Genomic DNA, 230,686 nt, shown 5'->3' on the forward strand with positions numbered 1-230,686 from the left:
TCCTGTGGCGCGTTTCTTATCATTATCCTGTTCGCCGGAGCCATTTGAACTAAACCCCATAATGGTCTCGGTCACTTCCCGCGCTGTGCCAAAATCAATTAACACCAGTTGACCATCAGGCTTTCGCATGATGTTTTGAGGTTTAATATCTCGGTGAAAATACTGTAAACTGTGGACGCGATCGAGAATTTCCACCAGTTGTTTTAGCCAATCCATGGCTAATTCTGGGCTAATGGGTTCTTTTTTGCGCTCCTTCATCCACTCCTGAAGGTCTAACCCTTCGATTTTCTCCATGACTAAACAATGCAGCGGCGACTCATCTTTCGGCATAAAGGTAAAGTAGCCATCTTTATCTACTTTAGGGATGCCGGGATGACTAAGTTCACTCAAAACTTTCGCCTCTTGTTTAAACAGAGCGATCGCCTTGGGATGTTCTTTGAGGAGAACTTTTAAAACTTTGCGAGTCTTATCTTTTTGGTCGAGAATCTCAAAAGTTTGACCAAATCCTCCCCCACCCATCTTTTTGATAACACGATAACGACTCTGTATAAACAGATCAGAGCCACACTGAGCGCAAATGCGTCGTTTGGCATTCGACTCATCATCGGGTTTAGGGCATTTGGGATTGAGGCAATAACTCACGGAAACACCTTAACACTTGCAAGCCCTGCCTGTTCAAAGCAGGGAGGAAAAGCCAAGATCGGCTTTAGCCACCTACCGTCAAAATCCATAGACATATCTATCCTTTTTGGCAATCGCTTGGGAATAGGTGCTTAGACATTGAAAGGAAACAGTAGCAAACTGGAAAGCATAAGCCTCGATCGCGACTTTCAGGAAGGCGGCCATATAAAGACTGCTACTATATATGATAATTCTAGCCGATACCGTTGCAACCCAGTATAACATTTTGGCTCCTCGATACTAATTAGCGACCAAAACGTGGCTTGTTGGTTGGGGGTGGGTTACAACATGACGGGATGAAAGAAAAAGGCTATTCCTAAAACCATATATGCAGCCAGCAGCAACACCCCTTCCAACCAGTCCGACCGGCCGTCAGAACTTACCGAATTAGCGATCGCCACCGATACAGCCACAGCTATTAACTCAAAGGGATTAAAGTCTAAATCCATTGGCTGATTTAGCACCAACCCCGCCAGAACTAACACTGGTGCTACAAAGAGGGCAATCTGTAAACTCGAACCTACAGCCACCGACACCGACAGATCCATTTTATTTTTCATAGCAACCGTCACAGCCGTGGCGTGTTCGGCTGCATTCCCAATAATCGGAACTAGGATCACCCCGGTAAATAGTGCTGTCAAACCCAGACTCTCGGTAGCCTCTTCCAGAGTACCTACCAACAGCTCCGACTCAACCGCCACCATAATTGTAGCCACTAAAAGCACCACAATCCATAATTTTAGATTGATTTGATGATGAGGTTCCCCTGATATTTCTTCTCCCGTTCCGGGTTCTACTTCGTTTTCTGCTAATCCCACATCATATAAATAGGAGTGGGTTTTCATGGAAAATAGTAGGGTGAGGATATAAACTATAATCAACACTAGCGCCACCGCACCGGACAGAGTTTGCATGGTGCTTTCCTCTATGCCGCTGGACGTGACATCTACGGCGGTGGGAACTAATATAGCAATTACTGCTAAGGTCATGGCTGAGGCATTCAGACGAGCCACTACTGGGGGAAATTCTTGTTCTTTGAACCTTAATCCTCCCAGAAACATGGCTAAACCCATTACCAGTAATAAGTTGCCAATAATTGACCCGGTAATGCTGGCTTTGACTACCTCTACCAATCCGGCTTTGAGAGCGACAAAACCGATAATTAATTCGGTAGCATTGCCAAATGTGGCATTCATTAACCCTCCTAAATTAGGGCCGAGAACTACTGCTATTTCTTCGGTAGCTGTACCCATCCAAGCCGCCAGGGGAATAATGGCTAGGGCGGCGGTTATAAAGATTATAGTGGCTCCCCAGTGTCCATATTCGGCGACAATGGAAATGGGAATAAAAATGAGCAGCAGGGAGATGATTTGATTGGTTTTGAGCATATATTTCTATGGCGCTTTTAGAGGTATATTTAATCGGATTGACTGGCTAAAAGTAGCAGAAATATAGTTGAGCAAGCCCTGAATATGTCACCCGGATTGAGATTGGTAAATTAATACATCAGTTCAATGATGATGATTTGTGGCTTTAATTTACACCCTAAATCATGGCTTATTTTGCCATCTCTAAAAGCTCTAATTCGGATAACTCTGCGATACCCAGATTTTGAGCTTTTGCTAATTTCGATCCCGGCTTGTCTCCTAATAGTAAATAATCGACTTTTTGGGTAACAGAATTAGTTACTTTTCCCCCAGCTTTCTCAATGATAGATTTAGCTTCCTCTCGGGTGAGAGTAGGTAATGTTCCGGTAAGCACAAAGGTTTTCCCGGCGAAAGGTTGCGCTTGGGGAGTAGATTTTAGTGCAGTTGACGGCACACTGGCAAGCTGTAAACCAGATTGTTCAAGTCGATCGCATAAACTGATATTAGCAGGATTTTGGAACCACTGATAAACAGAAGTAGCAATTTCCGCGCCGATACCATAAACGCCTTCTATTTGTGCGGAAGAAGCCGCCGCCAAACTCTGACAACTCGGGAAATTTTGAGCGAGTAACTCAGCATTAACCTCTCCGACATAGCGAATACCTAGACCATATAATACTCGATGCCAGGGTTGTTTTTTAGAAGCGGCGATCGCCTCCAGAATTTTCTGGGCTGATTTTTGGCCCAGGCGTTCTAAGGCAACCAACTGATCCATATTAAGATGATAAAGGTCAGCGACCGATCGCACCAATTGAGTCTCAACCAATTGCTGAACCAGCTTTTCCCCAATACCATTAATATCTAAAGCCTTTCTTCCGCACCAGTGAAGAATAGAACCGCGCACAATAGCCGGACAAGAGGAATTAATACAGCGGGTGACCGCCTCCGGTGGAGTTTTTACCACAGTTTCCCCACACTCAGGACAATGAGTCGGCATAGTCACCAGTTTAGCGCCAGTTGGTCGCAAATCCGGCAATACTCGCACCACTTCCGGGATAATTTCCCCAGCCTTACGGACAATTACCGTATCGCCAATATGTAGGTCTAATTCAGTCAGGCGGTCTTGATTATGAAGTGTAGCGCGTTTAACAGTTGTTCCAGCTAACTGTATGGGTTCAAGTTCAGCCACCGGAGTCAAGGCTCCAGTACGTCCGACCTGGAAAGTAACTGATATAATCTTAGTGGGCAATTCTTCCGCCGGATATTTAAGGGCGATCGCCCAGCGGGGAAATTTTCTCGTTTCTCCCAACTGTTTTTGGAGACTGAGGGAATTTAGCTTAACCACCACCCCATCAGTCATATAGGGTAATTCTCGGCGCTGAGTTTCCCAAGTATTAAAATACTGCTGAACTTCCAGCAAAGATTGACACAGTTGGCGATTAGGATTGACTTTAAAGCCCATTTTTTGGAGCAACTCCAGACAATCCCAGTGATCATGTAAATTGGGGGAGTCTAGGTGTAAAGTATAGGCGAAAAAATCCAAGTGTCGAGCAGCCACAATGCGGGAGTCAAGTTGTCGCAGGGTTCCGGCGGCTGCATTACGCGGGTTAGCAAATAGTGGCTCTCCGTTTTTTTGTCTTTCCTGGTTAATTTCCGCAAAAATACGGTTGTAGAGGAAAGCCTCCCCCCGAACTTCCACCACAGGCGGCGGGTTATCCAGATGTAATTTTAGGGGAATAGAGCGGATAGTTTTAATATTTTGGGTAATGTCTTCCCCAGTGACTCCATCCCCACGAGTCGCACCCCTAACTAATATGCCATCGTGATAGGTGAGAGCGATCGCCGAACCATCTATTTTGAGTTCACAGATATAGTTATTATCTTCCGCTGCCCAGTTACCAAGAAAACGTCGCCATTTTTCATCCCAAGCCTGGAGTTCTGCCATATTAAAGGCATTTTCCAGGCTATAAAGACTGATATTATGGCGTACAGACTCAAACTGAGTAGCGGGTTTTTCTCCGACTCTCTGGGTAGGACTATCAGGAGAGATTAGTTCTGGGTATTGGGTTTCGAGTTCTTGCAGTTCCCGATATAGGCGATCGTAAACCCCATCCTCCATAGTCGGAGCATCCAGAACATAATAGGCATAACTAGCCCGTTGGACAGTTAGCCTCAACTGTTCAAGTTTTTGGGAAATTTCCGGGGTTGGGGTTTTTGGTGTTTGGTCGTTCACAAATTCAAATTAGACATTTCGCTAAATTTGGGTAGGTCTGAACTACCGTTTTTGTCGCCATTGTAGCCATTTTCTTCACCAATGGATGAATTATCTGGCAGATATTTCTCGCTTTCGCTGAGGATACGCCGTTCATTTTCCACCTGGAAAACGTTAGCGTATAGGTTAGCCACAACTTGTTTCCCTTCCTGGGTCAGTTGTAAATATCGCAAGGCGGCGGGAATGTAGGGAAATACACCATTCCAGTAGAATTTGGCGTAATTATTACGGAGGTCGCCGGGGGTTTTGTAACCTAGGACTTTATTAGTCCCGACTTCTTCAAATTCGTAGAATAGGGAACTAATCTTTTTGAGGTAGCGAGGGTCACTGAGTTGACCGATTAAATCAGCCGCGCGCGCGAGTCCTGAGTAATTCTGGCGGTCTTGGTGAGTTTCATCAGCCGGGACGGGAAACCGGGTTAGTTCAATGTTGCGTTTAATTTGTTCCGCATCAATTAGTTTATGACCACCAAAGCGTTCATCTATGACTAATTTACCGCGATCGACATGGTAGGGAGTCAGACTAGCCGAGGTTGCGCCTGAACTTATGGAAACCATACCATCATCAATTCCTGTCGCATATAAACCATTAGCGTCTTGGTCTCGCCGACATACTCCTTTCACATAGCCGATATCATGACATAGGAGTGAAATGGTAAAGTGTAACCAGTCTTCTGGCGTGACTCCCCCCTCTCGAATATGCTTCCCGCGCAGAATTTCTTGTCCTACTAGGGTGACAAGCATAGTATGTTCGACATTGTGGTATAAAGCGTCACAGTTGGCGATATTTTCCAGAGCCATTGTGCCAGCCCAAGCAATTATTTCGGGGTAGTCTGGTTTAAATCCCCCATAGGTACGGCGGTAACCAGCCTGTAGGCGTTGGACGAAGGCATCAATGAGAATGGCAGTAGCATTAAACATACTCATAAATTTCCACTCAAAACACTATTGGTTAATCCTGAGCATTAGGAAGCACAATATTAGTCTAGGGTTGGGACTAACTGTTTTCCGGTATTATAGGCAAATTTTTACCAGGCGGACAGATGACCAATTGACGGAATTTCTGAGACCCTGGAAAACCTCTAGCAACCATGGGTAAAACCTGCCTGGGGATGGCTTTTCCCCAGAATGGGAAATAACAGGTTCCATGGAAAAAACCTATTGGTTATCTATACTTTAACCGATCGCATCACGAATGGCATTTTGAGTCATAGCTGCGATCGCCTGATCCGTGGCTTTGGGTAAATGATAATACTTACCTCCTGCGGTTTTCGCCAATTCTTTGGCAAAACCTGTCGAGACAAATTTATTTTCGGTATCAATTACTAACAATTGAATACCCAAACCACGAATTTTGGCAGCAATTTCCAGCAATTCCCCTTTAATATCCGGTTTTTCACCTTCTAAGATAGGTTCACCGAGCGATCGGGCTAAGGGAATGTTACCTCGGCCGTCCGTAATTGCTACAATTACCACCTGTCCGATATCTCCAGACTGTTTAGCATTCATCCCCACCCGCACCGCTTGAGTTAGTCCGTGAGCCAGGGGAGACCCACCCCCACAGGGCATCCTTTCCAAGCGTCGTTTGGCGGCCGCAATTGACCGAGTAGGCGGTAACAAAACTTCCGCCTGTTCCCCTCGGAAGGGAATTAACGACACCATGTCGCGGCTCTGGTAAGCCTCAGTTAATAGCTGCATTACCGCGCCTTTGGCTGACTGCATCCGGTTTAGGGCCATAGACCCGGAAGCATCCACGACAAACACCACCAAAGCCCCGGACTTTCTGGCTAGGCGCTTAGATCTAATATCCCCCTGTTCTACCACTACCCGACGTTCAGGATATCGTAACCGTCGCGATCGCTGATAGGGTGCTGCCGCCCGTAGGGTAGCATCTACCGCAATGCGTTGTACTTTACCCTTGGGTAGCATGGGTTTAACATACCGACCGCGATCCTCTGAAAAAATCATACTGCGGCTGCCAGTTTTACCCTGTCGGTTTGCCATTTGCGAGAAATACAACACCGTTGGATCTAGCACCACCCCTTCCGGGTCAAACACAAACTCTTCTGGGATGCTATTTTCTTCTTCTTCTGGGGGTTCGGTTTCCGGTTCTTCGTCTTCGTCTTCGTCTTCGTCCTCTGGTTCCGGTTCGTCCTCACCTTGGGGGGGTGGTGGGGGTGGGGGTGGTGGCTGTTGTTGTTCTTCGGGGGGGGTCTGAATTACTGTGGCTCTGGGTACAATAACTAATTCTACCGCCCGCCGCAAGTCATCAGCATTAACGCTATTTCTACCATCTAAAGCCGCCGAAGCCTTAGCTACTCGCACCGCAAACAGTTCCGCCCGGTGTCCGGGAACTACCCCTCTGATGGCTTCTTCTACCAGGTACAGAATTTGCTCTGAGGTGATGGTGACATCTTTTAGCCATTCTCTGGCTAGGAGAATTTGAGTTTTCAGGTTATCTAAGTCTTCTGTATATTGCTGGAGAAATGCCTCGGGAGACTGGGAATAATCGAGGGCTTGGTCTACTGCTTGCACCCGTTGATCTAAACTCAGGACTCCATCAGCAGATAGGGCTATGGCAATGCGATCGAGTAAATGGGTTCGCAGGGGACCTTCTTCCGGGTTATAGGTCGCGATAAATAGGGGTTGGCAGGGATGTTCAAAGCTGATCCCTTCCCTTTCAATGACGTTGCGCCCTTCCGTTAAAACTGTTAGCAGCAGGTTGGCTATATTGTCATCGAGGAGGTTGATTTCGTCAATGTAAAGGACTCCTCGGTTGGCTGTGGCTAATAAGCCGGGTTGAAATACGGTGTCGCCCTGTTTAACGGATTTTTCTACGTCTACTGAACCTATCAGCCTATCTTCTGTTACCCCTAGGGGAACTTGTACAAAGGGCGCGGGGATGATTTCGGTTTCTGGGGTGGGTTCTCCCGCTTCCCAGTTGGGGGGAATGTTGGCGATCGCATCTTTTACTACTTCTAGGGGCGGTAATAAGGCATGAAGGGCTCTGGCCATCACTGATTTAGCGGTTCCCCGCCGTCCAGCAATTACCACACCTCCTAAGCCGGGATCAACTGCGGCCAGCAGCAGGGCAAATTTGATCGCTTCTTGTCCCACCACGGCGGCGAGGGGAAATGTTGTTACAGTTGGGGCGCTAGGGGGCGCAGACATGGTTCTTGTCAGTAGTGGTCAATTGCTAACTCTAGCACTAAAGGGGAAATTTTCCAATTGACATCCTTCCCCACAACCCCCCTGTTGAGTTTTTCTCAATCTAGGGCGATCGGCGATCGCTTGCGAGATTTAGCTACTCTTCCCCCTAAGAATATCATCCGTTGTTTCCCTGTCAAAAACAATTTGCACAATTTATTGACAATTTGATATTTGGTAATTTAGAATAGAATTAGATTAAAAACAAACAGTCAGCCTAATCCGGCGAAAGTAAAACATTGCCGTTATGTACTTTTCGAGCAGGTGCAGACGCGGTGATGTGGTCGGAGCGGAGGAACCAAATTTTTGGGGCTAATCTCGCAAAGTGTTTCTGTCAACAACCGACAGAGATAAAGAGAAGGGCAACTCTCAGCCCTAGCCCGTCAGCTAACTCCGTAGGCATTGAGAGGAGGCTGAGGCGCACACTTTCTAAGACAATTAGATAGCTTGGCAATTCAGTTTCCTTAGGTTGGTATAGACCTGGTTTGTTATACCCACCCTAGATTCTGAGCGGTTAGTGATGACACCTAAAATACCCCTGTCTTTAATGACGCTGCCTGGACAGGCGACGTACATAGGTTTCCTGCGACTAAAAAGCAGTGACCTAGTGATAATTGGAGCGATCGGCTGCATTACCCTGGTAATTTTGTGGTGCATTGTGAATACATTTATCACCACATTAATGCCAACTCCCGCCCTACCAATGTTTGTAAATGGTAGCCTATCAACCTACCGTTTATTCAAAAACTATCAGGAGGTGATTACCGTAGTTAGTAAATATGTTAACATGACTGTAGCCTATTGAAATCAATAAAAGGGGCTAATAGATTTAACATGAGTTAGCCCCCTATATAATATAGTATGATGTCAAAGTCGGGCTAGTATTGGTCAGGTTTTCGATGAAATTAATAGTTATTGTTCCCGGTCTTCTGGCTGTAATAGGGTTAGGAATTGAGGCGATCGCCGCCCGACCCCGAGACATCCAACAATTGCTAAATACCAAACAGTGTCAGCAGTGCGATCTCAGTGGAGCCAACCTACAGGAAGCCGAACTAGACGGCGCGGCTCTCATAGGTGCTAATTTGCAAAATAGTGACCTGCGGGGGGCAAAATTAAGAGGTGCGGATCTAAGTTCAGCCAACCTAATTGGCGCAAATTTAGCAGGTGCAGACCTGCGGGATGCCAGGTTACACAGCACCACCCTTAGACAAGCTAACCTTTCTAATAGTGACTTATCCTGGTCAGATATGTATCGCGCCTTTCTGGAAGGTGCTAATTTAGATCAGGCTAATTTGAATAATGCCAACTTAAATAATGCTAGATTAGAGGGGGCGACCTTTTGTGGCGCGATTATGCCAGACGGTTCAGAGGGTCCCTGTTAATAGTGATTAAAGCTCTTGTTAAAGGGGGGGCTAATTTTCGCCCCCTTCTACTCAAATCACGTCCCCAGTTTCTTGGAGTGCGTGTAATCTCCGATAAATTCCCCGGTGATTAAGTAACTCATCATGACTACCGATCTCGACAATTTTACCATGATCTAATACCACAATTTTATCAGCTTCCCGAATGGTACTGAGACGGTGAGCCACAATAATTGTAGTCCGAGTTCCCAGAATATTTTGCATGGCTATTTGAATGGAACGTTCTGATTCATAATCCAAGCTAGAAGTAGCTTCATCAAAAATCAAGATATCAGGATTGACTAACAATGCCCTAGCAATACCTAACCGCTGTTTTTGCCCCCCAGACAGGCGCATTCCTCGTTCTCCCACAGTAGTATAATAACCCTTATCAAGTTGATTAATAAACTCATCGGCTCGGGCAATTTTACAGGCTTCGTTAACTTCATCTAGGGTAGCGTTAGGGTTGCCATAGGTGAGGTTATTTAACAAGGTTCCATTGAAGATATCAACATCTTGATGAACGATAGCTAAACGTCGCCTATAGGCGGTCACATCCAAATCTTGGATATTTTCACCATCGATTAAAATGCGACCCTGTAATGGTTCAAAGTAGCGAAATAATAGCTTGACCAAGGTAGACTTACCGGAACCGGAATGACCCACCAGCGCGACAGTTTGACAGGGTTCTATAAACAGGTTAATATCCTGCAAAACTGGTTTTTCTGGGATATAGCCAAAGGTTAAGTTTTGCAATTCAACTTTACCCTTAAAGTGATAGGATACCTGATGATTTTCCGAGTTTAATTTGATGGCATCTTGTCCCTCTTTCAACTGCATAAACTCATAAAAACGCACCATAGAAGAATAGCGTCGCGCAAAAACTTCCGCCAATAAACTAATGGGAGTTAGTTCAGAATAAGCCATGCTAGAGAGGGTATAAGTAACCACAAAATACCCCAGAGACATTTGCCCTCCAAAGGTAGCAAACAAAGTAAAACCCAATACCATAAATAAACAAAATTGCACCGTTGTATTTTGGTAGGTAGCGAGTTTTACATAGTCTCGGTGAATGCGATGGATAACTACGGTTAACTCTCGGTTTAGGCGAGTGCTTTGTCGTTCAAGTTCCTGATTTTCGGTAGCAAAGGCTTTGACAGTTTTGATGTTAGTGATGATTTCCGAGTTGCGACTTTCGGTGTTTTCTTGATGGCTGTCTAGTCGGGTTTCTAATCTAATGAGATGTCGAAGTTTGACGAGGGTAAAGGACAGAATAAAGACAAAAGACACTAAGAAAAATATGGCTATTTGCCACTTAATGAAAAAAATCACTATGAAAATACCGATGACTCGCACGAGTTTCGGGATTAATTGACCTGCTATTTCTGGGTAAGTCCAGGTATGGTTAGTTATGCCTTTGGTGATGCGGTTAGCAATGCGACCGGGGTTATTTTCTTCGTAAAATTCTAGGGGTAAAGTCAAGATTTTTTGGAGAGCATTCTGATGCTGGTCTCGCCGCGCAGCTAGGGGGATTAACCAGTGAAACCATGAGCCTAACCAAGGCTGAATAGGTGCTTTGATAACGGTGACTAAAAAAATGATACCTAGTAATATGATTAAAGCTGTGGTCTGTTGGTCTGGTAGCCCAGTGGCGGAGGCGATCGCTGTGACTGTTAACTGTATGAAGCCATCTGCACCTTGACCAGACAGGACATTTAAAATCTGTCCGATCGTATATGGTACTAGCAAATCAATTAGTTCAAAAAAACTCGATGCACTGATACTAAGAATTGCTAATAAACGATAATCTCGATAGTATTGACAAATTTCTCGAAAAGTAGCCATGACTGCGAAAATGGTGTTTTTAATGTCAGTGAAAATATCAAAGTCACCATTATAATAGATTTCTGACAATTTGGCAGAGGTCTTGGCAGAGGTCAAAGGGGGGAGGACTAGCTAACTTAACCAGTCTCCCCTAGGTAGGCGATCGGCTGGGGGCATTGTCAAGGGAAAACTATACCTAGCAAGCATTAGATATTGTATAATTATTGTTTGGGTAAAATCTAGGTAGGTGAAGAGCGACGATCTCCAACCTGCTTAGTTGGACTCAAACAAAACTTAAAGTAGGAGGAAGTGTATATGCCATCAGACCTAGATAGAGGAATTATGAAGTTTAAGGGAGCAGATAGCCCTACGGTTGTGATTGTTTCTTCACTACTGATTTTGGGTAGTATCGGCCTTCTAATTTGGTGGGCATTACAGACAGCCTACTCTTTTTAAGACTGACAGACTCAAGGGGGGTCAGCTATATGCTTGTCCCCTCTAGGGCGGGCATAATGGCGGATTACTCAGCAATTGACAGGTTTTTTCTGGTGAGATTATCTGTAGTTTTTGATTAAGTTTCGGCGGGAGTGCTAATTTGTTCAACTTCTGGAGTTGCCTTGCTAATTGCCTGAAGTAATAGATAATTTAGGACAGTTCGCACGGCAATAATAGCAGCTAACCGGGCGATATCATCCCAACGGCTAGAAATCATGGTTTTTAAAATAGTGGCTCCAATTAAAAAACTGAGGGCTAGGGAAAATGAATAACCCATGACTAAACGGCCTCGTTGAAAGGCTTCGGTAGCCTGACCTTTAAATAAGGCATCTTTAATAAAAATCACTAAAGCACGGGTCACGCCAATGGCAATTACAAACAGTGCCAACAGTTGACAAAATCCTGTTAAAATTCCATTCAAGGAAACTACAATGCCTGAAAGTTCAGTGGCTAGACCGTTTAACATCATGTTGATGATTGCTCAAATGAGAATGAACAGTCAATAATTCTAGCAAAGAAGATGCTGTGACTGTCAGAATTATGATCAGTATGGGATAGGGGGGGTTTAGTAATATGATTTTTCAGAAATCGAATTAACTACAGAACCCGCCCCTACCAGATGATTAATTATCCATTGTGCAATGAGAGGTTAGCGGGAAGCAGCACCTACTCGCCGCCAAGCTGTGGGAGACTCGGGATAATTCCGAGAAAGGGGAGATGCCATTTTTAAGACTTTGTTCATTACCCAGGGGGCAATGCGACGACACCAAACGGCTAGGTGGCTTTGCCACCCTACCAGAATTTCTGGGGAGTCTTTCCGCAGTCCGATAATTAACACTTGGGCAACCTGTTGGGGGGTCATGGGAGTGACCCAGCGAAATAGTTGCAGGCGGCGGGTCATGTCTGTATCGGTGAGGGTGGGAAGTAAAGCCATAACTTTGATATTGTGTTGGGCTAATTCAGACCTTAGTGCCTCGGTAAAGCCTAGGATGGCGAATTTAGTGGCTGAGTATGTGGACATGGTGGGGGCGGCGATTTTGCCCATGAGACTGGATACATTGACGATGGTTCCTTGGTTTCGGGTGGCCATACGTCGGGCGATCGCACGGGTGACTGTGTAAAGTCCCATCAGGTTTAGGGATAGTTCTTCTTGGACTTGGGGTAATTTAGATTTCAAGAAGGGGGTTTGATGGGCGACCCCGGCGCAGTTCACTAATAAATCAATGGGGCCGTGAGTTCGCCATGCTTGGGCTAAGGCGATATTGACTTCTGTGGGTTGTGTGAGATCTAGGGCGAGGGTGATCACTTCTACTTCCATGTCGCTGAGTTCTGCTGCCAATTCTGCTAATTTTTGGCGATCGCGGGCGACTAATAACAGACGACCCACGCCATTGCGGGCTAACTCTAGGGCGATCGCTCGTCCGATACCACGGGAAGCCCCTGTAATTAGGGCTGTAATACCTTGGATATTCATAAAAATCTCCTGTCTGTGGTGAAATACCGCCAGGACACTAGGACTCCACTACAGTGGCGGCTAAATCAATTGATTGGACTAAATTCTGTTCAACCCAGGCGGACGCTAAAATTGTGAAGAACAACAAAATCCCTCTGGGTTAGCTCTCGTTTCTGGAGCGGAAAGTTTGCTGATTGATAGCTCATACTCAGTTTGCTGATGATGATATGAACGAATCGAGGCTTCAACTCAGTTGCTGACTGAGGATACATCACAGGTCACGGTAGCGTACAACATAGCTCACAGTTCTCCTTTTTACTTTCTCTTTTTTACTTACTATTGTTCGCTATGCACACTTTAGCAACCAAATCAAGTTTGTGCAACATTTTTTAATAAAAAACGCTTTAACATTTCTTTACAATCTGGCAAAACCTTTACTGTAGGGAGTTTTAGAGTAATTGTCAGCAGGCGATCGCCGATGGTAACAGAGGATCTGAGTAATGGGAGTAAAAAGTAGCGATCGCCTCCAAACACTGATGTAGTAATACCATTCGGGGCAATACTCGAGAGAGTAAGGCGCGAGGTATTATGAGAAAAAAGTGGCGCGCCACAACAAAAAAAACCACAACCGTTACAGGTTGCAGGTTTCAGGATAACCTGGCTAATGCCTGTTCACAATTTAAGAAATCGCTGGCCTTATTTCGCCAATTTTCCCTTCCCCTTGGCGATGAAAGCTAAAGAGTATGCTGTTAGTGCGAAAAATACAGCCGGGAAATCGCACTAAACATTACCCTCACCCTAAATCTGCATCCCAGGGGGGACCGGGACGAGCGAGAGCGTATTGCATGATTACTGAAAGGGCTGTAATCGTTACTGAGTGACCAAATGAACGCGCCCTAATTTCCTGTGCTATCCCATTCACCTCCTCCAATGGTAAGTACCCCCGGTATATGCGATCGCCACGGAAAATCCTTAATCTACCCATGATTTCACTATTGTAGATGTTGCTTTCAGAGCTGCATCACTCCACGTCAATTGTTAAAAAATGGAAACATAGGAAACATCAAGGAAACATTGCAACATTTTATTGGCATTCTCAACTCGTTAATATCAGAATGGGTCAAAATGTAAAAAACTAAAACCCCAAGACCAGGACTCATGAAAGTCACCAAACATCGAGCCACCATCTCTCAGTATCGCCTTTTTCCCCCATTTGAGTAGGTTGGGTGGAGGTCACGAAACCCAACGCCACCATCTCTCAGTTATGTTGGGTTTCACTACGTTTCACCCAACCTACATGGCTAAAATTATTAATTATTAATTATTAATTGTTAATTATTATAGGTTGGGTGGAGGTCACGAAACCCAACGCCACCATCTCTCAGTTATGTTGGGTTTCACTACGTTTCACCCAACCTACATGGCTAAAATTATTAATTATTAATTATTAATTGTTAATTATTATAGGTTGGGTGGAGGTCACGAAACCCAACGCCACCATCTCTCAGTTATGTTGGGTTTCACTACGTTTCACCCAACCTACATGGCTAAAATTATTAATTATTAATTATTAATTGTTAATTATTATAGGTTGGGTGGAGGTCACGAAACCCAACGCCACCATCTCTCAGTTATGTTGGGTTTCACTACGTTTCACCCAACCATGTAGGTTGGGGTTTTGGGGATCGGAAAAATATTTCCGGATATTTCAGGAAATTACTTGTTAATCCCTCTCTAATCAGAAACAGTTAATAGTGGGCAGAGTCGGACTCGAACCGGAATTACAGCCTACAACCCCTATTCTACCGTTACTTAGGTGTTACTCAAAACCGTAGTAGAGTAACAAGTGAGTAAAAAATGAGTAATGCTACTAAACTCCCTACAGTGGGGGGAAAGGGTAACTATGACGAGAGCTATAGCAGATTCCTGAAAGCCTATCAAGACTTTAAAGGGGAATGTCCCAAAGGAGTGACACTCAAGTTACAAAAGTCCGGGGCTAGGTACAATCTGCTATTGCAGTTTAAGCAACCACCTACCGGGAAACGGCTACCCAAGACAGCTAATCTTGAGTGTACACCCCAAGGGGTGATAGACGGGGTTAAGAAAGCTAAACTGGTATCAGAAGCCTTAGGGACTATCACTAGCACTAGTGAGTTCTGGGATTGGTATGATACGACTATTCTAGGAAAGAATCAGATTGAGGATAATCTGATAACCTACCGGGAAATATTCCAACAACTGGAAGATGAGTATTTTGCCGGGTACAACCGCAACACAGGACGACCACGCTCCCGCGATATTGTCAGCGACCTATCTTCCTATCATCAAAGCCAAAAAATATACTTTGAGCAATTCCCCAATTGGGATGATTATCCTACTTGGGAGAGTTTCAAGGTTATGCTGTACACTCCCTTACAGAATGGAGAGGAGCTGATAGGGTCCAAAACATTCAAAGAACGTTACTACATCCTGAAAGCCATTGCCAAAAAATCACCCAATAAAGACCACCTACTAAAACAGTTAGAACTTATTAATCCCAGACAAACACGATTCACCGTTAAGCAGCGTATAGGCATCGATGCCTTTAAAAATTGGTGGTACAGCGCTAAACAAGCAGTCTACACTATCAAAAACCATACATTCAGTAAAGCTCGTCACGCCTGGCTGTGGGTTACTGGTATGACAGTAATGTATGGGTTAAGGCTTACCGAAATAGCCGCTGCTGTTAACTTATAGCACCAGACAGGAAAGTTAGGACGTATAATGGAGAGGACGAGATGACTAAGAAGACCAAAAATGCCAGCCCCCTATAGTTACGACCTCAGACAAAAAGTTATTGATGCCATTGAACTAGACGGTATGCCCAAAACAGAAGCCAGTCCAGTTTTCCATGTCAGCCGGAACACCATTAATCTCTGGCTGCAAAGAAAAGCACAGACCGGAGACTTCCTCCCTAAACCTAATCACCCACCTGGCAATAACCACAAAATTACCGACTGGCATAAATTCAAGGCTTTTGCCCAAGAGCATGGCCACAAAACCTCCGCTCAAATGGCTGAACTTTGGGATGACGACATCTCTCCTCGCACCATATCCAGAGCCTTGAAGAAAATTGGCTTCACCAGAAAAAAAACTTACGGCTACCAAGAACGTTGGAAGCAACAGCGAGAGGAGTTTATGGCTCAGATTGAACAGATGGAGCCACAAGAAGTGGTCTACCTCGATGAAGCCGGCATGAATAGTCAGGACTCGGATTACCCTTATGGTTACTGCGAGGAAGGAAAACGCTTCCATGCCCTCAAATCAGGGAAGAGGCAGGGCAGGGTAAGTATGATAGCCGCATGGTGTCATCAACAACTCTTAGCTCCCTTTAGCTTTGAGGGTTGTTGTAATCGGACAGTGTTTGAGTTGTGGTTGGAGTTCATCTTAATTCCAACACTGAAGCCAGGTCAGACTCTAGTGCTAGACAATGCAACGTTTCATAAAGGGGGACGGATTCCTGAGCTAGTGGAGGCGGCTCAATGCCGTTTGCTCTATCTACCACCTTATTCGCCAGACCTCAACAAGATAGAGAAATGTTGGTCGTGGCTGAAAGCCCGCATTCGCCATTGTATTGAGCAGTTTGATTCTCTCCATGATGCCATGGATTCCGTTCTCAAAACTGCGTCCTAACCACCTTGACTAATGCTATATCTGGGAGAGAGACCTAGGGTGAGGGCAATGTCTTAAGGGACTGGTGAACAAGCTGTATGTAAAGAAATGTTAAGTTGGGGCCGGGAAAATTTTTTTTCTGGGGGGGGTTGCTTTTCCCGGCGACTTGCGCTATACTTTTTAAATAATGCGAATAGTGACAATTTTATTTTTAGTGAACAGATTCCAATTGTTTTACTATCATATCCAAATACTACCATGAGTTCCCGGTGGTTGTCAAGGGTTGGCGCGGGTTCCGAGCCAAAAATTTTTTTTAATGTTAAAAAAGGCATCTTTTTCCAGCAAGAAAAGCCGGGAAATCATGGTTAATTAACCTTTAGGAATAGACACTTTCTAGGGATTGAAAATCTCGTTCAACTTCCGCCCACAGCGTGCGATTGTGAGGGTCAGTACGGAGGGCTTTTTTGAGGTAATTGCGGGCTTTATCGGTTTGGCGTTCTTTGATAAGTTGACGAGCCCAACGTTGATAAGTAATAGCCTGCCACTGTCGGATTTCCTGGTCTTGGGGGATTCTGTGGGCTAGTCCTTCCACTAAAGCGATCGCCCTAGGGAATCGCTGATATCTGAGTAATTGCTGCAATTGTTTATAGCAATTGTCCTTCAATTTTTGCTCAGTTTCCGAGAGTTCCGGGTTAAATTGAATCCGGTTTTCCGGGTGATAGACCTTATTTTTCCCCGTGGGATAATGGGAGGTTGTACCCTTGGGGAAGTGGGTATAAGAGGCCGTAGCCCAAGCCATTTGGGAATCAGGTTTAGCGACATCTAACAGAAACTTATAAGCCTCCGTTAAGGCGATAAATCTTTCCTTTGCTTGGGGATTATTTTGATTAACATCAGGATGATATTGTCGGGCGAGTTTCCGATAGGAAGCCTTGACCGCTTCCAAACTCGCCCCTGATCTTAAACCCAATGTGCGATAGTAATCCGTTGTGTCCATCTAGGTTTAATCTACCCCAGTTTAAGCAAGAACCGAACCCGCACCACAAGAAACGCGGGCGTGATTAGTTTAGCAGAAATCTGGCTATGGCTAAACTGGGCGTTCTTCAATGACCTGATCAATTAAACCATATTCGTGGGCTTCGGCGGCGGACATAAAGTAATCGCGATCGGTGTCTTTCTCAATTTTTTCGAGAGTTTGACCGGATCTTTCTGCTAACATCTCATTGAGGACCTTACGAATTCGGAGAATTTCTTTAGCCTCAATTTCAATATCAGTGGCTTGTCCGCGAGTCCCCCCCAAAGGTTGGTGAATCATAATCCTAGCATGGGGGAGGGCTAGGCGTTTACCTTTAGTTCCCGCAGCCAGGAGAAATGCACCCATAGAAGCAGCCATACCCACGCAGATAGTCACCACATCAGACCTGATATATTGCATGGTATCGTAAATCGCCATCCCGGCAGTTACCGAACCGCCAGGGGAATTGATATAGAGGTAAATGGGTTTGGAGGGGTCTTCGGAGTCCAAATACAGCATATAAGCGACGATCGCATTAGCAATACCGTCGTCAACCTCTTCCGACAAAAAGATAATTCGTTCGCGGAAAAGTCTTTCATAGATACTGATCCACTGTTCATAGGTACTACCAGGAAGGCGATAAGGAACACTAGGAACACCAATAGGCATAATTACTAATCCTTTTGTTGTGTCTGTATAAGATTGGTTGAATTTAACGGGAGATTTTCCCCGGTGGCGATCGCCAGTCTACCGTCGGGGGGTTGGTGAGGAGAGCAGATCAACAATTAATCATCAACAATTAATTATCAATTGTCTCCTCTTTTCTGGTAGTTTACCGATACCCGACGGAGGAAATCAAGTCAACTTTAGAGTTGTTAAAACACGGTCGATGATACCATACTCTTTCGCCTCTTCTGGAGTCATGTAAAAAGTGCGGTTCATGTCCTTAGTCAATTTCTCAATGGTTTGACCAGTATTTTGGTGAAAGATATCCATCATTAAAGCCCGTTTCGAGAGGATCTCGTCAGCGGTTACTTGAATATCGGTAGCTTGTCCTTGGGTTCCGGTTTGGGGGTTATAAAGAGTAATCATGGAATTAGGAAGACTAGCCCGTTTACCTTTGGAACCGCAGGACAATAACAAAGCTGCCATCCCCACTGCTTGACCCAAACAGATAGTCACAATCTCCGATTTGATGTGTTGCATAGTGTCATATACAGCCAAAGCCGCCATGACTGACATCATTCCCATGGACTCATTAGCCATACCTGCTAGGACTGGATCACCAATGGAGTTGATGTACATATAGATGGGTTTATTCTGATCGTCGGAGTCAAGATACAACATAGCCGACACCAGGGAATTAGCGACACCGGTTGTCAGAGGCTGATTCAGAAAAATAATTCGTTCTTGACTCAAACGAGTATAGATGTTAACCCACTGCCAGTATTGACTACCAGGAATCTGATAAGGAACGCGAAGAACTTCATCGACAGCCATAATTTGTAAGCACAAGCAAGTTTACTACACACCAACGGGTAATTGTTTGGGCAATTCCTTAGTGCTTTCGAGAACCCGATCAATCAACCCATATTCTTTAGCCGCCTCTGGTGTTAAATAGAACATCCGATCGGTATCTTTGGCAATTTTTTCCACAGGTTGTCCGGTATTTTGGGACAAAATATCCAAGATCGATGCTTTGTTGGCGAGGACTTCTTTAGCCCTAATTTGGATATCAGTAGCCTGAGAGCGTCCCATCCCCATACGAGGTTGGTTTAAAACAATGGTGGCATGGGGGAGACTGGTACGACAGCCTTTTGTCCCGGCGGAAAGAATCATCGCGGCTGTACCCATAGCCTGACCAATGCAGATAGTATGCACAGGGGGTTTGACATAGCTCATGGTATCGCAAATCGCGAAGGCTTCGGTATCTTGTCCGATCGCATCTCCCGTATACCAAGAGGTTCCGGTAGAGTTGATATAGAAGTAAATAGGCTTTTCTGGATCGGAAAATTGCAGATAAAGCAACTGGGCGATAATTAGTTTGGTGACATCAACCCCTAGTTGTCGCTTATAGTCGTCCGAGGAAACTAGAGGCGACCCTAGATAGATAATCCTTTCCTTGAGTAGCAAGGAGGGTAGGTCTGGGGGTGGTGTCCTAATGGCACTGTCGCTGTAGTAGTATGGTGATTGCACAGTATAAACCGATGAACTCATCAAAGAGGTTAAACTATATACTAACGCAACTCGTGGCTCAGTCCTGTGAATAACCGGATGGGAAATTACCGACCATCTGAATTTTGAGTTGCGTCCTATACTCAAATAGGATTTTCACATCCCGGAGGTCTTCTATGAAAGTCAGTTTGCAGCCTTCCCTCAACGATCCGAACCTAGACCCAAATCAAGAATCGAATCAGCGTCAACTGTCAATTTCGGTTTCAGCGGTTCCTGATCCGTTTGAGGGTCAAGTTCCCATGAATCTATGTTTGATTTTAGACCACAGTGGTTCTATGAATGGTCAACCATTGGAAACGGTGAAACAGGCGGCGAAAGAACTTATCGATCGCTTAAATGTAGGCGATCGGATTTCGGTAGTTGCTTTTGATCACCGAGCTAAGGTATTGGTTCCTAATCAAGACCTCACCGATCCTGATGGTATCAAAAAAAAGATTGATGGTTTGCGCTGTTCCGGGGGAACGGCTATTGATGAAGGTATCAAGCTGGGAATTGAGGAGTTAGGAAAGGGTAAACAGGATCGGATTTCTCAAGGGTTTCTTCTCACTGACGGGGAAAATGAACACGGGGATAATAAACGTTGTCTCAAACTCGCCAAACTGGCCACGGAATATAAGTTAACTATTAATTCTTTGGGATTTGGAGACGACTGGAATCAGGATATTTTAGAGAAAATTGCCGATGCGGGTGGCGGTGCTTTGGGATATATTGAATACCCCGAACAGGCGATCGCTGAGTTTGGCCGTCTGTTTACCCGTATGCAATCGGTGGGACTCACTAACGCTTACCTATTATTCTCCCTATTTCCTTATGTCCGCTTGGCTCAACTCAAGCCAGTCGCACAGGTTTATCCTGATACTATTGAACTTCCTATACTGCCAAAAGGAGAACAACTCGCGGTTCGCTTGGGGGATTTAATGAAAGATACCGAACGGATTATCTTGGCTAACCTTTATGTTGATGTTGGCAATTTGCCGATCAGTAAACAGGCGATCGCTCAAGTTCAAGTCCGCTATGATGACCCGGCTTTGGGTATTGAAAAGCTCTATTCTCAGCCGGTTTTGGTGGAAGCTAATGTCCTCGGAGATTATCGCCCTACTTCCGATCCCAAGGTTCAAAAACATATTTTGGCTTTGGCTAAGTACCGACAAACTCAAATCGCTGAAACTAAACTACAACAAGGCGATCGCGCCGGTGCTGCTACTATGTTACAAACAGCGGCTAAAACCGCTTTACAAATGGGCGACAACAGTGCTGCTACTGTCCTCCAAGGTAGTGCAACTCGCCTCCAGTCCGGCGAAGAACTATCGGACTCCGAACGCAAGAAAACTCGCATAGCATCGAAAACTACTCTCAAGTAGAATGGGTAATTGGGCGGCAAATCCATGTTATGCCGCTTCCCTCTTCTATTTCATCCCCCAACTTTGTTGATATCAATTCTCAATAAACTCGTCGCTGGCGCTAAGGGTTGACAAGCACGGGGAACTAATGGTAGGATATTGACATACAGTTAAATAATGGGAATCTTACCCAAAATAATAAAATTGCGACTATTCCCATTGTCTAAAAGTGTAGCAGAAGTCACCCCAAAAAGCAAGCACCCCCCGCCAAAAAAAATTTTTCGCAACATTTCTTAATTTTTTGTTACAAAAGTTAATATATGGGGGATGAATTAAAAGAGGGTTTCGAGTTCTGCGAGGGCGCGATCGAGGTTGTCGTTGATTAAGGTGTGGTGAAATTCCCCGGCGGCGGCGATTTCAGTTTTAGCGCGTTGAATACGACGAGCGATCGCCTCTTGGGAGTCAGTGGCGCGATTTCGTAGACGGTTCTCGAGTTCTTGTAGAGAAGGTGGAAGGATAAAAATTCGCAGAGCCTGTGGAAAGGTCTGTGAGATCTGTCTAGCGCCTTCTAGTTCAATTTCGAGTAGAACATTCTCTCCCTGCTGAATTTTATCTTGGACAGCCAAGCGGGGTGTCCCGTAGAAATTTCCGGCAAACTCAGCCCATTCTAGTAGCTCTTGTTGTTGAACCATTTGTTGAAAGCGATCGCGAGTGACGAAAAAATAGTCTTTTCCATGGACTTCTCCGGGACGGGGAGAACGGGTAGTAACGGAGACGGAAAGATGGAGTTGTGGATATTTTTGGAGAAGCGATCGAATAATCGTTCCTTTTCCCACGCCACTAGGTCCGGTAATGACAATGAGCTGGCCAGTTTTGCTGTCAATCATCTTAATATAGTTTTAGGTGAACCCAGATAGGTTTATGAAAGGCGATTAGCACCGTTTTTCTCAACCACAAATCGGTTAGCGACGGTTTCTGGCTGAATAGCTGAGAGAACCACATGATTGGAGTCGGTAATAATCACGGCTCTGGTGCGCCGTCCATAGGTAGCATCAATAAGCTGTCCTCGGTCTCGTGCGTCTGTAATGATACGCTTAATGGGGGCTGATTCGGGGCCGACAATAGCGATGACACGATTACCACAGATAATATTGCCAAAGCCGATATTAATGAGTTGAATATCCATAAAATTTCTACAGGTAGAATAAAGGTAGGTGCGATCGCTTTGATGGCATGAGCCCATAAATTGTATATTCTTACCAACTCGAAAGTATCGCCCACAAAAATTGTAGTCGGATCGGCTCCCATAATCAATATTTAATCTGAAAAACTCTATCTAGGGGCTGATGGGGTCTCTTTTCCCTGGAGACAAAGGAAACCGGGGAGATGATGAAAACTGAGTCCTGTTGCTGCTTAAAAAACTAGATAGGAGGGTTGATGAACTAGATCACTTAATTTTGTGATCTGTGTCAGTGCTGGTGTCAAAAATATGTGAACCCACTAATTAAGATTTTTGTATGAGTATTTGCTTGTGAGTATTTAAAGTTTAGTTTAATCAGGGTCTTGCTTCCCCAGTCGAGGCTGGCTACGATGGCGATTACTAGCCTGCTGAGTATACCATTTATACCATTCTGTAGAGCTACGAATAGCGAGCCAGAGCAAGAATAAAGCAATTAACCCCCCCTGTTCAGGAGCATCAAAAGCAAACATAACCAGAGCAATACACAAACCATCCTGGACAAAAATTGCCCATAGAGGTAAGCCTCGCAGACGGTAAAACCATCCCGCTTGTACCAATTGTAAGACTAAAGCCAAAAGTCCCCCAACAATTCCCAGCAACCACAACAACCAGGAGGGGAAAGAACTGGCTTCAGCGATCGCCAAACCCATAATCGCTCCGACTACGGGACTAAACACCAGTTGAAATACCTGGAGAATGCGCTGTCCTAATAATTGTTTCGAGGCGAAAAGTTCAAAGAGGGACCAGCTCACCAAAACACCAATTACCACCTTGGGAGACAGAGCCGAAAGAAGTGGTACATCAGACCATAAATTATTTCGCAGTAATCCAATTAGTAGGAGTGGAAGCGCAATTCTCATACCTCCTGCTGCTGATGCGGAAAGAACTGCTAAAATTTCAATCATAGAAAGCCATTATGCTCCAGTAACTCGAGAAGGATGGTTTTATCCTAGCACCCCATCAAAATCAGTCCAGTCATGTTCAGGGGGGAAGGGTAGAGAATGGGGTCGCCCCCATCCCCTCCCATTCAAAACCGTACTTGAGACTTTCGCATCATAGGGCTCCCGATGTGGATGCCCAATTGGTCAGTGGTACAGTGTTGACTTCACCGCTTAGTCCTTCTTCTTTCAGAACTATATGCACACGTAGTCTTTAAACTCGTCTTCGCCATAACACCCCCACCGGTCGCCGGACCTACATCCACACCGTGGCGCGTCTACTTAATCTGTTCAATCTGAGCAATAAACTCCTCTCGCTGTTGCTGATCAAGTTCTTGGTGGCCGTAAGTTTTTTTTCTGGTGAAGCCAATTTTCTTCAAGGCTCTGGATATGGTGCGAGGAGAGATGTCGTCATCCCAAAGTTCAGCCATCTGAGCTGCGGTTTTGTCGCCATGCTCTTGGGCAAAAGCCTTGAATTTTTGCCAGTCGGTAATTTTGTGGTTATTGCCAGGTGGGTGATTAGGTTTAGGGAGGAAGTCTCCGGTCTGTGCTTTTCTTTGCAGCCAGAGATTAATGGTGTTCCGGCTGACATGGAAAACTTGACTGGCTTCTGTTTTGGGCATACCGTCTAGTTCAATGGCATCAATAACTTTTTGTCTGAGGTCGTAACTATAGGGGGCTGGCATTTTGGGTCTTCTTAATCATCTCGTCCTCTCCATTATACGTCCTAACTTTCCTGTCTGGTGCTATACATTGCCCTCACCCTAAATCTGGATCCCAGATACATTGCCCTCACCCTAAATCTGGATCCCAGAGGGGAGAGGGACTTTGAGAGGTAATTAGTCCCTTAATAAATTGCCCTCACCCTAGGTCTCTCTCCTAGATACATTGCCCTCACCCTAAATCTGGATCCCAGAGGGGAGAGGGACTTTGAGAGGTTATCAGTCCCTTAATAAATTGCCCTCACCCTAGGTCCTTCTCCTAGATACATTGCCCTCACCCTAGGGCTTTCTCCTAGATACATTGCCCTCACCCTAAATCTGGATCCCAGAGGGGAGAGGGACTTTGAGAGGTAATTAGTCCCTTAATAAATTGCCCTCACCCTAGGGCTTTCTCCTAGATACATTGCCCTCACCGATACATTGCCCTCACCCTAAATCTGGATCCCAGAGGGGAGAGGGACTTTGACCGGAATTATTCATAGTAGCGTCCTCGCCACTGGGTAGGTCTTTGGGTAGCGGAGAGAAAGAGGCGGAAAACAGCGAGGGGGTCAGCGAGGGGAGATAGCCAGAAGACCCATTTAGCTTGTGCTTGGCTGAAATTATATGAAGAAGCGATCGCACCCGACAAAGCGACACGGATAATAAAGAGGAAAGCATTTAAGCGCCATAGACAGGTAAATATAGGGTTATGGTGGGGAGAGAGTAACCCCAAAGCGAAGCCGATAGTTAACACAAACAGGGGTAGACCCTGACAGCATAATAGGAAACCGAGATCCGCCCATAGTCCCGCCCTAGAAGAAGCATCCTTTAAATCAAGCGATCGCCCCCAGCCAGACCAAGTATCCATAAACCCATCATACATCCGCACCTTCAGCAGCGCCGCCCCATCCCAAAACCCGACGCGAAAGCCTTTTTTAGCAGCATTTCTCGCCAAAGTCACATCATCACAAAAGGAATTTGAGGCGGTGGTGTAACCATTTAAGGCTTCCAAAACCGCACGGCGACACAAAAAGCATTGGCCATTAGCCATAACCCGTTCCGGGGTCTTAGGAGCCGTATCGGGGGGGCCAAATCGATAGACGAGGGTAATTAAGAGGGCAGGTTGTAACCACAATTCCCCTGGGTATTTAAGGATAAACTGAGAGGATAGAGAAATCAGGTCATATTGAGAATTTTCTGCCGCCCTAACCAACGCCGCGACCAGTCCGGGTTGAGGTTGTGTGTCTGCATCAATACCCAAAACCCATTCCGAGGCGGGGGAAGTGTGTAAAAAGCCAGTATGTAAAGCCCAAGGACGACCTACCCAGCCGGGAGGTAAGGGGTCATCCGTAGTTAAGCGGAAACGAGGGTCGCGCTGGCTTTGGGCGATGACCATATCTTGGGTGGCATCGACTGAGTTACTATCAACAATGATGATTTCGCGTACTTCATAGCCTTGGAGGGTCAAACCTGATAAACAAGGACCGAGGCGGGTGGCTTCGTTGAGGGTGGGGACAATAACGCTAACTTTACCCAATAGGTCTGGGGTGGGGGGGGCTATGTGTAATTGTGGGCGACGCTGTAACCCTCGAAATAGGCGGGAGAGTAAAATCGCGGTGGCGGGGAGTTGTAGGGAAAGTATTAACAGGGCTAAGGCACTGATACTCTCGTAAGTGGATAAGTTAAACAGGGCTAGTAGACCAGGGCTGGGGATGAACATAAAGGGGAAACGCACAGGAATATATGTGGGCGGTTTGTGATTAACTGACCGAAGTTAATCGGAAATGCGATCGCTATTAGACCAGTTTTGCCTATCAATGGTCAAGTGAGAGCAACTATGGGGTTTTGACGAGATTAAATCAACCAGCCTCGCCAGTCCATAGGAAGGTTAGGCAGTAGCCACAACCGCCACTACATCCAGGGTTAATCAAATGCGGACGAAAGGACTTGAACCTTCACGTCGCGAGGACACTAGAACCTAAATCTAGCGCGTCTACCAATTCCGCCACGTCCGCTTATTTGCCAGAATTCATAGTAACACAGATGAGCGATAAAAAAAAGGGGTTAGGGGAAATTAATTTGTGACAGGTGGCTGGGGTAGGTGGAGGAGGTGAAACCCGCGACTGTGGGAAAGGATTACAATATTTATCACCCCCCAGTAGCGGACAGGGGTTTTTTATGGTTTCATACTCCCGATAACTACTTATGTTTAACCAACTGATGCACCTGGTGCGCCGATTTGGTCAATGGTTGACCCAGGTGGGGAATAAGTTACTCAACTTGCTGAACCCTCCCCCACCACCGCAGAGGTCAAACCCTCCCCGACTCCCCGACCATGAATATGAATGGTTATTTCGACAATTGCTGACTAAGGTAGGTCAAGGTTGGAACCGCGACCAGGTGATGGGTTGGCTGCGTCGGAATGAATACCGGGTGACGGAAAGCCAATGGCGGGAATGGTGTCCCCGGTTTCAGCATAGCGCTAAAGACCCAGAAATCTCCCGGCAGCTATCATTATTAAAGAAGTTAAATTGTGGCGCAATTTCCCAGATAGCCGCTTATTTATTAGGGGAGACACCGCCAAAAACTCCCCCCGAAACACCACCCCCCAACCACCCCCCAACCTCGACTGATTCTGTCCCGACTGATGCTGATAAATGGTTTGACGATGGATTACAACGAGCTAATAATGGTGATTTTCGTGGGGCTATATCCTCCTGGGAAAAAGCGATCGAATTGAAACCGGATTACCATGAAGCTTGGTATAACCGAGGGTTGGCGCTGTCTCTTTTAGGAGAGTATGAACAAGCGATATCCTCCTTTGACCAAGCCCTAAAATATAAACCGGATGACCATGAAGCTTGGTATAACCGAGGGGTGGCGCTGTCTCTTTTAGGAGAGTTAGAACAAGCCATATCCTCCTTTGACCAAGCCCTAAAATATAAACTGGATTTCCATGCAGCTTGGAATAACCGAGGGAATGCGCTGAAGGATTTAGGAGAGTATGAACAAGCCATATCCTCCTACGACCAAGCCCTAAAATATAAACCGGATTACCATGTAGCTTGGAATAACCGAGGGTTGGCGCTGTCTGATTTAGGAGAGTTAGAAAAAGCCATATCCTCCTACGACCAAGCCCTAACATATAAACAGGATAAACATGAAGCTTGGTATAGCCGAGGGAATGCGCTGTCTGATTTAGGAGAGTATGAACAAGCCATATCCTCCTACGACCAAGCCCTAAAATATAAACCGGATTACCATGTAGCTTGGAATAACCGAGGGTTGGCGCTGTCTGATTTAGGAGAGTTAGAAAAAGCCATATCCTCCTACGACCAAGCCCTAACATATAAACCGGATTTCCATGAAGCTTGGTATAGCCGAGGGAATGCGCTGTCTGATTTAGGAGAGTATGAACAAGCCATATCCTCCTACGACCAAGCCCTAAAATATAAACCGGATTTCCATGAAGCTTGGTTTAACCGAGGGTTGGCGCTGTATTTTTTAGGAGAGTTAGAACAAGCCATATCCTCCTACGACCAAGCCCTAAAATATAAACCGGATAAACATGAAGCTTGGGCTAACCGAGGGAATGTGGCTGGACAATCACTCCGCACCACCCCTTTTATTGTACCTGATATCAACTCACCGAGACTCTCAGAAATCCTGCACAATCCTAGTTTAGACTTACGCGATTATCCAGGAGAAATTGCTAGTTATCAAGAGGGTTTAAAACATTGCCCCAAATCCACCCACCCCACCGCCTGGGGAATTTTATATCATGTTATCGGTCAAGCGCGTTATTTTCGAGGTAAATTAGCCACAGCTTCTCACCGAATAACTGACGAATTTGGTCAGCCACAAACAGCCAGATACTATTATCAACAGGCGGTGGAAAATTATCAGGAAGCCTTGACCGTTATCACCCCTGATGCTGACCGGGACTTATATTTAACTATTGTCCTTGATTTAATTGCGGCTTTGTGCCAATTAGGAGAAAAGCAGTCAGCCAGACAATGGCATCAACAGGGTTTCGCCACCCTACAAACTTGGATTAATAAATTTTATCATCAACACCATTCCCTAACCAAGACGGTTAGCCTATCTACCCCTGTCAACCCAGAAGATGAAACCCCCCAACTTGTGCCGGGAAATTTCGGGGAATATCAGTCTATTCCCGCAGTCAAACGGCTGAGGGCAAAATTTAGTTTATTCTATCGTTTTGCCTTTGACTTTGCCAGCCAAGACGAAAACTGGCATCAAGCCTTAGAAGCCGCAGAATTAGAAAAGAATATCCATTTAACTTGGCTGTTATCCACCGCTTCTCAACCCATTGAGATTAGCCCCACGGTAGCACAAATTAACGCCTTGCTTGACCCGGAAACCGCCATGATTTATTGGTATTATGGCAATGATTCTTTGATCACCTTTATCCTGACCGGAGACGACCTGACGGCTATACCCTTATCGGCTTGGGGACAGCAAGAAATGGCAACTTTCATCAAGACTTGGCATCATGATTATGAGAATTATAGTCTCAAAAAGACCTCAGATAATCAGACTTGGAAACAACGGTTAACCGACCATATAGAAACCCTGCACAACCTGTTAAACATCCCGGCAATTACGGGGCAATTACCCGAACAAATTAGGCAGTTAATTTTAGTTCCCCATCGAGACTTGCACCGTCTGCCTTTGGAAGCCTTATTCCCCCAGGAGTTCATCATCACTCGTTTACCCAGCGCGGCTTTTGGTTATGGTCATTCTGCCTCGCCAACCCTGAATCCTAACTCAGGAGTTTCTGTGCTGACTGTGGGTTACCCGGACAGTATCGGCGCGAAAAATCTGCCTTTTACGGAAACGGAAGTGAGTGCTATTGGTCAAATTTTCGCAGGGTATAATAGCCGCCACCAAACGATTACGGACACCGAAGCGACTGAGGAAAATGTGATATCAGCTTTCGGGCAAAATCACCAAATTTTTCACTTTAGCGGTCATGGGGATTATAACCATGAAAACCCGAATTTGTCAAGTATTTTGCTATCGGGTTCCCAGCGTTTAACGGGAGAAAAAATAGCCATTTTATCGCTGACTTCCTATAGTCTGGTGTATCTAAATGCTTGCGAAACGGGTTTAACGAATATGGAAACCATTGAGAAGGAATATGTAGGGTTAGCCAGTGCATTTCTGCGGGGGGGAGTGTCTCAGGTGATTTCCAGTTTATGGCTGGTGAATGATGAATCGGCGGCGGTATTGGCGATTAAGTTTTATCAGGAATATCTAGGGGGTGAAACGGCGGCGATGGCTTTACATAAGGCGAAAAAATGGTTACGCTGTGAGGCGACCTGGGCAGAAATTGCGAAGATTTATGAATCCTGTTTATCACATCCTGCTTTGAGTAAGAGTAATCAGGGAATTTTAGCCAAGGCTTTAGGACGGATAGAAAGACAGGAAAACCCGGAAGTTATGCCGTTTTCTGATGTTTATCATTGGGGGAGTTTGGTGATTTCGGGTTATTAAGCTAAGGGGGACTAACTGAGTCCCCTCGGTAGGAAGTGACGGGAGTGGTCACGGACGGGATAAATTAATTATCAAATGGGTGTATACAGATGACCGAGACTGTGGTAGAATTTAGGAGTAGGCGAATCAACGAAATCGTCGAAGTCGCCTGAATCTCTGACGGCATCTTCCACCCTCATAAATTAATTAGCTATGACTCCCAACGATGAAGTAACCATAACGGCATTGATTCACGCTTTAGCGCGTTTGAACAAAAAGTTGCCAACCAATGTGTGTAATCAATTGGCAGCGATTTCCGATGTTGCTAATAATACCAAACAATTAGAGGCGATCGCCATGAATTATACAGACTTAGCCCTATTATATGAGGAGGAGTGCGATCGACTAATGGCTGAGGGAAGCGATCGAAAAAAAGGCTATCTACCGAAATTCGAGCGTGATGATTATAGCAAAGAATTAAGCAATCTGGCGGAGGTAGCGGAGGTAATTTTTCATTCTCCCGACCCGGTAAATGCCTCCAAAGAAACGCTAAATCCTTCGCGAGGTGGCAAACTAAAACAGTTTTTCAGGCAACTATTGAAGTGATATCCATCTATTAACTGAATGTACCCCCCAAAAGAAATGACGCTGCAACTGTTTCTACGGGAAGGGTTAGGACAGACCTGAGAAACCATGGATATGGTGACTTAACGCCAGAAAATCCGCACCGCGAAAACCCAGAAGGGGAAATTAATTTGTGACAGGTGGCTGGGGTAGGTGGAGGAGGTGAAACCCGCGACTGTGGGAAAGGATTACAATATTTATCACCCCCCAGTAGCGGACAGGGGTTTTTTATGGTTTCATACTCCCGATAACTACTTATGTTTAACCAACTGATGCGCCTGGTGCGCCGATTTCGTCAATGGTTTAAGCAACTGATGCACCTGGTGCGCCGATTTCTTCAATGGTTGACCCAGGTGGGGAATAAGTTACTCAACTTGCTGAACCCTCCCCCACCGCCGCAGAGGTCAAACCCTCCCCGACTCCCAGACCATGAATATGAATGGTTATTTCGACAATTGCTGACTAAGGTAGGTCAAGGTTGGAACCGCGACCAGGTGATGGGTTGGCTGCGTCGGAATGAATACCGGGTGACGGAAAGCCAATGGCGGGAATGGTGTCCCCGGTTTCAGCATAGCGCTAAAGACCCAGAAATCTCCCGGCAGCTATCATTATTAAAGAAGTTAAATTGTGGCGCAATTTCCCAGATAGCGGCTTATTTATTAGGGGAGACACCGCCAGAAACTCCCCCCAAAACAACTGATTCCGCACCCCCCAACCACATCCCAACCTCAACTTATTCTGTCCTGACTGATGCTAAGAAATGGTTTAACGATGGATTACAACGATATGATAATGGTGATGTGCGTGGGGCTATATCCTCCTTTGAAAAAGCGATCGAATTTCAACCGGATGACCATAAAGCTTGGTATAACCGAGGGGTGGCGCTGTCTTATTCAGGAGAGTATAAACAAGCGATATCCTCCTATGACCAAGCCCTAAAATATAAACCGGATTTACATAAAGCTTGGTTTAGCCGAGGAAATGCGCTGTATCATTTAGGAAAGTATGAACAAGCCCTATCCTCCTACGACCAAGCCCTAAAATATAAACCGGATTTACATAAAGCTTGGTTTAACCGAGGGAAGGCGCTGTCTGATTTAGGAGAGTATAAACAAGCCCTATCCTCCTATGACGAAGCCCTAAAATATAAACCGGATTTCCATGAACCTTGGTTTAGCCGAGGAAATGCGCTGTATCATTTAGGAGAGTATAAACAAGCGATATCCTCCTATGACCAAGCCCTAAAATATAAACCGGATGACCATGTAGCTTGGTATAACCGAGGGAATGCGCTGTCTTATTTAGGAGAATATAAACAAGCGATATCCTCCTACGACCAAGCCCTAAAATATAAACCGGATGACCATGTAGCTTGGTATAACCGAGGGAATGCGCTGTCTTATTTAGGAGAATATAAACAAGCGATATCCTCCTACGACCAAGCCCTAAAATATAAACCGGATGACCATGTAGCTTGGTATAACCGAGGGGTGGCGCTGTCTTATTTAGGAGAGTATAAACAAGCGATATCCTCCTACGACCAAGCCCTAAAATATAAACCGGATTTCCATGTAGCTTGGTATAACCGAGGGAATGCGCTGTCTTATTTAGGAGAGTATAAACAAGCGATATCCTCCTACGACGAAGCCCTAAAATATAAACCGGATTACCATGTAGCTTGGTATAACCGAGGGAATGCGCTGTCTTATTTAGGAGAGTATAAACAAGCGATATCCTCCTACGACCAAGCCCTAAAATATAAACCGGATTTACATGAAGCTTGGTATAACCGAGGGGTGGCGCTGTCTGATTTAGGAGAGTATAAACAAGCGATATCCTCCTTTGACCAAGCCCTAAAATATAAACCGGATTACCATAAAGCTAGGGTTAACAGAAGCACAAATTCACGCCTTGCTTAACCCGGAAACCGCCATGATTTATTGGTATTATGGCAACTATTATTTGATAACCTTTATCCTGACGGTAGACGACATGACGGCTATACCCTTATCGGCTTGGCAACAGAAACAACTGGAAACTTTCATCACGGATTGGCATCATGATTATCAGATTTATGGCTGGTGAATGATGAATCGTCGGCGGTATTGGCGATTAAGTTTTATCAGGAATATCTAGGGGGTGAAACGGCGGCGGTGGCTTTACATAAAGCGAAAAATTGGTTACGCTGTGAGGCGATCTGGGCAGAAATTGCGAAGGTTTATGAATCCTGTTTATCACATCCTTTGAGTGAGAGTAATCAGGGAATTTTAGCCAAGGCTTTAGGACGGATTGAAAGACAGGAAAACCCGGAAGTTATGCCGTTTTCTGATGTTTATCATTGGGGGAGTTTGGTGATTTCGGGTTATTAAGCTAAGGGGGAGTCACTGAGTCTCCTGGGTAGGAAGTGACGGGAGTGGTCACGGACGGGATAAATTAATTATCAAATGGGTGTATACAGATGACGGAGACTGTGGTAGAATTTAGGAGTAGGCGAATCAACGAAATCGTCGAAGTCGCCTGAATCTTTGACGGCATCTTCCACCCTCATAAATTAATTAGCTATGACTCCCAACCAGAAAATAACCATAACGGCATTTATTCACGCTTTAGCCCGTTTTAACAAAAAGTTGCCAATTAGTGTGTATAATCAATTGGCGGCGATTTCCGATGTGGCTAATCATACCAAACAATTAGAGGCGATCGCCATGAATGATACAGACTTAGCCCTATTATATAAGGAGGAGTGCGATCGACTAATGCAGGGAAGCGATCGCCAAAAAGGCTATCTACCGATATTCGAGAGTGATGATTATAGCACAGAATTAAGCAATACGGTGGAGGTAATTTGTCATTCTCCCGACCCAGTCAAAGCCTCAAAAGATGCGCTAAATCCTTCGGGAGGTGGCAAACTAAAAGAGTTTTTTAGCCAACTATTTAAGTCATCTCCATCTATCTAAGTTAACTGAATGTATCCCCTAAAAGAAATCACACTGCAACTGTTTCTGTATGACTTACGGGAAGGGTTAGGACAAACCTCAAAAAGCATAAAGTTTAATCGCTATTATTTTTGGCGGCGGTTTCATCATGACCTGCAAAAACCATATAGCGACTTAACGCCAGAAAATAAGCAAAAACTGAAAAAATATGCTAAACTCGAAAACCCCGAAAGCGATATTGTGCGGTTAGACTATCAGGAGGGGGAACAACCTCTAATGGGGATAGAATATGTGTTAGTGGCATCGCAATTGGGGGATAGCTATAGTTTAATCATTGATGCCTATGATAGCGAATATCAGAAAACCAGTTTAAGTCAACTGAAAAAATACATTGAGGAAAGGATTAATAACACTCCCTCAAGCCTAGGTCAAACTTGGTTATTGTGGGGTCAACTTGACGGGAAATATTCCCCAGAGAAAGTTAATGAAATTGCCGAAAAGAGTTATACAGAAATCGCCAATAAACCCCTACCCTGGAAAAAAGATGATAAAAAAGATAATCAATTGAGTTTCCCAGGGAATAAACTGTTAGGGGGCGATTTATTTGAAATAACCCAGTTAGTTTCGGTGAAAGATTGGGAAAATTTACTGATACTGATTGATAATGAAAAACCGGAAGACCTGCGAAATTATCCCCGGTTAAATGATGAACATAAGTCACTGCTGATAAAGGACATTCAAAACAGTTTAGGAGAATGCCATTATTTAATTTGGCTATTACCAGCAGAGTGCGACTTAACGGCAATGAAAGATAAAATTCAGGAAATACAGACCCATTTTCATCGCCTGTTATCCTATCGCCATAAGATTATTTGGGCTTATAGCCAAAGTCGGATTTTGAAACGCCGATTAAAAGACAATTATCAAACGATTCAAAAATCGGTCTTAACAATTCGCCAACAGCGGAAAAACCCGGAAGATTTACAAGAGGCTTTAGAAAAGACGCTACAAATATTAGGGAATTATGCGATCGATTTAAGTCAACTGCATTCCCAGTTAAGGACAATTACGATTAATTTAACCAACTATCGACAAAGGTTAAAAGAATTTGCGAAGGTAGACCCAAATTGTGAGTTAACTACGTTTGCTGAGTTTAGTAAATTGGCAGCACAAAAGTATGAAAGACAGGTAAAAACGGACTATGAGAGTTTAAGTCCGGGGATGATTTTATTAGAAAATCTGATTAAGACGATTGAGGGAATTGTGGAAATTAATCAAGCGAAAAGAGAAGATCGGCTAGAAAGGGCGATCGCTGCTGCTAGTATAGGAGTGGGTACAGGATCGGCGGCGGCTTCATCAATCGCGAATTATTCGGAGGGTATATTAACGGAAATAAACCCGTTTTTACCCTCACAGAATAAGGAAGAAGCGCCAACGATTCATCCGGCATCAACGGCAAGTTTGACGTTTATTATTAGTTGTGTAATTGGGTTAATTTTGGGGTGGTTAACCTGGTGGCGGTTAAATTCAAGACCTGGGTAGGTTGGGTGAAACCCAACATCACTGAGAGATGTTGTTGTTGGGTTCCCATACTCCACCCAACCTACTAAATAGGCTCGGCGCCGGAAATGCGATCGCCCTACTCACTTTCGAGGAATTCGAGCTGGGTAGGTTGGGTGAAACCCAACATCACTGAGAGATGTTGTTGTTGGGTTCCCATACTCCACCCAACCTACTAAATAGGCTCGGCGCCGGAAATGCGATCGCCCTACTCACTTTCGAGGAATTCGAGCTGGGTAGGTTGGGTGAAACCCAACATCACTGAGAGATGTTGTTGTTGGGTTCCCATACTCCACCCAACCTACTAAATAGGCTCGGCGCCGGAAATGCGATCGCCCTACTCACTTTCGAGGAATTCGAGCTGGGTAGGTTGGGTGAAACCCAACATCACTGAGAGATGTTGTTGTTGGGTTCCCATACTCCACCCAACCTACTAAATAGGCTCGGCGCCGGAAATGCGATCGCCCTACTCACTTTCGAGGAATTCGAGCTGGGTAGGTTGGGTGAAACCCAACATCACTGAGAGATGTTGTTGTTGGGTTCCCATACTCCACCCAACCTACTAAATAGGCTCGGCGCCGGAAATGCGATCGCCCTACTCACTTTCGAGGAATTCGAGCTGGGTAGGTTGGGTGAAACCCAACATCACTGAGAGATGTTGTTGTTGGGTTCCCATACTCCACCCAACCTACTAAATAGGCTCGGCGCCGGAAATGCGATCGCCCTACTCACTTTCGAGGAATTCGAGCTGGGTAGGTTGGGTGAAACCCAACATCACTGAGAGATGTTGTTGTTGGGTTCCCATACTCCACCCAACCTACTAAATAGCAACAGCGAGAGGAGTTTATTGCTCATCACGTTCTTGGTAGCCGTAAGTTTTTTTCTGGTGAAGCCAATTTTCTTCAAGGCTCTGGATATGGTGCGAGGAGAGATGTCGTCATCCCAAAGTTCAGCCATTTGAGCGGAGGTTTGATCGCCATGCTCTTGGGCAAAAGCCTTGAATTTATGCCAGTCGGTAATTTTGTGGTTATTGCCAGGTGGGTGATTAGGTTTAGGGAGGAAGTCTCCGGTCTGTGCTTTTCTTTGCAGCCAGAGATTAATGGTGTTCCGGCTGACATGGAAAACTTGACTGGCTTCTGTTTTGGGCATACCGTCTAGTTCAATTGCATCAATAACTTTTTGTCTGAGGTCGTAACTATAGGGGGCTGGCATTTTTGGTCTTCTTAGTCATCTCGTCCTCTCCATTATACGTCCTAACTTTCCTGTCTTGTGCTATATAAACAGTTATAGGGATGGTCAGAGCTTAACCTCTTATATCCAGCGAATCGGGGCTGGAATCCTCACCCGGTGGTTATTTCAGCCATTCCAGCCTTATTTCATACCCGAACGTCTTGCACTATCCCAATCATTATAGCACTACGAGAGTAGGTTATGAAGTATACAGCTTGTTCGATATTTAATTAGTACAGTAACTGCATTTAGTAAACCAGTTCTTAAACGTATTTGTTCCCATCAGCATTAGAGCCAGTTTAATTAACTGTTCTAGTGCTTCCATTGCTCGTGTTGGAAACATTCTGACCACTGACTTAACCGTTGACCACAACATTTCAATAGGATTGAAATCTGGTGAGTAGGGTGGTAAATATTCTACTCTGGCTCCCGTAGCAGTGATCATTTCTTCAATGCCCTCCATTTTATGGATATTAAGGTTATCCATAACTACGACATCCCCTGGATTCAGTCTCGGAACCAAGTCCTGTTCAATAAAATCCTGAAAATCTTTACCTTTCATAGAGCCTTCTATGACTTTTTTAGCTACCACTCTTTCGATACTTATGGCTCCAATTCAGGTAATTTTTCTACCTTAATAAAAGGGTCTTAAACATCATGCTTTTTTGCCTTTTTTACTCCTAGCCATAGAGGGACTCATCCCTACACAGAAAGCTGTCTCATCAATGAATATCATTTTTGAGGTACATCTCTCACCCGCTCTCGGTAATCAAATCGCTGTTGTTGACCTTCTTCCGTTGCTACCTTTTCTGACCGGTAAGTTTTTTTTAAGAGTTAGTTCTTCTTTTTTGAGGAATTCACACATTCCTCCGACGCTGACATAAACATCCAGCTCATTTAGGAGATGTTCTCGATACTGTCGAACTGTCCCATCTGGGTAATCTTGTACCATCTGAATAATAAAGTCTCGATAAGATTATAGCTGGCTAGGACGATTTAGCCCGGGCTTTTGAGGAGTTATATCTTGAGTTTCTCGAGATTTTTTGATATAACTATGAACAGTAGCAGGACTCATCATAAATTGCTCTGCAAGTTGCCTAATTGAGCCTTAGCCTAATTGATAGGCGGTGACCACTTTTTTCCTAAGAGCAACAGAATAACGGCTCATGGGTGAATCCAGTTGGAATTGAGTTTAGCCCTAGTTTATCACCAAGTTGTTATAGGTATTCATTGTTACACATATTTAATGAACAAGCTGTAATTGATAGAAATGAAGCAGGGAAAGGGAGTATGACAGCACCATTAAGTAATGATTGGCGGAAACGGGCGATCGCGGCGGTCAAAAGCGGACAGAAGAAAAGTCGAGTCGCCCGTCAGTTTTAAATCAGTCGAAATACTTTGGACTTGTGGCTCAAAAGAGAAGAGGAAACGGGAAGCTATCAAGCAATTCAGCCTCATCAAAAAGGGCCGAAACCCAAAATCCCAGATGAAAATCGATTCAGAGAGTTGATTTGGAAACATAAAGACAAGACACAAAAGCAAATCGCCGAACTTTGGGGAGAAGGTGTGACCCAACAGAATGTCGGCAATGCTTGTCAAAAGTGGGGGATAACTCGCAAAAAAAACTTACTGATATGAAGAAAGGGGATGAAGAGAAAAGGAGAAAATTTGAGGAAAAGTTATCAAAAACGGATAAAAAAAGGTTGATTTATGTGGATGAATCGGGATTTGACAATCGAGATGATTATCCATTAGGCTATAGTCCAAAAGGAGAAAGGTGTCATGCACTCAAGTCGGGAAAAAGGACAGAAAGAGTCAGTTGGATCGGTGCTTTAGGATGGCCCAAGTTGTTCACCCCTTTGACTTTTGAAGGGTCATGTAACCGAAACTTATTTGAAGCGTGGCTTGACCGATGTTTGCTCCCTCAGCTAGAAGAGGGAGATATTATTATTCTTGACAATGGGAGTTTTCATCACGGTGAAAGCATAAAAGAAATGGTAGAAGAAGTGGGATGCGAAATCTGGTACTTGCCAGCTTATTCACCAGATTTGAATAAAATTGAAAATTGGTGGTCTCCCTTAAAGACATGGATGAGACCAAAACTTAAAGACTTTGAAGCGGTGAGAGAATGTGTAGATGCAGCGTTCAAAAGCTGTACTAATGTATTTGCGTATTGCTATATTTGATGAAAAAGGCTGACCAAGCCCTATATCGTGCTAAAGCTGCCGGACGAAATAAAGTTCAATACTCAACTACACTCACAAACCGGATTCAGCTACCTTAATCACTGAACCCGGAATTGAGAAGTTTTAGGAAATCTTCGCCACGTCAGCAAATCGAATTTTCAAATAATCTTCCTCCATTTTCGCCCCGGAAGGCTGCAAAGCCGCTAACGCTTGGGGTAAAACTAAATTGCGGCGGTGGTTCCCAATACGGATATTTAACTCATCACCCGTCTTGTTTAACTGTATCTGTTCCTTGGGAATTCCCGGTAAATATAACTCCAAACTATAGTATTCTTTATCTTGGATAACCCGCATAGTATTTTCCTGATAATAAACCAGAGTCGGGTCTTCATCTTTATACAAAATATCCTTGAGTTGCTCTAAGGCTTCAAAACCGCACATTTCCTTAGTAAATAGTTCTACTTCTTTGACAGGAAGAGGGCGGAAATTATCATGTATTTCCTGGCGATATTGCTGTTGGTTCTCCTTCCAGCGTTGGAAAAATGGATCGGTTACTGAGTCGGGGATAATCCGATTCGCAATCACTAAATCCGTGGCTACATTGTACAAACTCAGATAAGCATGGGCGCGCAAGGATTCTTTAATTACCATTTTTTCTGGGTTAGTTACCAGACGCACTGAGGTTTTCTGATTATCAGTTAATACCTTTTCTAAGGCTTCGATTTGCTCGTAAAATTCATAGGGTGCATCCATTACTTCTTTGTCCGGGAGGGAAAAACCAGCAATAGGTTTAAAGATGGGTTCCACTAAAGGACGCAGAGCGGCCGACATCCCTTGTAACGGTTTATAAAATTTTCTCATATACCACCCACCTACCTCCGGCAAACTTAATAGGCGCAGAGCAGTCCCTGTGGGCGCTGAGTCAATGATGAGAACCTCAAATTCCCCCTCGTCATAGTGCCGCTTCATTCGCACCAAGCCGAAAATTTCGTCCATTCCGGGAAGGATAGCCAATTCCTCGGCTTGAACGCCATCAAGTCCCCGCGCTTGCAGAACTTGAGTGATATAGCGTTTGACAGCCCCCCAGTTTCCCTCTAATTCCATCAGTGCGTCTAGTTCTGCGCCCCATAGGTTGGGTTTCACCTGGCGAGGTTCATGGCCGAGGGGTTCATCAAAACTATCTGCTAGGGAGTGGGCTGGGTCTGTACTTAATACCAGGGTTTTATAGCCTAGTTCGGCACACCGTAAGCCTGTAGCCGCGGCAACGGAGGTTTTACCAACGCCTCCTTTTCCGGTCATTAAAATCACGCGCATATAGTTTTGAGTCCCGCTTAAAATATGTTTACATTATTCTAACGTTTAGGGCTGTTTTGTTGAAAAAGCTGTTTGACTACGGCGAGGCGGGAACAGTTCCAGTAGTCTATGTGGCGGTCAATTAAGCCTTCTGGGTTGATGTGTAGGTGGCTGTAACCGGGGATGGATAGTCGCGGAGCCCAGGGCAGTACAGATACGGTCCAACTGAGAGTCCATTGGGTCTCGATGGTGTCCCCAGATTCCGAAATATCATGTAAGTCTAATTGGATATCCTGAAACCAGGTGGCCATGAAGTTGATCATTTTTTGATAGCGATCGCATCCCGAAAATTCATTAACAGGGTCTTTAAAATAAACGTTGTCTGCATAAATACTATAGGTTTGATTATCGGGAAAGTTTTGATAATCTTGTTTGATGGTTTCAATGAGATGGTGAGCAACCATAGGATTAATTTGAGTTTTTTTTGATGGGATTGTAGCCGATATTTCTCGGATTACTAAAGATATGAAATATCCCTAAATATCGCCGTCAATTTATGGCAAAGGTTGACGGGATTATAACATTTATGGTAAAATATGTCAATGGCTATGTATATATCAGTTTTCCCGTTACAACTAATAATGATAATGGTGGCGCAACTGGGTTTAATGATATGTATAAATACTCTAGGCAACCATTTTGGTTATGGATAGTTCAATAATGATTAAATCCTGGTTATTATGGGACTAGCATATATCAAAATCCCGGTTGATGATTAGTGTTGATCAATCAGCCGAAAATTCGGAAAGTTCAATTCACAGGAGTAAAAATACCTTATGACCAATTCGGAAATTCCCACATCGAAACCTATCATAGATTCTCTCCATCATACCATTGTGGTCGTGGGTGGGGGAGCGGCTGGTATAACTGTGGCAGCCCAAATTTTACAACAAGATAGTAGCCTAGATATAGCTATTATTGAACCCTCAGATAAACACTACTATCAACCAGCTTGGACTTTAGTAGGTGGTGGTGCTTATCGTCTTGAAGATACTATCCGGGAGGAAAAAGACTGTATTCCGGCGGGTGCTACCTGGTTGAAAGCAGCAGCAAAAACCTTTGAACCAGAGCAAAATCTAGTGATTCTCGAAGATGGACGAGCCGTCCACTATGATTATCTGATAGTTTGTCCAGGGATTCAAATAGACTGGGATAAAGTAGAAGGGTTAACAGATGCGATCGGGAAAAATGGCGTAACTAGCAACTATTCTAAAGAGTATGCACCGTATACCTGGGAAGTGATCAAGAATTTTCCAGGTGGGAATGCTATTTTCACTTTTCCGGCGACTCCTATTAAGTGTGCGGGAGCGCCTCAAAAAATCATGTATTTGGCGGATGATACTTTCATCAAAAATGGAGTTAAGAATAAGTCGAATGTGATTTATGCCACTCCGGGAGCCAAAATTTTTGGGATAACAGGCTACTGTGAATCTTTAGAAAAGATTGCCGCGCGCCGAAATATTGATGTCAAATATAAGCATAATCTGAAAGCGATTATTCCCTCAAGCCAGGAAGCAGTTTTTGAAAAAACCACGGAGGCGGGAGTAGAGGAAATCAGGATTAAATATGATATGATTCATGTCACGCCGCCAATGAGTGCCCCTGATTTTATTAAAAACAGTCCTTTAGCGGTGAAAGAGGGACCCACGAAAGGTTGGGTAGATGTAGACAAATACACGCTGCAACATAATGTTTATCCGAATGTTTTTAGCTTAGGGGATGCTTCGTCTCTTCCCAATTCTAAAACGGCGGCTGCTATTCGGCGACAAGCACCCGCATTAGTGGAGAATTTGTTAGCGGTGATGGCTGCTAAACAACTAGGGGGAAAATATGGCGGGTATGCTTGCTGTCCGTTGGTAACAGGTTATGGGCGGACAATTATGGCAGAGTTTGATTATGATGGTGTTCCGAAATCTAGTTTTCCATTCGACCCGACGGAAGAACGTTATAGTATGTGGTTAGTGAAGCGCTATGTTTTGCCTTGGCTGTATTGGAATCGGATGTTAAAAGGGAAACCGTTTGAGGCGGATATGTTAGCGGGAATCAAATCTTAGGCTAACTTGTCAATACTGAGTAAATCCCGACACTGACCTAGGCAATTAGGGACAGTGGCGGGTGATTAATTAGGAAGCTAGAATGCTTCTTGAAGAACTCGGAGCTTTTCAAACTGTTTGTTTTGCTGATTTATCTGAACCGATAGGGAATCACAGACTAACTCACACAACTCAAATAGGAAAGGATTAGCAATTTCATAATAAACATTAACCCCCTGTTGCCGGCGAGTGACAATCCCAGCTTGAGCAAGCATTTTTAAGTGTTTGGAAACGTTAGCTTGTCCTAAACCAGTGGCTTCAATAATTTGAGTAACATTTTTGGCACCAGTTTTTAAGCAGCAAACAATCTGGAGGCGACTGACTTCGGAAAGAACCTTAAAAAAGTCAGCCATAAGAGTCAATGCCTCGGGTGGAAGTTTGGAGACTCCGCACTCCCCAGAATTGGATTCAAGCTGGAATTGTGATGCTTTGACGGAAGATTTTGTCATGATTAAGTTAGGTGAGTTGAATAAGTTATAGGAAAGGTGTGCTTACTATATTACCACACAGTAGAGGTTGTTGTCTCATTTATTTGAGGCTGATTTATGATGGGTAGAGTAGCGATCGCCTCAAGGAACCCGAAAGGAAACCCCGGCTTTAAGCTACAATTGAGGAAGTGTATGACATTGTATTAGGTATCGCCATCAGGTAATTAAGCAATCTGGCCAACTACCCTCACCCCCCCATCCCATGACTGATTCGACCGATGACACAATTTTAATTGTCGAGGATAACCGCTCAAATCTGAGTTTGATTGCGGATACGATCGCCAATGTGGGTTGTAAAATAGCGATCGCCACCAATGGCATTGAAGCGATCGCCCAAGCGGAAGCGATCCAACCGGATCTGATTCTGCTGGATATCGTCATGCCTAAGATGGACGGCTTTGAAACCTGTCGCCGTCTGAAACAGAACCCTTCAACCTGTAATATCCCAGTAATTCTGATGACAGCCCTAGACGATACGGCCGATAAGGTGAAAGGCTTATCCCTAGGAGCAGTAGACTATATTACGAAACCGTTTCAGCCAGAAGAAGTGCTGGCCCGTGTTAATGTACATTTAAAGATCCGTTACCTAACCCAACAACTAGCCGATCGCAACTTCCAACTAGAACAGAGAGTAGCGGAACGCACCCACGAACTAACCCAGGCCCTAGATAACCTGCGAAAATTTCAACTACAACTGGTTCAGAGTGAAAAAATGTCTACCTTGGGTCAACTGGTGGCTGGGGTAGCCCATGAAATCAATAATCCGATTGGTTTTATCGAAGCGAATTTGAGTCATGCGAGTATTTATGTGTTCGACTTGCTGAAACACCTGCAAATGTACCAGCAGATGTTCCCGGACCCACCGCCGGATCTTGAACATCACGCGGAGGATATCGATCTTGAATATCTGATGGAGGATCTACCTCAACTGATTGCTTCCATGCGAGTGGGGACAGAACGCATCCGCAATATTAGCCAAAGTCTGAGGACTTTCTCACGCTCCGATGAGAATAATGTGGTATTGTTCGACTTGCATCAAGGTATTGAAAGCACTTTGCTAATTTTACAGCATCGATTAAAAGCGAATCCCGATCGACCTGCGATCATGGTGATTAAAGAATATGGGTACCTTCCGCCGATTAGATGCTACCCCAGCCAGATGAATCAGGTATTCATGAATTTGATCACTAATGGTATTGATGCGATCGAGTATGCTAGTGAGGGTTCCAGCTATGAGGACTTAGAGAAAGACCCCCACTGGATCAAAATTACCACTGAGCTGGGAGAAGATGGCACATCAGCAGTGATTAGGATTGAAGATAATGGAATTGGTATGACTGCACAAGTGCAAGAGAAAATTTTTGATTATCTATTTACGACTAAATCTATTGGTAAGGGTACAGGTATTGGGTTAGCTATCTCTCGCCATATTATCGAAGAAAAACACCGAGGTAAGTTAACCTGTACCTCCCAAATCGACTCAGGGGCTAGGTTCACGATTACTATTCCACTGGTAACGGAGGACTCGGATTAGACCATCCATTCGGAAGCCCTACCCCCCAAGTCAATGGGAATACTGACGGCTTTTCCTAGCCGGGGGCGATCGCGAGTGTTCAGGATATAATTGGTAACCTGTTCTGCTCCTCCCAAACTGGTGAGATAATCAGCGATCGCATTGAGGTGATCGAGATACTCAGCCTCACCCAAATGAAAAGAAGCCTGTTCTAGGTACTTCCACATAACTTGGACAAAAATTTTGCCCCGCGTCCGCCGCAGTTGGATATCATAGGAGACTCCCCACTTGTTTAACAGAAGTTGTCGTAAGTCCTGGCCCGTCATAAGCACCTCTTGCATGGACTGAGAAAGAACTGAGAATCCTCGCGCCGTTTGTCGTGGGAATGTGAAAAGTTGCATGATCTGGAAATACTCGATAGCCGCTTTGGCCGACTCTATTTAAAGGGCGGATGTAGCGGCAAAGGCGAATAAATTCGCTTACCTACTATTGCTATCTTTTCATTGATATGCCATAATAGCATAACCTTGTTAAGTTGGGCAATAATTGTATACAAGTTCAAAATAAAAGCCAAACCATCTCAGTACCAAGCTATAGATGAGGCTATTCGCACATCTCAGTTCATCCAAAACAAATGTTTGCGCTATTGGATGGACAATAAGAGGGTGGGAAAATATGACCTTAATAAATATTGTGCTGTCTTAGCGGCTGAGTTTCCTTGGGCTAATGAATTGAACTCGATGGCTACACAATCAGCGGCTGAACGCGCTTGGTTGGCTATTTCTCGCTTCTACGATAACTGTCAGAAAAAAGTTAAGGGGAAAAAGGGATTTCCTAAGTTCAAGAAAAATGCTCGCTCAGTTGAATATAAAACTAGCGGATGGAAACTTTCGGAAACCAGAAAAGCTATTACCTTTTCTGACAAAAAAGGTATCGGAACTCTGAAATTCAAGGGAACCTGGGACCTCAACTACTACGATATCAAGCAAATTAAACGAGTCCGATTAGTCCGCCGGGCTGACGGATACTATGCTCAATTTGCGATCGCTGTCAATGTCAGGATAGAGACTGAACCCACTCATAAAATAGTAAGTTTAGACTTAGGAATTAGATAATTTATTGCTGACAATAAAGGCAATGTTGAACCATCTCCCAAGTTCTACCGCCAAGCTGAAAAGCAGTTAAAGAGAGCCAATCGAAAGAAGTCTAAAAAGTACAGTCCAGCTAAAAAAACAGCCCAAAAAAAGCAATCAAACAACTATCACCAAGCTAGAAATAGATATGCTCGTAAGCATTTAAGAGTAAGTAGGCAGCGAAAAGAATATTGCAAGAGATTGGCGTATTCCGTTATCCAATCTAACGATTTGGTCGCCTATGAAGATTTGAACAAAAATAGCGACGCATTCCCCCACCTCGCCGAACGGCAGGTGGGGGTCAAGGAGCTGCCGATCTGACAAGCCTTGGGGTAACAAGCGCGTTATGGCAACCAACAAATCCACATCAATCGTCCGTACAGACCGATGGAATCTTAACCCGACAGCAGCAGCGCGAGTGCTGTTGAGCCAAACGGTTGAGGTCTCCCGTCGTGTCTGTCGGCATTTGATAGGAATTATCTTAACTCATTGGCCGTCTCTCGGAGGGTTATCGAGTCAAAAACGGGTTCTAGTCGTTGAGAAACTGATTCACCAAACCGCCAAGAACCCCAACCCCAAATACCGGCAATTTGACCAGACCTTTTACAAGTTCCCCAGCTATTACCGGAGGGCAGCGATTGTCTTGGCCGCCGGCCAAGTCAGTAGCTAAATTGACGGATTAAGCATCATTTAGGGAAGCGATCGCCTCTATAGCAGCCTCCAAAGCGATCGCCAGATGAGTCCAATGAGTCCCCCCCTGACAGAAAACAATATAGGGTTCTCGCAAAGGACCATCAGCGGAAAACTCAGAGGTACTACCATCAATAAAAGTCCCCCCCGCCATAACCAACTCACTCTCATATCCAGGCATTTCCCCAGGAACCGGGTCAAGATAGGACCCAATAGGGGAAAACTTCTGCCAAATGCGACAAAAAGCCACCAACTTATCGGGTGAACCCAACTCGATCGCCTGAATAATATCGCGCCGAGGTATCAGAGGCGCAGGATTAACCCGATAACCAAACTGGTCAAACACATAAGCAATCAAATGTCCTCCCTTAACCGCTTCCGCCACCATCTGAGGCGCAAGAAATAGCCCCTGAAACAGCAATCGGTATTGTTCAAAGGTTGCCCCCCCACTGCTACCAATACCGGGCGCGGTGAGGCGACAGGCGGCCGCTTCTACCAATTCTGAACGCCCAGCCACATAACCCCCCGCCGCGGCAATAGTACCCCCCGGATTTTTAATCAGGGAACCTGCCATCAAATCAGCCCCCACCGCCGTCGGTTCCAGGTCTTCCACAAACTCGCCATAGCAGTTGTCCACAAAACAGATGGTATCAGGATTTTGTGCCTTCACCATCTGCACAACCCTCTCAATATCAGCAATGGAAAGGGAATTGCGCCAGGAATAGCCACAGGACCGCTGAATCAAAACCAAACGAGTATGGGGTGCGATCGCTGTTGATAAAGCCGACCAATCCAAACTTCCATCAGCACAAAGATCTAATTGTCGGTAAAGTATGCCAAACTCTATTAAGGAACCTTGACCTTTTCCGCGTAAACCGATAACCTCTTCGAGGGTATCGTAGGGAGAACCAACTACGGCCAGCATCTCATCCCCTGGACGCAGACACCCAAAAAGGGCACAGGCGATCGCATGAGTTCCAGAAACAAACTGGACTCTTACCGCCGCCGCCTCTGCGCCCATAACATCCGCAAACACGCGATCGAAAGTTTGACGACCGAGATCATCGTGTCCGTAGCCGGAAACTCCGGCAAAATGATGGGTTCCTACCCGGTGAGTACGGAAAGCATCTAACACTCGTCGGAGGTGATGCTTGACCTTAGCGTCAATTCCCGAAAAAATTGGGGATAATGCCTGTGGCGCTTCATGTAGCGACTCTATGCTGTGTCTCATTACCTGACTAAAGCTGAATTAGGGGTGCTGCATATTATGCCGCCAACAGGTCCGGTCTGTTCAAAAATTTGATATTCATGACGATTGCAACTGAAACCAAACTCAAACTCGACTGGATGACCATAGTATTTATGGCATTCCTCCACATTGGCGCACTTTTTGTGCTAGTCCCAAGTAATTTTAGCTGGGCTGCAGTTGGTCTGGCTTTATTTTTGCACTGGGTAACTGGTGGCTTAGGAATTACCCTAGGGTTTCACCGCTTAATCACCCACCGCAGTTTTGAAACTCCCAAATGGCTAGAATATTTCTTGGCTTTTTGCGGCACTTTAGCCTGTCAAGGAGGACCTATCCAGTGGGTCGGTTTACACCGTATGCACCATCTGTACTCTGATCAAACCCTTGACCCCCACGACTCTAACAAGGGTTTTTGGTGGAGTCACATGGGTTGGATGTTGCGGGAAATTCCTGCTGATGCTGATGTTCCCCGCTTTACCAAAGATATCAACGAAGACCCAGTTTATCTGTTCCTGCAAAATTATTTCATTCCCATCCAAGTCGCCTTGGGTGTGGTTTTATATCTTCTCGGAGGATGGCCGTTGGTCGTCTGGGGCATCTTTTTCCGCATCGTTGTGGTTTTTCATTGTACCTGGTTTGTCAATAGCGCTACTCACAAGTTTGGCTATCAAACATATCAATCTAATGATAACTCGAAAAATTGTTGGTGGGTTGCTCTTGTCACCTATGGGGAAGGCTGGCACAATAATCACCATGCTTTCCAATATTCCGCCCGTCATGGCCTGAAATGGTGGGAAATTGATTTAACCTGGATGACTATTCAACTTCTACAATTTTTGGGTTTGGCTAAAAAAGTTAAATTGGTGGAAAACTAGCCCCGGCGACAAAAGTTGTTCCTGAGTAGGTCAGAAGCTAACTTAGACTCTGACAGCCGGGTTAAGTTCACACTCTGCCATTACCCTGTACAATATGTTTCAGGGTCATTAGGCTTTCTAGGCTAATTAAACCCCGTCGATATCCTTTCTGATTCGACACTCCTAAAAACAACGCATCCCCTCGGTTTTGATGACGTGAAAATTGGGGGGATGTGTTCATGAAGGTGAGCGCACTATTGGAATTTTGGGCAAATATACGACTTTCGCTATAGGATTCGGTCGCTATACAATTGGCGTGGTTGCTGCTACACTGATTCATCATGCCGATCGCATTTTCGAGGTTTTCCACAAATCGGAAGGCTATGGTTTTTGACAAATAGGGATGATACCATTCTGAGGGTTCGGCTTCCGTTAATTCGGGAAAGTTTTGGATGAAATCGCGATCGCCTCGTAATTGGAAACCTTCTTCCTGCAAACTATTTAAGAGTCGCACTAGGGAAGAGTTTTTTTGATGAGGGTCAATTAAGACCTTTTCGATCGCATTTACTGGGTCGGGTTCACTTTTATGGCTATCCGTAATCATCCACCGGACTAAATCCATACTAGCGGTAGCAGACCAGTAAAGATAACAATTCCCCATGGCTGTTTTCAGAATAGGAACTGTGGCTTTATTAATCACTTCTTGGATTAATTGGGGTCGCCCGTATGGTATAATCAGGTTGATATATCTGTCTTCGGTGACTAAATCGGGGATAGGATGATCAGGGTCAGCGGGAACAAATTCTAAACATCCCGGCGGCATTCGCGCATCTTCTAGGGCTGATTGTAGGGTTTCGGCGATAATTTGATTGGAAGAGTTAGCCTCACTACTTCCCTGGAGAATTAAACTATTAGCAGTTTTGAGAGCAAAACCGGCGGCGATCGCCCCTAATTCAGGAAAAGCCTCGTAAATGAGGGCAATGACTCCCAGGGGTATATACTGATAATAGCCCTTATACTGTTTGATTTGGTAAGGAGCGCTAACCACCCGACCGATAGGATCGGAGATGGTGCTTAACCTTTCCAATACCTTAATCGCGTTTTCTAGGCGAACTGGAGTCAGTTTTAACCAATCTCCAATCACTTCGGAAACCCCCATTTCTCTGCTGGCTTCCAAGTCAAGGGTGTTCGCTTCCAGAATGTCATTTTTTCGTTGTTTGAGACCATCAGCCATTCTGTTTATTGCTTGACCCCGATCTTCTCCTGATATCTGTGTCAATTCAAGACTGGCAAAATATGCCCGACGAGAAGGGTTTAATGGATCTGGGGTAGAAGAAAAATCATCAGTGATCATCGAGCTAACGCCTGTAAGCAAGCCAAACCATGATTGCTGGCAACATCGCCAGCATAACAGCAACTATTGCCCAAAGCAAGATGTTGCCCCCGGGAGAGTACATGGCTAGGGGTAGCCAAATCACCAGGGGGACTAGAAGCATCCCCAAAGCTAAGGGTAGATAGTGCGATCGCATTCCTGGGGTGGCGCGATACCATTGTTGTCCAGTCCACCACCAAGCCTGTTTGTAGGGGTAGTGGGTGGCTAGTTGTTCTAGGGAATAACCGCTCTCATCAACTACAAAAATCTGCTGACAGCGATCGCAACCGAAAGCCTCGGTCAAGGTAATCGGAACCAGATTACCCTTTCGACGACAGGGACAGGGATAATCACTATGTAAGTCGATTTTCTCAGGTTTGGGAGATGACACAAGCTCGCGTGGTCTTATTTAATGGAGTTAGAAACAAAAGCAAATAGTAGCTCCCATGATAGTTCAGGAACAAGAGATCTAACAACTGAAATGGAGCTAAGCGGGCTCGAACCTGATACATAGCCTATAACCCCTATTCTACCGTTACTTAGGTGTTACTCAAAACCGTAGTAGGATCCATCAATCTGTAGCCATAAAATAACCCCTAGGGGTTTAATCTAGGGGTATTGGCTTATAGGGTTGTAACGGGTAGATTAATCTATCTGATATAGCATAAGACAGAAAAGTTAGGACGTATAATGGCAAGGATATCTACAGAAGACCCAACATGCCAGCCCCCTACAGTTACGACCTTAGACAAAAAGTTATCAATGCAATTGAACTATACGGTATGTCCAAAACCAAAGCCAGTCAATTTTTCCATCTCAGCCGGAACACTATCAATCTCTGGCTCCAAAGAAAAGAACACACCGGAGACTTCCTCCCTAAACCTAATCGCCCACCTGGTCATAACCACCAAATTACCGACTGGCACAAATTCAAGGCTTTTGCCCAAGAGCATAGCCACCAAACCTCCGCTCAAATGGCTCAACTTTGGGATGACGACATCTCTCCTCGCACCATATCCAGAACCTTGAAGAAAATTGGCTTCACCAGAAAAAAACTTACGGCTACCAAGAACGTGATCAGCAACAGCGAGAGGCGTTTATTGCTCAGATTCAACATATGGAGCCGGAAGGGTTGGTTTACCTCGATGAAGCTGGCATCAATAGTCAAGACTCGGATTATCCTTATGGTTACTGCCAGGAAGGACAACGCTTCCATGCCCTCAAATCCGGGAAGAGGCCGGGCAGGGTGAGCTATATGGCGGCATGGTGTCATCAACAACTCTTAGCCCCCTTTACCTTTGAGGGTTGTTGTAATCGGACAGTGTTTGAGTTGTGGTTGGAGTTCATCTTAATTCCAACATTGGTGTTGCATACAGCCTTTATCTCAATCATTAAGCACAGTAACAACACTTGGTAAACCAGTTATTCAAACACTGTAAATCCACAAGGCTTACCGCCACTTCTACCAATCTCACTAATAATTCCATGGTCTCCGTCCTGAACTTGCACACTCAACTTTTGAGCTGTGACCACATCATCTCTATCGGGTTAAACTCAGGGGAATACACCGGCAGATATTCTACCCTGGCTCCTACTGACTCTATCATTTCTTTGACTTCTTCTCGATGATGAGAATTTCAGTTATCCATTACCACTACATCTCCTTTTTTTAATTTTGGCAATAAATCTAACTTGATGAATTGGAGAAAATCCTCTTTTTTCATTGACCCTTATAATGTTTGAGTCGCCACCACTCCGGAGAGCTTAATTGCACCAATTATTGTCATTTTTTGACCTCGATAGGATTTCCGCAGTTCATAGACTTTTTTCCCTTTCGTCGCTCTGGCTAACGGTCTGCTCATCCCTACCCATAACCCACTTTCATCAATAAACACAAGCTTTTCAGGAGCCACATCTCTAATTCTTTACCAATAATCTACTCGCGCTTTCTGTACTTCTTCTGTTACTACTTTTTCGCTCCTGTATGTTTTTTTTGAGACTTATATCGTGCTGCTTTAAAAATCTATCTATCATGGTCGTACTGACATTTATGCCCAGCTTGTCTCTGAGCTTATCACTATATTGCCATAAGGTCAGGTCGGGGTGGGCTTCTACAATATCTATCACGGCTTCCTCATGCTTAGATCAAATGCTTTTCTTTTTAGTGCCACACTTACGAGGAGATAAGTCTCCCGTTAATCGATACTGTTTGACCAGTCGCCTTACCGTGTCTGGACTCACCAAAAAGCGTTTCGCTACTTTTCGGATAGAAGTGTCTCCTTTTTCATAGGCTTCTACTATCTTTTTCCGAAAATCTAAAGAGTAACGGCTCATGGTAGTTGGTTGTGATAACTTATACAATAGCCATACATTATACTGTACTTTGTGTTTTGTGTAAAGGCTGTATCCAAACTGAGGCGGTTGGTTTGGCTCCCGAGGAAGTAGAGGCTCAGATTACGGTTCCTATTGAAAGTGCGGTTAATGGCTTACCCAGTGTTACCCTGGTGCGTTCTTCCTCCAAGGTGGGACTCTCTATGGTTCATGTTGTCTTTGACCAGGAGGCTGATATTTACCAAGCGCGGCAGGCTGTAACGGAACGACTGCAACAGGTGATGAGTCAACTTCCCCAAGGGATTCATCCGCCGGAAATTTCCCCCTTAGTCTCTCCTTTGGGAACGATTCTGCAATATGCCTTTACGGTGAATGGTCAGGGAGAAACGTCTCTGATGGATTTACGCCGTTTGGTGGATGTTACCCTCAGAAATCAGATTCTCTCGGTTCCTGGTGTGTCTCAGGTGACTATTTATGGGGGGGATGAACGGGAAGAACAGATTTTGGTCGATCCGCAACTGTTGCGATCGCGCCAAGTCTCCCTCAATGAAGTCGCGGCAGCAGCCAGGGGAGCCAATTCCAACGCTCCCGGAGGTTTTCTCGTAGGTGGAGGTCAAGAGTTACTCATCCGAGGCATCGGACAGGTTAACACCCTAGAAGACTTGCAGCAGTCGGTGGTGAAAGTTCAATACGGTGAACCGATTTTGCTGCAAGATGTGGCTGAAGTCAAAACGGGAGCGGCACTTAAACGGGGAGATGCCAGCTTTAACGGACAGGCGGCGGTGGTGTTGATGATTAACAAACAACCCGATATAGACACCCCCACCGTCACCCAAGCCGTGGAAGCGGTGATGAACTCCCTACAGTCTACCTTTCCCCCTGATGTGGAAGTTCAACGCACTTTCCGCCAATCAAACTTTATTGATTCTGCCATTCGCAACGTTAGCGGCTCCCTCATTCAAGGGATCATCATCGTTTCGGTGATTATGTTGCTCTTTTTAATGAACTGGCGCACGGCTATCATTACCTTGAGTGCCATTCCCCTCTCGTTGCTGATTGGCTTAATGTTCTTGAAAGCCGTGGGGTTAGGCATCAATACTATGACCCTGGGGGGTTTAGTGGTGGCGATCGGCTCCGTGGTCGATGATGCCATTGTGGATATGGAAAACTGCTATCGTGGTTTACGGCGGAATCCAACCCAAGAAAACCCAAAACCCCCCTTTCAAGTGGTTTATGACACTTCGGTTCAGGTCCGTTTAGCCGTCATTTTTTCCACGGTTATTATCATAGTCGTCTTTGCCCCCATTTTTAGTTTAACGGGGGTAGAAGGGCGAATTTTCGCCCCCATGGGTTGGGCTTATTTGCTCTCCATTGCGGCCTCTACTTTGGTCGCCATGACCCTTTCTCCCGCCCTCTGTGCCATTTTATTGGCTCATCATAGACTCCCCCAGGAAGGCACTTTTATTTCACGCTTGGCCGAAAGTTGGTATCGCCCTCTGCTCAATTTGTCTCTGAGGACTCCCCAACTGATTTTAGGATTAGCCTTAGCCTCCTTAGTGGCTACTCTAGCCGTTGTGCCTTCCTTGGGACGGGTTTTCCTCCCGGAATTTCAGGACAAATCTATGGTGAACTCTATGGTTTTATTTCCGGGTGTCTCTTTGGAGATGACCAATCGGGCGGGAATGGCTCTGGCTCAATCCCTACAAGATAATCCCCTTTATGAATGGGTACAAGTCCGCGCTGGACGCGCTCCGGGGGATGCTGATGGGGCGGGGGTGAACATGGCTCATGTGGATGTAGAGTTGAGTGATGTTGCCCTGGAAGACCGAGAGGCTGCTGTTCAGCAACTGCGGGAGAAGTTTCTGCAATTGCCGGGGGTTGCTCCCAATATTGGCGGTTTTATTTCTCACCGCATGGATGAAGTTTTATCGGGGGTCAGAAGTGCGATCGCTGTCAAAATTTTTGGCCCCGATTTAGTCCAGTTGCGTCAAGTCGGGGAACAAGTCCGCGATGCCATCAAACCCATTGCGGGAGTCGTAGACTTACAATTAGAACCTCAATTACCTATCCGCCAAGTTCAAATCCATTATGACCGGGAGGCGGCGGCGGATTATGGTTTAACCATGGCGGCGATTTCTGAGGTGGTGGAAACGGCGCTTAATGGTCAAGTGGTGTCCCAAGTCCCGGAAAATCAACAACTGATTAATATTATCGTCGGTTTGCCGATCGCCTCACGCAATAATTTAGATGCCATTGGGGCGATTCCCCTCTCTACCCCCACCGGACAAATTATTCCCCTCAGTGCTGTGGCTAGGGTGGAGTATGGTATGGGCGCTAATGTGGTCAATCGGGAAAATGTATCTCGTTTAATTGTGGTGTCTGCCAATGTTTCCCAACGAGACTTAGGCAGCGTTGTGGGGGATATTCAAGCCGCCATTGACCAAAATGTTCAAGTACCCGGTGGCTACTTTATCCAATATGGTGGACAGTTTGAAGCGGAGCAAAAGGCCACTAATAATCTGGTCTGGTATAGCATCCTGGCCGCGATTATGATTGCCATTTTGATGTTCTTCTCGGTTAAGTCTCTCCCGGCGACTGTGGCGATTATGCTCAATCTTCCCCTGGCCTTGGTGGGTGGTATTGTCTCGATTCTCTTAACGGGGGGTAATCTCCATTGCTTCTCTGATCGGGTTTATTACCCTGTTTGAGGTGGCTGTCCGCAATGGTTTGCTGTTGGTGGATAACTATAGCATTAGTCAAGGTGGTTAGGACGTAGATTGGAGAACGGAATCCATGGCATCATGGAGAGAATCAAACTGCTCAATACCGTGGCGAATACGGGCTTTCAGCCACGACCAACATTTCTCTATCTTGTTGAGGTCTGGCGAATAAGGCGGAAGATAGAGTAAACGGCATTGAGCTGCCTCCACCAGTTCAGCAATCCGCCCCCCTTTATGAAACGTTGCATTGTCTAGCACTAGAGTCTGACCTGGCTTCAGTGTTGGAATTAAGATGAACTCCAACCACAACTCAAACACTGTCCGATTACAACAACCCTCAAAGCTAAAGGGGGCTAAGAGTTGTTGATCACACCATGGGGCAATATAGCTCACCCTGCCCTGCCTCTTCCCTGATTTGAGGGCATGGAAGCGTTTTCCTTCCTCGCAGTAACCATAAGGATAATCCGAGTCTTGACTATTCATGCCAGCTTCATCGAGGTAGACCACTTCTTCCGGCTCCATCTGTTCAATCTGAGCCATAAACTCCTCTCGCTGTTGCTTCCAACGTTCTTGGTAGCCGTAAGTTTTTTTTTCTGGTGAAGCCAATTTTCTTCAAGGCTCTGGATATGGTGCGAGGAGAGATGTCGTCATCCCAAAGTTCAGCCATTGGAGCGGAGGTTTGATCGCCATGCTCTTGGGCAAAAGCCTGGAATTTCTGCCAGTCGGTAATTTTGTGGTTATTGCCAGGTGGGTGATTAGGTTTAGGGAGGAAGTCTCCGGTCTGTGCTTTTCTTTGCAGCCAGAGATTAATGGTGTTCCGGCTGACATGGAAAACTTGACTGGCTTCTGTTTTGGGCATACCGTCTAGTTCAATTGTATCAATAACTTTTTGTCTGAGGTCGTAACTATAGGGGGCTGGCATTTTTGGTCTTCTTAGTCATCTCGTCCTCTCCATTATACGTCCTAACTTTCCTGTCTGGTGCTATACAACCATAAGTTTGCTCAAGGGATGCTGTTAAAAGAGGTTATTACTCAAGGGTCCCTAGAGCGGTTACAGCCTTTATCTCAATCATTAAGCACAGTAACAACACTTGGTAAACCAGTTATTCAAACACTGTAAATCCACAAGGCTTACCGCCACTTCTACCAATCTCACTAATAATTCCATGGTCTCCGTCCTGAACTTGCACACTCAACTTTTGAGCTGTGACCACATCATCTCTATCGGGTTAAACTCAGGGGAATACACCGGCAGATATTCTACCCTGGCTCCTACTGACTCTATCATTTCTTTGACTTCTTCTCGATGATGAGAATTTCAGTTATCCATTACCACTACATCTCCTTTTTTTAATTTTGGCAATAAATCTAACTTGATGAATTGGAGAAAATCCTCTTTTTTCATTGACCCTTATAATGTTTGAGTCGCCACCACTCCGGAGAGCTTAATTGCACCAATTATTGTCATTTTTTGACCTCGATAGGATTTCCGCAGTTCATAGACTTTTTTCCCTTTCGTCGCTCTGGCTAACGGTCTGCTCATCCCTACCCATAACCCACTTTCATCAATAAACACAAGCTTTTCAGGAGCCACATCTCTAATTCTTTACCAATAATCTACTCGCGCTTTCTGTACTTCTTCTGTTACTACTTTTTCGCTCCTGTATGTTTTTTTTGAGACTTATATCGTGCTGCTTTAAAAATCTATCTATCATGGTCGTACTGACATTTATGCCCAGCTTGTCTCTGAGCTTATCACTATATTGCCATAAGGTCAGGTCGGGGTGGGCTTCTACAATATCTATCACGGCTTCCTCATGCTTAGATCAAATGCTTTTCTTTTTAGTGCCACACTTACGAGGAGATAAGTCTCCCGTTAATCGATACTGTTTGACCAGTCGCCTTACCGTGTCTGGACTCACCAAAAAGCGTTTCGCTACTTTTCGGATAGAAGTGTCTCCTTTTTCATAGGCTTCTACTATCTTTTTCCGAAAATCTAAAGAGTAACGGCTCATGGTATGGTAGTTGGTTGTGATAACTTATACAATAGCCATACATTATACTGTACTTTGTGTTTTGTGTAAAGGCTGTAAATCCTATCCTGATGACAGCTTTAACTTCTGCTCTGGGAATGCTACCCTTGGCGATCGCACAGGGGGCCGGAAATGAAGTTCTACAACCCCTCGCCATCGTGGTATTAGGAGGATTATTCACCTCTACGGCTTTAAAGAGTGTTAGTCATTCCAGCCTTATATAGCACAAGACAGAAAACTTAGGACGTATAATGGAGAGGACGAGATGACTAAGAAGACCAAAAATGCCAGCCCCCTATAGTTACGACCTCAGACAAAAAGTTATTGATGCCATTGAACTAGACGGTATGCCCAAAACAGAAGCCAGTCAAGTTTTCCATGTCAGCAGGAACACCATTAATCTCTGGCTGCAAAGAAAAGCACAGACCGGAGACTTCCTCCCTAAACCTCATCACCGACCTGGCAATAACCACAAAATTACCGACTGGCAGAAATTCAAGGCTTTTGCCCAAGAGCATGGCCACAAAACCTCCGCTCAAATGGCTGAACTTTGGGATGACGACATCTCTCCTCGCACCATATCCAGAGCCTTGAAGAAAATTGGCTTCACCAGAAAAAAAACTTACGGCTACCAAGAACGTTGGAAGCAACAGCGAGAGGAGTTTATGGCTCAGATTGAACAGATGGAGCCGGAAGAAGTGGTCTACCTCGATGAAGCCGGCATGAATAGTCAGGACTCGGATTACCCTTATGGTTACTGCGAGGAAGGAAAACGCTTCCATGCACTCAAATCAGGGAAGAGGCAGGGCAGGGTAAGTATGATAGCCGCATGGTGTCATCAACAACTCTTAGCTCCCTTTAGCTTTGAGGGTTGTTGTAATCGGACAGTGTTTGAGTTGTGGTTGGAGTTCATCTTAATTCCAACATTGAAGCCAGGTCAGACTCTAGTATTGGACAATGCAACGTTTCATAAAGGGGGGCGGATTGCTGAACTGGTGGAGGCAGCTCAATGCCGTTTACTCTATCTACCACCTTATTCGCCAGACCTCAACAAGATAGAGAAATGTTGGTCGTGGCTGAAAGCCCGTATTCGCCACTGCATTGAGCAGTTTGATTCTCTCCATGATGCCATGGATTCCGTTCTCAAAGCTGCGTCCTAACCACCTTGACTAATGCTATAGCTCCGAAAGTTGAGGTCATAAAGCAGGGGGTTGTAGCCCTGTTCCTACTGACAATAGGGTATCTACATTAGGAGCCGTGTGATGTGAAAGTATCAAGCACGGTTTGGAATTGGAGTTGGGGAAGGCGACTTCCCTTTCGACCATAACTACTTCTACGTTTAACAGCAGCAGTCCGTATATTGACCTTGAGATTCCCTTCCTTGCCTGGAGGTGAGTCCAAGCGTCGGGACATACAAACAGTTATGGGGTGTTCATGTCACCTTCATTTATCCAGACTCGGGGCTGGAACCCCACCAGGAGTTGATTTCAGGCATTGCAGCCTTATTTCTTCTCCTGAACGTTTCGCTCATATAAGAATATTTTACCATGCCCGACGACACTCCTGTTGCTATTGTCGATACTAATGAGGTTTATTGCCAATTTTATAATTTGGGACTAATTTCTTATCAACAGGCTTGGAGATGGCAGCAAGACTTAGTGGCCGATCGCATTAATTGTCCAAATTTAGAGGATATTTTGATTTTATTAGAACACCCGCCCGTTTATACCCTGGGACAGGGGGCTAGTTCTGAATTTCTCAAGTTTGACCCCCATGAGTCTGAATATGAACTGTACAGAGTAGAACGGGGTGGGGAAGTGACCTATCACTGTCCCGGTCAGTTGGTGGGATATCCGATTTTGAACCTGCGACGATATCAAATGGACTTACATTGGTATTTGCGGCAACTAGAAGAAGTATTGATTCGGACAATTAGGGTTTGGGGAATTGAGGCCCAGCGCGTTGAGGGTTTGACAGGGGTTTGGGTGGGGGAAACTAAAGTAGCAGCCATTGGCATTAAGGTGAGTCGCTGGATTACTATGCACGGGTTCGCCTTGAATGTTTGTCCTGACTTATAGCACAAGACAGAACACTTAGGACGTATAATGGAGAGGACGAGATGACTAAGAAGACCAAAAATGCCAGCCCCCTATAGTTACGACCTCAGACAAAAAGTTATTGATGCCATTGAACTAGACGGTATGCCCAAAACAGAAGCCAGTCAAGTTTTCCATGTCAGCCGGAACACCATTAATCTCTGGCTGCAAAGAAAAGCACAGACCGGAGACTTCCTCCCTAAACCTCATCACCGACCTGGCAATAACCACAAAATTACCGACTGGCAGAAATTCAAGGCTTTTGCCCAAGAGCATGGCCACAAAACCTCCGCTCAAATGGCTGAACTTTGGGATGACGACATCTCTCCTCGCACCATATCCAGAGCCTTGAAGAAAATTGGCTTCACCAGAAAAAAAACTTACGGCTACCAAGAACGTTGGAAGCAACAGCGAGAGGAGTTTATGGCTCAGATTGAACAGATGGAGCCGGAAGAAGTGGTCTACCTCGATGAAGCTGGCATGAATAGTCAAGACTCGGATTATCCTTATGGTTACTGCGAGGAAGGAAAACGCTTCCATGCCCTCAAATCAGGGAAGAGGCAGGGCAGGGTGAGCTATATTGCCCCATGGTGTGATCAACAACTCTTAGCCCCCTTTAGCTTTGAGGGTTGTTGTAATCGGACAGTGTTTGAGTTGTGGTTGGAGTTCATCTTAATTCCAACACTGAAGCCAGGTCAGACTCTAGTGCTAGACAATGCAACGTTTCATAAAGGGGGGCGGATTGCTGAACTGGTGGAGGCAGCTCAATGCCGTTTACTCTATCTTCCGCCTTATTCGCCAGACCTCAACAAGATAGAGAAATGTTGGTCGTGGCTGAAAGCCCGTATTCGCCACGGTATTGAGCAGTTTGATTCTCTCCATGATGCCATGGATTCCGTTCTCGAATTTGCATCCTAACTACCTTGACTAATGCTATATATAGCTCCCAAAGTTGAAGTCACAAAGCAGGGGTTGTAGCCTGTTCCTATTGACAATAGGGTGTTCACATCAGGAGCCGTGTGCTGGGAAACTCGCATGCACGGTTTTGAATTGGAGTTGGGGAAGGTGACTTCCCTTTCGACCATAACTGTACCCCGGTGGATAGGACAAGTCTAAAGATGGAATGCCCGTATAAACGGAACGTTTAAACCCCTTTTAGGCTCTCAAGTGGCAGGATGTACCTGCGGAGTAGTGAAAAGTGTAAGCGTATAGTGCGAGACGTTCGGGTATGAAATAGGGCTGAAATGCCCGAAATAACTACCCGGTGAGGATTCCAGCTCCGAATCTGGATATAAGGAGACCTCTCCTGACCATCCTCATAACTGGTTATATGTCCCGACGCTTAGGGAACTAAGCAAGGCAGGGAACTCAAGGTCATAAACGAACTGAGAAATCAGGGAGTAGAGAGTAACGGCGATAGCCACCCCCAGTTTTGGAAATCATAACTCCAGGATTGAAGCGGGGAACGGAAGGCGTGAGGTAGAACAGAACCTACTACCAAGACGCGACCACTGCCAACCATCTATGATTAGCAAGACCGAATGTCCGACTTGAACCATCGTAATACACTAGCAGCGAAATAGGTTGACACGCTGCGCTCAAAAGGGCAAGGGGAAAAGTAGGGGGTTCGTGCGACTACCTACACAGACCTTTAAAAGTACCCCGGCGGAGAGGACAAATCTAACGATGGAATGCCCATATAATCGGAACGTTGTAACCCCTCTAATGCTCTGCCTATAACCTACATTCCGCAGGTTGACAGGGAATAAAAGATATGGTGCTAGTCTAGGCTAGAAAGGGTTCCTTCGAGCGGTAGGCTCTGGCGATGCAGATTAAAAATTTAGACCATCTGGGTTTAGTGGCTGGAGTGATTGACGAACTTGGCCTGGTCGAGTTGACGGATAAGCGGATTGAACCTCATAGCTTGGAGCATGTGAGTGCCGGACAAGTGGTTAAAGCCATGATTTTGAACGCCCTAGGCTTTCTCAGTGCACCGTTGTATTTATTCAGCGAGTTTTTTGAGAGTAAAGCGGTGTCTCATCTGCTCGGGGAAGGGGTAGAGGCTCGTCACTTGAATGACGACCGCTTAGGTCGAGTGTTGGATGAACTCTACGCAGAAGGGACGACATCATTTTTTCTCCAGGTGGCGCTCCAGGCTGTGGAACGATTTGGAATTGATATTCAACAGCGTCATCTCGATGCCACCTCGATCTCAGTAGAAGGGAAGTATCAGCGGTGCTCGAAGGGGAAATCCGAGGTAGGACTTGAGTCAGCTCCCCCCGGTGAGACATCAGCAGAACCCAGCCCAATTCGGCTGTGTCGAGGCTATTCCCGAGACCATCGTCCAGATTTGAAACAGTTTTTGATGACTCTAGTCTGTGCCGCCGACGGTGGCGTGCCGCTATGGTTGCAGTTGGCCAGTGGCAATGAACAGGACACTCAGCAGTTTGCAGAGGTGCTCAAGGCGTTTGGTGACCAATGGACTAGCGACGGTATCGTTGTGATGGATGCCGCCTTTTACACAGCAGCCAATCTGCAGCAGATGGAGACCACGGGGTGGCTATCACGGGTGCCGCTGACCCTAAAAGCGGCTCAAGAGCTGGTGCACAGCGATGTCACCCGACTGACTGAAGTCCCCTGCAACTCCAAGGATTACCGGATGTGGGAGATTGAGCAGACCTATGCCGGAGTGCGCCAGCGCTGGCGCCTCGTCGAAAGCCAAACCCGCAAAGCCAATGCCGACCTCTGGCAACCCGAATTAGAGAAGCTCGAACACCGCCTCAACCGCCAATTGAAAAAGCTGACCCAGCGGGTCTTTGCTTGCAAACCCGATGCCCTCGAGGCCTTGATGCAGTTTCAAGATGGACTCGAGGTGCATCAGCTCACTCAGGTCTCCCTGGAGACGGTGCGGGCCAAGCGACCCCCCGGTCGTCCCGCCAAATCCGCCGAACCCACCCCAGTTCAGGGCTATCGGCTCCAGGCCACGTTACAGCAGACCGCCACGGCGGAAGACCGCTTTAGCCGTCAGCGTAGTCGCTTTATTCTAGCCACCAATCAACTGGAGCAATCCCTCTGGCCGGCTCAGACCTGCTTGAGCGAATATAAAGGGCAACAGACCGTCGAGAGAGGCTTTCGCTTCCTCCAAGACCCCCTCTTCTTTGCCAGTAGCGTCTTTGTCAAAAAGCCGCAGCGGGTCGAGGCCTTAGCTCTCATCATGGCCCTAACCCTTATGGTGTATACCCTCGCCGAACGCCAACTGCGACAGGCGCTAGATGCTCAGAAGCAAACGGTGCGCGACCAACGCCAACAACCCACCGCTAAACCGACCTTTCGCTGGATTATGCAGAAGTTTCAAGGAATCCACTGGGTTAATCTCGATGGGCAAAGGCAGATTAGCAATCTCAATGATGAACGGCGATTGATTATTCACCTCTTCGGTCCACCCGTTGAGCGCTATTACTACGCATCCGGTTAATTACCTATCAACCTGCGGAATGTAGGCTATAAACAAGTGAGTAATGCTATTCACAAGGCAGTAGTGAAAAATGTAAGCGCATGCTTAGAGGGTGAAGGATGTGACCAGAAGCTAAAGCCCAATTGTCATGGTTGGGATATGCCCACAGGTCACGGTGGGGATATAGATACTGCGGTCAGTAAGAGTATAATGGCGAGGACGAGTTTAAAGACTACGTGGTGCATATAGCTCTGAACATCGAAGTAGAAAGCAGGTCTCTTGATTCTGCTCCTTTGACAAATAGGGTATCCATACCAGGAGCCGTGTGATGGGAAACTATCAAGCACGGTTCTGAATGGGAGAGGGTGAAGGTGACTTCACTCTCGACCCCTAACCCTTTAAGGGGAAAGGATGTGACTGAAAGCCAATGCCTAACTGTAATGGCTAGGATATGCCCACTAGTCACGGTGTGGATATAGAGACCGCGACAAGTAAGAGTTTGATGACGAAAGCGAGTTTAAAGACTACGTGTTGTATTTAGCTCCCAAAGTTGAGGTTACAAAGCGGGGGGTTGTAGCCCTGTTCCTACTGACAATAGGGTATCTACATCAGGAGCCGTGTGCTGGGAAACTCGCAAGCACGGTTTGGAATTGGAGTTGGGGAAGGTGACTTCTCTTTCGACCATAACACAACTCCCCTCTTTTTTTCGCTCAGTCTTGACCTTGAGTCTCTCTGCCTTATCTGGTTGTCGAAGCCAGATGTTGAGACACATAGATAGTTATGGGATGGTCAGGGGTGCGAATCCCTTATATTCCACCAAGGGGTGGAAGTCCCACTAGGAGGTTATTTCAGCCATTGCAGCCCTATTTGACTCCTAAACGTTTCGCACGTTATGTATATTTCTATACCAAACGTCGGGACATATAAACAGTTATAGGGATGGTCAGAAGCGAGCTTCTTGTATTCAGTCAGGGGGCTGAAGTTTTCACCAGGTAGTTATTTCAGGCATCTCAGCCTTATTTCCTACCTGAACGTCTCGCACTAATGGATAAATTATAACAGCCAGGTACTTTGAGAAAAATCTTCATTGTTCATCGGTTGACTGAGGGAATGTTCGGGACGAGGCACTAAATGAGGTGGGGATCGCTTCGTGGGTTTCTGTGCTAGTTTAGACGTAGATGATTCTAGTTTTAACTGTTCGATATGTTGTAAAAGTTTAGTATTCGTTTCCGACAGATGTAGTGCTATTAATTCTGCCTGTTCTAGCTTTTCCTTTAAGGCCGCCGCCGCTTCAGTCTCCTGTTTAAGTTGGGCTATTAATTTATTTTTTTCCTCTAATTCTTGTTGTAGTTTATTGATTGTAGTGGCTAATTGCCTATGGCTGGCTTGAGCGTTTTTAACAGTTAATTGAAGGGCAGAAATCTCTTTTTTTAAAGTCTGCTCAGTTTCCTGGGACTGCTGTAAGTGGGATTCAAGCCAGGCTACTTGAGCTTCTAACTCCATCTGCGCCTCTAATTCGGCTTGGGTGGGGGTTGGACGGCTAGAGGAGGTATTGTCCCTTGGGGATGTGCTTGTATTAATTTGATGATCAGTATCAGCAGATTCTGGGGGGGGACTACCCGCCTTTTCTGCTTCCTGTTTGACCATATCGGCTAGACTTTTCTTAACCATCATCTCCTCCCTTGGAACTGTGTGTCCCGTCGCCTGATGGGCGGCTGATACAACTTCATTAAGCATACAGCGATCGCGAGGGGAAAAATAGATCCGTTTGGGGGGTTGCAATTTTCGGGTGAGTTATGTTAATGTAATAAACTGTTCGGACGCATAGCTCAGTTGGTTAGAGTACCACGTTGACATCGTGGGGGTCGCTGGTTCGAGTCCAGTTGTGTCCACTATTAACTTAACTGACCGTTATCATATCATAACTGCAATAACCGTGATTCACTTAACCCGATAGTCCTACCTAATTACTCAGATATTACTCACAATCTAGTCCTAGCACAGGAAAATAATTCTGTCAATAGGATGATTACTCAGTCAACAAGCACCACTTAATCAATCTGTCAAATACCCATATCACCCCCTAAACCCGACAAGTGATAGGGTAGTTCCCTTGTGATACCCGTCAATGGCAAGCCTATCGGTTCGTACCTCACCCTTGACCGCTATCACATCGGTCACTTCCCCAATAGTGCTTATTCCGGTTATGGGGGGAGGGTATGTTTCAAAGCCAACACGATAGCCGTAGGTAGCCGTAGGGCCTACATTCCGCAGGTTGACAGGGAATAAAAGATATGGTGCTAGTCTAGGCTAGAAAGGGTTCCTTCGAGCGGTAGGCTCTGGCGATGCAGATTAAAAATTTAGACCATCTGGGTTTAGTGGCTGGAGTGATTGACGAACTTGGCCTGGTCGAGTTGACGGATAAGCGGATTGAACCTCATAGCTTGGAGCATGTGAGTGCCGGACAAGTGGTTAAAGCCATGATTTTGAACGCCCTAGGCTTTCTCAGTGCACCGTTGTATTTATTCAGCGAGTTTTTTGAGAGTAAAGCGGTGTCTCATCTGCTCGGGGAAGGGGTAGAGGCTCGTCACTTGAATGACGACCGCTTAGGTCGAGTGTTGGATGAACTCTACGCAGAAGGGACGACATCATTTTTTCTCCAGGTGGCGCTCCAGGCTGTGGAACGATTTGGAATTGATATTCAACAGCGTCATCTCGATGCCACCTCGATCTCAGTAGAAGGGAAGTATCAGCGGTGCTCGAAGGGGAAATCCGAGGTAGGACTTGAGTCAGCTCCCCCCGGTGAGACATCAGCAGAACCCAGCCCAATTCGGCTGTGTCGAGGCTATTCCCGAGACCATCGTCCAGATTTGAAACAGTTTTTGATGACTCTAGTCTGTGCCGCCGACGGTGGCGTGCCGCTATGGTTGCAGTTGGCCAGTGGCAATGAACAGGACACTCAGCAGTTTGCAGAGGTGCTCAAGGCGTTTGGTGACCAATGGACTAGCGACGGTATCGTTGTGATGGATGCCGCCTTTTACACAGCAGCCAATCTGCAGCAGATGGAGACCACGGGGTGGCTATCACGGGTGCCGCTGACCCTAAAAGCGGCTCAAGAGCTGGTGCACAGCGATGTCACCCGACTGACTGACTGAAGTCCCCTGCAACTCCAAGGATTACCGGATGTGGGAGATTGAGCAGACCTATGCCGGAGTGCGCCAGCGCTGGCGCCTCGTCGAAAGCCAAACCCGCAAAGCCAATGCCGACCTCTGGCAACCCGAATTAGAGAAGCTCGAACACCGCCTCAACCGCCAATTGAAAAAGCTGACCCAGCGGGTCTTTGCTTGCAAACCCGATGCCCTCGAGGCCTTGATGCAGTTTCAAGATGGACTCGAGGTGCATCAGCTCACTCAGGTCTCCCTGGAGACGGTGCGGGCCAAGCGACCCCCCGGTCGTCCCGCCAAATCCGCCGAACCCACCCCAGTTCAGGGCTATCGGCTCCAGGCCACGTTACAGCAGACCGCCACGGCGGAAGACCGCTTTAGCCGTCAGCGTAGTCGCTTTATTCTAGCCACCAATCAACTGGAGCAATCCCTCTGGCCGGCTCAGACCTGCTTGAGCGAATATAAAGGGCAACAGACCGTCGAGAGAGGCTTTCGCTTCCTCAAAGACCCCCTCTTCTTGGCCAGTAGCGTCTTTGTCAAAAAGCCGCAGCGGGTCGAGGCCTTAGCTCTCATCATGGCCCTAACCCTTATGGTGTATACCCTCGCCGAACGCCAACTGCGACAGGCGCTAGATGCTCAGAAGCAAACGGTGCGCGACCAACGCCAACAACCCACCGCTAAACCGACCTTTCGCTGGATTATGCAGAAGTTTCAAGGAATCCACTGGGTTAATCTCGATGGGCAAAGGCAGATTAGCAATCTCAATGATGAACGGCGATTGATTATTCACCTCTTCGGTCCACCCGTTGAGCGCTATTACTACGCATCCGGTTAATTACCTATCAACCTGCGGAATGTAGGGTAGGGGGGAACCCGCTAAGTAATCAATGTATAGCACCAGACAGGAAAGTTAGGACGTATAATGGAGAGGACGAGATGACTAAGAAGACCAAAAATGCCAGCCCCCTACAGTTACGACCTTAGACAAAAAGTTATCAATGCAATTGAACTAGACGGTATGTCCAAAACCAAAGCCAGTCAAGTTTTCCATGTCAGCCGGAACACCATCAATCTCTGGCTGCAAAGAAAAGAACACACCGGCGACTTCCTCCCTAAACCTAATCGCCCACCTGGTCATAGCCACCAAATTACCGACTGGCACAAATTCAAGGCTTTTGCCCAAGAGCATGGCCACAAAACCTCCGCTCAAATGGCTGAACTTTGGGATGACGACATCTCTCCTCGCACCATATCCAGAGCCTTGAAGAAAATTGGCTTCACCAGAAAAAAAACTTACGGCTACCAAGAACGTTGGAAGCAACAGCGAGAGGAGTTTATGGCTCAGATTGAACAGATGGAGCCACAAGAAGTGGTCTACCTCGATGAAGCCGGCATGAATAGTCAGGACTCGGATTACCCTTATGGTTACTGCGAGGAAGGAAAACGCTTCCATGCCCTCAAATCAGGGAAGAGGCAGGGCAGGGTGAGCTATATAGCCGCATGGTGTTATCAACAACTCTTAGCTCCCTTTACCTTTGAGGGTTGTTGTAATCGGACAGTGTTTGAGTTGTGGTTGGAGTTGATCTTAATTCCAACATTGAAGCCAGGTCAGACTCTAGTATTGGACAATGCAACGTTTCATAAAGGGGGGCGGATTGCTGAACTGGTGGAGGCAGCTCCATGCCGTTTACTCTATCTTCCGCCTTATTCGCCAGACCTCAACAAGATAGAGAAATGTTGTTCGTGGTTGAAAGCCCGCATTCGCCATTGTATTGAGCAGTTTGATTCTCTCCATGATGCCATGGATTCTGTTCTCAAGGCTGCGTCCTAACCTTATTGACTAGTGCTATAACACCATGCCGCAATCATGCTCACCCTGCCCTGCCTCTTCCCGGATTTGAGGGCATGGAAGCGTTGTCCTTCCTGGCAGTAACCATAAGGATAATCCGAGTCTTGACTATTCATGCCAGCTTCATCGAGGTAAACCAACTCTTCCGGCTCCATCTTTTCAATATGAGCAATAAACTCCTCTCGCTGTTGCTCATCACGTTCTTGGTAGCCGTAAGTTTTTTTTCTGGTGAAGCCAATTTTCTTCAAGGCTCTGGATATGGTGCGAGGAGAGATGTCGTCATCCCAAAGTTGAGCCATTTGAACGGAGGTTTTGTCGCCATGCTCTTGGGCAAAAGCCTTGAATTTGTGCCAGTCGGTAATTTGGTGGCTATGACCAGGTGGGCGATTAGGTTTAGGGAGGAAGTCGCCGGTGTGTTCTTTTCTTTGCAGCCAGAGATTGATAGTGTTCCTGCTGACATGGAAAACTTGACTGGCTTCGGTTTTGGGTATACCGTCTAGTTCAATGGCATTAATAACTTTTTGTCTAAGGTCGTAACTGTAGGGGGCTGGCATTTTTGGTCTTCTGTAGATATCCTGGCCATTATACGTCCTAACTTTTCTGTCTTGTGCTATACAATTCCAAGACAACGGTAAACGCTTCGTGTTAATATGCAACTCGGTTAGATTCGTAAGCAGTTAGATTCAGAGATGTACATGATGTCCAATGGCAAGTCTCTCTTCTACTGATCACCCTAGATAGGCCATTAGGCTGTTGAAAAGGATTTAACCTGGAATTCTCTTATAGCTGCCTAAGTGTGAAATCCAAACGCATGAGTCCGACTACGGGGTTTTTATGGGGATGTGTGTTTACCTTAATGGTAGCCATGCTACTCCTATTCGCATGGTTATTTTTTAGTAACCAATCGTCTTTAGGAAAGGATGAACCATCACCCCCAAGTTTCCCATCTGGAATTCTCCCGCCACCGCCTAATGTGTCGGAGTCAACATTAGGGACGTTTCCCAATGGGCAGATTCCGATCCCCACCTTTCCTTTACCTCCCCCACCTAGTTCCTCTGATTCCTCAAGTTCTGGGTCTCATGTACTTCGAGAATGGGAAAGACAACAAACGACTAATCAACAAATCACTACTCAACTGGAACGACATCGGGTTCAGATTGACCAACTAACGAGTCAACTGGAGCGACATCGGGTTCAAATTGAAACTCTTACAACTCAGCTTGAACAGCAGCGAATGCAAAATGAACGCCTGACTATGCAACTGCAAGAACAGGAGCGTCGGGTTAGTAATTTGACTCTGGATCAAAACCGTTTATCTCAAGGCAATTCTGGCGGACATGGCTTGCAAACTGCTATGCTATGGTTTCTGGTGGGGGTGATTCTGGCTGTGGTCTTGGGTGGTAGTATTTTTGCGATCGCTTTAGTGGTGATGGCGGGTCAATCTAATCGTCGGTCTGAGTTGAAACGTTATTCAATTCAACCTATTGATATCTGGCCTTATCGGATTGAGGAAGAACCTGCTGACTTTTTGCCCCCGAATATGCGATCGCGTCGTTCCCGTTAAATCTGCCCCTAGCTGGCGGGGTAGGATAACTGGATCGCGAATAGCGAGTATCTTCTCTCTAGGTGCTTTTGCCCTATTCCTCAATTTGCCAAATATCGGTCATCTGATTTTCATCGACAATCCGTTTTGGGCGCAAAATCAGAATCACCCTGCCTAGCAGAGGCGTTTCGGGTTGGTCCTCAAACCATTGCAATTCTAGTTGACCCTCAATCTCCACTAGAAAATAACTGTCTGCTTGCCATGTTCTACCTGCGCGATCAATAACTGCAACTACTTCCTCAACCTGACCAGGGAGAGGAGTAGGAAGCTGGTCGCTTTGACATAAAATCACCACTGGGTCTTCAGAATTTCGGACTACCTGCCAACCTGGTAAAGCCAGCCAAGCACCTCCTCCATTAAATTTGATGATTCCAAAAGGTTCGATCGCCTCACACAGGGGAACAGCTTGCCAATCCTCCTTGTTGAGGGGAAACCTCCCCGCCACAGGTACAATACAAGGAAGTTCCTCAGACTCCTCTAAACGATACACTGGCAGGCGAGGGGCAGTTTTGGGATATGAAACCGTAAAATCAGTTAAAAGCTGTTCTAGCTGGCTTCTAGCCGCCGTAGATTTGACAAATTTTAGACCCTTAGCAATCAGGCGCGATCGCTCCTGGATATCCTTTTGTTGGCGAGCCAATTTGGCGAAATAATAGGCTACCATATCCCCGGCATCGGTAGAAAATCCTTCCGGCATACCCCCGCTCAGGGAAAAATCTTTCAGCGCCCTAGCGATATTTCGGGCTTCATCGGCATCTAAATTGTACTCGAGAATCAACCCCGCCGCCGCCACCCGCAGGGGTTGGGTGAGGATACGAAGTTCATAAAGGATATCGCTGCCTTTTTGCCAAAAATGCGATCGCACCTTCTCGGAGGCTTCCCCCTTAACCATGGAGTGGTAAACCTGAGAAGCGACAATTACCTGATTTTGTTGCACAGGTTCAAAACCAGTATCCTCAAAAATCTCCTGGGAATTTTTACCGCACTTTTGCAGAGTAGCACAGGCCTGACCCCACTCAACCCAACTCCCTTCTTTGCGTCTAAGTTGCTTAATCAAGGCTTGTTGGTCTACATTACTTTCGACCACTGGGGGTGTAAATTTCGGATTCGGGGATGTTTCAGTCATATTCGCAATTAGTATGATAGACAATCAGGGACTTAATCCCCACGACTAGCTCCCCACCATGGTCAAGGGTAGCCCTTGGGGTTCAAAGTGCTTTTTTTCGCAGGAATAGCAGTAGGGATTCCGCGATTTCTTGGGGCCAATGGTCTTGGGGATAATGTCCAGCCTTATCTAGTTTAACCAATACTGCCCCAGGAATCTTCTCGACCAAACTTTCAGCCATAGACAGATCTAGCCAAGGGTCAGCAGTCCCCCAGACAATCTCGGTGGGATGATCCCATTTGGGGAAGCCGGAGACAATTTCTTCCATAGCCTCCTTTAATTGTAGATTCTTAATGGTTGCCATGAGCGCCCGCCCGGTAGAGGAAGACTTGAGAAACGGACGGCGATAGACATCGAGATCTTTATCTTCAATCACATAACCGCTTCCTCCCTCCAGAGTGCGATCGACTAATAACGGGTCTTGAGTCATCATATCCCCGACAAAAGGCAATGACATCTGTTTGATTTTCCAGGGTAATTTTGCCTCGGTAGAGACAGGGGTATTTAATACTAACAGCCGTTCAATTTGTTCTGGGTGTCGCAGGGCATACTGTAACCCCACGGAACCTAAGAAACCTTGAACAACCAAATAAAACTTAGTTAATTTTAGGGTAGTTAAAAACTCTTCTAATCCTTGAATATACGCATCTGGAGTATAGGGGAAATCTCGTTTTTCGGGTTTCTCGGAAAATCCAGAACCCAGCCAGTCGGGTGCGATCGCTCGGTATCCCTTCTCGCCTACTTCCTCCATAATTACACTCCAACTGTAACTTTGAGAAATTAACCCATGTAAAAATAAGATAGGCGGTTTATCTGTCACTTCCCGGTTAATTTCCCGATAAAACCAGTCGAATTTTCCCGCTTTAATTGTTTCCGTTGCGATCGCCACTTTTAAAAAATTGATAAATTTGATTAATTTGCAGTGAGAAAGCCGGAGGCAGAATCCACAATTAACAACTATTAATTATCAATTATTTACCCTACCCCCGGACTTTCAACGTTGAAGCCAATGGACAGCCAGAATTAGAAATTCATCTCAGCCGCTTGGACTTTTTCCACTTGTTTTTTCTTGAGAACTAACAGAATCTGAGTTAGCATCACCAGGGCAAAAAATGCCAGCAGACCTTGAATCCGAGTCGAACTTTGGAGTACGATTTCAGTATCATCTTGACCAAAGCCACCCACATTAGGATTATTGGTTAATGAATCACCAGCCGCCACAGGTTGACCCTCAGAAACAATCAACTCAGGACCAGGAGGCACAGTTTCCACCACAGAATCACCCTCAGCAGTAGTGATAGTTACCTGGTAGCCAACATATTCTTCCTGAGTAATTTTGGTGATAGTTCCACCCACAGAGGCTTTATAAACCGTGTTATTGCTGGCATTACCCGCCGGGTAAAGTTGACCACGACCCCGGTTTCCGCCAGCGTAGACGGCATATTTACCAAAGTGGATAGACTTATCAGTAGCTGGATCTGGAGACAGAACCGGGAAGACAATTTCTTGGTATTGATCGCCAGGAATTGGACCAACGATCACCACATTTTCTTGATCAGCACTGTAGGGTTGGAAGTAAAGACCACCGACTTCCTCGGCGATCTCTTCAGGAATGCGATCGGCAGGAGCAATTTTAAAGCCTTCTGGAAGCATCAACACCGCTCCCACATTCAGAGCGCCTTTGCTACCATCACCCAACACCTGCTGTACATTAGTATCATAGGGGATTTTCACCACAGCCTTAAACACCGTATCAGGTAAGACAGACTGGGGAACCTCTACTTCTGTAGGTTTAGCAGCCAAGTGGCAGTTAGCACAAACAATACGGCCTGTAGCTTCTCTGGGAGTTTCTGGGGCAGTTTCCTGAGCCCAGAAAGGATAAGCCGCAGCACTCTGGGGTAATACCAAATCCCCGGCTAGGAACAGCCCTGCGGTTGCCACTGCAACTAATAACACCCGCAAAGTTGCCCCAATACCACGACGCAGAATTGCGAATCGGTCAGTGTTTGACATCGGAATGTTCTATCTCTCTCAAAATGTAAATTATCATTAGATCACAGATTGGGGATAGATCTTATTACCATCCCCCCTCTGAGTCTCAATTAAGCCCACCAGGGAGCTTCATTGGTGCGGAAATCGGTTTCAGTCCAGGGAATGAAACTTACTTTGTCGTCCACAACTTCGGTGTGAACCAGCGCCAAGGACAGGGGAGCCGGACCACGCACTACCTTACCAGTAGCATCATACTGGGAACCGTGGCAGGGACAGATAAATTTATTCTCGCTGCTGTTCCAGGGAACCACACAACCCAGGTGAGTACATACCGCATTCAGGCCATATTCAGCCAGGTTGCCATCATTTTCAATCACTAGGTAGGTAGGATCACCTTTGAGACCTTGAGCCAAGACGCGATCGCCTACATTATGAGTAGCCACAAATTGGCTGACTACTACATCATTACCCAAAGCATCTTTGGCGATCACACCGCCACCTGCTCCCCCAGTTGAAGGAGGAATAAAATATTTGACGAAGGGATACAGCGCACCTAGGGCCACCCCGGTTGCTGAACCAAAGGTCAGCAGATTCATAAATTGGCGACGTCCCATACTCGGAACATCAGAGTTAGCAGAAATTTGAGTCATGATCGACGCAGTTTGTCTGTGTTATGTTACTTGATCTTTACAAGTGCGAGACGTTCAGGCATGAAATAGGGTTGCAATACCCGAAATAACCGCCTGGTGAGGATTTCAACCCCTTGGTTGAATATAAGGAGCGCACTCCTGACCATCCTCATAACTGTTTATATGTCCCAAAGCGAAAGCAAGGCAGGGAACTCAAGGTCAATCCCACAAAGAAAATCGCAATACTCAATTATACAACATGGAGGATTAAAACCACTTGGGCGATTGTGGGAAAGAGTAACGGCGATAGCCACCCCCAGTTTCAGGATACACAACCCGTCAGATTGAAGCGGGGAACGGAAGGCGTGAGGGTAACCTATTCCCAATAATCCGACCACTGCCAACCATCCATGACTAAGGAAATCTGAATGTTCCGACTTGAACCATCGTAAATAATAAGCAGCGAAATAGGTTGATACGCTGCGCTCAAAAGAGCAAAGGGAAAAGTAGGAGTATTTGTAAGCTACCTACACAGACCTTTAAAAGTACCTCGGTGGATAGGACAAGTCTAAAGATGGAATGCCCATATAAACGGAACGTTATAAACCCTTTTAGGCTCTGATAATCTGGTCGAGAGAGTCAGTAGTGAAAAAGTGTAAGCGTATGCCTATTAGGGGGTGAGATGTGACCAGAAGCCAACGCCCGGCTGTAATGGACGGGATATGCTAACGGGTCACGGTTTGATTGCAAGGATAGAGTCGAGTAGGAGTCAAAATGACGAAATCGAGAGAAGGTAAAGGCTTCGATAAACGGAGACCTACTAAGACTACGAATGGATGGAGAAGTATCAACTGGGCTAAGGTTCAGCGATACGTCTTTAAGCTCCAAAAGAGGATATTTCAAGCAGCTAAATCGGGACAGGACGCAAAGGCAAGAAGGTGGCAACGTCTATTGGTGAAGTCATATTATGCCCGACTCTTAGCAGTGCGGCTGTAGGGGCGGGTTCCACGGTCAGCCATGCTTCCCAACAGTCAGCTTAATAAACCCGCCCCCCAAGATAATCAACGCAAGAAAACGGCTGGAGTCGATGGAGTAAGAGTAATCTCTCCAAGACAAAGTTTTGAGCTTGTTAAGAACATTAAGGGAAACCTCAAAGCAAAACCACTGCGACGGGTGTGGATTCCAAAACCCGGAATGGATGAAAAACGCCCTCTAGGAATACCCACAATCCAGGATAGAGCAAGGCAAGCCTTGGTTAAATCGGCACTCGAACCTGAATGGGAATCGAGATTTGAAAGCAACAGCTATGGGTTCCGACCCGGACGGTCAGCCCATGATGCAATATCCAGAATCTTTCAAAGTATAAACAAAGGAGGTTATTACATACTGGATGCAGATATAGCAAAATGCTCTTACCGTGAACCATGAATACCTACTTTCCAAAATTCATTGTCCAAGCAGTCTAAAGAGAGACCTGAAACAATGGCTCAAAGCAGGCGTGCTAGATAACGGCGTTTTCGATGATACAGAAACAGGGACACCCCAGGGAGGGGTAATAAGTCCACTCCTAGCCAACATCGCACTGTTGGGAATGGTTAGGTTCATAGAAACAATGTATCCTAAAAAGAGAAACGTGGTTCAAGCCACAACAATCAGATACGCCGATGATTTTGTAGTAATATCCCCATCACTTGAAATCATTGAACAGTGCAAAACTGCTATTTCCAAATGGTTAACCTACATTCCGCAGGTTGACAGGGAATAAAAGATATGGTGCTAGTCTAGGCTAGAAAGGGTTCCTTCGAGCGGTAGGCTCTGGCGATGCAGATTAAAAATTTAGACCATCTGGGTTTAGTGGCTGGAGTGATTGACGAACTTGGCCTGGTCGAGTTGACGGATAAGCGGATTGAACCTCATAGCTTGGAGCATGTGAGTGCCGGACAAGTGGTTAAAGCCATGATTTTGAACGCCCTAGGCTTTCTCAGTGCACCGTTGTATTTATTCAGCGAGTTTTTTGAGAGTAAAGCGGTGTCTCATCTGCTCGGGGAAGGGGTAGAGGCTCGTCACTTGAATGACGACCGCTTAGGTCGAGTGTTGGATGAACTCTACGCAGAAGGGACGACATCATTTTTTCTCCAGGTGGCGCTCCAGGCTGTGGAACGATTTGGAATTGATATTCAACAGCGTCATCTCGATGCCACCTCGATCTCAGTAGAAGGGAAGTATCAGCGGTGCTCGAAGGGGAAATCCGAGGTAGGACTTGAGTCAGCTCCCCCCGGTGAGACATCAGCAGAACCCAGCCCAATTCGGCTGTGTCGAGGCTATTCCCGAGACCATCGTCCAGATTTGAAACAGTTTTTGATGACTCTAGTCTGTGCCGCTGACGGTGGCGTGCCGCTATGGTTGCAGTTGGCCAGTGGCAATGAACAGGACACTCAGCAGTTTGCAGAGGTGCTCAAGGCGTTTGGTGACCAATGGACTAGCGACGGTATCGTTGTGATGGATGCCGCCTTTTACACAGCAGCCAATCTGCAGCAGATGGAGACCACGGGGTGGCTATCACGGGTGCCGCTGACCCTAAAAGCGGCTCAAGAGCTGGTGCACAGCGATGTCACCCGACTGACTGAAGTCCCCTGCAACTCCAAGGATTACCGGATGTGGGAGATTGAGCAGACCTATGCCGGAGTGCGCCAGCGCTGGCGCCTCGTCGAAAGCCAAACCCGCAAAGCCAATGCCGACCTCTGGCAACCCGAATTAGAGAAGCTCGAACACCGCCTCAACCGCCAATTGAAAAAGCTGACCCAGCGGGTCTTTGCTTGCAAACCCGATGCCCTCGAGGCCTTGATGCAGTTTCAAGATGGACTCGAGGTGCATCAGCTCACTCAGGTCTCCCTGGAGACGGTGCGGGCCAAGCGACCCCCCGGTCGTCCCGCCAAATCCGCCGAACCCACCCCAGTTCAGGGCTATCGGCTCCAGGCCACGTTACAGCAGACCGCCACGGCGGAAGACCGCTTTAGCCGTCAGCGTAGTCGCTTTATTCTAGCCACCAATCAACTGGAGCAATCCCTCTGGCCGGCTCAGACCTGCTTGAGCGAATATAAAGGGCAACAGACCGTCGAGAGAGGCTTTCGCTTCCTCAAAGACCCCCTCTTCTTGGCCAGTAGCGTCTTTGTCAAAAAGCCGCAGCGGGTCGAGGCCTTAGCTCTCATCATGGCCCTAACCCTTATGGTGTATACCCTCGCCGAACGCCAACTGCGACAGGCGCTAGATGCTCAGAAGCAAACGGTGCGCGACCAACGCCAACAACCCACCGCTAAACCGACCTTTCGCTGGATTATGCAGAAGTTTCAAGGAATCCACTGGGTTAATCTCGATGGGCAAAGGCAGATTAGCAATCTCAATGATGAACGGCGATTGATTATTCACCTCTTCGGTCCACCCGTTGAGCGCTATTACTACGCATCCGGTTAATTACCTATCAACCTGCGGAATGTAGGGTTAAAACCTGTTGGACTAGAAATAAAACATGAAAAGACTCGAATCTGTCACACGCTCAAACGTATTGAGTATGATGGAAAAACAGAGGAACCAGGGTTCGACTTTCTAGGATTTAATATCAGGCAATACCCGGTAGGAAAATATAAATCTGGGAAACATGGGGGAAGAAGAAAAGGAGGCTTCTTATTTAATAAAACCCCCCACAAAATGTGAGGATTCAAAACTAACATAAAACCCAGAAAAAAAGCAGTTAAAGTCCATACAGAAGCGATTAAAGGTGTAATAAAACAACTTAAAACAGCACCTCAATCAGCCCTGATTAGCAAGCTAAACCCGATTATTCGAGGATGGTCAAACTACTATTCAGCGGTAGTCTCATCAGAGACCTTCAATAAACTAGACCATATAGTCTGGTTAATGTTAAGGGCATGGACAGTATCAAGATGCGGAAAGGCAAGTTACAAGAAGCTAAGAAACTATTTCAGTCATGGAACGGTTAGACTTAGTAATGGGAAAGAAAGACATGAATCTTGGTTGTTCCAGACTAAGGATGGATTCACACTATGGAAACATAGTTACACGCCGACTGTCAGACACACCATTATACGCCCCGATGCAACACCATACGAGGGAAACTGGACTTACTGGGCAACCAGAAAAGGACAAGCAATCGACACGCCCAACAGGGTAGCAAAACTACTCAAAAAACAAAAAGGTAGATGTACCTGGTGTGGACAGTATTTCGCACCATCGGACATAGTTGAAGTAGACCACATTGTACCTCGAAGCCAAGGCGGAAAGGATGAATACAAAAATCTTCAGCTACTACATCGCCACACCCGCGATGATAAAACGGCGCTTGATAACGCTAAAGCTGTATCCCTAACAATGGAGCAATCAGACTAGGAGCCGTGTGAGGCGAAAGTCTCACGCACGGTTTTGTATGGGAGGGGGAGATGGCGACATCTCTCTCGACCCCTACTAGGCGGGGTCAAATTTAATCTGTAGGGACTATGGTTGTTTCCCAGTCCTTACAGACCCTTGGAGCCTGCACCGCAGGAAAGCCATTTCATCTACCCCTACAGGACTGACATCCATTCATTAAAGCATTATTAAGGCATTATTACATTTTTTAACGGGCTGTTTTGACACTCCCCGCTCTAAAGAGACGGGGATTCTTGGTTCGCGCGACTCGCCATTAGACCGCAGGTTCGCACCAACAGCCCAAGAGAGCCAATCTCCCCCAGCGTAAGTTCCGGCGTGCCCCGCCGTAGCTAGTCCGCGTTTTAGGATATTCACTGCCGCATTGTGCGAGACGTTTAGGAGTGAAATAGGGCTGCAATGCCTGAAATAGCCTCCTAGTGGGACTTAGAGCCCTTGGTTGAATATAAGGAGTGCGCCCTGACCATCCGATAACTATCTATGTGTCTCAACATCTGGAGACCCCCAGATAAGGCAGAGAGACTCAAGGTCAAGACAGAAAGCTAGAACGATGGAGTTGTGACCCACCTAGTATAGCAGAAAGTTGAGAGTAACGGCGATAGCCACCCCCAGTTTCAGGATTCACAATTCTGGGATTGAAGCGGGGAACGGAAGGCTCCGAGGTGTAACCTATAGCATTAGTCAAGGTGGTTAGGACGCAGCTTTGAGAACGGAATCCATGGCATCATGGAGAGAATCAAACTGCTCACGTGCAGTGGCGAATACGGGCTTTCAGCCACGACCAACATTTCTCTATCTTGTTGAGGTCTGGCGAATAAGGCGGAAGATAGAGTAAACGGCATTGAGCTGCCTCCACCAGTTCAGCAATCCGTCCCCCTTTATGAAACGTTGCATTGTCCAATACTAGAGTCTGACCTGGCTTCAATGTTGGAATTAAGATGAACTCCAACCACAACTCAAACACTGTCCGATTACAACAACCCTCAAAGCTAAAGGGAGCTAAGAGTTGTTGATGACACCATGCGGCTATCATACTTACCCTGCCCTGCCTCTTCCCTGATTTGAGTGCATGGAAGCGTTTTCCTTCCTCGCAGTAACCATAAGGGTAATCCGAGTCCTGACTATTCATGCCGGCTTCATCGAGGTAGACCACTTCTTGTGGCTCCATCTGTTCAATCTGAGCCATAAACTCCTCTCGCTGTTGCTCATCACGTTCTTGGTAGCCGTAAGTTTTTTTTCTGGTGAAGCCAATTTTCTTCAAGGCTCTGGATATGGTGCGAGGAGAGATGTCGTCATCCCAAAGTTCAGCCATTTGAGCTGCTGTTTTGTCGCCATGCTCTTGGGCAAAAGCCTTGAATTTTTGCCAGTCGGTAATTTTGTGGTTATTGCCAGGTCGGTGATGAGGTTTAGGGAGGAAGTCTCCGGTCTGTGCTTTTCTTTGCAGCCAGAGATTAATGGTGTTCCGGCTGACATGGAAAACTTGACTGGCTTCTGTTTTGGGCATACCGTCTAGTTCAATGGCATCAATAACTTTTTGTCTGAGGTCGTAACTATAGGGGGCTGGCATTTTTGGTCTTCTTAGTCATCTCGTCCTCTCCATTATACGTCCTAAGTGTTCTGTCTTGTGCTATAACACCAGAATCGAGACCACTGCCAACCATCCATGATTAGGGAAACCGAATGTCCGGCTTGAACCATCGTAAAGTGTGAGTAGCGAAAACAGGTTGATACGCTGCGCTCAAAGAGTAAGGGGAAAAGTGGGAAGTAATGATATTACCCAGAAGTAACGAAAGTTATGCACAGACCTTTAAAGTACCCCGGTGGACAGGACAAATCTAAAGATGGAATGCCCGCATAGCTGAGAGGGTGACAAGAGAGCTAGACTGATTGCTGTACAAGGGATAGAGCATTTAGTCCTTGCCGAAAATTCTGAGCTTTATGAGGCTTGAGGGCCATCAATGCTAACATCTCTTCTTGCCAGAAAACTAGCGACTGGCTCCAAGCATAACCCGATAATCTGAGCCCAAAAATACTGTGATGGGGAAAATTATTAGGAGTTTTTTCGCTTCGACCGAGGTAAGCTACTAAGTGATTAGCTTCCCACTCATGACCTCCTAGTGTCGCCAGCCAATAAGCAAAAGTAATCAACAAAACCAAGGCTAAAAATCGGGTTGAATCCACCCGATTAGATTCCATATTATAGCCCCCACTTTGACAATCTCTAAACATCATTTCGACACCCCACCGCGCTTGCTAAAGTTGCTTAACCAGCTTGGGGTTATCAAGCGTAGTTAGTAAATACCAAGGTTTTTTTACCTTTTTTCCTCGGTGAATTTTTTGCCAATAAACTCCTAGGTTAAATCCATGAATAGGTGCAAATTTTTGCAAGGTTACATTTTTAAAAAAATGGGATTCGCCCGACTTAAATCCTTGAGTTTTTAAAGACTTACCTGGCTGGCATGAGGTAGCTACAAAAGCACTCTTTTTCTGACGAAATACAACATTTACACCCCTTACTCTGAGCCAGTCCGCGAGTTGAGCACTATGAAACTCACGGTCTCCTATCACTACAACCGGATAAGGTTTTAAAAGAGCCAACACCGGCCCTAATACCCGTTTCTGTTCCCGGAAAGAGCTACTGCCTAACTTTGGGAGTAGCTCCCAATATATTGGTAAAGCATGATGTCCCCAAATTATCGTGACCATCAGGAGATTTCGGTCTCTCCATTGAGTGCGGTCGAGAGCAACCGCTACATAGTTTTTGGTTTTCAATCTGAATTTTGAGCGCTTTCTCCGTTGCTCTCTATTTATAGCACAAGACAGAACACTTAGGACGTATAATGGAGAGGACGAGATGACTAAGAAGACCAAAAATGCCAGCCCCCTATAGTTACGACCTCAGACAAAAAGTTATTGATGCCATTGAACTAGACGGTATGCCCAAAACAGAAGCCAGTCAAGTTTTCCATGTCAGCCGGAACACCATTAATCTCTGGCTGCAAAGAAAAGCACAGACCGGAGACTTCCTCCCTAAACCTCATCACCGACCTGGCAATAACCACAAAATTACCGACTGGCAAAAATTCAAGGCTTTTGCCCAAGAGCATGGCGACAAAACAGCAGCTCAAATGGCTGAACTTTGGGATGACGACATCTCTCCTCGCACCATATCCAGAGCCTTGAAGAAAATTGGCTTCACCAGAAAAAAAACTTACGGCTACCAAGAACGTGATGAGCAACAGCGAGAGGAGTTTATGGCTCAGATTGAACAGATGGAGCCGGAAGAAGTGGTCTACCTCGATGAAGCCGCCATGAATAGTCAGGACTCGGATTACCCTTATGGTTACTGCGAGGAAGGAAAACGCTTCCATGCACTCAAATCAGGGAAGAGGCAGGGCAGGGTAAGTATGATAGCCGCATGGTGTCATCAACAACTCTTAGCTCCCTTTAGCTTTGAGGGTTGTTGTAATCGGACAGTGTTTGAGTTGTGGTTGGAGTTCATCTTAATTCCAACATTGAAGCCAGGTCAGACTCTAGTATTGGACAATGCAACGTTTCATAAAGGGGGGCGGATTGCTGAACTGGTGGAGGCAGCTCAATGCCGTTTACTCTATCTACCACCTTATTCGCCAGACCTCAACAAGATAGAGAAATGTTGGTCGTGGCTGAAAGCCCGTATTCGCCACTGCATTGAGCAGTTTGATTCTCTCCATGATGCCATGGATTCCGTTCTCAAAGCTGCGTCCTAACCACCTTGACTAATGCTATAAATGTTTTTCTCTAAATTCAGATTTGAGAGCGGCCTTGATTATTGGGAACCACAGCAACTTAGCCGAAAGTTGGGGGAGTTTCAGAAATCGTTGGATATTTCGGAGGCGACTACTGTATTGAATGGGTTGTGGAAAAACGTTGGCGAGGGTTGATAATCTGACTTGCCGATAACTTTGAAGCCTAAGTACAGGACAAAAGTTGTAGAGCCTGGTGAAACCGCCCTGAAAACAAAGGCAGATTAGAGAAAGTGCGGCGTAGAAAATCGAAGCCAGTGCGGAAAAGACTCTGGGAGCGTCGTCCGTGAGTCTTCAAAGGAATGGGTGAACCTTGGTGAATCCACAAACCCACCTTCATAGCCCAAGTAATATCAAGTCCGGATAATCAATTATAGTAAAGTCTCGGTTTGAGGCCACCAATGAAAACTGGTCAAGCCTCGAATTAATTCGCGCTGTTTCCACAAACTTCGGCAGCGAGCACACAAGAGTTCCTCTAGCTGATCAAGATTCTCAAATGAACGATTGGCAATGGGTTCATCTACCAGAGGCCACAGTCTTTCTGCTGGTTGTAGTTCCGGGGAATGGGACGGTAGAAACATTAAATGCAGTCCTTCGGGTACTTTCAGATTCTTACTGATATGCCATCCGGCTTGATCAACCACTAACATAATGTGTTGATTTGGACCTAATTTAAATTCGGCAGCAAACTCCTGTAACACTCGACTAAATAGAGTTGTATTGACGTAAGGTATAATCCACCAATAAGTCTCTCCCGTTTCCGGTCTCACAAAACCATATAGCCATAACCACTCGAATTTCCAATTAATATGGGCGAGTGGTTGACAATCTTCCGCTACATAAATACGTCGCATCACCGGTTTGAGTCCCAGACGGTGTTCATCTTCGCTCCACAATTGCACCTGTGCATCAGGGTATCTCCGGCGAAGTCCCTCTAACTCCGTTACCAGTTTTTTTTTCCAGGCTTGCTGCTCGTCTTCGTCACTTTCGATGTGAGCCGGTCTCGGTACACGAAGCCGAAATGTCATTTGTCGCAGAATCTCCCATCCCCTTTATCGGCTAATTTTTCGTCCAGTTACTCCTGTCAACCAGTCTGCCACCTGGCGACCGTTCCACAGTCCCCCATCCGGCGCTGTTCCTTGCAGGGCTTGCCATAACTGAGCTTGAGTCACATCATCAATTAACGGTGGATGTCCGGGATTTCCTTTTCGGCGCGCACCCAGCCCTTTTAATCCCAATTGGTTGTATCTCTTTACCAATTCATAAATCCAGATGCGACTGTAGCCCGTAATTTCTTGGACTTCCTCCGTGGTCTTCCCCTTAGCCAACAACCAAATAATTTGATATTGGCGACTTTCCAAGCCCTCTTGGGCTTGGTGATCAGCCCGGCCAAGTTCTTCGGTACTTAAGTGGGGAGCTATACTAATTCGTCTGGGCATAACGCAAGTTTGGCATTGGTCACTGATATTATAACCGATTAAGCGAACTTGATATAAAAGCCAGGCTAAGCAAAGCCAATAAACGGCTCAAGCGCTCAGGGTCCTTAAAGTGAGTCGATTCGAGACAGAAGCCCCGAGTCTTCAAGGCTCCGAAGAGGTTTTCAATACCCCAACGCCGAGCATAGTCGGGGAGGGCCGTTTCGGGGCAAGCGTTAGTGATGAGAATCAACAACTCCCCCGAATCAGCCAGACGAGAGCCAATGACGTAAACCTGCCGTCCCCAAACCCAACGGCGACCCGAAAGCTGGCGAAATTCTCCGGGTCGCAGAGAATCAAACATTCGTTCGCCGCTACGCCGAGTTCCTCCTAACTTAGGACTAATCAGCTCGCTGTGGCGGATGCGTAGGCGGAAAGGAACCTCGGGGTCGATGAGAAGATACGAGAGCCAATCTCGCCCCACAAATTCCCGGTCAGCGGTCAGATAAGCCACCTCCACGTCAGGAAATATAGCATTAGTCAAGGTGGTTAGGACGCAGCTTTGAGAACGGAATCCATGGCATCATGGAGAGAATCAAACTGCTCAATGCAGTGGCGAATACGGGCTTTCAGCCACGACCAACATTTCTCTATCTTGTTGAGGTCTGGCGAATAAGGTGGTAGATAGAGTAAACGGCATTGAGCTGCCTCCACCAGTTCAGCAATCCGTCCCCCTTTATGAAACGTTGCATTGTCCAATACTAGAGTCTGACCTGGCTTCAATGTTGGAATTAAGATGAACTCCAACCACAACTCAAACACTGTCCGATTACAACAACCCTCAAAGCTAAAGGGAGCTAAGAGTTGTTGATGACACCATGCGGCTATCATACTTACCCTGCCCTGCCTCTTCCCTGATTTGAGTGCATGGAAGCGTTTTCCTTCCTCGCAGTAACCATAAGGGTAATCCGAGTCCTGACTATTCATGCCGGCTTCATCGAGGTAGACCACTTCTTCCGGCTCCATCTGTTCAATCTGAGCCATAAACTCCTCTCGCTGTTGCTCATCACGTTCTTGGTAGCCGTAAGTTTTTTTTTCTGGTGAAGCCAATTTTCTTCAAGGCTCTGGATATGGTGCGAGGAGAGATGTCGTCATCCCAAAGTTCAGCCATTTGAGCTGCTGTTTTGTCGCCATGCTCTTGGGCAAAAGCCTTGAATTTTTGCCAGTCGGTAATTTTGTGGTTATTGCCAGGTCGGTGATGAGGTTTAGGGAGGAAGTCTCCGGTCTGTGCTTTTCTTTGCAGCCAGAGATTAATGGTGTTCCTGCTGACATGGAAAACTTGACTGGCTTCTGTTTTGGGCATACCGTCTAGTTCAATGGCATCAATAACTTTTTGTCTGAGGTCGTAACTATAGGGGGCTGGCATTTTTGGTCTTCTTAGTCATCTCGTCCTCTCCATTATACGTCCTAAGTGTTCTGTCTTGTGCTATAGTGCCTCGAAGCGGTCGAATAAGTCCATGCGTTCGCCACTGTTGCTATTGCCCTTTTTGTCAAGCATCGTCCACAGCAGGGGAAAGGCAATCCCCTCGTGGACGACTGCCAACATCAAGATGTTGAAATGGGTTTGACCGAAAGACCAACAGGTGCGGTCGAGACTAAGAGTCCAAGGTTGGGGAATGTCAATGAGGCTAACGACGAAACGGGCAATCTCTGCCCGGTCAAATTTGAATTCCCGAAAAAAACGTTGTAATCGCTGGTAATTTGAGGAAATTTGCACAGGATTTGCGAATACAGTCGCTATTTCCATCAGATTAACCGTCTTTGTTTGGAATAGCGCCATCAGGAACAGGCAGACAAAGTTTAATCTCGCCCCGTGCCAGGGCAAGTGAGGGCGCAAAGTGTCTCGTAATCGGTTAAGCTCGTTCATGAGAGGGAAGTTTGGTTTGTGGTAATTCCGATGTAACCCTCTCACCCCAACTTGGCGCTACCCCCCCACCCCTCGACTTTCACCTCAGCCCGGAGCGCCCCCTTCAGAATTTTCGGCTAGATTCCCTTTTGGCTAAGACTTTCAGCTTTTTTGTCCTGTACTGAGCTTTGAAGCATCAACACTAAGAGTTCTAACGTCTGTGCTTGACTCTCGCTCAAATGGATTCGTAATAGTTTTTGGTATAATGTCCTTAGCATTTTTTGTCAGGGTGGCTCCCAAGGCCACCCGCTTTTTGACGATATCTCCATTATCTAAAACAATTGCCCTGTCTGGGTTTGACCTCCGTTGTCACCCTCTCAGCCCGCATAGATGGAACGTTTAAACCCCTCATTGGCTCTGCTAATAAACAAGTGAGCAATATTACTCACAAGTAGTAGTGAAAAGTGTAAGCGTATGGTGCGAGACGTTCGGGTATGAAATAGGGCTGAAATGCCCGAAATAACTACCCGGTGAGGATTCCAGCTCCGAATCTGGATATAAGGAGACCTCTCCTGACCATCCTCATAACTGGTTATATGTCCCGACGCTTAGGGAACTAAGCAAGGCAGGGAACTCAAGGTCATAAACGAACTGAGAAATCAGGGAGTAGAGAGTAACGGCGATAGCCACCCCCAGTTTTGGAAATCATAACTCCAGGATTGAAGCGGGGAACGGAAGGCGTGAGGTAGAACCTACTACCAAGACGCGACCACTGCCAACCATCTATGATTAGGAAGACCGAATGTCCGACTTGAACCATCGTAATACACTAGCAGCGAAATAGGTTGACACGCTGCGCTCAAAAGGGCAAGGGGAAAAGTAGGGGGTTCGTGCGACTACCTACACAGACCTTTAAAAGTACCCCGGCGGAGAGGACAAATCTAACGATGGAATGCCCATATAATCGGAACGTTGTAACCTCTCTAATGCTCTGCCTATAAACAAGTGAGTAATGCTATTCACAAGGCAGTAGTGAAAAATGTAAGCGCATGCTTAGAGGGTGAAGGATGTGACCAGAAGCTAAAGCCCAATTGTCATGGTTGGGATATGCCCACAGGTCACGGTGGGGATATAGATACTGCGGTCAGTAAGAGTATAATGGCGAGGACGAGTTTAAAGACTACGTGGTGCATATAGCTCTGAACATCGAAGTAGAAAGCAGGTCTCTTGATTCTGCTCCTTTGACAAATAGGGTATCCACACCAGGAGCCGTGTGATGGGAAACTATCAAGCACGGTTCTGAATGGGAGAGGGTGAAGGTGACTTCACTCTCGACCCCTAACCCTTTAAGGGGAAAGGATGTGACTGAAAGCTAATGCCTAATTGTAATGGTTAGGATATGCCCACTAGTCACGGTGTGGATATAGATACTGCGATAAAGTAGGGGCTTAATAGCGAAAGCGAGTTTAAAGACTACGTATGCAAATAGCTTTGAAAGTTGAAGTACAAAAGCAAGGGGTAGTAACCTTGTTCCCAATGACAAAAGGGGTATCCACATCAGGAGCCGTATGAGGTGAAAGTCTCAAGTACGGTTTGGAATTGGAGTTGGGGAAGGTGACTTCCCTTTCGACCATAACAACATCGCGCGCGGCTAGATATCCACAGTGCGAACAAATATGTGTTCTTTCTGATAGGGTTTTCTTCACCACTTGACTGCAGTTTGAGCATTCTTGGCTGGTATAGTGAGCTGGCACAGCTACCGTGACCTTGCCATATTTAATGCCAAAATACTCTAGCCAACCGCGAAAAGTAGACCAACCCGCATCATAAATAGATTTAGCTAGTTTTCGATTTCTTACCAGCCCTTTGACAATGAAGCTCACCCCACCCGCCCAAGGCAGGTGGGGGTGTCGGTGCTAACCTCGAACTGTGCTATTCCACAGGTCACACAAACAAGCCCAGCTTCTAGGCGATCGCCGAGAACGTTGGATCGAGGGCTCCTCACTGTCCTTTCGGCGAGTGAGCTGAAGAATACCTCGTGCAGCAATATTGAGCGCCCCATTGAGGTCTGCATTGTATCGCTTGCCCGAGGAAAATTTAGCCAGAGCATAGTTCTTGGAGTCTCGCCCTTTCGACTCCACTACCGTCATAAGCAAACTTTGAGGTATAGGCGGCCACGACATCAATGACCTTACCGCCTATCTCTTGCCACTTCATCTCCGTCAAATCTCGAATCATATAGCACAAGACAGAACACTTAGGACGTATAATGGAGAGGACGAGATGACTAAGAAGACCAAAAATGCCAGCCCCCTATAGTTACGACCTCAGACAAAAAGTTATTGATGCCATTGAACTAGACGGTATGCCCAAAACAGAAGCCAGTCAAGTTTTCCATGTCAGCCGGAACACCATTAATCTCTGGCTGCAAAGAAAAGCACAGACCGGAGACTTCCTCCCTAAACCTCATCACCGACCTGGCAATAACCACAAAATTACCGACTGGCAAAAATTCAAGGCTTTTGCCCAAGAGCATGGCGACAAAACAGCAGCTCAAATGGCTGAACTTTGGGATGACGACATCTCTCCTCGCACCATATCCAGAGCCTTGAAGAAAATTGGCTTCACCAGAAAAAAAACTTACGGCTACCAAGAACGTGATGAGCAACAGCGAGAGGAGTTTATGGCTCAGATTGAACAGATGGAGCCGGAAGAAGTGGTCTACCTCGATGAAGCCGCCATGAATAGTCAGGACTCGGATTACCCTTATGGTTACTGCGAGGAAGGAAAACGCTTCCATGCACTCAAATCAGGGAAGAGGCAGGGCAGGGTAAGTATGATAGCCGCATGGTGTCATCAACAACTCTTAGCTCCCTTTAGCTTTGAGGGTTGTTGTAATCGGACAGTGTTTGAGTTGTGGTTGGAGTTCATCTTAATTCCAACATTGAAGCCAGGTCAGACTCTAGTATTGGACAATGCAACGTTTCATAAAGGGGGGCGGATTGCTGAACTGGTGGAGGCAGCTCAATGCCGTTTACTCTATCTACCACCTTATTCGCCAGACCTCAACAAGATAGAGAAATGTTGGTCGTGGCTGAAAGCCCGTATTCGCCACTGCATTGAGCAGTTTGATTCTCTCCATGATGCCATGGATTCCGTTCTCAAAGCTGCGTCCTAACCACCTTGACTAATGCTATACCTTTAAGCCATCCATGAAAGCGTTGGCGAAGTAAGGAGCGCTTGCGCCCCCCCTTAGCTTTCCATCCTTTCAGGTTCTCAAAGACAATAGCATCGGCATTGAACTGTTGGGCAATCTGCACGATGCGCTTCGAGACAATCTGCCCAATTTGACGGTTGATATTACGGCATTTGCGGTAGGTATGAGAGCAGAAGCCTTTCTGGAGACTTCCACCTAGCCCCATCGTCTTACTATAGCACAAGACAGAACACTTAGGACGTATAATGGAGAGGACGAGATGACTAAGAAGACCAAAAATGCCAGCCCCCTATAGTTACGACCTCAGACAAAAAGTTATTGATGCCATTGAACTAGACGGTATGCCCAAAACAGAAGCCAGTCAAGTTTTCCATGTCAGCAGGAACACCATTAATCTCTGGCTGCAAAGAAAAGCACAGACCGGAGACTTCCTCCCTAAACCTCATCACCGACCTGGCAATAACCACAAAATTACCGACTGGCAAAAATTCAAGGCTTTTGCCCAAGAGCATGGCGACAAAACAGCAGCTCAAATGGCTGAACTTTGGGATGACGACATCTCTCCTCGCACCATATCCAGAGCCTTGAAGAAAATTGGCTTCACCAGAAAAAAAACTTACGGCTACCAAGAACGTGATGAGCAACAGCGAGAGGAGTTTATGGCTCAGATTGAACAGATGGAGCCGGAAGAAGTGGTCTACCTCGATGAAGCCGGCATGAATAGTCAGGACTCGGATTACCCTTATGGTTACTGCGAGGAAGGAAAACGCTTCCATGCACTCAAATCAGGGAAGAGGCAGGGCAGGGTAAGTATGATAGCCGCATGGTGTCATCAACAACTCTTAGCTCCCTTTAGCTTTGAGGGTTGTTGTAATCGGACAGTGTTTGAGTTGTGGTTGGAGTTCATCTTAATTCCAACATTGAAGCCAGGTCAGACTCTAGTATTGGACAATGCAACGTTTCATAAAGGGGGACGGATTGCTGAACTGGTGGAGGCAGCTCAATGCCGTTTACTCTATCTACCACCTTATTCGCCAGACCTCAACAAGATAGAGAAATGTTGGTCGTGGCTGAAAGCCCGTATTCGCAACTGCATTGAGCAGTTTGATTCTCTCCATGATGCCATGGATTCCGTTCTCAAAGCTGCGTCCTAACCACCTTGACTAATGCTATAACTAGTTGCGATACCATGCACCCTCACTGAGGAAATGCACTTTCACTTCATGGTTGAAATCTAATGTTAGTTTACTCAAATCTAGCTGACGACTAGAAACAAATGAGGGGTCTAGGGCTTGATATTCGGTGTGGATATAGTCATTAAAAACACCGGAGTTAATCAGCCCTTGAAAGTGTTCATCGGCTCGTTGAATAGTGAATGCAGCAGCGGAACCAGCAACGGCTAGGGTAGTTGTGACGGCTGTAAATGCTGCAAGGATTGTGGATTTCATGGGGGTTGGTCTCCGTAAGTTTTAAGATAGCAGTTCAGTAAGATGCGAGTCCTGGAAGATTCATAACTTTTTAGCTGATGACTCTATTATGGAAAAGTTATCAGTTCTTTGTCCAGCCAAATTGGCAATCTTTACTAAATCTTTAAATAATTTATTTGTTTTATAAAGATTATGCAAATTTTTTAGTGAAAATACGGAGATTTTGGGGGGGATATCCCCCCCAGGGGGGTATAAATAATCGCTCATAAAAACTCCCTCACCCCCCTCTGTCCCTGTGGTATAGGGAGCCATAGAAGGAGGAGAGGGTTAGGATAAAGGATAAACTGCTATATTGAACTGAAATCAGATCTCCTATTTCTCGATTTTGGCGACCTCTAGTAGGGTCTTGAGTAGAGAATCAGGGTTGAGGCTAATTGAATCAATCCCTAAGTTTACCAAAAATCGGATAAATTCAGGATAATCACTGGGGGCTTGACCACAAATACCAATCTTGCGATCGTAACGTTTCGCCGTTTGAATGACCATTTTAATCATGCGCTTAACGGCTTCGTCGCGTTCATCAAAAATGTGGGCTACCAGTCCGTAATCACGATCTAAACCGAGAGTTAACTGAGTTAAATCATTGGAACCGATAGAAAAACCATCAAACACCTGGCAAAATTTATCAGCCAATAAAACATTGCTGGGTAACTCACACATGACATAAACTTGCAGACTATTTTCGCCGCGTTTTAAGCCATGTTTTGCCATTTCTGCTAAGACCTGCTGACCCTCTTCGGGGGTGCGACAGAAAGGAATCATGGGAATGACATTAGCTAATCCCATTTCATCGCGAACCCGCTTGATCGCTTGACATTCCAAGGCGAAGGCTGGGCGATATTTGGGGTCAGTATACCGAGACGCACCCCGCCAACCAATCATGGGGTTTTCTTCGAGGGGTTCAAATTGTCGCCCTCCCAGCAAATTGGCGTATTCGTTACTTTTTAAATCACTCATGCGTACAATGACGGGTTTGGGATAAAAAGCAGCAGCAATAGTGCCAATTCCTTGGGCGAGTTGACTAACAAAATAGTCGGGTTTGCTATTAAATCCGGCGGTGAGTCTGTCAATTTCCTGGCGCGCGGTTTCATCTTGGAGTTGGTAAAAGTTAATTAAGGCGAGGGGATGGACTCGGATCTGATTAGCAATGATAAATTCTAGTCGCGCTAGTCCTACGCCGTCACAGGGTTGAGAAGCAAGGCTAAAGGCTTCGGCTGGGTTGCCAATATTGAGTAAAATTTGGGTGCGGGTTTTGGGTAAATCGTCTAATACGGTTTTGGCGATCGCAAAAGGTACTAAACCCTGATAGACTTTACCGACTTCGCCTTCGGCGCAGGAAACGGTTACGGCTTGACCGGTGCGTAAGATATCGGTAGCATTACCACAGCCGACAATGGCGGGAATGCCCATTTCTCGCGCAATAATCGCCGCATGACAGGTGCGACCGCCGGAGTTGGTAATAATGGCGGAGGCTTTTTTCATAATTGGTTCCCAGTCGGGGTCTGTTTTTTGGGTAACTAAAATTTCGCCGGGTTTAAATTCATGAATGCGCTGGACATTAAGCAAAACGCGGGTTTTACCTTGACCAATACGATCGCCTACAGCGCGACCCTCGACTAAGACTTCTGCTGTACCTTGGAGGTGATATTGTTGCCAAATGCGATCGGGCTTTTGAGATTGGACTGTTTCGGGACGCGCCTGGACAATAAATAATTCCCCAGTTTGGCCGTCTTTCGCCCATTCAATGTCCATGGGGGAATAACAGCCCCGAATTTGGTTATAGTGATCTTCGATAATTTGCGCCCATTTAGCCAGCTTGAGAATTTCCTCATCACTTAGGGCAAATTTTTGTTTTTCGGTTTCTGGGACGGGAATAAGGCGGGTAGCTTCCTGGCGATCGTAAACCATTTTCACGGCTTTACTACCCAGACGCTTGGCGATAATGGGTCGAAAACCCTCCCGCAACATGGGTTTAAATACCATGAATTCATCAGGGTTGACAGTCCCTTGGACTATGGTTTCCCCTAAGCCATAGGCGGCGGTAATGATGACGGCATTTTTGAATCCGGTTTCTGTATCAATTGAGAACATTACCCCGGAAGTGGCTAGGTCCGATCGCACCATTTTTTGTACGCCAATAGATAGGGCTACATCAAAATGATCGAAACCTTGGAGGCTACGGTAAGAAATAGCGCGATCGGTGAATAGGGAGGCGAAACATTTGCGGGTCGCTTCTAAAATTCCCTTGATACCGTGAATATTTAAATAGGTTTCCTGTTGTCCCGCAAAGCTGGCTGATGGGAGATCTTCAGCGGTGGCTGACGATCGCACTGCTACATCTGTTTCATTACCATATAGGTCGCACAGTTGTTTATAGGCTATGGCGATCGCCTGTTCAAGATCGGGGGGTAACAAGGTATTAACAATTAGCGATCGGGCTTCTTTCCCCCGCTGGCGCAGGTTTTTAATATCTTCAATATCCAGACCAGCCAATAACCATCGCAACTCACTTTCCAAACCGCCATATTCAATAAAATAGCGATAGGCTTCGGCGGTGATCGCAAAACCCTGGGGAACATTAATTCCCCGCAATTCCAGTTGTTGAATCATCTCCCCTAGGGAAGCATTTTTACCACCCACTAGGGGAAGGTCAGCAAGTCGCACATCTTCAAACCATAAAATCAGAGTTTTGTTTTGCTTAATCTGGGCTTTTTTATTGGCAAATAGTTTTAACATGGGCTGAAACACTCCAAATTAAAGTGGCCGTCATCAAGTTGGCGGCTTCCGGTTTATCAAATTTAATCAGAAACAAATGAAGGACGGGATGGAAACCCTTAATCCTCCTGGGTTACGAGTTTTAGGCAGTTATTGAAAATGGTTTTTACCTTGATCCCCAATTTTATGCGGTCACAGAAAACCGGTTTTCAGGGATTTCTTATCTAGGTGAACGATTAAACGTTATTTTTTTGGTGGCTACTTTTATTATATGTCTTTTCTCATAAAACGACATCTCCTGATCACCCTCAGCCATAGTTACCAGACTAAAATTATGGTGAATTGTCTGGAATATAGGTTATTCTTAAAAAAGATTAAGCGGATCAGGAGCTTAAAATGAAAGTTAAGAAATATTACGAATCCGTTGCCCCCTATGGACGGGAACAGTGCGCTGAGATCATTTGTCCCATTCAGTTTTTAATGGATATCATTGGTAGCAAATGGTCAGTCCAAATTTTGCGGGAGTTATTCCGAGGCGACATGAGAACCCATGAATTGATTGAAGCCTTACCAGGTATCAGCACAAAGACCCTGACTATCCGATTGAGAGAGTTAGAAAAGTATGGCTTATTAATCCGTACCGTTTACCCAGAAATCCCTCCCCATGTGGAATATTCTCTAACTGCTAAAGGTCGGGAACTAAAACCTGTAATTTTGGCCATGAAACAAGTGGGGGAACAGTGGCTACACCAGGAAAGTTGTATATGTGCTTTGGAATTGAGCGGCTAGAAAAATCCGATGATTTTTGATACAATTCTGGAAGAGTTGGTAAAGTGCGATCGCTTTTCCATGATGCCAGCCCTCAATAGCCCCCTTTTGTACAAAAATCGAGTCTGCTGTGACTGATAATCCTCGCCAATTAGCTTTTGTCACCCTCCGAGACATTCAACGACGGGGCGCATTTGCTGATCTAGTTTTAGATGAAAAGTTGCGTCAGGCTGATCTCAAAGATGCCGATCGCCGCCTGGGAACAGAATTAGTTTACGGTTGTACCCGACGCAGGCGAACCCTCGATGCAATTATTGATCGCCTAGCCAAAAAACCCGCCCACCAACAGCCGCCAGATCTGAGAATTATTCTGCATTTAGGATTATATCAACTCTCCTTTAGCACGAATATTCCCCCGTCGGCGGCGGTGAATACCACTGTAGACCTAACCAAAGTCAACCACTTATCAGGTTTAGGCGGGTTTGTTAATGGTCTCCTACGTCAGTATTTGCGCCTGTTGGAGGCGGGAAATTCCCTCGAGTCAATTTTGCAGTTACCGGAAAATCCCGTTTCTCGGCTGGGTATTCTCCACAGTTTCCCCGACTCGATGATCAAATTCTGGTTGGAGGAGTTGGGGGAGTCTCAAACTGAACAACTCTGTGACTGGTTTAATCAGTCCCCTAGTTTAGATTTAAGGATTAACCCCCTCTCGACTACGTTGGAAACGGTGGAAACAGCCTTTCAACAACGGGAAATCATCGGATCGCCTATTCCCAAACTTCCCCAGGGTTGGCGATTATCTTATGGTGTGGGGGCGATCGCCAATTTACCGGGATATGATCAAGGTTGGTGGACGGTTCAGGACGCATCCGCCCAACTGGTAGGATATGTGGTAGATCCTCAGCCTGGGGAAATTATAATTGATGCCTGCGCCGCCCCCGGCGGAAAAACTACCCATATCGCAGAACTGATGGGGGATAATGGTAAAATTATTGCTATTGATCGCTCCCCGGGACGGCTAAAACCTTTACAACAGAATATTAAGCGCCTCAAGTTGCGATCGATTCAGGTGGAAGTGGGAGATAGTCGTCATTTTCCACAATATAATAATACAGCCGATCGCGTACTATTAGATGCACCTTGTTCTGGTGGTGGGACCTTGCATCGGCGGTCTGATGCGCGTTGGCGACAAACTCCCGATCAGATTCGGCAATTGTCTCAACTTCAGGCAGAATTATTAGAGATGGTCAGTCATTGGGTGAAGCCGGGAGGGGTGTTAGTTTATGCCACTTGTACTTTACACCCCCAGGAAAATGAATGGGCGATCGCATCTTTTTTAAGTCGTCATCCCACCTGGCGTGTAGAGGTTCCTAATATAGATCTTCCGGTGGAACCGACTAAGGAAGGTTGGCTGAAAATATGGCCCCATCGTCACCAAATGGATGGATTTTTTATAGCTAAACTTAGGCACTTATGTTCTACTACTACGGCCGAAAAAAGCAAATAGCAAAGCATTATCCTTCTCCTAATTTTGAGGCGATCGTGGAACCTTTTGCCGGTTCGGCAGCTTATTCATTGTACCGAGAAAACTGGCAAAAAGATGTTTTTTTAGTAGAAAAGATGAGAGCGTCTCCGAGATTTGGAAATGGTTAATTGAAGAAGCAACGCCCCAAGTAATCAACAATTTACCTGACTTAGAAATCGGCGAAAAGAGTTCCGAATTTCTTCATATTATTCATGCAGCCACGAAAATGGCATTTCACTATAAAACTATTAAAGTGACTGCGGTTCTAGCTAGAAATTGGCAGATTAGCAAAAGATATATGTGCGAAAACTTATTTAAGATTAAGCACTGGAAGATTATCTGTGGAGATTATACATTAGCCCCCGATATAGAAGCAACTTGGTTTATTGACCCACCCTATAAAGACGCTTCTGGGGAAGGTTATCGCTATGGAAGTAAACTCATTGATTATCAAAAACTAGCCACATGGTCTAAGAATAGGAAGGGAGAAGTTATATTTTGTGAAGGTCATTGTGGTGATTATCTACCGTTCAAGCCATTGCTATACTTAAAAGGTGTAGCCGGAAAAACTAGCAAGGAAATGATCTACTATCGTTCCGATAGTGACCCTCAGCTTTTAGCTAAATCGAAAATTTCATAATCATCTGATAAACCTGTTTATATAGATAGTCATCAATTAAGGCTACCCAACCTGCTGCCATTTTCTGTTTACCACTTACTTTCATCCCCGTTACTTTAGTGTTTCTACCTCGTGTCCCACTAATATTTCCCCAATCATCTTGAGTCAGATTATTAGCATAAAAGATAGCCGTAACTTTGGGATAGTTAAAATCCTTTTCATTGAGGACAAAATCCCAAACTAATCCCAATAACTCTTTTACTTCTTGATGATGAGCTTGCCAGGTAATTCCCTCTAAAGCATTGATTCTTGGTTGTCCGGCTCTGAGATTTGCACCTTTAGTTATATTTCCAATAGTACACTTCACCTCTAAACCCACAGGATAATTACGCAATTCTTCCTCCGGCGAGTTTTCACTTCCCTTGGGGATAAGATCGGGATGTCCTTTCTATATGGGGTTAACGATCGCTTCTGTTACTTCGGCTATAGACTGGCAAAACATGGAACCAACAATCGAACTTGTAGTTTTATAATCAATATTTTTATAAACAGCCGCCGGAATAGTTTCTAGGAATTGATTTGTTTGGGACAGTGCTGAATCTATATGTCTAGCATTGACTTCAAATCCCCCCAAAATATGGAAATTAGGATTAATAATGTATGTCATATAATGCTCGTTCAACTTCAGCTATCAAAACACTAGCAGTAGTGTTTAGAGATTGGGAAATCCGAAACAAGACAGACAAAGTGGGTGATTTTAAACCACGTTCTATCTGGCTGACATAGGTACGATGTATACCTGCTCTGTCCGCGAGTTCTTCTTGGGAAATCTTTGCTAGTGTTCTGTACTTAATCAGAACTTGACCTAAAGCCTTGTTAATCTCTGTCATACTGAAATTATGTCAGCTACAGATACCCTGAGTCTACAGACAATAGTATTCAAATCAGTGCGATCGCCCAATAGCAGATCAGTATGAGGACTGAACCCAACAATATTAGTGGATGGATCTTAGAGAGTGTCAAGGATCGAGATAAAATAGGTGTAAAGTCCAAAAAATACCTGATATGCACTTGATTCTATGTCATACCACAGCAGATTTTGACTCCTTGGGGGCGGCGGTAGGTTTAACTTGCCTGTATCCAGGTAGTAGAATAGTGCTGACGGGGGGATCTCATCCAGCCGTGCGGGATTTTTTGGCTTTGTATCGAGATGAGTTTCCATTGATTGAAAGGCGATCGGTTAATCCTGACCGGATCTGTAAATTGTCGGTGGTGGATACCCAAAATCGCGATCGCTTAGGGAAAGCAGCCGAATGGTTAGACTTACCGAATTTGGAAATCCGGTTGTATGACCATCACCCTCACCTAAAATTAGATATCCCCGCTACCTGGACTCAAATTGAAGCGGTGGGGGCGACTACTACTTTGATTGTAGAGCATTTGCGAGCCATGGCTAACCCTGTGGTTCCCCGACCAGCAGAAGCCACAGTCATGGCTTTAGGTATTCATGTGGATACCGGATCGCTAACCTTTGACCATTCTACTCCACGGGATGCGATCGCCTTAGCTTGGTTAATGGAACAAAATCTCAGTTTATCTGCGATCACCGAATATGTAGAACCCGGCTTATCCCCTACCCTACAGGACTTATTAACCACAGCTTTAGAAACTCTACATCAATCAACTGTCAAAGGTCACACCATATCCTGGGTATTATTGGAAACTGATGATTATGTACCAGGTCTGTCTAGTTTAACCTCCGAATTATTAGACCTGACCGAAAGCGATGGATTATTACTAGCTAATCAATATCGAGTCCGTAGTGGTGGGGAGAAACGATTAACTATTATTGGGCGATCGCGCATTGATCAAACCGACCTCAACCGTCTATTTCATCCCCTCGGTGGTGGTGGTCATCCCCGCGCCGCTTCCGTCACTTTACGAGATGTCGATCCGCAGTCTACCTTAGAAACTCTGGTAACTAATTTTAAGGCACAAATTCCCCCATCACCTACCGCTAGGGAATTAATGTCTTCCCCAGTACGCACTATTCGCCCCGAAACCAGCGTCGGGGAGGCTCACCGTATACTACTACGTTATGGTCATTCAGGGCTATCTGTTTTGGACGATAACCATCAACTGGTGGGGATTATCTCCCGTCGTGATATCGATATCGCCTTACATCATGGTTTCAACCATTCGCCAGTTAAAGGTTATATGACTCCCCAACTGCGGACAATTACCCCGGATACTTCACTACCGGAAATTGAGTCAATTATGGTAACTTATGATATTGGTCGGTTACCCGTTTTAGAGAATGGCAATTTAGTCGGAATTGTCACCCGCACCGATGTTTTAAGGTTACTTTATCAACAGCATTGTCTACCCAAACCTACCCCCCGCCGAGGTTGTATTCCCGGTTCTACTTGTAGTACCGTTGATGAACTTTTACAAGAACGTTTAGCCCCCGAACTTTGGCAAATTTTAGCCAAAATTGCCGAACTTAGTCAACAGCGAGGTTGGCAAATTTATCTAGTCGGTGGGGGAGTGCGAGATTTATTGTTAGCTGAATCTACCGACAATCTATTATTACATGATATTGATTTGGTGGTTGATGGTTGCTATCACAATTCTACCAATAATATCTCAGATGAGGCAACTATGACCATTTCTCCCGCTGTGGATCTAGCGCGATCGCTACAAGAATATTACCCACAAGCGCGACTAGAAGTGCATGGTCAATTTCAAACCGCCGCCTTATTGTGGCATAATCACCCCGTTTTAAACTCCCTTTGGATTGATATTGCTACTGCTAGAACCGAGTTTTATCCCTATCCGGCGGCTAACCCGGAAGTCGAAGCAAGTTCTATTCGTCAAGACCTCTACCGTCGCGATTTTACTATTAATGCTTTAGCTTTGAGATTAAACGAACCTAACTCCGGGGAATTATTAGACTTTTTTGGGGGGGTTAAAGATTTGGAATTACGAGAAATTAGGGTATTGCATCCTCATAGTTTTATTGAGGATCCTACCCGCATTTATCGCGCCGTCAGATTTGCCGTGAGACTGGGTTTTAGTCTGGAACATCACACTAAAGAATATGTCGATTATGCCATTAATAGTGGTATTTATGACCGCCAACGACAACAACGCAATTCTGCCAAAATTCCGGCTTTGGAAGCTAGGCTAAAAAGTGAGTTAAAATATATCCTGCAAGCCCCCTATTGGCAACCAGCTTTACATTTATTAGGGGAGTTAAAAGCCCTGCGCTGTATTCATCCTACTTTGGAGTTAAATCAGCTTCTCTGGCGGCAAATTAGAACCGTAGACCGCTGTTTAAAACGGTTTGACCCTAACCACACTCTCGCCCATTGGCAAATTCGCCTCGATGTGTTAATCGCCGCTTTGTCTCCCGAATATCGCCGGGAAGTTGCCGATATTTTTCAGTTTAATTCTCAGCAAGTAGACCGTTTATTAAACTTGGAAAATGCTCAAACTCGAGTGGCGGATTTATTGCCAAATTGTCAGCAGCCTAGCGATTATTTTCGGGTGTTTGAACCCTACGATTTGCCCATGTTGATTTTAATTGCTTCCCATTCGCCTCGGTGGGTGAGAAAGCAAATTTGGAGATATTTAAATCATTGGTGGAATGCTAAACCTATTCTCAATGGTAATGATTTGAAAAAGTTGGGATATAAACCTGGACCCAAATTTCAAGTTATGTTAAATGACTTGCTAAATGCTACCTTAGATGGTATAATATCGGATACTGTGGAGGCGACAAAATTTATCAGCGATCGCTATCCCCATTCCCGCAGTTTACCCCGTGAAACTCAGTCGTAATTATCACTAATGTTCATTGCTCAAAGCATCAATAACTTGCCGCGAACAATGAACAATAATAATAAATTACCGCGTTGGCTAATCAACCCTCTCCAATTGCCAGAGGATTTGATTGCCTTCCCGTCTAACCCGGGAAACTTCCCAATTTCGCCACGCCCAGTTATCGCCGCGACTGGTGACCGCACTAGCGTTAATATCCATTAAATCAGCAAGTTCTGAACTACTGATCAAATAGCCTTTACTAGCAATTTCGTCGGCAATATGCAGGGTTTCTATGAGATTCCTAAGTTGATTGACTCGAAATTCCCGGGGTAAACTCTCATTGGACTCGTTGATTGGCTCAGTCATAGCAAAATTTGATACAGCAAGATTAGAGTCTATCACAAGAAATTGTATCTTGAGATTTGGCAATCGGTCAGTTATCTTTGAAACAATTGCCAAAAATTCAGTTGAAATTTGGGAAAAATCCCCAATTTCAGCCTGGTGGACTAACTCTCACGGTGATGCCCGATAACGGCCCTAGGCTGAACAATAACAGTGAACTGTTCACCCTTTCACTGTTCTAATGGATTGACCACAGACCCCATAAATAATATAGTGCCACTGTCCAACTCTCTAATTATAAACATAAATGGTCGATTAATATGAATGCGATCGCGGATGGAACTTCTACTTCCGACGATTACCCCAGTGGCGGCTGATGCTTCTGTGCCTTTTTCATCGACATTGACAAAGGCTTGATGCACCACATCATATAAAAAAAATGGTTTTTCGGAACTGATACCAGAAAAATCAGCAGTTTCCGTAAAAGCTGATTCCATACCCATATAACTGAGGGTTGACTTGAGATTAAACGATGAGCTAAAATTAAACTTGGGTAGCCATATTTCTAGGTTCACATATTCCAGCCTGTGCAGCCAGTTTTGGAAATTGGCGATCGTCATATTTTGTGCGAAAGTCGGCAGGTCAGTTCCTTCCGCCGGTAGCAGAATTATCATTGATAAATTGCCATCCGAATAGGGAAGTTCAATTATCTGAACTTCCGGTAAACTATGATAACTAATAGATACATTAGGATGGTGCATCATCGGCACCGAAATAGTTTCTCCTGATGGTAAATTAAAGATGCCATCTTGAGTATATTTCTCGGGAAAAGGTGATAACCAGTCTCCCGAAAAATAAACGGCATTGGTCAGAATCAGTCGGGTTAATCTATCTAAAATTCCCGGTGGGATTAGGTCAGTAATTTTGTGGTTAGTTTCTTGGCTTACCCAATCATTAATAATTTGGCGGGATTTTTCATGATCCCCCATAAAATCCACTTGATTTAACTGTGCATTATAATGATTTTTGGTAATTTGTAAAAAAGGTTCCTGAAACCTATAGCCAGACTGTCCCCACAGACGATTAACTAAGTATAGTTGGGAAGAGTTGCGGCTTTTAATATCATTAAGCAGACTGGTAAATTCCGGGTATAAACTACCAGGAGGCTGAGGGAAATGGAAAACCTGGGATATTTGGATAGCCGTTTGATTTCGTGACCCTTCATAGGTCATAGCCATAGCAGTAGAAAGGCTATAGGGTGAGAAAAATAAATTCCCTGATATTTCCCTTTGAAGTTGGTTGTATAGGTCGATAGCAAATTGGTTATTTTGATTCACGATCGCATTATTATCTACACGAGCAATCTGATATGAGTTAGACTCTGAACTATTGCCAACAGCCTGGGTTATGACTGGTAAACCTACACCCCACAGTAATAGCAGGGAAGCCAATAGGGAACCATTCCGCCGACCCCAAGCTGAAAATTTAGACATTATATGACTAAGTACCATGTTAATTGTTCCATCGTTGACTATTTCCAAATTTACTCATTCCGATTATCACCCAGTTCTTGAAAGTTTGAATAAGTAAGCCCTCTCAGTAGTAAGGTTAAGATCAGGGCGGGTTGATAATTGTTGGTCAAGCTGACCGGATCACCCGACCCTCCCGACAATGATTAATAATTGCCTCCCCTCAACCCAAACCCCACCAGTTAATTATGATTTCAAGGCAGCTAAAACCTGATCATGAATCAATCCACTGCTGACCACTATACCCCGATTGTCTACCATTTTAATGCTAGAAGCAAAATCCAGGGGTTTCCCGTGCATATCTGTGACGCGACCTCCGGCTTCTTCAACGACGATCGCCCCCGCAGCATGATCCCAAATATTTTCCTGGTAATTAGGGTATTTAGGGGAAGGAAGACGCAGATATAAAGCCGCTTGTCCTGATGCTACAACGCCATATTTAGCTTGGGAGTCCATCCGCACCGAGGGGGCGGTAATTCCCGCAGCTTGGGCGATCGCATTTTGGCGAGACTGATCACCGTGGGCGGCTTCCACGCTTTCCACAAAGCGCATATTTTGGGTATTTTCAGCTTTCACCACCTGAATAGGCGTAAATTTTCCCGTAGAAAAGGGCATTTTCATCGACCCTTCCCCCCGCACAGCCACAAACAACATTCCGGGAGTATCTCCATCAATTGCATAAGCCGGACACCCCATAATTCCTAGTTTAACCTCCCCGTTTTCAATTAGGGCTAGTGCGATCGCATATTGGTCTTTTCGCAAAAACCCCTTAGTGCCATCAATGGGATCCAGAGTCCAGAATCGCTTTCCTACACTGCCATTACCATGATCAATCCAGGTAGTTACTTGCTCCGGGGTGGCATCGGGTATAATACTCCTAACATAGTCTGTGACTTTCTCTAGGTTGTTCCCCATTTCCGGGGTTTTCAGGGTAGTAGCATCTTCTTCTCCCACTATCGGATCATCCGGGAAGGCTTCTGAGATAGCTTTACAGATAATCGCCTGGGAACCAAAATCGGCAACGGTTACGGGGCTTTTATCCCCTTTTTCCATAGCCGGGGGAATGGCTTGTCTGACCTGTTCGCACAGGCGAGAGGCGGCGAGTACCGCATCAATAGCGACTTGTTTTTCGCGATCGTAGGGCATAAAAACTCCTGGGAATATAATTAGTTGAGATTTTGTCCTTAAATAGCTTTACACTTGGTCTATCAGTCGTCAAGTTTCTGGGAAATCACCTCCCGGAAATTTTCACCCCCTCACAGACCATCTTTACTGGTATCATTTCAACTCTCAGGAACAGAGGTGATGATTATGCACCAATTACCATGGTGATTTCACGGATTCTGCTGTAAAATAAATTATGTCTTAATCACGGTGATTTTCCCGGCAAAAAATACATGGGGCTATCGCCCTACTAAAAAGCCAGGCAATTCTCATCCCCAAATCCGATTAAGTCTCAAAACAAATCCCGGCAAGACATCGCCGCCTGAGAGTTCTGTGGGCTCCGGCAAAACTTCGATTTCTTGTCCGGGGCGGTAGATTTCTACCCGTCGATTTTGGGGGTCAATCAACCATCCCAGTCGGGCTCCATTTTCCAAATATTCCCCCATCTTTTCTCGCAGTAGGGATAAGCTATCGGTAGGCGATCGCAATTCCACCACGAAGTCAGGACATAAAGGAGCGAAACCGCGACGCATATCGGGTGTCAGCGCCTCCCAACGGGGGCGACTCACCCAAGAAGCATCAGGGGAACGGATCGCACCATTGGGGAGGATAAATCCGGTCGAGGAGTCGAACCCTTCCCCCAATTCCGGGTGGGCTTCCACCCAAATTCCCAGTTGGGTTGTCAAGCTAAAATTTCTTTTTCCCGATTCGCTCCCTGCGGGTGGGTTCACAATCAATTCTCCTGTAGCTGTCCGTTCCAATCTTAAATCGGGGTTGGCGGCGGCGAGCGCCTGGAATTGTTCCAGGGTGATGTGGAGAACCGTGGAAGGGGGGAGTTGCAGGGAGAGAGTGCTGTGCATCAGATTTCCTCCGGGAATGTGGGCGGATATTGTTGATGGTAACTCACAGGGATGGGAAATGCTGGCATTTGCTTAGGATTGGGTTATCATATTCCCAGAGAGGGGAAACACCAGATGAGTTGATAGGGAGATGAGCAATGGTTTCTCAGCCAAAAATCGCAACTCAGCACGAAATTATCTATCCTGATTCTGACGGTAAACCGATCGCCGAGAATACGATTCAGTTTCGCTGGATTATGACCATATATCACAATCTGGCGTGGTTATTTGCCCTACAGGCGGATGTGTTTGTGGCAGGGGATTTACTCTGGTATCCGGTGGAAGGAAATAATAAGATACGCCAAGCGCCGGATGTTATGGTTGTGTTTGGGGTGGAGAAGGGAGACCGGGGTTCTTACCAACAGTGGAAAGAAAAGGCGATCGCCCCCCAGGTGGTGTTGGAAATTCTGTCTCCGGGGAACCGACCGGGAGAACTGACTCGGAAGTTGTTATTTTACGATCGCTATGGGGTGGAGGAATATTATATTTATGACCCGGAAAACAATGATTTGAGCGGGTGTATCCGTTCGGGCGATCGTCTGGCTATGATTGAGGAAATGCAGAATTGGGTGAGTCCCCGCCTGCAAGTTCGATTTGAGTTGTCCGAGGAGACTTTAACACTTTATAATCCCCAGGGTCAGCCGTTTTCTTCTCCCCTGGAAATCGAGCAACAATTACAACAGGAGCGCTCGCGAGCCGAACAAGTGACCGCCGAGTTGGAAGAGGAGCGCCGAAAGACTAAAAGGTTGGAGATGTTGTTGCGGGAAGCGGGGATTGATGGCGATCGCTTATAGAAGTAGAACTGGCTTGTTGCCTGTGTTATAATTCCAGGGTGGGGTAAGGCGATCGCTTTTTCACCATGCCAATGCCTCCCATGGTAGCACGGGCATCGGTGCCTGTTGAAACCTGCGCTCCGGTCGGCGCTATGTTGTCAATCTTATGGTAACATGATTTCACATTAAGGATGCGATCGCCAATCAAGGGCGACCATTCGGATATGGGGAAACAATATGAAAAATGCCCTCAACAATCAACTGCAAGACTTGTATCAAACCGACAGTTATTTATGGTTGCAAAAAACCGTCGAATTGTTGAAAGCAGAAGACTTCCGACATTTGGATTTAGACGGCTTAATTGAGGAGTTGGAAAGTTGGGGTAGGAGTCAATTTAATCAAGCGAGAAGTCGGTTGCGACAAATCATCATCCATCTTCTGTTATGGGAATACTGGGAGCAAGAATACGAGCGCAACTGTCGGCATTGGCAATCAGAAATAATTGCGTTTCGAGATGATTTGATTCATGAACTGACCGCCAGTTTGCAAAATAAGCTGATTCTCCAATTGGACTCTATCTATCATGTCGCGGTAAGTTTCGTAAGCAAAAAAACGGGTTTATCTAAAAGTATATTTCCGGCTAATTGCCCTTATAATTTTGAACAATTATTGGATGATAAATGGTATCCAAATCATCAGTTAAGCTGATGAAAATTACATGATTTCATGAAAAAGAAACCGCTATCCCCTCGGCGGCGATCGCATTCTCTCAAAAATTGTCGGCAGTTCCTATTTGTTGTCTGGCGGCGATAGGCGATATGTGCTAGGCAGACCCTAGGCGATCGCTTACAACCTTTTCAGTAATTATGCAATAGGCTGTCAAAGTCCCTCTGCCCACCTGGGATCCAGATTTAGGGTGAGGGTAATGTTTAGCACGATTTCTGAACAACCTGTATAGAAGGATAACTGGCCTGTTGCCTGTGTTATAATTGCAGTCTAATTGTGAGTCACTAGGAGGCGGAATCTGAATCAACATCCGAGGGTCAGTGTAATTATTCCCGTTTATAATGGCGATCGCTTTTTAGGGGAAGCGATCGACAGTGTTTTAAGCCAAACCTATCAAGACTATGAAATCATCCTTGTTGATGATGGTTCCACAGATGGAACCTCCCAAGTAGTCGCATCATTAGGGGATAAAATTAGATATTTTCACCAGGAAAATCAAGGTTCTGCTGTAGCTCGGAATTTGGGGATTCAACAAGCCAAGGGGGAGTTAATTGCTTTTTTAGATGCCGATGATTTTTGGCTGTTACCAGAAAAGTTAGCACAACAGGTGAGTTTATTTGACCAACAGCCTAATTTAGCGATCGTCCAGACCGGATGGCGCATTGTCGATGAACTCCGTAATCAAATCATTGATGTCGAACCTTGGCATAAAGTTCCCGAACTCACCTTAGAGAGTTGGTTAATGTATAAACCCATCAAAACCAGTGGCTTATTAGTCACAAAGAATTCCCTAGAAAAGGCGGGGGGTTTTGATAGGGAGTTGCGACAATCCCACGATGTCGATTTAGTCTTGCGTTTAGCCTTGATGGGGTGTGAGGCGACTTGGTGGCCGCGGGTTGCCGTGGGTTATCGTCGGTATGGGGGGAACACCACCAGAAACGCGAAAACTCAGGCTGATTGTGTAGTGAGGGTACTAGATAAGTTTTTTGCTCATCAAGATTTACCCCAGTCCATCCGAGCCATGGAGAGTTCTGTGCGCTATCATACTCTGGTATGGCTGGCTTGGTATCACTATGATAAGGGCTTGTATGCTGACATGGCTGATTTTTTAAATCGCTCTTGGGAATATACCCCTTACTATCGAATCGAGACTATTGCCGACTGGGTGGGGTGCTTTAAAAAGTTTTCCGTGCAGAATGGTCAGAGTTGGGATATTGGTTTTTTGACAGATTTACCGGATTGGCAGAATTTGATTAGTAAGACTGTGGTAGACTGATGTTTTAGTAATAATTAATAACGCTGGTATGAGTGCGGGGGAGTTACTGAGACAGGCGAATCAGTTGAAACGGTCTGGGAGGTTGGATGAGGCGATCGCTCTTTATCATCAGGTAATAGATATTAACCCCCATTTTGCTTGGGCTTATCATGGCTTAGGGAATGCTTTGGCTAAACAGGGGAATTTAGATGAGGCTGTTGCTTGTTATTCGGAAGGCTTAAAAATCAATACTGACTCTGCTTGGTTATTGTATAGTTTGGGGGAGGCTTTAGCGGAACTGGGAGATTTAGAGGCTGCTATTAAGTATTTACAAAAGGCTGTCGAAGTTCAGCCTGATTTTCATAAATTTAGAACCAGATTAAAGCAAGTTGAAGCTGAATTTATACAAAAAAAATATAATCAATTTACTGTCAACAAACATCTTTCCCCTTTAACAGTAGTTGAATTGGGGCAAGGATGGGCAGGAAATACTATAAATACTGTTATATTTCGTCATCACGGTATTATCACCTCAACTAATTATCAATTTTCAGCTTATTACGATAGTAATAAAACATTGCGTGTAGTCAAAAGAAATTTAGATAATGGTTTAATTACATATCACCTAATCAGTGGTGAATATAATCTTCAAGATGCTCACAATTCTATAAGCTTAGGAGTTGATAGCGAAGGCTATATACACATTTGTTACGATCATCATGTTCATTCCTTGCGTTATCGGCGATCCCAACAACCTTGGTCTATTGATGAGTGGACTGATGTACTTTCCATGACTGGAAACAATGAAGAAAATGTCACTTACCCTACCTTTCTAATCAATTCAGTGGATAATAGTCTAATTTTTCTTTACCGGGATGGGCATTATTCAAAAGGGCAAGCTTGTATGAAGAAATACGATGTGGCAACTAAATTGTGGGCAGATTACCCATTTCCTATTCTTTCTGGTTATGAGCAAAAACCTTGGACGAGTAATCCTTACTGGAATCATCCTGTTTTTGATGCTACAGGTAAATTGCATTTATCTTATGTTTGGCGTACCCATCCTATTGGGAGAGACAAAAGGGTTAATAACATAGGTATTGACTATGCTTACTCACCCGATCAGGGTAGGGCTTGGTTTACAATTAAAGGCTTGACCCTTGATCTTCCCATCACACAGGTTAATAGCGAAACAGTTTGGGCTATTCCTACGGGAAGTAACCTAATTAATCAAACAAGTATGGCAACTAATAGCAAAGGCTATCCACATATTGTCTTTTATGCTAATGACGAAAATGATATTCCACAATATCAGCATTTATGGTTTGATGGATGTCAATGGCAACATAGTGTGATATCCAAACGAACCCAAAAATTCGATCTTTTAGGTGGTGGAACTTTGCAAATCCCCATGAGTCGCCCAGAAATAGTTATTGATAAGCAGGACTGTGTTCATGTTATCTATAGAGCAGACTTGACAGAACATAAAATGGCGGTTTTGACACTCTTTCCTGAAGATTATCACTTTTCAGGAGCAGTCGAAAAAATACTTTGGAATGAACCTTTAGGCTTTTCTGAACCGATAATTGATCGACTGCGCTGGCAAAAAGATGCTACACTTTCTATGCTGATTCAATACAATCATCAACCTCAGCATGATCAAGGTGTTTCTTATGCAGAAAGTCCCATGTATATTATGGATTGGTACTTAAATTAAGTTTTAATTTATAGAATGCTTAATTTTACGAAAAAAATGATTGACTAATTGATTTAAGGTAGTGCCTAATATGTAATGATAGAGGTGTAAAAACCGACTCGGGTTTAATTTCCATGCCTGCCTGCCCAACTTGTAGATCTACCCACACCGTCAAAAATGGACGGATTCACAACGGCAAACAACGGTTCAAGTGTCGTGATTGTGGATGACAGTTTGTTGAACACCCCACCAAAAAGGTGATTGACCAAGAAACACGGTCTCTGATTGACCGTTTGCTGATCGAGAGAATTCTCCTTGCCGGAATAGCACGGGCAGTCCAAGTGTCTGAGCCCTGGCTGCCAAACTACGTCAATCAGAAATATGCCTCTGTGCCCCGCCAAGTCCAGGTGAGGCGCAAAAAAAAGGGAGGTTAACGATTTAATATGATAAATTGTGGTTATTTGTGAACCATAAAGAAAACAAACAGTGAATTTGGGAATTTGGTTAGCTCTCGACGTAAAAACCCGTGAGATTGTCGGTGTTTACATTGGTGCACAGGATGAAGCCGCAGCCCGCCAATTGTGAGAGTTATTGCCCCCAGTGTATCGCCAATGTGCGGTGGCTTATACAGATTTCTGGGGTGCCTCTGAGGCTGTTCTACCAAGTAAACGTCATCAAGGGGTTGGGAAGGATACAGGTTTGACCAGCTACATCGAAAGGTTTAACAATACCTTGAGACAACGAGTGTCTCGCTTAGTACGCAAGACCTTGTCCTTTTCCAAGTGTTTGCAGAATCACATTGGTGGCATTTGGTATTTTATCCATCACTACAACGCATCATTACCTCTTTAGCACTACCCAATTACTTTAGTCAGTTTCACTCTAATTAACGACAGGTAAAGAAATCATATTTTCTCGACAAAAACCTGCACCAATATTCCAAAATACTTGGCAACAACTACCTGCTTCAACATACATTTCAGCCTTTAAGGAAGGTTGAGCAATATCAGTTAGATTAATACCATCAGTATCACTAAAAGTAATATGGGGATCATTACCCAAGCTAAGTATTTTCAAGCCTTCATCTGAGTATCCTAGCACATGACACATAGAGTTAGCACGAATACCATCTATTCTAGTTAGATCTATGGATTTAACAATCTTACCATATTTATCTTCTATGACTAAGCTTTTTATTAAGATATAACCATTTGCATCTGTTGGATCTAGTCGCAATGATTGAAGATGACTAGACGGAAGCCTAAATTTATAAATTTGATATAACCAATTAGTTGTTTTTGATCCGGACACAACAGAACCCCTGAAAGAAAATGACTGATGACGCTTAATACAAGCAATAACTTCTGTATATTCCCCTAAAATACCATATGTTGAGTTAGAAAATCTTGAAATTTCTACATCAAAATCAGCCCAATATGAAATTGCTGAATGAATATTGTAACCATAGTCATAGGTAACTAAGGCTCCTTCTCCATTTATCGGATTACCATGATACTCAGGTTTTTCTAAAAAAACTAAACTACCATCATCTTGTTTATAAACACGGGGTTTACAGGCTTCTACTTGATGTTTTCGTATAGGAAAAGTAGCTAAAAAAAGACCACCCGGCTTTAAGGTTCTCTAGATCTCTTGAATCATAAGCCTTGGTTCAAAAATATGCTCAAAAACGTCAAGAGTAATCACTATATCAAAAGTATCATTTTTAAAAGTTAAAGCCTCAATATTTTCATTTCTAAAGCCATTTATAAGGCTACCCAGCTTCTGATTTGGAAAAAAATGGCTACCAATGTAGTTTTCACATTCTTTTTTAAGTTTTAAAGATATACCTCGCTCTGCTGGTGAAGATTCGTGAATTTTCTTTTGCCTCCAATTTGGAGCTAATCGATTCAATACAAGTGCTAAAGCGCGTTCTCGGGGAACAGAACCATTATCACAAGTGGTACACAACAAAGTTCCTCGAAACCAGTTTCCTTTGGCAATAAATTTAGTTTCGTTTTCGCAAATTGGACAAAAACCATTAATTTCTAAATGATATTTTTCACTCATTTCGTTCTCAACTCATACCAAATTATCATTTACATTCTTTAGCATTTAATCTAATATCATTTTTCCTAAACATAAAAATGGTATGACCAGTGAAACCTTTTCGAGCATCAACTGGTATATTATGCAATTCACAAATTGAAGCACCAAACTTTTGTTCTAAGTCATAATAATCAGGCATCCGAAAAACAAGGCCTAAAGTATTATTTAAAGATTCACGTCCAAACCTTCTGACATGATCAAACTGACCAAATCTACGATGTCTTTCCTCTTCAGTCAAGGGGAAGAGACTTTCTTCATCATACCCTGACAGTATTGGAATGCTGAAAAGATGAACACCTGTATTTTTGAGACTCCTGTGAAGAAAAAACAGAATTGCCGTATAGTTGCATGGAAGATGTTCAATTACATGGTTGTGAATAATTAGATCATAGCTATTTGGAGGAAATTTAGCCGCATCTTCAACTAGATTAACTTTCCTGACTCCTATATGCTTATAACGATCAGTATCCAGATCGCATGGTTCGTAACCGTCACCAACTAGGTTTCTCAATTTTTGAGCAAGTCCCCACTCTGGCGCAAAATGCAATATACGATATCCCGGTTTTACAAGATTATATTTTTCTATAAATAAATACATTGCTCGCGTTCTTTCTAGCGAGCCACACTGGGTACATCGGACATATTTTCTAGTGTTCATATCAGCGAACTGATTCCCACCACATAAATTACATGATTGCATATCAGTTGATTACTCCATATTAAAGACATTCATAACAGATGTACGAAGCTTTTGCATTGCTTCGGACGAAAAAGCCTCACTAACTAACTTAGAATAATTAGGATATTTCTGAGTAATCTTATTCACTCCTGGTTGCATAAGTTTTTCCCTTTCTTCTTTAAAACTAGCATTTCTGACATGATAAACAAAAGCCCAGGGAGTAATTACATTACGCCATCCAACTTCCAATGCTCGCATACAAAAGTCATTTTCTTCACCATACCCACGAGGAAATGATACATCATCAAATAAACCAATATCATTGATTAGTTCACGTCGGATATACATACAAAAACCTGAGCCTGTAGGTACATCTACAAAATCACAGTTGAAGGTAGTATTGATGACTTGCATAGCGTACTCGTCATAGGATATATTCACGGGCTTGGTATTACTGACTCCTTGAACAGGGAATGAAAAAGCTCCAGCATTATCACTCATAGCAGTGACAGTGCCAATTTTGGCTTCTGAATAAGCAGTTGCTATTAAACCTGATAGCCATTTAGGTGTAACAATCGTGTCACTATTTAAAAGAACTATATCTGTTTGCCCGCATTCTTGAATTCCGCGATTAATGGTTTTTGTATAGCCAATATTTTTATCGTTATTGAGGATTTTTATTCCTTTTACTACTTGATATTCTTTCAATAATGCCTTGATTTTCGGGTCAGTGCTACCATCATCTATAACTAAAACATTAATTTTATTTAACGGGGTATGTTGGATGACAGAGTTAATACAACTTTTTACTTCATTATAAGCATTATAAACTGGAATAATGACTGTTACTTCAACTTGTTGCTTGGCTGTGATAGTTGTATGTTCTAACTTTGACCAGTATGGGGATTGTTTAATACCTTCAATAGCCATCTTTAGGTGTTTATACAGCACCTCATGGGAGAAGTTATGTTTGATAAAAGTAAATCCTGCTTCTCCCATTTTGGAGATTAATAATCTATCTCTGCATAATTCCCGCACATAGATGGCTACAGTTTTTATATCTCCAAAGGGAGCCAAGAAACCCGTTTCTCCATGTTGTACCAATTCAGGTATAGCTCCCCATTCATAGGCAATCACTGGTCTTCTAGCAGCCATAGCTTCAGCAACGGTACGCCCAAAAGATTCTGCAAAAGAAGAAAGGTTTAATAAAATATTGAGTTCCGCCATAGCTTCTTTTGGTGTTTCACGATAGCCCAAAAAATGAAGATTTTCAGGTAGTCTGCCCTCCGATACATCTTTTTTCCAATTATTAATTTGATCATTATCAGGCCCAACTATAACAAAATCTACCAAATTACCAATATCCTGGCAATCTTTGACAACTTCAATAAAGTCACTTACCCCTTTTTTGGGAATATTACTACTGACCATTCCTACACGAACTTTACTGCCAATCTTGTTTTCCATGTTAAGGAAATTAGTATCAACAGCATTAGGTACATAGTAGGTACGATCTCTTCTAGCAAATATCCTTTCTGTGGAGCGAGAATTAGCAATAATAAAATCAGTACGATCAAAACAGTTTTTAATAATAGATTGTACGGGCAAACCAATGCGTTGTCGTAAATCATCATCAACAGTGATTAACTCACGTGCATGAATCACAGATACTCGTTGCATACGCAATGCCATAGTCAAAGGTTCTATTAAAACAATTGTATTGGCATAAACTATTGAAATATTGTGACTGGCTATAATATCACCAAAGGTGAGTGATATCATGGAGTCGTCATTGCGGCTATCAATCCACTGTAGATAAGGAAAGGCGTACACTCCAATTGAAGATTTAGTACAAAACTTGACGTACTCTTTGTTATTGCTACTTGGAAGCGCTACCAAAATATTTACGTCTAGTAAAGAAAAAGCGTAAAGTAAGTCAAGAAAACTTCTTTCTCCCCCAAAAAGATGATGACCTGAAATATGCGCGCATAGTAATATTGTTGGATATCCTGGTTTGAATAGAGCTTTACCTTCAAACCATTGAGGAATTTTGGGCGGAGTCAGTTTCCTTATAAATCCTTTGGTCGTATTTACAGTTTCCGAGGGTGGACTCTGCAATGGACGCATATCATCTGGCACAGCGTATTTCAAAAGTACAGACTTGGTTGCGTCAAGGTAACTATCACCATAGCGTTGGTCTGGCTCTAACATAGTGCCTTCAGCCCATTCATTCCAGGCATTAATAAATAGTAAGGAGTCGGGATCCTGGTTGTACTGAACTTCTTGTTGAAGGATATTTTGAAGCCATGCACGATAAGTTAATGGCGTGCAGCCAACAAAAATTCTGGCGCTTGCTAGACGGCGAGCTGTATTGTCCCAATGCAGCATTGCTCCTCTATGCACAAGCCAAGGATAACCACGAGAAAAACGTTCTAAATCTCCTTTAACTAGGGCATCATAGCTTAGTATCGAACCGCCAAACTCAGGTTTTAAATCTAAAACCTGCGATCGCATATCAACAAACTTTGTGTCGTGTGGAGGAAACAGGACATACGAATCAAGGCCGTGTTGCTGTGGCGGCCCTTCCAAAGGTTCTAATCCGAATCGGATAGAACACAAATGAATTTCTCCAATTCCAGCTTTTCTGCACTCTCGTCGCCACATAGCGGCTGTCTCCAACCAGTGAGGAATTAATTTAATGCGATAGACTAACAAAACCGGCTTTCCATTATGACGAATGTAGCGTCGGTCTTTCATCATATTAATAAACTCATAAATAAGTTCTCGGTTGCTCTCCATAGAGTAATTTTGCTCAACCAAAACGTGACGGTTTTGACCATCCCAATTACGTGACCAATTTTCATTTGCCCAGCACACGCAAAATGGAAAATCAGGTGTACCAGACTTCAGCATTTGCTCAATAGGTTCATTTAGTAACTTTTTGCCATCAAACCAATAGTAATAATAACAAAATCCATGAATTCCATACTCTCTAGCTAGTTGAGCCTGAGCCTCTTGTGTAGATTTAGATCTTAAATCATAGAAACCAAGATCTGCTGGGTAGCGAGGCTGATAATGGTAACGAAAAAGTGGTTTCGCTCTCACTACATTATTCCATTCTGTGAATCCCTTTCCCCACCATTTATCATTTTCAGGTATGATATGAAACTGTGGCAACAAAAATGCAATTATTTTTACTGTTCTGTCTCGACAGATATTTTTTCTGGCTTGGTCTATGGTACTGGACAAATCAGAAAATGTAGAAATATGATAGGCTCCCTCTTGGCACATAGCGCCCAAAAGAGCTAGAATAGCATTTAGGTTACATCCTGTTTTATTAGATTCAAGATCCTCTAATTCTTTATGATTAATTCCTATGGCAGATAATTGTTTGATGAAAAGTGAACGAAATAGTAAAATACATCCTTCCGGAACTTTCGTGTTCTTAGAGGGTACAGGTTTGTGCAATCTTGCTAACCAAGTGTTTACTTTCTTTTTAACGAAATCAGATTTTATTTTTTCTAGATCACTAACATGAGCACTGATAATGCCAATATCTACAAAATCAGCAGAGACAAATGTAGCAATAGCTTTAGCTAAATCTATATTAATTATTGGCTTACGTGGATTAAACCAAATAATATTTTGATATCGGGATAGAATACCACTATTAACTATATAGCAGAAAGCAGATGTTTCAGTGCTAGTTGTAGTGAATTCAATATTAGTCAGTCTTTGACAAGCATTATTAGCAACATGAACTAAATTTTTATCAATACTCTTCGTCGGGTACATTAATATTAATTCAAATGACACGCGCATCCCTAAAAGATGATCCCAAATTATATCGATATCGTCAATATCATCCACCCATGCAAGCGCCATTATATTTGCTCGAGTTGGCTCTGCTTTGAGATAGAATAGATCCTTTTCCTGAAGATCGATAATCGGTGTTCCTAAGCTTGACTCTAGGGTATCCAGGTATTTTTTATCTAATTTTTCTTGCTGATCAGATTCCCATCTATGATGCCAATATAATTTGGACTTTTGAGTCTTAGTTGTTTCAACTTGATCACTTCCCCAGTGTTGCCAAACCGACCCCACAGCAGGGAACCCCGCCAATAACAAATTCAACTCATCCGAGAGCACCCCAACCCCGCCACGAACCCCATCCATAACCTCCGCTAACCGAGACCCATTCACCCCAAACCCAAACTCCGCGGCCAATAACTCCCGACCGCGAACCCGGAATTTATTACATTCCGCCTCATCTGATAATACCCTATCCAAAACCGCAGGCAAATCCCCCTCAGCCACGGGAACCACAGCCCCCGACTCAATCACATCAGCCACCGCCGCCGTTTCCGACAACAGCACCACCAACCCCATTCCCAAAGCATCCGACAACTTCGCCGGAATTTGGAACTGCGACACCTCAGAACCCACATCCTGCAACAGGACACAAATATCACCCACCGCCACCACATCCGGGATAGACTCAAACGGCTGATTCCCCACAAACACATAGTCCACCCCAGGGATACCCTGCAACTCCTCTTTTAACTTCCCATCGGGGAAATCCCCAATAATCGCAAATACGACATCCTTGCGCCCCAAACTCCCCAAAGCACGAGCCGTCGCCACCAAACCCTTATACTCCTTCGGCGTACCAAAAAACAGCACCACCTTTTTATCCTGAGCAATACCAAAGCGTTCCCGACTGCGGCGCTTCCGGTCATCCGAAGGCACAAACCTCGCCTCATCTCGCCCATGACGAATCACCACCCCGCCATAACGCTCCTGCAAAGCCGGATTCGCCACCGTAACCCCATCAAAAGCCCTAGCCAGACCCACAGCCAGGCGAGTCCACTTACCACCATCCCAACCCTGAAAAGGCGGCAACTTACCCCCAGACTCCAACAACTCCCGCAAATCTAGGGTTTCTGATGCCTTAACAAACGCCAACTCCTCATCATCAATATCCACAATCACCCGCGCACCCCAGACCAGCTTATATAAAAGCCCCAAAATAATATTCGGCATCCGAGGCTTAGACAAATGCACCACCTCATAGGGATGCGCCAAAACCAGACCCAAAGCCTGCTCAATAAACCGTCCCTCATCCTCAACCCGTATCGTATGACAACGAATCTCGCCCCCCCGAATCGGCTCCCACACCTGCCCCCCGTACTTAGGAAACAGACAGCCAATCAACTCCACCTCAGCAAAACCCCCATACAACTGCGCCAAAGTATAGGCACGTCCGGCAGCATTATGGGACAACTCCCAACCGCACACCCCCACCCGAGGACGCTCCTTCCCAGCATCCGCTGCCATTACCAATCTGCCGTGATGATGACCCACGGCATCCACCAAAACCCCCTCGTCCGACTCATCCCCATGCCAAAGCCCCACCAGCCCCGGTTCTTCCCCCGTCAGACCTTCACACATTCCCTCGCGAATCTCATCCCCACTCCTAGCCCGATTCCACAGGCGCACCTCCGACAACTTGCCATCCTGAAACCGCTGCCATTGGGTACTTGCCATCAACCGCACCGGAGCCTCAGTCCCCACAGCCTCCGACTCCCCGCTCCAATCCGCCTCTCGCCGGAGAACCCCATTAAAATAAATGCGCCCATACTGCCCCACCTTCCGCACGCAAGCCACATGAACCCACTCATGCAGCCTCATATCCTCTTGGGGAACCCAGTTAACCTGTTTCGCAACAGCCTCCCCCTTGCCATAATACCACTGACCCTTCTGGTCATCCTTCAACCGAAAGCAGAACTCATTATATGGAAATCGAGTCGATTCAATGGTTTTCCAGTGATATTTATAGCCTTCTATACTAATGTAAATTTCTATTCTATCTGCGGGTGTCACTTTAAAATTAAACCCACAAAATAGTTGAGGATGTTCTTCGGGTTCAGCATGAAGTTTTATGCGGATGACATCAGTCCTTTCAACTGATAGCAATTCCTCTCGTTCACATGATGCTGACTTGACTATAATCTTGACGCTACGCACATCATGATCTTTCGGTAAAACCCATCCCCGAATTCCGATAACTTGATTATCATAGCTTTGATCCAGATTCTTGGGGGACTCTAAATTAGAACCAATTAGCAATTGATGCAGTTTTTCATCCCGCTGACCCTCCTGGATCCTCCAAATATCTGTGCTTTCTGTTGCTAGACTTCTCCCTAACTGATTGAGGGCATATTCTAACTCTTGTTCCCATTGCTGGTCGTTGACATACTTAGAGATAATATCCGTCCAACTCTTCGGCCAATCTCTCAAATACAGCCAAAACTCGACGGTCAAATCCCCGGTAATACTCAACTCCTGACTGTGGTCAATTTCCCCATAGGTCTTCTTCTGGGGTCGAAAATCTACCACCGGACACCGACCCGACCCCGGAGCCACTCGCCAATATTCTCCCCATTGCGCGGCAGCTTCTGTCCAGCGACCCAATCCCATCAAAGCCAAAGCCAACCGTCGCCGCCAATGAGCCGCCCCCGGATAGCGCTCCAGCAGCCACTTCCAATGCTCCACCACCTCTGACCAGCGACCCAACTCCACCAAAGTCTCAGCCAAAAGCCGATGCACCTCCGGCGCTTCCACCCCCAATTTCACCGCCCGTCGCCACTCCACCACCGCTTCAACGGGACGTTCCAACTCGGCCAAAGCCCGTCCCAAACCCAAGGAAGCCGGACCGCACTCCCCAAACTCCAGGACGACTTGGCGATACTGGTCTAAAGCCTCTGACCACCGCCCCAACTTCTCCAAAACCTCAGCCAGAGCCAAGCCAGAGTCTACCCCCGGACTCAACTCCCCACAGCGACGATATAACCCCAAAGCCTCTTCTAAATGCCCACGATTTTGCGAAATACTGCCTAGTCGGTGCAAAGCCAAAACTTGAATATCTACATCTTCAGGGGTTAGTTGTAAAGTGTTTTTATAAAATGTAACGGCTTGATCTAACTGACCTTGACTTCTGAAAGCATCCGCCAATTTTAAAGACATTTTAGCATCTTTGGGGTTGACTTCTAATGCCTTATAATAAACCTGTAAATTCGTGGGATTATGTTCAACTGCTCTGTGGTAAACTTGACAAATTTCTTGAGAATCTATCTGAGTTTGATGTCGGAGTGCATCCCCTAACTTTTCATAGATACAAGGCAAATCAGGCTGAATTTCCATTGCCCTTTTATAAGCCTTAACTGCTGCTTCCCACCGCTCCAACTTGACCAATGCTTCGGCTAAATTGTAGTGAGACCAGGGTAAATCATCCCGCCAAGCGATCGCATTTTGATAAGCCTCCGCCGCCTCAGACCATCGCTCTAGCTTTAAGAGAGCATCCCCTAAGTTATTATGAGACCAAAAGAACTCCGGGTTAAGACCGATCGCATTTTGATAAGCCTCCGCCGCCTCAGACCATCGCTCTAGCTTTAATAGAGCATCCCCTAAGTTATTATGAGACCAAAAGAACTCCGGGTTAAGACCGATCGCATTTTGATAGGCTGCCGCCGCCTCAGACCATCGCTCTAGATTTAATAGAGCATCCCCTAAGTTATTATGAGACCAAAAGAACTCCGGGTTAAGACCGATCGCATTTTGATAAGCCTCCACCGCTTCTGACCATCGCTCTAGCTTTAAGAGAGCATCCCCTAAGTTATTATGAGAGCCAGAGAACTCCGGGTTAAGACTGATCGCATTTTGATAGGCTGCCACCGCTTCTGACCATCGTTCTGACCCCGACAAAGCATCCCCCAACAGATGCCAAACTTCGCTATCGTTTGGGGACTTTTCCGCTACCTGTTGCCACAGGGTCACCGCATCTTCCCAGGCTGATAACTTCACCAAAACCTTACCTAAATTTCGCTGAAGTATCAGTGAGTCTTTGTCTAAAGCGATCGCATTTTGATAAGCCTCCGCCGCCTCATCCCATCTTTCTAGCTTGAAGAGAGCATCTCCTAAGTTATTATGAGACCAGACAAAATCCCCTTTTAAAGCGATCGCATTTTGATAAGCCTCCGCCGCCTCTTCCCACCGCTCCAACTGTCGCAGCGCATCTCCTAAGTTATTATGAGACCAGACAAAATCCGGCTCAAGAGCGATCGCACCCCGATAAGCCTCCACCGCCTCTTCCCACCGCTCCAACTTGGAGAGTGCATCCCCCAACAAATGCCGGGTTTGACTGTCCTCCGGCGACTCTTCCGCCACCCCCCGCAACACCCCCGCCGCCTCATCCCAGGCGGATAACTGCACCAAAACCCGGCCTAACTCTCGTTGAGGTTCCACCCAGTCGTTGTCTAAAGCGATCGCTTGTCGCAATTCGATCGCTGCTTCTGACCATTTTTCTCGTAAAGCCAAAGCTTTCCCCAACTTCCAGTGAGTTTCCGCTAATGTTAGACGCGGCTTGACTGGACGAGTATCGAGGCGGCGACGGAATGGGATGTGTGAGCTTTTATCAATCGTCATGGGAATTTGATGATTTTAGATTAATTGAACGATTCGGTTCTCTGTTGTCAAGACTTAACCAAGCAAACATTTCTCGTGCTGAAAGCTGAAACTTTTTGAGATGCTCCCAAACCGGCAAAATATCCTCTCCCAGTTTAACTTCCGGAAATGAGTCCGGTTTCAGTATCATCACCGATTCATCCTTCGGATCGACCAACCATCCCAACTGTGTTCCTTGACTCAGACAAAACATGATTTTTCTGATCACTTGATTGGCTGATTGTTCGGGAGATAAAATTTCAATAACCCAATCTGGATGAACTTCAAAGCGATTCGCAATTCTCCTTTTTTCAGTTCGGGGAATGCGCTCCCAAGTGAAAACGCTGATATCGGTTACGAGGGACTGTCCGCCAAAGTCACACCATAACTCGGTAAAGGCATGAGCTAACTTTGGGGGTAAAAAAGCCTCATTAATAACCGTCCCTAAACGGATTTGTAAGGTGCTATTTTCTCCTGGAGGCATCGGTTTCTGGGTGATTTCTCCTTTCAGATATTCACTCGCAGGTTGAGTTTCCGGAAGGTCTAAAAACTCCTCCAAATTTATGGGATATTTTACATGGGAAACAATTACCATAATTTTACCTCATAAAACCCGATCGCTTTCATTCTTTTACAAATTTTAATCATTCTCATCCCCCTGCCTTTCCCGGGCGCACTCCGTGGCCCGCAGGAAGGCTTCGATCGCCTCATCAATGCGACCCAACTCCTGGAGAGCATCACCCAACTTATGATAAACCTCCCAACTGTTGGGATTCAACTCCAGCACCCGGCGATAAATTTCCGCCGCCTCGGACCAATTTTCTCGTCCCAACTCCAGGTTCCCCAACACCTCCCAAACTGAGACCAAATCGGGAGCCAGAGCCACTGCCTTTTGATAAGCGCCGATCGCCTGCTCCCAAGCCTGCATAACCACATAAACATCCCCCAAATGCACCCACATTTCCCCATGTTCAGGATCCAAAGCCACCGCTTTTTGGTAAAACCCAGCGGCATCAGACCATTGCTCCAAGGCTTCCAGAGCCTGGGCTAATAGCTGCAACACCTCCAGGCGTTCCGGTTCCCTCTCGATCAGGTGGCGACAAATATCAACACAGCCCTGCCAATTTTTCGCTGTGGCGGAAGCGATCGCCTCTTCCCAGCCTCGTTGACCGGGTGGTGATGCAGAAGCCACCCCCCCCATAGGGATGTGATTTGGGGGGGTTACAGGTTCTTCTACCCGCCGCTGAGGAGGTTTCTGGGTGTCTGCTGTCGGGGAACTCACAGATTGCACCGGGGGCAAAACCGCCAGGGGTGGAGAGGGTAAAATCTGGTGGTGGGAAGTAGGTAACGGAGATTGATAATCTTCCCCTATAGGAAGCCTTCTGCGGTTCCCTCTCAGCCAACCGAAACCGGGAAAACGCTCCCACCAAGGTCGTTGTGGCTGAACTTGTCGGGGGGGTGTAGGTTCCCGACGTTCGGCTAACTCAAATCCGCGACGATAATAGGTCATCGCCTCTCCCTGTCGCCCTAAATGATAGAGGGCTTCGGCTAACTGTTGATGAGCCTTAGCACTGTGGGGGTGGGTAGTAACAGCCACCTGATAACAAGCGATCGCCTGAGTTTTCTGCCCCCTACGCCATAACCCCTGAGCCAAATCCAAACATTCCCCCAGGGAAGCCAGTTCCGGTTTCGCCTGGATAGCTTCAAACAAACAGTCCAAAGCCTCAGCTTCTTTACCCAAGGCTCCCCAGGCGCTGGCTAGACTGCGATAAATGCGGGGATGGGGTTTTAATTTGACAGCTTCCTGTAAACTGACGATCGCCTCTGGGTAGCGTCGCTGTTGCAGACACAATTCCCCTAACTCCTGATGCCATAGGCCATTTTTCGGTTCCAAAGCGATCGCCTGTCGATAGCAGCGTAGCGCCTTACCATAAGCCTCCAAACCCACCAGAGCCTTCCCCCAGAGACTATATGCTCTGGCTTCCCTCGGTCGCCACTGCACCACCTGCTGACACTGCTGGACGCAAGCCTGATAGCGTTTTTGCTGATATAACTCCGTGGCCCTTTCCAAGGCTACATCTACATCTGGCGGCGCAAAAGCCCCACCCCCTGGCGGTGGCAACTCTTCGGGTATTTGTCGCCCAGCAATCAAACTTAACCAACGCCCCTGACTAGGAGGTAAGGTCTTGTTACTATGGCGTAAAGCCTTAGACAAATTTTCCAAAGCCATCAACAGGCGGGGATTTTGTTCGAGGGCGCGACCATAACAGGCGATCGCATCATCCCACTTTTCTTGAGCCACCAGTGCTTGTCCCAAACTATTGCGAGATTCAAAAGAGTCCGGTTGCAACTCCACCGCGCGCCGATAGGCGGCTTCCGCTTGGGACCACAAACCTTGAGCCGAGAGAACCTCCCCCAAATTGTGATAGGCTTGGGAATCGTGGGGCGATCGCCTGACCACCTGGCGATAACACACCTCAGCCTCCTGGAGTCTGCCACCTTGTAAAAGGCTATTACCCACCGCCAAAAACTCCGAGACTTCCCCCTGGTCTGGCTGCAAAATCAAAGCCTGATATCGACAACTAAGGGCTTGCTGAGGTTGTCCCAACTTCTGCCATACTTTACCCAAATTCCGATGAGCCGCTACCAAGTTCGGTTGGAGAGCGATCGCCCTTTCATAGCATTTTACCGCCTGTTCCCAGCGTTGCATTTGAGCATAGAGACTTCCCAAATTCGTGTGAATTGTGGCATCTGCGGGGTTCAACTGCACCGCCTTCTCAAAAGCAGCCACCGCCTCTGATAATCGTTTCAACCCCAACAGAGCCTTACCCAACAGGGGGTAAATATTCGCCGCCTCCGGGTCTAATGCCAGAGCCTGCTGACACAGACTCAAAGCCTGCTGAAATTGTTTTTCCTGCAAATTCGCTTCTACCTGTGCCACCATATCCGATGGTGGCTCCTCTGGGGCTTGAGGAATCTCTGGTTTCCCCTGAGTTGGGCTTTCCGGTTGGGGGGGGTCTTTCCTCTCAACGACAGATTCCCTATAACCAAGAGCCTGCGCCCTTTGATACCAATATCTTGACCAATATTCATCGCCCCGCTGTTGCCAAACTTTACCCAACAATTGACAGGTGATGGCAGAATTAGGGTCATGGTGAAGCGCCTGTTCACAAGCGGCCATGGCTGCATTAATGTCACCCCCTTGGAGATGAAATTCAGCTTGTTTCTGAAACCCGGCGGCTAGGGCGGTTTCGCTTAAATTGGGAAAATTGATCATAGTAACCTTAGACATTGATGGCTGGGTGAGATCATTTTTCTGGCTAGAAGTCGGGAGGCTGGCTGTATCGGTGGCGAGTATAGAGTCTAGCAACTCTAGCAAGGTCTCTGGGTTAATCCAGATATCTTCTGTTAAGGCAGTAGGATACATTAGTTGTCGGAGGGGATAGCAGTCTAAGGCTTCTCCGGTGATGTAGTAGTGATGGAGTCCCACTTGCCGACTTAACCCCCAAAAGTAAGGCCGAATGTAGTGGGGAGACATGAGTTCAATGATGGTGCTTCCAGGCTGACAGAAAATTAAATTGGTTAACCCGCTACCGTGGGATGCGACAATGACTTTCGCCTGGGAAAATACTTGAGCCTGTTGGGCTACAGATAGGGTTTCGGGGTTGATGGTGGTAAATCCCCGCTGCTGCAATAGGGAGGCGATCGCCTCTTCGTTTAACAACCGCCGATATTTGGCGCTATGACGGCTGATATAGATGAGCTTTGGTGGTTTTTCATCACCTAATTTAGATTTCTGTGGGTCAGAGAGTTCCAGAAAGCCCTCTGAGTTAAGGTTAACCCCTACGGTTTCCTCCTGTAGCCAAGTCCGACGATGCCAAGCTAACACCCACGGTGGTGGATAGCCTACGGGTCCGGCAAAATCCGGAACTAAAAGCTGATCTGCTTGGATATGGGGGTGAATGTCGCTTTCGACTATTTGGGATTCTGGTATACCTAACCGTTGCAGGGTTTCTCGTTGGAAGGGGTGACGGATACTGTTCACTACAATGCGATCGATATCCTGCCAATTGTAGCCAGCCTGTCGCAAAATTTCTAATCGCGGCAGTACGTCAACCATCCAGTGAAAGTAAACACTACCCGATATTCCTGATACTACCGCAACAGTTCCGGCGATCGCCTCTGCTTCTGTGAGTCCATCCTTGGCAAAAATTGGGTGGCGGCGAGGGTCATGGTTACGGCAACCTGGTAAGGGGGTAGGATAAAATCGGGAAAATGGCGGCAGCATCTCCCCTTCCGCGTTAATTATGGCGGTGGCGTTACAGACTTTCCACCAATTGCGACGCGGATCAACAATCGCCCGCCCCTGGGGTAAAATGGTCACGTTTCCCGTGATGTTCCATAAAGGTAAGGGCGCTGGGGGTTTCAATTTGTATTGATGGCTGCCTACCTGTTGGGGGGAAAAGTTTTCTATAATCTGCTTTAGGCAAGGATGGCAGTCTAATCCCTGACAGGCTGGTAGGTCGGGGTCAGCCGGGGGTAACTCTGGTAGGTCGGGAATGGGTTGAGATAGGGGTGGGTTGGTTTCCGGTTCGGCGGTTAATAGTTCTAAACTCTGGTTATAATGTTTTTGGGCTTCTTTGATACGACCCTGTTCCCTCAGAATGTCTCCCCAAGCTAAATGGGCGCCGGTGAAGTCTGGTTGCAGTTTCAGGGTTTTTTGATAGTATTGTTCGGCCGCTCCAAAGTTCTGGTATTCTGCTAAGGCTTGACCTAAGTGAAAGTAGGTTTGGGCTAGTTTGATCACACTCACGGATATATCGTTTTGGTTGAGTGCTTGTAGTAGCTGGGCGCAGGCTTTTTGGGCTTCTCCTAAACTGCCGTCAACGCTTTGGTTTTCACTTTGGGTTATATAGGCGGTTAACAGGAATTCCTGCCCTTTAATGGCTTCTTTTAAATGGGCGATCGCTTCTGGAAAATCTGCTAATTCCATCAGAGACCAGGCTAAATCACTATGGATACCCGGAAATTCTGGCGCTAGGCTTAACACTTTTTGGAAGCACTCTAGGGCGGCTATATGGCTTCCCTGTTGTTGCAGGGCTTTCCCTAGGTTATGTTGAATTATGGCACTGTCCGGTTGCAGTTGTACGGCTTTTAAAAAGGCGGCGATCGCCCTATCCCCATCCTGTTTTCCTAATAGCGATCGACCGAGGTTATTATGGAGGCTGGCTGTCTGCGGCCACTTTTTGAGGGCGGCTCCGAGAATCTCTAAGGCGGTTTGATATTCCCCTCTTCCTACTAAAATACCCCCTAAATTACTATAAGGCATGGGGGTTTCTGGTTCCAGATAAATCGCGCTTTGATAGGCGGCGATCGCTTCGATTTCTCGCCCTGACTGTTGTAGGATTAACCCTAAGTTATAATAGGCGTTGGTGTAGTTCGGCTTGTGGATTATCGCTTGACGGTAACAGGCGATCGCATCCTCTACATCTCCCAATTTTTCTAAGACAAATCCCAGATTATAATGTACCTCCGCCCAAGGAAAATAAACCTCTAACGCCCTTTTATACCAATCTACCGCCTTCCCATAATCTTTCTGCTGCTGACACCATAAACCTCGCTCGGCTAGGGACTGAGCCGCTGGGGATGGTTGGTTTGTTGACTGGTTACTAATCCTCATAATTCATCGTTTTTTGTGTGTATAAATACTTACTTTTTTCACAATTAATAATTAGTTAAATTAACAGCCACGTATGTAGCCTAAACTACCCCCACTATTATCCAGCAAAATTTCATAAATCTTAATACATTGCTAAAAATATGGTAATTTCAGTTAAGAAAAATATCTCCACCTAGCACCCAGCCAGCTACTAGATTAAATCGAAGCTGTCGGAGTCGAGGTCATCTAACCCTTCTCCTAAATTCAGAATCGGAATGGCTTGTCCAGTGCCGTCAATGTAGTACAAAACGCCACTGGTGGAATTATAAACTAGGTTAGCCCCTCCGGTATTAGTGGGATTAGTCGGATCAAAGTTGGCAATTGTGGTAAACTGACTATCAGCGAGGTTTCCCGCCCCTCCCAAGGCATCAAAAATATCCGCATCTAATTGGATGCGATCTTCACCCACAGTAAAATCTGTGATGGTGTCGAGTCCAAACAATTCTTGAATGCTGAAGGACTTATCGGGGTTACCAGAAACTAAGCTAAAGGTATCAGATCCTTTACCCCCGGTCAGAAGGTCATTACCTTTCTCGGCAAAAATGCGATCGTTCCCCTGACCACTATAAACGGTGTTATCCCCTTTACCGCTATGGATAACATCATCACCCTTACCACCAAAAATCAGGTTATTTCCCGGTCCACCAAACACGGTGTTATTACCTTCGACACCGTAAATAGTATCGTTACCAGTGCCACCATAAATTAGGTCATTACCCTTATCTCCCGACAGGGTATTATTGCCTTCCCCGTCGTGGATGATGTCATCTCCCTGACCTCCATAGATGATGTCATTTCCCTGACCACCATACACGAGGTCATCTCCCAGGTTACTAAACAGCAGATTATTGCCTTCTCCAGCATAGACTGTGTCACTGCCCTTACCCCCATAAATGATGTCATCATCCTTACCACCATAAACGAGGTCATCTCCCGCACCTCCCAATAGGGTGTTATTCCCTTCTCCAGCGGAGATTGTATTCTTACCTTCCCCGCCGTAGATGATGTCATTTCCCTGACCACCATAAACGAGGTCATCTCCCTTACCTCCGTAAATGATGTCATCTCCCGCACCTCCAGATAGGGTATTATTGCCCCCGTCCCCCCCATATATCACATCATTCAGGTCCCCACCAGCGATCAAATCACTACCTCCGGTACCTATGAGGCGGTTCTCCTGGTTCATAAACCCTTCGATGATTAAGCCACCATCGATCGCATTCGGGTTGGGCCTGCTACTTTCGGGCTGTGTGGGGTTAGGTATTAATTCGGCGGTCATGGTAATTCATTCCTGGTAGATACACGGTTATGGTCAAAAAATTAAAAATCAATCACATAAGCAACCACTAGATTGCTCAATCACCCTATTATGTTGCGGTGCAAGTGTTCATAATAGAAACCAGAATCAGCCATTTCCACTCATGCAAACTAGAGGGGCAAAACATATTTTCCGGATTGTCATATCACAAAACAAGTCTAACAGCTACATTAGCTATTGTCAATAATATGGCGATGACATCTGATTCAGGCTCTTTGACCGATAATCCTGACAGTTCGGTTGAATTATTATGTATATATCAATACCAGGTCTATTTTTGACTGTTACACTTGGCGGAAAAATCATAGTTCCCCATGGTAAGCCCTTTTCCAGGGGAAGTTGTGGTTTGAGGCTCCCCAAAAATGCTAGATATCATCAAGCTACTGTAAAGGATTTAGCCAGAATGAGAAGTTTTTGTAAAATGGATGAATCACAGATAATTTATTAATGTATAATATAATCGGGTGAGGCTGTGGTCAAATTAATCATTAAATAGGGCGATTAATTCTCTACAACCCCTCCCCAATAGGTTTTACTCAACTTCTGCCGTGGGTTCTAGGCTGGGTTGAAGTTCGATCGCATGGCGTTGTCTTTGGCGAAATTCCGCCGCCGCATCTTGGATATTTTGATTTTGTTGATTTTGGATGAATTCCCCATTCATATCAAACCGACCTTGCTGGACACTGTGGAGAATATCAAACAATGTCCGCTGATTAAGGGTATTGGAGGAGTCGGTAGTGCTATTACGACTATCAAAATCTTGCAGGGGATTAATGGTGGCTTGGGCGATTAATTCAGGTGCTGCCTGAACCGCAGACCCGAAGCCGAAAGTAGCGATCGCAGAAATACTCAAACCTAGGGTAAATTTCAAAGGTGTTAATTTCATCATGACTATCAGATTCCAACAACTACTGTAATCATACCTGATACATTTACGCGACATTTATCCGGCTATGGCCGGACAATGCGACGATAGCACTATTACCCGTTAAGGTAACAGAGGCGGTATCCCGCAAAGCTTTTAGAAAGATTCCAAAAGCACCGTTCCAGTCCCTGGGTAGAGTGAACCCACACTCAGGACATCGGAACACTTTTGAGCCACCTAGCTGGGAATGCACATGACCACAGTGAGTACAGGTTTTGCTGGTGTATTCTTCCGTCACATCTACAACTGTGGTTCCAGTTATTTCCGCGCTTATGTCTCAGGGTTAATTTGAATCGATAATGCGCCCATGTTAGCATTGCTCGGGCAGTCTTAGACCTAATTTTCCGCTTCGCCTTGGCAACCATATCGGAAGTCTCGAAGGTGGGCAGGAAAATCAGGCTATAGTTACGAGTCAGATAATGGGCAATTTGTTTATGGGCCTCATCAACTAGATTGCGGATTTTGATTCTCATCCGTTGAGCAGCCCGCCTCATGCGCCGTCGCCGTTTTTTGCTAGGACATGAGGCAATCCGACTCATCAAATCATCCAGATGTTGGCACAATCGAGTGATGCGTCCAATATCTCCAGAACCAAATTCCAGAAATTTTGAACCATCAAACCCAGTTATGAAAGTTCGCACACCCGGGTCTAATGCAATTACGCCATTCGCTTCAGTTGGGGTAACGGCAACTGGTTCAGGGAAAATCGCCAACCATCGACCTTTGGTAAACACCAACTGAGTCCCTTGCCCGCAAGTTTTAGGGATAGCTTCGGAAACCATGAAAGTTAATCCTTTCGTGAGTCTTGGATACCAACTCCCTGAAGAGAAATTAGTATTATTGAACTTAATCCCTTGAGAGCTGTCACGACAACTTCTAAACCTGGCATCAGGACTGGCGGTCAAAGCCTGATAGGCATCAAAGATAGCATTCTGCCGAATATGGCAGGGTGTTTCTTTGACCCATTCGGGTAAGTCACTCTGCATCACTTTATTGCGTAACTTTAACTTGCTTAGTCGTTTACCACTCCGGGATAATGCAATTGCTTGGTTGTAGCAATACCGACAAGCAGCCAGCCATTTACGCCAGACTTGATTTAGCTCGGGGCTGGGGTAAATCCGGATCTTCTTTGACCTGAGTTTTATATTTACGCAGTCCGTATAATCGGGAACTGAAGCAGTGGAGGATGGCGAGGATGTCCTCAACCATTTCTGGTTCTGGACTGAGACTTGTCTCGTTGAGAACCACGAGTTCACACCTGTTTTGTTCGCAGAGCCATCGAAACAAGTCAAATCCAAACCTTGCCAGTCGGTCTTTATGGGCAATGACAACCATGCGGACATCTCCTGACAAGATTTGTCCCAGTAAGGCCAGCATTTTCTTTCCCTTGAAGTTGAGCCCGCCTCCGATTTCTGAGACGACTTCTGCTTCGGGGTAGAGGTTGGACAGTGCGGCCACCTGTCGGTTGAGGTCTGACTGCTGGGCGCGGCTACTAACTCTGGCATAGATAACGACTTTGCGTTTGTCACTGCCTGATATGGAATCAGAATATGACTCAACGTTGTATCGTCGTTGCCCAGCGGGGGTTCTGATGGTCTCGATTGAGCCATTTTTGTCCCATCTGCGGAGTGTTCTTTCATGGACTCCAAGGATTTGGGCCGCTTCCTTGGGTTTCACATATCTGGCAATAGGTTTATCCTCAACCCTTCTCGCTTCTTATACCATATTGCCCTAAAATATTAACCTAATTTGAGATTAAATCATACCTCTCCTGTACAGAAGAGGTATGGCAATTTAAGCATTGGTCAGACTATTAAGCAAACCGACGGCGTAAGAGGGGTTGAATGATTAATAAGGAGGCGATCGCAAACGCCAACAATACCACCAAAGCCACCCCAAAAGTTATATTACCAAAAGGAGCCGCCATGACCACGCTACCGAAAGACCAACTCTCATGGGTATAAAGATAGCGAATTGGCTCGATCGCATAACTTAATGGATTCAGGGTAGCCACCACCTGTAACCACCGAGGCATAAATGACAGAGGCGCTAAGGCGGTACTAGCAAATAATAGCGGTAAATTAGTCACAAAAATCACCGCAATTAGTTCAATGTGACCAGGGAGGGCAAAAGCCAGACCTAAACTTAAACCCGTTACCCCCAAAACCAACAATAACACCACCAGGGCAATTACTGCTAATCCGGCAATTCCTGGCAATCCCGCCCCGATAAATGCGGCGACAGTGACAATCGCCGCCGTTTGAATAAAGCTGAGGGTGACAATATAAATCGCCGAGGCTAAAACAATGGAAAACCGGGAAGCCAAAGGCGCTACTAGGAGCCGATTAAGGAACCCAAATTCTCGGTCAAACATTACCGGTAATCCGGCATTTAAAGCCCCCGCAAAAGCGGTAAAGACAATCACTCCCGCCCCCAAAAACTGACCATAATTATCAGTTTCTCCAAATAAGCCCTGGGGGGCATTTTGGAATAATGCACCGAACAGAATCAACCACATTAATGGCTGAATTACTCCGGCTATTAGGGTTGATGGTCGTCGCTTTAATTGAATAAATAAACGACGGGTTAAAGCCGCTGTTTCCTGCACAAAATCGGCGATATCATTGGTTTTTTCTGGTCTAATTTCAGCAGTTGATAACTGATTAATGCTGGTACTACTCATGGTTTGCAAGTCTCCATTAACAGGTTATTTTCGACAAGTTAACGCATATTGCGTTTTTTCTCCGCTTTGGGGTCGCGAGTGGCGACGGCGGCTATTTCTGCATCCATTAGGGTTTGACCTGTCGCCGCTAAATAGACATCATCTAAACTAGGGCGAGATTGTGCTATCCCAAAGGTGGGTAAGCCAGCATCTTTAAGGGCTTGTTGAATGGTAAATAGGGCATCATTTTGGGATGCAACTACGAGGTTAAGAGAGTTTCCCTGAGCCTGATTGATGATTACCTCTTGGACACAGGGAAGCGGCTCTAATAGGGCTTTGGCGGCTTGGGCTTCTGATAAGGGGGAAAACTCCCTAATTCTCAGGGTAATGCGATCGCCTCCTACTCTGTCTTTCAATTCGGAGGGGGTTCCGGTGGCAATTACTACCCCTTTATCAATGATGGAGACGCGATCGGCTAAAGCATCTATTTCCTCTAAATAATGGCTGGTAATCAACACTGTGATTCCTTGTTCTCGCAATTGTCGCAGGAAATCCCACACTACCACCCGACTTTCAATATCTAACCCGACAGTCGGTTCATCAAGGACCAAAACATCAGGTTGATGCAGAAGTCCAGAAGCGAGATCTAAACGCTTACGAATACCCCCAGAATAAGTCCCGGTTTTTTGATCAATCCATTCCCCCAAGCCTAGCAAATTGGACACAGTTTCAATGCGATCTTTGATGCGAGGACGGGGGATATGGTACAAGGAGGCTTGTAGTTGCAACAGTTCCCGACCTGTGAGAACTTTATCAATGGCTACTTCCTGGGCTACATAGCCAAGGCGCTGTCTCACTAATTTCGGCTCCTCGAGAACTGAAATTCCCGAAACGGCTAATTTTCCAGCGTCGGGAGTGATTAAGGTACACAGCGATCGCAGGGTGGTGGTCTTACCAGCGCCATTAGGACCAAGCAAGCCAAAAATTTCCCCTGGCTGAATTTCTAAGGAAATGTCTTTCACGGCTTCTACTGAGCCGTAACGTTTTTGGAGATTTTGGATAAGAACGGCAGGAGTCATGTCACAATTAAGCTAGGTGCTGCCCATATTTACATTACTCAACATTTTAACAGTCGCCCGTATTAGTTAGTTAACTAAAGGCCTTGTACCATGAGCCGGATTTTAATTGCTGAAGATGAACCCCGGATAGCTGCTTTTTTGGAAAAGGGACTGCGGGCTAGTGGTTTTACTACTGCGATCGCTAATAGTGGACAAGATGTTTTAGAGCAGGCGTGTGGCCAGAATTTTGATTTGCTGATCCTAGACCTGGGACTTCCTGACCGCGACGGTTTCCAGATTTTAAAAGAATTGCGCGGTCAGGGGGAAACTTTACCCATTATCATCCTCACCGCTAGGGATGACCTCAGCGACAAGGTGGCGGGTCTGGAGGCGGGGGCTGATGATTATGTGACTAAACCCTTTCGCTTCGCTGAATTGCTGGCTAGAGTCCGCGCTAGACTCCGCAACCAACCCTCTAAAAATGCTGATGATGATAAAACTCTCTCCACCGCTAATATCTGCTTGAATTTGTACACTCGTGAGGTACAGGTGGCCGATCGCACTCTCCAACTTTCCGCTAAAGAGTTTCTCCTATTGGAGACGTTTCTGCGTCACCCGGAACAGGTACTTAGTCGAGAACAGTTACTTGATCAAGTTTGGGGTTATGATTATGACCCTGGCTCTAATATCGTTGATGTTTATGTGGGGTATCTGCGGAAAAAATTGGGAAGCGATCGCATTGAAACAGTGAGAGGGATGGGTTATCGGTTATCTACTTCCCCCGCTTCCTCCAGTCAAATTTGACAGTGGGTGATATGATCTGCCATTTTTTGGGGAACAATTGATCCGGAGCGATCATCTTGTTTATAATTGTTTGGCTCGATTCAGATTGTTTAGGGGTTAACCTAAAATTCATCCCACTTCCAATTTAGTTTGATAATTAAAGGGTGTGTCCAAGCTCAAATTAGCCCCTAATTGCCTACGCATAAAATCCTTTTTTCGGGTTTTGTGCGAGTTGTGCTATGGTAAAGCGATCGCACTTTTGTAGATTAATAATTTTCTCACCAAGACTTCATGGATATCTTAAACAATACCCTTATAATGAGGGGTACAAACCGGAAACCCTCGGATTGCTGATCAGCCAAGTTCCTTGGCGACCCACCCCAGCTCAAGATCACATAAAACTGATCTAATGGTATATTACACCATGTCAACTTGTCGTTCTGGAACTATCTGTATATTAACAGGAGGCCATCTGTTCCCATTGCTCAGAAGTTGGACTACAACCCATCTGACTGCTTAGTGGTACATTGAGGACGTTATTATCCCCGATTATGCCGTTACAGCATTATAGGCTGTTGTGAGCCTCAGATGATAACTCTAAGTGATTTACCAGATCACAGAGGGGTTAAATTTGAACTAAACCATTGATTGTTAATTATTCCAATTGAGGATTTTTCTAGCATGGACGAAGAACTTTTGACAACAGTCTTCCTAGAAGATGAGGAAATAGATGATATTTTCGACGATTTAGAGGCAGAAACTCCGTTTTTATTGCCTACAGAAAGTGTAGATGACCCGGCGGTAGAAGTTACTACCACAGCCACCCCGGTAAATCCCCTGAGTGAAGTAGTAAATCTTCGGGACTTTATTATTGAACAACTGTTTGATGAGGAAGTATATCTAGCTCAAAACCCTGATCTCGCACAGTTTAAATTAGAATTAGAATCAGCGGGTTTTCAGTTTAATGCACGGGAGCATTTTCGCGAATTTGGCAAATTTGAAGGTCGCGAATTTAGTGCTTTCTTCAGTGTGACTCGATACCTAGAGAAAAACACTGACCTTTCCCTAGTCATCAATCGTGAAGAAGCCTTCAGTCACTTCTTAGATTTTGGTCTGAATGAAGCTCGAGAATTTAGCGACTTTTTTAGCGCCAGTTTTTATGCAGAAGCGAATCCAGACTTGGCTGCTATTACCCAGGAAACTTTAGTTAGTAAGTTTGCTCACTTTTTGGGTTTTGGACAATTTGAAAATCGCCGTTTTAGCCGAGTATTTGATGCCAATACCTACCTACAACTTAACCCAGACGTTAGTCAGTTACTGCAAGAATCAGCTAACCTAGGTATACAAATTAGTGCCTTTAGTCATTTTATCACCAGGGGTCGGTCTGAAAATCGGCAGTTTAGCAATATCTTTGATGTGAGCGAATACCTGCAACTCAACCCCGATTTAGTTCCCTTTGTTGAAAGTGGGGAAATTAATGCGATCGACCACTGGGTAAGATTCGGTATTTCTGAACGGCGCGAGTTTAGTCTTTCCTTCTCGGTTTCCCAGGTTTTAAGAACTCTCAGCCTCAGCAGTTTAACTGAAATCAATATCTCGGAACTGTTTGCTCAAATAGAAAGTAATCTCGCTTTAATTCTTGAGAGTGAAGATGATATCGATGACGATATCGATGATGATGTCGATGATGATATCGATGATGATATCGATGATGATATCGATGATGATATCGATGATGATATCGATGATGATATCGATGATGATGTCGATGATGATATCGATGATGATGTCGATGATGATGTCGATGCTACAGCACCCGAGATTCCACAGATACCCCCATTACCGGTAATACCTCCTATAGCAGAGCAACCGGAACCCGAACCCGAACCGGAACCCGAACCCGAACCGGAACCCGAACCCGAACCGGAACCCGAACCGGAACCCGAACCGGAACCCGAACCCGAACCGGAACCCGAACCCGAACCCGAACCCGAACCCGAACCCGAACCGGAAGAACCCGAATTACCATTAGACGTTGTTCTGGATGTAGATTACATTCTGACCACCTATGAAGCTGAGTTACGAATAGCTTTCGGGGTTCAAGATGTTACCACGATTTCCACTCGGGAACTCTTAGATTGGCTAGATGAGAATGCTTTAGAAGCCGGGATTAACCCATCTCCTTTTGTCGATATCCAGTTTTATGTAAGGACTTTTGGTCAGCAATTAACCGAATTTTACAGCGTAAGCTCTGTTGAAGAGCTAAGTTACCTGCAAATTGTCAACTTCATAGAAGGGGAAGGCTTAGAGCGTGGATTTTCCCCCAGTCCGAATATAAACTTTGCTCACTTTCAAGCCACCTACAGCAGCCAAATAGAAGCCTTCTTTAGGACTTCCATTGAGAATATTACTAATGCTCAACTGTTCAGTTACATTGTTGAAGTTGGTCTGGAACAGGGTCAGAGTCCGTCAGTTCTGATTGATTTGAATTTCATACTGTCAAATCAGCAGTCGGTGACAGCTATTGAATCCCACTTTGGGACAGAAATTGCTAACCTGACTAATGCTCAGATTGTGCGGTTTATCAGTTCCGACGAGGGTTTAGAACGAGTCACTCCTTCTACCTTAGTAAGTCTCAACTACTTCCGAGCAGTTCATCGCCAGCGTTTAGAAGCATTTTTTGGTGTTGAAATTGCCGAAATCACCAACTCTCAAGTATTTACCTTTGTAAATACCATTGGTTTGCAAGAAGGGTTAAATACCTCGGCTCAATTAGGTTTTAGCTATCTGCAATCTATCTATGGTGAACGAATCACTGCAGCTCTGGGAGAAGGTGCTACTCAGCAGGAAGTGCTGGCATTTATTCAACGGGAAGGCTTACCAGAAAACGTTAATCCTTCTGTGTTTGTACATCTGGATTTCGTGCAACAAAGCCAATCGCAAGAAGTTCAGGAATTTTTCAATGTTGAGAGCGCTACACAACTGTCTGAGCAGCAGGTAATCAACAGCATTCAAGCTAATGTTAAGGTTGATGTTAACTATGTGGTGACTCAATATGCTGAACAACTGGCTGAGTTCTACGAAATTGAGGTAGAACAGGTTAATTCTTTAAGTTCGGAACAGGTGATTTCTTTCACGTTGGGTGCGGGAGCAAATTTGGGTGTTAACCCTACTCCTATTAACTTGGCTGAAATTCGCCGATTATTTGGGACTGAACTGCAAGCATTTTTCGGAGTTTCGGATGTCAGGTTTCTGAGCGATAGTCAAGTTAACTCGTTCGTCATCAATCAAAGCCGAGTTTCGGGACGGGTTAATGAGCTGGTTAATGTGGTTAATGTCAACTATTACCAGACTATTTTCTCGGAGGCTCTGACGGCTACTTTTGGCGAAGATTTTACGGAGGAAAATGTAGTTCAATTTGTGTTTGGGGATGCAGCGCCTGCTATTAACATCCGGTTTGCTAAAATTAAATATCGAGCGGCACTGGAACAACAGGCACAGTCTTTAGGTCGGACGCTGGAAACTCTGACTGATGATGAGGTTCGCCTCTATCTATTTACTGAAGGCTTTGATGTTGAAAATACGCTAACTCCGTTTAATCTTGAGGTTGTCAGGACTGAATATGCGGCTCAACTGAGAGCTTTTTATGGAGTGAGAAATGTAGCGGTTCTCAGTGAACAGCAAATTTATCGTTTTGTGGTTGGTCAGGCTTTAGAGCAGGGTCTGAGCCTGGCTGAAGTGGTAGATGAGGAAGCACTGGAAATTCTGCGGGAAGAGTACAGCAGCTTGCTAATAGAATTCTACGGTGTGGAAAACGTAGAAACTCTCAGCACTAATGTGGTTCTCGATTTTATTTATGGTGGCTTGTCTCAGATAGTTGATTATGACTACTTCCGGTTTACTTTTACTGGAGATGTCGAAGCGACTTTTGGGGTGGAAAGCATCAGCGAAGTTACTAAACTCCAAATTGTAGAGTATCTCTATGAACAGGAGGTTAGTGTCAGTTCCCTACACTGGTTTAATGTTGAAGCGTACTTGGAAGAACATGGTTCGGCGGCGGAAACTGCGATCGCACAATTTTTCCGGGTAAGTTCCATCAATGAACTTTCGGTAACTCAGATCCGTGATTTTGCGCTGAATATCGGTGTTCAACAATTCAGCATTGAAGGTGCGCTTAATATTGACTATATTCGGGAAACCTTCAACGCGGCTATTGTTTCCAGCGATCTGGCGGTTAACGCATGGTTGGAAAGTTTCTCTTTCCTGAATGTTGATACTGCTTATGTTCAGAATCAATTGGAAGGGTTACTGCTAGATGAAACCCTGACCCTGGAACAGGTAAATGAGATTTTGGGGACGGAAATTGAGGGTTTGGATGAGTTGAGCGATCGCCATCTGATTACCTTGGTGTTTGATGCTGATTTCCAAGAAATTATCGGTGATGTGGAAATTCAACTTTTCCAAGAAACTCTCAATATTGACTATGTGCGGACTGTCTTTGCATCGGCGATCGCTCATACTTTGGAAGTTGATATCACCGCTGTTACTGGTGAGGAAGTCCTCACGGTTCCTAATGAACGGCTTGATGAGTTTCTACTGGCTCAGTCGGAACAAATTGCCAGCGAACTGGAAATTGATGCCGATGATGTGACTCTGGAAGTGGCTCAAGAGTGGTTTATCACTAACTCGGTGACTACTGTTGAGGGTTTATCTGTTGAGGTTGATATTGCTTACGTTAAATATCAATTGCAACGGTCTCTCGATGATGAACAGTTCTCCCTTGAGGATATTAATTCCATCCTTGATGAACCTGTTGAGGAATTTGATGACCTCACAGATCAACAAATTTTGAGCCTCGGTCTCAATGCTGAGTTTCAAGCTGAATTCTCCCTAGAGATTAGTCTGGTTCAAACAGAACTGAGTATCGGTTTTGTCGTTTCTCGATTCTCTAGTGAATTGGCTGAGTTCTTCGATTTGTCTCCTGAAGAATTCGCGGCGAAAGAATTTACTCAAGAAGAAATTATCGAATTCTTTAGCTCTACTCAAGCTGAGGCGATCGCTGAATTTCTTGGGGAAACTGTTGTCGGCGGCGAAGATGATGACGATCTCGGCGACGACCAGGATATCGTTGATGAGTCTGATGATGATTCCCAAGACGACGACCAGGATATCGTTGATGAGTCTGATGATGATTCCCAAGACGACGACCAGGATATCGTTGATGAGTCTGATGATGATTCCCAAGACGACGACCAGGATATCGTTGATGAGTCTGATGATGATTCCCAAGACGACGACCAGGATATCGTTGATGAGTCTGATGATGATTCCCAAGACGACGACCAGGATATCGTTGATGAGTCTGATGATGATTCCCAAGACGACGACCAGGATGATGATTCCGACGACGGTCCAGTGTTTGCAGCCGAGGACGTTCTGGCTTACATCGAGCAGTTGATGGTCGATGTCGAGACCGTTACCCAAACCGAAGAAATCGATATCGAGTTTGTCACCTATCAGCTTGAGGAACTGTTCCAGGCTTCTGTTTTCAGCCTAGAAGATGTCAATACCATCTTGGAGACTGAATATGAATCTGTGGATGAGTTAACCACTGAAGACATCGTGACTTTGGCGTTTAGCGTTGAATTCCAAGAGGTTCTAGGTGAGGATGTCGAGATTGAACTGGTACAGTCTGAAGTTAACTACAGCTATCTGCGAGCCTCTCAAGCTCAAGCGATCGCTGATTTATTCAGCACAGAAGAAAATCCGATTACCGTTGAGGATGTCCTACGCGGTGAAATCGAACCCTTGACAGATGCTGAGATTTTGGCAGCCTTCGAGGAGAACTTCTTAACTGCTGATGTCGGATTTATTCGCTATCAAGTTGAGCAACTTCTGACCGAGACAACCATTACCATTGAACAGGTTAATGAGAGCCTGTCTCTTGAGGAGTCCATAGAAGCCATTGTAGAGCTTAATGATGCTCAAATCATCAATTTGGTCTACAACCAAGAATTCAAAGCCTTGCTGATGGAAGCAGAGCAGACTATAGAGCTATCTGCTATCAACTACGAGGCATTCATTGAGGCGAATGCAGAAACCTTAATCCAACAGTTTGAGGTGGATGATGTCACAGAGCTGACCTTAGAACAAGTTCATGGGTTCATGTTCAGTGGACAAGTCAGCATTCAGGGATTTGTCAACTTTGACTATCTCCGTGAGACTTTCATGAGTGCGATCGCATCCCAGGAACTGCCAGATAGCACCATTCTTGACTGGTTTAACACCGATTTCTCATTGATTAACGTCAACTTCCTGAATGCTCAATTCAACCAGTTTACAGCAGCAGTACAAACACAGTTGTTGGATTCTCTGGGTATTGAGCTTAACGAAGGCGAATCCCTCAGCCATCAGCAACTCATCGAAATTTTCTACAGCAGTGAGTTCCAAACCATTACCGGAATTGAAACCCTGCAAACACTAGCCTTTGATTGGCAAGGATATGCCGAAGCTAATGCAGAAGCCTTGGCTGATTTCTATCAAGCCTTCCTCGTGCCAGCTATTCCAGAAGGTCAGGCTCCTAATTCTGTAGTGGTTGAATTGTCGAATTTCACCGGAGCAGAAGCACAGGTAACGGTGACATTAGAAGAAGTGGAAGGAGGCATTCAATTCACAGTTGACGGTGTGGAACCCATCGCCGATATTAACGGTGTGTTCTTCAATATCGAAGATAGTAGCCTTCTCGATAGCCTGTCTGTATCTGGGGATGATGTCACCAATTCTAACTTTAGTGGTGATGTGAAACGGGTAAGAAATACCTCGATTTCACCGCTGAAATTTGATGCTGGTGTGCAAATCGGAACTCCTGGTATTGGTCGGGATGATATTCAATCCACAGTGTTTGTGATTACTGCAGATGGCGAAGAATTGAGCCTAGACCAGTTTGTGGGTCAGGAATTTGGAGTTCGTCTAACCAGTGTAGAGTCAGAAGGAAGTCGCAGTGCTAGCAGTAAGCTGCGCGGAACAGCAGAAGCTGTTTTTACCGCTGATGGTGATGATGTTGGTGTGATTGATGTTAGTTCCCTTTCTGCTGAACAGGTGTTTAACTTTGCCTTCCAGCAAGGATGGCAATTGGGAATTAACCCGCTGGAATTTGTGGAAGTTGATTTTCTGCGACAACAGTTCGCCGTTGACATCGCGCGAGCCTATAACATTGATGTTAGCGCAGTTGCCTCCCTGGAAAGCTCTTTGGTGCTGGATTATGTCTATGGTGGTCTTTCGACCCAAATTGACTTCGAGTTCTACCGCACTAAATATGCTGCTTCCTTGCAGTCTACCTTTGGAATCAGTGCTGAGAGTCTGACTCGCGCACAAATTCTTGAACACGCCTATACGGTAGGTTTGGAACAAGGGTTTAATTTTGTGGCCATTGATTATGATGCGATCGCCACTCAATATCCCCAAGTCTTTGCTGACTTCTTTGGTATCCCGGTTGAGGAAATTTTCAACCTGGATCTGTCAATTTTGCAAAGTTTTGACTTGGGAATTGCCTCGGAACTTGGCATCGATATCAGCCCATTTGTTGATATTGAATTCTTCCGCCAACAAGCCAGCGAACAAGTTCTTCAGAACTATCGCATTGAAAATGTCTTCCGCATTGATTCTCAACAAGTGTTTGAGTTTAGTTTGCAAGGCAATTTCAGCACGGCACCGACCATCGATCTCAATTGGGCGCTGACTCAATATGCTGATATCTTGGCTGAAAATCTCACTGATTTTGATCAAGATGGCGATGGTGAGATTGATAATTCGGAACTGTTCGATGCTTTGACCGGTCAACTGCTGGAACAAGGTAACGAAACTTCCGATATCTACAGCTTTGAGCAATATTTCGAGTCGGAAGATGTGCAAGAAGAGGTGGCTGAGTTCTTTGGTGTGGAATCCTTTGAGGACGTTACCTTTACTCAGCGCTTAGAGTATATGTTCGGTGCTGGTCTGCAAGCGGGAATTGACCCCTACAGTGAGGAGTTCCTAGAAGCTAATCCGCAAATGGCAATGGATATTTACCTGGAAGAAAACTCTGCTGCTTTGATTGAGTTTGCTGGAGTTCGGTCTATTAATCAGGTGACCTTCTTGGATGTTTATAACTTCCAAGCCATCAATGAGGTTAATGCCTTCTCTGGCATCAGTACCATCGATGACATTGATGATATCGATGACATTATCGATGACATTATCGATGATGGGGATGCCTTCTCTGTGTAAAATATCAGTTAAGTTTCCCTTGAGATATAGGGAAACTGACTCGGACAATTAACAGCTAAATTAGAGTGAGGTTGATGATTCAATCTCACTCTTTTTTGGAGGGTATATCAGCGGCAACCTAGAAAGTTGATTGTCTCCTAATTAGCCGTGGGTAACGGCGGTTTAACTGACGGGAGAGAGAAAGTAATCATCAATCACTCACTATTCAAGGGGATTTGAGATGACCTCTAAGCATTCATTAAACCATGCTTGCACATTTTCATTGATTTCTGAGGAATTAAAGGAGTGGGAAAAGGTGCTTAAATTTAGGGCTTCATCTGATACATGAGTCTCCCAACCATCATCATGGTTGTTTCCAATGACTGGGTGAGTATAGGTGATTTGTTGGATTTGGGTTTGCTGGGAATTAAAAACTCCTTCAAAACATGAACCAATATCGGAGTTTTGAATATAAACTAAACCCCTAACTTGATTATTTGGGTAAGTTTGAAAGACAATATATTCCGCCCCAACTTCTGTAGGGGATGAAACTGTCCCGCGAAACTGTATTTGTGATATCATCGAAACAGTTGCCACCCCAAGGGCGATCGCCATTTTGGGAATAACGGTCAGGACCTCCATAGTTCACTCCTGGCTGACAACACCTGATGACTACAAGAGATAAACCGCCAATTCCCGAAATCTTTATCTGTTAATCTTGAATGACCACCAAACTCCCCGTATAGCAAGCTACCCACACCTGTCGAGTTTTCGGGTCGTAAGTAATTCCTATGGGGTTTAAGCCTACGGTGATGGTATCAATAATTTCCATATCCTCAGCTTGCACTTTACTAACGGTGTGGGAGTAATAGTTCACCACATAGAGGAATTGATCATCATCTGATAATACCATACTACGAGGGGCTGCACCTGTAAAAATTTTCCTGATAATTTCCCCGGTTTCTGTGTCAATTTTGGCTACATGATCATCACCATTCAGGGTAACATATAGATATTTTCCGGTGGAATCTAAAATCAGATGGCGAGGATATAAACCTACGTTATACATCCAATTTACTGAGTAGTCCTGTAGGTCTATTTTGGCAATATCGGAAGTTCCCATCACGGCTATATAAGCAGTTTCAGAATTCGGAGAGATGGTAATTCCCCGGGGAAATCTGCCTACAAATATCCTTTGTATTTCTTGATTGGTGTCGGTATCAATAACGCTAACATCCCCTGAACACCAGTTAGTTACTAAGACATATTTACCATTGGGAGAAACGGCGATAAACTTGGGAACTGAACCGACTTTAATGGCGTTGTCAATGGTTAAATTTTCGGTATTAATCCGATAGATAAAACTAGGGTCGAATTGGTCTGATGGTAAACAGGTATCATGACCGGGATTATTAAACTCAGGACCATACATCCGATAATTGGAGATATAGGCAAATTTGCCATCTTGAGAAACTGCTGCTTCTACGGGAGAACCTTTGTATTTTTCGGCGGTAAAATCTCGATGACCAAACTTATACAAATTCACATGATCAGCAATTTTTTTAACCTGCTCAAATTGACGATTATAAACAGCAATTGAATGTTCATACATCATATTTTGTACAAAGAACATTCCGGGGTCTGCATAAACAACAGACTTGGGGGTTAAATCATCACTTTTGATAGTCTTAATAATTTCAAATTGACCAGGTTGTGGGGGTAAAAAAGCGATGGTTTCCTGAGATTCAGAGTTATCTAATGAGTTATGATTGCTTAATTTCTGCTGTAGAAAATCTATGCGATCGCCTAATTTGAAAATATCAGAACCTGAGTCAGCTACCGCCAATCGAATCGCGGTTAAGGTTAACACCACTAGAGAAATAGATGCTATAATTAGGGTTTTGCCGGATTTTTGCATCAACATCAAATGGAATTTATTAAGTTTGTTCATAATCTCCTGACACCACCAAACGACTAATAAAAACTTACCCAGAAAAACTAGACAGCTAGGTTAATCATGGGTAAGTTAACTGAATCCGAATGTTATATTAATCTTGGAATACCATAACACTGCCAGAATAGCAAGCTACCCAAACCTGTCGCTTTTGGGGGTCGTAAGTCACACCAATGGGTCGGTGGTTAGTGCGGACAGTATGAATGACTCTCATATCTTCTGTGCGGACTTTACTCATGGTATTAGAGTGATAATTAACCACATACAAAAATTGACCATCATCAGAAATTGCCATACTACGGGGGGCGCTTCCTGTCCTAATTCGGCGGATGACTTTACCCGTTTCTAGGTTGATTTTTGCCACAGTCCCCTCACCATTAAGGGTGGTATACAGGAATTTCCCTTGAGGATCTATATTCAAATGTCGAGGGGAACGTCCGATATTATTAAGCCAGGTGAGGGAAAAATCATTAAGGTTAATTTTGGCGATTTGGGTGGAACCCATGACGGCTACATAAGCAAATTCTGAGTTAGAATCAACAGCAATTCCTCGCGGATAACGACCTATTTTTAGCCGTTGAATTTCCTGGTTTATTTGGGTGTCAACAATACTTAAATCCCAACCACACCAATTGCTAACTAATACGAAACGACCATCAGGAGTAACTGTATTAAATTTCGGCACGGGTCCGACTTGAATCACTTGTTCGATGTTCAGGGTTTCGGTATTGATTTTATACATAAAACTATCATCATGTCTCCCGGCTGGAGAACATCTATCATTTCCGGGGCGAGAAAAGCCGGAACCATACATTTTATAATTGGCAACGTAGGCGTATTTTCCATCAGGAGAAAAGGAGGCTTCTACGGGTGAACCTCTATGATTTCCGGTGAATTTCGAGAAGCCAAAATCTGAGAATTTGATGCTGTCGGGAATAGTCTTGATTAAATCAAAGTTACGGTCATAGACGGTTATTGTGTGGCGATACATCATATTTTGGGCAAAAAATAAGCCTTTCCCTGAATGCACAATTGATTTGGGTGCAATAGGGCCGGTAATAGTTTTAACATGGCTCATTTTTCCAGATGGGTCGCGGGGGGGTGCTTCCACAAAACCGGGATTTTTTAAGAGGGCGATCGCTGTCTGAAAGCCTTTTGGTAAATCATAGTTGATGTTGATAGCTGGGGGTTTGGCAGCTGGGGGTTTGGCGGCTGGGGGTTTGGCGGCTGGTGGCGGCGGCTGAGTTGCTGTGGGTTGAGGAGGGGGAGTGGTAGCGACTTCTGGGGTTTTTGGGGCGGGTGGAATTAGGGCTAAAGCCTGGCGAGTTTCTTGTCCGACAATGCCATCTGGCCTTAATCCGCGATCGCTTTGAAATTGTCTAACTGCTTGTTGAGTTATCGGACCAAAATTACCTAAATTAGGGTTATTAAAATATCCCAATTCTCGGAGTCTAATCTGTAATTCGGCTACCTCCTGACCTCGGCTACCGCGCCTTAAAACTGGTGGGGTCTGATTTTCAGTAGGGGTGGCGCGGGCGACTATTTGAGTTTCTCGATTTATGGGACTCTCAGCAGAGGCTACGGTCACTCCTGTTAATAATAATGCGATCGCACAAGGGAGACCCAGCATCGACCGTCGGAGAAGGTTAACAGGTCGATAACCGCTAGAATATGATTTAGACTTGGTGATGCAACCGGGGTTATCCATAATCAATTAAGCATGGTTTTTCCCCGCTATCCTAGCGCATTTTGACCACTCAAAGATATGGTGCTACTGTGCCGATGAGTGGCCCTCTGATCCACCCGGTTTCTTTTCCCCCCCCCAGGCTGAGAAACCGGGTTTCTGTGAAAATCTCGGCATCCTCACCGACATCACGTTAAGAAACCCGGTTTCTTTCCCCCTCCCGAAAGGTAGCACTTGGCTGACTTTTCCCGGATATACCCGGTCTGTTAACTCCCATTGGCTAGTAGGGGGGGAACAATTCCATAGACCTATTCTCAGCCAATCGTCTGAGGCTATAGGGGTCGGGGTCGGGGTGATGAACTGCTGGCGATCGCATTTTTTTGACCGGCGACAGAATAGAAGAAACCGGGTTTCTGAAATACTATCTCGTTTTTCATGAAACAGAGATATAAGACACCCGGTTTATGAGTATAAACGACTGACAATATTAACCTAGTAAATAGCGAATAAGTCGTCTTCCCTAATGTCGATTCTCTTGCCATTAACTTCTAATTTAAAACCAGAAGCATCACTAGCTACACGAAATACTTTAACAATTGGGACAACCTGTCCTGGAAATAATTGACTACTCGGTTCGATCCCTTTGTCCTTCAGCCATTGATTGATACTTAAGGTTTCTGAAAAATCATTGATTTCGTTATATTTCCGACCTTGGCTATCAATCAGCTTATAGCTTGACCAGGTTATACTACCGGATTGGTTTCCTGTGTTTTTCATTTCTAACCCAACAACCGCCAGTTGACCGCCTTTTGACTCTACATTTTCCATAAAATAATTGCTAGGAAAAATGGTATCGAGCATTTGAATGCCTGCAATTTTAACTGCACGATCATTCCTTACATTTATCCAAGTTTCTGTGGGGACCGGTTTTGCTACTGGTTTCGATTTTTGAGGTTCGGGCCTATAAGTGGATGCTGCTACAAACGTGGAAGATTTTGCCATATAAGTCTTGTCATTTTCTTCCGCCGTAACAGAAGATAATCCATTCAGAACCAAAACCAGAATAATGCTGGTAATACCATAATTCTTGAGGACTCTCATTCTGGTTTGTGGCTTCTTGTCATTAAGTACAATGCTAGGCTTGCATAATCCGATAACAAATGCAAAGGGAGAAATTATCAAATAAAGACCAATACCGAGTGCAATAATGCCGATAAAAACGTAGAATATTGCCGTCAAAATTCCCATCATGTTTGACCCCTCCATACTTCAGGTGAACTAAAATCAATTGATTAGGCAAAAGCAGCACCTATAGATACTAAGATTAGGAAAATACCAGCAACAACAGAAGTAATACGGCCTAACCAAGGCACACCCGTATCCGGCATGACTCCAATTAAAACAAATAACGCGCCTACAAGTAGCGCAATGATTCCGAATATGAAAGCCATTTTTTTCTCCTTAATTTTTTTGCGGTTTCTTTTTTTGATGGCTTGCCAAAAACCAAGATACAACCAACTAAATTTTTCGGCTTGCTCAACTAAATGCTCTGTCTATTATTATCTTTGATGGTTTCGGTGTTTGTCAACCTCAAATATATATTATTTTGCCTCAAGTATTAACGGGTATCAGAGTTATAAAATCTAGTTTTGTATAAACAAATCCCAAAATGTACTAAAATGTGGTATAATACCAAAGTCCCGTACAAGCACCCCTATGCTATGAACCTTAAAGAAATGTTAAATCTCGCCGATCGCATCGTGTTTGCGAAGACCGGACATCACCTTGACGATCTACAGGAGGCGGTACTGAGAGGAACGCTGGAACGGGAGACTTATCAACGCATTGCCAAAGAGTATGATTACTCGGAAAGCAGCGTCAGAAATGCGGGTTCGCAGTTGTGGCATATCCTTTCGGAGGAGTTGGGAGAAGAAGTTAATAAATCCAATTTTCGCTCGGCAATGGAGCGGTTTCAATTTTCCCTATTTTCAAATGTTGTACAAGATCACGTTCAAGTTGGTAGTTTAAATTTTTGTGGGGAGGGAAGACACCCGCCGGATATACCAAACCGACACCCACCCAATCGAGAGGTATGCAGTCAAGAGTTAAGCGAGATGCCGGATTTGGGTGTTTTTTACGATCGCACCCTCGAACTGGAAACCCTGAGTGATTGGATTCTAAACGAACGCTGTCGCCTCATAGCAATCACAGGCATGAGTGGCATCGGCAAAACCGCCTTAGTCTCCCAACTGGTGCAGCAAATCAAAGATGAGTTCGAGTCCGTTTTCTGGTGTAGCCTAGCGTCGCCTCCCACCTTTTCAGACTGGCAAAATCGCCTGCTAAAGTTTTTCTCAAAATCGCCAACCGATCGCTCTTTCCACCTCACCTCAGAGCCTTTATTCGTCATTCATTATTTACAACAATATCGCTGTTTGCTAGTTTTAGATGACCTTCACAATTTGTTTGTTTCGGGAGAGTTGGCGGGCAAATATCAAGCCGAGTGCCAAGACTATCAATCCTTTTTTAAGCAAGTTGAGAACTTATCCCATCAAAGCTGCGTTTTACTCATCGGTTGGGAACCCTCCATTGAACTCCCCCCCAGTGCCAAGCAAAATAGCCCGCTGCGGACGCTACAACTCACCGGGTTAGATATCGCCACGACTCGAAAGATTCTCCAAGATTACGAATTGACAGAAATTGATGAAAATTCCCCACTGATTGACTGCTATGATGGAAATCCTTTCTGGGTGAAAAGTCTCGCCAGCCAGATTCAAGAGTTGGGCGGGTTTGTCCCCGATATTTTGAAAAATGATACTTTATTGTTGCCGGAAGATGTGAAGTGTATTTTACGGCAACAGTACGATCGCCTGTCGGAAACTGAAAAACAAGTGATGGTTTTATTAGCCGGCGAGAGCGAACCTATCAGCTTGGGAGGATTGCTAGAAATGGCGATAATGCCTCCCGCAGATTGTCTCAATTCGATTCAATCTTTGCTGCGACGTTGTTGGCTGGAAAAGCCAGACAATCTCTACAGACTACCCAAAGCCATCAAGCAGTATATTATCCATCATTTGATTTAATAAATGTGGGGGGTCAATTTATCCGATATGATCAACCCGACGGGCATTGAATTTATGCGGTGATGTCCTAGTTTAGGGTGATTTCTAGCATGGTTTTCAAATCGTCCCAGCAACCAGGTTTCTGGCCCCCCACCCACATCCCAGAAACCCGGTTTTTCAATCTCTCAACCCCTCCAACCGCAGAAAATTTACTCCCCCGAATGAGTCCCCTGCTACCACCGTCACCCCATCATCAGCCACAGCACAGGAAATCATCGGAGCCTCCCCGGTGAAGGTAGCTAACACTCCCCCCGTTGCCAAATCCCACAGTTTCAGGGTGCGATCAGAGGATGCGGAAACGGCAGTTTTGCCGTCCGGCGCGATCGCCACTACATTTACGTCGTAATTATGGGCTCGCCGGGTAGCCAGTTTTAATCTCGCCGGCACCTTTTCCAGTTTCCGGGTGTGCTTCGAGAATGCGTAAACCGCCAGTGCCTTTGCCTTCTTACTATTGTTCTTGAAGGAGGCTAGTTCCAACCCCGTCGCTAAATCCCACACTTTCACGGTGTGATCATAGGATACGGAAACCGCTTTTTTGCCGTCCGGGGCGATCGCCACTGCATTTACCCGGGAATTATGCCCTGGGTGGGTAGCCAGTCTTTCGTGAGGGTAGTTGCAGCATTCCGCCTCCGTGACCAAATCCCACACTTTCAGGGTGTGATCAGAGGATGCGGAAACCGCAGTTTTGCCGTCCGGGGCGATCGCCACTGCATTTACCCAATGAGTATGCCCATAGAAGGTGGTTAGTTCCAACCCCGTCGCCAAATCCCACACTTTCAGGGTGCGATCTGCAGAGCCGGAAACCGCTTTTTTGCTGTCCGGCGTGATCGCCACTGCATTGATCTGGTAATTATGCCCTCGCAGGGTGGCTAGTTCCAACCCCGTCGCCAAATCCCACACTTTCAGCGTGTTATCAGAGGATGCCGAAACCGCTGTTTTGCCGTCCGGGGCGATCGCCACTGCATTGATCTCATCACTATGTCCCTCGAAGGTAGCTAGTGGTTCTTGAGAGTCCTCTGACGATTCCTCCAGCATCTCCAAATCCCACACTTTCAGGGTTTGATCATCCGCTGCGGAAATGGCTGTTTTGCCGTCCGGGGCGATCGCCACTGCATTTACCCAGTTGCTATTATGCCCTGTGAAGATAGCCAATGGTTCTTGAGGGTCCTCGAACTCTTGCGCCATCTCCAAATCCCACCATTGCAGGGTTGTATCCTCCGATGCAGAAATCGCCCTTTTCCCGTCCGGGGTGATCGCCACTGCATTCACCTCCCCACTATGTCCCTCGAAGGTAGCTAGTGCTTGGTGAGGGTAGTCGAACCATTCCCACCCCCTAACCAAATCCCACAATTTCAGGGTTGTATCCTCCGATCCAGAAACCGCTGTTTCGCTGTCCGGGGCGATCGCCACTGCTTTTACCGCGCCACTATGCCCTCTGAGGGTGGCTAGTTCCAACCCCGTAGCTAAATCCCACCATTTCAGGGTCTTATCCTCCGCTCCAGAAATCGCCCTTTTGCCGTCCGGGGCGATCGCCACTGCATTAATATCACTACTATGGCCTGTCAGCGTGCGAATCAGCGAATTTCCTGGGGGGGTGAGGTTCGCCGTCAACGGACGAAACCAGATTTTTTCCCGCCATTGTTTGGCTTGTTCCAAAAGAGCCACAATTTGTGGCTGGGAAAACCACAACAACCGTCCCAAAAGTTGCCCCGCCAACTGACTGCTATCGTAGACCAACGCATCAGCCGACAGCCGCAACGCCTCCTGAATTAGCCTTAATGTCTGTCTCTCCTCTCCTGACAGCAACGGCAGCGCCAAATTATAATCGCTCATCAGCGCCGTTATCCCCACCGCCTCTAGCTTTTGCTGCAAAAAGCCAAAATCCGTCAGCCAAGCCCGCAACGCCTCAACTTCCCCCGCCTCCGCAAAATCACTCGGTTGGTGGCGCAGTAGGTCTAAGCGCTTTTGTGAATCCTGACCCATCAACCATTCTCCCAATGCCGTCGTCATATCACCACTCCTTTGCTGAAATTGTCAGCCTTTTGGCGTTCACTTTCCGCCCCATTCATCCGCAAATCCTCCGCTTTTTGGCTTAGGAAATCCCTAAAGGAAGCATGGTATTAGGCTTAATAATCGCTTTAACTAGGCGATCGCTTGCCATTCTTCCCCCCGATAAATTCCTAGCCACAGGACCCACAATCAAAGCCGCTAATCCCCCCATTATAAAACATTGAGATCCAGGAATCCGCAAATTTTCATCTAGGACAGGTAAACCATTAATCATCTCCGTCCGATAAATTCGTAGCACATCAGTCAGTAAATTATCTTGGTGTCCATTAAATTGAGTTCCCGTAGCCAACCAAATCCGATTAAACATTAGTGAAACTTCCCCATTCAGCCTCACTCGCCACTGTTCATCCTTCCAAACCGCCCCCAGAATCTCAGTATTTTCTAAAATCCTCAATTTCCCCTGACGCGCCGCCCGTCTTAACTGTAACATCAGCGCGGGAGTCACCGAACCCCCATCACGAGCCTGTTTAATCATCTCCCAACGACCATACCAACAGTCCTCCCCTTCAAAACCCTTTAAATATTTGGGTCCTAACCAACCAGGTTCCGCATCAAATAACCTCTCGCGCAACTGTCGCCGCACTACTAATGTCACCATAGCGCCTCGTTTTAGCGCCCCCATAGCCAAATGACCGCTGGTTAAACCCCCTCCCACAATTACAATATCTTCTCCAGACAAATCCTTAATTAACCGCAAATCAACCTGTTGAGAATGACAAAGGCTACTGGGAGGATAGGGGGTCCTAATTTCTTCTACCCACTGGGGAATATTGGGAACCGCCGCCCCGGTTGCTAATACTACCCGCCGCGCAATTAAGGAACTACCATCAGTTAAAACTATCTGAAATCTGGGCTTTTGGGACCATTGAATCGGTAACACTTGGCTGACTTTTCCCGGATATACCCGGTCTGTTAACTCCCATTTTTTCACTACCTCACCACAGAAATCCTCAAATAGCTCGGTTCCTGGTAGGTCGTAGGGGGGGAACAATTCCATCGACCTATTCTCAGCAAATCGTCTGAGGCTATAGGGGTCGGGGTCGGGGTGATGTACTGCTGGCGATCGCAAATGGGGGATTTCCTGCGCCTTAAATTGATGTCGCCATTGTTCTAACCAAGTCCCACTGGGGTCTAAGACCATAAATCGGTTCCTGAATTTTTGGCGTTTCTGCAATATATGGGTAACTAACGTCAGGGCTTGGGGACCGGCTCCCACAATCGCTAGGTCAATCAAACTCGGTAAAGGGCGATCGAACATATTTTTCGGAATTTTCTCGAATCCTGTGTTATGTGTGTTATGTTAATATGATAATGATTCTCATTCTTGTTTAACCATGATTTTTGCGATCGCAGGTCCCCCCGGTGCTGGGAAAACCTACTGGATTCGAGAACAGATAGCCCAAAACCCCCAACCACAGTGCTATTTCGCCCCAGAGATTAATGGCGTGTGCATTGATAAAACCTGTTTAGCCACAGAATTTCCCCATCTGCACATCCTATCTCGTGGTCAAGAAACGGAACTATTAACTTTAATTGAATCCGGGGTTAATGTTTATATTGAATTACCTTGTTATTTGGAATTATCCAACTTTGAACCCCTTTTAAATAACCTCGATTGTCAACGGATTGCTGTGCTACCTGCCACCCCGCAAAATTCCGAGTTTGAACAGTGGTCAGACCAAATAATTAACGGAAATTCAGCGGCAGCCCCCAGCCAAGAATTGTGGGAGAGTATATCTGATGATGTGCAAATTCATCAAGGGTTACTATCCGGCGAAATTATCGATTGGGCGAGTTTGACCGTGTTTTGGTTTGAACTCATTCATGGAGCATACGGTCAGGTAATTAGAGCTAAGGGAATTTTTGATATTGTTAGCGGTGAGTCAATTTATGGAGATTTCGTCTTTGGGACAGCTAATCGGGAGTTTGTCGCCCTGGATTTACCTATCCACACTTCCGGGAGACCTGAGCGATTTAGTGGCTTTGAAATTGTCGGACAAGGATTAGATAAACAGGGAATATCACAAACTCTCAAAGATTGCTGTTTACCAGAATCTCATATACACTATTATCAGCAACAAATGCAGCATGATTCCTTAGCGAGAGAAACCGAGGTTTTAGTATGAAAATAGCCGTCATGTCTTGTATCCATGGTAATTATGAAGCCCTGGATACAGTTTTGTTGGATATCGATAAACAAAAAGCTGACCAAATTTATTGTTTGGGAGATTTGGTCGGTTATGGTCCTTTTCCTCATGCCGTAGTTGAGCAAATTCGCTCCCTAGATATTCCCACTGTTCAAGGATGTTGGGATGAAGATATTGTCGAGGGATTAAATGCTTGTGAATGTAGTTATCCATCCCTATTGGCGGAACAAAGGGGGCGCTTGGCTCATGAGTGGACTAATGATAATGTCTACCCAGAAACCAGGGAATTTTTGGCTCAATTACCTTTGAGTTTAAAGAAGGATAATCTCTGTTTTGTTCATGGTTCCCCCCATAGCAACCATGAGTATTTGATGCCGAATATGGATGCTTTTACCGTGTTAGAAAGAGTTTTGTCTACTGATGCGGATGTGCTTTTTTGTGGACATACCCATGTTCCATACGTGCGACAGTTAGAAGCGGGTCAACTACAGGTTAAAATTCGCCAAATGGGTGGGGGTGAAAATCCACAAGATTGCAGTTTTCAGACTCCCTTAAAACGGGTGATTAATGTCGGTTCTGTCGGAGAACCTCGCCACGGTCGCCCTAATGCTACCTATGTGATTTATGATACCGATACCCAACAGGTTACTCTCCGAGAGGTTGAGTATGATTATCGCAAAACTTGTGCCGCCATTATTGAGAAGGGGTTACCGCCTATTTTTGCTTGGCGTTTATCTCAGGGTTTGGAATATGCCGAAAAAGCTGATGACCCGACCCATGTTTGTCAACGTTAAATAAGTTTCCAAAAACCTGGCAATTTTGGTAAATATCTGCTATAATAAAATTATCACTTTGCCCAATTTTCCGGGTAGATTAAGCCCGCCAATTGTAGTTTACTTTCACTTAAAAACATGACTTTAGCCCAGGAACTTCAAGCCAGTATCAATGGCAATTTACCCAATTTGACCACCGAAACAGCACCTTTAGTTTCTGAGGAAGAAATGCGTCAAGCGGTGCGGACTTTGTTACTGGGACTTGGAGAAAATCCCGACCGGGAAGGTTTGAAGGATACCCCTAAACGGGTGGTTAAAGCCTTAAAGTTTTTGACCTCTGGTTATCATCAGTCTCTGGATGAACTGCTAAATGGTGCGGTATTTCATGAGAATACTGATGAGATGGTTTTGGTGCGAGATATCGATATCTTTAGTTCTTGTGAACACCATATTTTACCTATCTTAGGTCGCGCTCATGTCGCTTATATTCCTGATGGTAAAGTTATCGGATTATCTAAGGTGGCTCGTATCTGTGAAATGTATGCTAGAAGGTTACAGGTTCAAGAAAGATTGACTGCTCAAATTGCCGATGCTTTACAGGGTTTACTCAAGCCGAAAGGGGTCGCTGTTGTCGTGGAAGCCAGCCATATGTGTATGGTCATGCGCGGTGTACAAAAGGTGGGTTCTTGGACTTCTACCAGTGCGGTGCGGGGGGTGTTTTCTGAGGATGCCAAAACTCGCCAAGAGTTTATGTCTTTGATTCGCCATACCCCGAATTTTAGCTAGTTTTTGGGGATTTTATCCTCGCCGTTTGGCGATCGCAATAGTTGGGTTGGGTTTGCGCCTAACTCAACACCTTATTTTACTTTTAAGTTATGGTTATGTGGGCTATTTTAAGCGGTATTGAAGGCAATTTGGTGGCTTATCAAGAAGTGGTTAAGGATATCATTAAACGCCGAGTTGAGATTGAACAGTTTTATATTTTGGGAGATTTGGTCGGTCCAAATCCTAACAGTGAATTGCTGGTTGAGATGGTCAGAAATGCCGCTGAGTCAGGAGAAATTGAACCCCAAGTCTGTCTGGGTTGGTGGGAGGAACAGTGTTTTAATTTGTATGGTTTTGGGACGAATGTACAGGGTGATGAATTGTTGAAAAAATATGGGGGAGATACGGTTAAGTTATTGTGGAAATCGGTTTCTCGGAAAACCGTTGAATGGCTGCGAGAACAGAATTTTGGCTTTTTAGAATTGGACTGTTTATTAATTCATGGAAGTAGTGTAGGGGTCAGTGATGAACTGACCGTGGATACCCCGGCTTGGAAAATGTTGGATCGCTTGCAAAGGGTTGGCGCAAATCAGTTGTTTTGTGGTCGGTCTGGTCAGATTTTTGAGTATGAATTGGCGGCGGGTTCCCTGGCTTCTACTGTTCTAACTTTGGATGAACAACAACCTTCCCAAACTGTGGAATTGAAAAATAAAAAAGTGATTGGAGTCGGTGCGGTGGGTCGCCATTGGGGTACGGCTACCTATACTTTATATAATCCCTATTCTAATCAGGTTACATTTTGCAAAGTTGACTATGATTAATTGGGGGATTACTATATAATTTAATTGAGGATTTACTAGGAGTAATTTAAGATTATGACCGGAGCCACACAATCATCATCGGCTTTGATTCCAGATTTGCCGAAGCGGGGAATGCCTGTGACAATTATTACGGGTTTTTTGGGGAGTGGTAAAACCACTTTACTTAATCAAATTTTGGAAAATAAACAGAATTTGAAAATTGCGGTTTTGGTTAATGAATTTGGGGATATTAATATTGATTCTCAGTTGCTCGTCTCCACTGATGATGATATGGTAGAGTTGAGCAATGGTTGCATTTGCTGCACGATTAACGAGGGGTTAGTTGATGCGGTTTATCGGGTTTTGGAAAGAAGCGATCGCATTGATTATATGGTGATTGAAACTACAGGGGTGGCTGACCCTCTCCCGATTATTTTAACGTTTTTAGGTACGGAATTAAGAGATTTAACTAACCTGGATTCTGTGATTGGTGTGGTGGACTCGGAAAGTTTTACCCCAGATCACTTTGACAGTGAAGCGGCTTTAAAACAAATCTCCTACAGTGATATGATTATCTTGAATAAAACTGACTTGGCGACTGCTGAGAAGCTGCAAGAATTGGAGGCTTATATTTCCACCGTTAAACGGGGTGCAAGAATTATTAGAAGTGAATATGGTAGGGTTCCATTACCGTTAATTTTGGATGTGGGTTTAACGCCTACTGAAGAGTATCAAGACCACGACGACCACGACCACGACCACGACCACGACCACGACCACGACCACGACCACCATCATCATCATCACCATTCTGATCATTTAGCCAATGATGGTTTTGTGTCTATTGCGTTTGAAAGCGATCGCCCTTTTGATGTCAAGAAATTCGAGCAATTTTTAACTGAAAAAATGCCAACTGGAGTATTTCGCGCTAAAGGGATTCTCTGGTTTAGTGAGAGTGAAACACCCTACATTTTTCAACTCAGCGGTCCCCGGTATGATATTCAACTAGGGGAAACTTTGAGACAATCTAAAAACCAGGTAGTTTTTATTGGTCGTCATCTCAACAGCGAGGAAATTAAGCAGCAGTTAAATAGTTGTTTAGTCTGACCTAACCAGGTGAGGGGGGTGGGTTGAGTCAGATTAACGGAATTAATCACTGAGAGTATAACCCCCCCTAGCAGATAATTATTTTAAATAGATTAATAGGTTTAATCCGGGGATGGTGCGAGAAAGGGTCCATAATAGCAGAATCAAATAGAGGACTCCCAAACTCCACTGATACCAAACCAAAGTGGTGATTAAACCGGGGACAAATTCATCGCGCATTCGCAGGTCATTAAAGCCAAATTTGAGCAAATTATTCAAACTGAAATCATAGTAATTTAACCAATTCCAACGCCGATCCCATAAAATCGGTAAATACCTTTCACGGAAGAGAGGATAACGCGGCATTATGGGAAGACGACCAATCATTAATCGTAACTGTCGCAGGCTACCATCTTCTGTTAAATAGGAGGTATTCAATAAATTATGATAGCGTCCGCGCCGATAAATAATCCCTAAAATTAGACCCGGAATAGGAAGGAGAAACACACCTAAACAGAGGAGGGTAAGTCCTGGTTGAGTAGAAGCGGAGAAAATTTCTAATAAACCGATCGCCGTAAATATAGCATAACTTCCCACCATAGAAGTAGTTTCTAAAGGGGTGGGAAGAATGGGAGATGGTCGCCAGCGTCTGACCCGATCTACCAGCCAAAACAATAAGCCAAAATAGGCGATCGCCACTATTCCCACCCCAAAAATTAGGGGAAAATTAGTGCCATATCCAGTTAGCAATAGCAAAATTTCCCACTGTAACCATTGGAGAATAGTTAACAGTTTTTCGACCCCATATTTGAGATGAGTTAGCCTCAAAAAACGCTGCCAACAACTACTATAGTTATCAGCTATAGCGGCTTCTTGACTATTAGCGATCGCGCGATTATATACTGTAATATAAGTCGCCAAATTAATATCATCCAGCCTGAGAATTTCCACCAAATTCCGAAAAGGTTGTTCTTCCCTAACTCGGACAATAGTTTCCGCCTGTTGCGGTTCAAAACCAATAGCCACCAACCGGGAAACGGAAGCGGTGTTAATATTCACCCCAAAAATTCGTCCCCACCAAGTATTTAATCGTAATTTCGCCCGCAACAACTCGATATAATTAGCATCAACAATTTGTTCCTGTTCCCGAAAATTTCTAATCAACTTTCGCAGTAAATTCTCATTTCCCTGAAGAGTCGGAACAGTTATTAATTGACCAATTATTCCCGGATCTCCCATAATTTGAGCGGCTTTAGAGTCAAACATAAAATGGTCAATATTCAACATTTTACCATGATTAAAACCCACATCACTAAAATCCATTAATCCCTCAATACTGGCTTCTCGGAGATTCAAGTTTTCACTAAAGCGAGTATCTCTAAAATCCACAGAATCCGCAAATCGAGACTGATTAAAACTCACAGAAGCATTAAATATAGACTTAGTAAAACCCGCCCTGTCTGACCACAAAGAATCGCTAAAATCTGTGCTTTCCTCCCAAACAGTTTTGTCAAAATCCGCCGCCCCACCAAATCGCACTTGGTGAAAATTACCCCCATTAAAATGACTACCTTGGAAGTCGGTTAATCCCTGAAAATTAGCTTGCTTAAATTGTGCAGATGTGATAAAATAGCTATGTTGAAAATTCGCAGATTCTCGGAAACTAGCCCCGCCAAAATTTGCCAACAAACTCAACCGACAATCAGACCAATTAGCGGTTTTCTGAAAATCTGCATAACGACTATCAACCCCTTTGAGAAAAAAGATATTGTGAAAATCAACTTTTCCCTGAAATTGTGTTTCTTCTAATTTCAATCGTCCCCGCCATACGGTTAATTTAGGCAAAGATGCTGAGAAAGATTGAGGGGATTTAAAAATTGATAAATAGGCGGATTTAGACTTAATTTGCTCTACTTCTTCCTGGGAAAATACAGATTTAATAGTTTCTTCAATCAGGGGAACTCTCACCCCCAAGTTACCCCCATTAAAATCCCCTTGAATTTGGGAATAACTCAAGTCTAATCCTAGGGGTTTAGTTGACTGATTTAGAGTAGTTTTTAATAGTCGATAAAACTGGTTCCTAAACTCAGCATTTTCGGGGCGTATATCAATAATGAGATGCTGTAAATCAATAGCAGCGACTCCCTCAATGTTGCTAGGATTATTTAGCCTTTCCTGGAGCAATTCTAGGGTCAATAAAGTGGGTTCTGGTTGACCATTTGCCGCCTGAACAGATAGGGATGAACGCAGCATAAAAACAGTCAACAGCAGAACACACAGGGCAATTTTAATTAGCCTCATTAACACCAACTAACCTTGATTCTCATCATCACTATCATCATCACTATCATCATCACTATCATCATTATCATTGATAACTAAGGCTAATTTACCTTTCATTCCCCCAGCTTCCAATAACTGATGAGAAGCAGCCGCCTCGGCGAGGGGAAAAGTTTGGTTAAGGAAAATATTCAACTTATTCTCATCAATTAACCTGGCACACTGCTGTAAAATCTTGGTTTGGTCTAACTGGTCATCCTCGCGATTTTGCAGCATGGGAGTTAACATCAATTCCCAAGAAATCCGCAGATTTTTAGTTCGGGCATCCTTGAGATTTCCGAGGCTAAAATCTGGCTCTAATAGGGTGACAATATCTCCATAATTGCGGACGGCATAAACACTCTGAAAAAATGTTTCTTTCCCGACTGTATCAAAGGCTAAATCAACGCCTTCGCCTTGAGTCCAATGCAGGACAGCCTCGACAAAATCTTCCTCTTTATAGTTAATGACTAAATCAGCCCCTAACTCTTGAACAAAAGCTGCGTTTTCGGTAGATCCCACAGTAGTTGCTACTTCTGCCCCTTGCAGTTTAGCTAGTTGAATAGCAACATGACCAACACCTCCAGCCCCAGCATGAATTAGCACCTGCTGTCCGGGTTGTAACCTGCCGCGATCGTACAAAGCCTCCCAAGCAGTAATTAATACTAAAGGTGCGGCGGCAGCCTCAGCAAAGCCAAGGGAAATAGGTTTCCGGGCGATAAATTTTTCTTCTACTACTGTTAACTCGGCATAATTTCCGGTCTGTGCGCCGAGTCCACCATCACAAAAATAGACTTCATCACCAACGGCAAAATCTTCAACTGCGCTACCGACAGCTTCAACTATCCCAGCACCATCACAGCCTAAAATCGCGGGCATTTGGTCAGGATAAAATGTGCCACGACTGCGGAGTTTAGTATCAATAGGATTAACTCCGGCGGCTTTTAGTCGGACTAAAACTTGGGTGGCTGTTTTGATTTGCGGGTCGGGGACTTCTTGGAGTTGCAAAACCTCGGGTTTCCCAACTTTGGTCATGACAATGGCTTTCATCTGCTTCAATTTACCATTAGTAAAAGTTTTCCTAAGTCGGTGGGTCACATCACCACATTTTTCGGTTTCCCCAGGGAATGATTAATGTTTGGTGGGTCACATCACCACATTTTTCGGTTTCCCCAGGGAATGATTCAGTGTGACGCTTCGATGGGTTTCTACAGGGTTAATGATTGAGGGTTAGTTTCAATCAGTTGGGCGAGATATTGCAGGAAAGCTGCGGCATCTGCGCCGTAGATGATACGGTGATCGCAGGTAATGTTAACCTGCATTTGCGGTTTAATTCCCATCATGCCATCATCGGTGGCGACGACAGTAGGACGAGAAGCACCGATCGCCAAAATTGAACCCTGACCGGGAGGCAAAATGGCATCAAAGCGATCGACCCCAAACATCCCCAAGTTAGAGAGAGTAAAGGTTCCGCTGCTGTATTCTTGGGGTTGTAATTGTTTGCTGCGGGCGCGGGCGACTAAATCCTTCCAAGTGCGAGAGAGGGAATAAATATCAATCTGATCAGCATTGGAGAGTACGGGAGTAATTAACCCACCGTCGGGCATGGCTACTGCTACAGCAATATTAATAGCCTTATTGTACTGAATACCAGAGTCAACATAACTGGCATTGACAATAGGATATTTCTGTATAGCAACTGCCACCGCCTTAGCCAGCAAAGCGGTCATGGTCACACCTTTGGACTTAACCTGTTTATAGAGTTTATCCAAGTTGTCGGTAGTGATAGTGTAGCCCACATGGAAAGTAGGAACCTGCAAACTCGCCAACATATTGCGGACTACGGCATTTTGTAGAGTATTCATCCCCACAACCTCCCCTAAAGGAACCGGGGCTGGTGCGGGGGTGGCAATAGGTGTGGGAGGCGCAACAGGGGAAACAGTAGGTTGAGGCGCAACGGTAGGAGTCTGAGTCCTTCCGGTAGCCGCTTCGACATCTTCAGCCACAATGCGACCGTGGGGGCCACTACCCTGGAGGTTATTTAAGTCTACATTGAGTTGTTTCGCCAATTTGCGAGCGCGAGGAGTAGCGACAATGCGACCATTACGACGGCTAGGGGTGCTATCTATGGCAACGGTAGCGGCCACAGGTTCTGGAGTACCTACAGAGGGGGTAGGGGTAGCTTCTGGTGATGGGGTGGGGGCGGTGGCGGTGGCTTGTTTTTTGGCCTCTTCAATTTCCGCTTCTGTTTCGGCAATGAGGGCGATCGTTTGACCGACCCCAGCGGTTCCCCCTTCCGGAACGATAATGGTAGCTAAAAAGCCCTCGTAAAAGGCTTCTACATCCATATCAGCCTTATCTGATTCTACAATCAGGACGGTTTCCCCTTTCCCGACGCGATCGCCTGGGGATTTTTGCCACGATACAATTTTGCCCTCTGTCATAGTTGAACTGAGGGCGGGCATAAACACTTCGTGAATCATAATAGCCTCCTATTAGCTTGGAAAACCCGGCATAAAAATACCGGGGAGGAAAAGCCAGCCATCAATTGTAGCGGCTAGTTAACCTATTTATATCCAGGTTTACCCATTTTAAAATAGGATGGGATAAAATAGGTAATCATTAATGAGTGATGGGCTATGGCTTACCTAGAGCCTGCCGCCGTTCAGTCCATTAAACATCACCGCGTATTTCCTCAACCACACCGTCTCGCAGGAGAATTTCCACCTGCATTTTGCGGATTAAGTTATCACCCTGTTCGACCGCAAATACACTGTCAATTTGACCTTGGCTGACTTCCTGTTCTAGTTCCAAAGTTTGCAATTGCTGAAGTTGTTGGAGGATCTGATTTTTCTGATCCAGAAGTTTACTTTTTTGTTCATTCACCTGATTTTGGATATTATCAATTTGAACCAAAGTCTCTGGTCCTGGAGGTTGTAGGCTTTGTTTTTTGAGTTCCCCAATCATGCGTTGTCCTTGCATTTCCAGTTGTTGAAGCTGACTATCAAGCTGATTAATTTGGGCTTGTAGTTGTTGTTGTGCTTCTTCTTTCCAGCGAGGGGTAACCACAGCTTTCACGTTGATGGGACGTTTGAGAAGCAGTTGATTTTTAGAAATCTCCATGTATAGTGTCCTGTAGTTTTCACCAATTCAGTAATCGAGAGTCAGGGGGTGTTTTAGACGGTCTAAACCACCAAATCATCATGACGATCGCCAATAGCTTATGTTCAGAAGTTGACAAGAGTTAGGCGATCGCACCCAGCAGAAGTTATATTAATCGCCGTCAGGCCATCAAACCAGCCACAGGTGAGCCATCTATTACTGCTGACCCCGTTTAATACATCTCGTCAATCATATCGCGGTAACGTTCCATTACAACCGGGCGCTTGATTTTCAAAGTCTGGGTCAGTAGGCCATTATCAATACTAAAGGGTTCCAAAATCAACCTAAACTGACCAATGCGATCATCAGGTCGGAAACTAGGGCGGTTTTTGACCTGAAGGTTCAACTCCTGACGAAACAGACTTTGTATAGGCTGACTATCGATAGCGATCGCATTTTCAGTTTCCCCCTGTTGTTCTTCCCCAGGTACTTGCAGATGCAAACCCTGTCCACTAGCCCACTGTTTCAGCGCATCCAAATTAGGCACAATTAGCGCTCCCAGGGACTTCTGGTCTTGACCAACCAAAACAATTTGGTCAATATAGGGACTACGAACACAAGCATCCTCAATCGGTTGAGGTTCGATATTCTCCCCATTAGTTAACACAATCGTATCTTTTGCCCGTCCCGTCAACACCAAATCTTTCTGAGGAGTCAGCCAACCGAGATCTCCCGTATCAAACCACCCCTCCGGGTCAATAGCCTTATCAGTGGCTTCAGGATTTTGAAAATAGCCCGTCATCACCTGGGGACCCCGCGCCAAAACCAACCCCTTATATCCCGGTTCACAGGTTTGGCGAGTCTCCGGGTCAATAATCCGAATTTCCGTTTCAGGGATAGGTCGCCCCGCAGAACCCCGTAAATTATGGCTAGGTCGTCGCGCCGTCAAAACCGGAGCAGTTTCCGTCAACCCATAACCCACCAACAGGTCAATTCCCACAATTTCATAGAAATTTTCCAAGTGCATGGCTAGCGACCCACCACCACTAATAGCAAACTTGAGTTTTCCCCCCACAGCCTGCCGCACCTTCTGATAAATCAATTTATCCCCCAAGGCGTGAACAGGAGTTAACAGAATAGTTTGCAATTTAGCCAAAGCTGTGGATGAGTTCTGGTTACTACCTTGTCCGGGAATTGTCAATTTTTGTACAATGCGGCGAGCCTCAATATAGCGGTTGCTCATCCCAAAGAAGAAATTAACCAACTTTTGCCGGGTGGCGGGTCCATCACGAAACTGCTTCTGCGCCGCCTCATAAATCGATTCCCAAATCCGAGGCACACTAACCATATACTGAGGCTTAAACTCCTGCAAATCCTGCTTAAAATAGCGGATATTAGTGTAAATCACCATGGTTCCCCGGGACAGAAAATAATATTGTCCACTCCGCCCCAAACTATGCCACGTTGGCAGAATACTCAGGACAATTTCCCCCGGTTGCGGCGCAATCACATCAGCAATAGTAATCAGTTGGTGCAAAAAATTCCGGTGAGTTAACATCACCCCCTTGGGTTTCCCGGTTGTCCCAGAGGTATAAAGCAGAGTCGCTAAATCTTCCAGTTTGGTAGTGGGGGGATTTAACAAAGTCATATCCTCACCCTTAGTTATCAGTTGGCTAAAGTTGACAATGGGTATACTTAGGCTATCCTCAGCGGTTATGTCTTCATCCGACAGTAACACCACAAACCGAATCGGCAAATCTTGGATCGCTTTTTCTAACTTGTGCAGTAAGGCTAGGTTATCCACCACTAACCCCGTACTCCCACTATTTTGGAGAATATAGGCGAGTTCTTGGGGGTCGGCGGTCGCACCTCTCACCACATTAGCAGCTCCGGCGGTGAGAATACCTTGATCAGCAATCATCCACCGGGGACTATCATCAGCAAATAAGGCGACACGACTAGGTAAGTCCTCGGCGGGTTCAACTCCCAATTGTTGCACTCCAGCCGCAAATTGTTGGATCTGAGTCCACAGGTCGCTATAGGTGATTTGTACTTCTGGCTGACTGTGGGGGTTAAATAGGGCGACTTGTTGCGGGATCTGTTGGGCGAGAATTGGCCAAATTTCTGGTAAGGATTGAACAGATTGATACTGGGCGGTTAGGTTAGAGTTATCCATCATAAGTTAATTGGGTCTGTAGTTATTAGGCGATCGCTATCTTTATCGTCATTAGCAGCATATATTTCGATTATGGTATCTTTAATTGGATCAACTTTGATACCCAAGGGGACAGATATATAATTGTCCCTAGGACAGTGGCAACCCAATTTTAGATAAAATTTGTTAATGATAGAAACGGCGATCGGTTCAAACAATCGCATAATATTAATCGGTATAGGTTGATCCAATGGGTCGGGAGGATATAAAGGGATGGTTCAGGAAATCCAACGTCAAAACTATGATGTCAATTTGGCAGAACAAGTACCAATGGAACCATTGGCGATCGATGTTCATGCTGATCAGTTCATTGATGACATCTTTCAGGATATCGATCGCAGTCTCAGTGGTATAACTAAGCTGCCTAAAGACCCTGTACAGCCGGAGTTTGTCTCACTTCAATCTATTAAGGTTCCTCAGATTATTCTGCCTTCCGTCGAAACTGAGGCTGATCGCGAGGTTGCTATTTCCGCAGAAACTCAACTCCGCGATGCTAACGCCGATCGCTCTCATTCCTTTGATAAAATTCTATTGGCGGCCGCCTGTGCTTCCCTGGTCGTTACTTTATCCCTGTGGATGGCAACTAGAGGCGGTCTGGGGCGACTGTTTGCCCCCGCACCTGTGGCCGTAGATCCTCAGTTGAGCCAACAAACCCAGGCAGATGCTAAGTTTGTCAATTATTTACAGCGATCGCTCGAAGCCATTAGCCGTAACAGAGCTGGAACCGCTCAACCAGGTATGGCTCAACCTGTCCCCGGCGCTCCCCCAATGATGGAACTCCCTACCCTAGCAATTCCTGACACTCCAGCTCCCGCCCCAGCCCCTGATGCCGCCGCCCTCGCTAATACTAACAATTTAATTGCTGCTATCAACCGAGTCGCAGAGGCAGTTCAAGAAGCCTCTAATCAGACCGCAGCCTTGTCTAATCAAGTTATGGCAAGTCTGCAAGCCCAAAATCAGCAAAATCAACAACCAGCGCCACAAGCACAGGCTACCCCAGGGGGTCAAGCATCCGGGGTAGTTCCTGAAACCACCGCCTCTAGTTCTCCTGCACCCACCACCACCCAGGAAACCACCGCCTCTGCTCCCGTCAGCATTCCTGACCCCCCAGCAATTCCTACTCCCCCCACTGCGCCCCCCGAAGAAACAGCCGCCGTGTCACCAGATACTACTACTTCCCCCGCTGCTGGAATTCATACCTTAGTCGGGATTTTGGAATTAGGCGATCGTTCCGCCGCCTTATTTGAAGTCAATGGAGTAGCTCGCCGTATTTATGTCGGTGAAAGTATTGCAGCCAGCGGCTGGAGTTTATCATCAGTTGCTAACCAGGAAGCCGTCATTCGTCGCAATGGAGAAGTCCGCAGCATCGTTGTCGGCGAGAGATTTTGAACCGAAAATTTCTCCAAATATGCAGGCGGGTATATTGTCGTTATTTTACACCATATAACCCGCCTTTTAATTGATGTCTATGATACCACTTAAAATCACCAATAATATAGATATTGCCATCACTATCAGCCACTATTAACAGCCATTTTTCCCATATAGTTGCTGATGTAATTATTCATATTGCCCCCATTTTATCAATCGTAGTTTTCCTAGGTTTTTATTAATCTTTAGAGCGAGATTAATTAAATTTCATGTCAAAATTTACCCCTCCTCCTGTATAATCCCGGTGTAACTGTGAGAGTAAACCCAAATAGGAATAGTTATCAAAAGGGGACTCAATACCTAAGTCGCAAAGCTCCTGCTTGCAGAGCCAATTAACTTGATTCACCAAACTGGATTGGGGGTAGATTGTTTAGAGGAATGTGGGGACAAAATTATGATTTAATTGTACAGGGTAAACCCGGGTTGCCGACCCTTTGGGCTGAAGTCCATCTGGGGGAAATTTACCTCGAATCCGGCATTCAGTAATCAGCAGCACCAGCGCCCCATGTTCATAAGCAGCCATATCCCAGTTTTATAGTTCCCTTAGTTACTCGATAATCTCAGTTGATTTTACTTTAATTTAGCTGATGGTTTTGTGCATCATCATAAAAACAAGGATATTTAGTTTATGCAGATTATTAATACCATAAATTTTCGTAATCTCAAAGGCGACATATTTGGTGGTTTAACCGCCGCCGTCGTCGCTTTACCTATGTCCCTAGCTTTCGGAATCGCCTCTGGGGCGGGGGCTTCCGCTGGTTTATGGGGTGCAATATTAATCGGATTTTTTGCTTCCTTATTTGGCGGAACTCCTAGCCTAATTTCTGAACCCACAGGTCCCATGACCGTCATTATCACAGCAGTCATAGCCGAATTAATGGCTAAGAACCCAGAAAACGGTTTAGCCATGGCTTTTACCGTAGTCATGCTCGCCGGTATCTTTCAAATTATCTTTGGGATTTTAAAATTAGGTAAGTATATTACCATGCTGCCCTATAACGTGATTTCCGGGTTTATGACCGGAATTGGCGTGATTCTGATTTTTCTACAAATAGCCCCCTTCCTGGGTCAAGCAACCCCCCCTGGTGGCGTAATTGGTGTCATCAGAAATTTTCCCGATATAATTTCCAATATTAATCCTTGGGAAACTATTTTAGGGTCAATTACTTTAGCTATTCTGTTCTTTTATCCAGCTAATCTCAAAAAAGTTGTACCTCCTCAACTCGTCGCTTTACTCATTGGTACAATCATTTCCTTAGTCGTATTTAGTGGCGTAGAAATTCGGACAATTTCCACCATTGGTGAAATTACCCCCGGCTTTCCTGAACCACAAATGCCCACATTTACCCAAGAAGATTTGCGGTTAATGTTTGTCAATGCTATGGTCTTAGGAATGGTCGGTTCTATTGATTGTCTGTTAACTTGTTTAGTATCAGATAGTCTCACCCGCACCGAACATAACTCCAATAAAGAATTAATCGGTCAGGGTGCAGCCAATTTAATTACTGGTTTGTGCGGTGGTATTCCCGGTTCAGGAGCCACCACAGCCACCGTCGTCAGTATTTACGCAGGAGGACGCACCGCCTTAGCTGGCATTACTCGCGCTGTTATATTGTTAATTGTCGTGTTATGGGCAGCACCTTTAACCTCTGGTATCCCTTTAGCAGTTTTGGCAGCTATTGTCCTCAAAGTCGGTATTAATATCATTGATTGGGGATTTTTAAAGCGGGTTCACCAAATTTCTTGGAAAGCCGCTGGCATTGTTTATGGTGTCGTTATCCTCACCGTATTTGTTGATTTAATGGTAGCCGTCGCTGTCGGTGTCTTTATTGCCAATATCTTGACTATTGAACGTCTGAATGAGTTTCAGTCTCAGTCTGTAAAAGCTATCACTGATGCCGATGACCAAATTGTTCTAAATGCTCAAGAAAAAGAAATTTTAGACTTGGCAAATGGCCGGGTTCTGCTGTTCCATTTGAGTGGTCCGATGATTTTTGGGGTGGCTAAAGCTATTTCCCGAGAACATCAGGCTATTAATAGTTATGATGTGTTGATTGTTGATTTAAGTGAAGTGCCAATTTTGGGCGTGACTTCTTCCTTGGCTATTGAAAGTTCCATTACAGAGGCAATTGATGCCGGTCGTGATGTGATTGTAGTCGGTGCAACTGGTAAGGTGAAAGGCAGGTTAGAAAAATTGGGCATTGCTGGCTTAATTCCTGGTAATTATTGGATGGGCGATCGCTTAACAGCACTCAAAGAAGGTTTAGCGATCGTCAAGCAAAAACAGCCCAGCATCACCACTAATGCTGATCTCTCCTAGCTGTAGGGCGAGATAATTTTTCTGGTGCGTCAGCAATCAATTATCCCCTATTCCTTCCCATTTTCTCTATCTGACGCACCCTACCAGCCAGATAATTTTTCTGGTGCGTCAGCAATCAATTATCCCCTATTCCTTCCCATTTTCTCTATCTGACGCACCCTACCAGCCAGATAATTTTTCTGGTGCGTCAGCAATCAATTATCCCCTATTCCTTCCCATTTTCTCTATCTGACGCACCCTACCAGCCAGATAATTTTTCTGGTGCGTCAGCAATCAATTATCCCCTATTCCTTCCCATTTTCTCTATCTGACGCACCCTACCAGCTAGGGACTCAGCCCCCGAACCTAGCCATAATCACCGAAATATCCCATAAGCTGGTCAGGGGTGACTCTATCAGAAAAAATTAAGAAAATGTGTAGACAAATACTTGTTTTGGCTTTATGATTCATTTCAATCTATGAATCGTAGTTTTTTTATAGATTCATAGCGATAAATACCTGGTTGTTAACTGTTTTCCCTTATCATGCAACTCCTGAATCATATTCATTTTAGAAACGTTCGGGGCGATATCTTTGGTGGCATGACTGCTGCTATCATTGCCCTACCCATGGCTCTAGCCTTCGGTGTCGCTTCCGGTGCTGGTCCGGCTGCTGGCCTATATGGAGCCGTCCTAGTTGGTTTTTTTGCTGCTCTGTTTGGGGGAACCCCAACCCTCATTTCTGAGCCTACCGGTCCCATGACCGTGGTTATGACTGCTGTTATTGCTAACCTCACCGCTGCTAATGATGAAAACGGCATGGCCATGGCTTTTACCGTGGTGATGATGGCAGGGATTGTCCAAATTATATTTGGTTTTCTGCGTCTGGGTAAATATGTCACCCTCATGCCCTATACAGTTATCTCCGGCTTTATGTCCGGGATTGGTATAATTCTCGTAGTTCTCCAAATCGGTCCTTTTTTGGGGCAGGCTCCCCCCAGAGGTGGTGTCATTGGTACTATTCAGAATATACCATCACTGCTGACTAATATTAACCTCTCTGAAACCATCTTGGGTCTCATCACTGTGGCAATTCTGGTGTTGATGCCTGGTAAGCTAAAACGCTTGGTTCCTCCTCAGTTATTAGCCTTGGTTGCCGTCACCATATTTTCCCTAATTGCTTTTCCTGATATTGATATTCGTCGAATTGGTGAAATTCCTACCGGTCTCCCCTCCCTGCAAGTTCCTACATTTAGTGCAGGCCAAATCCAGACCATGTTCATTGATTCCTTGGTGCTGGGGATGTTGGGTTGTATTGATGCTCTCCTCACCTCTGTGATTTCTGACAGTCTCACCCGCTATCAACACGACTCTGATAAAGAATTGATTGGTCAAGGATTAGGAAACCTCGCTTCTGGTTTGTTTGGCGGTATTCCTGGGGCGGGAGCTACTATGGGGACAGTGGTTAATATTCAGGCTGGCGGTCGCACGGCTTTATCCGGTCTCACTCGTGCAATTATTCTGTTAGTTGTGGTGCTGTGGGCGGCTCCTTTAACTCAAAGTATCCCTATGGCGGTTTTGGCTGGTATTGCCTTAAAAGTTGGTGTTGATATCATCGATTGGGGCTTCTTGAAACGCGCCCACAAGGTATCTGTCAAAGCTGCCTTGATTATGTATGGGGTAATTGGTTTAACTGTTTTTGTTGACTTGATTATGGCTGTGGGCTTGGGGCTATTTGTCGCTAATATCCTCACTATTCAGCGCCTCACTGATTTGCGTTCTAAGGATGTTAAAGCCATTACTGATGCTGATGACAACATTGTTCTAAGTCCCGATGAAAAAGCATTGCTCAAGCAGGCTAATGGTCGCATTCTACTTTTCCATCTTAGCGGTCCGATGATTTTTGGTGTATCTAAAGCGATCGCCCGTGAACACGCAGTTATTGGTAGCTATGATGTTCTCATCTTAGATTTAAGTGATGTGCCTCTGTTGGGGGTCACTTCTTCTCTCGCCTTGGAAAATGCTGTTAAAGAAGCTGTTGATCTCGGTCGTCATGTTTTCATTGTCGGCGCTTCTGGACAGTGTAAACAGCGCTTACAGAAGTTGGGAGTTTTTGAAATGCTCAGTCCCGATAATTTGGTCATGGATAGAATGCAAGCTCTACAGACAGCAGTGGCTATGGTTCGTTCCTCTACTGGTCCTATTCCAGAGGTTGCCGAAGTTAATTATCCTCATGGTTCTTCCATTCTTCCAGATGATTTGACCATCAATAATTGAACCCTACCCCCAAACCGGGCTTCTCTCAAGAAACCCGGTTTGCCTCCGGATTTCTGGTTTTTCACAAAGATTATCATGCGATCGCGACTTAATTTCACCCCCTATTTATTTCTATTACCCGCATTACTCATTTTAACCCTCACTGTATTTTGGCCGTCCTTACAAGCCTTTTATCTCAGCTTTTTTGATTATGACTTAATTCGAGAACCTCGGTGGGTCGGTTGGGGGAATTTTCAAAGACTTTGGCAAGATCAAGTATTTTGGCAAACCTTAAAAAACACCGGACTTTATATAATAGTAGTCGTTCCTATTTTGGCGATCGCACCCTTGGGATTAGCTATTTTAGTTAATCAAAAACTCCGTGGCATTCACTGGTTTAGAACCGCCTATTATGTGCCGGTTGTAATTTCCATGGTCGTAGCCGGACTAGCTTGGAAATGGTTATATGCAGAGAATGGATTACTTAATCAATTACTCCAATATTTTACCTCATTTTTCCTCCCCTCATCTACTCAATTCCGAATTCCCTGGTTAACCGATCCTAATTTAGCCTTATTTTCAGTCATGGCAGTTACCATTTGGAAAGGATTGGGTTATTATATGGTAATTTATCTCGCTGGCTTACAATCTATCCCCGCAGAACTTTACGAAGCCGCTAGTTTAGACGGTTCCGACGGGTGGCAAAGTCATTGGGATATCACCTTACCTTTAATGACACCTTATCTAATTTTAGTCTCGGTAATTTCTGCCATTTCTGCTACCAAGGTATTTGAAGAAGTTTATATCATGACCCAAGGCGGCCCCTTAAATAGTTCTAAAACCATTGTTTATTATCTCTATGAAAGGGCTTTTCAAAACTTAGATATTGGTTATGCCTGTACCATTGGATTAGTGCTATTTGGGATAGTTTTTAGTTTATCATTACTCCGGTTAATTGTTAACCGTTTCACAGGTAATCAAAACCAGGCCACTTGGTGAAATCATCCCCCAGGAGTTGGGGGGACCCGCGACCATAGTTCATACTTTCCCCTAATTTTTGCTAAATTCCTGAAATTAAGCCATAATAGAAGTAGATGGAATTGCCCGTCAATATATAGGCTTAGGGTCAGCAGACCCAGGATAAATCATATCTGAACCAAACTGAAAGGGGAGCATGATTTAATCTCAAATTAGGTTAATATTTTAGGGCAATACGGTATAAGAAGCGAGAAGAGTTGAGGATAAACCTATTGCCAAATATGTCAAACCCAAGGAAGCCGCCCAAATCCTTGGAGTCCATGAAAGAACACTCCGCAGATGGGACGACAATCGCTCAATCGAGACCATCAGAACCCCCGCTGGGCAACGACGATACAACGTTGAGTGATATACTGCTGCCAAATCAGGCAGTGACAAACGCAAAGTCGTTATCTATGCCAGAGTTAGTAGCCGCGCCCAGCAGTCCGACCTCAACCGACAGGTGGCCGCACTGTCCAACCTCTACCCCGAAGCAGAAGTCGTCTCAGAAATCCGAGGCGGGCTCGACTTCAAGGGAAAGAAAATGCTGGCCTTACTGGGACATCATTTGTCAGGAGATGTCCGCATGGTTGTCGTTGCCCACCCAGACCGATTGGCAATATGGGGATTTGACTTGTTTCGATGGCTCTGTGAGCAAAACAGGTGCTCACTCATGGTTCTCAACCAGACAAGTCTCAGTCCAGAACCAGAAATGGTTGAGGACATCCTCGCCATCCTCCACTGCTTCAGTTCCCGATTATACCGACGGAGTAAATACAAAACTCAGGTCAAAGAAGATCCGGATTTACCCCAGCCCGGAGCTAAATCAAGTCTGGCGCCAATGGTTGGCCGCTTGTCGGTATTGCTACAACCAAGCAATTGCATTATCCCGGAGTGGTAAACGACTAAGCAAGTTAAAGTTACGCAATAAAGTGATGCAGAGCGACTTGCCTGCATGGGTCAAAGAAACACCCTGCCACATTCGGCAAAATGCCATCTTTGATGCCTATCAGGCTTTGAGCGCCAGTCCTGATGCAAGGTTTAGAAGTTGTCGTGACAGCTCTCAAGGGATTAAGTTCAATAATACTAATTTCTCTTCAGGGAGTTGGTATCCAAGACTAACGAAAGGATTAACTTTCATGGTTTCCGAACCCATCCCTAAAACTTGCGGGCAAGGGACTCAGTTGGTGTTTACCAAAGGTCGATGGTTGGCGATTTTCCCTGAACCAGTTGCCGTTACCCCAACTGACGCTACTGGCGTGATTGCATTAGACCCGGGTGTGCGAACTTTCATAACTGGGTTTGATGGCTCTCGGTTTATGGAATTGGGCTCCGGGGATATTGGACGCATTACTAGGCTATGTCAACATTTGGATGATTTGATGAGCCGAATCGCCAAGGAACCCTGTCGTTCAAGAAGGCGACGGATGAGGCAAGCGGCTCAACGAATGAGAACCAAAATCCGGAATTTAGTTGATGAAGCCCACAAACAAATTGCTCACTACTTGACTCACAACTACAGCATAATTTTTCTGCCGACCTTCGAGACTTCCAACATGGTTGCCAAAGCAAAGCGGAAAATCAAATCCAAGACTGCCCGCGCCATGCTGACATGGGCGCATTATCGATTCAAACTAACCCTGAGACATCAAGCCGAGATAACTGGAACCACAGTTGTAGATGTGACGGAAGAATACACCAGCAAAACCTGTACTCACTGTGGTCATGTGCATTCCCAGCTAGGTGGCTCAAAAGTGTTCCGATGTCCTGAGTGTGGGTTCACTCTACCACGGGACTGGAACGGTGCTTTTGGAATCTTTCTAAAAGCTTTGCGGGATACCACCTCTGTTACCTTAACCGGTAATAGTGCTATCGTCGCATTGTCCGGGAACAACCGGAAAAATGTCGCGTAAATGTATCAGTTCTTCAACCGTAGTAACAAAATAACTTAGGGTCAACAAGGAGAAATATGATCATGGCTGATTTCGACTGGCTGAGAATGTTAATCCCAGCGGTGTTTTATTTAGGCTGCATCTACTTGCTGTTAGGTTGGATACCCGAAAACACGGAAAGTTAAAATTTTGCACACAAACGGCCAATTGTTAGACAAAATAGGGTAAGTAAATGGTGTGAGAGACGCAACAAACAACGAATTATGAAAACCAATCGATGGCATATCATACTTACCTTAGTCGCAGCGATCGCAGTTTTGATAACCCACCCATCCCAAACTAACCCAGCTTTCCCTGTCGGGGAGGCTGGTTTTACAGATGTCCAAAACCATTGGGCGCAGCCTTGTATTAAGGAATTAGCCGATCGCCAAATTATTACCGGCTACAGTGACAACACCTTCCGCCCTAATAACCCCATTACCCGCGCTGAATTCGCCGCCCTAGTTAATCAAGCATTTCCGAGAGTACAACCCACCCGCCGCCGCCAGAATTTTGTCGATATTCCCACAGATTTTTGGGCTTATGATGCCATTAGTCTGGCTAGTCAAAAAGGGTTTTTATCAGGATATATCGGTAGTGTTTTTAATCCTCTGGTTAATATTCCTAGGGTACAAGCCCTGGTGGCTATTAGCAATGGTTTAGGATTTAAGCCCCAGCAGTTGTCTCCTGAACAATTGGGAGATGTTTTTATCGATAGCGCCACCATTCCTGATTATGCTAAAGAGGCGATCGCCGCCGCCACTGAAAATTGGTTAGTCGTTAACTATCCTAATGTTAGACAATTGCAGCCTAACCGTCCGGCGACTAGGGCTGATGTCGCTACATTTATCTGTCAGGCTATCACTAACTTTGATGAAAGTGCCTTAGTGCCTGCTCAGTATATTGCCCGCATTTCTGTGGATGATCAACCCTTCGCAAAAATGCCACTGACCACCCCAGAAACCCAAGCAGTTACCGAGTCCGAACCCGCCGAAACTCCATCAAGTCCCGCTGATATTTCCCTCAATAAACCTGCCGAAACTTCATCAGAACCACCCCAAAAAATCCCCGATTCTCCACCTACTGAAAGCCAAGTTTTTCAACCACCAGCCCAAGCATTGCCACCACAAGAACCAATTAACAAAACTATTGAATTTGATAATTTGCTGGCAGAATTTGATTTTAACCCTCGCCCTAGCCCTAAATTTAGATTGAAAATGACGCGGCGCGGAGAGGTTGTTTTAGATGATAATATACCAGAAGATATCCTCAATAATTTGATATCAAGTAACTTAGATACCATCAGGGTTTTAGATGTCCGCACCATCGATTTAAATGGAGATAGGGAACCTGAGTTAATTGTAGACCTCCAAAGTGGCGGTTATTACTCGCTGATTTACCATTATAGACCCTTAGCCAAGCAATATGGTATTATTCCTAAAAGTTGGGGTATTTGGCACTATGATTTAACCGAAATTACTGATGATGGCTTACCCAGATTTGTGGGGTATGATTACCGATTTGCGCGGGAATTTAATCTACAATCTCAATCACAGGTCCCTCTGACAATTTGGGAATATCGCGCTGGACAATTTCAAAATGTCACTGCTAATTATCCAGAATTTGTGACCCTTCACCTCGATCGCATTTGGCGAGATATTGAACAACGACACCGCCAAAATCAGGATGTTCGCGGGGTCATCGCCGCTTATATGGCTAATCAATATTCCCTCGGTCAGGGAGAGTTGGGGTGGCGAAAAGTGCGATCGCTTTTTGAGGATAGAAATATATCCGATTTATTAGCAGATGTAACACGGTTTTTGCAGGATACAGGCTATATTGAACAGTAGCCAATAGACTGGACTCACAGTTATTCCCTGATCTGATGATTTTAGATAATTTCCGATATGGGATCTGTGAGTTTTTCTAAGTCTTCTGGTCTGTCAATATCAGTCAAAATGGTTAAATTAGCAACCGCTATGTTAAGATGATGACAGATAGAAATTGTTTGTTTCCAGACTAATTCGGTTCCCCAATTCACTCCCTCAAATATTTCGGGGATAAACCTTGATAGTCCGATTAAATAATATCCTCCGTCCGTCGCGGGTCCCAGGACTATATCAAACTGCTGGAGTAGCTGGAAGGCTTGACTAAGGATATGGGAAGTGATGGCTGGACAGTCGCTTCCAATCATCACTACCGACCTATATTTACGGTTAAATGCTGACTGGAATGCTTCGGACATTCTCTCGCCTAAATTCCCCCCTACTTGAGGATTATAACACAGATGACACCCTAACCAATCTTGCATTTGACTTAGGGTAGTTCCTGTGAATTTAATTTCTGTGGAAATGGGACGCAATTCCTGGAGTTTTTCCACTGTGGCGATCGCTTTTTCGGTCATTTGGCGATGTAGTTTCGCCGCGCCTTCAATACCCAGCGCCGGAATTAGTCGCGTTTTGGTTTGACCGGGTTCTGGGTAACGGGTGAAAACAATTAAATGTTCCATAATTTGACAATTTTACCAGGTCATATAATCAGGGTTGCGATAGGCTAGGTTCCCCCCAATATAGGTAGCATCAATGCTGCGATCGTCCCCTAAAATCATCAGAGAAAATAGGATTTCGTTGAGTTTTTCTACTGATTCTATGCTATGCTGAGGGTGGCGGAATGCCATTAATGGTGTGGCTTGCCAATTTAATACAATAAAATCGGATTCTTTCCCTATTTGAAAGTTGCCGATATATGAGTCTAAATGAATGGCTTTAGCGCCCCCTAGGGTAGCTAAATAAAAGGCTGGCAATGGTGACAGAGTTTGCTTTTGTAGCTGGGTGACTTTATAGGCGGCGGACATGGTTTTTAGCATGGAAAAACTGGTTCCCGCACCCACATCACTGGCTAAACCTACCGCTATGGGGTGCGCGGGTGATTTCGCCTCTTTCAGATTAAATAATCCACTACCAATGAACATATTGGAAGTCGGACAGAAAGCTATGGCTGAACCCGCTTCGGACAAACGTTTAAACTCGGAATTGCTTAAATAAATGCCGTGGGCAAAAATTGAGCGATCGCCTACTAAACCCGCTTTTTCGTATACCTCCAAATAATCTTTACACTCAGGAAACAATTGGGAAACCGTCACTAATTCTTCTTGATTTTCTGATAAATGAGTATGAACATACACATCAGGAAATTCTCGTTTTAGTTGTCCGGCTACTTCCAACTGTTCTGGGGTCGAAGTTATCGCAAACCTCGGAGTAATTGTATAGCACAACCGACCGCGATTATGCCATTCTTTAATCAAATCTTTATTATTGTGGTAGGCAGTTTCCGGGTTATCCAATAGGGACTCAGGTGCATTTCTGTCCATCATCACCTGACCAGCGATCGCCCGAATATTACGACTTTGTGCTTCCTCAAAAAATACCCGGGTTGACTCTGGGAAAACCGTTGTCATTACCACCGCTGTAGTCGTGCCATTCCGCGCCAACTCATCAAAAAAGAACCCGGCGACCTCGCGAGCGTGTAATGGGTCTTTGAACCTTTCCTCACCGGGAAAAGCATATTTTTCTAACCACTGCAAAAGCTGTTCCCCATAGGAAGCAATAATCTCCGTTTGTGGATAGTGAACATGAGTATCAACAAAACCAGGGATGATCAACCTTTGGCTATAGTCGATAATCTCAATTTCAGGATAATCGGTTCGGATATGGTCATAGGAACCGAAAGCCTTAATTTTGCCATCCTCAACAATTAATAACCCATCCTCAAGATAGCGATAGCTTTCCGTGGGAGACACCACAAACGGATCATCAATAAAATCCAGAAAAGCGCTGCGAACTCCGTACATATTTATAACTCGTGGAAATCATAAATCACAATACCAGAATCAGGGTCGTTGGTAATACTCACATAACCCCTTTTGAACATATCATTTAAAACATTTTCCACCCGTTCAAAGTCCGCGCCGGTTGCCATGACTCCCTGAGTAACTGACAGTTTACCACCCCGCGCCGCCGCTGCCTGTAGTAATCTCATTCGCAGACGTTCCTGCAAGTCTCCAGTCACAATTAAGGTCACTGGGTTACTTTCGGGAAGTGGGGAACCGTCCGGCGCAACTCCCAGCCTGGCCTGTGCTTTAGCATTATATTCCTCCACCATACTGGGAATCAAAAATACATCCACCAACTGGCCAACTTTGAACAGTCCCAAAGTACACATCCAAATTACACCGGTGACAATCTGGCCATTGTACAGGCGATGTAAACCACTGATGGGAGTAATCAAGCCGATCGCCCATAGTATATAACTCGTGGTAATTTTTTTCACGATAACCTCCAAGTCCTGACATCAAGGGACTATAACCATGATCGCACATCTGAAATATCTTTGCTGAACAGCAGTAGGTGTAGCAATTCTTAACCGAATTGACTATGCAGGCGACACCATTACTTGCTAGACTGGAATGCGTTGCATATTAAACGCTTTTGATTGCAGCCCCAAGCGGGTTGGTCATTTTAACTAAAGGGCGATGTTCAGCCCATAGTAGCCCATCGCCCACACCAAGTCCCTTGCAATAATTAATAAAACACGAGCATTATGGTAGATTCCCTGAAAAAACCCACATTTGAAGAGATACGTCCTGGGGTTAAGGTTCCAGCTAAGGAAACCATCCTGACACCTCGGTTCTACACCACAGATTTTGAAGAGATGGAAAAAATGGACATCTCTGCTAATGAAGAGGAAATCAGGGCGATCTTGGAAGAGTTCCGGGTTGACTACAACCGTCATCACTTTGTCCGTGACGAAGAGTTTGAACAGTCCTGGGACCACATTGATGGCGAAACTCGCAAGGTTTTTGTAGAGTTTTTAGAGCGTTCCTGCACCGCCGAATTTTCTGGCTTCCTGCTTTACAAAGAACTCAGCCGTCGCCTTAAAGAAAAAAGCCCTGTCTTGGCTGAATGCTTCTTGCTCATGTCACGAGATGAAGCACGCCATGCCGGTTTCCTTAACAAAGCTCTGTCCGATTTTAACTTATCTCTGGATCTGGGTTTTCTCACCAAAAGCCGGAAGTACACCTTCTTTAAACCCAAGTTTATCTTCTACGCTACCTATCTTTCTGAGAAGATTGGTTACTGGCGTTACATCAAAATCTATCGCCATTTAGAAGCTCATCCAGAAGATCGGATTTACCCGATTTTCCGTTTCTTTGAAAACTGGTGTCAGGATGAAAACCGCCACGGTGATTTCTTTGATGCTATGCTCAAGTCTCAGCCTAGCCTGTTGAACGACTGGAAAGCTCGCCTATGGTGTCGCTTCTTCCTGCTGTCTGTGTTCGCGACTATGTATCTAAATGACCTACAGCGTGCGGACTTCTATGCGGCTATTGGCTTGAATGCTCGCGATTATGACATCGAAGTAATCGAAAAAACTAACGAAACTGCTGGTCGGGTATTCCCCATTGTCCTTAATGTCAATCACCCCAGTTTCTACCAACGTCTTGATGAGTGCGTGAAGACTAATGAAAAACTTAGTGCGATCGCTAATTCTAACGCACCTGGTTTCGTCAAGTTCTTCCAAAAACTACCCCACTACATCTCTAATGGTTGGCAGTTCTTAAACCTGTACCTACTCAAACCCATTAATGTAGAACCCAGTCATGGTGTAGTTCGCTAATTGTCACTGAACACCTACCTACCTCCCCCCCCATTTTCGGGGGGGTGTCTCCACCCAACATCAAACACCATAACTAGGACAGACAAGGCTTATGTCTCCCTAGTTTCCGTAGTTAAATAACACCTAACTAGCCCAAAACTCCAAGTAATTCCTACCTTATTGGTTATGGCGATCACCCACGTTATTTATGATCTTGACGGTATACTATTAGATACTGAACCTCTCCATGCTCAAGTAAATCAGGCGATCGCTAACCGTTATGGTAAAACCATTGACAGAACCCTACAATATCAACTTTGTGGTCGTAAGTCTAAAGACTCCGCCGCCTTAATTGTAGAAACCCTGCAATTACCCCTAACCCCCGAAGCATTTTTGCAGGAAAAAGACGCAATTATCTATCAATACTATCCCCAAGTTCCCCCCCTACCCGGAATAGTTCGGCTTACCCATCACCTCGCTAACCACAATATCCCCCAAGCCGTCGCCACCAGTTCTGCTACCAGACCCTTTACCGCCAAAACCCAACCCCATCAAGCCTGGTTTTCCCTATTCCGCTGTATTGTCAGAGGAGATGACCCGGAATTAACCAGAGGAAAACCCGCACCAGATATATTCTTAATTGCGGCTAAACGACTAGGTGCTAAACCTGAAAATTGCCTAGTGTTTGAAGACTCCCTCGCTGGGGTAATGGCTGCGCGACAGGCGGGAATGTATGTGGTGGCTATTCCACCGCCAGAAATGGACTACAGCGCCTATCAACAAGCTGATCAAGTCCTGACTTCCCTAGAAGATTTTAAACCAGAATATTGGCATCTTCCGGCTTTTGAACCTGATCATCACCGGGTTTCCCCCGCGCAAGTTTAGGCGATATTCTCCTAGGTTGGGTTATTAACCCCCAACAGCCATGATCACCCCCAAAAACATAAGTTTAACTAATTCATACCGCCAGATGAATTTAATATCACAAAGATTGTTAAGATTTGTTACGATTTTATTGCTAATTGCTCGCAAATAGTTGACGAGATTATGGGGGTTGTGATACACTCAAATAAATCGCACCCAAGGGGTTACTGTGTCTATATGCCAAAAAAAAGGCTACAACCCTGATTCTATGGCGCTAAAAGTTATTCTCTGAGGAAAAAATTAAGCTGGCGATGCACGAGTTTTTGAGAAAAATGGGACGGCTAATTTTCTACCTATTGACAAAAAGGCGATTATGTGCATAGCCGTTTCGGGGGGAGGTTTGAGTTGATTAATTTTCTCGTTGGGAGGCGATCGCCTTTCGATCCTAGGTTGGGTTATTAACCCCCAACAGCCATGATCACCCCCAAAAACATAAGTTCAACTAATTCATACCGCCAGATGAATTTAATATCACAAAGATTGTTAAGATTTATTACGATTTTATTGCTAATCGCTCGCAAATAGTTGACGAGATTATGGGGGTTGTGATACACTCAAATAAATCGCACCCAAGGGGTTACTGTGTCTATATGCCAAAAAAAAGGCTACAACCCTGATTCTATGGCGCTAAAAGTTATTCTCTGAGGAAAAAATTAAGCTGGCGATGCACGAGTTTTTGAGAAAAATGGGACGGCTAATTTTCTACCTATTGACAAAAAGGCGATTATGTGCATAGCCGTTTCGGGGGGAGGTTTGAGTTGATTAATTTTCTCGTTGGGAGGCGATCGCCTTTCTATGCGACCCCCTTGGGAATCAACCAAGCTAAAGCTCGAAAACCCTCTCAAGGGGATTGTAGCATTATTTCCAGGCTAATAGCTGCGCGACAAGTTCAAACCCTATCCGACCATTTTTCCAAAGCCAAATCTAGCAGCGATTGTAGAGAGCGATCGTAGCCCCATATTTCAGATGGCAATGCTTTAAATTTTTCCCTCATTGATTCGTTTTTTATAATTTTATGGCACAAATTTTTATGTAAAATACTGAGATAAATTTCTTCATAAACAAGATTTTTTTTGTGCTTTGAGTAACTGCAAATCCTCTTAATTGCCTGAACATATTTTTTACCTACACTGTTTTTAACTGGCAAAATGAGAGTAAATGGGAATCCAAAATAATCACAACTTTTCATACTTATCCAACATTCATATCCACCTTGATTAATAGCATCAATTATTTTTTGAACTTGTCTTTTGGTTTGGTTAATTTCATTTCCCACCTCTTTGGATACATAACCCTCAATCAAAGCCCGATCCTGCCAGTTAGTCCAAATCCTAGCCCGACCGATTCTCGTACTCTCACCCATTTTGTAAGGTATCCAGAGAAACAAGATAATTTCATCTTTGTATGACATAAACTCGGCACAAAACTTACTATTCTTGGCTTTCCCATTGCCATATTTGATGCTATTGGCAGATGATATTTCCTGAATCCGGTTATCAAATAATAAAATTTTCTCGCGAATTTCTAATATTTTCTGCTGGTAAGGTTCGCAGTTTTTCATCATCTTAGCGAGGGCGGTCGGTATGGGAGGTAATTCTAAATCCGTTGGTGGTTTTTGATACGGGATTTTGACTCGTGAAACGGTGTTGCTGTCAACATCTCGCAAGCAGAGATAGAATTGATCTTGATTTTCAATAACGGAAAATTGTAAAAACTGAAAATCGAGGGTGTGATATTTTTTATCGGTGAAATTGTCGCGGTGGAAGCTGGGGGCGATCGCAATCAATTGCACGGGTTTGTCATAATCCACGCGATCGCCAAACGGTTTTTCCCCCAACAGAGCATCATAATAACGGGTCAATTGTTGGACGATACCCCGATCCTCCGCATTCTTCAACTCCAACACCACCAATTTTTGGCGATCGCCTACCGCCAAGATGTCACATCGTTGGCTTTCGACGTTGTATTGCCGTTCCAAAGGCTGGATTTTCAATAATTGTTCTAAATTTCGATACAAAAAATTTTCCAGGGCTTCTTCATTGACAAAGCCCCACTCGCCCCCATTATTTTGCAAGGCATATCCGTCAAACATACTGGATCGATAACTCAATGGTCATTATTGGGACGGGAGTCGCGGAAGCGTCCAAGCCCAACAAAAGCGATTCTCCTGGGGAGATGTTTTGCGATCGCCTCCCCTACTTTTCCATCCATCTCGATTCATCATCCATCATAATAGATCTAAAAAAGGCAAGATAGCCAAAGTATCTCCCCAACCCGATATTAATAATTAACAAACTTAGTGAGGAGAACCGGACCGATTAAATAGTGATGACCCAAACAAGACAAACCCGCAGAATTAGCCAACTGTTCCCTTTTTTTGCGGCTGTACCACCGCAACTTACCAGGAGAGACAGCAACCTCTCGATATTCAGTCCAATCATTAACGGTATAATCAGCCAGATAAAAAACTCCCTGCGATCGCAAAACCCGTTTAATTTCTGCTAGGACGAATTCAGGGTGAGGATAATGGAGAAAACTGATAGTACAAAAAACGGCATCAAAACTCGACTCAGGAAAAGGTAAAGCCTCAACATTCCCCTGTAGAAACTGTAGGCGATCGCCATAGACATTTTGGTTTTTCGCCTCTTTAATCATTTGAGGAGATAAGTCCAACCCCGTCCCCTGAAGGTCAGGAAACTGTTTAGCCAAACGCTGTAGCAGTCGTCCTGTACCACAGCCAATATCAAGAATATTAGCGGAATTAGGAAACTCCGCAAACTCCAATAAACGCTTATGTACAGCCTGATAGAAAACCGTGGTCAGCAGGAAATCATAAAAAGGAGCCCAGCGGTCAAAAAACGATTGTTTATTCTGAAAAAATCTGTCAGTCATAGATTAAAGATATCCCCCACATAGAAAATAGTAAGGTAGCGTCAGACCCAGGAGCTTTTGGGTCACCAGAAACACTGGTAACTCTGACGCACCGGAATATATATCTCTAACCGATATTATAGCTCTGTGATCAATCCCGGAATATCAATTAATTTTGAATCTGGCTAACATATCCCCAGAGACTATAATCACGACTGAGCCAACCATGAAAGAAAGCCATTTGACTGGGCTTTTCCTGAACCCGCTTATAACGATACAGGATGCGCTCATTAACAATTTGGAGAGCGGTAAACTTATTGTTACCCTGTTCCATAGCGGCGCGAGTTTCGGCATCAAATACCCCCGTTTGTGGCAACCCCAGGGCTTGTTGTAAAAAAGTAATGGAATTATGAATGCCAAAGTTAACGGCTGTGTCAAACATGACGATCGCTAAAGCGGGGTGCATGGCGGGAGCGCCGCTACCTCTCCAATAGCCATCATAAATTTCCAGCATTTCCGCATCAGACATTTGTAGCACATCCAAGGGAGGTAAACCCCTGCTGGCACGATAGGCATTATACTCAGTTTGGAGAATACCCCTATAGGTGCGGCCGCCAATATCTGCCGGATGGTCACTAAAGCCACCCTCAAAATAGAGAGTAAATCCCAAAGCGGCATCAAAAAGTCGCTGTTCGTAATCGCTTTTACTGCGGGTACGAGCCAAGGTTTCGTGACCAATCAGGGGAATAGAAATAGCCACCAATAACCCCAAACCGCCAGCAATCAGGCGAGACTTGAGATTGATATGCTTCAGCTTACCAGTTGCTTGTTGTACATTCATAGCTCTAACGAGTCCTTTGGTCTGGTGAGTTCACGTAAAACTCCTGGGAGGGTTGGAAGCTCCGTGATTGATCACGGAGAGGAAAACCGACTCAAGCGGCTGACCGCCGCCAGCACCCCCTTGCGGGGTGGAGGGGTATGGTTGCCCCTCCATGGAGCTATGGTTGGCTCCGACTCCCTTGCGGGGTAATGTTTGCTTCGCCAATGTTCAGAGTCGGTACTATCCAAATCGCACGTCCTTAACCCCTTAGAGATGTTTAACGATTCGGTTCTAGGGCCTGGAACTAGCACGCATTCCAGGGTAGGAACTTTAACTCTTGCTCTGAACGGAGCCAGTTAAGGCTATAGCTGGTCAGCTACCTGAAAGGGGGGCACGAAGCCCCCGTGCTTCAGCCGGGGGTGCTGACTCAACTAAGGATAGCAGCAAAGCTGACCAATCCCTGCCAGCCGTCTCCTACCCAGGCTCAGAGGGGAAATACAGAGAGCCGGAAGTAGATGTTATCGGGTCAATAGTACCATGCCTTGACGGTTCGGAGCATCTACGCGAAACTTAACATATAATGAACCTACTGCTTCAGGCATTGATAACTTTTGTCAAGTTCTCAGGGGTTTTTGTCCAACTGATTACCCCTGATGTCTGAACAGTGCAGTCAGAACCATCTGATTTAGCTGACAGCCTGCCTATATCAGAGATCTTCTCTGGTATCGGTATTGTATTAGACCACTTTGTGCAGTCGATTTAAGCTATGGAAACCCTAGAGTTTATCATCCATCCCGACGGCCGAGTTCAGGAACGAGTCACCGGAATTGTTGGTGCGTCCTGTGCTGAGGTTACGGCGGCGATCGAAGCTGAGTTAGGGGTGGTATTAAATCAGGAGACAACTTCTGAATATTTCGCCCAAGGGAATCACCAGTCTCAGAATGCCACTGCTCAAGTGGGTTTGAGTAACTGGTAAATTCTATCTATACCGTTCAAGCAATTCATTCACAATTTACCAACTATGTCACACTTTAGCCAAATCAAAACCCAAATTCGGAATATCACCTCTTTAAAAGCTGCTTTGACTGATTTAGGTATTGACTGGAAGCCTGGACCCCGCGAGGTTCGAGGTTATCGTGGTCAAACTCTGGCGGCGGAAGTGGTTATCCAACAAGAGAATGGTTATGATATCGGCTTCGCTTGGAATGGTCAGGAATATGAACTGGTCGCAGATTTGCAATTTTGGCAACAAGCTACCCCGGTTGATCATTTCCTGAGAAAAGTTACTCAACGTTATGCTTTCCACACTGTGGTTACCGCGAGTACGGCCCAAGGTTTCCAAGTTTCCGAACAGCACAATAATCAAGATGGATCGATCCGCTTAGTTGTTCAACGCTGGAGTGCTTAATGTCTCAATTGTCTGCATCATCACAACAGTCTCACTCAGAACGTTCGGGGTTAGAACCGGAATTGGGTGGGTTTTTGCGGGATGCACCTGAGCGTTCTGGGTTTGAGCCAGAGTTGGGGGGTACACTGCGCCAAAAAGGGGTTTATGTTGATGAGCCTACTTGTATTGGTTGCAAGCATTGCGCTCATGTGGCTAGAAACACATTCTATATTGAGCCAGACCATGGCCGATCGCGAGTGTTTCGCCAGGATGGAGATTCGGAAGATGTCATTCAAGAGGCGATCGATACTTGTCCGGTTGATTGCATTCACTGGGTTGACTATACGGAACTCAAAGTCCTTGAACAAGAACGTCAAAATCAGGTGATCGCTAGGGTTGGTTTTCCGGCTGAGGCGGCGATCGCACCCCGGAAACGTAAACAGTCCCCAAGGTAAACTACAATCAAACTAGGGGTAATTCCTCTATTATCCCCTAATCCCTAAATTATTACAAGTTCAGCAAAAGTGAGAACATCTTGCTTTTGCTTTTTTGTCGGGGAGTGTCAAATGCTCGGAGAATCAATAGACATTTCCCAGTGGTGGGGGGGTTCCCATTTCCCAAATATCTGGACAAGGGGGGATGGTTGGCGAAAAAAAAGGGAATTGGGGAGGAGTGATTTATAGATACTGGGTGGAATGAGACGAACTCGCAGATCAATGGAGCGATCGCGCCATCGGATGGTTTTTACACCATCGATTATATGCTGTTATAATGGGTTATAATCTCTTTTAAAATTTGCTACTTATCCCCCCATGTCATTACAAGAAGAAATCGATAAACACAGACGAAATATCAAAACGGACAGCTACTCAATGTCCATCGGTGAGTTGATGAGTCTATATGAGCATAAAGAAATCGAAATTCGCCCGGATTTTCAACGTTATTTTAGGTGGTCAAACTACCAAAAATCATCATTTATAGAATCGATAGTTTTGGGAATACCGATTCCGCCAATTTTTGTCAGTCAAGGAAATGACGGTGTGTGGGAGGTGATTGATGGTTTACAAAGACTTTCAACTATCTATGAATTTGTCGGCATTTTGAGAGACAAACATCCAGATAAAGATACCGATTTCTATATTTTGGATTCTACCATGTACTTGCCTTCATTAAAGGGCAAAAAATGGGATGATCCGGACGACCAGGAAAATTCTCTGACTCCGACACAGCGTTTGTTGATTAAGAGAGCGAAAATTACGGTAAATATTGTTTTGCCAGAAAGTGATAGAATTATCAAATATGAGTTATTTCAGCGACTCAACACAAGGGGGTCGATCGCTACGCCTCAAGAAGTGAGGAATTGCATGGCATTAATGTTAGATAAAAATCTATATAATGTGATGCGATCGCTTGCGGAAAGGGATACCTTCAAAAACTGTATTGCTTTGAGCGATCGCCTCTATGAAGAACAGTATGATATGGAATTAGTATTGCGTTTCATGCTTCTGTTTGACCGGGATGATGAAAATCTTGAAAACATGAAAGGTGATGTCAGTGATTTATTGACTAAGGAAATGCGAGATAAAACCATCGATAATAATTGGAATTTTGGCGATATAGAAACAGCCTTTGATGTGACTTTTAAGATCTTGCATGAAACGATGGGCGATAATAGCTTTAAGCGATATAAACTCGAAGATGATAGATTTCTGGGTGGGTTTTTATTGTCTGCCTATGAAGTAATTGCCCTCGGAATAGGGTATCATTATAAAAATCCCCTTCACAAAGATCGAGTCTGCGATCGCATCAAGGGCATTTGGTCAAATCCAACCTATCGCCATAATTCCGGTGCTGGAGTTAATGCAACCAGACGTTTACCCCATCTAATTAAATTGGGTCGAGAGGTATTTTCTCCCCTATGAAAATGCGAACGACTTGGCAGCGAATGCTTATCTGGACTATGTTCGCCTGCAAAAGCTGAATTATCAAGAACTTTCGAGCAATTTTTTGGCTTTGGCGATGAAGGAAAAACTGAAGAAGTCAAAAGAGACCAATAAACCTTCAGTCTATATCCCTATCTGCAAATTTTTTATTTCGGAGTTAAATCAAAGGTCGATTTTACCCAAAGATGCGATCTCGACCGCCTCGAATCTATCCTCGGAGATTTTTAAAGAAATCACTGCCATATATACCTCAACCACCCCGAATAACTGCGATCGCTCTCTTTAGCCACATCACTATACCAATCCATTCTACCAATTCCTATCACTTTTGACAACGGATCAGATACTCCCTCAATACCGGACACACCTTAAACAACAGCCGATTTTCTCGAATTTTCGTAACTATATATCGCTGCTGTAAGGACTGTAACCCGTTAATTAAGTCCATTGATGATAACTGTAAACTCTCGGTTAAATCTTCTCTAGTTACAGGTTTATCTAACTGGCTCAACTCTAAGATAAGTTGCTGTTCTATGGGTGAGAGTCGCTCAAATAGCTGCTGAAAACCAAACTGCATTTCTGGGGTGATTATCAAGCTATTCTCGGCTAAAAAATCAGCGACATGACCATCAAAAATGTTGTGGATGATAAAAGCAATCTGTTTCAAATAACCAGGATTTCCCTGATATAATTGGATTAACTTTAACCAATTATCCTCATTCTTCAGCAGTCCTCCTCCCATATTTCTCAGGATTTCTACATCCTCTAAACCGGATAACTCTAAAGATTTTATCGGATATAATTGCTCATCTAAACACTCCATCTCTCGACATTTCTCTCGACTGATTAATATAACATTACTCTGATGTTCTAAGTCGGCGATCGCCCGGAAAAAGTTTTGATAATCTTGATAGTCTCTTTCGTATTGTCCGACTAATGCGCCTCTCGTAAACAGATTTTGTACATCGTCCAGGATGATTAAACAGTGCTTTTCCGTGAAGAAACCTAATAGTTGTTTAAGGCGATCGCTCACAGTTCCTTTTGGTTCTTTTTCGCTAACTTTCAATAAATCATTAACTAGCGATGTCAACGATTCTGGAAATTTTAAGTTCCTCCAAATTATTACTTCAAATCTATCTAAGTGCTGATCTACAAATCTTTTAACTAGAGTAGTTTTCCCAATACCAGATACTCCTAACACCGAAATTAAACGACTCTTTCCCTTATTTAATAACCAATTTTCCAGCATCTTTAATTCCGTTTCTCGTCTGGAAAAACCAATAATTTCAGGCGCTAAACTTAAATCGATTTTCTGGAATATATCCTCGTGTCGTTGCTCCCTATTTGGGGGTTGACTAGGAGATGAATAAAATTGCAAATTATGACTACTTTCTATGGTATTAATATGAATGAATTGTGATGAGTTAAATTCTCACCGTTCAAAGGTTGAGCGAAAGTTATTTTTTTTGATATCCTCACCTAATGCTTCAGACAATATTTGCCATAATTTATAACCAATATCTCTAACATAACGCTCACTCAAATGAGATAAATCGGCAATTTGATCATAGGTTTTACCTTCCCATACTCCCTTAATCACAGTTTGCTGAGAGTCGTCTAAGTGCTTTTCTGTTTGCTGAAACACTAGATGATCTGCCAATTGTAAAACTTCTGTTACATCCATTGAACTTAAACAGGCTAATCGATTTAGCCATTATACCTTAGTTGATGCCCGTCATTTTACGTCATTTTACGTCATTTTACGTCATTTAGTTAATATTTATTCACAAAACTTACGTCATTATCTGATTTTTAAGTATAGCCAAATACCTAAAGTTTGTGGCATTGTCGTAATTAGACAAAGTGGAGATTTAACAAGTTCAACCCAACCACTTTGGTGAAAAATCATGGCTAATTATCTTTATTACGGTGACAACTTAGAGGTTTTGAGACGCTACATCAAAGATGATTCGGTTGACTTATGTTATATCGATCCGCCTTTTAATTCTAAGCGAAATTATAATCAAATTTATAATAATATTGGTTCGGAAGACAAAGCACAAGCTCAAGCATTTATTGACACCTGGGAATGGGACAATCGTGCTATGCACGGCTTTGAGGAAATCAGCACCAATTATAATGGTTTATTCACTGAGCAAGCTGTTTATTTAATCACTGGGTTAGAGAATGTATTGGGTAAAGGAAGTTTACTAGCTTATTTAGTTAGTATGACTTTAAGAATAACCGAAATTCATCGAGTTTTAAAACCTACCGGGAGCTTTTACCTACACTGCGATCCAACCGCCAGCCATTATTTAAAGTTAGTGTTAGATGCGGTTTTTTGTTCTCAGGGTGGCAATTTCTTAAATGAAATTATTTGGTGTTATCGTGGTGCTGGTTATCCCAAAAAAGATTTTGGTCGTCGTCATGATTTAATATTTCGTTATTCTAAAGGTAAAGAATTTACATTTAATTTAGATAGTGTCAGAGAAGAATACGCTGAAACTACCAAGAAGAGATTTAGTCACTATATTGGGAATAAAAGAGGTAAAAAAGATTTTGGTCAACAATCTTTAAATCCATTAGGTAAACAACCTGATGATTGGTGGGAAATACAACCTATAGCACCATCAGCAAGAGAGCGTTTAGGTTATCCCACACAAAAACCAGAAGCATTATTAGAAAGAATAATCAAAGCCAGTTCTAATGAGGGTGATATAGTATTAGATGCTTATTGTGGCTGTGGTACAACAGTTGCAGTGTGCGAAAAATTTAACCGAAAATGGATAGGAATTGATATTACCTATCAAAGTATTAGCTTAATCTTAAAAAGATTAGAAGATAGCTTTGGTAAGGGAGTATTAGAGACCATCAAACGGCATGGTATACCCAAAGACATGGAAAGCGCCATAGAATTAGCCAACAAAGCGGACGATCGCACTAGGAAAGAATTTGAAAAATGGGCGGTTTTAACATATACAAATAACCGAGCATTAATTAACCACAAAAAAGGCGCAGACCAAGGAGTTGATGGAGTCGTTTTATTTCAAGGCGATCAACAGACACCGGAAAAAATGATTTTCCAAGTCAAATCAGGAAAAGTCAAATCAGGAGACATTCGGGACTTAATCGGAACCATGACCCTACAAAATGCTAGTCTTGCGATTTTTATCACCCTCCAAGAACCTACTAAAGAAATGCTAACAACCGCAAAATCTGCGGGATTTTATCGCAGCCAATACATAACTGATAGTTGTGATAAGATTCAGATTGTTACCGTTAAGGATATTGTGGAGAAGCGACAGAGATTAAATATTCGGCTCAGTTATGAAGTGCTGAAAAGTGCCGAAAAACAGAAACTGGTTAACTTTAAGCAAGGGGAGTTCGACCTTTGAGCATTCTTCAAAATCTCATAACCTTATGAAAATAGCGATCGCCTCCCCAAAATTAACCCCAGAATTAAGCTAACCGGAAGCGATCGCATGATCAGGGAATTGTCATCAACCCTGTTCAGACACAGCCTTTAATAACATATCCCCCATTTCCCGACAGCCTACCGCCTTCATACCCTCAGACATAATATCCCCCGTGCGGTATCCCCAATCCAGAACCTTTAACACCGCTTTCTCAAGGCGATCGCTCGCTGCCGGTTCATCCAAACCATAACGCAACATCATAGCAGCACTCAATACCTGAGCCAACGGGTTCGCCTTATCCTGTCCCGCGATATCTGGAGCCGAACCGTGTACAGGCTCAAACACCCCAGGACCAGAAGCACCCAAACTCGCCGAAGGTAGCATCCCAATACTTCCCGTTAGCATAGCCGCCGCGTCTGAGAGGATATCCCCAAACAAATTACCAGTCACAATAGTATCAAACTGTTTCGGCCAGCGCACCAATTGCATAGCCGCATTATCCACATATAAATGAGACAATTCCACCTCTGGATAGTCCGCCGCCAGAGCCATAATGCGATCGCGCCATAACTGAGAAACATCCAGAACATTAGCCTTATCCACCGAACACAGGCGACCCTGGCGTTTTTTCGCCGTTTCAAACCCCACCCGTCCAATCCGGTCTATTTCCGATTCTCCATAGGCCATCGTATTGACCCCTCGTTTTTCCCCCGTCTCCGTCTCAAAAATACCCTTGGGTTGACCGAAATAAATACCCCCCGTCAACTCTCGCACCACCATAATATCTACCCCTTCCACAACTTCCCGCTTCAGAGATGACGCATCAATCAAGTGAGGCAAAATAGTAGCCGGACGCAGGTTAGCAAATAGCCCCAAACCTGCTCTCAGTGCCAAAAGTCCCGTTTCTGGGCGCTGCTGACGCGGTAAATTGTCCCACTTGTAGCCACCGATCGCCGCCAGCAACACCGCATCACTATCGCGACAAGCCTGTAATGATTCCTCTGGTAGCGGTTCCCCTGTAGCATCAATAGCCACTCCCCCCATGAGAGCCTCTTTAAATTCAAAATTTAGGTCTAATTGTTTACCAACAGCCTTGAGGACATCCACCGCCACCGCCATAATTTCGGGGCCGATGCCATCACCTGACAGAAGGGTAATGCGGTAGTTTTGGGTCATTTTGATATCGTTTCATATATTGCAGTGCAACCTTATATCATAACAGGAAAATAGATAATTTCCTCTGATACTGTCAATAAAGGGGTATCATGAATTTAAGGCGTATTTGGTTCGGGTTATGGAATATTCTAAAATTTTGGTGGCCATTGATAGGTCATCCCAAAGTAGGCTCGTGTTCCAAAAAGCATTTCACCTCGCTAAAGTAGAACAGGCGGAACTGAAGATTTTTCATTGTGTGGGACTGTCTCCCCTGGCTTTTGGTTCGGCTGGGGATATTTATGGACAGGGGTTGGGACGGGCGGCGCAGGTGCAACAAGAACTTATGGCTAAGGAAGTTGAGGAGGTCAAAAGTTGGCTACAAACTTTTTTAGATGAGTGTGAACAGCATGGGATTAGGGCTACATCTGAGTATAAAATTGGTGAGGCAGGTTATTGGATTAGAGAAGTGTCTTTATCCTGGAATCCTGATTTAGTCGTCATGGGAAGACGGGGGCGTTCCGAACTGGCTGAACTGTTTCTTGGTAGTGTTAGTAATCATGTGATCCATCATCTCAGGTGTTCGGTTTTGATAGTTCAGAACCCTGAATAAAAAAATAGGCATTTGAGGGGCGATCGCCTTTTTAATGATTAGGATATCTCCCCTTCATCAATTCTCCTATTACTGCCCCCAGGGGTAAAAAAAAACTTATAATTATACAATAAATTCTCAGGTAATCCCCAAGTGGTCGCCTAAATGCTAAAATTGAGCCACTGAATCTTACACATAACAAACACGCTTTCAATGACTTCATTACAGCAACCTCACTCGCATCAGAAAGCCAAAGCCCTTAAACCCGGAAGCCGTCGCCCCGCTAAAGCCCTCTGTAGCGAATGCGGTCTCTGCGATACCTACTATATCCACTATGTCAAGGAAGCCTGTGCTTTTCTTAACGAACAGATCGCTAACCTCGAAGAACAAGCCCACGGCAGATCCCGTAATTTAGACAACTCAGATGACCTGTATTTTGGGGTTCATCAGGATATGATGGCCGCCCGCAAAAAAGAACCTATACCAGGCGCACAGTGGACAGGCATTGTCAGCACGATCGCCTGTGAGATGCTTAACCAAGGTATAGTCGAAGGGGTGGTTTGTGTCCAAAATACCAAAGAGGATCGCTTTGGACCTATGCCGATCCTCGCCCGCACCCCGGAGGAAGTTCTCGCCGCCAGGGTTAACAAGCCTACCCTCTCCCCTAACTTATCAGTTTTGGAAGAAGTAGAGCGATCGGGTATGAAAAAATTACTCGTTATCGGTGTAGGATGTCAGATTCAAGCCCTTCGTGCCGTTGAGAAACAAATGGGCTTAGAAAAACTCTATGTTCTCGGTACTCCCTGCGTTGACAATGTTACCCGCGCCGGTCTACAAAAGTTTTTGGAAACTACTAGCCGATCGCCCGAAACCGTTGTCCATTATGAATTTATGCAGGATTTCCGCGTCCACTTTAAGCACGAAGATGGTTCCACCGAAACCGTCCCATTTTTTGGCTTGAAAACTAACCAACTTAAAGATATTTTTGCCCCCTCCTGTCTCAGTTGTTTTGATTATGTGAACTCACTTGCTGATTTAGTGGTAGGATATATGGGGGCTCCTTTTGGCTGGCAATGGATCGTCGTTCGTAACGATCGCGGACAGGAAATGCTCGATCTGATTCAAGACCAACTGGACACTCAGCCCGTATCTTCCCAGGGCGATCGTCGCGCCGCCGTTCAACAGAGCATCCCCGCCTACGATAAAGCCGTCACCATACCCATGTGGGCAGCTAAAATGATGGGGGTAGTTATTGAACGCATTGGACCCAAAGGCTTAGAATATGCCCGCTTTTCCATCGACTCTCACTACACCCGCAACTATCTCTATGTCAAACGCAATTACCCAGAGAAACTAGAGAATCACGTCCCCGATTTTGCTAAACGGATTGTAGCACAGTACAAACTACCAGAATAAAAAAAAGACCCCCGTAAGGGCTGACTGGGGCAGGGTAAAATTAGCAGTCAAAAAACTGGCTAATTTTGTCAAAATCCCTGTCTCAGTTCTCGAAACATATCATTTGTCAGGAGGAAACCACCCCAATCTCTGTTATGCCAGTCGGTAAGCCAATACTGGAACAATTAAGACCAGCAAAACTGACCAAGGTGCATAAACCAGACTGATCAATAAACAGACAAATGCAGTCCCCCTCGCTCCAACTTTAACAACCTCCTCAGAAGTGTGAAAACTCAAGTAAATCGCCAAGCAAGCGACGGAAAAAGCCACCAAAGAAGGTACAAACATTGTACTTACTCCCTTCAACCAACTGTCAAAATGTGGCGCGTTCCTTCGGGCATGGGTCCCTACTTCCGTCTTCCTCAGAACGTTAACCAATAACTGGACAAACAGCCAGTTAAGTTAACGGGTGGGGGAGATGAACGATTTGCATATTTTATCAATTATAACACAATTTATTATATGTCAATAACCTTCCTTTAAATTGGGGTCAAGATTTCCTGACGGTTCCCTGTCCCCGGCTCAGAAAAATTGAGGGGCGGGTGCGCGCTGTATTGTCTAATATACAGCCACAGCAACCCGCCCGCTGAACCCTAGCGCCAAGGTAGTTTTAGGTAGGTTTAGCGTTTAACCAACTTTTTACTCACCTTACGCAGACGCACGGACTCAGGAGTAACCTCCACCAACTCATCAGGGCCGATATATTCTAAGGCACGTTCTAAACTCATATCCATGGGAGTCTGTAATTGTACCAATTCATCCCCAGTAGCAGAACGGTGGTTAGTCAACTGCTTAGTTTTGCAGACATTTAACTCCAGGTCTTGGGGTCGGTTGTGTTCCCCAACAATCATGCCTTTATAAACCTTAGTTCCTGGGGTAATGAAAAACACACCCCGATCCTCAGCATTTTTCAGGGCGTAGAAAGTGCTAACCCCCTCTTCAAAAGAAATTAACACCCCATTGCGTCGCGCTTCAATATCTCCACTCATGGGACGATATTCTAGGAAACTGTGGTTCATAATCCCTTCACCACGGGTCATCCGCATAAATTCCCCCCGGAAACCTACTAAACCACGGGCGGGAACTACAAATTCCAATTGGCCACGACCATTACCCCCCATACGCATATCCTGCATTTCGGCGCGGCGCTGACCCAAGCGTTCCATACAACTCCCTACAGCCTCTTCTGGAACATCTAAAACCAGATATTCAAAGGGTTCGCAGGGTTGACCGCTAACTTCTCGGTAAATTACCTGGGGTTGGGATACTTGGAACTCGTAACCCTCCCGACGCATATTTTCAATTAAAATACCTAGATGCAGTTCCCCACGACCGGAAACCATGAATTTATCAGGGGAGTCGGTTTCTTCAACCCGTAGGGCGACGTTGGTTTCTAATTCTCGCATTAAGCGATCGCGTAATTGTCGAGAAGTGACATAAGTACCTTCTTGACCAGCAAACGGGGAATCATTCACCGAGAAAGCCATTTGCAAAGTCGGTTCATCAACCCGGATTAAAGGTAAAGCCTGGGGTTCATTAGGGCAGGTGATGGTTTCCCCAATATTAGCATCACTGAAACCAGCCACAGCTACCAGATTTCCGGCGCTAGAGGATTCTAAATCAATCCGGCTCAGGCCTTCAAATCCCATTAACTTGGTGATTTTGCTACGAACTACCTCGCCATTTTCTTTCGCTAAAGCAGCCTGTTGTCCGGCTCTAATCACTCCATTATGGATTTTACCAATAACGATACGGCCTACATATTCGGAATAGTCTAGGGTGGTAACTTGCAGTTGTAGGGGTTTTTCTGGGTCGCCTACAGGTGGTGGTACATGGTCGATAATGTAGTCAAATAGGGGTTTCATGTCTACCCCTTCTTCTTCCAAGTCCTGTTTGGCGTATCCTGCTAAACCTGATGCAAACAGATAGGGGAACTCGCACTGGTCATCATCTGCCCCCAGTTCCAAGAATAAATCTAGGACTTTATCAACTGCGCCATAGGGTTCGGCACGAGGGCGATCGATTTTGTTAATCACCACAATGGGGCGGAGTCCCTTTTCTAGCGCCTTTTTCAGGACAAAGCGCGTTTGAGGCATCGGGCCTTCGTTAGCATCGACAATCAGTATACAGCCATCAACCATACCTAGCACCCGTTCCACTTCTCCGCCAAAGTCGGCGTGACCGGGGGTATCGACAATATTAATTAGTGTTTCTCCGTAGCGAACGGCGGTATTTTTAGAGAGAATGGTGATTCCCCGTTCCCGTTCAATATCATTGGAGTCCATAATACAGTCCGGGACATCTTCCCCTTCCCGGAAAATACCGGACTGTTTGAGAAGAGCATCTACTAATGTGGTTTTGCCGTGATCGACGTGAGCGATAATAGCAACGTTGCGAATGGGAAGAGACATACTTGATCAGTTGGGATAACAGAGATTATCTGGAAATGCAAAAATTTCACATCTCTTAATAATTTTAACCTATCTGGCCGAAACTCACAAAAAAACCTTTCGTCTCACCCCCTCCCCAGAAGCCGGGTTTATTTATCTTCTCGCCCCCACCTACCCCCGCAGGAACTACCCTAACCCAAAAGCTGAGTTTATTTATCTTCTCGCCCCCACCTACCCCCGGAAGAACTACCCGAACCCAGAAGCCGGGTTTATTTATCTTCTCGCCGCTAGTCGAGGAACTAGCGGAACGCCGCCCCTACATGAGATCGCCCTCTCCCAGAGGTAGACAGAGAGGGGGTGTCAAATTCTCTATTCCCTAATTAATTAACTCATCTCTAACATCCGCTGAATAGGTCGCCAAGCCGCCTCTATGGTAGATTGGGATAAGGTGATTTCTGGCTGTCTATTTTTCATAGATAAATAGAGTTTTTCGAGGGTATTTAACCTCATGTGGGGACACTCATTGCAGGCGCAACTGTTTAGGGGGGGCGCGGCAATAAACAGTTTGTCGGGAGCCTCTTTTTTCATCTGGTGAATAATCCCGGGTTCTGTAACCACAATAAAGGTAGAATTAGCACTTTCTTTGGCATACTTTAATAAAGCAGTGGTAGAACCTATATAATTGGCATGACGTAAAACTGGGGGTTCACATTCGGGGTGAGCAATAATTTCCGCGCCGGGATATTCAATCCGTAGTTGCACAATTTTCTTTTCGGAGAAATTCTCATGCACCATGCAAGCCCCCTCCCATAATACCATTTCTCGTTGAGTTTCCGCCATGACATAGCGCCCTAAGTTGCGATCGGGTGCAAAAATAATTGGCTGATCTGCGGGAATTTGGCTAACTATTTTGACGGCATTAGCACTGGTGCAGATGATATCACTCATCGCCTTAATGTCGGCAGTGCAATTAATATAAGATACCACTAAATGGTCAGGATGGGCAGCTTTGAAGGCAGCGAAAGCATCGGGAGGACAACTATCAGCTAGAGAACATCCTGCATTAAGATCGGGGAGTAAAACCTGTTTTTCTGGATTGAGAATTTTAGCGGTTTCTGCCATGAAGTGAACCCCCGCAAAGACAATAACATCTGCATGGGTTTCGGCAGCTTGGCGCGACAGTCCTAGGGAGTCGCCAATATAATCAGCGATGTCCTGAATATCGGGGTCTTGGTAATAGTGGGCCAGCACGATCGCATTAAGGTCCTTCTTTAAAGTGGCGATCGCCTCAAACAAGTCCTCTGGCTTCTCATATTCAGTCGGTTGTCGGTCTAAAGTCGCTGCAAACATCAGTTGACCTCTGGTTTGTGATTCTCTAATTCCTAATTATAGTTGAATTCACCAAAAAGAGTAAAGCCAGAAATCTCAACCTGGGGTCGCAACAACTTATCCTAGAAAAAAACGTACTATCAGATACAATGAGCCCATCACCGGAATTAACTATCAAAATTGCCCTCATTGGAGATATCCACGACCAATGGGAACCAGAAGATGAGATAGCCTTAAAACAGTTGGGGGTAGACTTAGCCCTATTTGTAGGTGATTTTGGTAATGAAGCCCTAGAGGTGGTCAAGGCGATCGCTAACTTAGATTTACCCAAGGCGGTAGTGTTTGGAAACCATGATGCTTGGTATAGCATGACCGAATGGGGTCGCCAAAAGTGTCCTTACGATCGCACCATGGAAGACCGGGTGCAAACCCAAATTGATATGCTGGGACCCGCCCACGTGGGCTATGGAAAACGAGATTTTCCTGAGTTAGGATTAACGGTTGTGGGTACTCGACCCTTTAGTTGGGGGGGGCCACAATGGACCAATCAAGAATTTTATCAAACCCGCTTTGGTGTCAACAGCAACCAAGAATCAAGCGATCGCATTTTAGCCCAAGTTAAAAACGCCGCATTTGACCAGATTATTTTTTTGGGACATAACGGCCCATTTGGTTTAGGAGATACCCCAGAATCACCCTGTGGTAAAGACTGGAAACCTATTGGCGGCGACTATGGCGACCCAGACTTTGCCGAAGCTATTACCCAAACCCGCAATTATGGAAAAACTATCCCCCTAGTCGGTTTTGGTCATATGCACCACACCCTCCGCCATACTAAAGCCTATCTGCGGAAATCCCTAGCTGTCGATGAACATCAGACTATATATCTTAATGCTGCCAGCGTCCCACGCATTCAAGGCACAGGACCTGATAAATATAGACATTTTGCGATCGCTATACTTAAACAGGGTCAAATTCGGGAAGCCTCCCATATTTGGGTCAACTCACTCGGTCAGATCATCCAACAACAACATCTATACCCATAGACCACAAAAATGGACCGCCTCCCTTTCTCACAGACCCACACCTACTTAGGGCGCGTTGTCCAGAGAAATGGCGGCGGTCATAATTCTTAGCCTGATTCCTAGCCTTGAATACTTACATTTTAGCCATCAACGGATTCTCTACTCCAACCTAGTCATAGACTCCGGTATTGAGGCGGAAATCTCCTTCCTGTAGAATCGGCTCTACCGGAGTGATGGTAAACTCACCGATATAGCGTTCTATAATCTCTTTCTGGGCATCGGTTAACCCCGGAATTTCTAATACTTCCTCCACTGAATCATAGGGCGCTGCGTCAATGATAATTTTGGCCAAGGTGGGAAACATTCCCGGATATTGACGGAATTCTCGGATTGAGCTATTATTCAAATCCAATTTTTTCCCAAATTCAGTACCCAACTTGGCATCAGCCTTGTTTCTACGGTTAACTTCCGCCAAAACAGGTGCTTGCAGACTCCGTAATTGAACAAAACTCAAATCCGCTGCCCATGCAGGCTGAGGGACACTCCATCCTAGCAAACCTACCAACAAGCCTACTAAGGCTAATACCTGACCCAATCGTTTCATTAAAATTCTTCTCCCATTTGTTCTAAACTACATAGACAGAATCCACAAAATCTGTATTACGAATCCTGCAATATTGTTGAATATACCCCAACACCGGACCTTTAAAGGAAAATAATTCGGAATTGTCGATCATGGATCGTTTCACCCCAGACCCTCTCAATGATCAATTCCTACATAATTTGATTTTCCTCAACCCGCCCCCATTAGGCAATAGCCAATCACCGGGAATTGTTCATTGTTAATTGTCCTCGGAATTATGTTAAGTTTTGTAACAAGCCCCTCGTCACAAGTAGGGGGTAGGGGTTGCTTTCTGAGTTCGTTTCTGCTACTATATTAAAAAATGGGAATATAGACAAAATTTTATGGTTTGCAAATACTACCATTATATAAAAGTATGTCAATATAGTATCACGATTTGGGGCGACCTGTCAACCCTTCCCATAAATAAAGTTCAGCGACGAGCATAATAATCTAAAGCATAATCCCTAAAACGTTCCAAATCCTTAGCAATAGTAGACTCAACGACACCCCCAAGAAAGAGATTATCCATAATTTTCCCTAACAGACCGGGAATGGCATAAGAGACTGAGAGGCGGACAATACTACTACCATGGCGATCGTAAAAACGGATAGCGCCTCGGTTAGGCAACCCATCGACTGATTCCCATTGAATAATCTGATGTGGAATCTCTTTAAGAATGCGAGAAAGCCAGCTAAATTCAAAGTTACCACTAGCTAATTTCCACTTAGAAAGTTCCGGGTTGTCGTCTAAGATTTTGACGGACTCGATCCACTTCATCCACCGTGGCATTTGTTCTAAATCTGACCATAAATCCCACGCGATATCAATGGGAACATTAACTTCAATTTGCACGCTATGTTCTAACCAATCAGCCATTTTAGTTACTTAATTATTAAGGTGTGAGGTAGTTGATATTTAGGCACAGTCCCCGCCCTACTTATAGCAAGCCAGACAGGGACAAGATTTTATGGCTGTACGCCCGGCTTGCTCATTTGGAGAAAGTTAGCAGCATTTTCCAGGATCACACGGGCAGCCTGTCGCCCAGAGAGGGTAGCACCTTCCATGCTATCAATATAATCCTGTTGTGTGTAACTTCCAGCCAAGAAAAAGTTAGCAATGGGAGTTTTTTGGGGGGGACGGTAGGGGTCCATTCCGGGGGCTTCCCGATAGAGGGACTGGGCTAGTTTAACTACACTATACCAAGTCATATTTAACTCTCGGGAAGATGGGAAAAGTTGGTGAACTTGCTGGAGAACATGATTGGCGATCGCCTCATTATTTTGTTTAATAAAAGGGTCGCCAGGAGTCAAAACTAACTGTAGCAGAGAACCCTGTCCGGGACGGTAATAGTCCCCCGGACTGGTTAAAGCCAAATCAGCAAAACAGGAGAAATCGGCATCAGCAGTATACAGCAAGTTATCTATACCTGCGGCTTTTTCTAACTGTTGGCGTGCGAGTGAGTCTTGAAGTTCTGTTACCCAACCATCAAAGCGCAATTGCACTGTGGCTACGGGAACAGTATCTAACTTGTAAATATTGTCAAATTCCGGCCATTTTCGCCAAGCCTCTGGGAGCATTTTTTGAGCCCCAGGAACATCACAGGCGCAAACATAAGCATCTGCAATAATGGTTTCTTCGGTTTCCCCTTGGGCTACCACCAAGCCAGTGACATGGGTTTGGCCGTCAATTTCGGTAAACTGAATTTCTCTAACCCGTCGTCGCAGATGAATTTTAGCGCCCCGTTGTTGGAGATAGTTAACAATAGGTTTATGGAGATATTCCGCTGGAGACCCTTCCAACATTCGCAAGACGGAGGCTTCTGTTTTGGCGGCGAAAAACTGAAAAATCGTCAGCATACAGCGCGCGGAGATATTTTCAGTATCGATAAAACCTAAAGCATAGGCGATGGGGTTCCACATTCGTTTGAGGCTACCTTCAGACCCTCCCTGGCGGCGAAACCAGTCCGCAAAACTGACTTGATCTAGGTCTCGAATGTTTCTCATGGCTCCCTCAAAGTCTACCAAACCCCGGACAATGGGGCTAGTTCCCAGGGCGATCGCATTTTGCAATTTATCCTGAACGGAAAGCTGAGAAGTTGTGAAAAAGGCCTTGAGTCCGTTGAAGGGTGCGCCAGTGATGAACCGGAAATCTAAACTTCCGATCACGCCATCGCGGTTGACAAAGCAGTGAATATGGTCTTTTAATCGCAGATTCTCAAAGGCTCCCACCTTTTTCATTAAATCAAATAGTTGGTAGTAGCAGCCAAAAAAGACGTGCAGACCCATTTCGACATGATTACCTTCTGGGTCTACCCAGCTACCTACTTTACCACCCACAAAGGGGCGAGACTCAAATAGTTCTACTTCATGTCCGGCATCAACCAGATCAACAGCCGTGGCCATGCCAGCTAATCCAGCTCCAGCGATCGCAACCCGCATCCTACATTATCCTTAACAGTTCCTTTACGAATTTTAACAATAAAGTGATCCTACTGATCGATTTTTCGTTCAATTTTCCAGTTATGGGACTTGCAGATTGATTCTAGCATCTCCACAAAGCTGTCAATCCTAGCTTTACCCGCACCATAACCTAGATTTAAAAACCCGACATCTCCACCAGCAGTGATGACATCGATTTCACAATAGTCAAATTCGGCATAGTTTAAAATTATCGTGGTTGACAAATTGGCAGAAATTCGCGCCGACAAAGACTCCTCGACTAAGATATTGACATTACCAATAGTGCGGACAATGACATCGGGGAAGTAGTCGCAGAGTTCATGGACTAGCTGATCTAAATAAGAACCCCGTAGGATAACCGTTTGAATATTCATAGGGTGATTGGCTTGTAAATCTTATTACTGATAGGAGTTGAGGGCGGATAATTGCCCGGCTGTCCTCAAAGTCTCAGCTTTGTGGACCTAACCCTATCTCTGTTATTATCCTGCCATCTGGGAGAAAATGATTCAGTTTTCCAAAAAACTTAATAAGTGACCACAGAACCCCAGCCTTAACCATTTACGCCGTGATGGTGAACCAATTGTATAACTGAAAAGTTTTATGTGATTGACAATACACTGAATGGCTATGGTTGTGGTATAATGCGATCGCATTTTTAGTCAATTGTCACAACTCGCCACTGGGTTCAGATGATCACTTTTGAGAAGTTTTATCACTATGGTACTCAGTCTATGAGTTGAGACTATTCTGATTATCCACTGTCTGGGGGCGATCTAAGTTTATCGCCATCAAATAAATTGCCGAAATATATCAAATAAGTTATAGTGGTTGTTGCTATACTATGATCTACGGTAAGATTGATTGAGAACATGGCAGGGCTAATTTACCAACCAGCCCCTAAACTTCCGCCCACCAGATAAATGGTCGCTGTCTGAACCCACATTTAATCAACATCAAGGTGCTTATGAAAACCATTCTATTTTTGTCTACAGGAAATGACTACCTCAGTCGATTTTCTGAATATTTGTTTAATTATTTGGCGGAAACCAGGGGCTTGAGTTGGCGTGCTTATTCTGGTTTATTACCAGTAGATAAAAGCCATTATTCTAGTAATTATTCAATGGGGGCGATCGCCTTAGAGGTGATTGACGAATTGGAGAAACGGGGTATTTCCTTAGATTATTCTGTGCGGACTATCAGACCCGTATCTCAAATCAACTTTAAAAATGCCAATAAAACGATTGCCATTGATGAATCAACCTATCGTCCATTAATGGTTAAACGATATCCTTCCTGGGTGAATACGGTCGAGTATTGGAATTTATCCGATATCAAACCAGCCAGCCGAGAGTCGTCTTTACAACAGCTAGAAAAGCGGATTAACCAACTTATTAACCAGTTAGCACCCAGTCAGGGAAATTTAGCCTCTGTGTGGGCGGGATATGATGACTAATGGCTTATAATTCTCGGCGGGAAAAAATAGCGATCGCCAAGGCTAAGAGTAGGACGGTGTAAATGATACCATATCCAGCATTAGCCACGAGAATAGGAACATCAGGGATCTCGGCATAAACGGCATCATTTTTGAGATTCAGACGGGCTAAATCCGGTAAAATGACATACATAGCCGTAGTGACATTTTCAATGGTGTTACTATCGCTAATTTGACCTAATTCGAGTAAGTCTCGACTCAAACTCCCCATTACATAAACCGCAAAAGTTAGGAGTGTAGCCAAGAGAGAACTCGTCAACACCCCTAACAAAATCCCGGCGGCTCCAATTAGCCCAAACTTAATCCAAATAAACAGATTAGAAATGGCGATACTTTGTCCGGGGTAGGGAATTTGGTTAAGACTTAAAACCCCCATATATATGACTGTCATTACCACCAATAAAACTGCTAAAACCGCCCACAAACCCAAATGTTTACCAATAATCAATTCCGGGCGGCTAACTGGCTTGGAAATCAGTAAGTAAACGGTGCGTTTTTCAATTTCCTGGTTAATTAAGTTGGTACTGACAAAAACTGCGACAATTAAGCTAAGAATGCTGATAGCAGCTAAACCGAGATCTAAGACAATTTTATCTTCTAAACTAGCAGCGACTTGCGGCATTAGTTCAACTGCTGCTACCATCAACAGCGCAAAGATACCCAAAATATAGAGAACCCTAGCGCGCATGACTTCCCAAAACACATTTTTGGCGATCGCCATTATCCTTCCCAACATGATGTTTGACCCTCCTATAACCACGATGGTTATCACTTGACTAGGATTCTTTCATATTAGCGTAATCTGATGTTGACTACTCCAAAAAGGCGATCGCCTCCTCAGTATATATAGGACATTCACCGGGACTGATACAATCAACAAATAACTCCATTTTCGACATAAAGACTGACCCGAAAATGGTAGCAAAAGAAACATCGGCTGCATCTCTTCCGGTCCCAATGCGGATCAACCCAGTCCGGGGAACTAAACGAGTCGCATCAAACAAATACCAGCGATCGCCTAAATAAGCCTCAAAATAGGCATGAAAATCGGGGGGTTGCAAATCATAAGCATAGCCAGTCACAAACCGCGCGGGAATATTCAAAGACCGACAGAAAGCAATACCTAAATGGGCAAAATCTCGACAAACTCCCGCCCTTTCGGTGGCGGTATCAAAAGCGGAGGTATGGGCGTTGGTACTCCCTGATAAATAAGTGACATTTTCATAAATCCAATTACAGATAGCTGTCACTCGCGAATAGTCAGGAACTAAATCACCAAACTCGGTCTGGGCGAACCGCATCAAGCGATCGGACTCACAATAGCGACTAGGATATAAATAAGGTAACACATCCAAAGGCAGTTTCGCTGGGGGAACTTCTGGAATATCGTGAGGGTGTTCTTCAAAGGGTTTAAATTCAACTGTGGCTTGATAAGATACTTCCAAATTTCCGGTAGGTGAATTAACCCGAATGTATCGGTTTTCTAGTTCGGGTGAAATGTATTCATCTATATTAACATCAGGTGCAATGTGTAGGTCTTCTTGGAGGATATGTTGAAATCGGTTATTGCAAACTGCAATATTGAAAATTAAGGTACTATCGCTATAAATCTCATAATTTAGCTGACAGCCTAAATTAAATTTCATAGATAATCAATCTCCCTGATTGGTAAGTGGTTGTAACGTTAGTTGATAGCGATAAAGGGCGACGGGATTTCCGGCGGCTTTAAAGTAATTAGGATCTTGTGGGGATAGGTAAATCGCTGTCATCTGATTACCTACTATCCCTTGTTTCTCCTGTCGATAAGCTGTGGTTGTTTCTACCTCATTCAGATATAGGGTTGATTCTCCCTCAAATATCTGCTGGGCGATTTCTGAGGCGATAAATTCTCCTGGTGATGGTGTTTCTGTTCCGCGACTGGTTACCACAGATATCAAGCTACGATCGCCAGGAAATTTAGTAATTTGGCGGTTGGGATTATTGGGGTCAACCTGTACGGATATCACCCCCCGATCGCCTAATATAGCCTTAGCAATATTTAACCCATTACCAGAGCGATCGGCTACTATCTCAGGATAGAGTTTTTCCTCTAACTTCAACCGGGGAACCGGAGATAACACCGAGGATATAGGCGCAGATTTCATCTCCCTAAACTGGACTTGAAAACTTATGGGTTGATCGAGATAGCCAAGATTTCCCTCAAAACCAGGAGTTACCAGATCCGGTGCTAGGGGGGCGCGCGCCTCCACTAGGGTACTGGTGACATCCCATTTTCCCGCCATCCATTCTGGGTAGACTAAATCTCCCCTCGCTTCACTCAAGACGGGTTTTCCTTTCCAGTCGGGAAATTCACATTCACGATCGCTTAATGAACCCGCCCACGCCGCAGATGGCGATAACCAGAACAGCAGCCCACCTAAAAACAATAATAAAGCCAAAGTGGCGCGATCGCACCTCATCCTATAAAGCAAATTCATATTACCAGGAACAGGACAAGCATAGCCTTGCTTAAATACAAGACCCATTGTTGATTGGAGTGAGAAAAATTAATGTATCTAATGCACGGGGAAAAAACTATTTTCCGCCGCTACTCCTATTATAACACACTTCGAGATTTTTGACGATGGTTAAAATTAAATCTTGGTGAACTTAGGTCAGCTTTTGGGCTAGTAGCAAGGAGGTTGATCAAGTCTGTGGTGCGATCGCCTGTTGGCAATAGTTGACCATCATTAGCAGTCCAGCGGCTAACAATAGTTAACTAAACAGTGCTAGGATCCCACTTAGGATAGATGATCGGAACGAGTAAGTTATGACCGCAAATAAAATTGGTATTGCCGTAGTCGGGACGGGATTTGGTCAAAAAGTCCACATCCCGGCTCTCAAGGAACACCCCCGCACGGAGATTATAGCAGTTTACCATCGAGATCTAGACAAAGCCAAGGCGATCGCATCTGAACATAATATTCCCCACGCCAGCGATCGGGTGAGTCAAATGGTCACTATACCAGAAGTCAGCGCTGTTACCGTTGCTACCCCCCCATTTCTCCACTTTCAGATGGCCAAAGAAGTTCTCCACGCTGGAAAACATCTGTTATTAGAAAAACCCACCACTGTTAATGTTGAAGAGGCCAAATATCTGTATCAACTGGCTAACGACAAAAACTGTGTCACCACCATGGATTTTGAATTTCGCTTTGTCCCGCAATGGCTGCAATTAGAAAAACTACTACGCCAGGGATATGTCGGACAACCGAGGCTAGTCAAGATTGATTGGTTAGTGTCCAGTCGCGCGGATGCTAATCGACCCTGGAACTGGTATGCTGAGAAACAAAAGGGCGGCGGTGCTTTAGGCGCGATCGGTTCCCACAGCTTCGACTATATACACTGGCTATTTGGTCCGATAAGCCGCCTGTGCGGACAGTTAAGCACAACTATAGCCCAACGTCCTGATCCGGCTGAGTCCGGCAAACTGAAGCCTGTAGATGCCGATGATACCTGTAATTTAATCTTGGAGTTAGCCGACGGAACCCCCTGTCAGGTATGTTTGAGTTCTTGCACCTTCCAGGGACGGGGACACTGGGTAGAAGTCTATGGTAGTGATGGAACATTAATTCTCGGTAGCAATAATCAAAAAGACTATATCCACGGTTTCAAATTGTGGGGAAGTAAAGCTGGGGAAGATTTGGCAGAAATTGCCATTCCCGATAATTTGCAGTTTCCCAAAACTCATGATGATGGTCGCATCTCTGCCTTTTTGCGGGTTGTCGATCGCTGGATGGAAGCTATCTCACGCCATGAGTCCCTGGTACCTTCTTTGCGGGAGGGGGTCTATTCTCAATTACTAATGGATCTCACCCATGAATCCAATGTTACAGGGACTTGGGTTGATGTTCCTGATCTGAACAATTTATTGTAGATTTGTGCAGGGATACTAGCCCTACATCCTAGGATATGATGGCTAATATAGGTGAGAGCCTAAATGTAAGTATAACAGTATGGTTATGTTCACGCGCTAGGTCATTGATGGTGTTAAGTCCAGTTACAAATTTATAAGAACGGCCTGTTTTTTTGTTAAGATTAAATTAAAGGTAATTGCGGTGTGGCATTAAGACTTTGGACAAGCCATTTAAAGCCAGTTGCGAGTTAAAAATCAATGCGGATGTTTGGTATTACCCCTCTCAATTAAGGTCTGTTATAGTCAGACCCGTTGTTATAGACTGATCCGTGCTTTGTGCCAGTCTCTTCCCTGAAGTGGGAATAATTATATGACAGTAAAATTTAAGGTAAAACTATGTCCAGATTAAACGGCCGAGTTTTCGACCTGGGAAGTGGGGTATTGCGTCAGATCGGCATTAGCCCTGACATCTCCTTTGACGATATAACTCGCCTGACTATCCACATTACCAATGCACCGATCGCTTTCATCAGCTTTATCGACCAAACTCATCAGTGGCTGAAGGCTCAAATAGGCTTATCTGATGATCTGAGTGTTTATTTGGATTTTTGCGGATATGCGATCGCCTATCATCGTGGTGGGAATCTCAGCACCGAGCCCGACAGTCCTACCTCCCAACCGATTATTATTCAAGATATCAGCACTCACCCCAAGCTGGCTAATCATGCGATCGCTAACAATGAGCAACCCATCAAATCCTATCTGGGTGTTCCAATTACTACCCGAGATGGCTATCAATTGGGGATGCTATCAGTGATGACTTATGAGTGCTGGCAACCTTCATCAGGGCAGATTATAGCCCTAGAATCCCTCAGTCGTCAAGTAGCTAACCAAGTTAATTTACACAGACAATTAATGGACCTACACGGGAAACTAAGTCATCTGGAAACTATTATCCAAGAAAGGAGAAAGGTATGGGATATTGTCCGACAAGAACGGGATTTTGTCAATGCGGTTTTAGATACTATTAGCGCCCTAGTAGTGGTGATTGATCCGGATGGTCAGATTGTCCGTTTTAATAAAAGTTGTGAACAATTAACGGGATATAAAGCGGGAGATGTTGAGGGCTTATTGATTGAGGATTTAGGATTATCAATTTTTGATCAAGACTGGGAATCATTGAATTGGGGTTTAGCAGCCATTGAGTTTGACGATCCGCCCCCATCATCTCATCAGGTCCAATCGAATAGTATAAGGATGGGTCATTTTCCAAGACAGTGTGAGAACCTCTGGGAAGGAGCTAATGGAGATTCCCATTTAGTCGCTTGGTCAAATAGTGCCATTAGGAATCCAGATGGCTCTCTCAGATATATATTAGGCTGTGGAATTGATATTACTAACCGCAAACAGTCCGAAGAAATGTTGCATTTATTGCAACGGGCGATCGAAGCTAGTCCTAATGGGATTGTAATTTCGGAAAACACCAAAAATGATCTGCCAATTATTTACTGTAATGCAGCTTTTGAAAAGCTAACTGGGTATACTAAAGAAGAGGTGATTGGTCAAAACTGTCGGTTTCTACAAGGACCAGAAACCCATGAAGATGCGATCGCTATGATTAGACAATCCATCAAACGCAAACAAGGATGTAAAGTGACATTAAAAAATTATCGGAAAAATGGTAGCTGCTTCTGGAATGAACTAGCTATTTCTCCGGTGCGAGACCACCGAGGAAAACTCACCCATTTTATTGGTATTCAAACTGATATTACCGAACGGAAGCAGTCCGAAGATGCTCTGCGAGAAAGTGAAGCCCGCTACCGTCTGTTAGCCGATCATGCTACAGACTTAATCTCCCGACATGATGCTGAGGGTATTTATATTTATGCGTCTCCAGCCTGTCGAGATTTACTAGGTTATGAACCGGAAGAATTAATAGGAATTTCCGCTTATAATTTTTTCCACCCTGATGATAGAGAGCGCATCCAGAAATCTCACCAGACCTTATTGAGTAACTCTGATGTGGATACGGTAAGTTATCGAGTTCGGCGTTCCGATGGTAGTTTTATATGGTTTGAAACTACTTCTCATGCTATCCGCAATCAAGAGAATAATGATATCCAAGAGATCGTATCTATATCTCGTGACATTACCGAACGCAAACAAGCAGAAGAAATCCTGCGGGAGCGATCGCACCTTTCTTTATTAGAGGCGGAAGTTGGGAAAGCCCTAGGACAAGGTGGGACAATACCAACTATTTTGAATCGTTGCGCGAAAGCAATGGATCAGTATTTAAAAGTCGCGGGGGTATCGATATGGACCATAAACAGTCAAACTAATCAACTCGAACGACAAGCTGGGGCGGGAATTGTTACCCTGAAAGCACCCACACCTCAGCTATGGAACCATGAACTATCGCAAATGTCTCAACAGATGGCGCAGCTTTCCCACCAAACCTTAGAAGTTCCACTGGTGGTAGAAGGGCGGTTAATGGGGATGATGGCTATTTGTAGTTCTCATCCATTATCTCCGCAAGTTCAGGATGTGCTAGGTTGGATTGCTAATGCGATCGCTGTAGGAATTGACCGGGTAAAAGCCCGCGAAGAATTGCAAAGCCGTAGGGAAGCCTTACTATTTCGCTTGGCTAGTCAAATCCGCAATTCCCTAGATATTGACACAATTTTGGGAACAGCAGTTCAGGAGATCCGCAGTGTTCTACAAATCGACCAATGCCATTTTTTGTGGTACTTACCCACCCAACCGAACAGACATAATTTTGCCATTACTCACGAATCGCGATCGCCTTCTTTATCAACAGTTTTAGAAGATTACCCCTCCGATAAAATTGGCTGGTTGGCTCATAAAATCTGTAACCGGGAAACAGTACAGGTTAATAATCTACAAGATACAACCGTTTTAGATGCAACTACCAGGGGATTACTGGAAGATGCGGGAATTGCTTCGGAAATTTTACTACCCCTGGAGACGCGATCGGGACAGCGGGGGGCTGTCGTCTGTAATCAATATAATAGTCCTCGCGATTGGATAGATAGTGATGTGGAACTATTACGAGCCGTAGTAGATCAATTAGCGATCGCCATTGACCAAGCCGAACTTTACGCCCAAACTAGAGCCGCCGCCTTAGCCGCCCAAACTCAAGCCTTCCACCTAAGCGAGGCTCTCCAGGACTTGCAACAAAAAGAGTCACAATTGATTCAAAGTGAAAAAATGTCTAGTTTAGGACAAATGGTGGCGGGGGTAGCCCACGAAATTAATAACCCGGTTAATTTTATCTATGGGAACCTCACCTATGCCCGCGATTATACTAAGGATCTGCTGGAATTGGTGGAACTGTATCAAGAACAATATCCAGAACCCCTGGAAGTGATCCAAGAACGCATAGAAGATATTGACCTAGACTTTTTGGTGGAGGATTTACCGAAAATCCTGTCTTCCATGGAAATGGGAGCCGATCGCATTCGTCAAATTGTCGTCTCTCTACGGAACTTCTCCCGTTTAGACGAGGCGGAAATGAAACCCGTGGATATTCACGAGGGTATTGATAGCACCTTATTGATTCTGCAAAACCGCCTGAAAGCAAAAGGTAGTAGTTCTGGTATTGAACTGGTTAAAAAATATGGTCAACTTCCTAGGGTGGAATGTTATGCGGGACAGCTTAACCAGGTGTTTATGAATATTCTCAGTAATGCGATCGATGCTTTAGATAATCAACCAGACCCCCGTATGATCACCATTACCACCGAAGTCGTATCAATTAGCTCTGGGTCTAACTTATTTCCACTTCCCGCTTCTGATGTCATCAAAACCACCTCTGAAGGGATGATCAAACCTCCCGTATCCAAAAGTCAACAGGTGTTGATTCAGATTCATGATAATGGTCAAGGTATTCCAGAGGATTTAAAAAATCGATTGTTTGATCCATTTTTTACCACTAAACCCGTTGGGAAGGGGACCGGACTGGGACTATCAATTAGTTACCGGATTATTGTTGAAAAGCACGGAGGAAGCCTCAAATGTATCTCCAAGCCGGGAGATGGCTGCACATTTGCGATTCAGATTCCTATTCAACCCCCCCCGGAACTCAAGCACGCTCATTAGATCTACCAGCCTCTGACTGCTTTCCATGTCCGGGAAGATAGGGGGCTGAAAAAAAATTTCCCAAAACACTTGACAAAACCGGGGTGAGTGTTGATATGATAATAAAGCTGAGAGATTATTGGGGCGTCGCCAAGCGGTAAGGCAGCGGGTTTTGGTCCCGCCATTCGGAGGTTCGAATCCTTCCGCCCCAGTTTACTGTAATGAGTTATCAAGCCATATCCTAGGCTGGAGTTAATATTAGCTATTTCCGAGAGTAGGGGCAACTGATCAATTGTCCCTACCTGGCTGGTTTAACCAAGATCGCTATGGTAAAGTTAAAATATCAACTCCCTGGTCAGTTACAGCGATCGTGTGTTCAAATTGAGCAGACAGCTTACCATCTGTGGTAATTGCTGTCCAACCATCATCGAGTACCTCTGCTTCCCAGGTTCCCTCATTAATCATCGGTTCAATCGTAAAAACCATTCCTGAGCGCAGTTTTTTACCTTTTCCACGGGTTCCATAATGGGGAATTTGCGGTGCTGTATGAAAGACGGTATTAACCCCGTGACCGACAAAATCCCGCACTACAGAAAACCCATAACTTTCCGCGTACTCTTGAATAGCAGCCCCAATATCCCCTATGCGACTACCCGGTTTCACCGTCGCAATAGCCCGCCGCAAACATTCCTCCGTGACTTCAACCAATTTTTGAGCCGTCGGGGAAGGATTACCTACAAAAAAGGTTTTTGAGGTGTCGCCGTGGTAGCCATCAACTATAGGGGTGACATCAATATTGATGATATCTCCATCTTGAAGAATCTGCTTGGCGCTGGGGATACCGTGACAGATAACTTCGTTAACACTGGTACAAATAGACTTGGGGAACCCATTATAACCGAGGGGAGCGCTACGGGCACCATGAGCCTGAGTCCAGCGTTCGGCTTCATCGTTGAGTTCTAGGGTACTGACTCCTGGTTTAACCATCGGTTCTAGGTGGTTCAGTAGTTGCGCGGCTAACTTTCCGGCTTGGCGCATCTTTTCAATTTCTCGGCTCGATAGCAGTACGATTGTTTCGGTTCCCATTTGTATAATTAGCTAGTTGATACCCTAATTAGTAGGCTTTTTCTCTACCTAACCTATCACAGTTGATGGTTCTACGGGGTGCGCTAAGGTACTATCTGCTTAAAATGGTATTAAGATAGATCAACAGTGGCATCATACTTAGCTATGGAGGCAACATGACTGATCGACGGAACAGATAGATCAAGAAAGCAGAACTTGGGGTATGATCGCACACCTGAGCTCTTTTGTGGGTTATGTCATACCTGTGGCTAATATCGTTGGACCTTTGGTGATTTGGCTGCTGAAAAAGGATGAGATGCCATTTGTTGAATATCAAGCTAAAGAAGCGTTGAATTTTCAAATCAGCATTTTGATATATCTGTTTGTATCCATCGTGTTGATTGTGTTTTTAGTTGGAATTCCTCTGCTATTTGCGGTGTTGTTGTTTGATTTGATTTTTACTATTGTGGCAGCCAGCAAAGCTAATGAGGGTATCAGATATCGCTATCCTTTGACTTTAAGATTGATTAAATGATTCACTAATGGCTTGATTTTTTATGCGGATATGGCAAGCTGATTTTTATCGCCGTCCTCTTCGGGATGACAGCGGACAGCCTTTGTGGGAACTGTTACTTTGTGATGAATTGGGCGATCGCTTATTGGTGGCGACTTGTCCTCAGTCGGAAGCTAACTCTACTTGGCTGCTGAAACAGTTAGAAGAAATTTGGGACACTGATCAACCTGATCTGATTCAGGTGTTTCGACCTGCTTGCTTGAATCTCTTTGAGGTGGTGGGTAAACAGTTGGGGGTGACTGTCCAGGGGACTCGTCGGACGCTGGGTTTAAAAAAATTGCTGGCAGAGATGATGTTAATTTATCCCCAAATGCCAGGTTATACTGGCGAGGATTATGATCCTTTGGCTATTGATAAATTACCCCCTTTACCTCTACCGGAAAATCTCTGGGGGACGCGCTGGCGGTTTGCGACTCTTCCAGCGGGAGACCTTCAGGAAGTCTTTGGCGATCGCCCTATTCCTATTTTGGATATGCCATCATTTTTACTACCCCTGAATTTGGGTCTGGCTTCTACCGTTGCTATTTCCGGGGTGGTTATTGATGGGGGTCGCCAGTCTATGCGCTTGGCTAGATGGTTACAGTCGGTTAAACCTGTCGGCTTGAATTACATTCCCGGACAACCTGATGGCTTGATTTTAGAGGCGGGGTTGAGCGATCGCTGGGTAGTTGCTACTTTTGATGATGATGATGTCGCTCAGGCGGCGCGGATGTTTGAGACTCGTAAACGCTTGGCTAAGGGATTACATTTTCTCTTGATTCAACCTGATGATTCTGGGGTAACTTATACGGGTTTTTGGTTGTTAGCAGGGGAATGAAAAATTCCCCCTCAAAAGTTGTTGCTCATCCCCTGAATATGGGCGCGATCGCTGTGTTGAATAAAAAATCAAGCGTATAGCCATGTAACCCCCACAAGAATATGGTAACTGATGGGGAGGGGAATTGTCAAGGGTTGGGGGAAATGAGGCGCGATCGCTGTGTTGAATAAAAAATCAAGCGTATAGCCATGTAACCCCCACAAGAATATGGTAACTGATGAGGAGGGGAATTGTCAACGGTTGGGGGGAATGAGGCGCGGCCGAGATTGTTGAATAAAAAATCAAGCGTATAGCCATGTAACCCCCACAAGAATATGCTAACTGATGGGGAGGGGAATTGTCAAGGGTTGGGGGGAATGAGGCGCGGCCGAGATTGTTGAATAAAAAATCAATTTTTCAGCGTGGGAGCATGATTTAATCACAAATTCGGTTAATATTTTAGGGCAATACAGTATAATAAGCGAGAAGGGTTGAGGATAAACCTATTGCCAGATATGTCAAACCCAAGGAAGCCGCCCAAATCCTTGGAGTCCATGAAAGAACACTCCGCAGATGGGACGACAATGGCTCAATCGAGACCATCAGAACCCCCGCTGGGCAACGACGATACAACGTTGAGTGATATACTGCCAAATCAGGCAGTGACAAACGCAAAGTCGTTATCTATGCCAGAGTTAGTAGCCGCGCCCAGCAGTCCGACCTCAACCGACAGGTGGCCGCACTGTCCAACCTCTACCCCGAAGCAGAAGTCGTCTCAGAAATCCGAGGCGGGCTCAACTTCAAGGGAAAGAAAATGCTGGCCTTACTGGGACATCATTTGTCAGGAGATGTCGGCATGGTTGTCGTTGCCCACCCAGACCGATTGGCAATATGGGGATTTGACTTGTTTCGATGGCTCTATGAGCAAAACAGGTGCTCACTCATGGTTCTCAACCAGACAAGTCTCAGTCCAGAACCAGAAATGGTTGAGGACATCCTCGCCATCCTCCACTGCTTCAGTTCCCGATTATACGGACGGAGTAAATACAAAACTCAGGTCAAAGAAGATCCGGATTTACCCCAGCCCGGAGCTAAATCAAGTCTGGCGCAAATGGTTAGCCGCTTGTCGGTATTGCTACAACCAAGCAATTGCATTATCCCGGAGTGGTAAACGACTAAGCAAGTTAAAGTTACGCAATAAAGTGATGCAGAGCGACTTGCCTGCATGGGTCAAAGAAACACCCTGCCACATTCGGCAAAATGCCATCTTTGATGCCTATCAGGCTTTGACCGCCAGTCCTGATGCCAGGTTTAGAAGTTGTCGTGACAGCTCTCAAGGGATTAAGTTCAATAATACTAATTTCTCTTCAGGGAGTTGGTATCCAAGACTAACGAAAGGATTAACTTTCATGGTTTCCGAAGCTATCCCTAAAACTTGCGGGCAAGGGACTCAGTTGGTGTTTACCAAAGGTCGATGGTTGGCGATTTTCCCTGAACCAGTTGCCGTTACCCCAACTGAAGCGAATGGCGTAATTGCATTAGACCCGGGTGTGCGAACTTTCATAACCGGGTTTGATGGTTCACGATTTCTGGAATTGGGCTCCGGGGATATTGGAGGCATTACTAGGCTATGTCAACATTTGGATGATTTGATGAGCCGAATCGCCAAGGAACCCTGTCGTTCAAGAAGGCGACGGATGAGGCAAGCGGCTCAACGAATGAGAACCAAAATTCGCAATCTAGTTGATGAAGCCCACAAACAAATTGCTCACTACTTGACTCACAACTACAGCCTAATTTTTTTGCCCACCTTCGAGACTTCCGATATGGTTGCCAAAGCAAAGCGGAAAATCAGGTCTAAGACTGCCCGCGCCATGCTGACATGGGCGCATTATCGATTCAAACTAACCCTGAGACATCAAGCCGAGATAACTGGAACCACAGTTGTAGATGTGACGGAAGAATACACCAGCAAAACCTGTACTCACTGTGGTCATGTGCATTCCCAGCTAGGTGGCTCAAAAGTGTTCCGATGTCCGGAGTGTGGGTTCACTCTACCCAGGGACTGGAACGGTGCTTTTGGAATCTTTCTAAAAGCTTTGCGGGATACCGCCTCTGTTACCTTAACGGGTAATAGTGCTATCGTCGCATTGTCAGGCAATAGCCGGATAAATGTCGCGTAAATGTATCAGGTATGCACCTGTTAAAGGCTAACCCAGAGCGCCTGGAAGCCACCGCCGCCCAATTAAAGCATTATCAAGTCCAACTACTAGGCGCTAACCACTGTACAGGCATTAATGCGATCGCCCATCTATGGCATCTTGGATGTAGCATTGATGTTCGCGTAGGAACCCGCCTGCAATTCGGAACCAACACCCCATAACCTGCTCTATAAAACTTAAACAAAACCGGACATAGCCGGATCTTGATGTTTATTTCTGGCTTCGTCCGGGACTGTCGGCAGCACCCCGTCCACAAGTGTAATCGTCGGAACCCGGCGATTTTTCTAAATTTATACTGGCGTTCAAATCTCTATCAATCTTCAGGCCACAGTTTGGACATTCAAAAGTCCGACGGACTAGGGGCATTTTTTGACGATAACCGCAATTAGAACACAGTTGACTGGATGGATAAAATCTATCGGCAATAATCAACTTTGAACCATAACGTTCTGCCTTGTAACCTAGTTGCCGACGGAACTCATAAAATGAAGCATCAGCGATAGAACCCGCCCAACCATGATTTTTCAGCATTCCAGACACATTCAAATCTTCAATGACTACTTGGCTGTGGTTTTTAGCCAAAAAAGTAGTTATTTTATGAATCGTGTCCCGCCGAATGTTTGCTACTCTTTGATGTAGCTTTTGAACTTTTAAGACACATTTAGCCCAATTTTTTGAGCCTTTGACTTTGCGACTTAAATGGCGTTGTAATCGAGCTAGTTTTTGGGTGGCTGCTTTATAAGCCTTGGGATTAGAGAATTGGGTCCCATCGGAGCAAGTCGCCCAATTGTTAATTCCTAGGTCTACCCCGATTCTCTCTCGATATTTCGGTGTAATTTCTGGCGTGATTTCTACGAAAAAGCTCATATACCAGTCACCTGCTTGGCGCGTTATAGTGACTTTCTTAACCCAACTTTCGGGTTGTGCCTCAAATGTAGAAACCCAGCCCACAAAAGGCAGCTTATGGCGAGTTCCTGACAACTTGAATGGCTTTCCGGAATTGTCAAGGGTAAAGCTATCATGGTGGCCTTTCTTCTTAAATTGAGGATAACTGCTTATTCCTTTGAAGAAGCGCTTAAAGGCATCCCCTAGATTAATGAAGGCATATTGATAAACTTTAGAAGACAATTCGGACATCCAAGGATATTGAGGTTTCACATAATTAGTAAAAACCTTTTTAATGGAGTTGATATTAGGCTTGAGTCCCTCTTCATAAGCTGACCTCCATAAGTGTAATCCCCAATTAAACACGAACCGAGCATACCCCGCGTGTTTGGCCATCAAGGTGCGATGACAGTCATTGAGTTTTAGTTTGGTTCGGAAAGCTTTGTAAGGCATGATTGGATTTTACCATGAAGAATCCGACTTGATGAGTATGTCGTCAGGGAAATTTGGCATGGTCTGGGGTTTGACCGTATACTCATTATTGATTGAGTTGCGAATCTTTGGGGGTATTGTACCTTATTGTCCTAAGATGTAAAGCAAATCTTGGATTAAATTCTGGCTCCCCATTGCGGATCGAGTTGTCCTTTTAATTGGAGATCTCGCCGAATCGGGTTGTTTTAGATGTGACAAAATTGATGATTTCTGATTTTTAACGATTCCTATGTCTTTCGCCGATGCTGCCATTCAAGTTTTAGAAGATGTTGGCTCTCCCCTGCACTATCGCAAAATTGCTGAAATCGCGATCGCACGGAATTTAATTCCAACGAACGGCAAAAGTCCCGAAGCCACCCTCAACGCCATCATCGCCGTCGAAATCAAACAGAAGGGCGATCACAGTCGCTTCGTGAAGATTAATCGCGGGGTTTTTGGGTTGAGAAAATGGGATGTAACCTCGATGGATTCCGAATCGAATTCGACGACATCAGACCCGCAAACCGAACGCCGGGTTAAAATTCCCCACTTTCCCACCTATTCGGAATTGAGATTGATTTTACCGATTTGGAATGGACGCGATCGCGCGCAAATCACGGGACTGCGATCGGCGATAATGAGTCTGTCGGGAACCCCCCAAAATCCGGTAGATTGGACCAATCCTGATCGCTGGATCTCCGAACGCCTGGAAGGGGAAAATCGAGAACTGGCGGAGGCGATTTGGACGGGAAGCGATCGCCGGGTGAACCCCCGTCACGTTTACGGACACTGGCTGCTGTCTCGAATCTATGAATTGCTGGAAGACGATTCAGGGGGGAAAGTTGTATTAACTGATGCGGGACGGGATTTTATCTGCCATTCCTTGGGAGACGTTGAAAAACAAATTGACGAACGGGAAGGCTTATTAAAATTACTAAGTGTGGTGGCTGAAAAAGGGGGAGGTCGTCGCGGAGATTTTGTACCCGATTGGTCGGACTATCTCAAGCGTTACTCCCAATTCGGCACAGACAGCACCATCAAAGATACGCTGTGGCGGCGGCTTTACAATTTAGCCGATCGCGAATTATTGATCAAAACGGGGACAACCTACAGCATTACCGACGCGGGTTTGAATTATTTGAAAGATTCGGGAGGCGATGAAGAACTCGACGGCGGGGGGAAAGTACAGGAAATTTTAACCCTGGTTAAAGAGCAGAAAGCCTCGGTCAGATCCAGCATTCAAGAAATCCTATCGACGATGGCTCCCACCGCTTTTGAGTATTTGATCAAGCAATTGTTGGAGGCAATGAATTATCAAAATGTGGAGGTGACATCACCGACGAATGATAAGGGAGTCGATGTGGTCGCGGATATCGAACTGGGGATCACTTCGGTGCGGGAAGTGGTGCAGGTGAAGCGACAACAGGGGAACATTCAAAGACCAATTTTGGATGCTTTGCGGGGGTGTTTGTATCGGTTTCAAGCGGTGCGGGGTACGATTATCACCACGGGCGATTTTTCCAAGGGGACGGTGGAGGTGGCGTTCGCCCCGGGTGCGCCGCCAATCACGTTAATCAACGGAGAAAAACTGCTGGATCTGTTAATCGAATATGGAATCGGGGTGAAAACGAAAGCGATCGAAGTATTAGAACTGGATGCCGATGCCTTCGCTCAGAATGATAGTTATACCTCCGATTTAGAATGAAATTCTAATTCCACTAGAATAGACGGCCCGTGTTCTCCTAGCAGTCCTTTCCCCCCGGCTGTATTTTCTACCAGAACTGTAATGGTAAGTTGTTGGATCATATTCCCTCTGGCAGGATATGTATTTAATAGAGGCGATCGCTCTATGTTGAATAAAAAATCAAGCGTATACCCATGTAACCCCCACAAGAATATGGTAACTGATGGGGAGGGGAATTGTCAAGGGTTGGCGGAAATGAGGCGCGGACGAGATGTTGAATAAAAAATCAAGCGTATAGCCATGTAACCCCCACAAGAATATGGTAACTGATGGGGGGGGAATTGTCAAGGGTTGGGGGGAAATGAGGCGCGGACGGGATGTTGAATAAAAAATCAAGCGTATAGCCATGTAACCCCCACAAGAATATGGTAACTGATGGGGAAGGGAATTGTCAAGGGTTGGGGGGAAATGAGGCGCGGACGGGATATTGAATAAAAAATCAAGCGTATAGCCATGTAACCCCCACAAGAATATGGTAACTGATGGGGAGGGGAATTGTCAAGGGTTGGGGGGAATGAGGCGGGGGCGGGGGAGAGGGTGGCTAATTGACAAATTCGAGTATTTGATTGGCGGTAATTTGTGGCTGTTCGAGGTGGGGAACATGACCGCATTTGTCAATCCAGATAAGTTTACTGTTAGGGATAGCGGTTCGGAATTTATCGGCATCTTTGGTTCCCAAGATTTTGTCATTGTTGCCCCATAAAATTAAGGTGGGTTGTTGAATAGTATTTAAGCGATCGCCAAAAGCACCATAACCGCCACTTTTGGTAAACTCAATTAAACCGCGATTCCATAATGGTGATTGTAGATGCCACGCGGCGCATAACTGAGCATCACGGGAGGCGAGGGTTTTGTCAAAATAGGCGTTTTCGCTGATACTTTGGCGAACTTTGGGTTGTCGCAGAAATTCGGTAGCGAGATAGTCGAAGGGTGGAAATAAAAACTTGCCAGCGATGGGACCTTTATTGATTCCGGCACTATCAATTAGGACGAGAGATTGTACAGCGTGGGGATGATTTAGGGTAAAGTCGATGGCTGTAGCACCTCCCATAGAAGCGCCAACTAAGATAACTGGCTGATTGATGCGGGATTGCCAGAAAGCGTAGAGATGGGCTAGGATATGAGCAGGATTAACGGTTAAATAAGGCGATCGCTGCGTAAAGCCAAAGCCCAATAGATCCACGGCCCAGGTTTCGGTGGTATTAGCTAATAGTGGTAAGAGTCGGCGAAACTCTAGGACGGAACTATCGAAACCGTGTAGGAGAAGAATGGGAGGCTGTGGGTTTCCTTGGCGGACATAGGTAGTGAGGATAGGTTGAGGGACGGCTGGGAGGGTTATGGGTTGAGCAATAATTGCTTCAGCGAGGGAGATAGAAGTCAATTCGGTGAGTGGTTCAGCCAGTGGGGGTAAATACTCAGGAAACATAAAAAGCAATGGCAATCAGTAATTATAATCTAAACCAACAGGGATGCGATCGCATTGGAAAAGATCTGGCTATGGGAGTTTCATGGTAAAGAATAAACCCTATACTAGATAGGAAAGTGTTGAGATTATCCTGTTATTGCTATGCTTAAAGCTCTGCTGGGCGATCCTAATGCCCGGAAAATCAAAAAATATCAGCCTGTAGTGACGGATGTTAATATCCTAGAGGAAGATGTGCGATCGCTCTCCGATGAAGGTCTAAAGGCAAAGACGGGGGAGTTTAAGGAGATGTTGGCGAAAGCCAAAAACCGGGAGGAAAGGGAACAAATCCTGGAGGAAATTTTACCGTTAGCGTTTGCTGTAGTCAGGGAGGCTTCCCGACGGGTGTTAGGAATGCGGCACTTTGATGTTCAGGTGCTGGGGGGTATGATTTTACATAAGGGGGAAATCGCGGAGATGAAAACGGGGGAAGGAAAAACCCTGGTTTCGACCCTCCCGGCTTATCTAAATGGGTTATCAGGTCACGGGGTGCATATTATCACGGTTAATGATTATTTAGCGCGTCGTGATGCTGAGTGGATGGGACAGGTACACCGTTTTCTGGGGTTGAGTGTGGGATTAATCCAGCAGGGAATGGGTCCAGAGGAACGGAAAAAGAACTATAGCTGTGATATTACCTACGCAACTAACAGTGAGGTTGGGTTTGACTATTTGCGGGATAATATGGCGACCTCTATGGAAGAGGTGGTGCAGCGTCCTTTCAATTATTGCATTATTGACGAAGTGGACTCGGTGCTAATTGATGAGGCGCGCACTCCGTTGATTATCTCTGGTCAGGTAGAACGTCCTAGTGAGAAGTATATGAGGGCGGCGGAGGTGGCGAAGGCGCTACAGAAGGATAAGGAACATTATGAGGTGGACGAAAAGGCGCGTAATGTTCTGCTGACGGATGAGGGTTTTGCGGCGGCGGAAGAGTTTTTGGGGGTTAAGGATTTATATGATCCTAATGACCCTTGGGCGCATTTTGTGTTTAATGCGTTGAAAGCAAAAGAATTGTTTATCAAGGATGTTAATTATATCGTTCGGGATGATGAAGTCGTTATTGTAGACGAGTTCACGGGACGGGTAATGCAGGGTCGGCGTTGGAGTGATGGCTTACATCAGGCGATCGAGGCTAAGGAAGGTGTGGAAATTCAGCCGGAAACCCAAACTTTGGCGACAATTACTTATCAAAATTTCTTTTTGCTATATCCCAAATTGTCGGGGATGACGGGGACGGCGAAAACTGAGGAGGCGGAAATTGAGAAGATTTATAATTTGCAGGTGACGGTAGTTCCGACTAACCGACCGACGGCTCGTGCGGATTTGTCGGATATGGTTTATAAAACTGAGCAGGGGAAATGGCTGGCGATCGCTACTGAATGCGCGCAAATGCACAATATGGGTAGACCTGTATTGGTGGGAACTACCAGTGTGGAAAAATCGGAGTTGCTTTCTGGTTTGTTATCACAGCAGGAGGTTCCCCATAATCTTTTGAATGCGAAGCCGGAAAATGTGGAAAGGGAATCAGAAATTGTGGCGCAGGCTGGTCGCAAAGGGGCTGTAACTATTGCTACTAACATGGCGGGGCGAGGAACTGATATTATCCTGGGGGGTAATGCTGATTATATGGCGCGGTTGAAGTTACGGGAGTATTTTATGCCCCGAATTGTGAAACCGCAAGATGAGCGAGAATTGGCTATCCCTCAAATCGGAGGGGGTCCCCGTCGTAATAAGCCCCAGGGTTTTGCTGCTGCTGATAAGCCGAAGGTTTGGAAGGTGGCGGCGGGAATTTTTCCCACGGAGTTGTCGGTAGAGACTCAAGAGAAACTGCGATCGGCGGTAGATTTTGCGGTGTCGGTTTATGGGGAACGTAGTGTTCCTGAACTTATGGCTGAGGATATCCTAGCTGTAGCCTCGGAAAAAGCTCCCACTACTGATGTGGTGGTTCAGCGGATACGGGAGGTTTATCAGGCTATTGTGGCTGAGTATGAGGTGTTTACTCATGAGGAACATGATGAGGTGGTGTCCCTGGGAGGATTGCACGTTATCGGTACAGAACGCCATGAGTCCCGTCGGGTAGATAACCAGTTGCGGGGAAGGGCTGGTCGTCAGGGAGACCCGGGTTCGACTCGCTTCTTTTTGAGTCTGGAAGATAATTTGCTACGGATTTTTGGTGGTGAACGGGTGGCGGCGATGATGACGGCTTTTCAGGTGGAGGAGGATTTACCTATTGAGTCGAAGTTGTTGACGCGATCGCTGGAAAATGCCCAGAAAAAGGTAGAAACTTATTATTATGATATCCGTAAGCAGGTGTTCGAGTACGACGAGGTAATGAATAATCAGCGTCGGGCTATTTATGCGGAACGCCGCCGGGTATTGGAAGGTCAGGATCTCAAGGAACAGGTGATTAAGTATGGCGAAAAGACGATGGATGATATCGTCGAGGCTTATATTAACCCGGATCTGCCTTCGGAAGAGTGGGATCTTGAGACTTTGGTGGCTAAGGTGAAGGAGTTTGTTTATTTGCTGAAGGATCTGACTTCTGAACAGTTGTTTGATATGACGGTTGAGGAGATTAAGACTTTCTTGTATGAACAACTGCGTAATGCCTATGATATTAAGGAGGCTCAGGTAAATCAGATTCGCCCTGGACTGATGCGTGATGCGGAAAGGTTTTTTATTCTCCAACAGATTGATACTCTGTGGCGGGAACATTTGCAGCAAATGGATGCTTTGCGGGAGTCTGTGGGTCTGCGAGGCTATGGTCAGAAAGACCCGCTGGTGGAGTATAAACGGGAGGGTTACGAACTTTTCCTGGATATGATGACGGATATTCGCCGGAATGTGATTTACTCGATGTTCCAGTTTCAGCCTCAGCCTGCGGTGGCTTAATTGGGAAATGCTCTTGACAATCTCGGAAAATAGTATATATTGGTTGTCAAGTGTGAGGAGTAAGGTTTGAAGGAAGAGGTACTTGGGGTCGAAACTCGGCCAGACTCCCAAGTGCCTTTTCCGTTTTTATAGTCAAATTCGGGGATGTTTTAGCCAGTTTCGCAAGTTACCCCACCAGAGACGGGGATGGTCGCTGGATTTGATTTGAGAATTAGCCATAGACAGCAGCAGGGGAACACCTCCAACCCGCGCCGCCATCAGAACATGAAGGGCGATCGCCACAATCATAATTGCCCAAGCTAACAGGTGGATATTATACGACAAATGGTGTGTTTCCCCTACCCTCAGCCAGTTTTCGTCCTGGAATTTCCCAGAAATGACGGCTAGTGCTAGGGCTAATAAGGCTATGGTGTTGGTGATTCGATGGAGGGTGTACCACCAGATTGGCTGTGGGGTCCGTTTGAGTTGGGCTAGGGTGTCAGGTTGGATGAGGCGTTTTTTCCCCCGACGTAGGCTGTAGTAGGTGAAGGCTAAGGCCATAAAAAATAGGAAAAATCCCCAGGTTCCATGGATGTCGATCAGGTTGCTATCTTCCGGGATTAACCAGAGAGTCCCGAAACGGCGATCGTAGCTTTCGTAAACGAGATAGCCAGTGATAATACATCCAAATACTAAAAGGCTATTTAAGCCGTGTAATAGGCGAAATAGCAAGGGCTGGTAGGGTTTGGAAGCGCTCATAATTAGGTCTTTTTGAGTTTCTTTATCAATAGTATAGCAGGGTTTTAGGATAACTTGCACAATGGGTATAATTATCCTTTGTTCTCCGTGTGATTTGGGCGAGAAAAGGAGTAATCTATAATGAGAAAGGCTATTACAATAGGGTAAATTCTGTGGTTGTCTCAAACCATGAAGTTTCGATTAATTTGAGGGTTAATCCTAAGCTATGGCAGGATTTCCAGCAACGTTGTGCGACCTATCAAATGTCCCCTGAACAGGTGTTAGTTGGGTTAATCAAAATTTATCTGGCACCTCTGGATCATCAGGTAGCGATCGCCTTTTCCTCTGGTTCAGATGGGAGAATGGATCTCGATATCAAACAAATTATTGAAGATTATTTGCAACAAAATCTGGAACCCCAAATTCGGGACATATTGCCGAATTATATAGACTCAAAAGCGAGCGATCGCGCTTCTGCACCACCGCCGCCAGCATCCCCGGCTGGTAAGTTATCAAATAAGTTATCAAAACCCTCGCCACCATCATCACGCCAACCATCACCTAAAGAAGTTGATTCTCGCTTAAAAACCGGCAAAGAATTAGCGCAAATTTTGGGAGTTTCCGCCCCATATATTACCACTTTAAACCGCCTAGGAGAACTACATAAACGGGGATGGCAAGATTCTGGTCAAAGGCGAGGAAAAACCATCTTATATGAACCCATATCGCCGCCTTAATTTTTACCCATAAATGGATAGGATTGTAGTCCCCATAGTCGCCATTCACCCCCAGCCTAGTTGGGGCGCAAACTTGTCTGACTATCAAGAGGAGAAGTGTGGAAGAATGAAAAGACAGCAGCCAGAAACAGTCCCCAGACCGAAATCAAGCATCTTTATAGTATAATCCAAGTTACAGCCTGTTCAGAAATCATCTGATCACCTCTCAAAGTCCCTCTCCCTTTCTGGGATCCAGATTTAGGGTGAGGGCAATGTATTAAGCGACTGGTGAACAAGCTGTATAACTTAGACAGACACAGACCATATCAAAGAAAAATCCATAAGAATGCTGTCAGAAATTACCTTAGAAAACTTTTTTAGTTTCCGAAAACCCACAACCATCAAGCTGAATCCTGGTGTGAATATTCTCCTAGGTATTAATGGTAGTGGCAAATCCAACTTGTTAAAGGCGATCGCTTTACTGTATGAGATTATTGCCGGGAATGGATTGGAAAAGACTTTTTTAAAAAAGTGGAGTGGCTTTGATGCCGTGGCCAATTTTAATGAGGACACCAAAGACTATATAAAACTCGGCTTTGAATTTAGCAAAGATGCAATTCACCAAAATCACAATAGAAGAGGATTCCAATTTAAAACTAATCCCATTTACGAACTCACAATCTTTAAAGCGGGGTCAACTTCATATTACTTGAAAGAAAAGCTATATTGCCGAAGTGATGATCAAGATGATTTTATCTTCATGGACATGAATAATGCCCAGGGAGTTATTTCCACTCGGGAAGAAGGAAAAGTGGGTTTTCAGAGATATCCCCAAGAAAGTCAACAGGTCAATTTTAAATCCACAGAACCCGTTTTAAGTCAGATTTCAGACCCGGAGAGATTTTATCCTATTTTCACCTTAAAAAGAGCTTTAGAAGAGGTAGCTGTCTATTATTATTTTGATACCACCTTTGAAAGTGTCATCAGACAACCTTCCAGCTATGGTACTGAAAGAAAATTGTCCCATGATGGACAAAACCTGATGACGATTATTAACAACATCAGAAATAACAATTCTCTCTGGTATGCTGAAATCGAGCAAGCCATCAAGAAAATTAACCCACATTTTAAAGACATCAATTTTAATTTTTTGGGTTCTAAATTATACTTAGTCCTTCGTGAAGATTATCTGGCTAAGTCAGTTTCTATGGAACATATCTCAGATGGAACCCTCCGCTATCTTTTGCTATTATCCATATTATTTAACCCTGAACGAGGTAACTTAGTCTGTATTGATGAGCCGGAAACAAATCTTCATCCCGACATGATTAATACCATCACAGATGCACTCAAGCAAGCATCGAAAAATACGCAAATAATCGTAACGACTCATTCACCATTGCTGCTAAATTCATTCGATATTGAGGATGTATTAATATTTGAAAAAAACCAGAAAAATGAGACAGAGGTAAATTTTAAGTCATCAGATGAGTTTGAGGACTGGCTTGATAATTTTCTGGTCGGTCAAGCATGGCTGCAAGGTCTTATAGGCGGTAAAAGATGGTAGATATTCCGTTGATATACATAAATTTGAATTACATAGAGTTAGCCAATCATAGCCATCCATTCATGTCTGTAATATACCCAAAATTCAGACAAATCATGAAATGAAGGCGGTGAGACATGATATATATTACGATTTATATAGAAGTAGTTAAAGCACAAAATAAGGCGATTTTAACTGTTCATAAGCTGTTGATGTTTATAAATTAATCGGATTACTAGACTTAAAAACTATCATGGAAGATTTCGATGAAGCTAAATGGTTGCTTGCTTATATCGATTCTCATCAGGATGAGTAACAGAATAGCCACTTTCCAAGTTATTGGGTAAGGTGATAGGTTTAGGGGGTCTGACACTGGAGCGATCGCCTATAGTAACTATGGGGTTGACCCTTTCCTGAACCATTGGGGTGGGTATGAATAATATAGTAGTGCGATCGCTATTTATGGGAAAATCTTAGGTAATCCATATAAAAATTAGACCATGAAAACTGTTGATTGGATTGTAGTTGGTGCGGGAATTGCTGGTGCTTCCCTCAGTTATGAATTAGCCAAAACCGGATTTTCCGTGATGTTAATAGATCAGTTTCCGACCCCAGAAAATGCTACGCGCTACAGTTATGGGGGACTAGCTTATTGGGGGGGTTATAATGATTTAACCTATGAATTGTGTCAACAGGGACGGAAACGCCATCAGGTTTTATCAGAGGAGTTAGGGGTTGATACACAGTTGCGGGAAGTCGATCTGGTGTTAACAGTCCCCAGAGATACTCACCCGGAAGCTATAGCCGCTAATTATCCCCCTTTTGTGACTCCTCCTAGGTGGGTGGATACTCAAACCGCTTGCGAATTAGAACCCCTACTAAACCCGGAAGAAATAGCTGGTGCGTTTACGGTGCGCCATGGTCACATTTTACCAGAGGCTCTAAACCAGGGATATATACATGGTTTCCAACGGTTAGGGGGAACTGTCAAAATTGGCATAGTTTCTGATTTAATCAGAGTGGGAAATCGGATAACTGGTGTGATTGCAGATGGGGAAAATTTATCGGCTGCTAATGTGGTGGTTTGTGCGGGTGGTATGAGTAGGGAACTGTTAAAAGCAGCGGGAATTAAAGTAAAAATACACTTTACTCATACGGAGGTTTTAGAAACCGATAAATTGCCGCCAAAATTGAGAACTGTAGTGATGTCGGCGACTATGCCCAGATTTAGGCTGGAAGCGATCGCTACTCAGCCGGAACTAGAAGAGTTGTGGGATGACCCCTATCAGGAATTAGCACCATTTATTATAGACCCTAGTGCTGTACAATTGTTAGATGGTCGTTTGAGAATCGGGCAACCTTCGCGAACTTTGAGTAATCCCAACGCGGTGATTAATCAGGCGGAAAGTGAGGCAACTATCCGAGAGGCGATCGCCAAAATTTTACCGAGTTTAGCCGATTTGCCAGCCACTTGGCATCACTGTTTAGTCGCCTTTAGCGGGGATGGTTTACCCCTGATAGGTGCGGTGCCGAATTGGTCAGGAATCCATATATTTTCAGGCTTTAGTAATCCCTTGGTATTTGTGCCACCCTTAGCCCAGCGCTATGGGGAGTATCTAGCTGGAAAAGCCGATTCTATATTTGAGCAATTATCTCCCAGTAGATTATATGTTTAAATATCGTGATACTAATGGGGTTTAATGGCTGTCAACAAATGTAGCCGGGAGGATGCTTTGGTCTAGCCCAGAGGGAAACACATTAACGAACATTAACAAAAATTAAGTGTTCAGTGTCAAGATTTAACTAGCAAGGGTTCAGTTTTATGGCAGAATAAGTGTAGTCCCAATGGGTGAGCGTTGGATCATTTTTATGGCTAAGTTTGTTTTTATTACAGGTGGGGTCGTCTCCAGTATCGGTAAGGGAATTGTGGCCGCGAGTTTAGGGCGTTTGCTAAAATCCCGTAACTATTCGGTCTCCATCCTCAAGTTAGATCCCTATATTAACGTAGATCCGGGAACTATGAGTCCGTTTCAGCATGGGGAGGTGTTTGTTACCCAAGATGGGGCAGAAACTGATTTAGACTTGGGACATTATGAAAGATTTACTGACACTTCTATGTCCCGCCTAAATAGTGTGACAGCGGGGGCGATTTATCAAGCTGTAATCAATAAAGAGAGACGGGGGGACTATCACGGGGGAACAGTCCAGGTGATCCCCCATATTACCAATGAGTGTAAGGAACGTATCCATAGGGTAGCCCAGAATACTCACTCAGATGTGGTAATTACAGAGGTGGGTGGAACCGTGGGGGATATCGAGTCTTTACCCTTTTTGGAGGCGATCCGACAATTTCGGAAAGATGTGGGCCGCAAAAATGTGGTCTATCTCCATGTTACCTTAATGCCTTTTATTAGTGCGGCGGGGGAGATGAAAACTAAGCCGACTCAACATTCTGTGAAAGAATTGCGATCAATTGGTATTCAACCAGATATTCTGGTTTGTAGATGCGATCGCCCTTTACCTATGGGGATAAAAGAGAAGATCTCCGAGTTTTGCGATGTAGAGGTAGAGAGTGTGATTACAGCCCAAGATGCTGATAGCATTTACGAAGTACCCCTAATTTTGGAAAAAGAAGGACTCGCCCAGCAAACCTTGGAACTTCTACAATTAGAACAGCGACAGCCAGATCTGAGTTCTTGGCAAACTCTTGTCGATCGCCTCTATCGTACCCAAAAAGGTGGGTTGCTGGCTACCAAACCCGCTACGGTACAAATTGCGATCGTCGGTAAATACATCCAGTTAAGCGATGCTTACCTATCCGTAGTAGAAGCCGTGCGCCATGCAGCAATTGATGTGGGAACCGAAGTCAATCTCAGATGGGTAAATTCAGAAGACCTACAAACTGATGATGTACAATCAGCCCTGAAAGAAGTTCACGGTATTATTGTACCGGGGGGATTTGGGGTGAGGGGAATTGATGGTAAAATTGCGGCGATTCGTTATGCCAGAGAACATCAAATCCCATTTTTAGGTCTATGCTTAGGGATGCAATGTTCTATTATCGAATGGGCGCGTTATTGTGCGGGACTAGCAAACGCAGATAGTGCCGAATTTGATCCCAACACCCCTAACCCGGTAATTAACTTATTACCAGAACAGCAGGATGTTGTCGATCTTGGTGGAACTATGCGTTTAGGGTTATATCCTTGTAGGTTAAAGCCTGATACCCTCGCCTCCAAACTGTACGATCAGGAAGTGGTTTATGAACGCCACCGACATCGGTATGAGTTTAATAATGCCTATCGGAGTCTGTTTTTGGAAACCGGTTATATGATCAGTGGTACATCTCCAGATGGTCGCTTGGTAGAAATTATTGAATTTCCCGAGCATCCATTTTTCATTGCTACCCAATTCCATCCTGAGTTTCAATCTCGACCTAATACTCCCCACCCCCTGTTCAAAGGGTTAATTCAAGCCGCTTGTCATTTATTAAAGAAAGACAAGACAACCACCTTGGGGTCAGAAAGTAAACCTCCGGCGGTAGTCAATAATTCCGCTGATAAGTCCTAGCAATTACCGCCCACCAATTGAATTTTATCAGTTGGTTGGGGCTGGATTTTGGTAATCTATAATGCTGCATTTTTCCTAAGACTAATTATGGCAAGAATCACAGATTTGAGGTAATCTTGTGGCGCACTGGATTAAATTGATATATGAAAGAGAAACCTATATTATCGATCTCCATAGCATCGGTGCATTTTGTTTTGGCTTAAATCATCGCCTAACCTTTTGGTTAAAAGACGGTAACTATCCTATTGTAATTAATCCAAAAACTCACCCAGAAACCTATCAAATTATTCTCGATTACATCAAAACACAAACAGCAGAAAGTCCAGAAACAGGGTTTTGGATTAAGTTTAATTATGACCGCAATGAATATATAATTGATTTGAGTCGTATCCAAGTATTTAGCTGTGATGGTACTCAGCGGATTGTATTTTGGTTGGCGAATACCCGTGAACAGGTAGTAATTAATCGCCACAGCAACCCGGGTACTTATCAAAGAATTCAAGATTATATTTATAAAACTACCGGCTATTCAATGCCATAAATCGCTAACTATAAAAAAAAGATTAAAACTTATCGGTTTTGGTGTATAGGTGTCCTACAGTGTAAAACGGCAATCGACTTTTCGGGGAAAGATTCCTGAAAAGAAATGATATCTTGAATAATTCCAAAATGCAGAAGTTAACTGATCAGGATTTATGGCGAAATTATGTTAATGGTCAACGAGATTTTGTAAAGATTGAAATAGTGAGAGCAAATTTATTTGAGGTAGATTTGCGAAATATTCAACTGGTAGCAAGTCGATTAATTAAAGTATATATGCCCTATGCTAATTTAAGTTATGCTAATTTGAGCAATACAGAGATTATTGAGAGTGAATTTGGGGATGTGAAGCTGAAGGAGGGTAATTTATCTGATGCTTGCCTATCCCATAGTAATTTTTATCGAGCTAATCTGCGCTATAGTAACTTACAGAGGGCGCAATTGTCTGATGTAAATTTACAAGCGGCGGACTTGTATAATGCGGATTTACAAGATGCTTACCTAGTCAATGTTGACCTACAGGGTGCTAACCTGGAAGGAGCCCAGATAGAAAAGGCTATATTTATTGGTTGTAACCTGTTTCGGGCTAAGGGAGTTAATCTATCTCCTGAACAATGCGATCGCACTATTGGTCCCAATGGGTTTATGTAAAGATAGTCAGATTTCATCTGACCAAGGCTCGGAATAATTTATAATCAAATGAGCGTCAAAATTCCGATCGCCATAGTATCCAGTGTCAGAGCCATTTAAAACTTACTTATCCTTTCCCCGGCTGTTAGAGGGAAATAGCCCAGACCTAGACTGGGAAGCCACTTTAGGGGATTTACCCACTTATCATTTTGGGCTCAAATCAGATAGCCTGGTGTCAGAAGTAGTCCGACAATTTCAGCGTCACGCTTTACTACCTGGGGTATTAATTTGGGAAGACATAGAATCGGAGGAACCCCAATTAGTGGGGCTACTTTCCCGACGACAATTATTAGAGTTTTTCATCCGACCTCAAGGGGGGGAAATGTTGTCAAGTCAACCCTTGGGAGTTTGTTATAGCTATGGGGGTTTCCCGATGCTGGTTTTACCGGAAACGATGACGATTTTAGAAGCGGCGCGCTATGCTAGAAGGCGATCGCCAGAACTAATTGCCGAACCAATTGTTGTAGCTCATCGAGGAAATCCAGCCATCCCCTATTCTATTTTAAATATTGACGATCTCAATATTGCCCATTGGCAAATTAGAGGTATTGAAACCCAAGTGCGTTATGAACGCACCCAGATCCAAATGATTCAGAGTGAAAAAATGAGTAACCTAGGGCGCTTGGTAGATGGTGTCGCCCACGAAATCTTAGATCCGGTGGGATTTATTTGGGGTAATCTTACCCATTTAAACGAATACGCCCAAGGGTTAATGGAGTTATTATCAGCTTATGAGAAGCATTTTCCCCAAGTGCCGCCAGAGATTGAAGCTAAACAGGAGGAGATAGACTTAGACTTTGTGCGATCGGATTTACCGCGAGTAGTTGCTAGTATTAGTGGAGGGGCCGATCGCCTAAATCGATTAGCCACCAGCTTACAGAACTTCTGCCATATTGATAATGTCCACCCCAAGCCAGCAGATTTGCAGGGGTCTTTGGATGGTATTGTCTTGTTAATCCAAAGCCAAATCAAAGGGGAAATCGAAATTATTAGGCACTACGGTCAAGTTCCGCCGATTTCCTGCTATATTGGACAGTTAAATCAGGTGTTTATGAATATTCTCACCAATGCGGTTAGCGCTCTGATTGATCGGGCGGTGAGACAGGACTGGGTAGAAGAGTTTGGGCCAGTGCATCGGGTTCAAAGAAGCGATCGCCCCCGAATTGAAATTACCATCAAGGTTAGTGCCATGACAGACGACCAAGGAGATACCCCCAGGGGGGAGTCAAATCAGGAGTCCTGGGTTTTAATTAAAATAAGTGATAATGGTCTGGGGATGTCATCGTCGCAGTTGAAAAAAATCCTGGAGTCATTCTCGGCTCATCGTCGCGCTGACAAAGAAACCAGTTTAGGGTTAAGCTATCAAATTGTCACCGCCAAACACGGAGGCAAGCTAAATCTGCGATCGCAACTGGGTGTAGGCACAGAATTTGAAATTTGGCTCCCCCTAACCTAAATCTAAATTAAACCCCCTTTGATCACCTGTAACCATCATGCTCTGGACATCAATTTTTAGCCATTTCACAAGTCGCCATTTCCGCCTAATGAGGCAATTAGGGGGGTTACTACTGACCCTCCCCCTGTGGTTAAGTCTGGCGGGTGTGCGCCAAGCAGCATTCGCCCAAGCCCTATTACCTTACACTCTGCAAGTAGACTCAGAACATTTACAACAAACCGGAGATGGTTTAATTGAAGAAGCCGCCCAACTCACGCGATTTCAGCAATACCAACTCGCCCTACCCAGGGCTGAATTAGCGACCCAATTAGCACCCAAAAACTATCAAACCTGGGCTTTATTAGGTAGCCTTTACGTCCAGGTTGATCGCATAGAAGCCGGAATCGAAGCCCTAAACAGAGCCCAAGCCTTAGCCCCTGACAACCCAGCAATTAGGTTTGTCTTAGGGGATGCTTACTTTCGCAAAGGAGAGTATCAGAGGTCTGTGGAGGAAATCGAACAGGGTTTAAGAATCAATCCTAACGTTCCCGGAGCCTTGTTTGATTTAGGTAATGCCTATTTTCAACTGGGAAAATTCGACGAAGCGATCGCCAAATACAAAGAAGCCTATAACCTGGAAAGACTCCTCTGGCCAGCAATTAATAATATTGGTTTAGTGGAATACGAACTCGGTAAAACCGATTCAGCAGTGCAGCGTTGGGAAGAGGCTTTTGCCATTGATGAAACCGCCGCCGAGCCATTGTTAGCCATTGCAGTAGCCCTTTATCGACAGGGCGACACAGAAAGGGCTTTAACCTTGGGAGAACAAGCCCTGCAACTAGATAGTCGTTATGCAGAGCTTGAATTTCTCCGAGAAAATCTCTGGGGCGATCGCCTCATGGAGGATGCTCGGACTTTTTTTTCCACACCTCGGATGCAGCAAACCATCAGCCGACTCTAAGGATAGCATAGCTAATCCTTGGGGAGTAGGGACTTAATTTTATTGACAAATTCTTGATGATCAATGACAGGTTTGGAAATATAGTCGTCAGCGCCACTTTCCGCCAAAAAATCTTCGCGATCGCCCGCCATAGCGTGGGCGGTCACTAGAATAATTGGTAACTTAGCTGTATCTGGATCAGCCTTGAGCAACTGGGTAATTTTAATCCCATCGACTGCTTTACCCAGATACACACTGCGAGCCAATGACACATCCATCAAAATCAGGTCAGCCTCTTTAGTGCGAGCTATCTGCATTACTTCGTCTACGTTTTCAGTGTGCTTAACCGCTAATCCCCCTCGTTTGCTCAAAATTTTGGCAAAAACGCGGGCATTAACCGGATCGTCTTCTACAATCAGAACGGTCTTCATCAGAGTCTCCGCTGGACATACTCTCCAGTTACGATGTGCAATCATAACACGACGTTGATAGTATTGGGCGAACCCCAAAAATCCCCGTCTGATATCATTATGACCACAAAACAGCAACTTGAACCTGATTTAACCCGCAATTGAATCTGAAAATTTTGGTCAAAACCGGGCAACATTGCAGTTAACCTAAAATAGTAGGCTCCGAAATCGTCCTTAACTCAGGTGTTGAAATCCCTAGAGTTTCCCAAATATTAAAATTGCTAAACCCTAAAATCGATCCAACTCATGGCTAAACAGTTAAATTTTCTGAGCGGGGAAGTGATACCCACATCATTAACCAATGAAATGCAGCAATCGTACCTCGAATACGCCATGAGTGTAATTGTGGGGCGAGCGCTACCAGATGTCCGAGACGGCTTAAAACCAGTACACCGTCGCATATTATATGCGATGCACGAACTAGGGCTAACACCCGATCGCCCTTATCGTAAGTGTGCGCGGGTAGTTGGGGACGTATTAGGAAAATACCACCCCCACGGCGACCAGTCGGTATATGATGCTCTAGTGCGGTTAGTGCAAGAGTTTTCTAGTCGTTATCCGTTATTGGCGGGTCACGGTAACTTTGGTTCGGTAGATAACGACCCTCCCGCCGCCATGAGGTATACAGAGACCCGGTTAGCTGCTATTGGTAATGAGGGACTGCTTACCCAGGTAGGAGAAGCGACGGTTGATTTTACGAGTAACTTTGACAATTCCCAACAAGAACCCACAGTTCTCCCGGCGCAACTACCGTTTTTAATCCTCAATGGTAGCTCTGGTATCGCAGTAGGTATGGCGACTAATATTCCTCCCCACAATTTAGGGGAGGTAGTCGATGGCTTAATCGCTTTGATTGATCATCCCGACCTTTCCGATCAGAAGTTAATGCAACTCATTCCGGGACCGGACTTTCCCACTGGGGGGGAAATTGTGGCTACAGCAGGGATTACAGAAGCCTACACATCAGGGCGAGGTAGTATTGTCATGCGGGGGGTCGCGAAAATTGAGCAGGTACCAACGGCGGGTCGTAAACGCACTAAAAATGCGATTGTGGTGACGGAATTACCTTTTCAGGTCAACAAAGCCGGATGGATTGAAAAGGTGGCGGTTTTGGTGAATGCGGGTAAATTGGAGGGGATTTCTGATATCCGAGACGAAAGCGATCGCGAAGGGATTAGAGTGGTAATCGAACTGAAACGGGAAGCCACCCCAGAAGTGGTGCTGCATAATCTCTATCAGCACACGGATTTGATGTCGAAATTTGGGGCGATTTTCCTGGCTTTGGTCAACAGTCAACCTCGACAACTGAGCCTTAAACAAATCCTCCAGGAATTTCTAGGGTTTCGTGAACAAACTCTCCTGCGTCGCTATAGATCCGAGTTACAGATAGCGGAACGTCGCGCTTTGATGGTGGGAGGCTTACTCAAGGCTTTAGCAGCTTTGGATGAGGTGATCGAGATTTTGCGAAATGCTCCCGATGGTACTTCGGCTAAAATATCCCTAGAAACTCGTTTAGATCTGACTGGCGAGCAAGCCGATACAATTCTAGCTATGCCCCTCAGACGATTGACGCAGTTGGAAGGGCAAAAGTTGCAGCAGGAAGCGGCGGAGTTGGCGGCGCAAATCGATCGCCTGCGCCTTTTATTATCAGAGCGCGCGGAGTTATTAAAATCCCTCAAAAAGGAATTGCGATCGCTCAAACGTCGATATTCAGACCCACGTCGCACTCGCATTGTTTC

179 protein-coding genes, 3 tRNA genes, 25 pseudogenes and 2 riboswitches (2 of these 209 running past the window's edge) are annotated in these 230,686 nt (G+C 45.1%); of the genes and pseudogenes, 96 read left to right on the forward strand and 111 right to left on the reverse strand.

Annotated features, from left to right (window positions below):
• The 6 genes from XZ46_RS17520 to bchD form a co-directional block, all read right to left on the reverse strand.
• Positions 1 to 642: the beginning of a serine/threonine-protein kinase gene (locus tag XZ46_RS17520; RefSeq protein ID WP_046320912.1), read on the reverse strand. The gene continues 1,398 nt to the left of window position 1, outside the view; 642 of the gene's 2,040 nt are visible here — the first part of the coding sequence; its start codon is at positions 640 to 642; the stop codon falls past the left edge of the window.
• 78 nt (positions 643 to 720) lie between these two features.
• The gene (locus tag XZ46_RS34480) at positions 721 to 906 is read right to left on the reverse strand and encodes a hypothetical protein (RefSeq protein ID WP_006670734.1); all 186 of its coding nucleotides are present in this window, start codon (positions 904 to 906) and stop codon (positions 721 to 723) included.
• A gap of 56 nt (positions 907 to 962) precedes the next feature.
• Positions 963 to 2,069, reverse strand: a complete 1,107-nt coding sequence (gene cax / locus XZ46_RS17525) for a calcium/proton exchanger (RefSeq protein WP_006670733.1) — start codon at positions 2,067 to 2,069, stop codon at positions 963 to 965.
• A gap of 169 nt (positions 2,070 to 2,238) precedes the next feature.
• Positions 2,239 to 4,281 (reverse strand): NAD-dependent DNA ligase LigA, encoded by a 2,043-nt coding sequence (ligA, locus tag XZ46_RS17530; RefSeq protein ID WP_008051158.1) that lies wholly within the window; start codon positions 4,279 to 4,281, stop codon positions 2,239 to 2,241.
• On the reverse strand, positions 4,278 to 5,240 hold the full coding sequence (locus tag XZ46_RS17535) for an Npun_R2479 family HD domain-containing metalloprotein (protein ID WP_174447142.1): 963 nt from the start codon (positions 5,238 to 5,240) through the stop codon (positions 4,278 to 4,280). Before XZ46_RS17535 ends, ligA begins: the two co-directional genes overlap by 4 nt.
• Before the next feature lie 255 nt (positions 5,241 to 5,495).
• Positions 5,496 to 7,490: a magnesium chelatase ATPase subunit D gene (gene bchD / locus XZ46_RS17540; RefSeq protein WP_008051164.1), complete on the reverse strand. Its 1,995-nt coding sequence runs from the start codon at positions 7,488 to 7,490 to the stop codon at positions 5,496 to 5,498.
• A 291-nt stretch (positions 7,491 to 7,781) separates the two neighbouring features.
• Positions 7,782 to 7,943, forward strand: a riboswitch (cyclic di-AMP (ydaO/yuaA leader).
• 103 nt (positions 7,944 to 8,046) lie between these two features.
• Between bchD and XZ46_RS30020 the strand changes: the two genes are divergently transcribed.
• On the forward strand, positions 8,047 to 8,331 hold the full coding sequence (locus tag XZ46_RS30020; RefSeq protein ID WP_006670730.1) for a hypothetical protein: 285 nt from the start codon (positions 8,047 to 8,049) through the stop codon (positions 8,329 to 8,331).
• A gap of 94 nt (positions 8,332 to 8,425) precedes the next feature.
• Complete coding sequence (locus XZ46_RS17545; protein ID WP_006624552.1) at positions 8,426 to 8,908, forward strand: pentapeptide repeat-containing protein; 483 nt, start codon at positions 8,426 to 8,428, stop codon at positions 8,906 to 8,908.
• A gap of 51 nt (positions 8,909 to 8,959) precedes the next feature.
• Here the strand turns inward: XZ46_RS17545 and XZ46_RS17550 are convergent, their stop codons facing one another.
• From XZ46_RS17550 to XZ46_RS17565, 3 genes are all read right to left on the reverse strand, one after another.
• Complete coding sequence (locus tag XZ46_RS17550) at positions 8,960 to 10,771, reverse strand: ABC transporter ATP-binding protein (protein ID WP_048895434.1); 1,812 nt, start codon at positions 10,769 to 10,771, stop codon at positions 8,960 to 8,962.
• Positions 10,772 to 11,321: 550 nt separating this feature from the next.
• Positions 11,322 to 11,714 (reverse strand): DUF1622 domain-containing protein, encoded by a 393-nt coding sequence (locus tag XZ46_RS17560; protein WP_006624549.1) that lies wholly within the window; start codon positions 11,712 to 11,714, stop codon positions 11,322 to 11,324.
• 180 nt (positions 11,715 to 11,894) lie between these two features.
• A complete protein-coding gene (locus tag XZ46_RS17565; RefSeq protein ID WP_008051168.1) occupies positions 11,895 to 12,719 on the reverse strand; it encodes an SDR family NAD(P)-dependent oxidoreductase in 825 nt (274 codons plus the stop codon).
• Positions 12,720 to 14,555: 1,836 nt separating this feature from the next.
• Between XZ46_RS17565 and XZ46_RS17570 the strand changes: the two are divergent.
• A pseudogene (locus XZ46_RS17570) lies at positions 14,556 to 15,431 on the forward strand (recombinase); the annotation flags it as partial.
• Between the two features lie 63 nt (positions 15,432 to 15,494).
• Positions 15,495 to 16,370: an IS630 family transposase gene (locus tag XZ46_RS17575; RefSeq protein ID WP_048895156.1), complete on the forward strand. Its 876-nt coding sequence runs from the start codon at positions 15,495 to 15,497 to the stop codon at positions 16,368 to 16,370.
• Between the two features lie 355 nt (positions 16,371 to 16,725).
• Here the strand turns inward: XZ46_RS17575 and XZ46_RS17585 are convergent, their stop codons facing one another.
• The 4 genes from XZ46_RS17585 to XZ46_RS17600 all read right to left on the reverse strand — a co-directional run bounded on the left by XZ46_RS17585 (position 16,726) and on the right by XZ46_RS17600 (position 19,581).
• Entirely contained in the window at positions 16,726 to 17,346 is a 621-nt protein-coding gene (locus XZ46_RS17585; RefSeq protein ID WP_006624543.1) for a J domain-containing protein, read from the reverse strand.
• Between the two features lie 90 nt (positions 17,347 to 17,436).
• Positions 17,437 to 18,033: an ATP-dependent Clp endopeptidase proteolytic subunit ClpP gene (gene clpP, locus XZ46_RS17590; RefSeq protein WP_006624542.1), complete on the reverse strand. Its 597-nt coding sequence runs from the start codon at positions 18,031 to 18,033 to the stop codon at positions 17,437 to 17,439.
• Positions 18,034 to 18,219: 186 nt separating this feature from the next.
• Positions 18,220 to 18,864 carry an ATP-dependent Clp protease proteolytic subunit gene (locus XZ46_RS17595; protein ID WP_006624541.1) on the reverse strand — a complete coding sequence of 215 codons (645 nt, stop codon included), beginning with the start codon at positions 18,862 to 18,864 and terminating at the stop codon, positions 18,220 to 18,222.
• A gap of 24 nt (positions 18,865 to 18,888) precedes the next feature.
• Positions 18,889 to 19,581: an ATP-dependent Clp protease proteolytic subunit gene (locus tag XZ46_RS17600; RefSeq protein WP_006624540.1), complete on the reverse strand. Its 693-nt coding sequence runs from the start codon at positions 19,579 to 19,581 to the stop codon at positions 18,889 to 18,891.
• Between the two features lie 134 nt (positions 19,582 to 19,715).
• Between XZ46_RS17600 and XZ46_RS17605 the strand changes: the two genes are divergently transcribed.
• On the forward strand, positions 19,716 to 20,960 hold the full coding sequence (locus XZ46_RS17605; protein WP_006624539.1) for a vWA domain-containing protein: 1,245 nt from the start codon (positions 19,716 to 19,718) through the stop codon (positions 20,958 to 20,960).
• A 311-nt stretch (positions 20,961 to 21,271) separates the two neighbouring features.
• On the opposite strand, the gene gmk is transcribed toward XZ46_RS17605, so the two are convergent.
• The 6 genes and pseudogenes from gmk to XZ46_RS17635 all read right to left on the reverse strand — a co-directional run bounded on the left by gmk (position 21,272) and on the right by XZ46_RS17635 (position 25,833).
• Positions 21,272 to 21,826, reverse strand: coding sequence for a guanylate kinase (gmk, locus tag XZ46_RS17610; RefSeq protein WP_006624538.1), 555 nt, complete (start codon positions 21,824 to 21,826; stop codon positions 21,272 to 21,274).
• 32 nt (positions 21,827 to 21,858) lie between these two features.
• Complete coding sequence (gene remA, locus XZ46_RS17615) at positions 21,859 to 22,125, reverse strand: extracellular matrix/biofilm regulator RemA (protein ID WP_006624537.1); 267 nt, start codon at positions 22,123 to 22,125, stop codon at positions 21,859 to 21,861.
• Positions 22,126 to 22,490: 365 nt separating this feature from the next.
• Positions 22,491 to 23,084, reverse strand: a complete 594-nt coding sequence (locus tag XZ46_RS17620) for a DUF4126 domain-containing protein (RefSeq protein WP_006624536.1) — start codon at positions 23,082 to 23,084, stop codon at positions 22,491 to 22,493.
• 314 nt (positions 23,085 to 23,398) lie between these two features.
• A pseudogene (locus tag XZ46_RS17625) lies at positions 23,399 to 23,803 on the reverse strand (IS630 transposase-related protein); the annotation flags it as partial.
• Between the two features lie 508 nt (positions 23,804 to 24,311).
• On the reverse strand, positions 24,312 to 25,538 hold the full coding sequence (gene cruG / locus XZ46_RS17630; protein WP_006624534.1) for a 2'-O-glycosyltransferase CruG: 1,227 nt from the start codon (positions 25,536 to 25,538) through the stop codon (positions 24,312 to 24,314).
• 212 nt (positions 25,539 to 25,750) lie between these two features.
• A tRNA-Leu gene (locus XZ46_RS17635) sits at positions 25,751 to 25,833 on the reverse strand.
• A gap of 190 nt (positions 25,834 to 26,023) precedes the next feature.
• Here XZ46_RS17635 and XZ46_RS17640 point away from each other — a divergent pair.
• The 7 genes from XZ46_RS17640 to XZ46_RS35880 all read left to right on the forward strand — a co-directional run bounded on the left by XZ46_RS17640 (position 26,024) and on the right by XZ46_RS35880 (position 34,419).
• Entirely contained in the window at positions 26,024 to 29,338 is a 3,315-nt protein-coding gene (locus tag XZ46_RS17640) for a CHAT domain-containing protein (RefSeq protein WP_008051799.1), read from the forward strand.
• Between the two features lie 192 nt (positions 29,339 to 29,530).
• Positions 29,531 to 29,923: a hypothetical protein gene (locus XZ46_RS17645; protein WP_008051800.1), complete on the forward strand. Its 393-nt coding sequence runs from the start codon at positions 29,531 to 29,533 to the stop codon at positions 29,921 to 29,923.
• Positions 29,924 to 30,198: 275 nt separating this feature from the next.
• Entirely contained in the window at positions 30,199 to 31,860 is a 1,662-nt protein-coding gene (locus tag XZ46_RS17650; RefSeq protein WP_008051809.1) for a tetratricopeptide repeat protein, read from the forward strand.
• Positions 31,861 to 31,873: 13 nt separating this feature from the next.
• Complete coding sequence (locus tag XZ46_RS35480) at positions 31,874 to 32,026, forward strand: hypothetical protein (RefSeq protein ID WP_164468733.1); 153 nt, start codon at positions 31,874 to 31,876, stop codon at positions 32,024 to 32,026.
• The gene (locus XZ46_RS17655; protein WP_008051814.1) at positions 32,023 to 32,310 is read left to right on the forward strand and encodes a CHAT domain-containing protein; all 288 of its coding nucleotides are present in this window, start codon (positions 32,023 to 32,025) and stop codon (positions 32,308 to 32,310) included. The genes XZ46_RS35480 and XZ46_RS17655 overlap by 4 nt, the downstream gene beginning before the upstream one ends.
• A gap of 192 nt (positions 32,311 to 32,502) precedes the next feature.
• Entirely contained in the window at positions 32,503 to 32,898 is a 396-nt protein-coding gene (locus tag XZ46_RS17660) for a hypothetical protein (protein ID WP_008051816.1), read from the forward strand.
• Between the two features lie 9 nt (positions 32,899 to 32,907).
• Positions 32,908 to 34,419 (forward strand): hypothetical protein, encoded by a 1,512-nt coding sequence (locus XZ46_RS35880; protein ID WP_008051819.1) that lies wholly within the window; start codon positions 32,908 to 32,910, stop codon positions 34,417 to 34,419.
• An 865-nt stretch (positions 34,420 to 35,284) separates the two neighbouring features.
• On the opposite strand, the pseudogene XZ46_RS17670 reads toward XZ46_RS35880, so the two are convergent.
• Together XZ46_RS17670 and XZ46_RS38385 are read right to left on the reverse strand one after the other, a co-directional pair.
• Positions 35,285 to 35,649: pseudogene (locus XZ46_RS17670) on the reverse strand (IS630 transposase-related protein); the annotation flags it as partial.
• 244 nt (positions 35,650 to 35,893) lie between these two features.
• A complete protein-coding gene (locus XZ46_RS38385) occupies positions 35,894 to 36,259 on the reverse strand; it encodes a transposase (RefSeq protein WP_071533577.1) in 366 nt (121 codons plus the stop codon).
• 812 nt (positions 36,260 to 37,071) lie between these two features.
• Between XZ46_RS38385 and XZ46_RS36890 the strand changes: the two genes are divergently transcribed.
• Both XZ46_RS36890 and XZ46_RS32865 read left to right on the forward strand, forming a co-directional pair.
• Positions 37,072 to 37,305: a COG3415 family protein gene (locus XZ46_RS36890; RefSeq protein WP_006624522.1), complete on the forward strand. Its 234-nt coding sequence runs from the start codon at positions 37,072 to 37,074 to the stop codon at positions 37,303 to 37,305.
• Positions 37,269 to 37,853: an IS630 family transposase gene (locus XZ46_RS32865; protein WP_230428070.1), complete on the forward strand. Its 585-nt coding sequence runs from the start codon at positions 37,269 to 37,271 to the stop codon at positions 37,851 to 37,853. The genes XZ46_RS36890 and XZ46_RS32865 overlap by 37 nt, the downstream gene beginning before the upstream one ends.
• Before the next feature lie 123 nt (positions 37,854 to 37,976).
• Here the strand turns inward: XZ46_RS32865 and XZ46_RS17690 are convergent, their stop codons facing one another.
• Positions 37,977 to 39,167, reverse strand: coding sequence for a TRC40/GET3/ArsA family transport-energizing ATPase (locus XZ46_RS17690; RefSeq protein WP_006617008.1), 1,191 nt, complete (start codon positions 39,165 to 39,167; stop codon positions 37,977 to 37,979).
• Between the two features lie 38 nt (positions 39,168 to 39,205).
• Positions 39,206 to 39,610, reverse strand: coding sequence for a C6orf136 family protein (locus XZ46_RS17695; protein WP_006624519.1), 405 nt, complete (start codon positions 39,608 to 39,610; stop codon positions 39,206 to 39,208).
• 372 nt (positions 39,611 to 39,982) lie between these two features.
• Here XZ46_RS17695 and XZ46_RS17700 point away from each other — a divergent pair, with 372 nt between their 5' ends.
• Positions 39,983 to 41,260: an NAD(P)/FAD-dependent oxidoreductase gene (locus tag XZ46_RS17700; protein ID WP_008051833.1), complete on the forward strand. Its 1,278-nt coding sequence runs from the start codon at positions 39,983 to 39,985 to the stop codon at positions 41,258 to 41,260.
• A 77-nt stretch (positions 41,261 to 41,337) separates the two neighbouring features.
• On the opposite strand, the gene XZ46_RS17705 is transcribed toward XZ46_RS17700, so the two are convergent.
• Positions 41,338 to 41,652 carry an ArsR/SmtB family transcription factor gene (locus tag XZ46_RS17705; RefSeq protein WP_006617011.1) on the reverse strand — a complete coding sequence of 105 codons (315 nt, stop codon included), beginning with the start codon at positions 41,650 to 41,652 and terminating at the stop codon, positions 41,338 to 41,340.
• Positions 41,653 to 41,989: 337 nt separating this feature from the next.
• Between XZ46_RS17705 and XZ46_RS17710 the strand changes: the two genes are divergently transcribed.
• Positions 41,990 to 43,321: a hybrid sensor histidine kinase/response regulator gene (locus tag XZ46_RS17710; protein ID WP_006624514.1), complete on the forward strand. Its 1,332-nt coding sequence runs from the start codon at positions 41,990 to 41,992 to the stop codon at positions 43,319 to 43,321.
• Here XZ46_RS17710 and XZ46_RS17715 read toward each other — a convergent pair.
• Positions 43,318 to 43,626, reverse strand: coding sequence for a DUF3067 family protein (locus XZ46_RS17715; RefSeq protein WP_006670351.1), 309 nt, complete (start codon positions 43,624 to 43,626; stop codon positions 43,318 to 43,320). The genes XZ46_RS17710 and XZ46_RS17715 overlap by 4 nt on opposite strands.
• A 414-nt stretch (positions 43,627 to 44,040) precedes the next feature.
• Here XZ46_RS17715 and XZ46_RS38390 point away from each other — a divergent pair, with 414 nt between their 5' ends.
• From XZ46_RS38390 to XZ46_RS30055, 3 genes are read left to right on the forward strand one after another with little or no spacing between them, the layout of a single operon-like run.
• Entirely contained in the window at positions 44,041 to 44,415 is a 375-nt protein-coding gene (locus XZ46_RS38390; RefSeq protein ID WP_228116370.1) for a hypothetical protein, read from the forward strand.
• Between the two features lie 3 nt (positions 44,416 to 44,418).
• Entirely contained in the window at positions 44,419 to 44,754 is a 336-nt protein-coding gene (locus XZ46_RS38090; protein WP_338085930.1) for a transposase, read from the forward strand.
• Positions 44,755 to 44,779: 25 nt separating this feature from the next.
• Positions 44,780 to 45,103 (forward strand): hypothetical protein, encoded by a 324-nt coding sequence (locus XZ46_RS30055; protein WP_006670349.1) that lies wholly within the window; start codon positions 44,780 to 44,782, stop codon positions 45,101 to 45,103.
• A 9-nt stretch (positions 45,104 to 45,112) separates the two neighbouring features.
• Here the strand turns inward: XZ46_RS30055 and XZ46_RS17725 are convergent, their stop codons facing one another.
• On the reverse strand, positions 45,113 to 46,354 hold the full coding sequence (locus tag XZ46_RS17725) for a methionine gamma-lyase family protein (RefSeq protein ID WP_006624510.1): 1,242 nt from the start codon (positions 46,352 to 46,354) through the stop codon (positions 45,113 to 45,115).
• Positions 46,355 to 46,431: 77 nt separating this feature from the next.
• On the opposite strand from XZ46_RS17725, the gene XZ46_RS17730 reads away from it, so the two are divergent.
• Positions 46,432 to 47,244, forward strand: coding sequence for an acyl-CoA desaturase (locus XZ46_RS17730; protein WP_006624509.1), 813 nt, complete (start codon positions 46,432 to 46,434; stop codon positions 47,242 to 47,244).
• Positions 47,245 to 47,311: 67 nt separating this feature from the next.
• Here XZ46_RS17730 and XZ46_RS17735 read toward each other — a convergent pair whose 3' ends face one another.
• Positions 47,312 to 48,577, reverse strand: a complete 1,266-nt coding sequence (locus XZ46_RS17735) for a glutamate-5-semialdehyde dehydrogenase (protein WP_006624508.1) — start codon at positions 48,575 to 48,577, stop codon at positions 47,312 to 47,314.
• Between the two features lie 4 nt (positions 48,578 to 48,581).
• The gene (locus XZ46_RS17740; RefSeq protein WP_006624507.1) at positions 48,582 to 48,986 is read right to left on the reverse strand and encodes a hypothetical protein; all 405 of its coding nucleotides are present in this window, start codon (positions 48,984 to 48,986) and stop codon (positions 48,582 to 48,584) included.
• 328 nt (positions 48,987 to 49,314) lie between these two features.
• Between XZ46_RS17740 and XZ46_RS30060 the strand changes: the two are divergent.
• Positions 49,315 to 49,958: pseudogene (locus XZ46_RS30060) on the forward strand (IS630 family transposase); the annotation flags it as partial.
• A gap of 28 nt (positions 49,959 to 49,986) precedes the next feature.
• Here the strand turns inward: XZ46_RS30060 and XZ46_RS32870 are convergent.
• Positions 49,987 to 50,929 (reverse strand): annotated as a pseudogene (locus tag XZ46_RS32870) (IS630-like element ISAtsp7 family transposase).
• Positions 50,930 to 51,000: 71 nt separating this feature from the next.
• Between XZ46_RS32870 and XZ46_RS17765 the strand changes: the two are divergent.
• Positions 51,001 to 53,677, forward strand: a pseudogene (locus tag XZ46_RS17765) (efflux RND transporter permease subunit); the annotation flags it as partial.
• Between the two features lie 14 nt (positions 53,678 to 53,691).
• Here XZ46_RS17765 and XZ46_RS32875 read toward each other — a convergent pair.
• Both XZ46_RS32875 and XZ46_RS32880 read right to left on the reverse strand, forming a co-directional pair.
• Positions 53,692 to 54,568, reverse strand: a protein-coding gene (locus tag XZ46_RS32875) for an IS630 family transposase (RefSeq protein WP_157883449.1) whose coding sequence is annotated in 2 segments (ribosomal slippage) — positions 53,692 to 54,237 and positions 54,239 to 54,568 — 876 coding nt in all. Because the reading frame shifts where the segments join, the coding sequence is not laid out codon by codon here.
• A 150-nt stretch (positions 54,569 to 54,718) separates the two neighbouring features.
• Positions 54,719 to 55,661 (reverse strand): annotated as a pseudogene (locus tag XZ46_RS32880) (IS630-like element ISAtsp7 family transposase).
• Positions 55,662 to 55,738: 77 nt separating this feature from the next.
• Between XZ46_RS32880 and XZ46_RS17790 the strand changes: the two are divergent.
• From XZ46_RS17790 to XZ46_RS17810, 5 genes and pseudogenes are all read left to right on the forward strand, one after another.
• Positions 55,739 to 55,922 (forward strand): annotated as a pseudogene (locus tag XZ46_RS17790) (efflux RND transporter permease subunit); the annotation flags it as partial.
• Between the two features lie 41 nt (positions 55,923 to 55,963).
• Positions 55,964 to 56,839, forward strand: coding sequence for an IS630-like element ISAtsp1 family transposase (locus XZ46_RS17795; RefSeq protein WP_006670343.1), 876 nt, complete (start codon positions 55,964 to 55,966; stop codon positions 56,837 to 56,839).
• 387 nt (positions 56,840 to 57,226) lie between these two features.
• Positions 57,227 to 57,754 (forward strand): annotated as a pseudogene (gene lipB / locus XZ46_RS17800) (lipoyl(octanoyl) transferase LipB); the annotation flags it as partial.
• 63 nt (positions 57,755 to 57,817) lie between these two features.
• Positions 57,818 to 58,693 carry an IS630 family transposase gene (locus tag XZ46_RS17805; protein ID WP_048895159.1) on the forward strand — a complete coding sequence of 292 codons (876 nt, stop codon included), beginning with the start codon at positions 57,818 to 57,820 and terminating at the stop codon, positions 58,691 to 58,693.
• Between the two features lie 907 nt (positions 58,694 to 59,600).
• On the forward strand, positions 59,601 to 61,250 hold the full coding sequence (locus tag XZ46_RS17810) for an IS1634-like element ISAtsp2 family transposase (protein ID WP_006668372.1): 1,650 nt from the start codon (positions 59,601 to 59,603) through the stop codon (positions 61,248 to 61,250).
• Between the two features lie 535 nt (positions 61,251 to 61,785).
• Here the strand turns inward: XZ46_RS17810 and XZ46_RS37615 are convergent.
• Positions 61,786 to 61,914 carry a lysine N(6)-hydroxylase/L-ornithine N(5)-oxygenase family protein gene (locus tag XZ46_RS37615; RefSeq protein ID WP_162097047.1) on the reverse strand — a complete coding sequence of 43 codons (129 nt, stop codon included), beginning with the start codon at positions 61,912 to 61,914 and terminating at the stop codon, positions 61,786 to 61,788.
• A 368-nt stretch (positions 61,915 to 62,282) separates the two neighbouring features.
• Positions 62,283 to 63,011 (reverse strand): hypothetical protein, encoded by a 729-nt coding sequence (locus XZ46_RS17815; protein ID WP_006624503.1) that lies wholly within the window; start codon positions 63,009 to 63,011, stop codon positions 62,283 to 62,285.
• 36 nt (positions 63,012 to 63,047) lie between these two features.
• Here XZ46_RS17815 and XZ46_RS17820 point away from each other — a divergent pair.
• From XZ46_RS17820 to XZ46_RS17830, 3 genes and pseudogenes are all read left to right on the forward strand, one after another.
• Positions 63,048 to 63,121 (forward strand) — tRNA-Val (locus XZ46_RS17820).
• Between the two features lie 453 nt (positions 63,122 to 63,574).
• Positions 63,575 to 65,228 (forward strand): annotated as a pseudogene (locus XZ46_RS17825) (IS1634-like element ISAtsp2 family transposase).
• A gap of 120 nt (positions 65,229 to 65,348) precedes the next feature.
• Positions 65,349 to 66,224, forward strand: a complete 876-nt coding sequence (locus XZ46_RS17830) for an IS630 family transposase (RefSeq protein ID WP_006669732.1) — start codon at positions 65,349 to 65,351, stop codon at positions 66,222 to 66,224.
• A 17-nt stretch (positions 66,225 to 66,241) separates the two neighbouring features.
• Here XZ46_RS17830 and XZ46_RS17835 read toward each other — a convergent pair.
• Positions 66,242 to 66,796, reverse strand: a pseudogene (locus XZ46_RS17835) (IS630 transposase-related protein); the annotation flags it as partial.
• 257 nt (positions 66,797 to 67,053) lie between these two features.
• On the opposite strand from XZ46_RS17835, the gene XZ46_RS17840 reads away from it, so the two are divergent.
• Entirely contained in the window at positions 67,054 to 67,806 is a 753-nt protein-coding gene (locus tag XZ46_RS17840; protein WP_223064838.1) for a DUF3450 domain-containing protein, read from the forward strand.
• 73 nt (positions 67,807 to 67,879) lie between these two features.
• On the opposite strand, the gene XZ46_RS17845 is transcribed toward XZ46_RS17840, so the two are convergent.
• The 4 genes from XZ46_RS17845 to petC form a co-directional block, all read right to left on the reverse strand.
• On the reverse strand, positions 67,880 to 68,971 hold the full coding sequence (locus tag XZ46_RS17845) for a RuBisCO accumulation factor 1 (RefSeq protein WP_006624499.1): 1,092 nt from the start codon (positions 68,969 to 68,971) through the stop codon (positions 67,880 to 67,882).
• Between the two features lie 82 nt (positions 68,972 to 69,053).
• Positions 69,054 to 69,899, reverse strand: coding sequence for an alpha/beta fold hydrolase (locus tag XZ46_RS17850; protein ID WP_006624498.1), 846 nt, complete (start codon positions 69,897 to 69,899; stop codon positions 69,054 to 69,056).
• Positions 69,900 to 70,033: 134 nt separating this feature from the next.
• Positions 70,034 to 71,023, reverse strand: a complete 990-nt coding sequence (gene petA, locus XZ46_RS17855) for a cytochrome f (protein ID WP_006624497.1) — start codon at positions 71,021 to 71,023, stop codon at positions 70,034 to 70,036.
• Between the two features lie 89 nt (positions 71,024 to 71,112).
• Entirely contained in the window at positions 71,113 to 71,652 is a 540-nt protein-coding gene (gene petC, locus XZ46_RS17860; protein ID WP_006624496.1) for a cytochrome b6-f complex iron-sulfur subunit, read from the reverse strand.
• 753 nt (positions 71,653 to 72,405) lie between these two features.
• On the opposite strand from petC, the gene XZ46_RS38590 reads away from it, so the two are divergent.
• From XZ46_RS38590 to XZ46_RS36895, 5 genes and pseudogenes are all read left to right on the forward strand, one after another.
• Positions 72,406 to 72,627: a reverse transcriptase N-terminal domain-containing protein gene (locus tag XZ46_RS38590; RefSeq protein ID WP_006624494.1), complete on the forward strand. Its 222-nt coding sequence runs from the start codon at positions 72,406 to 72,408 to the stop codon at positions 72,625 to 72,627.
• A gap of 21 nt (positions 72,628 to 72,648) precedes the next feature.
• Positions 72,649 to 73,059, forward strand: coding sequence for a reverse transcriptase domain-containing protein (locus tag XZ46_RS38595; protein WP_006624493.1), 411 nt, complete (start codon positions 72,649 to 72,651; stop codon positions 73,057 to 73,059).
• Positions 73,049 to 73,396 (forward strand): reverse transcriptase/maturase family protein, encoded by a 348-nt coding sequence (locus tag XZ46_RS38600; protein WP_008052035.1) that lies wholly within the window; start codon positions 73,049 to 73,051, stop codon positions 73,394 to 73,396. Before XZ46_RS38595 ends, XZ46_RS38600 begins: the two co-directional genes overlap by 11 nt.
• Positions 73,397 to 73,452: 56 nt before the next feature.
• Positions 73,453 to 75,102, forward strand: coding sequence for an IS1634-like element ISAtsp2 family transposase (locus tag XZ46_RS17875; protein ID WP_048895005.1), 1,650 nt, complete (start codon positions 73,453 to 73,455; stop codon positions 75,100 to 75,102).
• Between the two features lie 27 nt (positions 75,103 to 75,129).
• Positions 75,130 to 76,035: pseudogene (locus tag XZ46_RS36895) on the forward strand (HNH endonuclease); the annotation flags it as partial.
• A 726-nt stretch (positions 76,036 to 76,761) separates the two neighbouring features.
• On the opposite strand, the gene XZ46_RS17885 reads toward XZ46_RS36895, so the two are convergent.
• A protein-coding gene (locus XZ46_RS17885; protein ID WP_249432973.1) for an IS630-like element ISAtsp1 family transposase occupies positions 76,762 to 77,638 on the reverse strand; the annotation gives its coding sequence in 2 pieces (ribosomal slippage) (positions 76,762 to 76,824 and positions 76,826 to 77,638; 876 coding nt in all).
• Between the two features lie 311 nt (positions 77,639 to 77,949).
• Positions 77,950 to 78,882 (reverse strand): annotated as a pseudogene (locus tag XZ46_RS30135) (IS4-like element ISAtsp5 family transposase); the annotation flags it as partial.
• A 62-nt stretch (positions 78,883 to 78,944) separates the two neighbouring features.
• Between XZ46_RS30135 and XZ46_RS17895 the strand changes: the two are divergent.
• Positions 78,945 to 79,820 (forward strand): IS630-like element ISAtsp1 family transposase, encoded by an 876-nt coding sequence (locus XZ46_RS17895; protein ID WP_006668645.1) that lies wholly within the window; start codon positions 78,945 to 78,947, stop codon positions 79,818 to 79,820.
• 21 nt (positions 79,821 to 79,841) lie between these two features.
• On the opposite strand, the pseudogene XZ46_RS34505 reads toward XZ46_RS17895, so the two are convergent.
• The 7 genes and pseudogenes from XZ46_RS34505 to XZ46_RS38395 form a co-directional block, all read right to left on the reverse strand.
• Positions 79,842 to 80,030, reverse strand: a pseudogene (locus XZ46_RS34505) (IS4 family transposase); the annotation flags it as partial.
• Positions 80,023 to 80,223, reverse strand: a pseudogene (locus XZ46_RS34510) (IS4 family transposase); the annotation flags it as partial. The pseudogenes XZ46_RS34510 and XZ46_RS34505, both read right to left, overlap by 8 nt.
• A gap of 4 nt (positions 80,224 to 80,227) precedes the next feature.
• Positions 80,228 to 81,295: pseudogene (locus XZ46_RS30145) on the reverse strand (IS630-like element ISAtsp4 family transposase).
• Positions 81,296 to 81,350: 55 nt separating this feature from the next.
• Positions 81,351 to 81,806: pseudogene (locus XZ46_RS17910) on the reverse strand (IS4-like element ISAtsp3 family transposase); the annotation flags it as partial.
• A 14-nt stretch (positions 81,807 to 81,820) separates the two neighbouring features.
• Positions 81,821 to 82,697, reverse strand: a protein-coding gene (locus XZ46_RS32910) for an IS630-like element ISAtsp1 family transposase (protein WP_108614679.1) whose coding sequence is annotated in 2 segments (ribosomal slippage) — positions 81,821 to 82,366 and positions 82,368 to 82,697 — 876 coding nt in all. Because the reading frame shifts where the segments join, the coding sequence is not laid out codon by codon here.
• A 63-nt stretch (positions 82,698 to 82,760) separates the two neighbouring features.
• A pseudogene (locus XZ46_RS17925) lies at positions 82,761 to 83,198 on the reverse strand (IS4-like element ISAtsp3 family transposase); the annotation flags it as partial.
• Between the two features lie 1,619 nt (positions 83,199 to 84,817).
• Positions 84,818 to 85,048: pseudogene (locus tag XZ46_RS38395) on the reverse strand (zinc ribbon domain-containing protein); the annotation flags it as partial.
• Positions 85,049 to 85,479: 431 nt separating this feature from the next.
• Here XZ46_RS38395 and XZ46_RS17930 point away from each other — a divergent pair.
• A complete protein-coding gene (locus XZ46_RS17930; protein WP_006668645.1) occupies positions 85,480 to 86,355 on the forward strand; it encodes an IS630-like element ISAtsp1 family transposase in 876 nt (291 codons plus the stop codon).
• 16 nt (positions 86,356 to 86,371) lie between these two features.
• On the opposite strand, the pseudogene XZ46_RS17935 reads toward XZ46_RS17930, so the two are convergent.
• Positions 86,372 to 86,608, reverse strand: a pseudogene (locus XZ46_RS17935) (transposase family protein); the annotation flags it as partial.
• Positions 86,609 to 86,672: 64 nt separating this feature from the next.
• On the opposite strand from XZ46_RS17935, the gene XZ46_RS17940 reads away from it, so the two are divergent.
• Complete coding sequence (locus tag XZ46_RS17940; RefSeq protein ID WP_048895160.1) at positions 86,673 to 87,548, forward strand: IS630-like element ISAtsp1 family transposase; 876 nt, start codon at positions 86,673 to 86,675, stop codon at positions 87,546 to 87,548.
• A 21-nt stretch (positions 87,549 to 87,569) separates the two neighbouring features.
• Here XZ46_RS17940 and XZ46_RS17945 read toward each other — a convergent pair whose 3' ends face one another.
• Both XZ46_RS17945 and ppsA read right to left on the reverse strand, forming a co-directional pair.
• Entirely contained in the window at positions 87,570 to 87,842 is a 273-nt protein-coding gene (locus XZ46_RS17945) for a hypothetical protein (RefSeq protein ID WP_006623260.1), read from the reverse strand.
• Between the two features lie 351 nt (positions 87,843 to 88,193).
• On the reverse strand, positions 88,194 to 90,617 hold the full coding sequence (gene ppsA / locus XZ46_RS17950; RefSeq protein ID WP_008052164.1) for a phosphoenolpyruvate synthase: 2,424 nt from the start codon (positions 90,615 to 90,617) through the stop codon (positions 88,194 to 88,196).
• A gap of 375 nt (positions 90,618 to 90,992) precedes the next feature.
• Between ppsA and XZ46_RS17955 the strand changes: the two genes are divergently transcribed.
• The 4 genes from XZ46_RS17955 (at position 90,993) to XZ46_RS17965 (ending at position 93,529) form a co-directional block, all read left to right on the forward strand.
• The gene (locus XZ46_RS17955; protein ID WP_006624488.1) at positions 90,993 to 91,385 is read left to right on the forward strand and encodes a winged helix-turn-helix transcriptional regulator; all 393 of its coding nucleotides are present in this window, start codon (positions 90,993 to 90,995) and stop codon (positions 91,383 to 91,385) included.
• A 109-nt stretch (positions 91,386 to 91,494) separates the two neighbouring features.
• Entirely contained in the window at positions 91,495 to 92,871 is a 1,377-nt protein-coding gene (locus XZ46_RS17960; protein ID WP_006624487.1) for a 16S rRNA (cytosine(967)-C(5))-methyltransferase, read from the forward strand.
• Positions 92,838 to 93,017 carry a hypothetical protein gene (locus XZ46_RS30175; protein WP_006668736.1) on the forward strand — a complete coding sequence of 60 codons (180 nt, stop codon included), beginning with the start codon at positions 92,838 to 92,840 and terminating at the stop codon, positions 93,015 to 93,017. Before XZ46_RS17960 ends, XZ46_RS30175 begins: the two co-directional genes overlap by 34 nt.
• Positions 93,018 to 93,115: 98 nt before the next feature.
• Positions 93,116 to 93,529: a DNA adenine methylase gene (locus XZ46_RS17965; RefSeq protein ID WP_006624486.1), complete on the forward strand. Its 414-nt coding sequence runs from the start codon at positions 93,116 to 93,118 to the stop codon at positions 93,527 to 93,529.
• Here the strand turns inward: XZ46_RS17965 and XZ46_RS17970 are convergent.
• From XZ46_RS17970 to XZ46_RS17980, 3 genes are read right to left on the reverse strand one after another with little or no spacing between them, the layout of a single operon-like run.
• Positions 93,510 to 93,902 carry a hypothetical protein gene (locus XZ46_RS17970; protein ID WP_006624485.1) on the reverse strand — a complete coding sequence of 131 codons (393 nt, stop codon included), beginning with the start codon at positions 93,900 to 93,902 and terminating at the stop codon, positions 93,510 to 93,512. The genes XZ46_RS17965 and XZ46_RS17970 overlap by 20 nt on opposite strands.
• Positions 93,903 to 93,956: 54 nt before the next feature.
• Complete coding sequence (locus tag XZ46_RS17975; protein ID WP_006624484.1) at positions 93,957 to 94,175, reverse strand: hypothetical protein; 219 nt, start codon at positions 94,173 to 94,175, stop codon at positions 93,957 to 93,959.
• Positions 94,159 to 94,398: a helix-turn-helix domain-containing protein gene (locus tag XZ46_RS17980; protein WP_006624483.1), complete on the reverse strand. Its 240-nt coding sequence runs from the start codon at positions 94,396 to 94,398 to the stop codon at positions 94,159 to 94,161. The genes XZ46_RS17975 and XZ46_RS17980 overlap by 17 nt, the downstream gene beginning before the upstream one ends.
• A gap of 175 nt (positions 94,399 to 94,573) precedes the next feature.
• Here XZ46_RS17980 and XZ46_RS17985 point away from each other — a divergent pair, with 175 nt between their 5' ends.
• On the forward strand, positions 94,574 to 97,351 hold the full coding sequence (locus XZ46_RS17985) for a CBS domain-containing protein (protein ID WP_008052168.1): 2,778 nt from the start codon (positions 94,574 to 94,576) through the stop codon (positions 97,349 to 97,351).
• A gap of 78 nt (positions 97,352 to 97,429) precedes the next feature.
• Here the strand turns inward: XZ46_RS17985 and XZ46_RS17990 are convergent, their stop codons facing one another.
• The 4 genes from XZ46_RS17990 to XZ46_RS18005 all read right to left on the reverse strand — a co-directional run bounded on the left by XZ46_RS17990 (position 97,430) and on the right by XZ46_RS18005 (position 101,228).
• Positions 97,430 to 97,699, reverse strand: a complete 270-nt coding sequence (locus XZ46_RS17990; RefSeq protein ID WP_006619157.1) for a hypothetical protein — start codon at positions 97,697 to 97,699, stop codon at positions 97,430 to 97,432.
• A 206-nt stretch (positions 97,700 to 97,905) separates the two neighbouring features.
• Positions 97,906 to 99,168 carry a serpin family protein gene (locus tag XZ46_RS17995; RefSeq protein WP_006624480.1) on the reverse strand — a complete coding sequence of 421 codons (1,263 nt, stop codon included), beginning with the start codon at positions 99,166 to 99,168 and terminating at the stop codon, positions 97,906 to 97,908.
• 222 nt (positions 99,169 to 99,390) lie between these two features.
• Positions 99,391 to 100,350, reverse strand: coding sequence for a 3'(2'),5'-bisphosphate nucleotidase (locus tag XZ46_RS18000; protein WP_006624479.1), 960 nt, complete (start codon positions 100,348 to 100,350; stop codon positions 99,391 to 99,393).
• A gap of 287 nt (positions 100,351 to 100,637) precedes the next feature.
• The gene (locus XZ46_RS18005) at positions 100,638 to 101,228 is read right to left on the reverse strand and encodes a Uma2 family endonuclease (RefSeq protein ID WP_048895161.1); all 591 of its coding nucleotides are present in this window, start codon (positions 101,226 to 101,228) and stop codon (positions 100,638 to 100,640) included.
• A gap of 137 nt (positions 101,229 to 101,365) precedes the next feature.
• On the opposite strand from XZ46_RS18005, the gene XZ46_RS18010 reads away from it, so the two are divergent.
• From XZ46_RS18010 to XZ46_RS32915, 5 genes and pseudogenes are all read left to right on the forward strand, one after another.
• Positions 101,366 to 102,061 carry a Uma2 family endonuclease gene (locus XZ46_RS18010; protein ID WP_008052269.1) on the forward strand — a complete coding sequence of 232 codons (696 nt, stop codon included), beginning with the start codon at positions 101,366 to 101,368 and terminating at the stop codon, positions 102,059 to 102,061.
• Positions 102,062 to 102,277: 216 nt separating this feature from the next.
• Positions 102,278 to 102,748 (forward strand): DUF29 domain-containing protein, encoded by a 471-nt coding sequence (locus XZ46_RS18015; protein WP_008052272.1) that lies wholly within the window; start codon positions 102,278 to 102,280, stop codon positions 102,746 to 102,748.
• A 316-nt stretch (positions 102,749 to 103,064) separates the two neighbouring features.
• Complete coding sequence (locus XZ46_RS18020; RefSeq protein WP_071829362.1) at positions 103,065 to 104,042, forward strand: glycosyltransferase family 2 protein; 978 nt, start codon at positions 103,065 to 103,067, stop codon at positions 104,040 to 104,042.
• A gap of 82 nt (positions 104,043 to 104,124) precedes the next feature.
• Positions 104,125 to 105,738 carry a BNR-4 repeat-containing protein gene (locus XZ46_RS18025; protein WP_230428071.1) on the forward strand — a complete coding sequence of 538 codons (1,614 nt, stop codon included), beginning with the start codon at positions 104,125 to 104,127 and terminating at the stop codon, positions 105,736 to 105,738.
• Between the two features lie 113 nt (positions 105,739 to 105,851).
• Positions 105,852 to 106,569, forward strand: a pseudogene (locus XZ46_RS32915) (IS1 family transposase).
• A gap of 30 nt (positions 106,570 to 106,599) precedes the next feature.
• On the opposite strand, the gene XZ46_RS18035 reads toward XZ46_RS32915, so the two are convergent.
• The 13 genes from XZ46_RS18035 to XZ46_RS18090 form a co-directional block, all read right to left on the reverse strand.
• Positions 106,600 to 107,028, reverse strand: coding sequence for a hypothetical protein (locus XZ46_RS18035; RefSeq protein WP_048895162.1), 429 nt, complete (start codon positions 107,026 to 107,028; stop codon positions 106,600 to 106,602).
• A 330-nt stretch (positions 107,029 to 107,358) separates the two neighbouring features.
• Entirely contained in the window at positions 107,359 to 107,784 is a 426-nt protein-coding gene (locus tag XZ46_RS18040) for a methyltransferase domain-containing protein (protein WP_008052284.1), read from the reverse strand.
• Between the two features lie 25 nt (positions 107,785 to 107,809).
• On the reverse strand, positions 107,810 to 108,481 hold the full coding sequence (locus tag XZ46_RS18045) for a methyltransferase domain-containing protein (RefSeq protein WP_052584727.1): 672 nt from the start codon (positions 108,479 to 108,481) through the stop codon (positions 107,810 to 107,812).
• Positions 108,482 to 108,532: 51 nt separating this feature from the next.
• Positions 108,533 to 116,986: a glycoside hydrolase family 99-like domain-containing protein gene (locus XZ46_RS36900; protein WP_008052287.1), complete on the reverse strand. Its 8,454-nt coding sequence runs from the start codon at positions 116,984 to 116,986 to the stop codon at positions 108,533 to 108,535.
• Entirely contained in the window at positions 116,976 to 117,599 is a 624-nt protein-coding gene (locus tag XZ46_RS18055; RefSeq protein WP_008052289.1) for a Uma2 family endonuclease, read from the reverse strand. Before XZ46_RS18055 ends, XZ46_RS36900 begins: the two co-directional genes overlap by 11 nt.
• Before the next feature lie 45 nt (positions 117,600 to 117,644).
• Positions 117,645 to 122,684, reverse strand: a complete 5,040-nt coding sequence (locus tag XZ46_RS18060) for a tetratricopeptide repeat protein (protein ID WP_008052291.1) — start codon at positions 122,682 to 122,684, stop codon at positions 117,645 to 117,647.
• 190 nt (positions 122,685 to 122,874) lie between these two features.
• Positions 122,875 to 124,002 (reverse strand): calcium-binding protein, encoded by a 1,128-nt coding sequence (locus XZ46_RS18065; RefSeq protein ID WP_008052293.1) that lies wholly within the window; start codon positions 124,000 to 124,002, stop codon positions 122,875 to 122,877.
• Positions 124,003 to 124,573: 571 nt separating this feature from the next.
• Positions 124,574 to 124,930: a hypothetical protein gene (locus tag XZ46_RS18070; RefSeq protein WP_008052295.1), complete on the reverse strand. Its 357-nt coding sequence runs from the start codon at positions 124,928 to 124,930 to the stop codon at positions 124,574 to 124,576.
• Between the two features lie 43 nt (positions 124,931 to 124,973).
• Positions 124,974 to 125,204 (reverse strand): zinc ribbon domain-containing protein, encoded by a 231-nt coding sequence (locus tag XZ46_RS38095; RefSeq protein ID WP_008052298.1) that lies wholly within the window; start codon positions 125,202 to 125,204, stop codon positions 124,974 to 124,976.
• Positions 125,116 to 126,111, reverse strand: coding sequence for a helix-turn-helix domain-containing protein (locus XZ46_RS38100; protein WP_369076473.1), 996 nt, complete (start codon positions 126,109 to 126,111; stop codon positions 125,116 to 125,118). Before XZ46_RS38100 ends, XZ46_RS38095 begins: the two co-directional genes overlap by 89 nt.
• Positions 126,047 to 126,655: an IS607 family transposase gene (locus XZ46_RS18080; RefSeq protein WP_048895164.1), complete on the reverse strand. Its 609-nt coding sequence runs from the start codon at positions 126,653 to 126,655 to the stop codon at positions 126,047 to 126,049. The genes XZ46_RS38100 and XZ46_RS18080 overlap by 65 nt, the downstream gene beginning before the upstream one ends.
• Positions 126,656 to 126,779: 124 nt before the next feature.
• Positions 126,780 to 127,649: an ABC transporter permease gene (locus XZ46_RS18085; protein ID WP_006624444.1), complete on the reverse strand. Its 870-nt coding sequence runs from the start codon at positions 127,647 to 127,649 to the stop codon at positions 126,780 to 126,782.
• 38 nt (positions 127,650 to 127,687) lie between these two features.
• Entirely contained in the window at positions 127,688 to 128,707 is a 1,020-nt protein-coding gene (locus XZ46_RS18090) for an ABC transporter ATP-binding protein (protein ID WP_006624443.1), read from the reverse strand.
• 90 nt (positions 128,708 to 128,797) lie between these two features.
• On the opposite strand from XZ46_RS18090, the gene XZ46_RS18095 reads away from it, so the two are divergent.
• Together XZ46_RS18095 and XZ46_RS18100 are read left to right on the forward strand one after the other, a co-directional pair.
• Positions 128,798 to 129,490 carry a response regulator transcription factor gene (locus tag XZ46_RS18095; RefSeq protein ID WP_008052304.1) on the forward strand — a complete coding sequence of 231 codons (693 nt, stop codon included), beginning with the start codon at positions 128,798 to 128,800 and terminating at the stop codon, positions 129,488 to 129,490.
• Between the two features lie 660 nt (positions 129,491 to 130,150).
• Positions 130,151 to 137,734: a hypothetical protein gene (locus XZ46_RS18100; RefSeq protein WP_008052306.1), complete on the forward strand. Its 7,584-nt coding sequence runs from the start codon at positions 130,151 to 130,153 to the stop codon at positions 137,732 to 137,734.
• A gap of 201 nt (positions 137,735 to 137,935) precedes the next feature.
• Here XZ46_RS18100 and XZ46_RS18105 read toward each other — a convergent pair whose 3' ends face one another.
• The 6 genes and pseudogenes from XZ46_RS18105 to XZ46_RS18125 all read right to left on the reverse strand — a co-directional run.
• Positions 137,936 to 138,355, reverse strand: a complete 420-nt coding sequence (locus tag XZ46_RS18105; protein ID WP_008052308.1) for a hypothetical protein — start codon at positions 138,353 to 138,355, stop codon at positions 137,936 to 137,938.
• Between the two features lie 70 nt (positions 138,356 to 138,425).
• Complete coding sequence (locus XZ46_RS18110) at positions 138,426 to 139,664, reverse strand: YncE family protein (RefSeq protein WP_048895165.1); 1,239 nt, start codon at positions 139,662 to 139,664, stop codon at positions 138,426 to 138,428.
• Between the two features lie 97 nt (positions 139,665 to 139,761).
• Positions 139,762 to 141,297 (reverse strand): peptidoglycan-binding protein, encoded by a 1,536-nt coding sequence (locus XZ46_RS18115; protein ID WP_008052312.1) that lies wholly within the window; start codon positions 141,295 to 141,297, stop codon positions 139,762 to 139,764.
• Positions 141,298 to 141,534: 237 nt separating this feature from the next.
• Positions 141,535 to 141,736 (reverse strand): annotated as a pseudogene (locus tag XZ46_RS36910) (FAD-dependent oxidoreductase); the annotation flags it as partial.
• Positions 141,737 to 141,843: 107 nt separating this feature from the next.
• A complete protein-coding gene (locus tag XZ46_RS18120) occupies positions 141,844 to 142,602 on the reverse strand; it encodes a DUF4352 domain-containing protein (RefSeq protein WP_008052316.1) in 759 nt (252 codons plus the stop codon).
• Positions 142,603 to 142,643: 41 nt separating this feature from the next.
• Positions 142,644 to 142,868, reverse strand: a pseudogene (locus XZ46_RS18125) (DUF3784 domain-containing protein); the annotation flags it as partial.
• Between the two features lie 204 nt (positions 142,869 to 143,072).
• On the opposite strand from XZ46_RS18125, the gene XZ46_RS18130 reads away from it, so the two are divergent.
• On the forward strand, positions 143,073 to 144,431 hold the full coding sequence (locus tag XZ46_RS18130; RefSeq protein WP_008052320.1) for a helix-turn-helix domain-containing protein: 1,359 nt from the start codon (positions 143,073 to 143,075) through the stop codon (positions 144,429 to 144,431).
• Positions 144,432 to 144,587: 156 nt separating this feature from the next.
• Here XZ46_RS18130 and XZ46_RS18135 read toward each other — a convergent pair whose 3' ends face one another.
• Together XZ46_RS18135 and XZ46_RS18140 are read right to left on the reverse strand one after the other, a co-directional pair.
• Positions 144,588 to 146,480, reverse strand: a complete 1,893-nt coding sequence (locus tag XZ46_RS18135; protein ID WP_008052321.1) for a WD40 repeat domain-containing protein — start codon at positions 146,478 to 146,480, stop codon at positions 144,588 to 144,590.
• A gap of 82 nt (positions 146,481 to 146,562) precedes the next feature.
• Positions 146,563 to 147,798, reverse strand: a complete 1,236-nt coding sequence (locus XZ46_RS18140; protein ID WP_008052322.1) for an FAD/NAD(P)-binding protein — start codon at positions 147,796 to 147,798, stop codon at positions 146,563 to 146,565.
• Positions 147,799 to 147,874: 76 nt separating this feature from the next.
• Between XZ46_RS18140 and XZ46_RS18145 the strand changes: the two genes are divergently transcribed.
• From XZ46_RS18145 to XZ46_RS18165, 5 genes are all read left to right on the forward strand, one after another.
• Positions 147,875 to 148,666, forward strand: a complete 792-nt coding sequence (locus XZ46_RS18145) for a hypothetical protein (RefSeq protein ID WP_008052323.1) — start codon at positions 147,875 to 147,877, stop codon at positions 148,664 to 148,666.
• Positions 148,663 to 149,481: a metallophosphoesterase family protein gene (locus XZ46_RS18150; protein WP_008052324.1), complete on the forward strand. Its 819-nt coding sequence runs from the start codon at positions 148,663 to 148,665 to the stop codon at positions 149,479 to 149,481. Before XZ46_RS18145 ends, XZ46_RS18150 begins: the two co-directional genes overlap by 4 nt.
• A gap of 117 nt (positions 149,482 to 149,598) precedes the next feature.
• Positions 149,599 to 150,246 (forward strand): GTP cyclohydrolase I FolE, encoded by a 648-nt coding sequence (gene folE / locus XZ46_RS18155; RefSeq protein WP_006624427.1) that lies wholly within the window; start codon positions 149,599 to 149,601, stop codon positions 150,244 to 150,246.
• Positions 150,247 to 150,341: 95 nt separating this feature from the next.
• Entirely contained in the window at positions 150,342 to 151,046 is a 705-nt protein-coding gene (locus tag XZ46_RS18160; RefSeq protein ID WP_008052329.1) for a hypothetical protein, read from the forward strand.
• A gap of 54 nt (positions 151,047 to 151,100) precedes the next feature.
• The gene (locus XZ46_RS18165) at positions 151,101 to 152,132 is read left to right on the forward strand and encodes a CobW family GTP-binding protein (RefSeq protein ID WP_008052330.1); all 1,032 of its coding nucleotides are present in this window, start codon (positions 151,101 to 151,103) and stop codon (positions 152,130 to 152,132) included.
• A gap of 78 nt (positions 152,133 to 152,210) precedes the next feature.
• Here the strand turns inward: XZ46_RS18165 and XZ46_RS18170 are convergent, their stop codons facing one another.
• The 6 genes from XZ46_RS18170 to XZ46_RS18195 all read right to left on the reverse strand — a co-directional run bounded on the left by XZ46_RS18170 (position 152,211) and on the right by XZ46_RS18195 (position 159,911).
• Positions 152,211 to 154,412: a pentapeptide repeat-containing protein gene (locus XZ46_RS18170; protein ID WP_008052331.1), complete on the reverse strand. Its 2,202-nt coding sequence runs from the start codon at positions 154,410 to 154,412 to the stop codon at positions 152,211 to 152,213.
• 9 nt (positions 154,413 to 154,421) lie between these two features.
• On the reverse strand, positions 154,422 to 155,480 hold the full coding sequence (locus XZ46_RS18175; protein ID WP_006668698.1) for a zinc-dependent alcohol dehydrogenase family protein: 1,059 nt from the start codon (positions 155,478 to 155,480) through the stop codon (positions 154,422 to 154,424).
• Positions 155,481 to 155,638: 158 nt separating this feature from the next.
• Complete coding sequence (locus XZ46_RS18180) at positions 155,639 to 156,913, reverse strand: dihydrolipoamide acetyltransferase family protein (RefSeq protein ID WP_006624421.1); 1,275 nt, start codon at positions 156,911 to 156,913, stop codon at positions 155,639 to 155,641.
• Between the two features lie 190 nt (positions 156,914 to 157,103).
• A complete protein-coding gene (locus XZ46_RS18185; protein WP_006624420.1) occupies positions 157,104 to 157,553 on the reverse strand; it encodes a YlqD family protein in 450 nt (149 codons plus the stop codon).
• 211 nt (positions 157,554 to 157,764) lie between these two features.
• The gene (locus tag XZ46_RS18190) at positions 157,765 to 159,708 is read right to left on the reverse strand and encodes an AMP-dependent synthetase/ligase (protein ID WP_008052332.1); all 1,944 of its coding nucleotides are present in this window, start codon (positions 159,706 to 159,708) and stop codon (positions 157,765 to 157,767) included.
• Complete coding sequence (locus XZ46_RS18195) at positions 159,708 to 159,911, reverse strand: hypothetical protein (RefSeq protein ID WP_008052333.1); 204 nt, start codon at positions 159,909 to 159,911, stop codon at positions 159,708 to 159,710. Before XZ46_RS18195 ends, XZ46_RS18190 begins: the two co-directional genes overlap by 1 nt.
• Positions 159,912 to 159,960: 49 nt before the next feature.
• Here XZ46_RS18195 and XZ46_RS18200 point away from each other — a divergent pair, with 49 nt between their 5' ends.
• Positions 159,961 to 161,136 carry a hypothetical protein gene (locus XZ46_RS18200; RefSeq protein ID WP_006668695.1) on the forward strand — a complete coding sequence of 392 codons (1,176 nt, stop codon included), beginning with the start codon at positions 159,961 to 159,963 and terminating at the stop codon, positions 161,134 to 161,136.
• 412 nt (positions 161,137 to 161,548) lie between these two features.
• On the opposite strand, the gene XZ46_RS35060 is transcribed toward XZ46_RS18200, so the two are convergent.
• Positions 161,549 to 161,701 carry a hypothetical protein gene (locus tag XZ46_RS35060; RefSeq protein WP_008052335.1) on the reverse strand — a complete coding sequence of 51 codons (153 nt, stop codon included), beginning with the start codon at positions 161,699 to 161,701 and terminating at the stop codon, positions 161,549 to 161,551.
• Positions 161,702 to 161,806: 105 nt separating this feature from the next.
• On the opposite strand from XZ46_RS35060, the gene bicA (XZ46_RS18205) reads away from it, so the two are divergent.
• The 6 genes and pseudogenes from bicA (XZ46_RS18205) (at position 161,807) to XZ46_RS18230 (ending at position 170,530) form a co-directional block, all read left to right on the forward strand.
• Complete coding sequence (gene bicA / locus XZ46_RS18205) at positions 161,807 to 163,498, forward strand: bicarbonate transporter BicA (RefSeq protein WP_006624413.1); 1,692 nt, start codon at positions 161,807 to 161,809, stop codon at positions 163,496 to 163,498.
• A gap of 524 nt (positions 163,499 to 164,022) precedes the next feature.
• A complete protein-coding gene (gene bicA / locus XZ46_RS18210) occupies positions 164,023 to 165,753 on the forward strand; it encodes a bicarbonate transporter BicA (protein ID WP_006624412.1) in 1,731 nt (576 codons plus the stop codon).
• Positions 165,754 to 165,828: 75 nt separating this feature from the next.
• Positions 165,829 to 166,731, forward strand: a complete 903-nt coding sequence (locus XZ46_RS18215) for a carbohydrate ABC transporter permease (RefSeq protein ID WP_006624410.1) — start codon at positions 165,829 to 165,831, stop codon at positions 166,729 to 166,731.
• A 250-nt stretch (positions 166,732 to 166,981) separates the two neighbouring features.
• Positions 166,982 to 167,557: pseudogene (locus XZ46_RS18220) on the forward strand (IS607 family transposase); the annotation flags it as partial.
• Positions 167,466 to 168,662 (forward strand): RNA-guided endonuclease InsQ/TnpB family protein, encoded by a 1,197-nt coding sequence (locus tag XZ46_RS18225; protein ID WP_081593281.1) that lies wholly within the window; start codon positions 167,466 to 167,468, stop codon positions 168,660 to 168,662. The pseudogene XZ46_RS18220 and the gene XZ46_RS18225, both read left to right, overlap by 92 nt.
• A gap of 242 nt (positions 168,663 to 168,904) precedes the next feature.
• Positions 168,905 to 170,530 carry an S-layer homology domain-containing protein gene (locus tag XZ46_RS18230; RefSeq protein ID WP_006624408.1) on the forward strand — a complete coding sequence of 542 codons (1,626 nt, stop codon included), beginning with the start codon at positions 168,905 to 168,907 and terminating at the stop codon, positions 170,528 to 170,530.
• A 41-nt stretch (positions 170,531 to 170,571) separates the two neighbouring features.
• Here XZ46_RS18230 and XZ46_RS18235 read toward each other — a convergent pair whose 3' ends face one another.
• The 3 genes from XZ46_RS18235 to XZ46_RS18245 are packed head-to-tail and all read right to left on the reverse strand — an operon-like array spanning position 170,572 to position 173,009.
• Positions 170,572 to 171,189, reverse strand: a complete 618-nt coding sequence (locus XZ46_RS18235; protein ID WP_008052361.1) for a TIGR04282 family arsenosugar biosynthesis glycosyltransferase — start codon at positions 171,187 to 171,189, stop codon at positions 170,572 to 170,574.
• Between the two features lie 12 nt (positions 171,190 to 171,201).
• Complete coding sequence (gene guaD, locus XZ46_RS18240; protein WP_008052362.1) at positions 171,202 to 172,530, reverse strand: guanine deaminase; 1,329 nt, start codon at positions 172,528 to 172,530, stop codon at positions 171,202 to 171,204.
• Positions 172,531 to 172,532: 2 nt separating this feature from the next.
• Positions 172,533 to 173,009, reverse strand: coding sequence for an NINE protein (locus XZ46_RS18245; protein ID WP_006668688.1), 477 nt, complete (start codon positions 173,007 to 173,009; stop codon positions 172,533 to 172,535).
• A 270-nt stretch (positions 173,010 to 173,279) separates the two neighbouring features.
• On the opposite strand from XZ46_RS18245, the gene acsF reads away from it, so the two are divergent.
• Positions 173,280 to 174,356 (forward strand): magnesium-protoporphyrin IX monomethyl ester (oxidative) cyclase, encoded by a 1,077-nt coding sequence (acsF, locus tag XZ46_RS18250; protein ID WP_008052363.1) that lies wholly within the window; start codon positions 173,280 to 173,282, stop codon positions 174,354 to 174,356.
• A 165-nt stretch (positions 174,357 to 174,521) separates the two neighbouring features.
• Positions 174,522 to 175,220 (forward strand): HAD-IA family hydrolase, encoded by a 699-nt coding sequence (locus tag XZ46_RS18255; RefSeq protein ID WP_006624403.1) that lies wholly within the window; start codon positions 174,522 to 174,524, stop codon positions 175,218 to 175,220.
• 692 nt (positions 175,221 to 175,912) lie between these two features.
• Here the strand turns inward: XZ46_RS18255 and XZ46_RS34545 are convergent.
• The 4 genes from XZ46_RS34545 to XZ46_RS18270 form a co-directional block, all read right to left on the reverse strand.
• Positions 175,913 to 176,080, reverse strand: coding sequence for a hypothetical protein (locus XZ46_RS34545; RefSeq protein ID WP_157234421.1), 168 nt, complete (start codon positions 176,078 to 176,080; stop codon positions 175,913 to 175,915).
• Positions 176,081 to 176,148: 68 nt separating this feature from the next.
• A complete protein-coding gene (locus tag XZ46_RS18260) occupies positions 176,149 to 177,351 on the reverse strand; it encodes an endonuclease NucS domain-containing protein (RefSeq protein WP_008052365.1) in 1,203 nt (400 codons plus the stop codon).
• Between the two features lie 188 nt (positions 177,352 to 177,539).
• Positions 177,540 to 178,151 (reverse strand): class I SAM-dependent methyltransferase, encoded by a 612-nt coding sequence (locus XZ46_RS18265; RefSeq protein ID WP_008052366.1) that lies wholly within the window; start codon positions 178,149 to 178,151, stop codon positions 177,540 to 177,542.
• A 148-nt stretch (positions 178,152 to 178,299) separates the two neighbouring features.
• Positions 178,300 to 178,971: a glycoside hydrolase family 108 protein gene (locus XZ46_RS18270; protein WP_008052367.1), complete on the reverse strand. Its 672-nt coding sequence runs from the start codon at positions 178,969 to 178,971 to the stop codon at positions 178,300 to 178,302.
• Here XZ46_RS18270 and XZ46_RS38400 point away from each other — a divergent pair.
• The 6 genes from XZ46_RS38400 to XZ46_RS18295 all read left to right on the forward strand — a co-directional run bounded on the left by XZ46_RS38400 (position 178,936) and on the right by XZ46_RS18295 (position 182,566).
• On the forward strand, positions 178,936 to 179,160 hold the full coding sequence (locus tag XZ46_RS38400; protein WP_008052368.1) for a hypothetical protein: 225 nt from the start codon (positions 178,936 to 178,938) through the stop codon (positions 179,158 to 179,160). The two genes, XZ46_RS18270 and XZ46_RS38400, sit on opposite strands and share 36 nt — an antisense overlap.
• Before the next feature lie 556 nt (positions 179,161 to 179,716).
• Positions 179,717 to 179,926: a DUF2997 domain-containing protein gene (locus XZ46_RS18275; protein WP_006617668.1), complete on the forward strand. Its 210-nt coding sequence runs from the start codon at positions 179,717 to 179,719 to the stop codon at positions 179,924 to 179,926.
• Between the two features lie 45 nt (positions 179,927 to 179,971).
• Positions 179,972 to 180,358 (forward strand): DUF1257 domain-containing protein, encoded by a 387-nt coding sequence (locus tag XZ46_RS18280; protein WP_006624398.1) that lies wholly within the window; start codon positions 179,972 to 179,974, stop codon positions 180,356 to 180,358.
• The gene (locus XZ46_RS18285) at positions 180,358 to 180,792 is read left to right on the forward strand and encodes a ferredoxin (RefSeq protein WP_006624397.1); all 435 of its coding nucleotides are present in this window, start codon (positions 180,358 to 180,360) and stop codon (positions 180,790 to 180,792) included. The genes XZ46_RS18280 and XZ46_RS18285 overlap by 1 nt, the downstream gene beginning before the upstream one ends.
• Positions 180,793 to 181,149: 357 nt before the next feature.
• Positions 181,150 to 182,259 carry a DUF262 domain-containing protein gene (locus XZ46_RS18290; protein WP_008052369.1) on the forward strand — a complete coding sequence of 370 codons (1,110 nt, stop codon included), beginning with the start codon at positions 181,150 to 181,152 and terminating at the stop codon, positions 182,257 to 182,259.
• Between the two features lie 13 nt (positions 182,260 to 182,272).
• Positions 182,273 to 182,566, forward strand: a complete 294-nt coding sequence (locus tag XZ46_RS18295) for an MAE_28990/MAE_18760 family HEPN-like nuclease (protein WP_006624393.1) — start codon at positions 182,273 to 182,275, stop codon at positions 182,564 to 182,566.
• 36 nt (positions 182,567 to 182,602) lie between these two features.
• Here XZ46_RS18295 and XZ46_RS18300 read toward each other — a convergent pair whose 3' ends face one another.
• On the reverse strand, positions 182,603 to 183,658 hold the full coding sequence (locus XZ46_RS18300) for an NB-ARC domain-containing protein (RefSeq protein ID WP_008052370.1): 1,056 nt from the start codon (positions 183,656 to 183,658) through the stop codon (positions 182,603 to 182,605).
• Positions 183,659 to 183,712: 54 nt separating this feature from the next.
• Positions 183,713 to 183,964, reverse strand: coding sequence for a helix-turn-helix domain-containing protein (locus XZ46_RS18305; protein WP_006624390.1), 252 nt, complete (start codon positions 183,962 to 183,964; stop codon positions 183,713 to 183,715).
• A 223-nt stretch (positions 183,965 to 184,187) separates the two neighbouring features.
• Here XZ46_RS18305 and XZ46_RS18310 point away from each other — a divergent pair, with 223 nt between their 5' ends.
• Positions 184,188 to 185,675 (forward strand): DNA methyltransferase, encoded by a 1,488-nt coding sequence (locus tag XZ46_RS18310; protein ID WP_006668683.1) that lies wholly within the window; start codon positions 184,188 to 184,190, stop codon positions 185,673 to 185,675.
• A 105-nt stretch (positions 185,676 to 185,780) separates the two neighbouring features.
• Here the strand turns inward: XZ46_RS18310 and leuB are convergent, their stop codons facing one another.
• Positions 185,781 to 186,872 (reverse strand): 3-isopropylmalate dehydrogenase, encoded by a 1,092-nt coding sequence (gene leuB / locus XZ46_RS18315; protein ID WP_008052371.1) that lies wholly within the window; start codon positions 186,870 to 186,872, stop codon positions 185,781 to 185,783.
• Between the two features lie 118 nt (positions 186,873 to 186,990).
• Here leuB and XZ46_RS18320 point away from each other — a divergent pair, with 118 nt between their 5' ends.
• Complete coding sequence (locus tag XZ46_RS18320; RefSeq protein WP_008052372.1) at positions 186,991 to 187,461, forward strand: universal stress protein; 471 nt, start codon at positions 186,991 to 186,993, stop codon at positions 187,459 to 187,461.
• Between the two features lie 192 nt (positions 187,462 to 187,653).
• Entirely contained in the window at positions 187,654 to 188,856 is a 1,203-nt protein-coding gene (locus XZ46_RS18325; protein ID WP_006668682.1) for a Coenzyme F420 hydrogenase/dehydrogenase, beta subunit C-terminal domain, read from the forward strand.
• A 132-nt stretch (positions 188,857 to 188,988) separates the two neighbouring features.
• Here XZ46_RS18325 and XZ46_RS18330 read toward each other — a convergent pair whose 3' ends face one another.
• From XZ46_RS18330 to nadA, 3 genes are all read right to left on the reverse strand, one after another.
• Positions 188,989 to 189,183, reverse strand: a complete 195-nt coding sequence (locus XZ46_RS18330) for a hypothetical protein (RefSeq protein ID WP_006624383.1) — start codon at positions 189,181 to 189,183, stop codon at positions 188,989 to 188,991.
• A 34-nt stretch (positions 189,184 to 189,217) separates the two neighbouring features.
• A riboswitch (Glutamine riboswitch) is annotated at positions 189,218 to 189,322 on the reverse strand.
• Positions 189,323 to 189,515: 193 nt separating this feature from the next.
• Positions 189,516 to 191,306 carry a translational GTPase TypA gene (typA, locus tag XZ46_RS18335; RefSeq protein ID WP_006624382.1) on the reverse strand — a complete coding sequence of 597 codons (1,791 nt, stop codon included), beginning with the start codon at positions 191,304 to 191,306 and terminating at the stop codon, positions 189,516 to 189,518.
• A 363-nt stretch (positions 191,307 to 191,669) separates the two neighbouring features.
• On the reverse strand, positions 191,670 to 192,635 hold the full coding sequence (gene nadA / locus XZ46_RS18340) for a quinolinate synthase NadA (RefSeq protein ID WP_008052373.1): 966 nt from the start codon (positions 192,633 to 192,635) through the stop codon (positions 191,670 to 191,672).
• Positions 192,636 to 192,763: 128 nt separating this feature from the next.
• On the opposite strand from nadA, the gene XZ46_RS18345 reads away from it, so the two are divergent.
• Positions 192,764 to 193,660 (forward strand): TIGR04168 family protein, encoded by an 897-nt coding sequence (locus XZ46_RS18345; protein WP_006624380.1) that lies wholly within the window; start codon positions 192,764 to 192,766, stop codon positions 193,658 to 193,660.
• A 148-nt stretch (positions 193,661 to 193,808) separates the two neighbouring features.
• On the opposite strand, the gene psbU is transcribed toward XZ46_RS18345, so the two are convergent.
• From psbU to XZ46_RS18365, 4 genes are all read right to left on the reverse strand, one after another.
• Positions 193,809 to 194,243 carry a photosystem II complex extrinsic protein PsbU gene (psbU, locus tag XZ46_RS18350; RefSeq protein ID WP_006624378.1) on the reverse strand — a complete coding sequence of 145 codons (435 nt, stop codon included), beginning with the start codon at positions 194,241 to 194,243 and terminating at the stop codon, positions 193,809 to 193,811.
• Positions 194,244 to 194,694: 451 nt separating this feature from the next.
• Entirely contained in the window at positions 194,695 to 195,141 is a 447-nt protein-coding gene (locus XZ46_RS18355) for an SRPBCC family protein (RefSeq protein WP_006624377.1), read from the reverse strand.
• An 89-nt stretch (positions 195,142 to 195,230) separates the two neighbouring features.
• On the reverse strand, positions 195,231 to 196,703 hold the full coding sequence (zds, locus tag XZ46_RS18360; protein WP_006624376.1) for a 9,9'-di-cis-zeta-carotene desaturase: 1,473 nt from the start codon (positions 196,701 to 196,703) through the stop codon (positions 195,231 to 195,233).
• Positions 196,704 to 196,753: 50 nt separating this feature from the next.
• A complete protein-coding gene (locus XZ46_RS18365) occupies positions 196,754 to 197,098 on the reverse strand; it encodes a hypothetical protein (RefSeq protein ID WP_006624375.1) in 345 nt (114 codons plus the stop codon).
• Between the two features lie 590 nt (positions 197,099 to 197,688).
• Between XZ46_RS18365 and XZ46_RS18370 the strand changes: the two genes are divergently transcribed.
• Positions 197,689 to 198,177 (forward strand): arsenate reductase/protein-tyrosine-phosphatase family protein, encoded by a 489-nt coding sequence (locus XZ46_RS18370; RefSeq protein WP_006624374.1) that lies wholly within the window; start codon positions 197,689 to 197,691, stop codon positions 198,175 to 198,177.
• A 4-nt stretch (positions 198,178 to 198,181) separates the two neighbouring features.
• On the opposite strand, the gene XZ46_RS18375 is transcribed toward XZ46_RS18370, so the two are convergent.
• The 3 genes from XZ46_RS18375 to XZ46_RS18385 all read right to left on the reverse strand — a co-directional run bounded on the left by XZ46_RS18375 (position 198,182) and on the right by XZ46_RS18385 (position 200,741).
• Positions 198,182 to 198,952 (reverse strand): ABC transporter permease, encoded by a 771-nt coding sequence (locus XZ46_RS18375; protein WP_006624373.1) that lies wholly within the window; start codon positions 198,950 to 198,952, stop codon positions 198,182 to 198,184.
• A gap of 76 nt (positions 198,953 to 199,028) precedes the next feature.
• Positions 199,029 to 199,862 (reverse strand): transglutaminase-like domain-containing protein, encoded by an 834-nt coding sequence (locus XZ46_RS18380; protein ID WP_008052384.1) that lies wholly within the window; start codon positions 199,860 to 199,862, stop codon positions 199,029 to 199,031.
• A gap of 6 nt (positions 199,863 to 199,868) precedes the next feature.
• Complete coding sequence (locus tag XZ46_RS18385; RefSeq protein WP_008052385.1) at positions 199,869 to 200,741, reverse strand: DUF6816 family protein; 873 nt, start codon at positions 200,739 to 200,741, stop codon at positions 199,869 to 199,871.
• Between the two features lie 284 nt (positions 200,742 to 201,025).
• Between XZ46_RS18385 and XZ46_RS18390 the strand changes: the two genes are divergently transcribed.
• The 3 genes from XZ46_RS18390 (at position 201,026) to XZ46_RS18400 (ending at position 206,421) form a co-directional block, all read left to right on the forward strand.
• On the forward strand, positions 201,026 to 202,132 hold the full coding sequence (locus XZ46_RS18390) for a Gfo/Idh/MocA family protein (protein WP_008052386.1): 1,107 nt from the start codon (positions 201,026 to 201,028) through the stop codon (positions 202,130 to 202,132).
• Between the two features lie 375 nt (positions 202,133 to 202,507).
• Positions 202,508 to 206,230 (forward strand): PAS domain S-box protein, encoded by a 3,723-nt coding sequence (locus XZ46_RS18395; RefSeq protein WP_008052387.1) that lies wholly within the window; start codon positions 202,508 to 202,510, stop codon positions 206,228 to 206,230.
• 119 nt (positions 206,231 to 206,349) lie between these two features.
• Positions 206,350 to 206,421: transfer RNA gene (locus XZ46_RS18400), tRNA-Gln, on the forward strand.
• A 112-nt stretch (positions 206,422 to 206,533) separates the two neighbouring features.
• Here XZ46_RS18400 and map read toward each other — a convergent pair.
• A complete protein-coding gene (gene map / locus XZ46_RS18405) occupies positions 206,534 to 207,295 on the reverse strand; it encodes a type I methionyl aminopeptidase (RefSeq protein WP_006624368.1) in 762 nt (253 codons plus the stop codon).
• Between the two features lie 202 nt (positions 207,296 to 207,497).
• Here map and XZ46_RS18410 point away from each other — a divergent pair, with 202 nt between their 5' ends.
• The 5 genes and pseudogenes from XZ46_RS18410 (at position 207,498) to XZ46_RS18430 (ending at position 211,027) form a co-directional block, all read left to right on the forward strand.
• Positions 207,498 to 207,809: a DUF4870 domain-containing protein gene (locus tag XZ46_RS18410; RefSeq protein WP_008052389.1), complete on the forward strand. Its 312-nt coding sequence runs from the start codon at positions 207,498 to 207,500 to the stop codon at positions 207,807 to 207,809.
• 22 nt (positions 207,810 to 207,831) lie between these two features.
• Positions 207,832 to 208,665: a Tab2/Atab2 family RNA-binding protein gene (locus tag XZ46_RS18415; RefSeq protein ID WP_006624366.1), complete on the forward strand. Its 834-nt coding sequence runs from the start codon at positions 207,832 to 207,834 to the stop codon at positions 208,663 to 208,665.
• Positions 208,666 to 209,149: 484 nt separating this feature from the next.
• Positions 209,150 to 209,722: pseudogene (locus tag XZ46_RS18420) on the forward strand (IS607 family transposase); the annotation flags it as partial.
• The gene (locus XZ46_RS18425; protein WP_082113536.1) at positions 209,631 to 210,827 is read left to right on the forward strand and encodes an RNA-guided endonuclease InsQ/TnpB family protein; all 1,197 of its coding nucleotides are present in this window, start codon (positions 209,631 to 209,633) and stop codon (positions 210,825 to 210,827) included. The pseudogene XZ46_RS18420 and the gene XZ46_RS18425, both read left to right, overlap by 92 nt.
• Before the next feature lie 11 nt (positions 210,828 to 210,838).
• Positions 210,839 to 211,027, forward strand: coding sequence for a hypothetical protein (locus tag XZ46_RS18430; protein WP_008052455.1), 189 nt, complete (start codon positions 210,839 to 210,841; stop codon positions 211,025 to 211,027).
• Positions 211,028 to 211,076: 49 nt separating this feature from the next.
• Here the strand turns inward: XZ46_RS18430 and XZ46_RS18435 are convergent, their stop codons facing one another.
• On the reverse strand, positions 211,077 to 212,204 hold the full coding sequence (locus XZ46_RS18435; RefSeq protein ID WP_008052456.1) for an RNA-guided endonuclease InsQ/TnpB family protein: 1,128 nt from the start codon (positions 212,202 to 212,204) through the stop codon (positions 211,077 to 211,079).
• Between the two features lie 268 nt (positions 212,205 to 212,472).
• Here XZ46_RS18435 and XZ46_RS18440 point away from each other — a divergent pair, with 268 nt between their 5' ends.
• Positions 212,473 to 213,927 (forward strand): restriction endonuclease, encoded by a 1,455-nt coding sequence (locus XZ46_RS18440; RefSeq protein ID WP_008052458.1) that lies wholly within the window; start codon positions 212,473 to 212,475, stop codon positions 213,925 to 213,927.
• Positions 213,928 to 214,507: 580 nt separating this feature from the next.
• Here the strand turns inward: XZ46_RS18440 and XZ46_RS18445 are convergent.
• Complete coding sequence (locus XZ46_RS18445) at positions 214,508 to 215,392, reverse strand: alpha/beta fold hydrolase (RefSeq protein WP_006624358.1); 885 nt, start codon at positions 215,390 to 215,392, stop codon at positions 214,508 to 214,510.
• Between the two features lie 141 nt (positions 215,393 to 215,533).
• On the opposite strand from XZ46_RS18445, the gene secA reads away from it, so the two are divergent.
• Complete coding sequence (gene secA / locus XZ46_RS18450; protein ID WP_006624357.1) at positions 215,534 to 218,323, forward strand: preprotein translocase subunit SecA; 2,790 nt, start codon at positions 215,534 to 215,536, stop codon at positions 218,321 to 218,323.
• 132 nt (positions 218,324 to 218,455) lie between these two features.
• Here secA and XZ46_RS18455 read toward each other — a convergent pair whose 3' ends face one another.
• Positions 218,456 to 219,121 carry a cytochrome b/b6 domain-containing protein gene (locus XZ46_RS18455; protein WP_006624356.1) on the reverse strand — a complete coding sequence of 222 codons (666 nt, stop codon included), beginning with the start codon at positions 219,119 to 219,121 and terminating at the stop codon, positions 218,456 to 218,458.
• A gap of 92 nt (positions 219,122 to 219,213) precedes the next feature.
• Between XZ46_RS18455 and XZ46_RS18460 the strand changes: the two genes are divergently transcribed.
• Positions 219,214 to 219,777, forward strand: a complete 564-nt coding sequence (locus XZ46_RS18460; RefSeq protein WP_006624355.1) for a hypothetical protein — start codon at positions 219,214 to 219,216, stop codon at positions 219,775 to 219,777.
• Between the two features lie 325 nt (positions 219,778 to 220,102).
• Entirely contained in the window at positions 220,103 to 221,323 is a 1,221-nt protein-coding gene (locus tag XZ46_RS18465; RefSeq protein ID WP_006624354.1) for an AAA family ATPase, read from the forward strand.
• Positions 221,324 to 221,574: 251 nt separating this feature from the next.
• Here the strand turns inward: XZ46_RS18465 and XZ46_RS35495 are convergent, their stop codons facing one another.
• Entirely contained in the window at positions 221,575 to 221,724 is a 150-nt protein-coding gene (locus XZ46_RS35495; protein ID WP_006624353.1) for a hypothetical protein, read from the reverse strand.
• A gap of 78 nt (positions 221,725 to 221,802) precedes the next feature.
• Here XZ46_RS35495 and XZ46_RS18470 point away from each other — a divergent pair, with 78 nt between their 5' ends.
• The 6 genes from XZ46_RS18470 (at position 221,803) to XZ46_RS18495 (ending at position 228,498) form a co-directional block, all read left to right on the forward strand.
• On the forward strand, positions 221,803 to 222,978 hold the full coding sequence (locus XZ46_RS18470) for an NAD(P)/FAD-dependent oxidoreductase (protein WP_006624352.1): 1,176 nt from the start codon (positions 221,803 to 221,805) through the stop codon (positions 222,976 to 222,978).
• 193 nt (positions 222,979 to 223,171) lie between these two features.
• Positions 223,172 to 224,872 carry a CTP synthase gene (gene pyrG / locus XZ46_RS18475; RefSeq protein WP_048895441.1) on the forward strand — a complete coding sequence of 567 codons (1,701 nt, stop codon included), beginning with the start codon at positions 223,172 to 223,174 and terminating at the stop codon, positions 224,870 to 224,872.
• Positions 224,873 to 224,990: 118 nt separating this feature from the next.
• Complete coding sequence (locus XZ46_RS18480) at positions 224,991 to 225,413, forward strand: hypothetical protein (protein ID WP_006624350.1); 423 nt, start codon at positions 224,991 to 224,993, stop codon at positions 225,411 to 225,413.
• A gap of 128 nt (positions 225,414 to 225,541) precedes the next feature.
• Positions 225,542 to 226,063 (forward strand): pentapeptide repeat-containing protein, encoded by a 522-nt coding sequence (locus XZ46_RS18485; RefSeq protein ID WP_008052469.1) that lies wholly within the window; start codon positions 225,542 to 225,544, stop codon positions 226,061 to 226,063.
• A gap of 82 nt (positions 226,064 to 226,145) precedes the next feature.
• Entirely contained in the window at positions 226,146 to 227,558 is a 1,413-nt protein-coding gene (locus XZ46_RS18490) for a sensor histidine kinase (RefSeq protein WP_006624348.1), read from the forward strand.
• A gap of 88 nt (positions 227,559 to 227,646) precedes the next feature.
• On the forward strand, positions 227,647 to 228,498 hold the full coding sequence (locus XZ46_RS18495; protein WP_006668443.1) for a tetratricopeptide repeat protein: 852 nt from the start codon (positions 227,647 to 227,649) through the stop codon (positions 228,496 to 228,498).
• Positions 228,499 to 228,509: 11 nt separating this feature from the next.
• Here the strand turns inward: XZ46_RS18495 and XZ46_RS18500 are convergent, their stop codons facing one another.
• The gene (locus XZ46_RS18500; protein ID WP_006618172.1) at positions 228,510 to 228,908 is read right to left on the reverse strand and encodes a response regulator; all 399 of its coding nucleotides are present in this window, start codon (positions 228,906 to 228,908) and stop codon (positions 228,510 to 228,512) included.
• 285 nt (positions 228,909 to 229,193) lie between these two features.
• Here XZ46_RS18500 and XZ46_RS18505 point away from each other — a divergent pair, with 285 nt between their 5' ends.
• Positions 229,194 to 230,686: the 5' portion of a DNA gyrase/topoisomerase IV subunit A gene (locus XZ46_RS18505; protein ID WP_008052472.1), read on the forward strand. 1,138 nt of this gene lie beyond the right edge of the window; only the first 1,493 of its 2,631 coding nucleotides appear in the window; the start codon lies at positions 229,194 to 229,196; its stop codon lies beyond the right edge, outside the window.

It is taken from the genome of Limnospira indica PCC 8005 (genome assembly GCF_000973065.1).
GTDB classification, from domain to species: domain Bacteria; phylum Cyanobacteriota; class Cyanobacteriia; order Cyanobacteriales; family Microcoleaceae; genus Limnospira; species Limnospira fusiformis.

Bases quoted from the DNA above. Each gene is read 5' to 3' on its own strand.
- XZ46_RS34480 (WP_006670734.1), bottom strand. From the start codon at position 906: ATGTTATACTGGGTTGCAACGGTATCGGCTAGAATTATCATATATAGT.
- cax (WP_006670733.1), bottom strand. From the start codon at position 2,069: ATGCTCAAAACCAATCAAATCATCTCCCTGCTGCTCATTTTTATTCCC.
- XZ46_RS17535 (WP_174447142.1), bottom strand. From the start codon at position 5,240: ATGTTTAATGCTACTGCCATTCTCATTGATGCCTTCGTCCAACGCCTA.
- bchD (WP_008051164.1), bottom strand. From the start codon at position 7,490: ATGTCTGCGCCCCCTAGCGCCCCAACTGTAACAACATTTCCCCTCGCC.
- XZ46_RS30020 (WP_006670730.1), top strand. From the start codon at position 8,047: ATGACACCTAAAATACCCCTGTCTTTAATGACGCTGCCTGGACAGGCG.
- XZ46_RS17545 (WP_006624552.1), top strand. From the start codon at position 8,426: ATGAAATTAATAGTTATTGTTCCCGGTCTTCTGGCTGTAATAGGGTTA.
- XZ46_RS17550 (WP_048895434.1), bottom strand. From the start codon at position 10,771: ATGGCTACTTTTCGAGAAATTTGTCAATACTATCGAGATTATCGTTTA.
- XZ46_RS17560 (WP_006624549.1), bottom strand. From the start codon at position 11,714: ATGATGTTAAACGGTCTAGCCACTGAACTTTCAGGCATTGTAGTTTCC.
- XZ46_RS17565 (WP_008051168.1), bottom strand. From the start codon at position 12,719: ATGAATATCCAAGGTATTACAGCCCTAATTACAGGGGCTTCCCGTGGT.
- XZ46_RS17575 (WP_048895156.1), top strand. From the start codon at position 15,495: ATGCCAGCCCCCTATAGTTACGACCTCAGACAAAAAGTTATTGATGCC.
- XZ46_RS17585 (WP_006624543.1), bottom strand. From the start codon at position 17,346: ATGGACACAACGGATTACTATCGCACATTGGGTTTAAGATCAGGGGCG.
- clpP (WP_006624542.1), bottom strand. From the start codon at position 18,033: ATGCCTATTGGTGTTCCTAGTGTTCCTTATCGCCTTCCTGGTAGTACC.
- XZ46_RS17595 (WP_006624541.1), bottom strand. From the start codon at position 18,864: ATGGCTGTCGATGAAGTTCTTCGCGTTCCTTATCAGATTCCTGGTAGT.
- XZ46_RS17600 (WP_006624540.1), bottom strand. From the start codon at position 19,581: ATGAGTTCATCGGTTTATACTGTGCAATCACCATACTACTACAGCGAC.
- XZ46_RS17605 (WP_006624539.1), top strand. From the start codon at position 19,716: ATGAAAGTCAGTTTGCAGCCTTCCCTCAACGATCCGAACCTAGACCCA.
- gmk (WP_006624538.1), bottom strand. From the start codon at position 21,826: ATGATTGACAGCAAAACTGGCCAGCTCATTGTCATTACCGGACCTAGT.
- remA (WP_006624537.1), bottom strand. From the start codon at position 22,125: ATGGATATTCAACTCATTAATATCGGCTTTGGCAATATTATCTGTGGT.
- XZ46_RS17620 (WP_006624536.1), bottom strand. From the start codon at position 23,084: ATGATTGAAATTTTAGCAGTTCTTTCCGCATCAGCAGCAGGAGGTATG.
- cruG (WP_006624534.1), bottom strand. From the start codon at position 25,538: ATGTTCATCCCCAGCCCTGGTCTACTAGCCCTGTTTAACTTATCCACT.
- XZ46_RS17640 (WP_008051799.1), top strand. From the start codon at position 26,024: ATGTTTAACCAACTGATGCACCTGGTGCGCCGATTTGGTCAATGGTTG.
- XZ46_RS17645 (WP_008051800.1), top strand. From the start codon at position 29,531: ATGACTCCCAACGATGAAGTAACCATAACGGCATTGATTCACGCTTTA.
- XZ46_RS17650 (WP_008051809.1), top strand. From the start codon at position 30,199: ATGTTTAACCAACTGATGCGCCTGGTGCGCCGATTTCGTCAATGGTTT.
- XZ46_RS35480 (WP_164468733.1), top strand. From the start codon at position 31,874: ATGATTTATTGGTATTATGGCAACTATTATTTGATAACCTTTATCCTG.
- XZ46_RS17660 (WP_008051816.1), top strand. From the start codon at position 32,503: ATGACTCCCAACCAGAAAATAACCATAACGGCATTTATTCACGCTTTA.
- XZ46_RS35880 (WP_008051819.1), top strand. From the start codon at position 32,908: ATGTATCCCCTAAAAGAAATCACACTGCAACTGTTTCTGTATGACTTA.
- XZ46_RS17690 (WP_006617008.1), bottom strand. From the start codon at position 39,167: ATGCGCGTGATTTTAATGACCGGAAAAGGAGGCGTTGGTAAAACCTCC.
- XZ46_RS17695 (WP_006624519.1), bottom strand. From the start codon at position 39,610: ATGGTTGCTCACCATCTCATTGAAACCATCAAACAAGATTATCAAAAC.
- XZ46_RS17700 (WP_008051833.1), top strand. From the start codon at position 39,983: ATGACCAATTCGGAAATTCCCACATCGAAACCTATCATAGATTCTCTC.
- XZ46_RS17705 (WP_006617011.1), bottom strand. From the start codon at position 41,652: ATGGCTGACTTTTTTAAGGTTCTTTCCGAAGTCAGTCGCCTCCAGATT.
- XZ46_RS17710 (WP_006624514.1), top strand. From the start codon at position 41,990: ATGACTGATTCGACCGATGACACAATTTTAATTGTCGAGGATAACCGC.
- XZ46_RS17715 (WP_006670351.1), bottom strand. From the start codon at position 43,626: ATGACGGGCCAGGACTTACGACAACTTCTGTTAAACAAGTGGGGAGTC.
- XZ46_RS38390 (WP_228116370.1), top strand. From the start codon at position 44,041: ATGGCTACACAATCAGCGGCTGAACGCGCTTGGTTGGCTATTTCTCGC.
- XZ46_RS30055 (WP_006670349.1), top strand. From the start codon at position 44,780: ATGGCAACCAACAAATCCACATCAATCGTCCGTACAGACCGATGGAAT.
- XZ46_RS17725 (WP_006624510.1), bottom strand. From the start codon at position 46,354: ATGAGACACAGCATAGAGTCGCTACATGAAGCGCCACAGGCATTATCC.
- XZ46_RS17730 (WP_006624509.1), top strand. From the start codon at position 46,432: ATGACGATTGCAACTGAAACCAAACTCAAACTCGACTGGATGACCATA.
- XZ46_RS17735 (WP_006624508.1), bottom strand. From the start codon at position 48,577: ATGATCACTGATGATTTTTCTTCTACCCCAGATCCATTAAACCCTTCT.
- XZ46_RS17795 (WP_006670343.1), top strand. From the start codon at position 55,964: ATGCCAGCCCCCTATAGTTACGACCTCAGACAAAAAGTTATTGATGCC.
- XZ46_RS17805 (WP_048895159.1), top strand. From the start codon at position 57,818: ATGCCAGCCCCCTATAGTTACGACCTCAGACAAAAAGTTATTGATGCC.
- XZ46_RS17810 (WP_006668372.1), top strand. From the start codon at position 59,601: ATGCAGATTAAAAATTTAGACCATCTGGGTTTAGTGGCTGGAGTGATT.
- XZ46_RS37615 (WP_162097047.1), bottom strand. From the start codon at position 61,914: ATGGTCGAAAGAGAAGTCACCTTCCCCAACTCCAATTCCAAACCGTGC.
- XZ46_RS17830 (WP_006669732.1), top strand. From the start codon at position 65,349: ATGCCAGCCCCCTACAGTTACGACCTTAGACAAAAAGTTATCAATGCA.
- XZ46_RS17840 (WP_223064838.1), top strand. From the start codon at position 67,054: ATGAGTCCGACTACGGGGTTTTTATGGGGATGTGTGTTTACCTTAATG.
- XZ46_RS17845 (WP_006624499.1), bottom strand. From the start codon at position 68,971: ATGACTGAAACATCCCCGAATCCGAAATTTACACCCCCAGTGGTCGAA.
- petA (WP_006624497.1), bottom strand. From the start codon at position 71,023: ATGTCAAACACTGACCGATTCGCAATTCTGCGTCGTGGTATTGGGGCA.
- petC (WP_006624496.1), bottom strand. From the start codon at position 71,652: ATGACTCAAATTTCTGCTAACTCTGATGTTCCGAGTATGGGACGTCGC.
- XZ46_RS38590 (WP_006624494.1), top strand. From the start codon at position 72,406: ATGACGAAATCGAGAGAAGGTAAAGGCTTCGATAAACGGAGACCTACT.
- XZ46_RS38595 (WP_006624493.1), top strand. From the start codon at position 72,649: ATGCTTCCCAACAGTCAGCTTAATAAACCCGCCCCCCAAGATAATCAA.
- XZ46_RS17875 (WP_048895005.1), top strand. From the start codon at position 73,453: ATGCAGATTAAAAATTTAGACCATCTGGGTTTAGTGGCTGGAGTGATT.
- XZ46_RS17895 (WP_006668645.1), top strand. From the start codon at position 78,945: ATGCCAGCCCCCTATAGTTACGACCTCAGACAAAAAGTTATTGATGCC.
- XZ46_RS17930 (WP_006668645.1), top strand. From the start codon at position 85,480: ATGCCAGCCCCCTATAGTTACGACCTCAGACAAAAAGTTATTGATGCC.
- XZ46_RS17940 (WP_048895160.1), top strand. From the start codon at position 86,673: ATGCCAGCCCCCTATAGTTACGACCTCAGACAAAAAGTTATTGATGCC.
- XZ46_RS17945 (WP_006623260.1), bottom strand. From the start codon at position 87,842: ATGAAATCCACAATCCTTGCAGCATTTACAGCCGTCACAACTACCCTA.
- ppsA (WP_008052164.1), bottom strand. From the start codon at position 90,617: ATGTTAAAACTATTTGCCAATAAAAAAGCCCAGATTAAGCAAAACAAA.
- XZ46_RS17955 (WP_006624488.1), top strand. From the start codon at position 90,993: ATGAAAGTTAAGAAATATTACGAATCCGTTGCCCCCTATGGACGGGAA.
- XZ46_RS30175 (WP_006668736.1), top strand. From the start codon at position 92,838: ATGTTCTACTACTACGGCCGAAAAAAGCAAATAGCAAAGCATTATCCT.
- XZ46_RS17965 (WP_006624486.1), top strand. From the start codon at position 93,116: ATGGCATTTCACTATAAAACTATTAAAGTGACTGCGGTTCTAGCTAGA.
- XZ46_RS17975 (WP_006624484.1), bottom strand. From the start codon at position 94,175: ATGACATACATTATTAATCCTAATTTCCATATTTTGGGGGGATTTGAA.
- XZ46_RS17980 (WP_006624483.1), bottom strand. From the start codon at position 94,398: ATGACAGAGATTAACAAGGCTTTAGGTCAAGTTCTGATTAAGTACAGA.
- XZ46_RS17985 (WP_008052168.1), top strand. From the start codon at position 94,574: ATGCACTTGATTCTATGTCATACCACAGCAGATTTTGACTCCTTGGGG.
- XZ46_RS17990 (WP_006619157.1), bottom strand. From the start codon at position 97,699: ATGACTGAGCCAATCAACGAGTCCAATGAGAGTTTACCCCGGGAATTT.
- XZ46_RS17995 (WP_006624480.1), bottom strand. From the start codon at position 99,168: ATGTCTAAATTTTCAGCTTGGGGTCGGCGGAATGGTTCCCTATTGGCT.
- XZ46_RS18000 (WP_006624479.1), bottom strand. From the start codon at position 100,350: ATGCCCTACGATCGCGAAAAACAAGTCGCTATTGATGCGGTACTCGCC.
- XZ46_RS18005 (WP_048895161.1), bottom strand. From the start codon at position 101,228: ATGCACAGCACTCTCTCCCTGCAACTCCCCCCTTCCACGGTTCTCCAC.
- XZ46_RS18010 (WP_008052269.1), top strand. From the start codon at position 101,366: ATGGTTTCTCAGCCAAAAATCGCAACTCAGCACGAAATTATCTATCCT.
- XZ46_RS18015 (WP_008052272.1), top strand. From the start codon at position 102,278: ATGAAAAATGCCCTCAACAATCAACTGCAAGACTTGTATCAAACCGAC.
- XZ46_RS18040 (WP_008052284.1), bottom strand. From the start codon at position 107,784: ATGAGTGAAAAATATCATTTAGAAATTAATGGTTTTTGTCCAATTTGC.
- XZ46_RS18045 (WP_052584727.1), bottom strand. From the start codon at position 108,481: ATGAACACTAGAAAATATGTCCGATGTACCCAGTGTGGCTCGCTAGAA.
- XZ46_RS36900 (WP_008052287.1), bottom strand. From the start codon at position 116,986: ATGACGATTGATAAAAGCTCACACATCCCATTCCGTCGCCGCCTCGAT.
- XZ46_RS18055 (WP_008052289.1), bottom strand. From the start codon at position 117,599: ATGGTAATTGTTTCCCATGTAAAATATCCCATAAATTTGGAGGAGTTT.
- XZ46_RS18060 (WP_008052291.1), bottom strand. From the start codon at position 122,684: ATGAGGATTAGTAACCAGTCAACAAACCAACCATCCCCAGCGGCTCAG.
- XZ46_RS18065 (WP_008052293.1), bottom strand. From the start codon at position 124,002: ATGACCGCCGAATTAATACCTAACCCCACACAGCCCGAAAGTAGCAGG.
- XZ46_RS18070 (WP_008052295.1), bottom strand. From the start codon at position 124,930: ATGATGAAATTAACACCTTTGAAATTTACCCTAGGTTTGAGTATTTCT.
- XZ46_RS18085 (WP_006624444.1), bottom strand. From the start codon at position 127,649: ATGAGTAGTACCAGCATTAATCAGTTATCAACTGCTGAAATTAGACCA.
- XZ46_RS18090 (WP_006624443.1), bottom strand. From the start codon at position 128,707: ATGACTCCTGCCGTTCTTATCCAAAATCTCCAAAAACGTTACGGCTCA.
- XZ46_RS18095 (WP_008052304.1), top strand. From the start codon at position 128,798: ATGAGCCGGATTTTAATTGCTGAAGATGAACCCCGGATAGCTGCTTTT.
- XZ46_RS18100 (WP_008052306.1), top strand. From the start codon at position 130,151: ATGGACGAAGAACTTTTGACAACAGTCTTCCTAGAAGATGAGGAAATA.
- XZ46_RS18105 (WP_008052308.1), bottom strand. From the start codon at position 138,355: ATGGAGGTCCTGACCGTTATTCCCAAAATGGCGATCGCCCTTGGGGTG.
- XZ46_RS18110 (WP_048895165.1), bottom strand. From the start codon at position 139,664: ATGAACAAACTTAATAAATTCCATTTGATGTTGATGCAAAAATCCGGC.
- XZ46_RS18115 (WP_008052312.1), bottom strand. From the start codon at position 141,297: ATGCTGGGTCTCCCTTGTGCGATCGCATTATTATTAACAGGAGTGACC.
- XZ46_RS18120 (WP_008052316.1), bottom strand. From the start codon at position 142,602: ATGATGGGAATTTTGACGGCAATATTCTACGTTTTTATCGGCATTATT.
- XZ46_RS18130 (WP_008052320.1), top strand. From the start codon at position 143,073: ATGAACCTTAAAGAAATGTTAAATCTCGCCGATCGCATCGTGTTTGCG.
- XZ46_RS18135 (WP_008052321.1), bottom strand. From the start codon at position 146,480: ATGACGACGGCATTGGGAGAATGGTTGATGGGTCAGGATTCACAAAAG.
- XZ46_RS18140 (WP_008052322.1), bottom strand. From the start codon at position 147,798: ATGTTCGATCGCCCTTTACCGAGTTTGATTGACCTAGCGATTGTGGGA.
- XZ46_RS18145 (WP_008052323.1), top strand. From the start codon at position 147,875: ATGATTTTTGCGATCGCAGGTCCCCCCGGTGCTGGGAAAACCTACTGG.
- XZ46_RS18150 (WP_008052324.1), top strand. From the start codon at position 148,663: ATGAAAATAGCCGTCATGTCTTGTATCCATGGTAATTATGAAGCCCTG.
- folE (WP_006624427.1), top strand. From the start codon at position 149,599: ATGACTTTAGCCCAGGAACTTCAAGCCAGTATCAATGGCAATTTACCC.
- XZ46_RS18160 (WP_008052329.1), top strand. From the start codon at position 150,342: ATGTGGGCTATTTTAAGCGGTATTGAAGGCAATTTGGTGGCTTATCAA.
- XZ46_RS18165 (WP_008052330.1), top strand. From the start codon at position 151,101: ATGACCGGAGCCACACAATCATCATCGGCTTTGATTCCAGATTTGCCG.
- XZ46_RS18170 (WP_008052331.1), bottom strand. From the start codon at position 154,412: ATGAGGCTAATTAAAATTGCCCTGTGTGTTCTGCTGTTGACTGTTTTT.
- XZ46_RS18175 (WP_006668698.1), bottom strand. From the start codon at position 155,480: ATGAAAGCCATTGTCATGACCAAAGTTGGGAAACCCGAGGTTTTGCAA.
- XZ46_RS18180 (WP_006624421.1), bottom strand. From the start codon at position 156,913: ATGATTCACGAAGTGTTTATGCCCGCCCTCAGTTCAACTATGACAGAG.
- XZ46_RS18185 (WP_006624420.1), bottom strand. From the start codon at position 157,553: ATGGAGATTTCTAAAAATCAACTGCTTCTCAAACGTCCCATCAACGTG.
- XZ46_RS18190 (WP_008052332.1), bottom strand. From the start codon at position 159,708: ATGGATAACTCTAACCTAACCGCCCAGTATCAATCTGTTCAATCCTTA.
- XZ46_RS18195 (WP_008052333.1), bottom strand. From the start codon at position 159,911: ATGCGATTGTTTGAACCGATCGCCGTTTCTATCATTAACAAATTTTAT.
- XZ46_RS18200 (WP_006668695.1), top strand. From the start codon at position 159,961: ATGGTTCAGGAAATCCAACGTCAAAACTATGATGTCAATTTGGCAGAA.
- XZ46_RS35060 (WP_008052335.1), bottom strand. From the start codon at position 161,701: ATGGCTGCTTATGAACATGGGGCGCTGGTGCTGCTGATTACTGAATGC.
- bicA (WP_006624413.1), top strand. From the start codon at position 161,807: ATGCAGATTATTAATACCATAAATTTTCGTAATCTCAAAGGCGACATA.
- bicA (WP_006624412.1), top strand. From the start codon at position 164,023: ATGCAACTCCTGAATCATATTCATTTTAGAAACGTTCGGGGCGATATC.
- XZ46_RS18215 (WP_006624410.1), top strand. From the start codon at position 165,829: ATGCGATCGCGACTTAATTTCACCCCCTATTTATTTCTATTACCCGCA.
- XZ46_RS18230 (WP_006624408.1), top strand. From the start codon at position 168,905: ATGAAAACCAATCGATGGCATATCATACTTACCTTAGTCGCAGCGATC.
- XZ46_RS18235 (WP_008052361.1), bottom strand. From the start codon at position 171,189: ATGGAACATTTAATTGTTTTCACCCGTTACCCAGAACCCGGTCAAACC.
- guaD (WP_008052362.1), bottom strand. From the start codon at position 172,530: ATGTACGGAGTTCGCAGCGCTTTTCTGGATTTTATTGATGATCCGTTT.
- acsF (WP_008052363.1), top strand. From the start codon at position 173,280: ATGGTAGATTCCCTGAAAAAACCCACATTTGAAGAGATACGTCCTGGG.
- XZ46_RS18255 (WP_006624403.1), top strand. From the start codon at position 174,522: ATGGCGATCACCCACGTTATTTATGATCTTGACGGTATACTATTAGAT.
- XZ46_RS18260 (WP_008052365.1), bottom strand. From the start codon at position 177,351: ATGTTTGACGGATATGCCTTGCAAAATAATGGGGGCGAGTGGGGCTTT.
- XZ46_RS18265 (WP_008052366.1), bottom strand. From the start codon at position 178,151: ATGACTGACAGATTTTTTCAGAATAAACAATCGTTTTTTGACCGCTGG.
- XZ46_RS38400 (WP_008052368.1), top strand. From the start codon at position 178,936: ATGCTTCAGCTTACCAGTTGCTTGTTGTACATTCATAGCTCTAACGAG.
- XZ46_RS18270 (WP_008052367.1), bottom strand. From the start codon at position 178,971: ATGAATGTACAACAAGCAACTGGTAAGCTGAAGCATATCAATCTCAAG.
- XZ46_RS18275 (WP_006617668.1), top strand. From the start codon at position 179,717: ATGGAAACCCTAGAGTTTATCATCCATCCCGACGGCCGAGTTCAGGAA.
- XZ46_RS18280 (WP_006624398.1), top strand. From the start codon at position 179,972: ATGTCACACTTTAGCCAAATCAAAACCCAAATTCGGAATATCACCTCT.
- XZ46_RS18285 (WP_006624397.1), top strand. From the start codon at position 180,358: ATGTCTCAATTGTCTGCATCATCACAACAGTCTCACTCAGAACGTTCG.
- XZ46_RS18290 (WP_008052369.1), top strand. From the start codon at position 181,150: ATGTCATTACAAGAAGAAATCGATAAACACAGACGAAATATCAAAACG.
- XZ46_RS18305 (WP_006624390.1), bottom strand. From the start codon at position 183,964: ATGGATGTAACAGAAGTTTTACAATTGGCAGATCATCTAGTGTTTCAG.
- XZ46_RS18310 (WP_006668683.1), top strand. From the start codon at position 184,188: ATGGCTAATTATCTTTATTACGGTGACAACTTAGAGGTTTTGAGACGC.
- leuB (WP_008052371.1), bottom strand. From the start codon at position 186,872: ATGACCCAAAACTACCGCATTACCCTTCTGTCAGGTGATGGCATCGGC.
- XZ46_RS18320 (WP_008052372.1), top strand. From the start codon at position 186,991: ATGGAATATTCTAAAATTTTGGTGGCCATTGATAGGTCATCCCAAAGT.
- XZ46_RS18325 (WP_006668682.1), top strand. From the start codon at position 187,654: ATGACTTCATTACAGCAACCTCACTCGCATCAGAAAGCCAAAGCCCTT.
- XZ46_RS18330 (WP_006624383.1), bottom strand. From the start codon at position 189,183: ATGTTTGTACCTTCTTTGGTGGCTTTTTCCGTCGCTTGCTTGGCGATT.
- typA (WP_006624382.1), bottom strand. From the start codon at position 191,306: ATGTCTCTTCCCATTCGCAACGTTGCTATTATCGCTCACGTCGATCAC.
- nadA (WP_008052373.1), bottom strand. From the start codon at position 192,635: ATGTTTGCAGCGACTTTAGACCGACAACCGACTGAATATGAGAAGCCA.
- XZ46_RS18345 (WP_006624380.1), top strand. From the start codon at position 192,764: ATGAGCCCATCACCGGAATTAACTATCAAAATTGCCCTCATTGGAGAT.
- psbU (WP_006624378.1), bottom strand. From the start codon at position 194,243: ATGAAACGATTGGGTCAGGTATTAGCCTTAGTAGGCTTGTTGGTAGGT.
- XZ46_RS18355 (WP_006624377.1), bottom strand. From the start codon at position 195,141: ATGGCTGATTGGTTAGAACATAGCGTGCAAATTGAAGTTAATGTTCCC.
- zds (WP_006624376.1), bottom strand. From the start codon at position 196,703: ATGCGGGTTGCGATCGCTGGAGCTGGATTAGCTGGCATGGCCACGGCT.
- XZ46_RS18365 (WP_006624375.1), bottom strand. From the start codon at position 197,098: ATGAATATTCAAACGGTTATCCTACGGGGTTCTTATTTAGATCAGCTA.
- XZ46_RS18370 (WP_006624374.1), top strand. From the start codon at position 197,689: ATGAAAACCATTCTATTTTTGTCTACAGGAAATGACTACCTCAGTCGA.
- XZ46_RS18375 (WP_006624373.1), bottom strand. From the start codon at position 198,952: ATGTTGGGAAGGATAATGGCGATCGCCAAAAATGTGTTTTGGGAAGTC.
- XZ46_RS18380 (WP_008052384.1), bottom strand. From the start codon at position 199,862: ATGAAATTTAATTTAGGCTGTCAGCTAAATTATGAGATTTATAGCGAT.
- XZ46_RS18385 (WP_008052385.1), bottom strand. From the start codon at position 200,741: ATGGGTCTTGTATTTAAGCAAGGCTATGCTTGTCCTGTTCCTGGTAAT.
- XZ46_RS18390 (WP_008052386.1), top strand. From the start codon at position 201,026: ATGACCGCAAATAAAATTGGTATTGCCGTAGTCGGGACGGGATTTGGT.
- XZ46_RS18395 (WP_008052387.1), top strand. From the start codon at position 202,508: ATGTCCAGATTAAACGGCCGAGTTTTCGACCTGGGAAGTGGGGTATTG.
- map (WP_006624368.1), bottom strand. From the start codon at position 207,295: ATGGGAACCGAAACAATCGTACTGCTATCGAGCCGAGAAATTGAAAAG.
- XZ46_RS18410 (WP_008052389.1), top strand. From the start codon at position 207,498: ATGATCGCACACCTGAGCTCTTTTGTGGGTTATGTCATACCTGTGGCT.
- XZ46_RS18415 (WP_006624366.1), top strand. From the start codon at position 207,832: ATGCGGATATGGCAAGCTGATTTTTATCGCCGTCCTCTTCGGGATGAC.
- XZ46_RS18430 (WP_008052455.1), top strand. From the start codon at position 210,839: ATGCACCTGTTAAAGGCTAACCCAGAGCGCCTGGAAGCCACCGCCGCC.
- XZ46_RS18435 (WP_008052456.1), bottom strand. From the start codon at position 212,204: ATGCCTTACAAAGCTTTCCGAACCAAACTAAAACTCAATGACTGTCAT.
- XZ46_RS18440 (WP_008052458.1), top strand. From the start codon at position 212,473: ATGTCTTTCGCCGATGCTGCCATTCAAGTTTTAGAAGATGTTGGCTCT.
- XZ46_RS18445 (WP_006624358.1), bottom strand. From the start codon at position 215,392: ATGTTTCCTGAGTATTTACCCCCACTGGCTGAACCACTCACCGAATTG.
- secA (WP_006624357.1), top strand. From the start codon at position 215,534: ATGCTTAAAGCTCTGCTGGGCGATCCTAATGCCCGGAAAATCAAAAAA.
- XZ46_RS18465 (WP_006624354.1), top strand. From the start codon at position 220,103: ATGCTGTCAGAAATTACCTTAGAAAACTTTTTTAGTTTCCGAAAACCC.
- XZ46_RS35495 (WP_006624353.1), bottom strand. From the start codon at position 221,724: ATGGTTCAGGAAAGGGTCAACCCCATAGTTACTATAGGCGATCGCTCC.
- XZ46_RS18470 (WP_006624352.1), top strand. From the start codon at position 221,803: ATGAAAACTGTTGATTGGATTGTAGTTGGTGCGGGAATTGCTGGTGCT.
- pyrG (WP_048895441.1), top strand. From the start codon at position 223,172: ATGGCTAAGTTTGTTTTTATTACAGGTGGGGTCGTCTCCAGTATCGGT.
- XZ46_RS18485 (WP_008052469.1), top strand. From the start codon at position 225,542: ATGCAGAAGTTAACTGATCAGGATTTATGGCGAAATTATGTTAATGGT.
- XZ46_RS18495 (WP_006668443.1), top strand. From the start codon at position 227,647: ATGAGGCAATTAGGGGGGTTACTACTGACCCTCCCCCTGTGGTTAAGT.
- XZ46_RS18500 (WP_006618172.1), bottom strand. From the start codon at position 228,908: ATGAAGACCGTTCTGATTGTAGAAGACGATCCGGTTAATGCCCGCGTT.